Annotated in this window: 197 protein-coding genes, 4 tRNA genes and 1 riboswitch (2 of these 202 cut by a window edge); of the genes, 81 read left to right on the top strand and 120 right to left on the bottom strand. The window is 48.2% G+C overall.

The window, feature by feature from the left end:
- Positions 1–792, bottom strand: the 5' portion of a protein-coding gene (gene lnt / locus C8D98_RS01550) for an apolipoprotein N-acyltransferase (protein ID WP_132871401.1). The gene continues 672 nt to the left of window position 1, outside the view; only the first 792 of its 1,464 coding nucleotides appear in the window; it begins with the start codon at positions 790–792; its stop codon lies beyond the left edge, outside the window.
- Positions 793–839: 47 nt separating this feature from the next.
- Positions 840–1,184 carry a FeoA family protein gene (locus tag C8D98_RS01545; RefSeq protein ID WP_165871148.1) on the bottom strand — a complete coding sequence of 115 codons (345 nt, stop codon included), beginning with the start codon at positions 1,182–1,184 and terminating at the stop codon, positions 840–842.
- 174 nt (positions 1,185–1,358) lie between these two features.
- Between C8D98_RS01545 and C8D98_RS01540 the strand changes: the two genes are divergently transcribed.
- A complete protein-coding gene (locus C8D98_RS01540) occupies positions 1,359–1,802 on the top strand; it encodes a Fur family transcriptional regulator (RefSeq protein WP_132871397.1) in 444 nt (147 codons plus the stop codon).
- A 373-nt stretch (positions 1,803–2,175) separates the two neighbouring features.
- On the opposite strand, the gene C8D98_RS01535 is transcribed toward C8D98_RS01540, so the two are convergent.
- The 4 genes from C8D98_RS01535 to C8D98_RS01520 form a co-directional block, all read right to left on the bottom strand.
- Entirely contained in the window at positions 2,176–3,543 is a 1,368-nt protein-coding gene (locus C8D98_RS01535; protein ID WP_132871395.1) for a divergent polysaccharide deacetylase family protein, read from the bottom strand.
- A gap of 1 nt (position 3,544) precedes the next feature.
- Positions 3,545–3,907 (bottom strand): DsrE family protein, encoded by a 363-nt coding sequence (locus tag C8D98_RS01530; RefSeq protein ID WP_165871147.1) that lies wholly within the window; start codon positions 3,905–3,907, stop codon positions 3,545–3,547.
- 66 nt (positions 3,908–3,973) lie between these two features.
- Positions 3,974–4,738 (bottom strand): lysophospholipid acyltransferase family protein, encoded by a 765-nt coding sequence (locus tag C8D98_RS01525; protein ID WP_132871391.1) that lies wholly within the window; start codon positions 4,736–4,738, stop codon positions 3,974–3,976.
- Between the two features lies 1 nt (position 4,739).
- On the bottom strand, positions 4,740–5,612 hold the full coding sequence (locus C8D98_RS01520; RefSeq protein ID WP_132871389.1) for a GNAT family N-acetyltransferase: 873 nt from the start codon (positions 5,610–5,612) through the stop codon (positions 4,740–4,742).
- Between the two features lie 185 nt (positions 5,613–5,797).
- Between C8D98_RS01520 and C8D98_RS01515 the strand changes: the two genes are divergently transcribed.
- On the top strand, positions 5,798–8,182 hold the full coding sequence (locus C8D98_RS01515; RefSeq protein WP_165871146.1) for a glycosyltransferase: 2,385 nt from the start codon (positions 5,798–5,800) through the stop codon (positions 8,180–8,182).
- Positions 8,182–9,438, top strand: a complete 1,257-nt coding sequence (locus C8D98_RS01510; protein WP_132871385.1) for a radical SAM protein — start codon at positions 8,182–8,184, stop codon at positions 9,436–9,438. The genes C8D98_RS01515 and C8D98_RS01510 overlap by 1 nt, the downstream gene beginning before the upstream one ends.
- An 81-nt stretch (positions 9,439–9,519) precedes the next feature.
- On the opposite strand, the gene thiL is transcribed toward C8D98_RS01510, so the two are convergent.
- The 7 genes from thiL to C8D98_RS01475 all read right to left on the bottom strand — a co-directional run bounded on the left by thiL (position 9,520) and on the right by C8D98_RS01475 (position 17,107).
- Complete coding sequence (gene thiL / locus C8D98_RS01505; RefSeq protein ID WP_132871384.1) at positions 9,520–10,392, bottom strand: thiamine-phosphate kinase; 873 nt, start codon at positions 10,390–10,392, stop codon at positions 9,520–9,522.
- Positions 10,389–11,009: a thiamine phosphate synthase gene (gene thiE, locus C8D98_RS01500; protein ID WP_243640894.1), complete on the bottom strand. Its 621-nt coding sequence runs from the start codon at positions 11,007–11,009 to the stop codon at positions 10,389–10,391. Before thiE ends, thiL begins: the two co-directional genes overlap by 4 nt.
- On the bottom strand, positions 11,006–12,271 hold the full coding sequence (gene thiC, locus C8D98_RS01495; RefSeq protein ID WP_132871382.1) for a phosphomethylpyrimidine synthase ThiC: 1,266 nt from the start codon (positions 12,269–12,271) through the stop codon (positions 11,006–11,008). Before thiC ends, thiE begins: the two co-directional genes overlap by 4 nt.
- A 60-nt stretch (positions 12,272–12,331) precedes the next feature.
- A riboswitch (TPP riboswitch) is annotated at positions 12,332–12,422 on the bottom strand.
- Between the two features lie 99 nt (positions 12,423–12,521).
- Positions 12,522–12,791 carry an acylphosphatase gene (locus C8D98_RS01490; RefSeq protein ID WP_132871380.1) on the bottom strand — a complete coding sequence of 90 codons (270 nt, stop codon included), beginning with the start codon at positions 12,789–12,791 and terminating at the stop codon, positions 12,522–12,524.
- Entirely contained in the window at positions 12,791–14,293 is a 1,503-nt protein-coding gene (locus C8D98_RS01485; RefSeq protein WP_132871378.1) for a M14/M99 family metallopeptidase, read from the bottom strand. Before C8D98_RS01485 ends, C8D98_RS01490 begins: the two co-directional genes overlap by 1 nt.
- The gene (locus tag C8D98_RS01480) at positions 14,290–15,780 is read right to left on the bottom strand and encodes a L,D-transpeptidase Cds6 family protein (RefSeq protein WP_132871376.1); all 1,491 of its coding nucleotides are present in this window, start codon (positions 15,778–15,780) and stop codon (positions 14,290–14,292) included. Before C8D98_RS01480 ends, C8D98_RS01485 begins: the two co-directional genes overlap by 4 nt.
- A gap of 4 nt (positions 15,781–15,784) precedes the next feature.
- Positions 15,785–17,107 carry an RsmB/NOP family class I SAM-dependent RNA methyltransferase gene (locus C8D98_RS01475; protein ID WP_132871374.1) on the bottom strand — a complete coding sequence of 441 codons (1,323 nt, stop codon included), beginning with the start codon at positions 17,105–17,107 and terminating at the stop codon, positions 15,785–15,787.
- 59 nt (positions 17,108–17,166) lie between these two features.
- Here C8D98_RS01475 and trkA point away from each other — a divergent pair, with 59 nt between their 5' ends.
- The 4 genes from trkA (at position 17,167) to C8D98_RS01455 (ending at position 23,433) form a co-directional block, all read left to right on the top strand.
- The gene (gene trkA, locus C8D98_RS01470) at positions 17,167–18,510 is read left to right on the top strand and encodes a Trk system potassium transporter TrkA (RefSeq protein WP_132871372.1); all 1,344 of its coding nucleotides are present in this window, start codon (positions 17,167–17,169) and stop codon (positions 18,508–18,510) included.
- Between the two features lie 3 nt (positions 18,511–18,513).
- On the top strand, positions 18,514–19,965 hold the full coding sequence (locus C8D98_RS01465; RefSeq protein WP_132871370.1) for a TrkH family potassium uptake protein: 1,452 nt from the start codon (positions 18,514–18,516) through the stop codon (positions 19,963–19,965).
- Positions 19,962–22,190 carry a carbamoyltransferase HypF gene (gene hypF / locus C8D98_RS01460; RefSeq protein WP_132871368.1) on the top strand — a complete coding sequence of 743 codons (2,229 nt, stop codon included), beginning with the start codon at positions 19,962–19,964 and terminating at the stop codon, positions 22,188–22,190. Before C8D98_RS01465 ends, hypF begins: the two co-directional genes overlap by 4 nt.
- A 106-nt stretch (positions 22,191–22,296) precedes the next feature.
- Complete coding sequence (locus C8D98_RS01455; RefSeq protein ID WP_165871145.1) at positions 22,297–23,433, top strand: HDOD domain-containing protein; 1,137 nt, start codon at positions 22,297–22,299, stop codon at positions 23,431–23,433.
- Here C8D98_RS01455 and C8D98_RS01450 read toward each other — a convergent pair.
- Genes C8D98_RS01450 through C8D98_RS01415 form a run of 8 tightly spaced genes read right to left on the bottom strand, consistent with a single transcriptional unit; the run spans position 23,430 to position 29,948 of the window.
- Complete coding sequence (locus tag C8D98_RS01450) at positions 23,430–24,260, bottom strand: ABC transporter permease (RefSeq protein WP_132871364.1); 831 nt, start codon at positions 24,258–24,260, stop codon at positions 23,430–23,432. The two genes, C8D98_RS01455 and C8D98_RS01450, sit on opposite strands and share 4 nt — an antisense overlap.
- Positions 24,247–25,227 (bottom strand): ABC transporter permease, encoded by a 981-nt coding sequence (locus tag C8D98_RS01445; RefSeq protein ID WP_132871362.1) that lies wholly within the window; start codon positions 25,225–25,227, stop codon positions 24,247–24,249. The genes C8D98_RS01450 and C8D98_RS01445 overlap by 14 nt, the downstream gene beginning before the upstream one ends.
- 9 nt (positions 25,228–25,236) lie before the next feature.
- A complete protein-coding gene (locus C8D98_RS01440) occupies positions 25,237–26,880 on the bottom strand; it encodes a peptide-binding protein (RefSeq protein WP_132871360.1) in 1,644 nt (547 codons plus the stop codon).
- Entirely contained in the window at positions 26,881–27,204 is a 324-nt protein-coding gene (secG, locus tag C8D98_RS01435) for a preprotein translocase subunit SecG (protein WP_132871358.1), read from the bottom strand.
- Positions 27,205–27,219: 15 nt separating this feature from the next.
- The gene (gene tpiA / locus C8D98_RS01430; protein WP_132871357.1) at positions 27,220–27,981 is read right to left on the bottom strand and encodes a triose-phosphate isomerase; all 762 of its coding nucleotides are present in this window, start codon (positions 27,979–27,981) and stop codon (positions 27,220–27,222) included.
- A 4-nt stretch (positions 27,982–27,985) separates the two neighbouring features.
- Positions 27,986–28,348 (bottom strand): bactofilin family protein, encoded by a 363-nt coding sequence (locus C8D98_RS01425; protein WP_243640893.1) that lies wholly within the window; start codon positions 28,346–28,348, stop codon positions 27,986–27,988.
- A complete protein-coding gene (locus C8D98_RS01420) occupies positions 28,345–29,187 on the bottom strand; it encodes a ParB/RepB/Spo0J family partition protein (RefSeq protein ID WP_132871355.1) in 843 nt (280 codons plus the stop codon). Before C8D98_RS01420 ends, C8D98_RS01425 begins: the two co-directional genes overlap by 4 nt.
- The gene (locus tag C8D98_RS01415) at positions 29,184–29,948 is read right to left on the bottom strand and encodes a ParA family protein (RefSeq protein ID WP_132871353.1); all 765 of its coding nucleotides are present in this window, start codon (positions 29,946–29,948) and stop codon (positions 29,184–29,186) included. The genes C8D98_RS01420 and C8D98_RS01415 overlap by 4 nt, the downstream gene beginning before the upstream one ends.
- A 204-nt stretch (positions 29,949–30,152) precedes the next feature.
- Here C8D98_RS01415 and C8D98_RS01410 point away from each other — a divergent pair, with 204 nt between their 5' ends.
- A complete protein-coding gene (locus C8D98_RS01410) occupies positions 30,153–31,181 on the top strand; it encodes a sensor domain-containing diguanylate cyclase (protein WP_165871144.1) in 1,029 nt (342 codons plus the stop codon).
- Here the strand turns inward: C8D98_RS01410 and C8D98_RS01405 are convergent.
- The 7 genes from C8D98_RS01405 to pta all read right to left on the bottom strand — a co-directional run bounded on the left by C8D98_RS01405 (position 31,159) and on the right by pta (position 38,681).
- Complete coding sequence (locus C8D98_RS01405; RefSeq protein ID WP_132871350.1) at positions 31,159–31,974, bottom strand: metal ABC transporter permease; 816 nt, start codon at positions 31,972–31,974, stop codon at positions 31,159–31,161. The two genes, C8D98_RS01410 and C8D98_RS01405, sit on opposite strands and share 23 nt — an antisense overlap.
- Positions 31,971–32,762 (bottom strand): metal ABC transporter ATP-binding protein, encoded by a 792-nt coding sequence (locus C8D98_RS01400; protein ID WP_207891224.1) that lies wholly within the window; start codon positions 32,760–32,762, stop codon positions 31,971–31,973. Before C8D98_RS01400 ends, C8D98_RS01405 begins: the two co-directional genes overlap by 4 nt.
- Before the next feature lie 38 nt (positions 32,763–32,800).
- Positions 32,801–33,568 carry an enoyl-ACP reductase FabI gene (locus C8D98_RS01395; protein ID WP_132871348.1) on the bottom strand — a complete coding sequence of 256 codons (768 nt, stop codon included), beginning with the start codon at positions 33,566–33,568 and terminating at the stop codon, positions 32,801–32,803.
- A gap of 12 nt (positions 33,569–33,580) precedes the next feature.
- Positions 33,581–34,921 (bottom strand): DNA repair protein RadA, encoded by a 1,341-nt coding sequence (radA, locus tag C8D98_RS01390; RefSeq protein WP_132871346.1) that lies wholly within the window; start codon positions 34,919–34,921, stop codon positions 33,581–33,583.
- The gene (gene ruvB / locus C8D98_RS01385) at positions 34,922–35,950 is read right to left on the bottom strand and encodes a Holliday junction branch migration DNA helicase RuvB (protein ID WP_132871344.1); all 1,029 of its coding nucleotides are present in this window, start codon (positions 35,948–35,950) and stop codon (positions 34,922–34,924) included. It abuts the gene before it with no gap.
- Positions 35,951–36,427: 477 nt separating this feature from the next.
- The gene (locus tag C8D98_RS01380; RefSeq protein WP_132871342.1) at positions 36,428–37,678 is read right to left on the bottom strand and encodes an acetate kinase; all 1,251 of its coding nucleotides are present in this window, start codon (positions 37,676–37,678) and stop codon (positions 36,428–36,430) included.
- Positions 37,679–37,691: 13 nt separating this feature from the next.
- Complete coding sequence (gene pta / locus C8D98_RS01375) at positions 37,692–38,681, bottom strand: phosphate acetyltransferase (protein WP_132871341.1); 990 nt, start codon at positions 38,679–38,681, stop codon at positions 37,692–37,694.
- Positions 38,682–39,041: 360 nt separating this feature from the next.
- Here pta and C8D98_RS01370 point away from each other — a divergent pair, with 360 nt between their 5' ends.
- From C8D98_RS01370 to murI, 3 genes are all read left to right on the top strand, one after another.
- Positions 39,042–40,427, top strand: coding sequence for a TIGR01777 family oxidoreductase (locus C8D98_RS01370; protein ID WP_132871339.1), 1,386 nt, complete (start codon positions 39,042–39,044; stop codon positions 40,425–40,427).
- Position 40,428: 1 nt separating this feature from the next.
- Positions 40,429–41,514: a hypothetical protein gene (locus C8D98_RS01365; RefSeq protein WP_132871337.1), complete on the top strand. Its 1,086-nt coding sequence runs from the start codon at positions 40,429–40,431 to the stop codon at positions 41,512–41,514.
- Between the two features lie 67 nt (positions 41,515–41,581).
- Positions 41,582–42,346 (top strand): glutamate racemase, encoded by a 765-nt coding sequence (gene murI, locus C8D98_RS01360; RefSeq protein ID WP_132871335.1) that lies wholly within the window; start codon positions 41,582–41,584, stop codon positions 42,344–42,346.
- Between the two features lie 7 nt (positions 42,347–42,353).
- Here murI and C8D98_RS01355 read toward each other — a convergent pair whose 3' ends face one another.
- The gene (locus tag C8D98_RS01355) at positions 42,354–43,784 is read right to left on the bottom strand and encodes an aminotransferase-like domain-containing protein (protein ID WP_132871333.1); all 1,431 of its coding nucleotides are present in this window, start codon (positions 43,782–43,784) and stop codon (positions 42,354–42,356) included.
- 212 nt (positions 43,785–43,996) lie between these two features.
- Between C8D98_RS01355 and C8D98_RS01350 the strand changes: the two genes are divergently transcribed.
- The 6 genes from C8D98_RS01350 (at position 43,997) to dnaJ (ending at position 50,014) form a co-directional block, all read left to right on the top strand.
- Positions 43,997–44,263, top strand: a complete 267-nt coding sequence (locus C8D98_RS01350; RefSeq protein WP_132871331.1) for a DUF2917 domain-containing protein — start codon at positions 43,997–43,999, stop codon at positions 44,261–44,263.
- A 148-nt stretch (positions 44,264–44,411) separates the two neighbouring features.
- Positions 44,412–45,170, top strand: coding sequence for an SIR2 family NAD-dependent protein deacylase (locus C8D98_RS01345; protein WP_243640892.1), 759 nt, complete (start codon positions 44,412–44,414; stop codon positions 45,168–45,170).
- 97 nt (positions 45,171–45,267) lie between these two features.
- Complete coding sequence (hrcA, locus tag C8D98_RS01340) at positions 45,268–46,308, top strand: heat-inducible transcriptional repressor HrcA (protein WP_132871328.1); 1,041 nt, start codon at positions 45,268–45,270, stop codon at positions 46,306–46,308.
- An 11-nt stretch (positions 46,309–46,319) separates the two neighbouring features.
- Complete coding sequence (gene grpE / locus C8D98_RS01335) at positions 46,320–46,847, top strand: nucleotide exchange factor GrpE (RefSeq protein ID WP_132871326.1); 528 nt, start codon at positions 46,320–46,322, stop codon at positions 46,845–46,847.
- A gap of 29 nt (positions 46,848–46,876) precedes the next feature.
- On the top strand, positions 46,877–48,802 hold the full coding sequence (gene dnaK, locus C8D98_RS01330) for a molecular chaperone DnaK (RefSeq protein ID WP_132871325.1): 1,926 nt from the start codon (positions 46,877–46,879) through the stop codon (positions 48,800–48,802).
- Positions 48,803–48,895: 93 nt separating this feature from the next.
- Positions 48,896–50,014, top strand: coding sequence for a molecular chaperone DnaJ (dnaJ, locus tag C8D98_RS01325; protein ID WP_132871323.1), 1,119 nt, complete (start codon positions 48,896–48,898; stop codon positions 50,012–50,014).
- Positions 50,015–50,087: 73 nt separating this feature from the next.
- Here dnaJ and C8D98_RS01320 read toward each other — a convergent pair whose 3' ends face one another.
- Positions 50,088–50,597, bottom strand: coding sequence for an FUSC family protein (locus C8D98_RS01320; protein WP_132871321.1), 510 nt, complete (start codon positions 50,595–50,597; stop codon positions 50,088–50,090).
- A 151-nt stretch (positions 50,598–50,748) separates the two neighbouring features.
- Between C8D98_RS01320 and argH the strand changes: the two genes are divergently transcribed.
- From argH to C8D98_RS01300, 4 genes are all read left to right on the top strand, one after another.
- Positions 50,749–52,134 (top strand): argininosuccinate lyase, encoded by a 1,386-nt coding sequence (gene argH / locus C8D98_RS01315; protein ID WP_132871319.1) that lies wholly within the window; start codon positions 50,749–50,751, stop codon positions 52,132–52,134.
- Entirely contained in the window at positions 52,121–52,996 is an 876-nt protein-coding gene (locus tag C8D98_RS01310; RefSeq protein WP_132871318.1) for a hypothetical protein, read from the top strand. Before argH ends, C8D98_RS01310 begins: the two co-directional genes overlap by 14 nt.
- Positions 52,996–54,336 (top strand): ribosome biogenesis GTPase Der, encoded by a 1,341-nt coding sequence (gene der, locus C8D98_RS01305; RefSeq protein ID WP_132871316.1) that lies wholly within the window; start codon positions 52,996–52,998, stop codon positions 54,334–54,336. Before C8D98_RS01310 ends, der begins: the two co-directional genes overlap by 1 nt.
- Positions 54,337–54,526: 190 nt before the next feature.
- Positions 54,527–55,837 (top strand): pyridoxal phosphate-dependent aminotransferase, encoded by a 1,311-nt coding sequence (locus C8D98_RS01300; protein ID WP_132871314.1) that lies wholly within the window; start codon positions 54,527–54,529, stop codon positions 55,835–55,837.
- A gap of 31 nt (positions 55,838–55,868) precedes the next feature.
- Here C8D98_RS01300 and C8D98_RS01295 read toward each other — a convergent pair whose 3' ends face one another.
- The 4 genes from C8D98_RS01295 to C8D98_RS01280 form a co-directional block, all read right to left on the bottom strand.
- The gene (locus C8D98_RS01295; RefSeq protein WP_132871312.1) at positions 55,869–57,137 is read right to left on the bottom strand and encodes a diguanylate cyclase; all 1,269 of its coding nucleotides are present in this window, start codon (positions 57,135–57,137) and stop codon (positions 55,869–55,871) included.
- Between the two features lie 69 nt (positions 57,138–57,206).
- The gene (locus tag C8D98_RS01290; protein WP_243640918.1) at positions 57,207–59,456 is read right to left on the bottom strand and encodes a hybrid sensor histidine kinase/response regulator; all 2,250 of its coding nucleotides are present in this window, start codon (positions 59,454–59,456) and stop codon (positions 57,207–57,209) included.
- Between the two features lie 58 nt (positions 59,457–59,514).
- On the bottom strand, positions 59,515–60,306 hold the full coding sequence (locus C8D98_RS01285) for an IclR family transcriptional regulator (protein ID WP_132871308.1): 792 nt from the start codon (positions 60,304–60,306) through the stop codon (positions 59,515–59,517).
- Between the two features lie 109 nt (positions 60,307–60,415).
- A complete protein-coding gene (locus tag C8D98_RS01280; RefSeq protein WP_165871142.1) occupies positions 60,416–61,645 on the bottom strand; it encodes an EAL and HDOD domain-containing protein in 1,230 nt (409 codons plus the stop codon).
- A 90-nt stretch (positions 61,646–61,735) separates the two neighbouring features.
- Here C8D98_RS01280 and C8D98_RS01275 point away from each other — a divergent pair, with 90 nt between their 5' ends.
- Complete coding sequence (locus tag C8D98_RS01275; RefSeq protein WP_132871304.1) at positions 61,736–62,803, top strand: DUF362 domain-containing protein; 1,068 nt, start codon at positions 61,736–61,738, stop codon at positions 62,801–62,803.
- Here the strand turns inward: C8D98_RS01275 and C8D98_RS01270 are convergent.
- The 9 genes from C8D98_RS01270 to dnaN are packed head-to-tail and all read right to left on the bottom strand — an operon-like array spanning position 62,800 to position 75,946.
- Positions 62,800–64,398, bottom strand: coding sequence for a hypothetical protein (locus C8D98_RS01270; protein ID WP_165871141.1), 1,599 nt, complete (start codon positions 64,396–64,398; stop codon positions 62,800–62,802). The two genes, C8D98_RS01275 and C8D98_RS01270, sit on opposite strands and share 4 nt — an antisense overlap.
- Entirely contained in the window at positions 64,322–64,939 is a 618-nt protein-coding gene (rsmG, locus tag C8D98_RS01265) for a 16S rRNA (guanine(527)-N(7))-methyltransferase RsmG (protein WP_132871301.1), read from the bottom strand. The genes C8D98_RS01270 and rsmG overlap by 77 nt, the downstream gene beginning before the upstream one ends.
- The gene (gene mnmG / locus C8D98_RS01260) at positions 64,936–66,795 is read right to left on the bottom strand and encodes a tRNA uridine-5-carboxymethylaminomethyl(34) synthesis enzyme MnmG (protein WP_132871300.1); all 1,860 of its coding nucleotides are present in this window, start codon (positions 66,793–66,795) and stop codon (positions 64,936–64,938) included. The genes rsmG and mnmG overlap by 4 nt, the downstream gene beginning before the upstream one ends.
- A 51-nt stretch (positions 66,796–66,846) precedes the next feature.
- Complete coding sequence (gene mnmE, locus C8D98_RS01255) at positions 66,847–68,169, bottom strand: tRNA uridine-5-carboxymethylaminomethyl(34) synthesis GTPase MnmE (RefSeq protein WP_132871298.1); 1,323 nt, start codon at positions 68,167–68,169, stop codon at positions 66,847–66,849.
- 4 nt (positions 68,170–68,173) lie between these two features.
- Positions 68,174–69,019: a bifunctional methylenetetrahydrofolate dehydrogenase/methenyltetrahydrofolate cyclohydrolase FolD gene (folD, locus tag C8D98_RS01250; RefSeq protein ID WP_132871296.1), complete on the bottom strand. Its 846-nt coding sequence runs from the start codon at positions 69,017–69,019 to the stop codon at positions 68,174–68,176.
- Positions 68,952–71,441: a DNA gyrase subunit A gene (gene gyrA, locus C8D98_RS01245; RefSeq protein WP_132871295.1), complete on the bottom strand. Its 2,490-nt coding sequence runs from the start codon at positions 71,439–71,441 to the stop codon at positions 68,952–68,954. Before gyrA ends, folD begins: the two co-directional genes overlap by 68 nt.
- A gap of 8 nt (positions 71,442–71,449) precedes the next feature.
- On the bottom strand, positions 71,450–73,828 hold the full coding sequence (gene gyrB, locus C8D98_RS01240; protein ID WP_132871293.1) for a DNA topoisomerase (ATP-hydrolyzing) subunit B: 2,379 nt from the start codon (positions 73,826–73,828) through the stop codon (positions 71,450–71,452).
- The gene (gene recF / locus C8D98_RS01235; protein ID WP_132871292.1) at positions 73,809–74,840 is read right to left on the bottom strand and encodes a DNA replication/repair protein RecF; all 1,032 of its coding nucleotides are present in this window, start codon (positions 74,838–74,840) and stop codon (positions 73,809–73,811) included. Before recF ends, gyrB begins: the two co-directional genes overlap by 20 nt.
- Positions 74,840–75,946: a DNA polymerase III subunit beta gene (dnaN, locus tag C8D98_RS01230; RefSeq protein ID WP_132871290.1), complete on the bottom strand. Its 1,107-nt coding sequence runs from the start codon at positions 75,944–75,946 to the stop codon at positions 74,840–74,842. The genes recF and dnaN overlap by 1 nt, the downstream gene beginning before the upstream one ends.
- Positions 75,947–76,212: 266 nt before the next feature.
- Here dnaN and hfq point away from each other — a divergent pair, with 266 nt between their 5' ends.
- Together hfq and C8D98_RS01220 are read left to right on the top strand one after the other, a co-directional pair.
- Positions 76,213–76,737 carry an RNA chaperone Hfq gene (gene hfq, locus C8D98_RS13955; RefSeq protein ID WP_132871288.1) on the top strand — a complete coding sequence of 175 codons (525 nt, stop codon included), beginning with the start codon at positions 76,213–76,215 and terminating at the stop codon, positions 76,735–76,737.
- Positions 76,737–77,102, top strand: a complete 366-nt coding sequence (locus tag C8D98_RS01220) for a response regulator (protein ID WP_132871286.1) — start codon at positions 76,737–76,739, stop codon at positions 77,100–77,102. The genes hfq and C8D98_RS01220 overlap by 1 nt, the downstream gene beginning before the upstream one ends.
- On the opposite strand, the gene C8D98_RS01215 is transcribed toward C8D98_RS01220, so the two are convergent.
- The 24 genes from C8D98_RS01215 to fliR form a co-directional block, all read right to left on the bottom strand.
- On the bottom strand, positions 77,092–78,873 hold the full coding sequence (locus C8D98_RS01215) for a 2Fe-2S iron-sulfur cluster-binding protein (protein WP_132871285.1): 1,782 nt from the start codon (positions 78,871–78,873) through the stop codon (positions 77,092–77,094). The two genes, C8D98_RS01220 and C8D98_RS01215, sit on opposite strands and share 11 nt — an antisense overlap.
- Positions 78,874–78,926: 53 nt before the next feature.
- Positions 78,927–80,096 carry a mechanosensitive ion channel family protein gene (locus C8D98_RS01210; protein ID WP_132871283.1) on the bottom strand — a complete coding sequence of 390 codons (1,170 nt, stop codon included), beginning with the start codon at positions 80,094–80,096 and terminating at the stop codon, positions 78,927–78,929.
- Positions 80,096–81,544 (bottom strand): hypothetical protein, encoded by a 1,449-nt coding sequence (locus C8D98_RS01205; RefSeq protein ID WP_132871281.1) that lies wholly within the window; start codon positions 81,542–81,544, stop codon positions 80,096–80,098. The genes C8D98_RS01210 and C8D98_RS01205 overlap by 1 nt, the downstream gene beginning before the upstream one ends.
- A 1-nt stretch (position 81,545) precedes the next feature.
- Positions 81,546–82,037, bottom strand: coding sequence for a hypothetical protein (locus C8D98_RS01200; RefSeq protein ID WP_132871280.1), 492 nt, complete (start codon positions 82,035–82,037; stop codon positions 81,546–81,548).
- Positions 82,030–82,809 carry a PilZ domain-containing protein gene (locus C8D98_RS01195; protein ID WP_132871278.1) on the bottom strand — a complete coding sequence of 260 codons (780 nt, stop codon included), beginning with the start codon at positions 82,807–82,809 and terminating at the stop codon, positions 82,030–82,032. Before C8D98_RS01195 ends, C8D98_RS01200 begins: the two co-directional genes overlap by 8 nt.
- A gap of 2 nt (positions 82,810–82,811) precedes the next feature.
- Positions 82,812–82,964, bottom strand: a complete 153-nt coding sequence (locus C8D98_RS13675) for a hypothetical protein (RefSeq protein WP_165871139.1) — start codon at positions 82,962–82,964, stop codon at positions 82,812–82,814.
- Positions 82,965–83,111: 147 nt separating this feature from the next.
- On the bottom strand, positions 83,112–83,945 hold the full coding sequence (locus C8D98_RS01190; RefSeq protein WP_132871277.1) for a CheR family methyltransferase: 834 nt from the start codon (positions 83,943–83,945) through the stop codon (positions 83,112–83,114).
- Positions 83,942–85,360 (bottom strand): HEAT repeat domain-containing protein, encoded by a 1,419-nt coding sequence (locus C8D98_RS01185; RefSeq protein WP_132871275.1) that lies wholly within the window; start codon positions 85,358–85,360, stop codon positions 83,942–83,944. Before C8D98_RS01185 ends, C8D98_RS01190 begins: the two co-directional genes overlap by 4 nt.
- A 3-nt stretch (positions 85,361–85,363) precedes the next feature.
- Complete coding sequence (locus tag C8D98_RS01180; protein ID WP_132871274.1) at positions 85,364–85,684, bottom strand: STAS domain-containing protein; 321 nt, start codon at positions 85,682–85,684, stop codon at positions 85,364–85,366.
- 11 nt (positions 85,685–85,695) lie between these two features.
- Positions 85,696–87,264, bottom strand: a complete 1,569-nt coding sequence (locus C8D98_RS01175; RefSeq protein WP_132871272.1) for a SpoIIE family protein phosphatase — start codon at positions 87,262–87,264, stop codon at positions 85,696–85,698.
- A 117-nt stretch (positions 87,265–87,381) separates the two neighbouring features.
- A complete protein-coding gene (locus C8D98_RS01170) occupies positions 87,382–88,362 on the bottom strand; it encodes a hypothetical protein (RefSeq protein ID WP_132871271.1) in 981 nt (326 codons plus the stop codon).
- Positions 88,349–89,185: an OmpA family protein gene (locus C8D98_RS01165; protein ID WP_165871138.1), complete on the bottom strand. Its 837-nt coding sequence runs from the start codon at positions 89,183–89,185 to the stop codon at positions 88,349–88,351. The genes C8D98_RS01170 and C8D98_RS01165 overlap by 14 nt, the downstream gene beginning before the upstream one ends.
- A 272-nt stretch (positions 89,186–89,457) precedes the next feature.
- The gene (locus C8D98_RS01160) at positions 89,458–91,533 is read right to left on the bottom strand and encodes a hybrid sensor histidine kinase/response regulator (RefSeq protein ID WP_132871268.1); all 2,076 of its coding nucleotides are present in this window, start codon (positions 91,531–91,533) and stop codon (positions 89,458–89,460) included.
- A 15-nt stretch (positions 91,534–91,548) separates the two neighbouring features.
- The gene (locus tag C8D98_RS01155; RefSeq protein ID WP_132871267.1) at positions 91,549–92,181 is read right to left on the bottom strand and encodes a protein phosphatase CheZ; all 633 of its coding nucleotides are present in this window, start codon (positions 92,179–92,181) and stop codon (positions 91,549–91,551) included.
- Between the two features lies 1 nt (position 92,182).
- A complete protein-coding gene (locus tag C8D98_RS01150; protein ID WP_132871265.1) occupies positions 92,183–92,560 on the bottom strand; it encodes a response regulator in 378 nt (125 codons plus the stop codon).
- Between the two features lie 57 nt (positions 92,561–92,617).
- Positions 92,618–93,535, bottom strand: coding sequence for a flagellar motor switch protein FliN (fliN, locus tag C8D98_RS01145; RefSeq protein ID WP_132871263.1), 918 nt, complete (start codon positions 93,533–93,535; stop codon positions 92,618–92,620).
- Positions 93,516–94,526 (bottom strand): flagellar motor switch protein FliM, encoded by a 1,011-nt coding sequence (gene fliM, locus C8D98_RS01140; protein ID WP_132871261.1) that lies wholly within the window; start codon positions 94,524–94,526, stop codon positions 93,516–93,518. The genes fliN and fliM overlap by 20 nt, the downstream gene beginning before the upstream one ends.
- A 10-nt stretch (positions 94,527–94,536) precedes the next feature.
- Positions 94,537–95,607 carry a protein-glutamate methylesterase/protein-glutamine glutaminase gene (locus tag C8D98_RS01135; protein ID WP_132871259.1) on the bottom strand — a complete coding sequence of 357 codons (1,071 nt, stop codon included), beginning with the start codon at positions 95,605–95,607 and terminating at the stop codon, positions 94,537–94,539.
- On the bottom strand, positions 95,600–96,337 hold the full coding sequence (locus C8D98_RS01130) for a FliA/WhiG family RNA polymerase sigma factor (RefSeq protein WP_132871257.1): 738 nt from the start codon (positions 96,335–96,337) through the stop codon (positions 95,600–95,602). The genes C8D98_RS01135 and C8D98_RS01130 overlap by 8 nt, the downstream gene beginning before the upstream one ends.
- Positions 96,338–96,559: 222 nt before the next feature.
- Complete coding sequence (locus tag C8D98_RS01125) at positions 96,560–97,405, bottom strand: MinD/ParA family protein (RefSeq protein ID WP_132871255.1); 846 nt, start codon at positions 97,403–97,405, stop codon at positions 96,560–96,562.
- Complete coding sequence (gene flhF / locus C8D98_RS01120) at positions 97,402–98,640, bottom strand: flagellar biosynthesis GTPase FlhF (protein ID WP_132871253.1); 1,239 nt, start codon at positions 98,638–98,640, stop codon at positions 97,402–97,404. Before flhF ends, C8D98_RS01125 begins: the two co-directional genes overlap by 4 nt.
- Positions 98,637–100,721 (bottom strand): flagellar biosynthesis protein FlhA, encoded by a 2,085-nt coding sequence (gene flhA, locus C8D98_RS01115; protein ID WP_132871251.1) that lies wholly within the window; start codon positions 100,719–100,721, stop codon positions 98,637–98,639. Before flhA ends, flhF begins: the two co-directional genes overlap by 4 nt.
- Before the next feature lie 318 nt (positions 100,722–101,039).
- Entirely contained in the window at positions 101,040–102,092 is a 1,053-nt protein-coding gene (flhB, locus tag C8D98_RS01110; protein ID WP_132871249.1) for a flagellar biosynthesis protein FlhB, read from the bottom strand.
- Position 102,093: 1 nt separating this feature from the next.
- Positions 102,094–102,867 (bottom strand): flagellar biosynthetic protein FliR, encoded by a 774-nt coding sequence (gene fliR / locus C8D98_RS01105; RefSeq protein WP_132871248.1) that lies wholly within the window; start codon positions 102,865–102,867, stop codon positions 102,094–102,096.
- 126 nt (positions 102,868–102,993) lie between these two features.
- Here fliR and mqnC point away from each other — a divergent pair, with 126 nt between their 5' ends.
- Genes mqnC through C8D98_RS01065 form a run of 8 tightly spaced genes read left to right on the top strand, consistent with a single transcriptional unit; the run spans position 102,994 to position 115,872 of the window.
- Positions 102,994–104,022 carry a cyclic dehypoxanthinyl futalosine synthase gene (mqnC, locus tag C8D98_RS01100; protein ID WP_132871246.1) on the top strand — a complete coding sequence of 343 codons (1,029 nt, stop codon included), beginning with the start codon at positions 102,994–102,996 and terminating at the stop codon, positions 104,020–104,022.
- Positions 104,023–104,072: 50 nt separating this feature from the next.
- Complete coding sequence (locus tag C8D98_RS01095) at positions 104,073–105,194, top strand: GAF domain-containing sensor histidine kinase (protein WP_243640891.1); 1,122 nt, start codon at positions 104,073–104,075, stop codon at positions 105,192–105,194.
- Positions 105,160–106,704 (top strand): flagellar assembly protein A, encoded by a 1,545-nt coding sequence (locus tag C8D98_RS01090; RefSeq protein ID WP_132871242.1) that lies wholly within the window; start codon positions 105,160–105,162, stop codon positions 106,702–106,704. Before C8D98_RS01095 ends, C8D98_RS01090 begins: the two co-directional genes overlap by 35 nt.
- Complete coding sequence (uvrA, locus tag C8D98_RS01085; protein WP_132872954.1) at positions 106,697–109,501, top strand: excinuclease ABC subunit UvrA; 2,805 nt, start codon at positions 106,697–106,699, stop codon at positions 109,499–109,501. Before C8D98_RS01090 ends, uvrA begins: the two co-directional genes overlap by 8 nt.
- Positions 109,502–111,307 (top strand): N-acetylmuramoyl-L-alanine amidase, encoded by a 1,806-nt coding sequence (locus tag C8D98_RS01080; protein ID WP_132871240.1) that lies wholly within the window; start codon positions 109,502–109,504, stop codon positions 111,305–111,307.
- 18 nt (positions 111,308–111,325) lie between these two features.
- Positions 111,326–112,684: a bifunctional UDP-N-acetylglucosamine diphosphorylase/glucosamine-1-phosphate N-acetyltransferase GlmU gene (glmU, locus tag C8D98_RS01075; protein ID WP_132871238.1), complete on the top strand. Its 1,359-nt coding sequence runs from the start codon at positions 111,326–111,328 to the stop codon at positions 112,682–112,684.
- 2 nt (positions 112,685–112,686) lie between these two features.
- The gene (gene glmS / locus C8D98_RS01070; protein ID WP_132871236.1) at positions 112,687–114,510 is read left to right on the top strand and encodes a glutamine--fructose-6-phosphate transaminase (isomerizing); all 1,824 of its coding nucleotides are present in this window, start codon (positions 112,687–112,689) and stop codon (positions 114,508–114,510) included.
- A gap of 45 nt (positions 114,511–114,555) precedes the next feature.
- A complete protein-coding gene (locus tag C8D98_RS01065) occupies positions 114,556–115,872 on the top strand; it encodes a hemolysin family protein (protein ID WP_132871234.1) in 1,317 nt (438 codons plus the stop codon).
- 3 nt (positions 115,873–115,875) lie between these two features.
- On the opposite strand, the gene C8D98_RS01060 is transcribed toward C8D98_RS01065, so the two are convergent.
- The 7 genes from C8D98_RS01060 to C8D98_RS01035 form a co-directional block, all read right to left on the bottom strand.
- Positions 115,876–116,637 (bottom strand): MBL fold metallo-hydrolase, encoded by a 762-nt coding sequence (locus tag C8D98_RS01060; RefSeq protein ID WP_165871137.1) that lies wholly within the window; start codon positions 116,635–116,637, stop codon positions 115,876–115,878.
- The gene (locus C8D98_RS13670) at positions 116,634–117,137 is read right to left on the bottom strand and encodes a hypothetical protein (RefSeq protein ID WP_165871136.1); all 504 of its coding nucleotides are present in this window, start codon (positions 117,135–117,137) and stop codon (positions 116,634–116,636) included. The genes C8D98_RS01060 and C8D98_RS13670 overlap by 4 nt, the downstream gene beginning before the upstream one ends.
- Entirely contained in the window at positions 117,134–119,692 is a 2,559-nt protein-coding gene (gene mutS, locus C8D98_RS01055) for a DNA mismatch repair protein MutS (RefSeq protein WP_132871230.1), read from the bottom strand. The genes C8D98_RS13670 and mutS overlap by 4 nt, the downstream gene beginning before the upstream one ends.
- A gap of 11 nt (positions 119,693–119,703) precedes the next feature.
- Positions 119,704–120,693 (bottom strand): tetratricopeptide repeat protein, encoded by a 990-nt coding sequence (locus C8D98_RS01050; protein ID WP_132871228.1) that lies wholly within the window; start codon positions 120,691–120,693, stop codon positions 119,704–119,706.
- An 8-nt stretch (positions 120,694–120,701) separates the two neighbouring features.
- The gene (locus tag C8D98_RS01045; protein WP_132871226.1) at positions 120,702–121,001 is read right to left on the bottom strand and encodes a LapA family protein; all 300 of its coding nucleotides are present in this window, start codon (positions 120,999–121,001) and stop codon (positions 120,702–120,704) included.
- A complete protein-coding gene (locus C8D98_RS01040; protein WP_132871224.1) occupies positions 120,998–121,507 on the bottom strand; it encodes an HIT family protein in 510 nt (169 codons plus the stop codon). Before C8D98_RS01040 ends, C8D98_RS01045 begins: the two co-directional genes overlap by 4 nt.
- A gap of 80 nt (positions 121,508–121,587) precedes the next feature.
- Positions 121,588–123,081: a sensor histidine kinase gene (locus tag C8D98_RS01035; RefSeq protein ID WP_132871222.1), complete on the bottom strand. Its 1,494-nt coding sequence runs from the start codon at positions 123,079–123,081 to the stop codon at positions 121,588–121,590.
- 113 nt (positions 123,082–123,194) lie between these two features.
- Between C8D98_RS01035 and C8D98_RS01030 the strand changes: the two genes are divergently transcribed.
- Positions 123,195–123,995: a GGDEF domain-containing protein gene (locus tag C8D98_RS01030; RefSeq protein ID WP_132871220.1), complete on the top strand. Its 801-nt coding sequence runs from the start codon at positions 123,195–123,197 to the stop codon at positions 123,993–123,995.
- Between the two features lie 131 nt (positions 123,996–124,126).
- Here C8D98_RS01030 and groL read toward each other — a convergent pair whose 3' ends face one another.
- Both groL and groES read right to left on the bottom strand, forming a co-directional pair.
- The gene (groL, locus tag C8D98_RS01025; protein WP_132871218.1) at positions 124,127–125,770 is read right to left on the bottom strand and encodes a chaperonin GroEL; all 1,644 of its coding nucleotides are present in this window, start codon (positions 125,768–125,770) and stop codon (positions 124,127–124,129) included.
- Between the two features lie 37 nt (positions 125,771–125,807).
- Complete coding sequence (gene groES, locus C8D98_RS01020; RefSeq protein ID WP_132871216.1) at positions 125,808–126,101, bottom strand: co-chaperone GroES; 294 nt, start codon at positions 126,099–126,101, stop codon at positions 125,808–125,810.
- Between the two features lie 299 nt (positions 126,102–126,400).
- Here groES and leuC point away from each other — a divergent pair, with 299 nt between their 5' ends.
- The 6 genes from leuC (at position 126,401) to C8D98_RS00990 (ending at position 135,222) form a co-directional block, all read left to right on the top strand.
- Positions 126,401–127,795, top strand: coding sequence for a 3-isopropylmalate dehydratase large subunit (gene leuC, locus C8D98_RS01015; RefSeq protein ID WP_132871214.1), 1,395 nt, complete (start codon positions 126,401–126,403; stop codon positions 127,793–127,795).
- Between the two features lie 2 nt (positions 127,796–127,797).
- Entirely contained in the window at positions 127,798–128,400 is a 603-nt protein-coding gene (leuD, locus tag C8D98_RS01010; protein ID WP_132871212.1) for a 3-isopropylmalate dehydratase small subunit, read from the top strand.
- 244 nt (positions 128,401–128,644) lie between these two features.
- Positions 128,645–130,708, top strand: coding sequence for a glycine--tRNA ligase subunit beta (gene glyS, locus C8D98_RS01005; protein WP_132871210.1), 2,064 nt, complete (start codon positions 128,645–128,647; stop codon positions 130,706–130,708).
- A 16-nt stretch (positions 130,709–130,724) separates the two neighbouring features.
- Positions 130,725–133,346, top strand: coding sequence for a pyruvate, phosphate dikinase (gene ppdK / locus C8D98_RS01000; RefSeq protein WP_132871208.1), 2,622 nt, complete (start codon positions 130,725–130,727; stop codon positions 133,344–133,346).
- A 68-nt stretch (positions 133,347–133,414) separates the two neighbouring features.
- Positions 133,415–134,866 carry a two-component system sensor histidine kinase NtrB gene (locus C8D98_RS00995; RefSeq protein WP_132871206.1) on the top strand — a complete coding sequence of 484 codons (1,452 nt, stop codon included), beginning with the start codon at positions 133,415–133,417 and terminating at the stop codon, positions 134,864–134,866.
- A gap of 2 nt (positions 134,867–134,868) precedes the next feature.
- Positions 134,869–135,222: a response regulator gene (locus C8D98_RS00990; protein WP_132871204.1), complete on the top strand. Its 354-nt coding sequence runs from the start codon at positions 134,869–134,871 to the stop codon at positions 135,220–135,222.
- Positions 135,223–135,329: 107 nt separating this feature from the next.
- Here the strand turns inward: C8D98_RS00990 and C8D98_RS00985 are convergent, their stop codons facing one another.
- The 3 genes from C8D98_RS00985 to C8D98_RS00975 are packed head-to-tail and all read right to left on the bottom strand — an operon-like array spanning position 135,330 to position 137,724.
- Positions 135,330–135,644, bottom strand: a complete 315-nt coding sequence (locus tag C8D98_RS00985; protein WP_132871202.1) for an EscU/YscU/HrcU family type III secretion system export apparatus switch protein — start codon at positions 135,642–135,644, stop codon at positions 135,330–135,332.
- A 17-nt stretch (positions 135,645–135,661) separates the two neighbouring features.
- Positions 135,662–136,939, bottom strand: coding sequence for an aspartate aminotransferase family protein (locus C8D98_RS00980; protein ID WP_132871200.1), 1,278 nt, complete (start codon positions 136,937–136,939; stop codon positions 135,662–135,664).
- The gene (locus C8D98_RS00975) at positions 136,939–137,724 is read right to left on the bottom strand and encodes a DUF72 domain-containing protein (protein ID WP_132871198.1); all 786 of its coding nucleotides are present in this window, start codon (positions 137,722–137,724) and stop codon (positions 136,939–136,941) included. Before C8D98_RS00975 ends, C8D98_RS00980 begins: the two co-directional genes overlap by 1 nt.
- 130 nt (positions 137,725–137,854) lie before the next feature.
- Between C8D98_RS00975 and C8D98_RS00970 the strand changes: the two genes are divergently transcribed.
- The 10 genes from C8D98_RS00970 to C8D98_RS00925 all read left to right on the top strand — a co-directional run bounded on the left by C8D98_RS00970 (position 137,855) and on the right by C8D98_RS00925 (position 146,312).
- Positions 137,855–137,928: transfer RNA gene (locus C8D98_RS00970), tRNA-Arg, on the top strand.
- Positions 137,929–137,940: 12 nt separating this feature from the next.
- Positions 137,941–138,013, top strand: a tRNA-His gene (locus C8D98_RS00965).
- 18 nt (positions 138,014–138,031) lie between these two features.
- A tRNA-Leu gene (locus C8D98_RS00960) sits at positions 138,032–138,112 on the top strand.
- Positions 138,113–138,125: 13 nt separating this feature from the next.
- Positions 138,126–138,198, top strand: a tRNA-Gly gene (locus C8D98_RS00955).
- 53 nt (positions 138,199–138,251) lie between these two features.
- Positions 138,252–139,598 (top strand): trigger factor, encoded by a 1,347-nt coding sequence (gene tig / locus C8D98_RS00950; RefSeq protein WP_132871196.1) that lies wholly within the window; start codon positions 138,252–138,254, stop codon positions 139,596–139,598.
- 1 nt (position 139,599) lies between these two features.
- Complete coding sequence (gene clpP, locus C8D98_RS00945; RefSeq protein WP_132871194.1) at positions 139,600–140,187, top strand: ATP-dependent Clp endopeptidase proteolytic subunit ClpP; 588 nt, start codon at positions 139,600–139,602, stop codon at positions 140,185–140,187.
- Positions 140,188–140,307: 120 nt separating this feature from the next.
- Positions 140,308–141,549, top strand: a complete 1,242-nt coding sequence (clpX, locus tag C8D98_RS00940; protein ID WP_132871192.1) for an ATP-dependent Clp protease ATP-binding subunit ClpX — start codon at positions 140,308–140,310, stop codon at positions 141,547–141,549.
- A gap of 134 nt (positions 141,550–141,683) precedes the next feature.
- Entirely contained in the window at positions 141,684–143,993 is a 2,310-nt protein-coding gene (gene lon / locus C8D98_RS00935) for an endopeptidase La (RefSeq protein WP_132871190.1), read from the top strand.
- A gap of 24 nt (positions 143,994–144,017) precedes the next feature.
- Positions 144,018–144,236 carry a 30S ribosomal protein S21 gene (gene rpsU, locus C8D98_RS00930; protein WP_132871188.1) on the top strand — a complete coding sequence of 73 codons (219 nt, stop codon included), beginning with the start codon at positions 144,018–144,020 and terminating at the stop codon, positions 144,234–144,236.
- Between the two features lie 414 nt (positions 144,237–144,650).
- Positions 144,651–146,312, top strand: coding sequence for a DUF262 domain-containing protein (locus C8D98_RS00925; protein ID WP_132871186.1), 1,662 nt, complete (start codon positions 144,651–144,653; stop codon positions 146,310–146,312).
- A 29-nt stretch (positions 146,313–146,341) separates the two neighbouring features.
- On the opposite strand, the gene secA is transcribed toward C8D98_RS00925, so the two are convergent.
- Together secA and C8D98_RS00915 are read right to left on the bottom strand one after the other, a co-directional pair.
- Positions 146,342–148,945: a preprotein translocase subunit SecA gene (gene secA / locus C8D98_RS00920; protein ID WP_132871184.1), complete on the bottom strand. Its 2,604-nt coding sequence runs from the start codon at positions 148,943–148,945 to the stop codon at positions 146,342–146,344.
- A 13-nt stretch (positions 148,946–148,958) separates the two neighbouring features.
- Positions 148,959–149,849, bottom strand: coding sequence for a phosphate-starvation-inducible PsiE family protein (locus C8D98_RS00915; protein ID WP_132871182.1), 891 nt, complete (start codon positions 149,847–149,849; stop codon positions 148,959–148,961).
- Positions 149,850–149,964: 115 nt separating this feature from the next.
- On the opposite strand from C8D98_RS00915, the gene hisB reads away from it, so the two are divergent.
- From hisB to C8D98_RS00890, 5 genes are read left to right on the top strand one after another with little or no spacing between them, the layout of a single operon-like run.
- Complete coding sequence (gene hisB, locus C8D98_RS00910) at positions 149,965–150,549, top strand: imidazoleglycerol-phosphate dehydratase HisB (protein WP_132871180.1); 585 nt, start codon at positions 149,965–149,967, stop codon at positions 150,547–150,549.
- A gap of 30 nt (positions 150,550–150,579) precedes the next feature.
- Positions 150,580–151,200, top strand: a complete 621-nt coding sequence (gene hisH, locus C8D98_RS00905; RefSeq protein WP_132871178.1) for an imidazole glycerol phosphate synthase subunit HisH — start codon at positions 150,580–150,582, stop codon at positions 151,198–151,200.
- Positions 151,194–151,910 carry a 1-(5-phosphoribosyl)-5-[(5-phosphoribosylamino)methylideneamino]imidazole-4-carboxamide isomerase gene (hisA, locus tag C8D98_RS00900; protein ID WP_132871176.1) on the top strand — a complete coding sequence of 239 codons (717 nt, stop codon included), beginning with the start codon at positions 151,194–151,196 and terminating at the stop codon, positions 151,908–151,910. Before hisH ends, hisA begins: the two co-directional genes overlap by 7 nt.
- Positions 151,911–151,913: 3 nt before the next feature.
- Positions 151,914–152,381, top strand: coding sequence for a phosphatidylglycerophosphatase A family protein (locus tag C8D98_RS00895; RefSeq protein ID WP_132871174.1), 468 nt, complete (start codon positions 151,914–151,916; stop codon positions 152,379–152,381).
- 7 nt (positions 152,382–152,388) lie between these two features.
- Positions 152,389–153,615 (top strand): CinA family nicotinamide mononucleotide deamidase-related protein, encoded by a 1,227-nt coding sequence (locus tag C8D98_RS00890; protein ID WP_132871172.1) that lies wholly within the window; start codon positions 152,389–152,391, stop codon positions 153,613–153,615.
- Here the strand turns inward: C8D98_RS00890 and cysC are convergent.
- From cysC to C8D98_RS00750, 28 genes are all read right to left on the bottom strand, one after another.
- Positions 153,612–155,480 (bottom strand): adenylyl-sulfate kinase, encoded by a 1,869-nt coding sequence (gene cysC / locus C8D98_RS00885; protein ID WP_132871170.1) that lies wholly within the window; start codon positions 155,478–155,480, stop codon positions 153,612–153,614. The genes C8D98_RS00890 and cysC overlap by 4 nt on opposite strands.
- Positions 155,480–156,376, bottom strand: a complete 897-nt coding sequence (gene cysD, locus C8D98_RS00880) for a sulfate adenylyltransferase subunit CysD (protein WP_132871168.1) — start codon at positions 156,374–156,376, stop codon at positions 155,480–155,482. The genes cysC and cysD overlap by 1 nt, the downstream gene beginning before the upstream one ends.
- Positions 156,369–156,581, bottom strand: coding sequence for a DUF2061 domain-containing protein (locus C8D98_RS00875; protein WP_132871166.1), 213 nt, complete (start codon positions 156,579–156,581; stop codon positions 156,369–156,371). Before C8D98_RS00875 ends, cysD begins: the two co-directional genes overlap by 8 nt.
- Position 156,582: 1 nt before the next feature.
- Positions 156,583–157,641: a DUF354 domain-containing protein gene (locus C8D98_RS00870; RefSeq protein ID WP_132871164.1), complete on the bottom strand. Its 1,059-nt coding sequence runs from the start codon at positions 157,639–157,641 to the stop codon at positions 156,583–156,585.
- Positions 157,638–158,738 carry a radical SAM protein gene (locus tag C8D98_RS00865; RefSeq protein ID WP_132871162.1) on the bottom strand — a complete coding sequence of 367 codons (1,101 nt, stop codon included), beginning with the start codon at positions 158,736–158,738 and terminating at the stop codon, positions 157,638–157,640. The genes C8D98_RS00870 and C8D98_RS00865 overlap by 4 nt, the downstream gene beginning before the upstream one ends.
- On the bottom strand, positions 158,735–159,802 hold the full coding sequence (locus C8D98_RS00860) for an NAD-dependent epimerase/dehydratase family protein (RefSeq protein ID WP_132871160.1): 1,068 nt from the start codon (positions 159,800–159,802) through the stop codon (positions 158,735–158,737). The genes C8D98_RS00865 and C8D98_RS00860 overlap by 4 nt, the downstream gene beginning before the upstream one ends.
- A complete protein-coding gene (locus C8D98_RS00855) occupies positions 159,787–160,803 on the bottom strand; it encodes an NAD-dependent epimerase/dehydratase family protein (protein WP_132871158.1) in 1,017 nt (338 codons plus the stop codon). Before C8D98_RS00855 ends, C8D98_RS00860 begins: the two co-directional genes overlap by 16 nt.
- Positions 160,800–163,409 (bottom strand): glycosyltransferase, encoded by a 2,610-nt coding sequence (locus C8D98_RS00850; RefSeq protein ID WP_132871156.1) that lies wholly within the window; start codon positions 163,407–163,409, stop codon positions 160,800–160,802. Before C8D98_RS00850 ends, C8D98_RS00855 begins: the two co-directional genes overlap by 4 nt.
- Positions 163,410–163,411: 2 nt before the next feature.
- The gene (locus tag C8D98_RS00845) at positions 163,412–164,551 is read right to left on the bottom strand and encodes a glycosyltransferase family 2 protein (protein WP_132871154.1); all 1,140 of its coding nucleotides are present in this window, start codon (positions 164,549–164,551) and stop codon (positions 163,412–163,414) included.
- Positions 164,548–165,444: a glycosyltransferase family 9 protein gene (locus C8D98_RS00840; RefSeq protein ID WP_132871152.1), complete on the bottom strand. Its 897-nt coding sequence runs from the start codon at positions 165,442–165,444 to the stop codon at positions 164,548–164,550. The genes C8D98_RS00845 and C8D98_RS00840 overlap by 4 nt, the downstream gene beginning before the upstream one ends.
- Positions 165,445–165,531: 87 nt before the next feature.
- Complete coding sequence (locus C8D98_RS00835; protein WP_132871150.1) at positions 165,532–167,643, bottom strand: hypothetical protein; 2,112 nt, start codon at positions 167,641–167,643, stop codon at positions 165,532–165,534.
- Positions 167,644–167,653: 10 nt separating this feature from the next.
- Positions 167,654–168,787 carry a glycosyltransferase family 2 protein gene (locus C8D98_RS00830; protein WP_132871149.1) on the bottom strand — a complete coding sequence of 378 codons (1,134 nt, stop codon included), beginning with the start codon at positions 168,785–168,787 and terminating at the stop codon, positions 167,654–167,656.
- A gap of 1 nt (position 168,788) precedes the next feature.
- The gene (locus C8D98_RS00825; protein WP_132871147.1) at positions 168,789–169,580 is read right to left on the bottom strand and encodes a hypothetical protein; all 792 of its coding nucleotides are present in this window, start codon (positions 169,578–169,580) and stop codon (positions 168,789–168,791) included.
- Between the two features lie 5 nt (positions 169,581–169,585).
- Positions 169,586–171,412 carry a putative sugar O-methyltransferase gene (locus C8D98_RS00820; RefSeq protein ID WP_132871145.1) on the bottom strand — a complete coding sequence of 609 codons (1,827 nt, stop codon included), beginning with the start codon at positions 171,410–171,412 and terminating at the stop codon, positions 169,586–169,588.
- Between the two features lie 15 nt (positions 171,413–171,427).
- Complete coding sequence (locus C8D98_RS00815) at positions 171,428–173,056, bottom strand: hypothetical protein (protein ID WP_132871143.1); 1,629 nt, start codon at positions 173,054–173,056, stop codon at positions 171,428–171,430.
- On the bottom strand, positions 173,056–174,195 hold the full coding sequence (locus C8D98_RS00810) for a class I SAM-dependent methyltransferase (RefSeq protein ID WP_132871141.1): 1,140 nt from the start codon (positions 174,193–174,195) through the stop codon (positions 173,056–173,058). Before C8D98_RS00810 ends, C8D98_RS00815 begins: the two co-directional genes overlap by 1 nt.
- The gene (locus tag C8D98_RS00805) at positions 174,192–174,923 is read right to left on the bottom strand and encodes an SDR family oxidoreductase (protein ID WP_132871139.1); all 732 of its coding nucleotides are present in this window, start codon (positions 174,921–174,923) and stop codon (positions 174,192–174,194) included. The genes C8D98_RS00810 and C8D98_RS00805 overlap by 4 nt, the downstream gene beginning before the upstream one ends.
- A complete protein-coding gene (locus C8D98_RS00800) occupies positions 174,916–176,151 on the bottom strand; it encodes a class I SAM-dependent methyltransferase (RefSeq protein WP_132871137.1) in 1,236 nt (411 codons plus the stop codon). Before C8D98_RS00800 ends, C8D98_RS00805 begins: the two co-directional genes overlap by 8 nt.
- Entirely contained in the window at positions 176,148–177,089 is a 942-nt protein-coding gene (locus tag C8D98_RS00795) for a radical SAM/SPASM domain-containing protein (RefSeq protein WP_132871135.1), read from the bottom strand. The genes C8D98_RS00800 and C8D98_RS00795 overlap by 4 nt, the downstream gene beginning before the upstream one ends.
- On the bottom strand, positions 177,086–177,760 hold the full coding sequence (locus C8D98_RS00790; protein WP_132871133.1) for a class I SAM-dependent methyltransferase: 675 nt from the start codon (positions 177,758–177,760) through the stop codon (positions 177,086–177,088). The genes C8D98_RS00795 and C8D98_RS00790 overlap by 4 nt, the downstream gene beginning before the upstream one ends.
- A gap of 2 nt (positions 177,761–177,762) precedes the next feature.
- Positions 177,763–178,479, bottom strand: coding sequence for an SDR family NAD(P)-dependent oxidoreductase (locus tag C8D98_RS00785; RefSeq protein WP_165871135.1), 717 nt, complete (start codon positions 178,477–178,479; stop codon positions 177,763–177,765).
- Positions 178,479–179,549: a radical SAM protein gene (locus tag C8D98_RS00780; protein ID WP_132871129.1), complete on the bottom strand. Its 1,071-nt coding sequence runs from the start codon at positions 179,547–179,549 to the stop codon at positions 178,479–178,481. Before C8D98_RS00780 ends, C8D98_RS00785 begins: the two co-directional genes overlap by 1 nt.
- Before the next feature lie 8 nt (positions 179,550–179,557).
- A complete protein-coding gene (locus tag C8D98_RS00775) occupies positions 179,558–180,220 on the bottom strand; it encodes a class I SAM-dependent methyltransferase (protein WP_132871127.1) in 663 nt (220 codons plus the stop codon).
- Complete coding sequence (locus tag C8D98_RS00770) at positions 180,213–181,127, bottom strand: transketolase family protein (protein WP_132871125.1); 915 nt, start codon at positions 181,125–181,127, stop codon at positions 180,213–180,215. Before C8D98_RS00770 ends, C8D98_RS00775 begins: the two co-directional genes overlap by 8 nt.
- A complete protein-coding gene (locus C8D98_RS00765; RefSeq protein WP_132871123.1) occupies positions 181,124–181,903 on the bottom strand; it encodes a transketolase in 780 nt (259 codons plus the stop codon). Before C8D98_RS00765 ends, C8D98_RS00770 begins: the two co-directional genes overlap by 4 nt.
- Before the next feature lie 10 nt (positions 181,904–181,913).
- The gene (locus C8D98_RS00760) at positions 181,914–182,978 is read right to left on the bottom strand and encodes a radical SAM/SPASM domain-containing protein (RefSeq protein ID WP_132871121.1); all 1,065 of its coding nucleotides are present in this window, start codon (positions 182,976–182,978) and stop codon (positions 181,914–181,916) included.
- Positions 182,965–183,870, bottom strand: coding sequence for a radical SAM protein (locus C8D98_RS00755; RefSeq protein ID WP_207891222.1), 906 nt, complete (start codon positions 183,868–183,870; stop codon positions 182,965–182,967). The genes C8D98_RS00760 and C8D98_RS00755 overlap by 14 nt, the downstream gene beginning before the upstream one ends.
- Complete coding sequence (locus C8D98_RS00750; protein ID WP_207891221.1) at positions 183,851–185,590, bottom strand: tetratricopeptide repeat protein; 1,740 nt, start codon at positions 185,588–185,590, stop codon at positions 183,851–183,853. The genes C8D98_RS00755 and C8D98_RS00750 overlap by 20 nt, the downstream gene beginning before the upstream one ends.
- A gap of 140 nt (positions 185,591–185,730) precedes the next feature.
- Here C8D98_RS00750 and recA point away from each other — a divergent pair, with 140 nt between their 5' ends.
- The 6 genes from recA (at position 185,731) to lpxC (ending at position 191,234) form a co-directional block, all read left to right on the top strand.
- Positions 185,731–186,753 carry a recombinase RecA gene (gene recA, locus C8D98_RS00745; RefSeq protein ID WP_132871117.1) on the top strand — a complete coding sequence of 341 codons (1,023 nt, stop codon included), beginning with the start codon at positions 185,731–185,733 and terminating at the stop codon, positions 186,751–186,753.
- 1 nt (position 186,754) lies between these two features.
- Positions 186,755–187,837 carry a type IV pilus twitching motility protein PilT gene (locus C8D98_RS00740; protein WP_132871115.1) on the top strand — a complete coding sequence of 361 codons (1,083 nt, stop codon included), beginning with the start codon at positions 186,755–186,757 and terminating at the stop codon, positions 187,835–187,837.
- 6 nt (positions 187,838–187,843) lie between these two features.
- The gene (locus tag C8D98_RS00735) at positions 187,844–188,314 is read left to right on the top strand and encodes a regulatory protein RecX (RefSeq protein WP_132871113.1); all 471 of its coding nucleotides are present in this window, start codon (positions 187,844–187,846) and stop codon (positions 188,312–188,314) included.
- Between the two features lie 126 nt (positions 188,315–188,440).
- Positions 188,441–188,884, top strand: coding sequence for a 50S ribosomal protein L9 (gene rplI, locus C8D98_RS00730; protein ID WP_132871111.1), 444 nt, complete (start codon positions 188,441–188,443; stop codon positions 188,882–188,884).
- Position 188,885: 1 nt separating this feature from the next.
- On the top strand, positions 188,886–190,205 hold the full coding sequence (gene dnaB / locus C8D98_RS00725; protein WP_132871109.1) for a replicative DNA helicase: 1,320 nt from the start codon (positions 188,886–188,888) through the stop codon (positions 190,203–190,205).
- Positions 190,206–190,328: 123 nt separating this feature from the next.
- On the top strand, positions 190,329–191,234 hold the full coding sequence (gene lpxC / locus C8D98_RS00720) for a UDP-3-O-acyl-N-acetylglucosamine deacetylase (RefSeq protein WP_132871107.1): 906 nt from the start codon (positions 190,329–190,331) through the stop codon (positions 191,232–191,234).
- Between the two features lie 48 nt (positions 191,235–191,282).
- Here the strand turns inward: lpxC and C8D98_RS00715 are convergent, their stop codons facing one another.
- Positions 191,283–193,118, bottom strand: a complete 1,836-nt coding sequence (locus tag C8D98_RS00715; RefSeq protein WP_132871105.1) for a phosphohexomutase domain-containing protein — start codon at positions 193,116–193,118, stop codon at positions 191,283–191,285.
- A gap of 94 nt (positions 193,119–193,212) precedes the next feature.
- On the opposite strand from C8D98_RS00715, the gene C8D98_RS00710 reads away from it, so the two are divergent.
- From C8D98_RS00710 to C8D98_RS00700, 3 genes are read left to right on the top strand one after another with little or no spacing between them, the layout of a single operon-like run.
- Positions 193,213–195,159 (top strand): two-component system sensor histidine kinase NtrB, encoded by a 1,947-nt coding sequence (locus C8D98_RS00710; protein ID WP_132871103.1) that lies wholly within the window; start codon positions 193,213–193,215, stop codon positions 195,157–195,159.
- On the top strand, positions 195,156–198,002 hold the full coding sequence (gene glnE / locus C8D98_RS00705) for a bifunctional [glutamate--ammonia ligase]-adenylyl-L-tyrosine phosphorylase/[glutamate--ammonia-ligase] adenylyltransferase (protein ID WP_132871101.1): 2,847 nt from the start codon (positions 195,156–195,158) through the stop codon (positions 198,000–198,002). Before C8D98_RS00710 ends, glnE begins: the two co-directional genes overlap by 4 nt.
- Positions 197,999–198,544, top strand: coding sequence for a thiamine phosphate synthase (locus C8D98_RS00700; protein ID WP_132871099.1), 546 nt, complete (start codon positions 197,999–198,001; stop codon positions 198,542–198,544). The genes glnE and C8D98_RS00700 overlap by 4 nt, the downstream gene beginning before the upstream one ends.
- Here the strand turns inward: C8D98_RS00700 and C8D98_RS00695 are convergent.
- On the bottom strand, positions 198,531–200,195 hold the full coding sequence (locus C8D98_RS00695; protein WP_132871097.1) for a molybdopterin-dependent oxidoreductase: 1,665 nt from the start codon (positions 200,193–200,195) through the stop codon (positions 198,531–198,533). The genes C8D98_RS00700 and C8D98_RS00695 overlap by 14 nt on opposite strands.
- Before the next feature lie 71 nt (positions 200,196–200,266).
- On the opposite strand from C8D98_RS00695, the gene C8D98_RS00690 reads away from it, so the two are divergent.
- A complete protein-coding gene (locus C8D98_RS00690; RefSeq protein ID WP_132871095.1) occupies positions 200,267–200,758 on the top strand; it encodes a YajQ family cyclic di-GMP-binding protein in 492 nt (163 codons plus the stop codon).
- 32 nt (positions 200,759–200,790) lie between these two features.
- Here the strand turns inward: C8D98_RS00690 and C8D98_RS00685 are convergent, their stop codons facing one another.
- Positions 200,791–202,260 carry a polyphosphate:AMP phosphotransferase gene (locus tag C8D98_RS00685; RefSeq protein WP_132871093.1) on the bottom strand — a complete coding sequence of 490 codons (1,470 nt, stop codon included), beginning with the start codon at positions 202,258–202,260 and terminating at the stop codon, positions 200,791–200,793.
- A gap of 119 nt (positions 202,261–202,379) precedes the next feature.
- Between C8D98_RS00685 and C8D98_RS00680 the strand changes: the two genes are divergently transcribed.
- Positions 202,380–203,225 carry a DMT family transporter gene (locus C8D98_RS00680; RefSeq protein ID WP_207891220.1) on the top strand — a complete coding sequence of 282 codons (846 nt, stop codon included), beginning with the start codon at positions 202,380–202,382 and terminating at the stop codon, positions 203,223–203,225.
- On the opposite strand, the gene C8D98_RS00675 is transcribed toward C8D98_RS00680, so the two are convergent.
- Complete coding sequence (locus tag C8D98_RS00675; RefSeq protein ID WP_132871089.1) at positions 203,212–205,929, bottom strand: ATP-binding protein; 2,718 nt, start codon at positions 205,927–205,929, stop codon at positions 203,212–203,214. The two genes, C8D98_RS00680 and C8D98_RS00675, sit on opposite strands and share 14 nt — an antisense overlap.
- A gap of 81 nt (positions 205,930–206,010) precedes the next feature.
- The gene (locus C8D98_RS00670) at positions 206,011–208,734 is read right to left on the bottom strand and encodes an ATP-binding protein (protein WP_132871087.1); all 2,724 of its coding nucleotides are present in this window, start codon (positions 208,732–208,734) and stop codon (positions 206,011–206,013) included.
- A gap of 133 nt (positions 208,735–208,867) precedes the next feature.
- Between C8D98_RS00670 and C8D98_RS00665 the strand changes: the two genes are divergently transcribed.
- Positions 208,868–209,614, top strand: a complete 747-nt coding sequence (locus tag C8D98_RS00665; RefSeq protein ID WP_132871085.1) for an ABC transporter permease — start codon at positions 208,868–208,870, stop codon at positions 209,612–209,614.
- Positions 209,611–210,219, top strand: a complete 609-nt coding sequence (locus C8D98_RS00660; RefSeq protein ID WP_132871083.1) for a trimeric intracellular cation channel family protein — start codon at positions 209,611–209,613, stop codon at positions 210,217–210,219. The genes C8D98_RS00665 and C8D98_RS00660 overlap by 4 nt, the downstream gene beginning before the upstream one ends.
- Positions 210,220–210,320: 101 nt before the next feature.
- Here the strand turns inward: C8D98_RS00660 and C8D98_RS00655 are convergent, their stop codons facing one another.
- The 5 genes from C8D98_RS00655 to C8D98_RS00635 form a co-directional block, all read right to left on the bottom strand.
- Positions 210,321–211,544 (bottom strand): phenylacetate--CoA ligase family protein, encoded by a 1,224-nt coding sequence (locus C8D98_RS00655; protein WP_132871082.1) that lies wholly within the window; start codon positions 211,542–211,544, stop codon positions 210,321–210,323.
- Complete coding sequence (locus tag C8D98_RS00650) at positions 211,528–212,037, bottom strand: 2-oxoacid:acceptor oxidoreductase family protein (protein WP_132871080.1); 510 nt, start codon at positions 212,035–212,037, stop codon at positions 211,528–211,530. The genes C8D98_RS00655 and C8D98_RS00650 overlap by 17 nt, the downstream gene beginning before the upstream one ends.
- Positions 212,034–213,776, bottom strand: coding sequence for a thiamine pyrophosphate-dependent enzyme (locus C8D98_RS00645; protein ID WP_132871078.1), 1,743 nt, complete (start codon positions 213,774–213,776; stop codon positions 212,034–212,036). The genes C8D98_RS00650 and C8D98_RS00645 overlap by 4 nt, the downstream gene beginning before the upstream one ends.
- A 214-nt stretch (positions 213,777–213,990) precedes the next feature.
- On the bottom strand, positions 213,991–215,103 hold the full coding sequence (locus tag C8D98_RS00640; RefSeq protein WP_132871076.1) for an ABC transporter substrate-binding protein: 1,113 nt from the start codon (positions 215,101–215,103) through the stop codon (positions 213,991–213,993).
- Positions 215,104–215,158: 55 nt separating this feature from the next.
- Positions 215,159–216,271, bottom strand: a complete 1,113-nt coding sequence (locus C8D98_RS00635) for an ABC transporter substrate-binding protein (RefSeq protein WP_132871074.1) — start codon at positions 216,269–216,271, stop codon at positions 215,159–215,161.
- Between the two features lie 1,146 nt (positions 216,272–217,417).
- On the opposite strand from C8D98_RS00635, the gene C8D98_RS00630 reads away from it, so the two are divergent.
- The 8 genes from C8D98_RS00630 (at position 217,418) to C8D98_RS13960 (ending at position 225,570) form a co-directional block, all read left to right on the top strand.
- The gene (locus tag C8D98_RS00630; protein WP_132871072.1) at positions 217,418–218,032 is read left to right on the top strand and encodes an acetate uptake transporter; all 615 of its coding nucleotides are present in this window, start codon (positions 217,418–217,420) and stop codon (positions 218,030–218,032) included.
- A 74-nt stretch (positions 218,033–218,106) separates the two neighbouring features.
- Positions 218,107–218,334, top strand: coding sequence for a hypothetical protein (locus tag C8D98_RS00625; RefSeq protein ID WP_132871070.1), 228 nt, complete (start codon positions 218,107–218,109; stop codon positions 218,332–218,334).
- A gap of 104 nt (positions 218,335–218,438) precedes the next feature.
- Positions 218,439–218,894 carry a SixA phosphatase family protein gene (locus C8D98_RS00620; protein WP_132871069.1) on the top strand — a complete coding sequence of 152 codons (456 nt, stop codon included), beginning with the start codon at positions 218,439–218,441 and terminating at the stop codon, positions 218,892–218,894.
- Position 218,895: 1 nt separating this feature from the next.
- The gene (locus C8D98_RS00615; RefSeq protein WP_132871067.1) at positions 218,896–220,227 is read left to right on the top strand and encodes a CHAD domain-containing protein; all 1,332 of its coding nucleotides are present in this window, start codon (positions 218,896–218,898) and stop codon (positions 220,225–220,227) included.
- A 37-nt stretch (positions 220,228–220,264) separates the two neighbouring features.
- Positions 220,265–221,794, top strand: a complete 1,530-nt coding sequence (locus C8D98_RS00610; RefSeq protein ID WP_132871065.1) for a Ppx/GppA phosphatase family protein — start codon at positions 220,265–220,267, stop codon at positions 221,792–221,794.
- The gene (locus C8D98_RS00605; RefSeq protein WP_132871064.1) at positions 221,791–223,308 is read left to right on the top strand and encodes a Ppx/GppA phosphatase family protein; all 1,518 of its coding nucleotides are present in this window, start codon (positions 221,791–221,793) and stop codon (positions 223,306–223,308) included. Before C8D98_RS00610 ends, C8D98_RS00605 begins: the two co-directional genes overlap by 4 nt.
- A gap of 115 nt (positions 223,309–223,423) precedes the next feature.
- A complete protein-coding gene (ppk1, locus tag C8D98_RS00600; RefSeq protein ID WP_132871062.1) occupies positions 223,424–225,451 on the top strand; it encodes a polyphosphate kinase 1 in 2,028 nt (675 codons plus the stop codon).
- Positions 225,448–225,570: a hypothetical protein gene (locus C8D98_RS13960; RefSeq protein WP_277656257.1), complete on the top strand. Its 123-nt coding sequence runs from the start codon at positions 225,448–225,450 to the stop codon at positions 225,568–225,570. Before ppk1 ends, C8D98_RS13960 begins: the two co-directional genes overlap by 4 nt.
- An 84-nt stretch (positions 225,571–225,654) precedes the next feature.
- On the opposite strand, the gene C8D98_RS00595 is transcribed toward C8D98_RS13960, so the two are convergent.
- A complete protein-coding gene (locus tag C8D98_RS00595; RefSeq protein WP_132871060.1) occupies positions 225,655–226,476 on the bottom strand; it encodes a prohibitin family protein in 822 nt (273 codons plus the stop codon).
- Between the two features lie 179 nt (positions 226,477–226,655).
- Between C8D98_RS00595 and hisF the strand changes: the two genes are divergently transcribed.
- The 6 genes from hisF to C8D98_RS00565 form a co-directional block, all read left to right on the top strand.
- Positions 226,656–227,423 carry an imidazole glycerol phosphate synthase subunit HisF gene (hisF, locus tag C8D98_RS00590; protein ID WP_132871059.1) on the top strand — a complete coding sequence of 256 codons (768 nt, stop codon included), beginning with the start codon at positions 226,656–226,658 and terminating at the stop codon, positions 227,421–227,423.
- A 91-nt stretch (positions 227,424–227,514) separates the two neighbouring features.
- The gene (gene hisE / locus C8D98_RS00585) at positions 227,515–227,817 is read left to right on the top strand and encodes a phosphoribosyl-ATP diphosphatase (protein ID WP_132871057.1); all 303 of its coding nucleotides are present in this window, start codon (positions 227,515–227,517) and stop codon (positions 227,815–227,817) included.
- A 128-nt stretch (positions 227,818–227,945) separates the two neighbouring features.
- Positions 227,946–228,443, top strand: coding sequence for a YceD family protein (locus C8D98_RS00580; protein WP_132871055.1), 498 nt, complete (start codon positions 227,946–227,948; stop codon positions 228,441–228,443).
- A gap of 41 nt (positions 228,444–228,484) precedes the next feature.
- On the top strand, positions 228,485–228,667 hold the full coding sequence (rpmF, locus tag C8D98_RS00575) for a 50S ribosomal protein L32 (protein WP_132871053.1): 183 nt from the start codon (positions 228,485–228,487) through the stop codon (positions 228,665–228,667).
- A gap of 1 nt (position 228,668) precedes the next feature.
- Positions 228,669–229,691 (top strand): phosphate acyltransferase PlsX, encoded by a 1,023-nt coding sequence (gene plsX, locus C8D98_RS00570; protein WP_132871052.1) that lies wholly within the window; start codon positions 228,669–228,671, stop codon positions 229,689–229,691.
- 81 nt (positions 229,692–229,772) lie between these two features.
- A protein-coding gene (locus C8D98_RS00565) for a beta-ketoacyl-ACP synthase III (RefSeq protein ID WP_132871050.1) crosses the window boundary here: on the top strand, positions 229,773–230,686 show its 5' portion. 67 nt of this gene lie beyond the right edge of the window; the window shows 914 of its 981 coding nt (coding positions 1–914); it begins with the start codon at positions 229,773–229,775; the stop codon falls past the right edge of the window.

Raw genomic sequence — 230,686 nt, 5'->3', positions numbered from 1 at the left:
CCTGTTCATCATGTTGGGATACACGCTCTCCGGCAGCACCAGAAGATCATAATTCTGGGGAGCCGAGTTGCGTATCATCTCGCTCACCTGCAGAATAACCTCGGCCTCCTTATCCTTGTTCCATTTGTCCGTCTGTTTGTAGGCGGGCTGGATTATTCTGGTTTTAAGGATCTCGTGGTTATATTCCCTGCCTTTGGCCAGAAAGCCGTATGAAAAAACAGCCACAACCAGAACAAAGGCAATGGAGATGGAATTTGTGTTCCTGTCTCTGACAAAAGCCGCCAAGGCAAGGTTGAAATAGGCAACAACAAGGGTTATCAGATATTCTCCGCCCAGATCCGCCGCCTGAAAGGCAGGCAGAAACGACGTCTGAGTGTGTCCCAGATACAGCCAGGGAAACCCTGTGAAAACGTTCGCCCTGAGCACCTCAAGAGCAACTATCACCGTTGCGGCAAGGATGCTTGCAGAGGGACGTCTGGCATATATCCAGCCGAAACCCGCCCAGAAAAGGGCAAGAACCGCAGAAAAGACTCCCACCAGAAGATAACCGACCACAGAGGGCGCACCGCCGAAGTAGGAAACGGACGTTTCGACCCATCTAAGGTTATAACTGTAATAAAGGAAAGCGAAAGTAAAGAAGACAAGCCATGGCCGCCTGTTTCCGGATGCACCGATAAGAACGGGAACCAGAGCGAAATAAGCCAGAAACCACAGGTCTATCCCGGGGGATGCAAGTGTGAGCAGAAATGCCGAAACTGCGGCAAGAAGATAGGGAATCAGTAGTTTTTTCATGGGGAGATGATAATACAAGAAGGGGATTTCGGCAATCTAAAGAAAGATCAGATGCGGCAGCCGATTCCGAACTTGCGGCATATTCTGCCGAAAGGAGTGTCGTCCAGAAGGGCACCCGCATGCATCTGAACACGGATCTTTCCGGCCATTCCACGGCCGAGAACTATCTTTGTGCCTTCGCAGATGGCGATTATCTCTCCGTCTCCGTCGTTGCCGGAAACCTCGATCTTTGCGCCCTCGTATATGCCCATCTCTTTCAGACGGCGGGCAAAGCGGCAGTGCTCCTTGTCTTCGCAGTCGATCACAAGGTTCTGAATGACGCCTCTGCTGCCGGCTTTCATCATTGAAAGCTGAACCGTATCAGCTGTTTTTTCACAACATGCGTTTGTCACGGGCATTTCTCCTTAACATGACTATACAGCTAATGAAATTCATTATCAATATCAAATCAGTACCCGTAATCAACTTTTTTATACCTAAAATTGTTTCAGACAATAAAAAGATATGGAAGATTGTTAATTATCGGGTTATTATTCGGTAGCAAAAGAAAACTGTTGAGGATGGTCATGACTTTAAACCAAAAGGATATTTACGGTATTTTCACAAAATATCTGAGCGAGCAGAATCTGAGGATGACCACCCAGCGGGAACTCATTTTGAAAACTTTCTGCAAGCAGAAAAAGCACGTCACCGCCGAACAGCTTTATGAGATCCTTAAGAAGATCGACCCTACCATCGGCCATGCCACCGTCTACCGCACCATGAAACTGCTCACCGAAGCAGGAATAGCAAGGGAGCTTAACTTTGGCGAGGGTTCAGTGCGCTATGAGCCCGACACGGCAAAAGAACACCACGACCACCTTGTCTGCGTTAAATGCGGCGAAAACATCGAATTTCTTGATGAAGAGATAGAAACACTCCAGAACAGGATAGTGAACAAATACGGCTATAAACTGGTTGATCACTCTCTCAACCTCTACGGCATCTGCCCGAAGTGTCAGAAAGGTTAGGCAAAAAACCAACATCCTGTTTTCATTAATGAGACTCTTCGGCTGCCGCCTCAGAGTGACGGTTTTCAGTGTCTCCGTCTTTGCGAGGAGGCCGTCAGGCTGACGTGGCAAACTCACATATTAAAACATCATCTGAATCCGGATCAACCACAAACCAGACGTTATGAGACTGCCGCACCGATTACATCGGTTCGCAGTGACGGGAAAGGTGAGACTCTTCGGCTAGCGCCTCAGAGTGACTGCCTGTCTCCACTTGGTGGTTAGAACCGAGCAATTCAAGGCGAAGTTTAAAAAATAAGCGCAGTGTACGCCCTGTACATGAGCATTATTTTTTAAACGGCAACGCAGAAGTGCGAAGTGTTATAACCGCCAATCAAGGCATAAGGTCGGTTACGGGTACGACTTTCACTCCCATCTTCTCAATCTCCGCCAGAGCCTCCGGCAGTGCCGCAACAGTGCCATCTCTCAGATGACCGATGGCAATTGCGCTCCCTCTGGACAGGGCAAGGCGTGCTGCCTGAACAAGCTGGACACGGACATGGTTCTCTTTGTCGGTCTTAGTGACCAGTCCCGGTTCTTCGTTATCAAGAAAAATATTATTGGTTCCGCATTTCATCCCCGCTTTACGGCATTCATCGTATGCTTTTGATGCAGGTGAGGTGTGGCTGTCGAGGAATCTTCCGGTGTAGTTTTTGATGTAGCTTAGAGCCTGAGACATCTTCTCTGCGTCCTCTGTGAAGGCTGAACCAGTGTGGTTGTTTGCTCCGTCAAGCTGCATTCCGAACCAGTCGAAGTTGGCCTTTGTGATCGCACCTATGAGCGCATCGGGCATGCTGAGAAGCAGTGCACCCTTTCCGGGGTCAAAATCCGGATAGTTCTTCGGCTGCATGGGAAAGTGTATGAAAAGTACGTTTGAACTGTTTCTGGCTATTTTTGCCGTCTCTATACCATAGGGAGTATAGGGGATAACGGCAAACGTTACGGGATAGCCCACTGCCGCAAGCTGTTTCGCAAGGGGAACGCTGTATCCGCAATCATCTATTACAACGGCCATTTTTGCCGTGTATTTTATCGGTTTTTTAATAATAACAGCGGGTTTTTCCTCTTTTTTGGGAGGTTCAGGCTGTTTCACCACAGGTTTTTTCACTTCCTGCTTGGGTTTTTCCGCAGGTTTCGGCTTTTCGGGCTCCGGTTTTGCGATTTCAGGTTTTTTTATCACCGAAAAACCAACAGAAATCTCGCCATGAGTATCCTTCACCATCAGAGGCTTTTTAGAAACTACTTCAAGTCCGTTGTCATTCAGATACTGGGCAAGGTCGGCCGCCAGCTTTTTCGCTTCGGCTTCGCTTTCAGCCTCAATGGTTATCTTTCCGTCTGCCCTGTCTATTCTGTCCTGACTGAGGCCTCTGTCAAACATGAAGAGTTTTACGGCGTTCACCGCACTGATGACCTCAACAGGCTTTTCGACCGTCTTTTCCACGGTTTTTTCAACCGTTTTTTCGACTATCCTGACCTCAGGCTTCTTCTCGGCTTTCGGAGCCTGAACGGTCTCCTGCTTCGGCACGGCAGGCTTTTTGGCGGGAGATTTTTCATCGTCTTTGAAAATATAGAAAAGAGACGCAATGATAAGGGGCAGAAAGATTATCAGCACACCCACAGGCAGCTGTTTATTGCTTTTTCCGCTTCTTTGCGCCCGTCTGGGTCTGGGTGCGGGCTTTTTTACGCTCTTTCTGGGGGGCATGCTACCACGACATTATAACTGCCTGATCAGACAGCAGAATATTAAACAGATATCCGGTTTCGGCCTGTTCGCATCCGGCGATTATATCCGCCGCACTGATGCCCAGACTCTTCATATCGTCCAGCCCCACAAAAACACGTCCGCCGTCTTTCAGAAACTGGCGAATGGTGTCCAGTGCGTTCTCCTGAGTTGTGGGCACAGTGAAAGATTCCTTTGTTTTGTCCGCAACGGAAACACCGTGGGCGGAGAGAAGCAGAATTACTGTTGATGAATATGACAGCGCAGATTTTGAAAACCTGAGAGCTTTTCCGGCTGTTACAGGGTCGTTTGATGTGAGATGCGCAATAATAATTTTTTCGGACACGGCACTCCTCCGCAATAAAAGTTATTATACAGTATAGCCGTTAAATGTGAAGAGTTAAAAAGAATTTCAGGATGCGGCAAAATAATGCGTGGTGATGAGTTCATGCGCCATTCGGGTTATCTGCTTTCTGTCCAGTTCCAGACTGCTTAAGCCGTCCATATACCTGATGCTGACCTCTGTTCTCCCGATGCCTGCAAAACGCACGAAGTGAGGCAGAAAACTCATATCGCCGTACCAGCAGACAAAATCACAGTTCTCAGCCGAAAACTGTTCGCCGTCTATGTATTCGTAGCGTATGCAGGCGGGCACAACGTCCGCTCCCGTATCTGTGGCTCCAGCCAGAAAGGATGAACGGAAGGGCAGAATTTTTGAGCCGTCGGTTGATGTTCCCTCCGGAAACAGCACCACATCGAACCCCTGAGCGATTATATCGGTTATGCCGTCCAGCTCACCCTTTATGTTTCGGACGTTTCGCCGCTCCACAAAAAATGTGCCGCCGATACGGGCAAGAAATCCCAGAAAAAACGTCTGCTCCATCTCGACTGACGAAATAAATACCGCACGCCTGACGGATGCGAAAGCCATAATATCCAGATAGGACATATGGTTGGCAACGATTAGACTGCCGCCTGAGGGCAGACTGCCAAGCCCTTCGGCTTTGACCCTGATGCCCAGAAAACGGCATCCCACCCTGCACATTTTCGATGTCCACCAGACAGACACCCTGCGGCGGTTGACATCCGTCACTGCATAGAACCGCAGGACAACGGCGCCGATGATAAATACGCAGAACAGGAACAAAACGCCCGCAAATCTGTATAATCTGAACATGTTATTTCAAAAACTTCCTGACAAACGAAGGATCCATCTTTTTGCGGTCGATGAGCGTCAGGTAGTCATAGCATTTGAAAGCCTTGTCGTATGCGGGAGTTCCGCAAACAAACCCGCCCGCCTTCATATATGACAGAAGAAGCGGAGGAACAAGATTGACCGCTGCCTCACGGAACGGGGCAAAACGCTCGTCAGCTGTCTTCTCCACCATCTTTTCGAACTTTTTATCCTTGAATTTGCCTCTGGGCGTTATGCAGTCGTACTCTTTAGGCAGATATCCGCTGCCTTTCAGCCAGTGGTGTATGAGTGCCGTCTGAAAAGTGTCGTCAGAATGGATGGACGAACAGCCGAACATATATCTGGAATCGGTGATGGACATATATGCACCAAGCCCTTTCCAGAGGGCGGCGATGGTTGCTCCGTTGCGGTAGTCAGGATGAACGCAGGCACGCCCCAGCTCAATCTTGTGGCCGGAGAGATCCTTTATCTCATCCATATGAAATTCCTTTTCGGAATAGAATTTTTTGTTGAATCTTGTGCTGTTCAGCCTGTATGTGCCGATGGGTTTGTTTGTTTTTTTGTCAATTATGGCCAGATGGTCGAAAAAAGTGTCAAATTTGTCCACATCTATGCCGTAGAGGTCGGTCTTGTATGCATATTCGCCGTAAAACACCTGATAGCGCAGGCGAAGAACGTCCATAAGCTCAGTTCCGTTCTCGATTATCTTGATGATGAAACGGCTGTTGTCCTCGCAGTATTCGGTATTCGGTCTGTAGGTGCGGATCCGGAAGCGCAGGGTTTTTGATATATCCCTGATGGCTCCCACGGCTTTTTTTACTGTTTTCGGGGTGAATTTTTCTTTTAAAGCGTTCATAGACACCTCGCATGGTATGTATGAAAAGTAGCAACCAAATGTCAGAACACGGTGCGAATTTTGCCATATATCTATAAAATATTTCACAACAGCAGCTATTTATGACAACATTATGACATTATCCGGAAATTAAGCTGACAGAGCGGGCGTATATGTAAGTCCATAATCTAATGAGAGGTCGGCGCATGGCTCAGGCGGACTTACACTGTCACTCGAAATTCTCCAAACATCCTTCAGAATGGTTTCTCCAGCGCATCGGCACGGCGGAATCATACACCGAACCTGATTTCATCTATGAAACTGCGAAGAGCAGGGGCATGGACTTTGTGACGGTGACCGACCATAACTGCATAGACGCCTCCGTTTACCTGAACGAAAAGCACCCTGACGACACCTTTACCGGAGTGGAATCCACAGTCTATTTTCCTGAGGACGGCTGCAAGATGCACATTCTGGTCTATGGCCTGAACCATAAACAGTTCGACATGATTCAGAAGGTCAGACGGGACATTTATCAGTTCCGCGACTACATAAAGGAACAAAAACTCGCCTATTCGGTGGCGCACGCCACTTTCAGCGTTAACGGCAGGCTGGCTCTGCACCATCTTGAGAAGCTGATGCTTCTGTTCGACGTGTTCGAAGGTATAAACGGCGGACGGGGCAAGCTCCACAACACCACATGGGTCAAAACACTTGAAAGCCTCACTCCGCTGGCACTGGAGAACCTCTATTCCCGCTACCGCATAGAGCCGTTCAGCGATACGCCATGGATAAAGGGTTTCACGGCAGGTTCCGACGACCACGCAGGGCTTTTCCTCGGCAAAACCTACACCCTCGCCAGAGCGGCGACCCCGCAGGAGTTTGTTGAAAGCATCCGCCACAAAGAGTGCCGCCATGCAGGGCGATACAGCGATTTCCACTCTCTCGCCTTCACAGTCTACAAGATAGCCCACGATTTCAGCCGCACAAAGAACAGCGTTAATTTTGCGGGCGGCCTGTTCAGCAAGATAACCAACTACATCTTCGAACAGGATAAACCTTCCCTGATGGAGCGCATAAAGCTGAAAGGCTTCAAAATGAAGAATCCCGGCAGGATAAATCAGCTTATAGTGGAGCTTATTCAGGAGATGCAGAACGAGTCTTTCATCAACATAGAGCGCAAGCTGAACAAGGTCTACCACAAGGCCTCTGATATATCCGATGAATATTTCCGCATGATGATCTCCCACATGTCAAAGGACATAGAGAAGATAAACATGGAGGATATCTACAAGAGTGTTACAACCGCTCTTCCGGCAATCTTCCTCTCCATACCGTTTTTCAGCTCCTTCAGGCAGATCTACAAGGACAGGGAGCTAATCAACAGCCTCAACGAGAGCTACAGCTACGGCTCGGCACCCGTCCGCAAGCGCATACTCTGGTTCACAGACACAATAAACGATCTGAACGGAGTATCCGTAACCCTGCGCACCATCGGCAAAATGGCGCACGACAAAGGGTATGATCTGAAAATAGTCTCGTGCCTCACTCCGGAGGAGATAGACCACCGGCTCCCTCCGAACCTCATAAACCTGACACCCATAGAGAGCTTCAAACTTCCTTATTACGAAAAGATCACCGTCAAAGTGCCCTCGGTGATCCGTGCCCTTGAAGAAATTTACGACTTTGAACCGGACGAGGTTTTTATATCTACGCCCGGTCCTGTGGGACTTTTAGGGTTACTCGCCTCGAGGCTTCTGTCTGTGAAATCCACAGGCATCTACCACACCGACTTCACCAAAGAGGCAAAAGAGATAACCCATAACGACTCGCTGACGAACCTTGTTGAGGCCTATACCAGATGGTTCTTCGACAGCGTCACCGAGCTTAAGACAACATCAGCTCAGTACCTCGACTATCTCGAAGAGAGAGGAATAAGCAGGAGCAAGATGTCTGTATTCAGGCGGGGGATAGACGCACGTCTGTTCTGCCCCATGGACAAGCGGCCTGACAACGTATTCACCCTGTGCTACGCCGGAAGGGTTTCACAGGACAAAAACATAGACTTTCTGCTGAACCTCTTTGCCGAGCTGGAGCAGAAGTACAAACTGCGCCTGATAGTCGCAGGACACGGCCCCTACAGCCCAAGAGTGGAAGCCTTTGCAAAGGACAGGGACAACGTTATCATCAAAGGCGAGATAGACCATTCGAAAATGCCGGAGGTGTATGCTCAGAGCGATCTTTTCGTTTTCCCCAGCAACACCGACACATTCGGCATGGTGGTTCTGGAATCTCAGGCATGCGGCATTCCCGCCATAGTCTCGGACATGGGCGGCCCCAAAGAGATAATCGAGGACAGGGTCACAGGTTTTGTTGCAAAGGCCAGTGACTATGTGGACTGGACACAGAAAATCACACATATGATAGAACTCTGGCAGTCGGACATAGCCGAATACAGGCAGTTCGGCAGAAGCGCCCGTGAACGTGTTCTGGAACATTTCAACTGGGATAGAGTGCTTGAAGACCTTTTCATGCAGAAGCCGGATTCAGAAACCCCTAAACCCGCCATAGCAAGGAGACTCGCCGTCTGATGACATTTCAGTTTTTCAGGGAACTGGGGGTCAGCCTGCCCGCTCTGATTCGGGGCAGGGCTCCCGCGCAGCTTATCATTCAGACAACGGACATGTGCAACGCCGGATGCCCGCAGTGCGGCATGCGTGCTCAGGAAAAATTCAAACGTTCAAAACTCAATACCGAAAGCATGACAGCAATAATAGACAGAGCCGCAAAGAACCGTGTCAGGGCACTCTCCTTCACCGGAGGTGAGCCTTTCCTGTTTCAGGACACACTGCTGAACTTAATCTCCTACGCCCGCTACAAAGGTATTCCGTATATCCGCACCGGAACAAACGGATTCATGTTTATGAACAGCCATCAAAAAGGCTTTCTCGACAAAATGCGCAGGTTCGCAAGAGACCTCAGAAACAGCGGACTTTATACCTTCTGGATAAGTCTGGACACATGGGACGCAAAAACACACGAGAAAAACCGCAATCTGGAAGGGGTTATAGACGGAATCCGCACGGCACTGCTTGTGTTCAGAGAAGAGGGGATATACCCTTCGGCAAATCTGGGCATAAACAGAAGCATTGTGAAAGAATCGATAACGGTTGACGAGAATAGCCCGGAAGCTGAAAAGAACCGCTTTTATGAGGCATACAGAGAGGGTTTCGCAAAGTTTTACAGTTTCGCCGCAGGACTGGGTTTCACCATCGCAAACGCCTGCTACCCAATGAGCATGCAGGAGGGAGCTGTCTATAAAGCTGAATCATCGGATAATCTGGTCAGCTACAACGATACGGAAAAATATCTGCTGTTCAAAGCGCTTTACGATGTTATCCCGCAGTTTCGGGGAGAGATACGCATATTCACCCCCAGAAACTCACTTCGGATGCTCATGCGGCAGTATAAAGGCGAGAAAAATGCGGGATTCGCCTGCTACGGCGGGATAGACTATTTCTTTGTGAACAGTGCCGACGGTCACGCATATCCCTGCGGTTTCCGTGCGCAGGACGACCTCGGCGATTACACACAGCTGGATACAAAGCACACCGCAGGAAAACCAACATGCAGAAAGTGCGACTGGGAATGCTTCCGTGACCCGTCCAACCAGATGGGAGCACTGACGGAAATTTTCCGCAATCCGCTGAAAACAGCGGAGATATTCACATCAGACCGCCAGTTCACCAAGGACTGGTGGAGCGATCTGTTCTATTATTTTGCCTGTTCGATGTTCAATTTCAGAACCCCGCCGGATTACGGCAGGATGAAGTTTTTTCAAAAGTGATGAATACTATCCGTCATTCTGAGCAAAGCGAAGAATCTCTGAGATCCTTCGGCTTGAGCCTCAGGATGACACTAAATAAAATCAGAAGTGATGCTCGTAGCCTATGTTCGAGATGTCGACAAGACTGCCGTCCTTTTCCAGCCAGACGCCGGACCCCTCTTCAACTCGGCCAATGCAGATAACAGCCGGATATGCCGCTGTCAGCTCAGCCACCCTGTCCGCAGGAACAGTGAACAGCAGAGAGAACTCCTCGCCGGAACCCAGAGCATATTCCGCAGAATAGCCATCACAAAGAACCTTTGCACTTTCAACCACAATTTTTACGCCGCTCTGCTGTGCTATGTGTGACGCATCCCTGCCTATTCCGTCGCTGACGTCTATGCATGAATTTGCTATGCCTGTACGCCCCAGAAAATCACCCAGTGCTGTCTCTGCCCGCACCAGATAGTGATTGTAATTTTCCGTATTTCCGGCAAGTTCCCTGTCCAGAAGCTGACGTACTCTGCCGGCAGGACGGGACAGAAAAAGCATATCGCCCGCCTTTGCACCCGAACGTTTCAACACGTATTCGTTCCGTTCGCCGATAACCGTCAGTGACACAAAAAGCCCTCCGGCAGACGACGTGGTGTCGCCTCCGATAAGTTTCAGCCCGTATGCATCAAACGGCTTCGCTATGTCCTCTGCGGATACCTCACGACCTTCCGGCACTGCTATGCCCAGAAGAGCATACTTCGCCACACCGCCCATGGCGGCTATATCGCTTACATTTGCCGTAATGAGTTTCTGCATGATATGGCTGAAGGGCGCATCAGGCGTAAAGTGCACGTTCTCCGCCATGATGTCTTTTGCTATTAGGGTTGTGCCGAATAAGGCGGCATCGTCGCCTACCCCTAGGGCGATGCCGCTATTATCCAGCATATGGGTCAGACTCTCTATCAGAGAGAATTCTTTCATAATTTTTCCGCTTTTTCCCGCAGTTCGGCAGCCGCCCTTGCAGGGTCTTCAGCCGCACATATGCAGGAGGAAACCGCCACGCCCGACAGGCCTGCGCCGTAAAGCGTATGGATGTTTTCCGCATTTATTCCGCCTATGGCAACGGCAGGCTTTGCGGTGAGCTTCACCAGCCTTGCTATGCCCTCAGGGGATATCACCGGCCTTAAATCCTTCTTCGTTCCGGTCATAAAAGCAGGCCCGACACCTATATAGTCCGCCAGCTTCGCCGTTTCTATGTCCTCTTCGGTGTTGCAGGAATAGCCGTATATCATATCCGGATAAACCGTTTTTGCGGTTTTCAGAGGAATATCCTTAACTCCCAGATGCACCGTGCGTGCGCCCAGACAGCGGGCAAGGTCGATACGGTCGTTGACCACGAACAGAACTCCCGTTCCGTCCAGAAGCTCCGTCAGCTTCTGCCCCGTCTCAAACTGATCTCTGGCGGTCAGCCCCTTGTCACGCAGTTGCACTGCGGTTACGCCGTGCTTTATCACCTCAGGGATGAACACATCCAGAGGCTTTTTAAGCATGTGGGTCTCAAGCACAAGGTAGAGTTTAAGGTTATCTTTCAGTATCATAATTTTTTATCTATTTTAACTGCGCAAAGCTTGCCGCACATGGAGCATGAGCCCATGTCGTGGTTCTTCTGAAACTTCTTTCTGGCTGTTTCAGGGTCGAGGGCAAGCTCGAACTGGCGTTCCCAGTTCAGTTCCTTTCTGGCGATGCTCATCTGTTTGTTGCGCTCAACGGCTCCCGGCACTCCCTTTTCCATATCTGCTATGTGTCCCGCCAGTCTGGAGGCCATCACTCCCTGATAAACATCGTCCTCGTCGGGCAGACAGAGGTGCTCGGCAGGTGTTACATAGCAGAGGAAGTCCGCTCCCGCCGCTCCGGCGATTGCTCCGCCGATGGCCGCAGTTATGTGGTCATACCCTGCGCCGATGTCTGTGGGCAGCGGGCCAAGGATATAGAAGGGAGCATCGTTGCAGAGACGCTTCTGAAGCATCATGTTGGCCGCTATCTGGCTGAGGGGAACGTGGCCGGGGCCTTCTATCATAACCTGAACATCCTTCGCATAGGCACGTTTCGCCAGTTCGCCGAGGATGATAAGCTCGTCGATCTGGGGTCTGTCCGTTGCGTCTGCAGTGGCTCCGGGACGGAAACCGTCGCCGAGGCTGAGGGTCACGTCATATTTATAAGCTATCTTAAGAAGTTCATCATAATATTCATAAAGGGGATTCTCTTTCTTGTGGGTGCGTATCCAGTTGGCAAGTATCGATCCGCCTCTGGAAACGATTCCGCAGACACGGTCGCTGTTGTCCATTCTGGCAACGGATTCCTTTGTGATGCCGCAGTGAACTGTGATATAGTCCACACCCTCGCTGCACTGCTTCTCTATGTTGCGCAGGAGAACGTCAACGTCTATCTTGTCCGTGGTCAGGTCTTTCATCGCAAGCTCAGCCGCAACTGCGTATATCGGCACTGTGCCCAGCATAACTGGACAGTTCTTCTCTATCTCCCTGCGGATGGCGTTCAGGTCGCCCCCTGTCGAAAGATCCATAACGCTGTCCGCTCCCGCACGGATGGCGGCGTCCAGCTTTTTAAGCTCAACCTCAAGAAATGGGCAGTCACCGGATGTTCCTATATTGGCATTAACTTTTGTTTTCAGTTTCTTACCGATGCCCCTGACATCAAAGTTTCTGTTTATGTTCTTCGGAATGACCACCTTGCCTTCGGCGATGAGCTGAACAAGCTCGTTCACATCAATAAGTTCGTCCTTCGCAACTTTCGCAATCTCGGGTGTTATGATTCCTTTTTTCGCCGCTTCAAGCTGTGTCATATATTTTTCTCCTTAAACAAAAAGCCCCGTACCGGAATATGCCGGAACGGGGCCATAAAGCCTTGCTTAATGTCCGTTCCCTACGTCGGCATTACCCGAATCAGGTCTTAGGGGTATATCTCAGCCTCATAGGGCACCCCCACGGTTTTCAAACTATATTACTTTTTACATATGTTCGCAAGAATTTTGTGGCTACGATGTTACGGCGAGGATGTGCTGGGTCGCTATTACTGTCGCAATCCCGCCTGCCTTATCTCTCTATAACAAACGAACCATAACCTGACGGCTCTGTAAGCTCTTCCGTGTCAACACTTTCAACAGCTGAGAAGGGCGAACCCTCCCATGCCTCTTTCAGAGCTTTTTCAACCTCGGCTTTTTCGCCCTGAACATCAAGCTCGACACTACCGTCGGGCATATTCCTGACATAGCCAACAACGTTCAGGCGGGATATCCTGCGGTGGACGGAGGCTCTGTAGCCCACACCCTGAACACGGCCGGAAACCCTTGCCCTCAGACGCATCACTTCATCCTTATCCAGAACTTGGCGATCTCTTCCCTGTCCTTCGTAACGACAACAGGATAGAGCATTTTTGCATCGTCCTCGGCATATTTCGTCATAAATCTTTTAGGCAGAAGCGTTATCACGAACCCTCTGTCGTCACCGTCGTTCACAACGGAGAATGAAGACACATAGCCTTTCAGGTTAACGGGGACATCCGACACAGCACCGTCCACGACAAAGGAGATTATCTCAAGTTTCGTGCCCACAGGCAGAGTGAGAGTTTCGCCGTTTGCGGCAGTAACGGGCTTTCCGTTCACCTTCAGATTAAATGAATAGCCTGCGATAGGCTCCTTTTTTACAGGTTCGGGCTGTGCCACAGGCTCAGGCTTGGGCTGAGGTTTCTGAGCGACAACCGGAGCGGGTTTCTTAGGTGAAACGGCAATGTTTATATTGCCTATCTTTATGTTATCCTTGCGGAACTGTATCACGGCATTGGTCTTTATCGTAAATTTAGAGTTTATGTCGTTCAGGGTTCCGTATCCCAGAAGGTCGCCGGAAACACCCCTTTCATAGTTCGATTCCACATGTTTAAGCTCAACCACATCGCCTCTGTTTATGTACAGTGTGCCGCCCCTGTCGACCTTGTGGGGTTCGTCGTTAACAGCGATTATCGCATAGTCCAGTCTGGGTTTTTCAAGGATTATTGCGGGCATTTCGGGCACAACACCATAGAGTTTCATAAACTCGTTCACGGCATAGTTGTGATAAAGCACTTTCAGCTCAACCGAGGGCAGATTTTTGGAGGACTCTATCCCGTAGGCCGGAATGCAGTACTGCCTGACAGCATAGTAGGTGGCTGTTTTGCGCATATCGCTGAACGCAGTTCTGGGGTTGTCGGTGTCTGTATTAAAATAGTGCAGGTGATATTTCGGGTCGTCTATCTTGCTGTTCACAGCCTCAAGCACCTTTATTGCATTGGTTTTCAGATCAATGACCTTTCCGTCGGCACACTTATATGTATCCGCATCGGTGATCACCGACTGACCGAATCTCTTTGGGTTTCTGGATTCGTCGATATAGACGGGATTGTGGAACCCCCATCCGTCGTGGAGGTTAAGGAATACGTCCGACTCAAGCATCAGCTTTTTAACGACGGAAACAACCCTGTCCATCTCAAGCTTTTCGGGCTCGTTGAGAAATCTGCGGTTCATATCGCCGTCGGGACCTCTGTCGAAGAGGATAACCGATTTGAAATTCGCACGGGGAATAACTATCAGATTACCTTTTTCCAGTCTCAGGTCGGAGTAGAGATCCGCCGAGAGAAACCCGCCCGGCTCGTCGCCCTGAATTCCGCCCATAATGAATATCGTGGGACCGTCCTGCCTTCCGTATATCTTATATACCTGAAGCTCGTAGTTCGTACCCTTAAAATAGTTCTCCACCTTGGTATAGGGGCGGCTCTGCGCAAATGCGGAGACAGCCAGAACCGTTATCAGCAGTGTGATCAGAAGTTTTTTCATTTCGCTCTCCAGTCTTCGGAGACTATACGCAGTCCGCTGTCGCCGTTTTCAAGTGTAAGGGTTTTGATACCCCTGTCGCTGTATTTATCGCCGGTGTAGTTCTGTATGAAAGTGATGATGATGGTTTCATCTTTGCCCATCTCGACCTTCATGTTCTCGATACCGACAGTTATCTGTGCTATACGCTCAAATTTGCCGCTCTTATCCTTTTTCCATGCTTCATAGTTCATGCGTCCCGCTTTGAACCTTTCGGAATAGTATGCCATATATTCATCGGCATTTCTGCTTTCCCATGCCTTTTTCCAGCCTTCCACAAGCTTTTCAGCCTCAACACGGATGTCGGTCATGTTGTCCTGAAGGATCTGCTCTTCGGGAGTTACCTTCTCGGGTTCATGTGCAGGCTCAACCTTTTTCTCCGGCTCAACCTGAGCTATAACCTTTTCAGGAGCAGGCTTAACAGGTATTTCCTTTTTAGGTTCTGCCTTGGCAACAGCAGGCTCAGGCTTTCTGGGCTTGTCTGCGGGCTCGGGCTGAACAGGTTTCGATTCCTTAGCCTTGGCCGCCAGTTTCACGTTTCCGCCCCTCATCTGCTCGAAATCTTCGGCAACGATCTTAAGCTGGCCGCCTTCGTTGCGGAAATAGAGTGTCTTTCGGCCGAACACGGTCATGTTTGCCGCCGAGTAATACTGATCGAACTGGGCGACAACCTCGTCTTTAGATTCGTGGAAGATACGGAAGTTGTCTGCGGCTATCTTCCTTTCAGGGTATGCGTCCATCAGGTATTTTTTATAGTTAAGGTAGGCCTGAAGGCTCTTGCCGTCCTTTGAACGGAAGCCTTTGCCGTAGGAGTTTTTAAATCTGTCAAAATTGTTCGACTGCCATGCGTTTATAAATTCGTCAACAGCGGCTCTTGCAGAATCATATGACAGTCTGTAGGCCTGCTGTGTTCCGATTATGGCGTTTCTGGTGATTATGACGGGGGTTCCCACTGTGAAATACTGCGAAAGGTTCTGAATGTCTGAGTTTTCCAGAGCAACACAGCCCTTTGTGGCGGGATCCTGCCTGTTCTGCTCCTTTCCGTGGAGCCAGATACCGCTTCCGGTCTTTCCGTTCAGGGTGTCCAGCAGGTTGGGGTAGCTTAAGGGGAAAGCCCCGTAGCCATAGAGTTTTGCAGACTCTCTGCCGTACATCTCTATCAGCCTCTGGCCTGAAAGAAAGCTGGTTATTCTGTATACGCCTTCCGGTGTTTTAAGATCCCCTCTGGCTATTTTGTCGCCGGAGCCTTTGCCCACCAGAACGTCAACAGTTCTTATAATATTAACCCCGTCCCCTGTGACACGCACAACGTGGAGTTTTCTCTTATCCTTTTCAACAACAACAGCAATGAAGCTTTCTCCCTTCTGCGCCGCAACGTTCATTATTGTGTTTGCGGCAAGTGCAGGCAAACAGATGCACAGAGACAAAAGCAAAATAATAATCTTCTTCATTAACCTACCACTCTATGTTTTTTCCGTAGAGGAAATATCGATCCAGCTTGTTTTTGAGCATTCCCTGAACAGGTTTAGACATTCCGACCGGGATATCCTTATAATAAACTGCCCCGCCATGATAATCGGCGGGCATGTCTATGTCAAACCCTTTCAGATACCTGAGTGCGCCGGAATAGTCAGTCTGAGTCTTCAGCTCGTCTTTAACAAAATCCGCCAGCTGCCAGAAAGCCTGTGAAGCCAGCTCCCCTTCACGTTTAAAGAGCATTATTCCGTTACTCTTAAAGTTTATGCTCCTATCCATTCTGGTGGTCAGATATCTGGAACCGCCCTTTTCATATATCTCGGTATATTCGGGAAATTCCGTAAAAAATGTCTGAACGTCTTTGTCGGGTTTCAGGCGGATAAAGCTGCCGCCCGTGGACGGTTCGCCTTTTTTGCGCAGAGCCGCAATGAAAAACCCGTCATATTCGTCCAGATGGGGCAGAAAACGGATTATCCTGCCGTCTATGTCCCCGTTTCCGCTGATTCCTTTCGTATATTGACCTTTGTTTATGTCAATGAGTTCACAATCAAAGGAATCCAGCAGATATTTCACGACCTCTTCGTTCTCCTCAATGGCGAAGGTGCAGGTTGAATAGACCATTACTCCGCCCTCCTTGAGGGAGTGAAATGCGGAATGGGCTATCTCTTTCTGCAGTTTTGCCATCCGCTCGGTGAGTTCCTGAGTCCATTCGGCGTTTACGGTTTTGTTGCGGCCGATCTTGTTTTCGTTGCTGCACGGAGCATCCAGAAGTATCCCGTCAAAAAATCCGTCAAAGACCTTATGCAGACTGCGGCCGTCCATGCTGACAGTGCGCACGGAATAGCTTCCGTATTTCTCTATGTTGAATTGCAGTGATTTAAGTCTTTTTGGAGAGGGTTCGTTGGCGATTATTGCACACCGATTTTTCAGCAGATCGGCAATGGCGCAGGTTTTGCCGCCCGGCGCACTGGACACGTCCAGAATATACGGATAGTCCGGCATGAGCGATGTCAGAATATTTGCGGTAAAGACGGATGAAGGGTTCATAATGTAGAACCCGCCGGTCTGAAAACCGATCGTTTCGGTAAGTTTCTCAGCATTATCTGTTATACTGTAAACATTGGGAATGGCGATGGGTGAAGCGGAAATGTCCTGTTCCGAAAGTTCTTTCAGATAGTCCGCACTGCGGGCTGAGGCCAGCCTTATGTGTCTGCTCTTCTCACGCATGAGACCCGCAAAAAATGCATCGGCATCCTGTTTGAAAATCTGTGTGTATTTGTTGATAAAATCCTTATTCAGCATGGACTAAAGGATAAAACAATTATATTGAGTTTACAACTGTTATATAGTAGGCTTTTCGTATGAAAATAGTTGTTGCAGGGGCAGGGGAGGTCGGTTTTCATATCGCATCCTCGCTCATAAACGATGGAAAAGACGTTGTGATGATCGAAAAGAACCCCGCAAGGGCGAAGTATGCCGCTTCACGCCTTGACTGTCTGGTGGTTACAGGCGAAGCCACAAACCCCGACACGCTTAAAGAGGCTGGCATATCCGGTGCGGATGCGTTCATCAGCGCAACCGACTATGACGAAGTGAACATGATCACCTGTTTCATAGTGGCCAGCGAGTTCGAGGTTCCCGTTAAAATTGCCCGTGTGCGCAACGTGAGCTACTCCAGAACACGCATGTTCGGAAGCAACCTCGCCGGAGTGGACTACGTCGTAAACCCAGAGATAGAGGCGGCAAAGGCCATCGTTTCAACCGTTCAGCACGGAGCCACCAGCGATATATTCCTGTTCGAGGATGTCAACATTCAGCTCAGGGACATCATCGTTGACGAGGATTCGTTCTTCTGCGGAAAATCACTGAAAGACATAAAGCGGGAACTGAAAGAGGAATTTCTCATCACAGGTATAATGCGTGACGAAGAGATAGTTATCCCCGACGGCGACACCGTTATTGAGGACAAAGACCATGTTTATCTCGTGGCCTCATCCCGCAGTTTCGTAAAGATCCTTAAAAAAGCGGGTATGATCGGCAAAAAGCTGAAATCCATCGTTATCCTCGGCGGCGGAAACGTCGGAAGACACGTTGCCGATATGCTTCTGAAACTCGGAAAAAATATTAAGATAATCGATAAAGATTATGAAATATGCAAGACCCTTACAGCTGATTTCCCCGATGCGCTGGTGCTGAACGCCGACGTTTCCGACGAGAGCATCTTCGAGGATGAACAGCTTTTCAACAGCGACGCCATAATCTGCACAACCCACAACGAAGAACTGAATATTCTGGCGGCCATATACGGAAAATCCAAAGGCATCGCCCGTGCGGTGGCTCTTGTGAATAAAAGCAACTACATTACAATATCCGATGACCTCGGGATAGATTCCACTGTCAGCCCTAAGATAAGCTCGGTGAACGCAATCCTGAAATTCATCCGCAAAGGGAATATAAAGAGCGTTATAAAAGTTCTGAACGGCAAGGCGGAAGTGGCCGAATTTTTCGTGTCTCTGAACGCCGAGGTCACAAAAAAGCCGCTGAAAGATCTGAAACTGCCGAAAGGGAGCCTCATTGCCGCTGTGGCCAGAAACAATCAGACATACATTCCCGACGGCAATTTTGTTCTCCAGTCCGGCGATATTGCGCTGACGTTCTCCGCCGACAACACGGCGGAATCCATTCAGCCCTTTTTCTCCGAGTAGTCCATGCACTACAAAGCAATAATAAAAATAATCGCAATCCTTCAGGTTGTCATTGCCGCATTCCACCTTATCTGCGGAACAATGGCCATCTATTTTAAAGAGGCAAACGCTGCTTACAGCTTCTTTCTTTCCGGTGTGCTTCTTATAGGCATCGGAGTTTCTGCGCTGAGAATCCTTATCGATGAAAGGCCAAAAACACTTTCCACAAAGGACGGGTTCCTGCTGGTCACGGCCAGCTGGGTTGTCGCCGTGCTGGTAGGTGCCATTCCATATCACCTTTCTGAGGCTGTGCCCACCTATGCCGATGCTGTTTTTGAGACAATCTCAGGATTTTCAACAACAGGCGCAAGCGTTATTTCCGATATAGAAGCTCTGCCGAAATCAATAATTTTCTGGCGCTCCCTGACCCACTGGCTGGGCGGAATGGGTATTGTTGTTCTTGCGGTGGCGATCCTTCCCCTGCTGGGCATCGGAGGCATTCAGCTCATTCAGGCGGAGGCTCCCGGCCCGACTGTGGACAAGCTGACCCCTAGAATAACCGAAACGGCAAAATATCTGTGGTATATCTATCTCGGCTTCACAGTCGCCCTGGCGGCACTTCTGATGTTCGGCGGAATGAGCCTGTTCGATTCGCTAAACCACACCTTTGCAACAGTTGCAACAGGCGGTTTCGGAACCAAGAACACCAGCGTTATGCACTACGATTCCGCATACATAGACTACGTCCTCACTATCTTCATGCTCCTTTCGGGCATAAACTTTTCTCTCCATTTCCGTTTTCTCACAGGCAACCTTAAGCCTGTTCTGGCGGATTCGGAGCTTAAGACCTATCTGGTTATAGTGGCTCTGGCAACTCTGATCGCAACCGTATCTCTCACCGGAACTGTATATGACAGTTATGAAAAGAGTTTCCGCTATGCGGTCTTCAACGTGGCTAGTTTCATAACCACCACGGGATTTGCAAATGATGACTATGAGAAATGGCCTTTCCTCGCCCAGACTGTTCTCTTTCTGCTGATGTTTGTGGGCGGCTGTTCCGGCTCAACAGGCGGCGGTATAAAGGTTATCAGGATAATAACTCTGCTTAAACAGGGTCTGAACGAGATGAAATATCTCATCCACCCCCGTGCCGTATTCTCCCTGCGTATCAACGGTCAGCCCGTTAAGAAGAACATCGTCTATGCCATAAGCGGGTTTTTCTTTCTTTATATAACCACTGCGCTGTTTGTAACACTGATAGTCTCAACATCAGGTGTCGATATGATGACAGCCCTCAGCGCATCGCTGACGACTCTCGGCAACATAGGCCCCGGTTTCGGTCTCATAGGTCCAACGGAAAACTTTGCCTTTTTCCCCGAATATGTAAAATGGACACTGAGTGCCGCCATGCTCATAGGCAGGCTTGAGATATACACCGTTCTGGTGCTCTTCACACCGATGTTCTGGAAACGATGAGAACTTTTGTAATACACATCAACGGAATAGTTCAGGGGGTCGGTTTCAGGCCGTTCGTTTATAACCTTGCGGTGTCAAAGGGCATTAAAGGTTCTGTGATAAACAGCGGAAACGGTGTGGAGGTGCGCATTAATGCAGACAGCTTTGAGGAGGCTGAAAGTTTTCTGGACGATATCAAAAGGCATGCTCCCCCTCTGGCGCATATCACCGTGGGCTATGCAGAAGAAACCGAATATCAGATTTTCAACAATTTCAACATAGAAAAGACAGTCTCATCAGGCGGGCTGTCACTCGTGCCGCCGGACACAGCAGTTTGCCCTTCCTGTGCAAAGGAGATTCTGAACCCTGCGGACAGAAGGTATAACTATCCCTTCACCAACTGCACCGACTGCGGCCCCAGATATACCATCATGTACGATATGCCCTATGACAGGGAAAAGACCGTAATGTCCTCTTTTCAGATGTGTCCCGACTGCCGCACAGAATATGAAAACCCAACAGACAGACGCTTCCATGCACAGCCGAACGCATGCCCAGTATGCGGCCCCCACGTTTACTACAGAAACCTCGAAGGCATCGAAGCTATAAAACATGTCGCAGGGCTGATAGATTCAGGGGAGATAGTGGCCGTTAAAGGTCTGGGCGGATATCATCTGATTTGTGATGCATGCAGTGACGCACCCATTCAAAGGCTCAGGGAGCTGAAAAACCGTCCGGATAAACCGCTTGCAGTTATGGCACTGCCCGATACTCTGGCAGAGCTTGATATGACCGAGGCTCAGCGGAATCTCATTTTCAGCCAGTCGGCACCGATAGTCACCGTTGAGTGTGAAAACACATCACTTTCGCACCTTGTGTGCCCTATGTCGGCCTCAGTGGGCTACATGACCGCATACACTCCGCTTCATCTTATCCTGCTGAAACATCTGAAAACAAAATATATAGTAGCCACCAGCGGTAACCTGAAAGACGAGCCCATCGCAAAAGATGAACAGGAGGCGGAAGAGAACCTTTCTCTTTTCACAGAGCACTTCCTGCACCATAACAGACCCATCCACAACCGATGCGACGACTCGCTGGCGGCAGTGGTTAACAATAAACCTTACATTCTGCGCCGAGCCAGAGGCTTTGCTCCTTATCCGGTGATAATGCCCGCCTCCTCGGACAAATGCGTTCTGGGGGTGGGAGCACACCTTAAGAGCAGTGTTACCCTTGCAAAGGACGGCTACGGATTCGTCAGCCAGTATATCGGCGATCTGGACAATCCTGAAACCACCTCTTTCTATGACGAAACTGTGAAAAAGATGGAAGCTCTGTACGGACTGACACCCGATATTGCAGTATGCGACCTCCACCCGACCTACCATAGCTCTGAGTACGCAGAAAAGCTCGGAATACCCGTTGTGAAGGTTCAGCACCATCTGGCGCACATGTTCGCCTGTATGGCGGAGAACGGGCTAAAAGACAACGTTCTCGGTGTCATAATGGACGGAACGGGTCTTGGTACTGACGGAACCATCTGGGGCGGCGAGTTTTTTGTTATGAAGGATATGAGGATAACCAGACCTCTTTCCATGCCATCCGTTCCACAGCCCGGCATGGATGCGGCGGCCAAAAACCCCGCCAGAATGCTGGTGTCATATCTCCACAGCTTCGGTCTGCTGAAAGACAACGCAGATATTGTAACCCGGAACACGGGGCTGACAGAAAGAGACATCAGCCTGATAACCGGAATGGCAGACAAAGGCATCAACTGCATTAATACTTCCGGAACTGGCAGATTTTTTGAAAGTATCGGCTCCCTTGTTACACAGACACCTGTAAACCTTTTTGAAGCACATTCGGCAATGAAGCTTGAAGGGCTTTGCACACCATCCGGCAGAACCTACTCCGTTTCTTCCCCTGAAGAGCTTTTCGCCGCAGTTCTTGAAGACATCAGGAAAGGAACCGACAGGCATCTGATAGCCTCCTCATTCCACAACGGATTTGCAGACTGGATATTTTCAAGGGCACTTGAGCTTTGCTCACAGCATATAATCACCGACGTTGTTCTCTCCGGAGGAGTTTTCCAGAACACTTATCTGGTGGGAAAACTTGTCTCGCTATTTGAAAACTCTGAGCTGAACCTGCGTCTCCACTCGAAAACACCGCCCAATGACGGCTGTATCTCCCTTGGGCAGGCGTTCTTCGGAAATTTTCACACTTTGCCCACTATAGACCTTTAATCGCTTCCCAATTCACCATTATTCCTTTATAATAAAATATACGAGGAATATTATTATGAAGCCCGATGTTTCATTACTTGTCCTATGTAACCACAGCCGTGCCTGCATGGATGTTAAAGAGATTTTAAGCACGCTTGCTTTTAATATCACCATCGCCGCAAACACAGAGGATGCGCACGACCTCATCTCAAGAAAGACCTTCGATATAATCGTCTGCGAGTTCGATCTGGACGGCACAACGGGCATCCACTTCCTTCAGCATGCGGCATCTCTCAACAGTTTCAGTACAAGGCTGATAGTGGGCAGCAGTTCCAGCGAGGAGATGATAGTCAAGGCCATCATCAAGGGTATCGCCTGCGCCTACATAGATTCCGCGGCAAACAGACCCCTCATAATGACAAAACTAGCCGACATCGCACGTGTGCACACCAGTATGGACAACAGGCGCATTCGCCAGATTCACAACGGTTCGAACACATTTCCTATCATGATGAGCGTTTACGAAACTCTCATGAACGCCATCAACAATGAAGAACCCATCGGCAAAATAGCTAAAGTAATATCCGGAGACGTTACACTGACCTCAAAAATTCTCCACGTTGCAAACTCTGCATTTTACGGCAGCTTTGCGGGAACCTCAGTGGAAAAGGCCATTCTGTTTATGGGTCTTAACACTGTTAAGGACATTGTACTGATGCACTCACTCACCGCAAACCTGAATATGACCGCAGAACAGCACCGCTATTTCGAGTTCATGGTAAGACACTCGGTTGAAGCAAACTACTACATGCACTGCATAAACCGTATGCAGGAACAGCCTTTCATATCTCCCCTCAACAGCTCAATAGGAATAATCCACGATATCGGCAAACTCGTTCAGCTGGTCTATTTCCCTCTGGAATTCCGCAGTATCGCAGAATACAGAGAGGAGAACCCGTCAGTTGACTATTTAACCTGTGAAAAGGAATCCGGAAATTTCGCAGTGAACCATGCGGAGGCGGGAGCCTATTTCCTGAAAATGTGGAATTTCAACCAGTATGCCGTTGAAGCCGCTCTTTTCCATCACACACCCGAGCTGGCATCCGCCAACACAAAGGCATGCATAGAGGCGCTTTACCTCGCCGATACCCTGTCGGACATCAGAGACGGATACAGTCTGTCGATGGAAGAGGCTGTGGCTAAGTGCACCGTGATAAAGGCAGACCCCGAAATGCTTCTGGCTATTCCGCCAAGATCCGCTTAATTCTTAGGATCCAGAACATCCCTCAGGCCTTCGCCCAGAAGGTTGTAACCCAGAACAGTAATAAATATGGCAAGGCCGGGAAACATGGAGAGCCACCATGCGAACATGATGTTGTCCTTTCCGGCTGTCAGAATGTTTCCCCATGACGGAGCGGGAGGCTGAACACCAAGCCCGAGGAAGCTGAGGGAGCTTTCCGTAAGTATCGCTCCTGCAATTCCCAGAGTGGCTGTAACAAATATGGGGGTCATTACGTTGGGCAGAATATGCTTGAACATGATGATTCCGTGCGAAAGCCCCTGAACCTTGGCCGCCGTTATGTAGTCACGGGTTTTGACACTCATGACCTCAGCACGCACCAGACGGGTCACACCCATCCAGCCTGTAAGGCCTATTATCACCATAACATTGAAAACCGAAGGGTTAAGGAACGCTATCACCGCCAGAATCAGGAAGAAAGACGGGAAACAGAGCATGATGTCGACTATGCGCATTATGAGAATATCCGCCCAGCCGCCGAAATAGCCCGCCGCAAGCCCCAGAAGAACCCCGATCGCCAGAGATATGCCGACTGCGACAAATCCCACGAACAGCGATATCCTGCTGCCGTAGACTATCCTGCTGAAAACATCTCTGCCCAGTTCGTCCGTTCCGAAGAGGTTGGCGGAGGAGGGGGCAGCGAATATGTTGTTAAGGTCGATGGCTGTGGGGTCGTGGGTGGCAACAAGCGGAGCGAACACCGCAACTATGATGAAAAACATAACCACGCTCAGTCCTGAATAGAAGAGCCAGCTTCCTTTTATTTTTCTGAGAAGTCTATTTTTTGCCATATCTGATCCTCGGATCCACCAGACCATAGCATATATCTGCGATAAGATTGCCTATGAGAGTGAGCACCGCACCCATCACCAGTATCCCCATCACCACCGGATAGTCTCTGGCCATTACTGCCTGATAAAAGAGCTGTCCCATTCCCGCTATGCCAAATATGGATTCAAAAATGACGCTTCCGCCTATCAGCCCCGGAACAGAAAGCCCCAGAATAGTGACAACTGGAAGCATCGCATTTTTAAGGGCGTGCCGGAAGACCACAGTGTTTTCAGAAAGACCTCTGGCTCTGGCACTGACTACATAGTCCTCGCCGAGCACCTCAAGCATTGAGTTTCTGGCAAAGCGGCTCAACCCCGCCAGTCCGCCGAAAACTGAGAGCAGAACAGGCAGGAACGAATGCCATGCGATATCCCAGACCTTGCCTATGGGCGACAACTGGTCAAAGTTGTATGAGGTGAGGCCTGATATTGGCAGCCAGCCTTTGATCACTCCGAAATAATACATACATAAGAGTGCCAGCCAGAAGGTCGGAACCGCAAAGCCGATGAAAACAAAGACCGTTACGCTTTTATCAAATATGCTGTTCTGCCTGTAGGCCGACCAGACCCCCAACGGCAGAGCTATGAGGAATATGAGGATCATTCCCGCCACGTTTAAATATATCGTTACGGGCATCCTTTCGAGAATTTTTGATGTTACTGTTTTTCCGTCAGGGCTGAAAGATTCTCCGAAATCCAGAACAGCCACACGCTTGAGCCACATGATATACTGCTCATGGACAGGTTTGTCCAGACCGTACATCTTTTCGAACTTCTGGTATGCGGTTTCGGAGAATTTCGGGTTCATGGACGCAAGAAACTGAGCGGGATCGCCCGGAGCAAGATGTATAACAAAGAAACATATCAGGGTGATCCCGAACAGAAGCGGAATCATCCCCAAAAGCCTTGAGGCGATATATTTCAGCATAAACTTCCCTTACTTCTGGAAGCTGTATTTCTGCTTGTCTTTATCAACCCACCAGTCCTCCTGATTGTAGCCTATGCCAGCGGGAGCGGGCTGCACTTCGTGGAAGCGTTTGTTCACAGCCACCAGTGCATCGGGAACATAGAGGAATGTATAAGGCTGTTCTTCAGCCAGTATCTCCTGAGCCTTAAAATAGTATTCTTTGCGTTTTTCGGTGTCGAATTCTTTGCGCCCTTCTATGAGGAGCTTGTCGAACTCGGCGTTTTTATAGCAGATGAAGTTCAGCTTCTGGCCGCCGCAGTTGGCGGAATGCCACACGTCATAAAGGTCGGGATCGTTGGTTATGTTCCAGCCCAGCATGACCGCATCGAACTTCTGTTTGTTGATGTATTCGTTTATGAAGGTTGCCCACTCAAGCACGCGGATCTCAACCTTAACACCGACCTTTTCCCAGCTTTTCTGCAGAACTTCTGCCGTGCTGGTGCGGACACTGTTGCCCTGATTGGTGATAAGCTCGAACTTGAGTGGTTTGCCGTCTTTTTCCACAATACCGTCGCCGTTAGTGTCTTTGTATCCGGCTTCGGCGAGGAGCTTTTTCGCCTGCTCAATGTTGTAGTCATATTTTTTGACATCGGGGTTATACCATATGGTTCCGGGTTTGAAGGGGCCTGTGGCCTCAACTCCCATTCCGAAGCGGATTCCCTTTATGATGTCCTGTTTCGGTGTTGCATATGAAAGAGCCTGACGGACACGCTTATCCTGAAACATGGGTTTTCTGAGGTTATAGCCCACATATTCATAGCTTGAAGCGAGGTATTTGTGCTTGTCGTACTGCTGTTTGAATCTGGGGTTGCTGTCGGTCTGTTTTGACCACTGAAGAGGCGTGAGCGACATTATGTCCACCGCTCCGTTCAGAAGCTCCAGAAATGTTGTGGCAGTATCGGGTATTATGCGGAAGATGTATCTGTCCAGATAGGGTCTTCCGAGGAAATAGTCGTCGTTTGCAACCAGGGTGATGGAATCTCCGGCCTTCCACTCAAGAAACTTGTAAGGGCCTGTGCCCACAGGTCTTCTGAGCAGAGGGGATTTTTTCACATCCTGTCCCTGAAGCAGGTGTTTGGGAAGCATGGGCATTCCCCAGCTGATAAGGGCAGGGGCATACGGCTCATCGTAGGACACCTTAACGGTGTATTTGTCGATTACCTCCAGCTTGCTCACCAGACGAAAGTCTGCGTCGTATGACGTGGGTGTCTTGTCGTCTATCATAAACTTGTAGGTAAACTCGACGTCCTCCGCTGTGAAGGGTTTGCCGTCATGCCATCTGACATCCTGATTAAGGTGGAAGATGATCGTCTTTCCGTCATCGAGCACTTCCCACCAGTCGGCAAGGTCGCCTGTTATGGTAAGGTTCTGATCATATTTCACAAGTCCGTTATAGATCTTGCCCGCAACATCGTGTGATGCGGAATCCGACGTAATGTTGTAGATGAGTCCTGTGGCATCGCCGAGCAGAGACTCCACCATTGCGTCTCCGTAGACAGCATTGGGTACATTACGTTTGCGTGAGACCTCAGGTTCACCTGATTCACCGGATTTTTTCTGTCCGCAGCCGAAAACGGCCGCCGCCAGCAGTAAGACCAGAATCTTTTTAATCACTTATTTTGACTCCATGGGGATAACGGGTTTGCTCTTTTCAGCGGGAGCCTGCTGCTGTTGTCCTGCGGGGTTAGCCTTCATGATGGTGCTTGTTGTTCTCTGTGTGGAAAGCACAGCCAGAGTAAGCGAGGTCAGCATAAAGATGATAGCGATTATGGTGGTTACCCTGTTCATTATATTCACGGGTGCGCCGGGGCCGAAAACGTCCGATGCGCCGCCGCCGAATGCCGAACCCAGTGACGAGCCTTTGCCCGACTGGATTAGAACGGCAAGAATAAGCAGAAGACAGATAACAATATGGATGGCCAGAATTACAGTGTACATTAAAAGTTCTCCGAATTATTTGTAATAATTGATTATTTTTATAAAATCGTCAGCGTTGAGGCTGGCTCCGCCAACCAGTGCGCCGTCAACATTCTCTCTGAGCATCAGCGCACCGATGTTGTCGGGTTTAACGCTTCCGCCGTAAAGTATCCTTATTTTGTTTGCAACCACAGGGCCGTAGAGTCTGGAAAGAAACTTGCGGATTGCCGCATGCATCTCTTCCGCATCGGCCGGTGTTGCAGTTTTGCCTGTGCCTATGGCCCAGACGGGTTCATAAGCAACAACAACGTTGCCCACTCTGTCGGTGGTGACCCCTTTCAGTCCCATCCCCAGCTGATAAAGCACTTTTTCCGTGTGCACTCCCGCTTCTCTTTCGCCCAGGATTTCGCCCACGCAGAGGATAACGTTCAGCCTGCACCTAAGTGCAAGACGCACTTTCTCGTTGATAAGTTCATCGGATTCTCCGAAAACAGTACGTCTTTCGGAGTGACCGAGGATAACGGTGTCGGCTCCTGCCGTCATCGCCATATCAACGTTCACCTCTCCGGTGAAGGCTCCTTTTTCGTGCTGAGAGATGTTCTGTGCGGCAACGGATATGGGTGCACCCATGTCTCTGATGGTCTTCGCCACCGTTGAAAGACTGCAGAAATCCGGAGCAACACCAACCTCGACCACGTTGTGTTCAAGTTTGACAGCCAGAAGCGAACGGACAAGGTCGTCCGACTGCTTCACGTCCAGATTCATTTTCCAGTTGCCGTATATCAGGGGTTTTCTCATGAAACTACTCCTCCGTGGTGATGCTTGAAACATCGCCCATCTGGCAGTTACCGTTGAAAACCACGCCCTCTTCAACCTTGAAAATGGGAGTGATTATGGTTCCTGTCACATAGGCGGGCTTATAAAGCTCAACCTTTGATTTTGCAGTGATGACGCCGTCAAAGCGTCCTGAAATCTTGATATCCCCCGCTTCTATCTCCGCCTTAACGTTGCCGGAGTTCGCAATAACCAGAGTGTCTTCGGTTTTTATATTGCCTTCGAAGTTTCCGTCGATCCTGACGAGCCCGTCGAAAATAAGTGTTCCCTGAAAGGTTGTATTTTTGCCGAGAAATGCGTCAATACCGCCTGTGTCTTTGCCCTTTATCAACTTAATTCCCCTCTGATGGTCTTGATTATGCGGTCAAGCTCATCATTGTTGGTATATTTTATCTCAATGGTTCCGCCGTCTTTGCGGGACTTTATCTCAACCTGAGTTTTGAAGAACTCTTCCATCTCGCTTTTAAGGCTGAGCAGGAAAACGTTCTCCGAAGGCTGTGCCTTCTCAACTTCCGGCTTCTCCTTTTTGGAGGCCAGTTTCTCCGTTTCACGGACGGAAAGATTATTTTCTATTATTTTGATAAGTATTTCAACAGCCTTTTTCTCATCAAGGCCAATGAGACACCTTGCGTGACCTTCGGTTATCTGTTTCAGCTCCAGAGCTTCTATCACCCTTGAGGGAAGCCCCAGAAGGCGGATTGTGTTCGCAACGGCCGAACGGCTCTTGCCGACAACTTCCGCAACGTCCTCCTGACGGTAGCCATGGGTTTCCATCAGGTTCTTATATGCCCTTGCCAGTTCCAGTGCGCCCAGATCCTCTCTCTGGATGTTCTCAATGAGCGCAAGCTCCATCTGCTCCGATTCTCTGGTTATCTCACGGACGACCGCAGGAACCCTGCGCAGACCCGCAAGCCCCGCCGCACGCCAGCGTCTCTCACCGGCTATTATAACATAGCCGTCCTCAGCCTTCGCCAGAACTATAGGCTGAATTATGCCGTTTCTGCGTATTGAGTCGGTAAGCTCCGCCAGAGCTTCTTCGTCGAATATCTTTCTGGGCTGGTCGGGGTTCGGATATATTTCTGTGATATCTATTTCATTAACCATTGAACGGGGCTTGTCCGCCTTTGGGATAAGCGATTCAAGTCCTTTGCCCAGTGTGGTTTTTTTCATGATATCCTCTCCAGCATCTCTTTTGCGAGGTCGATATAGCTCGCAGCACCTTTTGATTTCAGGTCATATTCTATGATGGACTGCCCGAAGCTGGGTGCTTCGGCAAGTTTTACGTTCCTCGGTATTATCGTCTTAAAAAGTGATTCGCTGAAATATTCTTCAACCTGCTTCTGAACCTCTTTTGAAAGGTTGTTGCTGGGGTTGTGCATGGTCAGCAGTATGCCCTCCAGCGCAAGCTCCTCGTTCAGGCTCTCACGGATAAGGCCGATGGTGTTTAAGAGCTGGCCAAGACCCTCCATTGCATAGTATTCGCACTGAAGCGGTATCAGAACGGAATCCGCCGCAGTCAGCGAGTTCACCGTAAGAAGTCCGAGAGAGGGCGGGCAGTCGATAAGTATCAGGTTGAACTCATCAGACACCTTTGCCAGAGCCTTTTTCAGCTTTGTTTCTCTGGATATCTCGGTGACAAGCTCGATCTCCGCCGCCGAAAGGTTTATGTTGCCGGGTATTATGAACAGATTCTCCACGCTTGTGGGCACGATAGAGTCCTTTGCCTCTGCTCTGCCTATGAGAACATCATAGATAGAGGGCTGCCCCTCCTCAAGGGACACACCGAGACCGCTAGTGGCGTTGCCCTGCGGGTCCATATCCACAACCAGCACCCTTGCTTCGGCAAATGCCAGAGCTGAGCTGAGATTTATTGCGGTGGTGGTTTTGCCCACACCGCCTTTTTGGTTTGCTATAGCGATAATTTTTCCCATTAGTCTCACAGCCTAATAAATTACAGTATAAAAATCAAGATAGTTATTTTTATATCCCGTAAACTATATCCTATGTTTCATCCTCTGAAAATCAAAATTTATTTCATTAAATCACGAAATGTCTGTTGCGGGCTGACAGATTATATTTTAATATTTCCTGAAGTGTCATCCCATATAACTATACCCACTATCATTGGAGCTGATATGGCTGAATTTCCCAAATGCAATGCTGTCCCTTCCAGCGAAAGAATGCTTGAGATAATAAAGGCTCAGGCGGAGATATCCAAAATAGGGCCTGATCTGGGAAATGTTATTGATGCCGTCTGCCATCTGGCTCAGAATATCGTTAAAGCTGACGGAGCAACCGTTGAGTTTGCGGAAGAGGGAGAAATGGTTTACAGAGCCGTTTCCGGCAGTCTGACCCCTTATCTGGGGCTGAGGCTCCGCAAGGAGACAAGCCTTTCGGGCAACTGTGTCAGCACCTGCGAAATGATGTACTGCAAAGACTCCGCCTATGACGAACGGGTGGACAGGGACGCCTGTATGAAAGTGGGCGCCGTATCGATGCTCGTTATGCCTCTGCCTTTCAACGGTGTCTGCATCGGTGTTCTTAAAGTAGTCTCCGGAAAAGTCGGTTATTTCACAGAAGATGACATGTGCGTACTGTCAATGATAGCAGATATGCTGGGCGCATCGATCCACCACGCATCCAGAAACAACACAAGTGAACTGTTCAAAAAGGCCACTACAGACTACATGACAGGTCTTGCGAACCGTGCGTCATTTTATGATGAACTGCGTAAAAAGGTTACACTTTCAAACAGGGAACAGGCAAATTTCGGAGTTCTGATGCTGGACATGGACGGACTTAAATTTATCAACGACACTTTCGGACATCAGGCTGGAGACGCTTCAATAAACGAATTCGCATTAAGAATAAGCTCCGTATCCAGACAGACGGACACCGTGGCAAGACTTGGCGGAGACGAATTTGCCATTATAGCTACAGGAATTAAAGAGAAAGCAGACGGGGATGCAATAACTCAGAAGCTTTATCTTGAAATCGACAGACCCTTCATATTTGAAGGTCAGCTGCTCCCCTTCGGCGGAAGCATAGGCTATGCGATATTTCCGGAGGATTCGTCAGATATGCAGGCTCTCATTGATATTGCCGACAAAGAGATGTACAAGGCGAAACGGGAGAGAAAGGCTACCGCTTCAGCAGTGAAGTGACCTTCTCATAAAGTATGAACAGGAAAAAACACACCGAAGACACAGCGATGATGCTTGCTCCGGATGTCAGATTGAACACATACGCACAGTAAAGCCCCGCCAGAGTGAACACCAAAGACAGAATGCTGGACAGTATCATCATCCCTTTAAGCGAAGAAACCCTTTTCTCAGCAATATAGGGCGGAATAGTCAGCATAGCTATCACCAGAATAAGCCCCACAACCCTGATCAGAAGCACAACAGCCAGAGCAGACATCACCAGAACTATGGTATATACCAGTCCGGAGCGCACACCCATGCTGGTGGCGTATTCTGAATCGAAGCTCACCGCATGTATCTGGCGGAAAAAGAACAGCACATATATTATTATGAACAGGTCGAGAATAGCCATATAAACAAGGTCTGCATCCGGCACAGCCAGAATGCTGCCGAACAGATAACTCATCAGATCGACCCCGTAGCCGGGAGTGAGGTCTGCCAGAATGATACCGAACGCCATTCCGAAAGCCCACATCACACCTATTACGGTGTCAGCACGGTTCTTGTTGTTCAGGGTTATAAACGCCATAATGACAGCCGACACAACAGCAAAAATACCTGCTCCCAGAAGAGGGGAGATGCCCAGATAAAAGGCGAGACCTATGCCGCCGTAGGCTGTGTGGGAGATTCCGCCGGAAATGAACACTATCCGGTTAACCACAACAAGAGTTCCTATTATTCCGCATGCAATGGAGGCAAGCACCCCTGCCCAAAGAGCGTTCTGTATGAATCCGTATGAAAGAATCTCGGTCATTTATGCTCCTTCAGCACCCTGTGAGGGTGCCCGTGGGCAACCAGTTCAACAGGGCAGTGGGCATCCGCACCGTATGACATATGCATCATATCGGGGGTAACCTCGGCCTCGTCATGTTTGTGGAGTGTTGTGCTCACACAGGCAACGGACGTTGCAAATTTCGGAATTATGGTAAGGTCGTGGCTGACTACCACAACAGTTATCTTTTCATTGAGTTTCGCCAGAATGTCGTATATGCGGGTCTGCCCCTCCATATCGACGTTGGAGGCCGGCTCGTCCAGAAATATCAGCTCAGGCTCGCCCGCCAGCGCTCTGGCCATAAGCACACGCTGACGCTGACCGCCGGAAAGATCATCCATGCGCTTTTTGGCAATATCGGTTATCTGCAGCTGTTCCAAAACCATGCGCACATAGTCCCTGTCACTCTGCTTTGTGAATCCGCCTCTGGTGAGCATTCTGCCCATCAGCGCAACATCTTCCACCGTAACGGGAAACCCGCCGCCGGATGTTACGTTCTGCGGGACGTATCCTATCTTTTTAACTGTGCCGGGTTTATGTCCGAGAATGTTTATCTCGCCTGAATCAGGCTTGAGAATACCCAGAAGGAGTTTTAGAAGCGTGCTTTTTCCGCCGCCGTTGGGGCCTATGACAGCCAGAAATTCCCGCTTTTTGATATCAAAACTGATATTGCGCAGAACTTCAGTGGCTCCGTATGAAAAGTTCAGATTTCTGACGCTGACCGCATTTTCCGTTTCCGACATTATGCCGCCTGAAAGAAAAGAGGGCATCTGTGATGCCCCCCGTTATGAATTAGTAAAAACAACTATCAGATGCCCATTATGTTGTAGCCGTTATCAACATAGATAACTTCGCCTGTCACAGCGGATGAAAGGTCGCTTGCAAGGTATACGGCTGTTTTGCCCACGTCTTCCTGAGTGCAGTTGTCACGCAGGGGAGCGTTTTCGGCGATGTGGTTAAATATCTTTTTAAAGTCTGAAATGCCCGCAGCCGCAAGTGTTTTGATGGGGCCGGCTGAGATTGCGTTCACTCTGATCTTCTGCACGCCCATATCTGCGGCAAGATATTTTGTTGACGCTTCCAGAGCGGATTTCGCAACGCCCATTACGTTGTAGTTCTTAATAACTCTTTCCGCACCGAGGTATGACATACAGATCACGCTTGCGCCTTCGTTCAGAAGGGGCTCGGCATATTTTGTTATGGCCACCAGAGAGTAAACGCTGATGTCCATTGCCAGTGCGAAGTCGGCTCTCTTCGTGTCCACATAGCGGTCTTTCAGAGCGTCGCCGGGTGCATAGGCAACAGAGTGTATAAGGATATCGAATTTGCCCCACTTTTCTTTAACAGTGTTGAAGCAAGCCTCTATCTCTTCATCCTTGGTAACGTCGCAGGGAACTATGAATTTCCCGCCGAGTTCCTCGGAAACTTTTGACACTCTGCTTTCCAGTTTTTCGCCCGCATAGCTGAACGCTACTTCGGCGCCCTGTTCGATGAAATTTCTGGCGATGGCATATGCGATGCTTTTGTTGTTGGCAACGCCGAACACCAATGCCTTTTTGCCGTCAAGAAGTCCCATAATTTCTCCTTATTAAAACATATCAAGAAAAGATGATATGTCCTTAGTTAAAACGATTTCTATTTTTTTGTCAAACTCCACTTTTTCGGGCAGGTAAAATTTGCGGATGCCCATTTTATAGCACTCCGCAACCCTGCTCTTCATATTCGACACGGGGCGCACGGTTCCCGTCAGCCCCACCTCGCCTATGAAGGTCGTTTCGGGAGCTATCGCCCGCTCCCTGTATGATGACACCATGGCGGCGCACAGCGCAAGGTCTGCGCTGGTCTCGGTTATCTTCATTCCGCCGGCCACATTTATATATACGTCGCTTCCGGCCAGATTAAGCCCGCCTTTTTTGTCGAGCACGGCCAGAAGCATGTTCATTCTGTTCAGGTCTATCCCCATGGCATTTCGCTTCGGAAACTGATAGAAGGTCGGCGCAACAAGAGCCTGAACCTCCACCAGAAAAGCCCTCGTACCCTCTATCACAGGCACGTTCACCCGTCCGGAAACGCTTCTGTCGGCATCGTCCGCAAAGCTGTAGTTCTTAAGCTCTATCAATCCCTTATCGCTCATCTCAAAGATTCCGACCTCATCAGTGGGGCCGAACCTGTTCTTAACCGAACGAAGGATGCGAAGCCCTCTGCTGTAGTCCCCTTCGAAATAAAGCACAGTATCCACAAGGTGTTCCAGAAGTTTCGGCCCTGCTATGTAGCCGTCCTTGGTGACCTGTCCCACTATCAGAACTGTGATGGCACGCCCTTTGGCCACCTCCACCAGCCTGTATGTAACGTGGCGAACCTGCCCAACAGTCCCCGCCGCAGAGTTAAGCTCCGCAGAGGACACCGTCTGAATGGAGTCCATCACAACATAGTCGAATCTCTCTTTATCCAGTGCCGAAAGCACGTCCTCAAGGCTGTTGGTGGGCAGAATGCTTATGTCCGCAGTGCCTATACCGAGCCTTTCAGCCCTCAGCTTTATCTGTGCCGCCGATTCCTCTCCGGAAACGTACAGAACACGCCCCCTGCCGCCGGATAAGATACCCGCCGACTGGAGCATTATTGTGGACTTGCCGATGCCCGGCTCGCCGCCCACAAGTATCACCGAACCCTTTACCAGACCTCCGCCCAGCACCTGATCCAGTTCGCCTATTCCGGTTTTTGTGCGTTCGGTCTCAAGCCCCCGCACCTCTCTCAGATTGACGGCTGATACATTAGGTTCATGTATCTTTTTGCCGCCTGCCGAAGGAGCAGACTCCTCCACTTCCTCAACAAAGCTGCTCCAGCTGGAACATTCGGGGCATTTCCCTATCCAGCCCGGCGAAACGTATCCGCAGCTCTGGCACACATAACGGCTCTTCTTTTTCGCCATCTATTCGTTCTCTTCCAGAAAATCCGCAACGGATATGCGGTTCGGTGCGTTCAGGCGCAGGTGCTCGTAAGCCATTCCGGTCGCCATACGCCCTCTGGGGGTCTTTTTGATGAAACCTCTGTATATAAGGTAGGGTTCGATAACATCCTCAATGGTGTCCCGCTCTTCGCTCAGTGTCGCCGCAAGGGTGTCCACACCCACAGGCCCGCCGTCGTACTTCTCTATTATGGAGAGCAGGAGGGCACGGTCGGAGTTGTCCAGACCTTCACGATCTATCTCAAGCCTCGAAAGACCTTCACAGGCGATGTCCTTTGAAACAAAGCCGTTGTTCAGCACATCCGCAAAGTCTCTGATTCGTCTTAATATTCTATGAGCTATACGGGGGGTTCCTCTGCTTCTGGAGGCTATCTCACGGGCTGCGGCGTCCTCTATTTCTGTTTCCAGAATGCCCGCACCACGCAGGATAATACTTGTAAGCTCTTCTATTCCGTAAAATTCAAGTTTCAGGATCATCCCGAACCTGTCACGCAGGGGGGAGGTGAGAAGTCCGGCACGGGTCGTGGCTCCCACAAGGGTGAAAGGCGGCAGGTCTATCTTAACGGTTCTGGCCGCAGGACCCTGACCTATCAGGATGTCCAGCTTATAATCCTCCATAGCCGGATACAAAATCTCTTCAACGTTGGAATGGAGTCTGTGAATCTCATCAATGAACAGAACGTCCCCTTCCTGAAGGTTTGTAAGCAGAGCGGCAAGGTCGCCCGCACGCTCTATCACAGGGCCGCTGGTGGAGTTTATGTTTACGCCCATTTCGTGGGCAATGATGTTTGCAAGGGTGGTTTTTCCCAGTCCGGGAGGACCATGGAAAAGGCAGTGGTCGAGACTCTGGCCTCGCTTCTTCGCCGCCTGAACAAACACCTTGAGATTTTCCTTTACCTTGGACTGACCTACATAGTCGTCAAACCCGCTGGGTCTGATGTTCTGTGTCTGAAAATCCTCCGGCTGTTTGTCTTTGGAAAAGATATCGTCCATTGCACGTCCGTCTGAAATTACTTTAATAGATGTACTACAATAGCAGTTTTACAGATAATTGCAAGGTTTGGAAGAAAATGACGGTGCGGGGGGCTGCCCGCACCGTCCAAGAGGTGGCATTCATTGTTATGCCTTTTTAACGGGTGGTTTGAGGATCTTAAAAGGTTATTGCACCTTTTTAGCAGCTCTTGAGTTTATAATAGGACTGATTTTGTATTTTTAAAGGGAAAATTTGCATGATCATAGATTTTTTTAGCGGTTAAAAAAACAGAATGTAAATCCCTCCCAGCCTCCCTTTGTAAAAGGGAGGGGCAATATTTAAAATTTCTGTTTAGAACCGAGCAGTTCAAGGCGGAGGGCAAAAAATATGCGCAGTGTACATATGTGGTACATGAGCAATATTTTTTGAAATCCAACGAAGAAATGCGACGTGTTATAAACTGAAATAGGGAGCCTGCCGATTAAGCAGGCTCATAATTACTTAAGAAATGAATAGGGATATTCGGTGTGATCTTTATAGGTATTTGTCAGTATCGCCACCACATCCTCAACAAAAACGAGTTCTTCGTTTGTGGGGATGACGTATACCTTAACCCTTGATTCGGGAGTGGATATCTCAGTTTCGCCGTGTTTGGAGAAGGTTTTAAGGTTCTTCTCTTTGTCTACTATGATACCCATGGGTTCAAGGTTTTCGATTGCCATCTGACGGATGACACCGGCATTCTCGCCGACACCTGCGGTGAACACTATCGCATCCACTCTGCCGAGGACGGCATAGTATGAGCCGATGTATTTACGCAGTCTGTAGGCCTCGACCTCCAGAGAGAGTCTGCATCTGTTCTTGTAGTCGCTGTCTTCACAGCTGATAACGTCACGTCTGTCGGTAAATCTGCCTGTAATGCCCAGAACACCTGACTTTTTGTTCAGCAGGTTGTCCATGGCCTTTGCGTCTATATTCAGCTTCTGCATCATAAACAGCGGAACTGCGGGGTCAACGTCGCCGCACCTTGTTCCCATAACTGCGCCTTCCAGAGGGGTCATACCCATTGAGGTATCAACGCTCACTCCGTTTTTGATGGCTGTGTGGGAAACACCGTTGCCTATGTGCATTGTAATTATGTTGCATTCTTTTGCGGGCTTGCCGAGGAGGGCTGCCGCACGTTTTGATACATAGAGGTGGCTTGTGCCGTGGAAACCGTATCTTCTTACGCTGTACTGCTCATACCATTCGTAGGGAACGGGATATGTGTATGCGTAATCAGGCATTGTCTGGTGGAATGCTGTGTCGAAAATAGCGACGTGGGGAACGTTGGGCATGACCTTCTGAGCGGCCTTGATGCCTGCGAGGTTGGGCGGGTTGTGGAGCGGCGCAAGGTGCGCAACATCCTCTATGGTCTTTATAACCTCTTCATCAATAAGCACGCTTCTGGCGAATACCTCGCCGCCGTGAACCACTCTGTGGCCGACAGCGGATATCTGCTCCATGCTGTCGATAACGGCTGTGTGCCCTCTGGAGAGTGTTTTTATAACCAGACCGATTGCTGCGGAGTGGTCGTGGCACTCATATTCCTCCCTGACGGTATCTTTGCCGGGAACTTCATGAACGATGAACGAGTCGCCGATACCGATTCTTTCCACCAGACCTTTCGCTATGACCAGTTTGTTTGCCCAGTCATAGAGCTGGTATTTGACCGATGAGCTGCCGCAGTTAAGAGCGAGAATAATCATCTAAAAAATCCCCCTAGTCAGCCTGAACAGCGGTGATCGCCGCCACGTTGACAATGTCCATGTATTTGCATCCTCTGGAGAGGTCGTTAACAGGCTTCGCCAGACCCTGAATAACGGGGCCTATGGCCTCTGCGCCAGCGATCCTCTCTACAAGTTTATACCCAATATTTCCTGCGTCAAGTGTCGGGAACACAAGAACATTCGCAGAACCTGCAACTTCGCTTCCGGGAGCCTTTTTCGCACCCACCGCCGCCAGAAGAGCGGCATCGGCCTGAAGTTCTCCGTCTATCTTAAGATCGGGAGCGATGGATTTCGCTATCTTTGTGGCTTCGACAACCTTCTCGGTTTCTGGGCTTTGCGCACTTCCTTTTGTCGAAAAAGAGAGCATAGCCACCTTCGGTTCAACCTCAAGGAAGGATCTACAGCTGTCTGCTGTTGCAACGGCTATTTCAGCCAGAGTCTGCGCATCGGGATTGGGAATAACTGCGCAGTCCGCAAAAAGCACCGCACCGTCCGAGCCGAACTCAGGCTTGGGTGTGACCATTATGAAACAGCTTGAAACGGTTTTCATCCCTTTTTTGGTTCCGATGACACGGATAGCCGCACGCAGAACGTCCCCTGTGGTGTGGCATGCACCGGTAACAGCTCCGTGGGCAATGCCTTTCTGAACAAGCATAGAGCCGAAGTAATTAACGTCCTTCATGCTGGCCTGAGCCTCTTCAAGGGTCATTCCCTTGGCTTTTCTGCTTTCATAATATGTATTTACAAAATCTTCGTAATATTCGCTGGTTTCAGGGGTGATAATCTTACAGCGGATCTCATAGCCTTTGGATGCAAAAAGAGCTTTGACCTCATCCTCTTTGCCCAGTACAATAACATTCGCCAGTCCGTTCTCGGCTATTGCGTTTGCCGCATCAATCGTGCGTTCGTCCCAGCCTTCAGGAAGGACTATTGTTTTGTTTCTCTGCTTCGCAATATCCCAGAACTTCTGCATAAGTGACATAAAGACCTCCGATAGCCTAAAATGATACTATGTTTTACATTACCTTATAAAAAACTTCAATGCAAAATTTAATAGTTATAATACCTCACATAATATCCCGTTCTGTCATAGATTTTCGCAGCTTCACCATCGGAATTAATAGTTAAATTTTGGAAATAGTTACTGAAATTCATATTCCCTTTAACAGGTTACAAATGCACATTTGTATGGAAAAACATAATAGCTGTCTGAAATGCTAAAATGCAAATCACGTTTGTCTTTTCGCACATCGTTCGGAACACATTCTCAATATTGTTTTTATTTTTAAGAAAATAGGAATACTGCCATTGCATATCTGTAATTTTAGTTTTACACTGAAAAATGATTAAAAATTACGCACCAAATTTATTTGAACATGAAACCGAAATTAAAGCTGACATCTCAACTGTTTTCAGCTGGCACGAGAGGGAGGGGGCGCTTTTCAGGCTCAGTCCGCCATGGGAGAATATTTCACTCATAAGGCGCGACGACGGCATTCAGACGGGCGCAAAGTGCGACATAAAGCTGAAAACAGGTCCGGTCTCGCTGACATGGAAGGCCGAACACATCGAATACGAAAAAGACGCATTTTTTAAAGACAGACAGAACAGCGGCCCTTTTTCAAAATGGGAGCACTCCCACTTTTTTTCGGAAAAAGACGGAATAACAACTATCAAAGACCATGTGGAATACAAGCTACCCATGGATTTCATAACATCAAAGGCGGCCGGGAAATTTGTACGGAATAAGCTCGAGAAAATGTTCCGCTACAGAGAGAATCTTTGCCGCAACGATATAGAATTTTACAGCGAATACAGACCCGCCCCGAAAACCATAGTAGTGTCAGGCTCGTCCGGCGTGGTGGGTTCATCTCTTATCCCGTTCCTGCAGACTCAGGGGCACAAGGTTATCCGCCTTCTGAGGGACAGAGCAAAACTCTGCATCGGCGATGTGTGCTGGAACCCTAACGCAGGCATAATCGAGGACAGATTCGAGAATGCCGACGCAGTTATCCATCTCACCGGAGAACCCATCGGCGAGGGAAAATGGACTGACGACAAGAAGCGGGAGATAATCGACAGCCGTGTCCGGAGCACAGCTCTGCTGGCTGAAACATTGTCTAAAATGAAAAATCCTCCCAAAACCTTCATCTGCGCATCGGCCATCGGCTATTACGGCGGAAGGGGGGACGAGGTCATAACCGAGGCTGAAAAAGGCGGAAGCCACGACTTCATAGCAAAAGTATGCAAAAAATGGGAAGAGGCGGCAAAGCCCGCCGTCGATAAAGGCATAAGGGTAATCTTTCTGCGAATAGGCGTTGTGCTGACCCCCGCAGGCGGGGCACTGCAGAGGATGCAGCTCCCTTTTTCGCTGGGTCTGGGGCCTGTTTTCGGCAGCGGAGACCAGTATTTCAGCTGGGTTGCAATGGACGACGTTCTCTACTCCATAGGGCATCTTCTAGAGCACAATGAGATATCCGGAGCTGTGAATCTGACCGCACCCAACGCTGTCACTTCAAAAGTTTTTTCGGATACACTTGCACAATATTATAAAAAACCGAGATTTATTAATATCCCGCCGTATATAATAGAAAAGGTTTACGGACAGATGGGAAAAGAGGTGCTTCTGTCGGGGGCGAACGTTTACCCCGAAAAACTTATTAAAAGCGGCTTCCGGTTCAGATATCCTGAGCTGAAAGGTGCTCTGGAGCATCTGCTGGGAGGATAGGATGAGTGTTTCGCTCAAACTGCTGTTTCTGGTGACAATGACTGCGGCGCTGAGTTTCGGATTTATGCACCATGTTGCGGCCGGATATGATTTTGAGAGGCTCCATATCTTCCTTTTTAATCTCTGCTCAGGCGGAACCATCATCCTCTATTTCACAATGCAGAGGGATGAAATGCCGAAACGGCTTATGCTGTTCTATGCTCTGGCGTTCTCTTTCGCATTTTCAGCTTTTTTTAAATTGTATATCCCGTGTATAATCATAGCCCTCGCCCTGTTCGGCATAACCGAATCGGTGCGGATAAAACGGTTCGGCTTTTTCCCTAAGCAGTTCTTCACAACAAAAGAACCGGTGGCGGTGAAGTTTCACCATGCATCCCTTCTCTGCCTTTCAATAGGTCTGCTTATCTCAGTGCTGGCCATACTGAACCACGAATATTATCACTGGCTGGATTTCGAAAAGCTCTCCCTGAACACCTTCTTTCTGGGCTTTTCGTTCCCCAGTTCACTTATTACTTTAAGCGTACTTTTTGCCGCCATGAAAAAATTCGGCACCACCAGAGTCATATATTTCAAAACTGCTCTGTTCTGGATCATAACGGTGGGCGTTATAATTTTCTTCATCTTCATACTGTTCGAGGCTGTCTGGCTTGAGCTTACCATCTCAGTGATACTTTTTATTGCGGTGTCCATGGTACTGCTTGTTTACATTAAAACCGGATACACAGAACAGCAGAAATCCTTTCTGACATCGGGAATAGTTTTTCTGGTGATAACTGCCGTTTCAGGCGTTCTCTACATTGTCATATATGCCGCAAACGAACCTTCTGAAACTGTCCGCCAGCTTACAATACTTTATCACCGCACGCTTGCGCTCTACGGATGGAACATCAGCGGTCTGGCTGTGATATGCCGCCACAGGGATTTTCCCATAATGCTCCATTCTGGCAAGGTGATAGCCCTCCACTGGCTCATAGTGGCAGTCCTTGCACCTGTCGGTTTCTACATCGGCTGGGTTGCCGTAGTTGCCGTTGCGGCCTATGCGCTGTTCCTTTATGCAATGTTCTTCTCAAAACCCGCTGCGGCATAAATTATGGTCTTGATATTTGCAGTCCACAGGAATATTATCCTGTCTTTGAAATCTAAGGAGCGAAAAAGTGTCCATCGGAATTTTTGACTCAGGCGTGGGGGGACTCACGGTCTACAAAACCATCAGCGAATATTTTCCCAAACTTGATATGTACTATCTGGGCGATACTGCCCGTGTGCCCTACGGCAACAAGTCACCGGAAACGGTTACGGCATACAGTCTGGAATGTGCTGGGTTTCTGGTCAAAAACTTCAATATCGACACCATAGTCGTAGCATGCAACACTGCATCGTCCTATGCTATCGATGCCATCAGAAAACAGTTCGGGGTTAACGTTATCGGCGTTGTTGAACCGGGTGCAAAGAGTGCCGTGGCACTTACGCAGAACGACAGAATAGGGGTGATAGGAACCCGTGCGACCGTACGGAGCGAGTCCTACGTTAAAGCCCTTAAGGCTCTTAAACCGGATGTTCAGGTTTACCAGACGGCATGTCCGCTGTTTGTTCCCATTGTTGAAGAGATGCTGATTGAGACCGACGTTGCCAAGCAGGTTGTTCAGATGTATCTCTCGGAGCTTGCAGGTTCAGGAATCGATACTCTTATTCTTGGCTGCACGCACTACCCGCTTCTGAAAGACAGGATTCTGGAAAAATTCCCTCATTTCAATATAGTAGATTCTTCCCATGCAGTTCTTGAATGCATCAAAGAGCTGAACATTCCCACAGAGGAATCGGGCATCAGGCAGATATATCTTACGGACGAATCCCCCGCCTTTGAAACGCTGAAAAACGTTCTGGCAGGCGGAGCGATATCAAAAAAGGTCGCTCTGTAAAAAGTCACTAAAGGTAGCTTTTAGCCAGCTCGCCCAGTCTGATTATCGACCTCTCCATCCGGTGATCCCACGGAAATCCGCAGTTTATCCGCATGCAGTTGTTGTATTTCTGCTGTGACGAAAAAATTCCGCCCGGCGAGAAAGATATCTTCTCGTGCAGTGCTCTGGGATACATATTCAGCGTATCCACCTTTTCAGGCATCTCCACCCATATGACAAATCCGCCCTGAGGTCTTGTGACCCTTGTTCCTTCGGGGAAATGACGCATGACCTGATATGTGTAGGTCTCCACCTGCGCCTTGAAGCTGTTGTTCATCTTCCGCAGATGACGGGGCATCTTGCCGGAGGCCAGAAAATGCGCCAGTGTGAGCTGGGGAACAGAGTTGTTCGCCATGCTGCTGGCGATCTTCTGCCGGAGTATCTCGTCAAAATATTTGCCCGGCTCTATCCAGCCCACCCGATAGCCGGGGGCAAGGCTTTTTGAAAAGGATGAAACGTGTATCACGTTGCCGTTCTTGTCATATTTTTTAAGATTGCCAAGCCGGCGGCCGGAGAAGTTGAAATCGCCGTTTATATCGTCCTCAATGATGGGGATATCCTTTTTGTTGCAAAGCTCCACCATCTCCTTACGGACGTCCTCCGGATAGGTGTGCCCCATGGGGTTTCCGTAGTTAGGCTGAAGCAGAACCGCCTTAACGTCGAACCGCTCAACTGCCTCGACAAAGTCTTTCATCAGAATACCTTCCTGCGGGCTGGTGGGAAGTTCAAGAGCATACACCTTTGCTGTTTCGAGAAGATGCATGAAACCGAAATAGCTGGGAGATTCCATCAGAACCAGATCTCCTGGGCGGGTTACGGCACGCATTGCCATTGTTATCCCCTCCGAGGCTCCGTTGGAAATTATGATATTATCGCTGCTGACGGAGTTGCCGTTCATGTTCATGTAGTAGGCAAGCTGCTGTCTGAAAAATTTATGTCCCTGCACATCGCCGTATTCCACCCTGTTTTCGCTGTCGGTGGATAACAGTTTTTTCATTATACTGTTCAGGTCTCTGTGGGGCAGAAGATCGGTTGAGGGCATGGCACAGCCCAGAGGAATTATCTCCGGATCTGTTATGGCATAGAGTATGGTCTGTATCAGGTTGCTGTTTTTGACCTGCATAGGCTGACTGCTGGGCTTGGTCACACGCACTGCCTCACGGGGAACAACTGTTCCGCCTGAAACATAGAACCCCGACTGGGGGCGGGCTTCAAGCATCCCGACACTTTCGAGCTCCATATAAGCCTGCATAACCGTGGAAAGGCTGACGCTCTGCTCTTCGCTCATCTTCCGCAGAGACGGAACCTTGTCGCCGGGGCGTAGGATCTCGTTTTCCATCATCGTCACAATGACGTCCATTACCTGTCTGTATCGGAATTCCTGCTTAGTTTTTGCCATACAGTCCTCAACTGTTATGTATACATTTTCTTTTTTCTGTGTCTGTTATGGTAACTGTTATTGTTGTATTTTACAATCAGAAAGTGGACAGGAAACAAGCCTTCTGATTTTATGAAGGCAGACTTCCAAAACAACCGATGGTAATTAAAGAGTTTTTATAATATAAGGTTCAACATAGGGCGAACACTTAATTTCCTTAACGAGGTGGCACCATGACAACGAAACAGGAGCTAAGGCTTAAACGCTTTCAGACCAAAGGGTTTGAAGATGCCAGATCAATCAGCATCTATTGTACCGAGGGTTCATTATGGGTTACTGCGGGCAACTCACTGGGTGACCGTGTGGTATACGCAGGCAAAGAAATTCACATCATCGCATCCGGCAAGGTTGTGGTGGAAGCCCTCGCCGACAGTGTCTCCTTCGTTACAGTCATGGCGGACATGCCACAGCCCCATGCGAAAACAGCAGATAATAATTAAAAAATATATCCTCCTATCTCTTCAAGCGTAAAAAGGGGCGGCCATTGTGTCGCCCTTTTTAATTTCCATGCTACAATCTGTAATGGAATCCTACCTCAGAGAACTGATAAAGAGCTCGAAAACATGTCTTTTTCTCACAGGCGCAGGAATGAGCGCCGACAGCAATATCCCCACGTTCAGAGACAGAGACGGCTACTGGAGGAATTTCCCCGTCTTCAAAGACAAAGGACTTCTGCCGCAGGAGCTTGCCTCTCCGGCATCATTCCGCAAACAGCCGCATCACAGCTGGGCCTTTTATGAATGGCGCAGGCGCAACGCCCGCCAAAACTCCCCCCACAGAGGCTATGAAATAATCAACCGGATGGTCTCCTCTGTTTTTGAGGACAGTTTTGTCCACACGACCAACACCGACGGATATCATCTGATATCAGGACTACCCGAAGACAGGGTAACGGAAATACACGGGAGCATGTGGAGGCTTCAGTGCATGAAGGGTTCCGCATGCAGGTATGGCGTCCGCCATAACACTGAAGCACCCCTCTGCGGACTGAACGAAAGCACCATGTCGGCGGAGAATATGCCTGTCTGCCCCGTATGCGGCGACCTTCTTCGCCCGAATATACTGATGTTCGGCGACTGGGACTATATTGAAAACGACGCACAGCTGAATAATTTTGAAGCGTTCATCGGTTCACACAAAAAGATAGATATCGCCTTTCTCATCGGCTCAAGCAGCCAGATCCCCACCAACGACTACATAGCCAAACGCCTGAAATCATACGGAACAAAGGTTGTCACCATAAACCCCGATCCGGAATCCGCCCGTGTCTGCATACCGGACATTTTCATTCAGAAACGTTCGCTCACCGCTTTTGAAGAGATTGAAAAAATCCTTAACTCACTCTGACAAAACGACCAAAAAAGGCTTGACAGCAACAGGCTCAATTCTTATTCTATGCTTTAGCACTCATAGCATGTGAGTGCTAACAAAAACGGTGTGGGCAATGAATTTCCTTAACGAAAGAGAAGAATCCGTATTAAAAACTATCATTGAGGAATTTGTGCAGAGCAACGAGCCGGTAGGTTCAAGGCTCATCTCAAAGACAGGCCCCCTGAAGCTTGGTCCCGCCTCCATTCGCAACATCATGAGCGATCTGGAGGAAAAGGGCTACATTCTTCAGCCCCATACCTCTGCGGGCAGAGTGCCCTCGGACGAGGGATATAGATACTACATCGACAGGCTGGTGACTTTCAGCTTCTCCGACAGAGCCATTCTGGAACAGCTGAAGCAGGAATGCAGTGCGGAGAACATCAACGGAGTTTTCAAAAAGGTCAGCGACAATCTCAGCCGCCTGACCCGCTCTGTGGGATTCGTTATCTCACCCAAGCTAAACACCATGCTTTTAAAGCATATAGAGTTCGTAAGACTCAGCGGAACAACCGTTCTGGCGGTGATCGTCGCCAAAACGGGTATCGTGCATAACGTTATGCTGGATGTCACCCCGAGTGTGACCGACAGCGACCTTGTTCAGATAAGCAACTATCTGAATACCCATTTCATCGACAAGTCCCTAATGGAGGTCAAGACCGCCATTCTGGACGAGATGAGAAAAGACAAGAACAGAATGGACTCCCTTGTTAAGAACGTCATGACTGTGACCGAGAGAGTTTTCGGCAACAGCGACTTCGGGCAGGACATCATCCTCAGCGGCACGTCGACAATACTTGACCTGCCTGAGTTCAGCGATGTTTCCAAGCTCAAAGGGCTTTTCCAGACATTTGAAGAGAAAAAATTCATCTTCGACATACTGGACAAATGCCAGAACGAAACAGGGGTGAATATATTCATCGGTTCCGAGATAGGCCGTTCCGAAGTGAGCGAGCTGGGACTGGTCACAAAGACCTACTCAAGAGGCGGCAACGTGATAGGCATGCTCGGAATAATAGGCCCCAAGAGGATGCGCTATTCGGATGTGGTATCAGTTGTGGACTGCTCCGCAGACCTTGTGACCGGCATCATGGGCAAGTTTTTGGAAAGTAAATAAAGAGGATATAAATGGAAGAGATGGAAAACAAAGAGCAGCAGGCTCAGGAAGAGACACCAAAAGACGAACTGACCCTTCTGCGTGAGCAGAACGAGCGTCTGACCGAAGCACTGGCGGAGGCAAAGGACAGCGAACTGCGCTCTCTGGCCGAGATGGACAACGTGCGCAAGAGGCTCACAAAGGAGTTTGACGACAGGCTGAAATATTCGAACCTGAACCTTATCTCCGCACTGTTCCCCGTTATGGACAACTTTGAAATGGCTCTCAGCCATATATCCGGCGACAACCCCGTAGAGGCCCTGAAAGAGGGCGTTCAGCTGACACTGAAACAGATGAGCGAAACCCTTGAAAAATACGGGCTTAAAGAGATTGAGCTGAACGTGGGTGACGATTTCAACCCCCAGTTCCACGAGGCTCTGATGGTTGACTGCGACGAGAACTATGACGACAATAAAGTCCTGATGGTGCTTCAGAAAGGATATTCCCTCCACGGAAGAGTGGTTCGCCCCTCCAAAGTGAAGGTCAACAAAAGGAAATAAGTTAAAGATATATAGTCTAGGAGGACAAAATGGCTACATCCAAAAAGGTTATCGGTATTGACCTTGGAACCACAAACTCATGCGTAAGCATTATGGAGGGCGGACAGCCTAAAGTTATCGCCAACTCCGAAGGTGCACTCACTACGCCTTCAGTTGTGGCTTTCACCGATTCCGACAGACTTGTCGGCATGCTTGCAAAAAGACAGGCAATAACCAATCCCGAAAACACAATTTTCTCCATCAAGCGTCTCATCGGACGCAAATCTGATGCCCCCGAAGTGGCAAAAGCTAAAAAAGTGCTTCCCTACCAGATAGTCGGCTCAGACAACAACGATGCATGGGTCGAAGTTAAAGGCAAAAAATACGCTCCTCAGGAAGTCTCTGCGATGATCCTTCAGAAACTGAAATCAACCGCTGAAGACTACCTCGGCGAAACAGTTACAGATGCTGTTATCACAGTTCCCGCCTACTTCAACGATGCACAGCGTCAGGCAACTAAGGACGCGGGCAAGATCGCAGGTCTTAACGTTCTGCGTATCATCAACGAGCCCACAGCGGCAGCCCTTGCATATGGTCTGGACAAAAAGCACGATGAAAAGATCGCAGTATACGACCTTGGCGGCGGTACTTTCGATATTTCAATCCTTGAGCTGGGCGACGGCGTTTTCGAAGTTAAATCTACCAACGGCGATACATTCCTCGGCGGTGACGACTTTGATATGCGTGTTGTCGAGTGGCTGGTGGACGAGTTCAAAAAATCCAACGCAATTGACCTGCGCAACGACAAAATGGCTCTTCAGCGTCTGAAAGAAGCTGCAGAAAAAGCCAAGCACGAGCTCTCTTCCGCAGGGGAAACAGAGATCAACCTGCCCTTCATCACAGCTGACGCATCAGGCCCCAAACACCTTGTTGTTAAGCTTTCCAGAGCTAAGTTCGAGTCTCTGGTAATGGATCTGGTTGTAAACTCCCTTGAGCCTTGCAAAAAAGCTCTTCAGGATGCCGGCCTTTCTGCAAGCCAGATCGACGAGGTTATCCTTGTCGGCGGTATGACCCGTATGCCTCTGGTTCAGCAGAAGGTTAAAGAATTTTTCGGCAAAGAGCCCCACAGAGGAATCAACCCCGATGAGGTTGTTGCTGTCGGTGCGGCCATTCAGGGTGCGGTTCTTGCGGGTGACGTTAAAGACGTTCTTCTGCTCGACGTAACGCCTCTGTCACTGGGTATCGAGACTCTGGGCGGCGTTATGACCAAAATAATCCCCAGAAACACAACAATACCCGCACGTCAGAGCCAGACCTTCACAACTGCGGCTGACAGCCAGACATCTGTTACCATCAGCGTGCTTCAGGGCGAGCGTGAGATGGCTAACGACAACAAACACATCGGACGTTTCGATCTGGTAGGCATCCCCGCTGCTCCCAGAGGAGTTCCTCAGATCGAAGTTACTTTCGACATAGACGCAAACGGTATTCTCCATGTTTCCGCAAAAGATCAGGGAACAGGCAAAGAGCAGTCAATCCGCATCACTCCTTCAAGCGGTCTTTCCGACGAGGAGATCAACAAGATGGTCAAGGATGCAGAGCTGAACGCCGATGCAGATAAGAAGAAAAAAGAGGTTGTTGAAGCCAGAAATCAGGCCGACACACTCGTATATTCCACAGAAAAATCTCTGGCAGAGCACGGCGACAAGGTCGACGCTCAGACCAAAGAAGCCATAGAAAAGGCTCTGGCAGACCTGAAAGAGAAATCTGCGGGCGACGATGCGGCTGCTATCAATGCGGCAATCGAAGAGCTTACAAAATCTGCCCACAAACTGGCTGAAGAGATTTACAAAGCCGCTCAGGCAAGCCAGCAGGAAGCGCAGTCTCCCGACGGCGCAGAGCACGCTCACCAGCACAAAGGCGGTGACGACGTTGTGGATGCGGAGTTCGAAGAAGTTAAAGACGAAAAGAAATAATTTTCCTTCAAAGGGGGCTGGTAAATATTTAGCAGCCCCTTTATTATGTCTTTCATCACCTCATACAGGTAAACAAGATCGGGAGCAAAAATCTTGGCTAAAGACTACTATGAACTTCTGGGCGTAAACAAAAACGCCACAGAAACAGAACTCAAAAAAGCATACAGAAAACTCGCCATGCAGTATCACCCTGACAGAAACCAGGGGAACAAAGAGGCTGAGGAAAAATTCCGTGAAATAAACGAAGCCTACTCTGTTCTGTCCGACGGCACAAAACGTGCGCAGTATGACCAGTACGGCAGGGTGTTCGACGATAAGAACGGCGGATTCGGCGGAGGAGGCGGTTTCAGCAACGAAACCATCTTTGAGGACTTCTTCGGCGACGTTTTCGGCGATTTCTTCGGCACCACAGGCAACACAAGACGCAAACGCAGACCCCAGAAGGGCACAAACATACAGATGAGCCTCGAAATATCTTTCGAAGAGGCTGCTTTCGGATGCGAAAAGGAACTGAACGTTCCCAAAACGGAGAACTGCGCAAGATGTGACGGCTCCGGAGCGGAACCCGGCGCAATGGAAACATGTCACACATGCCACGGCTCCGGAACAATCCAGCGCAGACAGGGACTTTTTGCCATCAGCACCCCCTGCGGCACATGCGGCGGAACAGGCCAGATAATTAAAGAACTCTGCAAAGAGTGCAGAGGCGAGGGAACCAAGCGTGTCTCCACCCGTCTGAACGTAAAAGTTCCTGCGGGCATAGAGGACGGAATGACAATGCGCCTCTCCGGCAAGGGCAACTCCGGCATAAACGGCGGTCCTGCGGGGGATCTTTTCATAGAGGTCACAGTCATTCCGCACAAGCTTTTCAAAAGGGAAGGGCGGGAGATATACATGGAACTCCCCATCTCTTTCGTTGATGCAATTCTCGGGAAATCCATCGAAGTGCCCACCATAAACGGTGCGGAGAAAATAACTATAAAAGCGGGTTCCCAGCCCGGCGACAAGATCGTGCTGAAAGGCAAAGGTCTGCCGGATGTTCAGGGAATCGGCATAGGCAATATGAACATTGAGCTTAAGGTGCTTCTGCCCACACAGCTTTCAAAAGACCAGAAAGACCTGCTGGAGCAGTTCGAAGCCACAGTCACCGAAGAGACCTATCATTCACAGAAGTCTCTCTGGGACAGAATGAAGGAATTCTTTGCAGGATAAATAAATCGGTCACTCTGAGCACCTTGTGCAAAGAGTCTCACAGCAAACTGAAAAAGGCGGCTTTCAGGCCGCCTTATCTATGTTCAAGTCTCCTTTCCTTAGGCATACGCATGAACGGGCTTCTGGGCCCTATGGCGCTGACAAGCAGAGCCGCACATATCCCCGTTGAAACCTCTATAATCCTGTCCACACCGATCCGCCATGCCACCTCGTTGTGGTTCATCAGCATTATTATCGCAAAGGTAACTCCGCCAAGCCTGTAGGCACTGACAGTGAGCCTGAGAAGTGCGCATACTATCCCCAGCACAAACACCGACAGACCGAACATCAGGGTGCTGACCTCTGTAAAAACAGCCGAATATGCACCTGCGAACAGAGCACCTATCACAGTGCCTATCAGCCTGTGCTTTGATGTATCCCATGCCTGACCGAGGGTCGACTGCATCACGATGATGGCCGATATCGGCGCCCAGTAAAACTCCGCCAGTCCGAGCAGCTTGGCGCAGAACAGAGCGATCGTTACCGCCGCCGCAGTCCAGAATGCATGGTTGATCCAATTGACATTAATAATTTTTCTAATCATAAAATAATCACCTTCCGTCTATTTAACATCATAATATATTTATTTCTTTTTTCAATAAGCTAAACAGGCGGACATTCGTTAAGTTTTATCTGGATTAATTGACGTAAATTCCCTATTATGTAAAGTTCGAGAGCAAAAGGAGAGAGAAAGTATGTCTGAAAAAATGTGGTCCGGCCGTTTCACACTGCCCACTGATAAATTTGTGGAAGAGTTCAACGCATCCATCCACTTTGACAAAAGATTCTATAAATATGACATAAAGGGCAGTATAGCCCATGCGCAGATGCTTGGCAAGCAGGGGATAATCTCCTCGCAGGACGTTCAGGACATCGAAAGGGGACTGGCACAGGTTCTGGAAGAGATCGAGAGCGGCAAGTTCGAGTTTCTCACTCAGGATGAGGATATCCACATGGCTGTGGAAAAACGTCTCACACAGCTCATTGGCGATGCCGGAAAGCGTCTTCACACAGGCAGAAGCAGAAACGACCAGGTCGCAGTGGACTTCCGCATGTATCTCAAGGCTGAGATTCAGGAAGTTCTGGCTCTTATAAACAATCTGCTCGGAACAATAATAAACAAGGCCGAAAAGAACATAGATGTGTATATGCCGGGGTTCACACACCTGCAGACCGCACAGCCTATCCTTTTTGCTCAATACATAATGGCCTATTTCCAGATGCTTAAAAGGGACTACGGCAGGTTTGCCGACTGTCTGGAGCGTATGGACTACAGCCCTCTGGGTTCAGGCGCACTTGCCGGAACAACTTTCCCCATCGACAGACACTTCACCGCTGAAAAACTGGGCTTTAAAGCTCCCACAGAGAACACTCTGGACTCGGTGAGCGACAGAGACTTTGCGATAGAGTTTCTCTCCGCATGCTCAATCTGTCAGATGCATCTTTCCAGATTCTCCGAGGAACTGATAATCTACTCCACATCGGAGTTCGCATTCATAGAGCTTTCAGACGACTTCTGCACAGGCTCCAGCATTATGCCTCAGAAAAAGAATCCGGACATGCCGGAGCTTATCAGGGGCAAGACCGGAAGGGTTTACGGAAGCCTTATCAGCATGCTCACAACCATGAAGGGACTTCCCCTTGCATACAACAAAGATATGCAGGAGGACAAGGAGCCTGTTTTCGATGCTGTGGACACAATCAAAGCTTCGCTGAAGATCTTCGCGCCCATGGTGGAGAAGATGACCCTTCTCACCCCGAAAATGGTAAAGGCCGCAACAGCAGGCTATTCCACAGCAACTGACTACGCCGATTACCTTGTGCGCAAAGGCGTTCCCTTCAGGGAATCCCACCACATCGTCGGTTCAACCGTTGCCTATGCAATTCAGAAAGGTGTGGACATCAGCGAACTTACACTGGATGAGTTCAAAAGATTTTCAAATGTGATAGAATCTGACATATACGGCTCAATAACCCTTGAAGCCTCCGTAAACGCCAGAAAGGCATACGGCGGCACAGCAAGATCAGCTGTTGAGACCCAGATTAAGAACGGCAGGAATTTTTTAGATGAGATACGTTAGCATTCTGCTTCTTTCCCTTTTTGTGCTGAGTGCGTGCGGAAAGCGCACGGAACCCGTGCCGAAATCCGTGCTGTTCGACATGACTCCCCCCGCAAAGGTTGTTGTGTCCGTTACGGATGAGGGCGTCCGCATAGAAAATCAGGAAGCCGAGAAACTCAAGATAGAGAAAGGGGTTTCGGAAGGGGAGGAGTGCTCTGTTTTCACCAGACTGGTGACCATTGACCCGAAATCGGTCTATGTCGACACCGAAGTTCAGGCAGGAACCAGATATTTCTACCGTCTGCGTAAGAAATCCATCAAATACGGCGTTCTTTCAGAACCCTATATGGCAAAAGTGGTTTACGCAAAACCCATGAAGATAAATTCCGCCGACTACAAAAAAGACGGCGATTTTTATACAGTGACAATAGTCACGCAGGACAATTTCACCCGTTTCGATGCATATTCAGGCGGAAAGACCATCGCACAGACCGGAGGAAAGACCCTCAGATTCACCGCAGGCGATGTTAAGGACAACGCTTTCACCCTCATCCTCACAGACTATGAGGGCAACAAAGGCATTCCCTATGAAGTCGCTGTCCCCGTTGAAAAAACCCTTATGCCGCCCGCAGCCGTTGCAACAGTCAGCGTGCTGAACATCGGCAGGGATATTCGCATCGTATGGACAGATTCGGAAAGAGCACAGAGCTACAATGTGAAAGCGTGTGTAAATGTTTCATGTGAAACTTTTTCCACACAAGCAACATCAGTGGCATACCCTAAACAGATAAAGAGCTGTCTGGACATATCTGTTACCGCTGTCAACGCCGACGGCGAGTCCGCACCAAAAAAGATACGCTACTGCAAACCGGAAGAGGAATAATGTTTACTATAGGAATAATAGGCCGCCCCAACGTGGGCAAATCCACCCTGTTCAACAGGCTGGCAGGAAAAAAGATAGCAATCGTTGACGATATGCCCGGTGTTACCCGGGACAGAATAGAGTTTGTCACCGACTGGGCGGGATACCGCTTCGCAATTGTTGACACCGCCGGGTTCGACCTCAAGGAAGAACTGCTGAAAAAGGAGATGCAGGCTCAGTTCATGCACGGACTGAGAGAGGCTGATTTCTTCATCCTTATGACAGACGGAGTAGAGGGTGTACACCCGCTGGACGAGATAGTTATCGATCTTCTCCGCCAGACAGGCAAGCCCTTTCAGGTGGCTGTGAACAAAGTGGACACGGACGCCAAAGAGACACTCACATACGACTTTTACCGCCTTGGTGTTGACGAAGTAATCGGCATAAGCGCATCTCACGGTCGTAACGTTGACGAACTTCTGGACAAGGTTGTGACCTTCATTCCCGATGACCACGACAAAACTGACCCCTATGAGGGCAGAATCAAGCTCATCGTCACAGGAAGACCCAACGTGGGCAAGTCCAGCATGATAAACAAATGGCTGGGACAGGACAGGCTGATAGTCACACCCATCCCTGGCACGACCCGTGATGCGGTTGACACCTTCTTTGAATATGACGGACAGAAATATGTCCTCATCGACACCGCAGGTATCCGTAAAAAGAAGATAATGTTCAAGGACAAGATAGAGAAATACGGCTATCACCGCTGGGAGGACGCTGTTGAGCGTGCGGACATTGCCGTGTGTATTATAGATGCGGATGAAGGACTTACCGACAGAGACGTTAAAGTTATCGCCGACAACTGGGAATCAGGCAGACCTGTCATTCTCGTTGCCAACAAGTGGGATCTCATTGAGAATAAGGACGAAAAGGCCAAAGACTTCTTTAAGGACATTGACCATCACCTCCAGTTCCTCAACAAGCCTACGCTGATATACACGTCCACACTGACGGGCAAGAACATCTTTAAGGTGTTTGATGCGGCAAAGGCCTTGTATAAGGAATACTCAAAGCGTATCACCACCCATAAGCTTCAGGAGGTTCTGGAAGAGGCTATCCAGCGCCACCAGCCCCCTGTAACCCGCAACCGCAGAGTTAAGTTCTACTTCATAACTCAGGTGGGAACATGCCCCCCGGAGTTCGTAATATTCGTAAACTATCCGGATGCTGTCCACTTCTCTTACCAGAGATTCATTGTGAACATCATTCGTGCGCACCACGGATTTGACGGAGTACCCATCAAAGTTCACTATCGTCAGAGAGGGGAATCTAAAAACACGCCCATTGGCGAGTATTAATTTTCAGCATATATTCATTTTCTGCTAGCTTTCTACGATAACTTATATTAATAAGGAAAACCGCAAAATCCGGCAATTACGGGTTTTGCGGTTTAACTGCCTTTAGAACCATCGGAATTAACTCTTTTTGCGTCGCAACATAAAGAGTTCGGGGGCGGGAGACCGCCTTAATAAAACTTGAAGGTGTTATATGCGTTATGACCTGGCTAAGAGCGGAAACGGCCTGACCTATGAAATCCGCAATATTGTCAACGTTGCTAAAATTCTTGAGCAGCACGGAGTCGAAATATGTTATGAAAACATCGGCGACCCTGTGGCGAAAGGCGAGATCATCCCCGACTGGATGAAGGACACCATCGCAGATCTGGTCAGGAACAACAACATGTCCTTTGCCTACTGCCCCACCAGAGGCGACTACGACGTAAGGGAGTTCCTTGCGGAAAGAACTAACGCCAGAGGCGGAGTTCAGATCACTAAAGACGATATTATCTTTTTCAACGGACTTGGCGACGCAATAGCACGAGCGTATAGCTCAATCAGAGTGGATGCGAGGGTAATGCTGCCCGAGCCGACCTACTCAACACACCTTCTGGCGGAAGTTCTGCACGCATCTTTTCCGCCTAACACTTATAGAATGAACCCCTACAACAACTGGGCACCCGATCTCAATGAGCTTGAGAAGAAGGTCGAAAGCCATAAGTCCATCGTGGGCATTCTTGTTATCAACCCCGACAACCCCACAGGCTATGTCCACACTGAGGACGACCTGAGACGTATAGTAAAAATGGCGAAAGAGCACGACCTGATGCTCATTTTTGACGAAATCTACCTGAACATGGTATACAACGGCAAAAAGACAATCGCCCTTTCCGACATCATCGGCGACGTTCCCGGAATTTCCATGAAGGGTATCTCAAAAGAATTCCCCTGGCCGGGCGCACGCTGCGGCTGGATCGAAGTTTACAACGCAGACAAGGATGAGGCTTTCAAACGCTTCGTAGATGCCATCCTGAACCAGAAGATGGCTGAGGTCTGCTCGACTACTCTTCCCCAGATGTCCATTCCCCACATCATGCAGCATGAGATGTACAACTCATATCTCACTGAAAGGCTTAAGCACTACGAGAAACTCTCCAACATAGCCTACAACATGCTGAAAGACTGCCCCTATGTGGTAGTAAACCGCTCAAACGGAGCTTTCTACATGTCTGTTGTGTTCAATGAAGCGGTGCTGAACAAGAACCAGAAGCTGCATATTGAGCTGAAAGAGGTTCGTGACGTGGTTGAGAAGATAACCGAAGACAAGAGCAGCCATGACAAACGCTTTGTTTACTATCTGCTGGGCGCAACCGGCATCTGCGTTGTCCCGCTGACATCCTTCTTCACTTCCACACCCGGCTTCCGTATGACTCTGCTTGAAAAGAACGTTGAGAAGTTCGAACAGACGGTTAAAACCATCAAAGACAAGATAGTTGAATACGTTGAATCCGGATCCTGCTAAACAGTAAAGGGGGTCTTTCGACCCCCTTTTTTTATTCGGATATAGTATTTCTTCCGGCACCTTTCGCCCTGAACAGAGCATCATCCGCAAACCGTATCAGATCTTCCTCCGACCAGTCCGCACCGAACTGCACAACGCCGAAACTGCACGTTATGTTCTCATCTATATTGGAGAAATCATTAGCCGATATTGAATCCCTGAGCTTCTCAGCCAGTCTCAATGCACCTTCCAGACCTACTTCCGGAGTCATTACGATAAACTCCTCTCCACCGTATCTGGCAAAAACATCCGTTGTCCTTATGTTGGCAGAAACATGAGCGGCAAGTTCTTTCAGAATCCTGTCTCCGGCCTGAAACCCGTATCTCCCGTTCAGGTCGCCGAATCTGTCTATGTCGAACATTATAGCAGAAAGCTTTGTTCCGTAGCGTCTGCTTCTGATGACCTCTCTGGAAAGCTCCTCGTTGAATTTCTGTCTGTTGAAAACCTCTGTCAGAGGGTCTTTCATGGCCAGATTATGGAAGAATTTCTTCTGAAGCTCCATAACGGCCACATCTGTGAATGATATGGCAAAACCGTCCTCATCCTCTATCCTGTTGACCCTTGCGATGAACGATCTGGCATCACTTTTCAGAAGGTCACGGCGGATAAGGCTGACAACAGTCTCATATCCGTCGATACGGCTTATCTTTTTGAGCCACAAAGGGAAGGGGACAGGGTTTTCGCTGTGGCGGTTTTCCACAACCTCAACATTGCTTCCGTCCATCTCTTCAAGGCTGCTGTTGCCGAAAAACTCCAGAAGAGTGTTGTTCATATAGCTTATACCGTCAGCACTGCCCACCAGATACATCTCTCTTGATGAATCCAGAACCTTTTTAAGCAGAGTTTTGTTTCTGGTCTCCGCTCTCAGTCGTTTCAGCTTCTCTGCGGCCAGCACCATATGTTTTTTCATGGTTTTAAGGTTCACAGGTTTCATCAGATAGCATTCGACACCCGCCTCAATGGATCCGGCAAGCATCTTTTCGTCCCTATGACCGCTTATTATCATTACCGGAGTGTCAGGGCTGATATTTTTGATATCCCTTGCCAGCTCAATTCCGCTGGAATAGGGGAGAACCGATTCTGTTATGATTATGTCGGGGCTGTTTTTAACAAAGAAATCTATGGCCTCTTCGGCTGTGGGCAGAATAGTAAGTTTTTGCAGGACACTTTTGAACGTGAACCTGACCGCCTCCGCAATATCGGGATCATCTTCAACATACAGAACGGAAAGATTTTTCAGAGACTCGGTCTTGACGGTCATTTTCTCCCACTCACAAATCAATGCATAGCAGGATTATACCACAAAATACACACTAGGCAAATTTATTTGCTAGTTTTTTTGAATAAGCTGTTCAATTCGTTTAATCAGCTCTTTTACAAGAAGGGGCTTCAGAAGAACAACGTGGTCCTTTTCATCGAAATTGTCCCTTTTATGTGTCTCACCGACATAGCCGGTGGTGAATATCATCTTAACATCTGGATTTATTCCGCTCATCTGCGCATAGGCCTCTATGCCGTCCATAACAGGCATAACGATATCGCTGATAACAAGGTCTATGCTGTTGTGCCTCTCTTTATATATCTCAACCCCGTCACGTCCGTTGGCAGCCTCGATAACTCGGTATCCGTAGGCATCCAGAGCGTTCATCAGACTGTCCCTCACCATCTTTTCATCTTCAATGAGAAGAATTACGGCGCTTCTGGTGGACTTGACCTCTGTCTCTTCTTTAAGAGTCTCCGGTTTTTTCTCTGTAACAGGCAGTTTTATTATAAACTCGGTTCCTACGCCGAGTTCGCTCTGACATTCTATAAGGCCGTTGTGTCTGGCGATTATATCGCTGACTATATACAGACCGAGGCCTGTACCCTTGCCTTCGTCCTTGGTGGTGTAGAAGGGCTCGAATATCTTCTTGAGCTTCTTCTCTTCAATTCCGCTTCCGTTGTCCCTGACCTTTATGACGGCATATTCCTTGAACCCTCCGCCCGCCTCCTTGCTGCTTATCATAAGCCTGTCGGTGGATATGGTCAGAATCCCCTCTTTTGAAACGGCATCCCTTGCGTTTGTGGCAAGATTTATTATCACCTGCTCAAGCTGAACAGGATCACCGACTATATTTATCTCTTCCGGAGAAAGCTCCTTATGTATCTCCAGCTTGTTACCTATCACCATTGAAAGGAACCCGCTGACGGTGTTCACCAGTTCGTTAACGTTTAAAACCCTGTCCGCCTGCATCTGTTTTCGTGAGAAGTTCAGCAGATTCTGCGTAAGGCTCTTTGCTCTGATGGTCAGATCTATTATCCTGTCAACATACATGAAAAGATTGCTTTCCGTGTCCATCTTCCGCTTCATTATGGATGCGAATCCGCCGATGGCCGTGAGCATATTTGTAAAGTCGTGGGCAATTCCGCTGGTCAGCTCACCAACCGTCTCCATCTTCTGCGCATGCATCAGCTGGCTCTTTATACGGATGCGCTCGGTTATATCCTCTTCAACGATGACTATATTCTGCAGTTCGCTCTTCTCGTCCATAACTGGTGACACTGAACCGAGAACGATATGCGTCTCCCCGTCTTTGCCCAGCCTGTTATATTCTCCAACCCAGCTCTGCCCCTTTGAGCAGTTCTGCAGCGCCTGCCTGAAATCGTCCGTTTTGCTGTTGTTTATTATGCTGTCGTGGATGTCTGACCCCACGGATTCCGTAAGGCTCTTTCCCGACAGCGTGCAGTATGCCTTGTTCACATAGAAGATTCTGAAGTCTTTATCTGTTATGATCACCGAGGATGCGCTTGCGTCTATGGCTTTGTTAAGGATCATCGCCTGCTGTTTCGCAGACTCTTTTTCAGTTATGTCGTGGATAATTCCCAGAATGGCCGTCTTTCCATCCGTTTTAACCGACTGGAAAACTGCCTCCGCCGGATACACTGTTCCGTCCTTTCTTTTCATGCGGGTATAAAAAGTTTTGCGTGTTTTGTTCCTGTCCCACCCGCTCATGAAACCCAGCGGCATGACATCCATCATGATGTCGTTCATGGACAGTTCCTTCAGCTCATCAGTAGAATGCCTCAGATTCTGCACAGCTTTTCTGTTGGCAAAATTGATTTTCAGGGTAATCCCGTCCAGAACGTAAATTTCGTCTTCTGCCGCATTTATTATGTTCTGAAGCTCCTTGATCTCCTGTCTCGCTTTTCGTCCCGCTGTGACCTCGCTATAGGTCTTCGCTTCACGGCCTATGACAGGGCATAAACGCAAAAGATTATCCGTTAGGATATAATCAGCGGCACCCATGCCGATATATTTTGCAGCAAGCTCCTGTTTGTCTCTTTTTGTGATTATGATGAGGGGAAGGTCTTTGTCGATTGATTTAAGGATTGCCAGCGCCTGGGTTATATACACTTCGCCAAGGCTTAGATCCGCAATGGCTGCCATGACTTTTCCGGCCAGCAGTTTTTCGGAGAAAGAGCTAAGGTCGCTGGTGCTTTCGATCTCAGTATGTTGGCAGGCAGTTTTAAGATTAACCTGCACATCACTGCATAGCTGATTGTCTGCTGTCAGAAAAATTATCGATGTCCGGGTTGTCATTTCCAAATAATAACCTGCGCACCCTCCCGAAAGAGGGTGCAGCATTCATTGTCGTTGTTTACTCGTCGTCCGTAAGCTCTCTGTATCCGAATTTTTTGGAGAGAACCCTTGCGGCTTCAAGCACCATAGGGGCAACACTGTCCCTTATGGATTCCATGGGCATCCTTTCCGCCGGTGCGGAAACACTGATGCCTGCGATAACGTTGCCCATAAAGTCTTTTATGGGTGCGCCTACACAGCGGACTCCAAGCTCATACTCTTCGTTGTCTATGGCATATCCGTTGCGTTTTATCTCATCCAGCTCATCTCTGAGCTGATCAAAATTCTTTATGCTGTTGGTGGTTATCTTTCTGAACTCGCCGGAATAAAGCTTTTCAAGCTCCATAGGGTCATAGAAGGCCAGCTGAGCCTTGCCTGTTGCAGTTGCATAAGCGGGACCTACGTTTCCTATTCTGGGCAGAACTCGCACAGACTGCTCTGTTTCCACCACGTTCAGATACACAACGTTTCCGTCACGCAGAACGCTTATATATGCAGATTCGCTGGTGTCGTTCTTAAGCTGCTGGAGAACCTGAATGGATATCTCTATAAGGTTCAGCTTGTTGATATATGCCTGTGAAATCTGGAATGTTTTCACACCCAGACGGAAGTTTCCGGTATATCTGTTGTGTTCGACATATCCGAGCATTTCCAGCGTTGCCAGAAGCTTGTTAACGTTGCTTCTGGTCAGGTTGAGCGTCGACACCACATCCGTTATACTGAGCTCGTTGTCGCTGTCTCCGAGAAGCTCAAGTATATCAATGGCATTACTCACCGCCTGCACAGCATATTCAGATTTTTCCCTTTTCATCCCTGTCTCCGTATGCTTAATGCATAACATTGTACTATTTTATGACTAATTTATATTTGCAAATATTAACAGGTTCGTCAACACAATCTTTAAGTATCCGCAAATACAGCTACTTTGCGAAGCTGTCCGTCCAGTCGTAACACTCCATCATTATACGGTTGAAGTCTTCAAAACTGATCTTGAGTATACCGAAGCAGTCCACCAGTTCGCACACGTCATCGCTCTCAAAGCATTTAACTGTTTTAAGCAGCAGACCAAGCTCTCCCCTGTGTTCCGTAACAGCCAGTTTTATCTCGTCGTCAACGTTAAACTCGTTCATGACCTCTCTTATATCTCTGTTGAATATTGCGTCCAGCAGAGACATCAGACCCACCATAAAGGCGCTGTCCGATTTGTTACCTATTACCTTGCTTGTCTGACAGAGCATCTCCATTGTTTTCCCCCTCAACTGCGCAGTTTCCAGAAGCGGATTATTGAAGGTGTCACTTTTCGGATCAGCATACAGCATCAGATAGAGCCATTTTGTCAGATTCGCACGGCCGAGCATGGCCATTGCATGTTTTATGGATGTGATTGTTCCTTTTGTAAAAAAGGCTGATGAGTTCATGAATTTCAACAGGTTTATATACAGCTCCGGATAGTGCTTTATGACCTTTTCAAGCTCGGTTGCCTCCGCATCACCCCTGAGCATGTTGATAAGCTGAATTATTGCCGCCTTAGAAGGGTCAACAGACTTTTGGGACATAACAACCGGCTTTGCAAAGAAATATCCCTGAAAAAGATCGAAACCAAGCCCTTTGCACTTTTCAAAGTCTTCGTTTGTCTCAACCTTCTCCGCAAGCATTTTTGCTTTCAATCCTTTGATAATACTTACATTCTTTTCCAGCGTGTTCTTGTCCGCCAGCATGTAGTCAACCTTGATATAGTGCACCATGGGGATGAGCTCTCTGTATCTGTCAAAGTAGTCCTTTGTAAACTCAAGATCATCCATGGCAAAAACATATCCTTTTGATATGTAATACTTTATCTTATCAAGAAGCTGTCTTGAAAGCTTTGTGGTCTCCAGCACTTCAATAACAAAAAGCTCCTTTGGCAAAAGGTCAATGGCACCGTCCATAATAAGGCTTTCATCGGTGTTGATAAATCCCTTCTTGCCTCCTAGCAGTCTCTCGATGCCGAAGTTCTGGAGCATGTTAATAAGCACTCTTGCCGTGGCAGAAGTATTGTCCGTAACAGCCGCAGAGGCACTGGAACCATGGCTCCTGAAGAGCAGTTCATATGCATAAATGCGGCCTCTGTCATCAAGTATCGGCTGACGTCCTATATAGAAATCACTCATCATGTCTCCGGTTTCGAACTGCTATTATCCAATATTATTGGAATAACGCTAACACTTATTATATAATATACCATTTTCAGGAGGTAGTTTATGCAGTCTGAAGTTTATTTTTCCTCTATTGACAGTAAAAAGCATAAATCCCCGCTATTCAAAATTTCAAAGCTGCTGAACAGATGCGAACCGTCATCAGTATTTTCGGCAGGAGAACTTATAGCTGTTAAAACCCATTTTGGCGAACTTGGCAATACAGCTTTTATTAGGCCAGTTTTTCTGAGGCCTGTGCTTGAGATGCTCAACAAACTTGAAGCAAAGCCTTTTCTCACTGACACCAACACTTTATATGTCGGCATGCGTACTAATTCAGTCGATCATCTTCACAACGCGACCCTTAACGGCTTCAATTATTCCACACTACAGGTTCCCGTCATTATAGCAGACGGGCTCAGAGGCGACAATTCAACTGAGGTTCCGATCGATGGGGAACTTCTCAAATCCGTTAAGCTTGCTTCTGAAATAGTGTCCGCCGACGGAATGCTTGTGGTTTCCCATTTCAAAGGACATGAGGTAACAGGGTTCGGCGGTGCTATAAAGAACATATCCATGGGATGTTCCTGCCGTCAGGGTAAGCTGGATATGCATTCTGATTCCCGCCCCTTCGTTAAAGCCGACCTCTGCACTGCCTGCGGGCGCTGTCTGCTTTTCTGCGCTTCTAAGGCTATTGATATCAACCCTAAAGCCTGCATAAACGACAAATGCACCGGATGCGCCATGTGCATCAGTGTGTGCCCCCACGGAGCAATCCAGATAAACTGGAACGCATCATCCGCAACAACTCAGAAAAAGATGGCGGAATACGCAAAGGGTGTTTTCAACGCACTTGACAGTAAACTTATCTTTCTGACTGTGATCCTCTCTGTTTCCCCTGCCTGCGACTGCTACCCCGGCAACGACAGACCTGTAGTCTCCGATATAGGCTTTGCGGCATCAAAAGACCCTGTGGCTCTGGACAAAGCCTGCCACGATCTGGTCATTAAGGCTTACGGAGGGAAGGATCCTTTTAAAGAGAAATATCCGGATGTTGATTCGACAGTTCAGCTGGCCCATGCCGAAAAGCTCGGCATAGGCACAACTGACTATAAACTGATTGAAATAGATTAATTTTCCATTTTTGTGAGCTTGCCGCCTCCTATGATGCGGTAAGCTCCTGCCTCTCTTTTAACGCTGCCCTTCTGAACCTCTTTAATACTTGAGAGATATTCATTTCCGGCGGAGGGGTTTCTGTTCTTCTCTATGAACTGTATAAAATCATGACCTATGAAATCGCTTATCACAGGCGCCTTGTTGAAATCCTTTGTGAAGTCTGCGGCAAAAGTTTCGGCCGCGGCACTTTCAGAAACCACAAGGTCTGTAACAACATATGTGTTCTTTGCAAACTCACCGTATTCTCCGGTGACATATTTCTTGCTTACAGTATCAACAGCGTTAACGATAACTGTTTTGTCGGGTCTGGGAGAGTAATATTTCAGGAATGGGAGCACCTTGAGTACCTGCTCCTGTGTTCCGCTGATAACATATGACAGCGGCTGACCGCCCGCTTTATTCTTAAACTCCCTCATGCGACCCTGAAAATCCTTCTCCTGTATGTTGAAGAGCATGAATTGAGCCGTTCCTTTAAAAGAATCTGCAATCTCAGCCGCAGTATCTTTAAAGCCTTCGGAGTAGCCCAGCACAATGAGCTTTGCGCCCATTGTAACTGCCAGTTCACAGGCCTTTTTCATATTCTCTTTTCTGCCTGCCGCAAAGCTGTATGTGGTACCGTTACTTGTTATTGTTGCAGAGCCGGCATCGATAACATAGTCGTAGTAGCTTTTGTCACCTTTGAAATCCAGTTCGACGCTGACCTTCTGCCTGCTTATGGTGTAGAGCATAGCTTCCACTATCTCAGGATTCTGAAAGCTGTTCAGGACGTTTACAACAACTTTGCCCCTTGTTCCGGCAGGCTGTTTGACGGGCTGTTCCTTGACAGGTTCAGGTATTATCTCAGGTGTGGGGGCAGGTTCAGCGGGTTGAACCGCAGGTTTTTCCTCTGCAACTCTGGGTGCCATAGCTGTTTTGGGTGCCTCAGGCAGAATAACAACCGGTGCGGAAGGGGAGGGCACCACTACGGGCACGGCCGCCACTGCGGTGACAGAAGGAACTGCCTTGACAACGGGTTTCAGGTCAAAAACAGATTCAGGCTTCTTGTCGGGCACTGTTCTGTTAATGCATGCCTTAACGTTTTCGCTGTCTATGTTCAGTTTCTCCTGAGAGCAGTAGATCCTGAAAGCCTTATCCGCCTTATCGTCCAGTGTCTCTTTTGCAAGATATTCTTTTTCTATCTTAACGATATCATCGTCTTTACTTTTCAGAGCTGCATCATACACCCACAGGTGGGCGTTGATACGCATAAATCTGTCAAAATAACTGTCGTCCAGATTTTCTTTCAGAAGCTTATAACCTCTGTCAAGCTCGCCCTGTCTGACATAGTGCCTGCCCAGAATAACTCCTGCGTTCTTTGCCGCACCCTTATCCGCACTGATAAGAAGCTCTTTCAGCTTCCATATATCAGTGGAGTTAAGATCCTTAACCGCATAGTATTCACGGTTGAATATAACAAGCTCATCAGCGGCATATGCGCTAAAACAGCCTGCTGTCATCATCAGAATTAAAAAGAACAGTGTATGTCCTCTGAATCGGCGTGTCATATCTGACATTTTCCCACTCCAAATGTTTTTTCACTATTATTATCTTTGATGCGTGCAGTTCGGCCTCGGCGTTCTCACCTTTGTAAAGAACCCATACAGTCTTTTTGTCCGCAAGTTTTTCAGTGTATTTAAGTATTTCAGCAGTTTTGGCAACACCCCTTGAAAGGATGGTGGCAAATTTCCTGTCCTTTATATTTTCGGCTCTGGACACAATAACTTCAACATTATTAAGTCCGAGCTCTCTGGCGGCATCTTCAACGAACTTGCACTTCTTCGCAATGCTGTCCACCAGAGTGAATTTTATGTGAGGATACATTATCGCCAGTATTATGCCGGGAAAGCCGCCTCCGGTTCCTATATCGCAAACGGGCGACTTAAGGATGCGCTGTCTCTCTGTAAAAAGCAGAAAACTGTCCAGCACGTGCTTTCTGTAGAAATCCTCTTTATCTTTAATGGCGGTAACATTCAATACTGCATTGACATGTATGTTGTAAAATTGTTCTATCTTTGCCAGTTGGCTTTCGCTGAACCTGAAATACTGTTCAATCATTTTTTCCCTGCTATATAAACGTGTAAAAGCGAAACTGCGGCAGGGGTCATACCTTGAATCCTTCCTGCCTGCCCCAGCGTTTCGGGGCGGATCGCTTTCAGTTTATCCTTATATTCTTTGCGCAGTCCCTGAATGCTGTCAAAATCCATATCATCCGGAATGCGTATCTTTTCTATCTTGTCAAACTTATCTATCTCTTCCTGCTGTTTGTCCAGATATCCTTCATATTTGACGGCTATCTCAACCTGTTCAGCAACTCTGGGGTTTTCCACTCCGCCGAAAAGCAGTTTCAGTTTCTCGTAATCCATCTCAGGTCTTCTCAGAAGCTCTTTGGCAGAAACACCTGTGCGTATCTGGAACCCGAACTGCTCCAGTGAGCTGTTGGTCTCCTTGTTAGGATTAACATTTATTCCTGAGATCCTTACAAGCTCCTGCTCAAACTCTGCTTTTTCTGCATTAAAGCGGTCATAGCGTGTTTTGCTGATGAGGCCGTAAGAATATCCTTTATCTATAAGGCGGAATTCCGCATTGTCCTCTCGCAGCCAGAGTCTGTATTCAGCTCTGGAACTGAACATCCTGTAAGGTTCGTCAACTCCCTTATTCACAAGGTCGTCACACATAACTCCGATATAGCTTTCATTCCTCTGCAAAATCATAGGCTCTTTGCCGTCGAAGGCGAGTACAGCGTTTATTCCCGCTACAAGCCCCTGTGCCGCTGCCTCCTCATATCCGCTGGTTCCGTTCAACTGTCCTGCAAAATATAAACCACTGATAAGTTTAGTTTCCAGCGTGGGTTTCAGAGCAGTAGGCTGAACAAAGTCATATTCAATTGCATAAGCCGGCCGAACAAACTCAACGTTTTCAAGGCCTTCAACGCTTCTGTACATCGCTATCTGAACATCGATAGGGAGCGACGATGAAAAGCCGTTTGCGTACCATTCTTTAGACCTCAGTCCTTCAGGTTCAAGGAAAATCTGATGGCGAGTCTTTTCGGGGAATTTCTTTACCTTATCCTCAATGGAAGGGCAATATCTGGGACCGACACCCTGAATCACACCTGCATAAAGGGGTGAGCGGTGCATATTCTCTCTGATTATTTCGTGGGTTCTTTCATTAGTATAGGTTATCCAGCATGGTACCTGAGGAAGAGTTATCTCTTTGGTTTCAAAAGAGAAGGGGGGAGGGGGCGTATCGCCGCCCTGTGCTTCAAGTTTTGAAAAGTCTATAGTATTGACATCCAATCTGGCCGGAGTGCCCGTTTTCAGCCTTTTAGTCTCAAATCCTATTCTATGGAGCGAGTGGACAAGTTCGATTGATGCAAACTCATTCATTCTGCCTGCTGAGTAGTTCTTATCTCCGATGTGGATAAGCCCTTTAAGGAAAGTTCCTGTTGTCAGAATGACCTTTTCAGACCTGTAGAGCATTCCTGTGTCGCTGATAACACCGCAAACTTTTCCATTCTCAGCAGAAACTTCATGTACCATACCCTGTTTCAGGTCGAGCATGGGTTCCTGCATGATAACCTCAAGCATTCTCTGGCGATAAAGCTCTTTATCCGCCTGCGCACGGCTGCTTCTGACTGCAGGTCCTTTCTTCATATTCAATATTCTGAACTGAATTCCGGTCGCATCTATATTCTTCGCCATCTCACCGCCAAGGGCATCAATATCTTTAACAATATTTCCCTTAGCCAGCCCGCCGATGGCAGGGTTACAGCTCATTTGCGCCAGAGACTCCACAGAAATTGTAAAAAGGAGCGTTTTAGCTCCCATTCTGGCTGAGGCCAATGCCGCCTCACAGCCTGCGTGTCCAGCACCAACAACAATAACATCATACGTTTTGTCATAAACTAACATTGTCCACCACGGTCAGCTGATGTTTCACGTGAAACAATCAACTTATCCACATTATTTTCCAATACAAAAGTTATTGAAGATATTGGTAAGAATATCTTCTGTATATGAAAGCCCCGTTATCTCCGAAAGGAGACGAAGAGAACTGTTCAGTTCGTACTCAAATATATCAAAATTAATCTCTGTCTCTCCAGATAGCCTTTCAACCGTATCAAGGATTCGTACAAAATATCCTCTCTGGCGTGCTGTAACCATTACAGCCTTGCCAAATCTGTCAGCATCAGCCACGCTGACAAGTCCTGCACAGATATTCAGAAGCTCCGGCATACCGTTTCCGTCTTTCACAGACACCATGCAATCATATTCGACACCCTGAATCTGCACGGGACAATCGGACTTATTAACAACAACCAGTCTTTTAAGCCCAATTGTGCTCTCAAGAACAGCTCTGTCCTCATCGTCAAGAGGTTCGGAACCGTCCAGAAGCACCAGAACAAGGTCAGCATCACGGATAACCTCACCTGTGCGTATTATTCCCGCCTGCTCAACAGCATCAGATGTTGTGCGAAGCCCTGCTGTATCCACAAGACTTACCGGAATCCCGTTCAGAACAAAGCTGGACTCAATATAGTCCCGTGTAGTACCCGCCACATCGGACACTATGGCTCTGTCCTCTTTCAGCAGATAGTTCATGAGGGATGATTTTCCTGTGTTAGGTTTCCCTGCGATGGCTATTCTGTAGCCGTCACGCATTATCCTGTGGCTGTCATATGAAGACAGAATGCCTTTCAGTTCCGCTTTCAGCAGTTCAAGGTTCTCAAACACTATCCTTGCATGGGCATCCTCAATATCTTCCTCAGGAAAATCGATATGTGCCTCAATAATTGTCAGAGCATTGATAAACAGGTCTTTTATATACTCTATCTCTTTGCGCATGGAGCCTTTAAGCTGTTGATAAGAATAGTCTATGCCCTGAAGGGTCTTTGAAGAGATAAGCTCGGCAACGGATTCGGCCTGTGTCAGATCCATTTTGCCGTTCAGGAAAGCTCTTTTAGTGAACTCACCGGGTTCGGCGGTTACAAAGCCTATTTCTTCAAAATCCTTGAATGCTTCTGCGACTATAAGCGGGTTGCCGTGGAAAGATATTTCAACAACATCCTCGCCTGTATAAGAGTTAGGAGCCTTGAAAAATACAGCGAGAACGTCATCAGTGACACGCCCCTGATATTTAAGGTTATAAACATGACGGGGCTGGATACTTTCGGTATCCGCCCCGTTTAAAAGTTTAAATACGTCAACGGCTTTGTCCCCCGAAATCCGTACGGCAATAATTGCAGAAGAGATCAACGGGCTAATAGCCGCATAAATGGTGTTCATATTATTAAAGTGTAGCCTCGAAAGCCTTCATTGTGTTGGCGAGAAGCATTGCGATGGTCATGGGGCCCACACCGCCGGGAACGGGCGTTATATAGCTGGCTTTTTTTGCCACCTCTTCATACGCAACGTCGCCCACAAGCTTGTCGTCCACTCTGTTGATACCTACGTCGATAACAACTGCGCCCTCTTTAACAAAATCTGCAGTAACAAACTCAGGCTTGCCTATCGCCGCAACAATTATGTCGGCCTGACGGCATATGCCTGCGATATCTTTTGTTTTGGAGTGGCATACAGTAACAGTGCAGTTAGCTTTTATAAGCAGAGAGGTCATGGGTTTACCCACGATGTTGCTTCTGCCTATAACAACTGCATTTTTGCCGGTTGTGTCTATGCCGTATTCCTCAAAGAACTTCATACATCCGTAGGGAGTACAGGGGAAGAGAGTCTCTTCGCCGATGTTCATAAGACCCACGTTGAAGGGATGGAAACCGTCCACATCCTTCTCTGGTTTGATAGCATAAAGTATCTTCTTCTCGTCTATCTGCTTGGGCAGAGGAAGCTGAACGAGGATACCGTTGATTGTATCATCATTATTATACTCGTTAACCACTGCCAGAAGCTCTTCCGTGGTGGTTTCGGCGGGCATCCTGTTCACTATGGATTTGTAGCCTGCCTCTTCACACGCCTTGTTCTTCATTCTCACATAAACCTGGCTGGCGGGGTCTTCACCCACCAGAACCACGGCCAGACCGGGAACTCTGCCCGATTTAGCCTTGTATCCGTCAACCTTCTGTTTCAGCTCCGCTCTCACCTTCGCTGCCAGAATCTTCCCGTCCATCACTGTTGCCATTATCCTGTCCCTCCTTTACTACCGCAAAAGATATAATCTCGTTGTCCTCTTCGATATCCATAAGTTTGACACCCATTGTGTCACGTCCCATTGTGGATATGCCTGCGACATCTATTCTGATTGTTTTTCCTGACTTGGTTATCAGCATTACCTCATCGCCGGGGCGAACCTGCTTGGCTCCGCATACATAGCCTGTTTTGGGGCTTACTCTGCAAAGTTTAACGCCTTTTCCGCCTCTGGTCTGAACTCTGTATTCCTCTCTTTCGGTGAGCTTGCCGTAGCCGCCCGCAGTTACAGAGAGAATATAAGGATCTCCTGTGAGAACTTCCATAGAAACAACGTAGTCTCTGAGTTCAAGGGTCATGCCTCTGACGCCTGTTGCGCTTCTTCCCATAGAACGGACATCCTGAGATGAAAACTGAATGGTTTTTCCGTCTCTGCTGGTGAAGATAACGTGGTCTTCGTCAGTTGTAATGTCTGCGGCGATGATCTCGTCACCGTCACGCATTTTGATAGCTACGATCCCGCTTCTGCCGCTTGAGAACTCATCGAGGCTTGTTTTCTTGGCTACGCCGTCTTTTGTGGCGAAGAACAGATACTTGCCTTCAATGTCTGCAGGCAGGGGGAGCACGCTTGCGATCTTCTCTTCAGGCTCAAGGGTCAGAAGGTTCGAAATATGTCTGCCTTTCGCCTCTTTAAGCGCTTCGGGCAGGTTGTAGACCTTCAGATAATGAACCTTGCCTGTGTTTGTAAAGAACATCAGGCGTGTATGATTTGTGGTCACGATTATCCTTTCAATGAAGTCCTCTTCCTTGCTGCCGGCTCCGGTCTTACCTTTGCCGCCCCTTCTCTGTGATGTGAAGGAGTTGAGCAGGGTGCTCTTTATATAACCCTGATGTGACATTGTCACAACTTTCTCAGTGTTGGGAATAAGGTCTTCGTCTTCGAAATCCTGAACGTCAGCAGTTATTTCAGTGCGTCTCTCATCACCGTACTTAGCTTTCACTTCGTCCAGCTCTTCTTTGATAAGCGACATCATAACGTGTCTGTTGCCCAGAATGCTTCTGAAATATTCGATATCTTTAAGTGTGTTCTGATATTCTTCCTGAAGTTTTTCAATCTCAAGGCCTGTGAGTTTCTGCAGTCTCATCTCAAGGATGGACTGAGCCTGAATATCGGAGAATCCGAATTTTTCGCACAGATTTCTCTTAGCATCCGCTGTGTCTTTGGATGCTTTGATGGTCTTGATGACTTCATCAATGTTTTCAACGGCTTTGATCAGACCTTCCAAGATATGAAGTCTGTCTTCAGCCTTTTTAAGCAGGAATCTGGTTCTGCGGGTAACCACTGTCACCCTGTGTTTGATGAACTCCTGCAGAATGCGCATAAGTGAGAGTGTGTGGGGCTTTCCGTCCACCAGAGCAACCATGTTGAAACCGAAAGAGGTCTGCATCTGAGTGAATTTATAAAGCCTGTTGAGCACAACATCCACGTTTTCGCCTTTGCGAAGCTCGATTACAACCCTGATACCGTCCTTGTCGGATTCGTCACGAAGGTCAGTGATTCCCGTTATCTTCTTCTCCTGAACAAGTTCTGCGATCTTCTCTATCATTGAGGCCTTGTTAACCTGATAGGGGATCTCACGAACGATTATCACAGGCTTGCCGGATTTAGTCTCTTCAATAACGATCCTTGAGCGGATGGTGATTGAGCCTCGTCCGGTTCTGTAGGCATTCATAATGTCTTTTTTGCCCATGATAAGGCCGTATGTAGGGAAGTCGGGGCCTTTAACTATTCCGAGGATATCCTCTTCAGTATAGTTTTCGTTGTCTATCATGAAGTCAAGAGCGGTAATAATCTCAGTTATGTTGTGGGGAGGAATGTTTGTAGCCATACCCACCGCAATACCGCTGGTTCCGTTTATAAGCAGAGTAGGGACACGGGTGGGGAGAACAACGGGTTCGTCAAGGGAGCCGTCGTAGTTGGGGGAGAAGTCCACCGTGTCTTTGTCGAGATCGGAAAGAAGCTCGTCGGCTATCTTTGAGAGCCTTACCTCGGTATATCTCATTGCCGCTGCACTGTCGCCGTCAACGGAACCGAAGTTACCCTGACCGTCAACAAGGGGATATCTCAGCGAGAAATCCTGTGCCATACGCACAAGAGTATCATAAACCGCACTGTCGCCGTGGGGGTGATACTTACCGATAACGTCACCCACGATACGGGCTGATTTTTTATAGGGTTTGTTGTATTCAACTCCCATTTCGCTCATGGAGTAGAGCACACGGCGGTGGACGGGTTTCAGACCGTCACGAACGTCCGGAAGCGCCCTGCCCACGATAACGCTCATAGCATAATCAAGGTAGCTGTTTTTTACGGAATCCTCTATCGATATTCCGACAATACGTTTTTTATCTTCCATTAATACACCTAGACATCCAGATTTCTGACATTAAGAGCGTTATTCTCTATGAACTCCCTTCTGGGTGCAACAACATCACCCATCAGCAGGGTGAAAAGTTCGCTTGCAACCTCGGCATCCTCGATACGCACCTGATAAAGAGTACGTCTTTCGGGGTCGACTGTGGTTTCCCAGAGCTGTTCGGGGTTCATCTCACCAAGACCTTTATATCGCTGGATATTAAGACCTTTTTTGCCCCTCTGCTCTATGAAGCTTACAAACTCGGTGAGTGTTTCAAAGGTTTTCATATCCTCGCCGACTTTAATTCTGTAGGGCGCATCGCCGATCTCTTTAAGGAACATTCCCAGACGGCGAAGTTCTCTGAATTCGGGCGTTGCCAGAAGCTCAGTGTTGATTGCCAGAAGCTGTGAATTGCTCTCAAGAGTGATATTATATCTTCCGAACTCAGGGTTAAAGTTAATGCCTGTATTGATATACTTGGTCAGTGAGCCGTTGTCCTGAAGCTTTTTATAGATGCCTCTGACAAAATCCTCGTTTTCGAGTTTCGTATAGTCAAGTTCGTCATACACAGCAAGTGTTTTGATAAGTCTTCTCTCAAAACCCTTTCTTTCATATTTGCTCACCATACGGTTCACTTTAATGAGGTTTATAAGAAGCTCTTTATATCTGTTGCGGTTGACGCCCTGAATCTCAACATCCTCAAGACCGAGATCGAGCAGATAGTCCTCCATCTCGTCCTCGTTCTGGATATATCTCTCGCTTTTGCCCTTTTTGACCTTGTAAAGAGGGGGAGCGGCCATATAGAGGTATCCCCGCTCGATTATCTGTCTCATGTAGCGGAAAAAGAAGGTCATAAGCAGAGTTGAAATGTGCGCACCGTCCACGTCGGCATCGGTCATAATGATGACTTTGTGGTAACGGAGCTTTTCTATGTTGAAATCCTTATCGCCGATGCTTGTTCCCAGAGCGGTGATAAGAGTTCTTATCTCTGCACTGGAGAGCAGTTTATCGAAACGTGCCTTCTCAACGTTAAGTATCTTACCCTTAAGGGGGAGTATCGCCTGAGTACGTCTATCGCGGCACTGTTTTGCAGAACCACCCGCAGAATCACCCTCGACAAGGAAGAGTTCCGAGTTTGCGGGATCCTTTTCCTGACAGTCTGCGAGTTTTCCGGGAAGGGTTGAAACCTCCAGAACGTTCTTGCGTCTGGTGAGTTCCTTCGCCTTTCTTGCGGCCTCTCTGGCTCTGAACGCCTGAAGTGCTTTATCGAGTATCTTTTTGACAATGTTAGGGTTCTCTTCGAAGAAATCCTGAAGGAATTTACTCATTATAGATTCAACGGCGTTTCTTGCGGAGCTTGAGCCCAGTTTTGTCTTTGTCTGTCCTTCGAAAACAGGTTCGTTAAGACGGACGGATATTATTGCGGACATACCCTCACGGATATCGTCCCCGGTGAGTGTTATCTTCTCTTTTATGAGGTTGTACTTGTTGACAAAGTTGTTGAAAACTTTTGTATAAGCTGCCTTAAAGCCCGCCTCATGGGTACCTCCCTCCTCTGTGTGGATATTGTTGACATATGAGTAGAGGGATTCGACATAGCTGTCGTTATAAAGAATTGCGAACTCGACGGATATACGGTCATCAGTCATTTCCATGTGATATATGGGTTCGTCAAGTATAAGTGTTTTAGCCTTGTTCAGGAACTTGATATAGCTGACAATTCCGCCCTCGGCGTGATAATCGTTCGACTGGTCAAAACGCTCATCGCTGACCTTGATGCGCAGACCGCTGTTAAGGAAAGCAAGCTCACGAAGGCGTCTGGAGAGTGTTTCATATGAGAAATCCAGAGTTTCAAATATCTGGAAATCAGGCTTGAACGTTATCTTCGTACCTTTCTTGTCTGTGTCGCCCACACGCTTGAACTCTGTGACAGGTTTTCCACGTTCGTATCTCTGAAAGTAAACCCCGCCCTCTCTGCGGACTGTTACCTCAAGAAACTCACTGAGTGCGTTTACAACTGAAACGCCCACTCCGTGGAGACCGCCGGATGCGAAATATGATCCGCTGTCGAACTTACCGCCTGCGTGGAGAACCGTCATAACCACCTCGACAGTGGGTTTGCCGGCTGTGGGGTGCATACCCACGGGAATACCACGGCCATCATCCTCAACAGTAACGGAACCGTCTATGTGGATAATTACGTTGATGTTACTACAATACCCTGCTGAGGCCTCGTCGATGGAGTTATCAACAACCTCGTACACCAGGTGGTGCAGACCCCTTGAGCCCACCGAACCGATGTACATACCCGGACGCTGACGGACAGCCTCCAGACCTTCGAGCACTCGGATACTGTCTTCACTGTAATTATTGGGAGTGTTCGTCATTTTTCACCTGTATCCTTATTGAATGTAAATCAGAAAAGTAGTGATTTCTGACCCCTGTAATAAAAACCTGAGAGCTGGACGAGAACATTTCAAATACTCTCCTGATGCGGTTTTCGTCGAGTCCCGCTTCAAAATCGTCCAAGAAGGTTATTATATCATTTCTGCCGTTTTCTTCAAGCACTTTAAGCCCTGCAGCCAGTGTCAGAAGCACAAATGTCTTCTTCTGACCGAATGACGAAAACCTGTCATAAATGCGGCCTTCAGACAGACAATAGAGCTTGTCTCTGGAGCAGCCGTAAACCACACGCCTGTCATCAATTTCTTTGCTAAGTATCTCAGGGCGGAAAGTGTTTGTCCTCAGATCAAGGAGAAAACCGTCGTTATCCTTCAGAAGGGAATAATAGCCTTTAAGAAGCTCGTTAATACGAATCACGGCATTCTGCCTTGCCGAGGTCACTTTTTTCGAAATATCCACAATTCTGTCGTTCAGAGAGTCTATATAGAGCACGTCAGGTCTGTCCTTTTTCAGCTCTGCGGATTTCATTGAGTTCAGATGCTTCATGTCAGTCAGCCGGTCAAAATGTGAGATATCAAGCTGGAAGGCAACCCTGTCGACAAATTTGCGTCTGTCGTCCTGATCATCTGCTGCAATCTGCCTGAATTCCGGTGAATAGCAGACCACAGGATGATCCAGAAGATACTTCGTTTTCAGGTTTATCTTTCCTGTGTCGTCCCGCAGTTCTGCCTTTGTGTCGTAATGATACCGGAGAATTCTGCTGTCAGGTTCTATTCCGCATTTTGCTGAGATGTCCAGAAAAGGCATGCTGAAACTGATCGCACGGTTAACAGGCTGAGGGCGGAAGCTTTTTAGATTGAACAGAATATAAAGGGCTTCAATGACAGAGGTCTTGCCGCTGCCGTTGTCGCCCTGAATGTAGTTATATTTCTGAAAACTGAAAACCGAATCCCTGTGGTTTCTGAAATTAACGAGTCTGACCCGTTGTGTGTACATCAGAACCTGTTGATAGAGATGGGAACCACAAGGTATTTATAGTCACCGCCGTCCGGAAGAATGACGGCAGGGTTTCTGTCGCCTATCATCTGGAGGATGAAATAGTCGGTGTCTATGTTGTTTATCATCTCCACCATGTGCTTGGAGTTGAAAATGATGTCTATGGGATTTCCTTTGTATTCGTAATCCTCGACAGTTTCGTTACCTGCTCCGTATTCGGTCTCAAGGCTGTAAAGTGTCAGGCTGTCGTCTTTAAATGAGAGAACAACGCCGTGGGTGACTTCACTTGTGATTGCGGATACACGTTTTATAACGTCGAGAAACTCGGAACGCTTAAGCTTTGCAGTAAGCGGAAATTCGTTAGAGAACAGTTTAGTGATGCTTTTGATATATTTCTCAATGAGTTTTGAATATATCTGAATGGTTCCTATTTTGAATATTATCTGCTTTCTGTCTGTGTCTATTTCGACATACTCGTCATGATCGAGGATTTTTATAAGTTCTACAACAGTCTTTCTGGGAATATTGATGATAAATTCATTTGCGTATTCATCGTCAAACATGAGACTGCTTGTGGCTATTCTCTGAAAATCTGCTGCAGATACTTCAAGCTTGTTTCCGTATACTGCCAGATGCGCTCCTGTGTATTCTATCTTGGATGCGTCTGTTGAGATACAGAAGCTTGTCTTTTTTATGAGTTCAAGAAGGAGCTGGCTTTTAATCTTGAGGCTGTATTCAGGGGTGATCTCGGCCATTGTAGGAAATATCTCATGGCTGATAGTGGAAAGTTTGAAGTTTGACTTTCCTGCGCTGATATTTATCTTTGAGCCGTCAAAGAAGAAATCGATTACTGAACCGTCCGGTATCTCCTTTACGATATCAAGAAGCTTCTTACCGGATACGGTGGCGACACCAGTTGTCTCAACGCTTACGTCCAGCTTTCCTGAAAACCCAACCTGCATGTCCGTCGCTTTAAGCGTGACACCGTCCGCTTCAGCTTCGATCAATATATTTTGCAGAATTGTATTAAGGTTTTTAGGGCTCGTAAAGTTGTTCGCATATTGGATGAAGGGATAAATATCGTCCTTAACTGCCTTAAAACGCATAACCATTCCTCTTATTTTTATATTTTTTAAATATAGTCGTAGTAATAATAAGCTATTTGGAAATTGTTGACAAGCGATTTACGCTAAATTTGTCAAGGATTTTTGAATAAAGAATATTGTGGAAAACCTGATGTCTGTTTTCACTGTTTAACCAGTGCAGTGGTGATGTGAAATTTACAGAAATAAACATTGTGGATTAAATTATAACTTGTAAACACAGATAAACAATTTATAATCTGCTAAGATACAATAATTGGGGAGAGACCATGGATAGTTCTGTTTCGGGCGCATCATTTCATGCGCAGATAGAATTTGTGTTTATGCACAACGCAAGAACACGAAAGATTCCGCTGATGTTCATTATGAAGAACAAAGAGAGATTCAGAGGGAGGGTGATGGATTTCGACCCGTATCACATCCTTCTGGATGACGCAGAACTTAAAATTCTCTTATCTAAGAATGATATAGCTACTGTAGCATCTGCGAGGACAGTTGTTGATATCGACTTTATCTCAAAGATTTACTACAGCGCACATCAGGGACGACACCCGAAGCACACGAGACCCCCCATGCAGGATATCTTTCTTAACGAAGTGCGTAAATCACGCTCACCCATAGTCAGCTTCCTTATAAACGGTGTAAAGATAAGAGGAAGTCTCATCGGTTTCGACAATTATACACTTCTGACATCATTTGAGGGACGTCAGCAGCTGGTCTATAAAAATACTATTTCAACCATATACCCCATCTATCAGACAGGGGAAATTATTAAATACGACGGCGAGAGATAATGGAAACGCTTAAAATTCTTGTTGTAGATGACGAAGAACACACAAGGCTGGGATATGCCGAAATTCTGAAAATGGGCGGCTATGAGGTCGATTTGGCTGTGGACGGACTGGACGGACTCTTTAAGGCGGAAAATGGCGGGTATGACCTTATCATAACCGACCTGAGAATGCCCAAGCTGAACGGTCTTGAGTTCCTTGAAAAGATGAAAGAGAGAAATATTGCTGCGAAAGTGATAGTTATCACAGCATTCGGTTCATACAAATCCTTTAAAGAGGCCGAAAACGTCGGCGCCTGCGTATACCTGAACAAACCTGTCCGTGCGGCAGATCTGGACGCAGCTATCACTGAGCTTTTCAGGAAATAATCTTCTGTTCGCACTCCCTCTGGGTGTCGGTGAAAACCACATCCTCGTCGAGGTTTATAACCTCGTGAGTGCCGAATCTCTTCTTAAAGTAGTTTTCGATATCCTTCTCCTGGAAGAATTGTACGCCGTAGATTGACGGGTCTCCGGAGAAGGTTTTCAGTTTTTTCTCATATTTTTTGGGAACGGCAGACAGGGCGAGAAGATCCTCGGCCAGTGTCATGCTGTCTGTGAGAGTGTAGAAGACTATATTGTCGATATTGCTGAATTTCTTTTCCGCATAGCTTATCACAGATCTGATGAACAGTCTGAAACGGTTCAGACCGTTCAGAGCGTTCTGATCGATATACAGGTCACAGCCCTGTTTGCGGTAGATATTAAAACGTTTAAGTCCGTCGTGTTTGCCCAGTTTAACGGTTATCTCAAGAGGCATAAGATCCATAACTTCCGAACGTTCCCTGAGCTGCAGCCTTTTGTCGGTGAGTCCGGAGCGCATGAATATCACCGCTGTATGGAAGAATACCGTAAAGGATATCGAATCGGGCAGATGAAAAGTATCTCTTATTGTTGTTTCCAGAAGGTCGTCGCTCAGACCTATCACAGGGTTCTTTCCGTTGAACTCGCTGAGAGAGAGTAGACCGTCATATCCAGTGTTGGATGCCTCAAGTTCAAACAGGTTGCCCTCGTCGAGGAAATAGGCCTTTTCCAGAGAATCCAGCGGAATAAGCAGACGTTTGCCCGGGGTCTGGTTTACAAAGCGCATGAAACGAACCATATCCCTGTGGTTCTGCATCGGTTGCAGAACTTCGATAAGGAAGGTTCCGACGTTTATCGAGGTGTAGATAACCAGATTGAACATCTCCTTGCCTTCGAAATAGCAGTCGTCCAGCATGATTATCACACGTTCTATGTCTTTTGCGTTAATGTTGTTATAGATGAAATCAGAAACCAGCTGCTTTTCAAGAAGCGTTTCAAGACGCTCGCCAGTCTTTATCATACCCTTAGAGGCGATGTTGCCTATCCCTGCGCTGTAGTGATAATACTGAATGCCGTCGGGAAGCTGGATCAGCAGAAGACCGTCATTGCTGTAGGACTCCTCCTTTTCCAGACCGTTGTTAATGTGGGATATTATCTTAAAAGTTTCTTCCGGCTGTGCGGGTTCCTCTTTAACATCCTGAGTCACTTCCCTGATCTCCGGCTGAGGGGGAGGGGTTATGCCGGTGGGCTGAGATGAAAAAGCAAATGTTTCATGTGAAACAATATTGTCATAGGTTTCCTCTTCATCGTCTATGGATTCGTCAACTATGAGTTCAGGTTCCTGAACCGGTTCCTGAGATCGTACTGAAGGGGAGGGCGTTTCTGTTTTCGGAGCGAACAGGTCTGGGTTGAGGAAACTTTTGAACTCGTTCTCCTCAACCTCTCCGGTCTTCTTAACCACCTTCATGCTGATTATGCCGGGGTTGACGTTCTCACGCTTTGAGGGTTCCTGAGTATCGACTTTAATATCGGACTTAACGGAATACTGGCATGCCAGACGGATTCCGGAATCCAGGCTGGATTCAGCGAGAACAAGCCTCTCTTTTTTTGTGGGTTTGTTTATGTCGCTGCCGATTATTTTGACCTTACATTTTCCGCACTGGCTGCTGCCGTCGCAGAGCATTCTGTCTATCAGGTCGTGTTCACGAAGAACCTTGTACAGGTTTGAGCCGGACCTGACCTCCAGAACTATATTTTTGTTTGCAACCGTTACTTTATACTTAGTGGTGAAAAACATAAAAACCCCCGGATGTATAAACTAAATCGGAAGAAACACGGACTACTAAACTGCTAGATTTGAGTTTTATCCGAAATATGCTGATAAATGCGTAAATCGAACTCCCGTATAACTGCCGTGAGATGGTCAAAGATATCCGCCTGCACATCTTCATAGAATCCCCAGTCAGTATTACACACGAATGCATAAATTTCAATCGGGAGGCCTTCGGAAGTTGGAGCCATCTGGCGGACGATGAGTGTGAAGTCTTTATGTATGTTTTTGTTGTTCTTCAGATACTCTCTGACATACGCACGGAAAGTGCCTATGTTTGTTAGTCTTCTTTTGTTGATATCGCATCCCGTGGGGTCGATATCCTCAGAGAGTTTGCTGTCGAGATATTTGTTTATCAGGCCTATTCTGCGGAACTTATCTATGTCCTCAGGTTTGAGGAATCTGATTGTGGACTGGTCTATTATAATTGTTCTTTTTATTCTTCTTCCGCCGGCATCACGCATGCCTCTGTAGTTTTTGAAAGAGCCTTCGATGAGTTTGCTGGTGGGCACTGTCACGATGGTCTTATCGAAGTTTTCAACCTTGACAGTGTAAAGGGCTATATCGAGCACTGTACCGTCGACACCGAAAGCGGGCATCTCAATCCAGTCGCCTTTATGAACAAGGTCATTGAACATGATCTGCATTCCGGCGATGAAAGACATTATGGTGTCTTTGAATATCAGCATGAGTATGGCTGTCATTGCGCCGAGACCGCTCAGTATGCCTAAAGGCGATTTACCTATCAGCATGCAGACAGAAATTATTGCACCTAAGAATCCGGCAATAACCTGTACCATCTGTATGTAGCCTTTGATGGGTCTGCGGGCGGCTATTTCGAAAGTGCTGTAAATGCTGTTTATGACAGAAGTGAGCCTGATTATGAAAACAGTAATGTTTACAGCAATGTATGCAGCTATGATCTGTGTCACATACTTAGGTATAACAATGATGTCTGAAGCGTATATGAACACAAGGGCAGGGGCGATATAGGCTAGCTGTGAAAATATATTGGATTCGATGAGGATGTCATCGTAGTGGTTCTCTGTCTTTTCAAAATATCTGTGGATCGCTCTTACCAGAATTTTTTTGATGATGAAGTAGCTGAGTGCCGCAATGAAAAGCACGACAAAATACTCAGATGATTCCATGAGAAACTGCATGATACGCTGTACAACGGGATTATTCATTAAATTATAACCTCAAATTTTCCTATATCTCCGTTCAGTTCCGAAGCAGGATTCATAACCTTCAGATCCTGTTTTGAGAACTTGAACCATCGCACAGTACCGTTTTCAACGTTTATGTCGTTCAGGTATTCCGATATATCCTTTTCGGTTTTGACTGAAACGGTGAAAGTGCCCTGTACTTGTTTAATGACAATAAGAGTCTCTCCCAGTTCAGAAAAGTTTGTAGAAACATAAACCGTGTTGGAGCCGTCACGTCCTCTTTTAATCTTCATAAGGGTGTCGCCCACGTTCTCGTCACGGGTTTTAAGAAACGACATCACCCCGTCGGCAATCACCAGATTTGTTATCTGCATCTTGGTGATTCCGTCCTTTGCGGCGTTGTCGCCTGTGAGCAGGGCACGGAATTTTTCGTCGCCGTCCACTGCGGAGTTATTAAGAAGCTTATTTTCAAAGGTCAGGCCGCTGTTCTTAAGGGAATCCTTAAGGGTCTGTGCGTCCAGATCCTCCATGCCGACGTGGGTGAATTTGCCGAAAGCCTTCATGAATTTCTCCAAATCAAACCCCGTCACCTGCTGTTTCACGAACTGGGGGTTAAGGTTTTCCACAGGCATTCTGGCAAAGGTCAGAAGTATCGAATCCTCCTGAATCTGTGCCTCGGCAAAAAGGGTTTTGAAGAGCTGAGGTTCCAGCTTAACCTCAAAAAGAGTGCTTTTGACGCTTATAAGTGTCTTGCCGTTGTCCATCATCTTGACAATGTTGACTTCAACAGGTTCGCCGTCCACAACAGGCAGAGTATTGGGCGGCAGTTTGACAGCTGTGGTGTTGCTGTTTTCCACAACAGGCTGGGCAGGCCGGACACTCACTGCATTTGTCATCTGCTGTGCCTGTTTGACTGCCTGCGGGTCGGGTGAGGGTGCTGCCGGCTGAGCAGTTTCGGCTTTTTGCGGCATAACTCTTATATCTTTCACCGTGGCAGTGCCTATTTGTCTGGCATCGGCCGCAGTTTGCTGAACAGGGATCTGTGTATGTGCTTTCTGTAGCTCGGGAGATGGCGTCAGAACGTCAGGTTTTATGGTCTGGGGCTGAACCGGAGTCTGCTGGGGTTTTGGCTGAAACGCATCCTGAGCGGCTGTTGATGACTGTCTTACGAAGGTGTCCTGTCTGTTGGGCTGTGTGAAGGTGGTGGCCGCTTTTTCAAGGAGCGGCGGGAAGAATTTAAACTGTGCCGTTCCGTTTGGTGCTCTTGTCACAACTGCACGGAAACTCTGGGAAGAGGGCTCGAAGTCCAGCTCAGCCGAAAAGGTCTTTCCTTTCACCGCCAGAAGGAATCCGTTAGCTTTAAGTTTTTTAAGAACCTCGACGTTCACTTCCTCACCCTCTTTGAGGGTGACATCCTGCCCCGGCTGCTCCGGCTGGAGGTTGGGAGGTGTGGTTTGTATCATTTCCATGTCATGCTATGTCCAGTTTTCTGACTATCTGTACCTCTGTTGTGGATATTCCGAGTCTGGAGGCGATCTCGGTATCCGGCAGACCGGCCCGGATGAGCTCAGCGATCTTGTCTCTCATTGTTTGCGGCTCGGTTCTGTATGGGGCTTCGGCGGATGCCGCCTGTTGCTTCTGCATTGCGAAATACTGCTTAAGCACGGGCTTTTCATCCGGCACCTGAATAGACTCAAGCCGCTTTATCTTATCTTCGGCCAGAGTTGAGATATCTTCAAGAAGTTCCTCTTTTTTTGCTATTGCGTCTTCCAGTTTGTCGGCGATCCTTTCGGATTCGATAACAAGCTCCCTCAGCTCCTCCATGAAGGGATATAGATCCTTGGGACTGACATCAGCCAGACGTTTCTGGATGTTTATTATCTTGGTGAATGCTATCAGAAGCATTATGAAAAGCACGCATATCAGAAAAAATGCGATGCTCAGCAGTGTGGCCTCAGACATTGGCTCTTATCCTTTTCAGTTTTTCCCTTTCCTTTTCAAATACGAAATGCACCATTCCGTCTCTGGAAGTTTCATCCAGATGTGCAAACTCGGACATAACCACAACACCTTCGGGTGTCCTTATAACCTCTACAGCCCTGCAAACTGCTGCGAAGATAAGATTTGACGTATATTTAGGTGTCGACTGGAGATAGAAAAGGTCGCCGGGGTGTGCGCTGTCCGCTGTGAAATACAATCCCCCGCCGCTGAGAGCCAGAAGAGTGCACTCCGAAAGCCCCTCTATGCTTCCGTCTATCTTGTGTGCCAGCAGTTCGTCAAGCTTACCGTCTATCTGGAGCAGAAGCTTGAAGAGAAACTGGTTTGATATAGGTTCATCTGAAAGCATATTTTTTATCTGGGCAGTAAGGCTGTTGCGGAACCGCCTGTTTATGTTGTCTGTTTTCTGTGCGTATTCGGGCAGACGCTCAGGGGAGATCTTTTTAGATTCAACAGTGTCGAATGATTCAATGATATGAAACTGTTCCGAATCTTTCCTGAGAACCTCTGAAACAGGTTTAAGGGTGACATTTCCCTTGTCGGCAGAGACCAGCTCGCACACGGCCATATGAAAAATGTTGCCGTCGTACCACTCAAGGCGCAGATACAGGGCATTGGTCAGGTCGCTCTCATCAGCGCCCGCCAGCCTTACAACAAAAGATGCCGGATTTTCACTCCGGCACTGAATAACCTGAACTTTGTCTGAACTTATAACTATTAGTTTACATAAACGCATACTCAAACTTCCAAATCAATAATATGTCCCGTATCTTTAACAAGTCTTCTGGCAATCTGCTTCTGGCGTTCACGTTTCTGACGTTCCTGCTCCTGCTGCTGTCTGTGTTCTCTGTCGTCAATGGTCTTGCCTTCCGGCTTGTCCTTTTCGTTCACAGACTCTGCCTTATGCTTGAATTCTGTCTGCTGCTCATGGGTAACGGCAAAAGCCTTGTTATCGGCATTCCGCTGCTGGACATCCTGAATTTTTTCGGCAACCAGCGAGTGCTGAACCTCAATAGGCCCTATCCCATGTTGTTACCCTCAGATCTTTCTGTAAATGATACCGCCGCCGAAATTCTCCATTTTAAAGGCTTCGGAAATCTTGTTCAGAGTTTCCGAGTGGCCGAGATAAAGCGCACCGGGCATGCCGAGCGATTTATGGAACAGATCGATAACCTTCTGCTTGGCAGGGATATCGAAATATATCAGTACGTTTCTGCAGAAGATAACATCCAGTCTGCCAACTTTTGTGGTCATCATTGGGTTCAGCAGGTTGCCCTGAAAGAACTTAACCTTGTTCATGATGTTGGCATCCAGCTTATACGCAAAGCCGTCCTTTGCAAAGTATTTATCCTGAATCTGCGGGGGCACGCCTCTGAAAGAGATTGTTCTGTATATGCCTTTCTGGGCAATGTCCAGAACCTCAGTGTTAATGTCGGTGGCCAGAATCTCAATACTTGCCTTTGCAAAGAGTCCCGCCTCGTTCAGCAGCATGGCGATGGAGTAGGGCTCCTCGCCGGAAGAGCAGGCGGCAGACCAGATACGGATATTTCTTTTGCCCGAGTTAAGCAGTTCGGGGATAGCAGTTTTAATCATGTGATCCATCTGAGCCCTTTCACGCAGAAAATAGGTCTCGTTGATGGTCACCTGATTCAGAAGTATCTCCATCTCCTCTCTTTTTTTGGCATCGTATTTAAGATAGTAGATGTAGTCCTTGAAACTGTTGAAGTTAAGCTCCTGAAGCCTTTTCGACAGTCTGTTCTCGATGAGATACTTCTTGCTGTCTGCAAACGAGATTGCGGCGTTCTTATAGATTATATCTTTAAGCTCCACAAACTCGTCATCTTTAATCTTTATCGTTGAAGCTGTAATCATAATACTTCCAGTACAGACTGAATTTTGTCTTTGACATATTTATTGTCTTCGGCAACCAGTCTGGTTCTAAGCAGGTCTTTGAAGCCCTCCGGACGGATCTGCTCAAGAATTTCAAGTGCCTTATAGCGCACCAGCCAGCTTGAATCGTTCACAAAAAGGTTCGAAGCAGCGGGCAGTGCATAGGCTCTGTTGTCGTTGAAGAGCGAAATCAGAACTTCTTTTCTGATGTCCTCGTTTCCGTTGTCCAGAATGCTCATGTAGAAATCGCTGAAATCTCCGGGAATCTTGCCCAGAGCCTCCACTATGGCCAGTTTAACGTTTTCGTCAACCATGTCGTAGCTTTCCATGAGTCTTCCGGCCTCTGATGCGGAGCATATCTCGCCGCAGGCTTTCACGGCAAAGTAGCCAACCCATGCGTCGTTATCTGTGATCCGTGAGATTATATCTTCAAGTTTGTCCTTAGCCTTTATTTTTGCAAGGCCGCTTGCGGATGCCTCCCGGATCTTGATGGATTTGCTGTCCAGCCATTTTATGAGGATATCCGAAACCCCGCCCCTGTTGAAGGAGGATACGGCACGGATAAGCATGGCTTTAACATCGTCGTCGGATTCCGTTTCAAGGGAGTTTTTAAGAAGCTCGAAACAGGTATCGTCGTTTATCAGAGTCAGCGCCTGAATTGCGGCTGTGCGGATGGTCTTGCTGGGACTTGAGAGCAGTTTGCCCAGACGAGCCGCATCCGATTCGTCGCTGAGAAGTGCTATTGAAGCCGCAGCGGCCTCGGTCAACTCTTCTGCGCCTGACTCAAGCACTTCGTAGATCTTCTCTTTGCTTGCAGTGTCGCCGAACCAGCCAAGAACAAGCACAGCAGCCTTCACAACCAGCGGAACGTCGCTGGAAAGCTCCTGTTTGATCTTCTCCTCTGCGCTGTAGTCGTGGGCTTTTCCCATGGTAAGGACAGCATAGAACTTAAGCTCCGGCTCCTGCATCTCCAATATTTCAAGGAGCTTCCTGCGGAATTCATCGGAATAGGAGGAAGCTATAAAGTCCGACACACGGTCGGCATAATCGGGCTGAAAGAATTTTTCCATCAGCTCGTCGGGTGTATATGAGGAGAAGTCCTCTTCAATGGTGAAGTATGATGACAGGTTCGCCATCTCCATTACCTGATAAACGTTGTCGCAGACGTTTGTGACGCTGAATTCGGCGCCTATCTTCGCAGCGTTCTTTTTCATTGCTATCATGGCCGCCAGAGCTTTGCTCTGGATGTAGTAGCAGTTTTTCAGGTCGAGACTGATCTTTTTCGTTTCTGTCAGCTCGGGAATCTTTCTGGCCGCATCTTCAAGGTCTTTATAGGGTGCGTCCTGCTCAACCATTATTTTGAGGAAATCACCGTAACGGGTGAAATTATAAGCCATAGACTACCCCAGCGCTTGGGCTTGCGTGTCGTAAATTTTAAATACTTTGTCCAGACCTGTGAAGGTGAACATTTCTCTGATATCTGCTGACATTTCGCAGAGTTTAAGTTCTTTTTTAAGTTTGTTGACGCTTTTCAGCAGGTCGATGATCTCTCTCAGGCCGGAGCTGTTCATGTAAACAACGCCCTTGAAAGAAACAACAACGCAAGAAGACGAGTTGAAAAGGTCGAGTATGCCTTTTTTCAGTTCGCTTCCTGTCTGGGCGTTCACTTCGCCTTTAACAAATACAACTTTTTTTCCGCCGTTATCCTGAACTTCGAACATTCAGATCCTCCTTAAAGCTTTTTGAAAGCAAGTATTGTAATATCATCTTCAAAGGGATGCCCCTGTGTAAATGCTCTGACATCTTCCATGATGTTGTCTATCATCTCGCTGACAGGCAGCGCAGAGAACATCATTATTTTGGAGATCAGCTGGTCATAGCCATACTGTTCGCGGCTGCGGTTCATGGCCTCGTTCAGGCCGTCGGTATACATGAACACTATGTCTCCGCTGTCAAGAGTAAGGCTCCCCTCTTCATATTCTACCATATCAAACGCCCCGAGGAACATTCCGTGTGCAGAAACTTTCCGCACCAGCATCTCGGACTTGTCATACAGCAGAAGGGGGTTGTGTCCCGCACTTGCAAAGTTGCATACGCCTTTTGCAGAATCAAGAACGAGATAGAACATTGTGACAAAGTCGTTTGTGTGAATATTGTCGCACAATATCTCGTTCACCATCGCCACAGCCTCGGAGGATGAGATAATATCATAGGTATAGGAGCGCATGATGGCACGTGTTATCGCCATGATAACGGAAGCGGGGATGCCGTGGCCGGAAACGTCCGCCACACCCAGACCCCAGTAGCCGTTGCTCATTTCGATACAGTCGTAATAATCGCCGCCTGCATGCTCCGCAGGGGTATAGAAAGCTCCGAAGTCATATCCGGGTATCTCCGGCAGCTTCTCGGGCAGAAGGCTCGCCTGTATCTGCCCCACCTGCATAAGTTCTTCATCTATTATCTTGTGGGCTGTTTTAAGTTTATCATTCATCCTCAGCAGGTCTTCGTTCAGCAGAGCCATCTGCCTCTGCTTCTCATGAAGCACCGACTGCTGGGACTTTATTTCTTCGATAAGTTTGAGTTCTTTGGTGGTGTCTCTTAATGATTCGACTATGTATTTGTCGAAATGGTTCATGGTGACTGTCAGCTTCTTGCCGTTTGCCTCGCGGAAGGCGCGGACGTTTCTTGGGTCGAGGAGGGGGCAGTCCTTGCACTGCTCTTTATATCCGTATACCTCATAGCACTTTATGTTGTTCATGCTGTGAACACCGCAGATCTCCATTATGCTTGAGTTGGACATGTTTATGCTTAGGTCGGGGTTTACAACCATAACGCCGTCGTTCAGCGAGTTTATGGTCTTAAGGATGAACCTGTGTTCCTTCTCCGTCTCCTTGCGTTTCAGGTTAAGGATAACGTTTGAGGCTTTCAGCTCTTTGGAGTGGCGGGTGAGCTTATCTATCAGCTTTTTTGTGCTGGTTATGTCGGTTAGTATCTCTGCATAGGTTCCGTCCGCCAGAGTTATGAACTTTGCGGAGAGGAGTTTGCGGAAGCCCCTGTGGGTTATAGTGTCGTGCTCGATATCAACGGGGATCTTGTTTTCCCGAAGTTTCTGGAGCTGGCAGTCTTTGCAGGGTTCCATCTTGTTGAAGAGAACCATGTGACATTTCTTTCCGACCATTTTTTCAGGGGGCTTGCCCGTGATGTTCTTCACCTGAGGGCTGCAGTACTGTATCTGGTATCTGTCGTTGACGACAAATACCACCTCGCTTATGTAGTTTAAAATCTCTTTAATATATTCCATTTTGCCCTGCGGTGTATCCTTTTCGAGCTAAGTAACTTAAAGCTATATAATTTTAAAATATAATCGTTAAAAAATCAAACAAATTGCACTTATAAAAGCAGACTCTAAAGGTATTTTTTACTTTTTAAGCATCATAATGCCGAAGAAGGCCGCCATAAAGACAATAACACCAATGGAGATATACAGCAAACGATAGCTGAGGCTTTCTGCCTTGGACATCTGTTCACTGTAGAATTCCTCAAGCTTTCCGTCTATCTCTTTAAGAACTGCCAGTTCCTTCTCAATCCTGTCTCTGGAGTTGTTAAGCTCCTCTTCGGATTCCATTTCCACCAGTGCGCCGATATATATTATCATACTTTCCTGAATATTGTAGATACACTGAGCCAGATAATCGAATCTGTCGGTAAACTTGTAGTAAAGGGTCTTTCTGAGTTCAGGGAGCAGTTTCGTCTGGACACGCTTAAATCGGTCTTTAAGTTCCTGACTCATATTATTAATATCGTCAATCCGGTCGACGTCGTTAAGAATCTGCCTTGTCATGACGACATAATGGTCGCACATGTCGGAAAGGGTGCTGGTGTTGACAAAAACCTTCTTTCCTTTGGGAGGGTGCTGTTTCAGGTAGTTGCGGATGACGAAATATCCGGAGGCTATCTTTACGGTTTTCCGCTTTTTCACCGGTCTGGACACCATCTTTTTCATGTCCAGAGCCTCAAGGGTCTCAATTATATCCGCAGGGGTGAAGATGTAGTGGTTTTTTCCGTCCAGAATGTCTCTGGTGTCGTCTTCAAGGTCTGTGTTTGTGAAAAAGAAGAGTTTTGTAAGCCCCTCTTCGTTCATGGTGCGCAGAACGTCGGACGAGACATAGCGGTCGATGTGTTCATCGCCTTTGGCTATCTCAATCCAGACCATGGCGGATTCCTCGCTCTTTGAGGAACGCCAGAGTTCTATCCTCCGTTTGTTCTCCTCCTCCTTGATGCTTCTGTGGACGGTGAAGGTGAAGTCATGCATGACCTCTGTGACGAATTCATAGAACTTGTTGAGCTTTATATTGTAAAAATCCTGATAAGTTACCTTTTTGTCGCTATCTTCGCTCATATATCACTGCACGCCTGTTAAGAGGCTGTCCTTCCGGTTTGTTGGGTGCTACGGGGTAGGCGGGTCCCATGCCCATAAGTTTTATGGAGGATGAAGGGATGCCGTTGCCCAGCAGTCTTGCCTTGGCAAATCCGGCTCTTCTTATTGAAAGCTCCATGTTGTCTTTGTATTCCACATTGGGGATAACACGAACGTCGTCCGTGTGGCCTATTATGACGTATTTTTTATTCTTGCTGAGGGTTTTCAGCAGTTCAGCGGTGTCCTTTTTAACAGTTGTGGAGAACTTGCCCAGATCAAAGTAGATAATCGCTATCTCTTTAAGGTCTTTGTCTTTTATTCCGTTGGAGTCGCATTCTCTGCCGTTTTTGTCAAAGAAAGCTACTACGTAGGTATCGGTTTTAACGTTTTTGAGGGAGTAGCTGTCGGAAACTTCCACCTGTTCGCCATTCACCACCAGCTTTGTAAGGGTCTGACAGGGGCCCGGTTTCAGTTTGAAATCAACGTTCTCTCCGTCCTTGACGGTCAGTTTGCCAATGGGCTGAATATCCCCTTCACCGATCTTTGTCACGTTAACAAGATGATCTGACGGCGACACTTTTGCGCCTGAGTCCGCCCCTCTGACAGCGGTGGAAGGATTATAGGGTGCTCCGGGTGTTGATTGTTCGATTGAGAGTATCTGCCAGCCGTTCAGAGCTACGTTCTCTCGGGCCTCCTCTTCGGATTCGGCCCAGACCCGCATCTGTGTTGTTACGTTTGAATCGGGTTTGGCAACTATGACACGAAAAAAGCTGCGTTCGGCCGCAAAGCTATTTCCACCATACAAAACGGCGAAAATCACTAGGACGCTTAGAAATTTTCGGAGATAGATCCCGGTAGTTGTTGTCATCAAGTTTATGCTTTTTAACGGCTTCTTCAAAGTTGTCACCTTTCATGACATCAACGACAGTCAGCTCATAGATGATGTCTTTTCCGCCGTAATAACTTAAAAAAGCGGAGGGCTGGAGTTTCGAGGCGGTCTGGAAGCGTCTGTGCTCCGTGACCACCTCGTAAATATAAATTCTAGCCGAGGCTTCCCGGCTGAAAACTGCTAATAAACTAAGAATTAGAAGAGTTCGCCATAAGCTCATCAATCTTATCCATCAGCATCTGCATGTTCAGAGGCTTCAGCAGGAAGGCGTCAATACCTGCTGCGGATATTTTCTTCCTTTCGGAGATCTCTGATCTGCCTGATGCTGCGATAATAGGCTTTTCATAGCCTTTTTCCCTGAGTGCCCTGGCAACCTCGTATCCGTCCATGTCGGGCATCATGATGTCCGTTATGACGATATCGGGATCGAGTTTGTCGATTATCTTTATGGCGTCCTTGCCGCTGGTTACCTCTTTGGTCTCCATCCAGCCTGTTGCAGAGAGCAGCCTGCTGATTATCTTGCGGTCGGTTGCCGAGTCGTCGATTATCATTACGGTTATCTTGTTGTTCTGCTTTTTGTTCGTTTCGGCCTTTTTCTTCTGTCTGAATCTTCTGGGCATTTTGGAGGCTATCTCCATTACGCCTGCAACATCGATGATAAGCCTTACCCGGCCGTCACCCATGATTGTTGCGCCTGCGATGCCTTCGTTTCCGCTGAGATATTCGCCGAGAGATTTGATAACGATCTCTTCCTGACCTACCAGCTTGTTCACAATGAAGCCCAGACGTTTTTCGGCGATACCCACGACAACAACATAAATGTCCTCGTCGTAGGATTCCTGAAACTCGTAAATTTCGTTAAGTCTGATAAGGCTGAGAACTGAATCGCGAAGCTTGAGAACCTCACGGCCTTCGAAGCTGTGTATCTGCTTTTCGTTGATGCGCACTGTTTCAATGACAGAAACCAGCGGAATGGCGAGGATTTCGCCGGAAACTTCAACCAGCAGAGCCTGAATGATTGCCAGAGTGAGGGGCAGCTTCATCTTGAAGCGTGTTCCGTGGCCGATCTCAGATTCTATATTTATGATACCGTTCAGTTTTTCAATGTTGGTCTTAACAACGTCCATACCAACGCCTCTGCCTGAAACGTCGGTTATTGCAGCCGCTGTTGAGAAACCGGGACGGAAAATGAGGCCGTATGCTGTCTCGTTGTCCATGTTTTTAGCTTCTTCAGCACTGATAACGTTCTTTTCAACAGCTTTGCGTTTAAGCATTTCAGCGTCGAGGCCTTTTCCGTCGTCTTTGATCTCAACTACGATGTGGTTGCCTTCGTGATATGCGGAAAGATTTACGATACCTTTATCGGGTTTGCCCTTCTTACGTCTTTCAGAGGGGATTTCCACACCGTGGTCGACGGCGTTTCTTATCATGTGCATAAGGGGGTCGCCGATCTCTTCCACAACGGATTTATCAAGTTCTGTCTCTTCACCGGCTATAACAAGGTCAATATCCTTGCCCATGTCACGGCAGAGGTCACGCACCATTCTGGGGAATTTGTTGAAAACCTTTCCGATGGGAACCATTCTGGTTTTCATAACAGCCAGCTGAAGCTCTGTGGAGATAAGTCCTATCTGAGAGGTTGTCTCCATAAGCTGTTCGATGAGGAACTCGCCTTCGAATTTCTTTTCCAGCTCGCCGGATATCTGGCCGATACGGTTACGGCTGAGAACAAGCTCTCCCACGAGGTTCATGAGTGAATCCAGACGGGAAACATCCACACGGATGGTCTGTTCAACGGCAACTGCGGCCTTTTTAACCTGCTCAACGCTCTCTCTCTTAGCCCCGCCGGATGCTGCTCCTGCGCCTGCGCCGAGTTTTCCTTCGTTGGCCAGTTTCAGTTTAGCTACTATCTCGTCGGTAACAGCGGTGTTTGTACCGTTTTTGATATCGCCGAGTATTGTTTTTGTGACGTCCACGAACTCAAGCAGGATGTCCATTATTTCAGGGGTGACCTGCATTTCGTTCTTTCTGAGCTTGTTCAGGATCTCCTCTGCGTGGTGTGTAACGCTGCTCATTTTGTCAAAGCCCAGGAAGGAAGACGCTCCCTTCATGGTATGAGCCGCCCTGAATATTTTATTCAGCAGATCAAAATCATTCTTTCTGTTCTCAAGTTCAATAAGATCCTGATCGAGGCTTTCAATTATTTCATCGGTTTCAAGAATAAAATCCTGGACAAGGTCCTGCATTTCGTTTGCGTTGTTCATGGCGTCCTCCAAATCTTACTGACCGAACTCTTTGAGGAGCTCGTCAACAAGATTCTGGTCCTTAAGAAGGTCTTTTTTATCTTTTATCATATCAAGCATCTGTACATCAATTTTGTTCTCTTTCACGCCGAACATAAGAACGAGGTGAGCGAGTCTTTCCTGAAGGTCGTAGATTATTTTAACAAGTTTATCTATCTTTTGCTTGGTGATATCCTGAAATTCCAGAGAGGCGATAATGTCGAAGCATGTATCCTGTCCTCCCAGAGCTTTGTCCCGCAGTCTGTCGATTATTCCGCCGGCCTGGCTGAACTGTCCTGCGGCCACCTGATTTTTAATGGTCTGAATATTTTCTCTGATGTCGTCTGTTATAAAATTGATTTTATCCACACAGGAGAGAACGTTCTCCGATGCGGTTTTTGAATCTGCTATTATTGCTTTAAGGGTGTCTTCGAATCCGGGGAGGTCTTCATAGCTGTCTTCCACCGTATCGTACACTGTTTTCAGCTTGTTTACGGCTTCGCTGAAATACTGAGCGATATGATAGAGTTCGTTTTCAGCGTTTACGTCAACGCCGGCAACGTCATATTTTCCTTCGTTGATACATCTGGCGATATCCAGAAGTTCATTAATATCTTTGTAACCGGACATATTACAGTCCCAGAAGTTTGTTCACCTTCTCCTGAAGAGTATCCGGTGTGAAAGGTTTTACAACATAGTTGTTTACACCGCTGCGCAGCGCAGTCAGGATATCTTCTTTGGCGGCTTCTGTAGTAACCATAAGAATGGGGGTCTCTTTGTATTCGTCCTTCGCTCTGAGTGTTTTTACGAAGGTCAGACCATCCATTTCAGGCATGTTCCAGTCGGTGATTATCAAATCAACTTCGTTTTTAGCAAGGACATCAAGACCTTCCACTCCGTTGCCCGCTTCAAGAACGTTCGTGAAGCCGAGTTTTGTGAGTGTATTTTTGATGATCCTGCGCATCGTTGAAGAATCGTCCACTGTTATAATCACATGGTCGTAAGCCATTATAGGATCCTCCACCTGTTTATCTACTATATATTATTTCCAAAACAGTTGTTACTGTCAATCTTTTAATTTCTTTATTCTTTCGGCACGGCTGACAATTTCTTTAATTCTGAAGCCGAAATAACCGTCGACGATGACAACTTCACCCCGTGCGATGACTTTGTTGTTAATTACAAGTTCAACAGGTTCGTCAGCGGATTCGTCCAGTTCTATTATGTTTCCGGAGCCCATTGTTAGTATATCCTTTAAAAACATATTGGTCGAACCCATTTTTACACTTACGGGAACATCAATATCAAGAAGCAGGTCCAGGTTGCCGGGGGTATGGTGGCTTCCGCCCCCTCCGCCGAGGTCGGGAATATGCACACCCTCATCGTCAGGGAACTTGAATGCGGCTCCGAAATCGGGTTCGTCGGAGAGTCCGGCCCCTGCGGAACCGCCTTTTGAAAAGGCATTCAGCAGTGCGGCATCAGTAAAGAAACGGAAGGTGGTCTTTGTTGAGCCGATGCTTATTGCGGCATCGACTATCATATATTCATCCGCCTGAAACAGTGCAGGCGCATCGTTAACCATAACATCGTCTATCCTGAAGGAAACCTTAGTTCCGGTCTTCTCCTCAACAGGAACACTGCATGCGGCAAGCATCTGCGAGGTAAGCTCTTTTATTGCGTCCTTGTCGTCCGGTTCAAGACTGTCCTTGCCCGGTTCGTCCATCATCATCATAAGGTTTGTCATATATGTGATGTCAACGGTGTTGAACATCAGACCCGCTTCAGTTCCGGTTTTCTCCTCTGTGGCGAGGATGAGCGTCTGCTCTTCGTAGCCTCCGGAGAGGTCTTCCGGCCCTGCCGAGCTGACCTGCGCAAAGGAGACCGAGATATCCTTGTCGAACATGCTGTCCAGAGTGTTCTGGAAAACGGATGCAAGGACATCGGTGAAATTTGTATGTCTGCTGTCACTCAGCGGTGTTTTCATCGTTGTTCTCCGTTAAAAATTCGGTAATTTTCACAGCCTTCTTAACCCCGAGGGTGCCCACGGTTCCCATGAATTTCTTTTTGTTGTTCAGGAAAATCTCGCAGGGCTTTTCGCTTTTTACCTTGAACATGATGAGATCCCCTTTGGAAAGCTCAAGGATATCCTCAATGCTCAGTTTGCTGTGACCCATGTATACGTTTGTGCTTATTTCGGTGTCGTTCAGGATGCCAAGAATTTCGTGCTCGTTGTCGCCGACAGCTCCTTTCTTGGAGCCTATCAGCCAGTCGGTGGAGCTTATTTTGCCCAGTACCGGCTCAAGAACGATTGCGGGGATGCAGAGGTTCATCATGCCCAGCACCTCGCCGAACTTGACCTCGAACACCACCAGAATGACGACCTCGTTCTGGGAAACGATCTGAATGATGTGGGGGCTGTTTTCCGACAGTTCCTTCTTCATTCTTATATTGGGGATGATCTGCCTCCAGACCTCTTCAAGGTCTTTCAGTATGAGGCTAAGGATTCCGTCCATGATATGCTGTTCAAGGGTGGTCAGTTCCCTTGTGTTGAAAAGGGGCTTGCCTGTTCCTCCCAGCAGTTTGTCAACTATGGGGAAAACCAGAGAGGGGTTGATCTCAAGGACTGTGTTTCCCTCCATGGGTATCATGCTGATGATGTTGAAGCTGGTGGGGTCGGGCAGCGACATAAGGAACTCGCCGTAGGTCATCTGGTCAACGGATGTAAGGGTAATGTCCGTTATGGTTCTCAGGTAGTTTGAGAGCGTGGAAGAGAAGTTTCTGGCGAATTTATCGTGGAGGTTGCGTATTGAGCGCAACTGTTCCTTGCTGACCCGGTCGGGTCTGCGGAAGTCGTATACGGATATTTTCTTGGGGACGAAGTCCAACTGTTCAACAGTATCATCCGACATCTCGTCGTCTGTCGATACTGTGGACAACAGGGCGTCAATCTCCTCCTGACTAAGAATATCCGCCATTAATCACCCTTCACTTGCAGTATGCCACTATGCGCTGGTAGATTTCGTCCAGCGGAACGACCTCGTCATGAATGTTTGCCTCGACAACCGCTCTGGGCATGCCGTAGACCACGCAGGAAGCTTCGTTCTGGGCTATTACGTTTCCGCCTTTCAGCTTAAGCAGCTGAAGTCCTTTCATTCCGTCTGAGCCCATTCCTGTCATGATAACCCCCAGCGCATCCCTTCCGATGTTTTCGGCCACGGATGCGGCAGTGACATCGACACTGGGTATGTGGAGCGAGTTTGCAGGTTCGGGGCTTAATTCAGTATAATAATGGACTCCCATTTTTTTAAGTTTCAGGTGTATGCCGCCTTTGGCGATGTACACAGTGTTGGGTTCCAGCTGTTCCTTGCCCTGCGCCTCCACAACGTGCACCTTGCTGAGAGAGTCGAGTCTCTGGGCGAGGGATTTTGTGAAGTTGGGGGGCATGTGCTGAACCACCAGCACAGGAACGCCGAGATCCGCAGGAAGCATGGGAATAACCTTTTGCAGAGACTGGGGGCCGCCGGTTGATGTGCCTATTATGACCAGTTTCTTTTTAGAGGTTATTTTGGGCGCCGCTCTGGTGATCAGCGGTGCGGCCGGAGCAGCAATGCCCGAGGGGGCTATGGGCTTTCTGACGGTGCGGGCGAAGAAAGCCTTTCTTCTGCCGAAGTTTTTTATCTTCTCACGCAGGTCGTCTTCTATCTTGAGTACGCCGAAGCTGGCAAAAGATTTATCTTTGGGAATAAAGTCCACCGCACCCAGATCCAGGGCGCGCAGGGTCGCTTCCGCTCCCTCTGTGGTGAGCGAGCTGACCATGATAACGGGAAGAGGGTTCTCAGCCATTATCTTTTCAAGGGCGGTGAGTCCGTCCATTCTGGGCATCTCGATGTCCAGAGTGACCACGTCGGGCTTCAGTGTTTTAACTTTTTCTATTGCTTCGATGCCGTTGCTGGCTGTGCCAACCACCTGAATGTCCGGGTCTTTGGCGAGCATGCCTTCAATGGCCTTACGCATGAAGGCCGAATCATCAACAACAAGCACAGTGATTCTATTCATAAAACTCCCTCAGTCTCTTCTGAAGTTTGGCCGCCGCCGCAGAGTGGATCTGCGACACACGGGATTCGGTGATGCCGAGAACCTCAGCTATCTCCTTCATAGTGAGCTCCTCATAATAATACAGAGAGACCACATATTTCTCTTTTTCATTGAGTGCGTCTATCTCTTCGGCCAGTTTGTCCACCAGCCTGTTGCGCACTGTTTCGTCTTCGGGGGTCAGGCCTGCGAAGCGGATGAAATCCACCATCGTGCTTTCGCCGTCAGGACCTATGGATTCGTCGAGACTTAAGAGCTTGTCGTTTTCCATAAGCTCCTGAAGCCTGTGCACCTCGGTTTCGGTGAAGTCGCTGTTTTTAACGATATCCTCCACACTGGGCTTAGTTCCGGAGTGTCTGTAGTGGCTTTCCATGTGCCTTTCAAGCTGTTTCAGCCTTGTGCGCACGTTTCTGGGGAGGAAATCGAGGTTGCGCAGGGTATCAAGGATAGCTCCTTTGATACGCCTTTCGCCGTATGTATAGAAATTTACGTTTCTGTCTTTGTCAAACCTTTCCAGAGACTCTATGAGCCCCAGACAGGCGGAGGAATAGAGGTCGTCAACATCCACGCTGTCAGGAAGAGTTGTGCTGATCCGGAGAACCCACGACTTGATTCTCGGCATGAACTCCGAAATTATCTGGTCCTTCTCTTCTCTGCTGAATTTGTTGCCGGATGCAGACTCGTATGGCGTCACATTATCTTCCTGAAGTTAATTAGTATCCGGTCTATCATAAAGAACAGACTCTTTGCAATCATGTAAATCGCAAAGAACATTATAATGTCCCTTATCATATAAGTCAATTTTACATCAAAAATTATGAATTTCACCACAAATGAGGTGATGAACACCGTTGAAGACAAAAGCAATGCCATTTCTCTGTAAGATAGATTCATACCGTCCTCCGTATGATCCGGCTCACCTGAATACGCCTTTCAGCTTCTCGTAGAGATTCTGTTTTTTCAGCTCGATGTCCAACTGCCCTGTTATTTTCTTTGCGATGGGCAGAAGGTCTTTGACATAGGGTGAGGTGGGAGCGAGTATGCATATGGGTTTCTGGCTTTTGACAGACTTTATAAGTGTCTTGTCCTCCCGCAGATATCCCAGCAGCGAAAGCTCCACGTTCAGGAACTTCTGAGCGACGTTTTTCATGCTCTCAAAAATCCCCTTAACCCCTGCGACATCGTCCACCCTGTTGAGAACAAAGTGGATCTCCTGAATGCCGTACTGAAAATGAACGACCTTCATAAAAGCGTATGCGTCGGTTATTGCGGTTGGTTCGGGTACTGTCAGCACGATGACCATGTCCGCAATGGAGGTGAACCTTATCACGTTTTCGGAGATACCCGCACCTGTGTCGAACAGAATGAAGTCATACTGTCCGTCAAGCAGAACGAAAATATCCAGAAGCTTGTCGTGCTCCTGTTCCGACAGATTCGAAAGCTCCACAAAGCCGCTTGAGGCGGGAATCACATCCACGCCGTAAACATTGCGCTTTATGATCTCGTTAAGAGCAACCTCCCCCGTCAGATACTTTCTGATAGAGGCTGAAACACTGATATTGAGCAGAATGTCAACGTTGGCCAGTCCGAGATCTGCGTCGAAAACAAGGACTTTTTTGCCTAGCTGAGCCAGCAGACATGCGAGGTTAACGGCAAAATTTGTCTTGCCGACTCCCCCTTTTCCGCTGGATATAGAGAGGTACGTTGCCTTTCTGTTCTGCTCCCATGCTTTCTTTCGCAGGCTGTGTGCCTGATCCGTCATTTATCGCTCCATAGGGACGGTATCTCTCTGAGCACCTGAGAAGCAATTTTCCTGCCATCAGGTATCTCCATGTCGTCCGGTACATTTTGTCCTTTAGATAAAAGCATAATAGGTGTCTTCTTTTTTATGGGAAGGTTTATCAGCGGGCCGAAATATTTGGTTTCGTCCAGCTTTGTGAAGATCGTGTACTCAGGCATCAGCTTCGAATATCTGTCGAAGGTATCCGAAAGCTCCTGATGGTTGCAGCTCATTGAGAGCACCAGCGCAACCTTTATCAGCGGGCTGACCTCAAGGAATTTCCGCAGGTCGCCTATCTGTTCGTTGTCGAACTGGCTTCTGCCCATTGAATCGATGAAAACGTATTCAAAATCCTTGCATTCGTAGATTATCTTTTCAAGCTCATTGGGGGACGATGCCACCCGCAGGGGTATGCTGACTATCTCCGCATAGTTCTTGAGCTGTTCAACGGCTCCGATACGGAAATTGTCTATGGTTATGAGTGCGACGGACTTTTTAAGCTGAAGGCTCAGGTTTGCCGCTATTTTTGCTATGGTTGTGGTCTTGCCAACGCCTGTGGGGCCGACAAGAGCAAGCACCTTCTGCTTAAGGCTTGAGAAATAGTCCTTTTCCAGCGGCACAAGGTCGCCCAGAAGCTGAACGGAGAGGTTTTTTACCTGATTGCGGGTGAGTCCCGCCGCCGCACGCTTCTCTATTTTCTTAAGAAACTTGTAGGCTATGTCGTCATCCACGCCGTTTTTCAGCAGTATGTTGTAAAATTCCAGAACGGGCTGAGCCAGATCCACCACAAAGTTCTCCTTCATGCCGGATTTGATCTCCATCATCTGTCTTTTAATCTCGGATATATCGTTTATAAGCCCTTCAAAGCGGTTAAGCCCCAGAGCGTTTATAACTTCGGAAATCCTGTCCGTCTCCGACCTTTCGGGAGCGGCAGGTGAAGCAGAGGGTGCGGTTGCCGGGCGGAACTGAGGCTTGTAGGTCTTTGCGAAGGGATCGTCCTGAACAACGGTCTTTCCCACCGTCTTCCTTGCGCTGATAACCCTTTCGTCATCCTCTATTCCGACAGTCACCTCTATGATAGGGCGCGAGAAAAGACCGAAGCTGTTGTTCTTCACCACCTTGCGGGTGGAGAGGATCATGGCTTCCGGCCCCAGCTCTTCCTTTATGAGTTTCATGGCCTCTTTCATATCGAAGACTTCGTACTTCTTTATCCTCATATTTCAATCTCCAGCATTCCGAGGCTCTCGATCCTTACGCTGTCGCTTATCTCATTATGGGACATAATATTGATGTTGTGTACAAACTTTTCAACAAATCTTCTCATGGGCAGCCTTATGGGCGGCGAGATGATTAGAACGGGGGGCAGTCCCTTGCCGACGCACTGGTCGCACTTGCCGATTATAGCAGACAGAATTTTTTGCGCAACAGACGGGTCGATGACAATCTCCTGACCGTCGTCGCCTTTCTGGAGGCTGGCCGCAAGAAGCTGTTCGACCTTTGAGGGCAGGGTGAAGACATACAGTTTTCCGTCCGCCGCAACAAAGCTCTCGGTTATCTGACGTTTAAGTATGGTTCGAACCCGCTCTGTGAGGAAGTCGGGATGTTTGTTCTGCATTCCGTAGGTGGCCAGAATCTCCATTATGGTCTGGAGGTTTCTGATGGATACACGCTCTTTGAGCAGTGCCTGAAGCACACGGTTCACCGTACCCAGATCGAGTATTCCCGGAACAACGTCGTCCACCAGTTTGGGATATTTCTCTTTCAGTTTGTCCAGAAGTTCCTGAGTCTCCTGTCTGCCCAGCAGTTCATATGCGTTGGACTTTATAATTTCGGTGAGATGCGTTGCTATGACAGTCGAGGGGTCGACAATGGTACATCCCTCAACCTCCGCCATATCCTTAACGGGTTCATCAACCCATTTTGCCTCAAGTCCGTATGCGGGTTCCTTGGTGGGGATTCCGTCAAAATTGGCTACACTGCCTTCGGGGTTCATTATCAGGAACTTGTCGGGGAAAATGAATCCGCTGTTTATCTTAACGCCTTTCAGCATGACCGAGTAGCCGTTGGCATCCAGCTGAAGGTTGTCACGGATACGCACCGGAGGAACAATGAAGCCCATCTCCAGAGCGAGCTGACGGCGAATGGCCTTTATACGGTTAAGCAGTGTTCCGCCCTGCGCCGCATCAACAAGGGGAATAAGCGCAAATCCGATCTCCAGCTCCAGAATATCCATCTCCAGTAGACTTTTTACCTCGTCCTCTTCGGCCACAGGCGCTTTTTCTTTCTCCGTTGCGGCCTTTTCCTGCTCTTTTTCTTTCTCCTGTGTCTGAACTCTGCTCAGACGTGAGAGGTATATGAAAAGAGCACCCAGAAGAATGAACGATATCTTGGGCATGCCGGGTATAATAGCGAAGAACAGCAGGATACCGCCTGTTATTCCCATAACTTTTGCGCTGTTGAAAAGCTGACCGTAAAGCTGGTTGGACAGGTCGCCGCCTGATCCGGCACGGGAAACGATAAGACCTGCGGCTGTGGATATTATCAGAGATGGGATCTGAGATACCAGACCGTCGCCTATGGTGAGGATGGTGTAGCGTTCGGCCGCCTCCATAATCTCCATTCCGCCCATGATAACACCGATGGCAAGACCTGCGATGATGTTGATGGCGGTAACGATAAGTCCTGCAACGGCATCGCCCCGTACAAATTTACTCGCACCATCCATAGAACCGTAGTAGTCGGCCTCCTTCTGGATGTCGATACGCTTCTGTCTGGCTTCGTCTTCGTTTATGAGACCTGCGTTCAGGTCGGCATCAATGGACATCTGCTTTCCGGGCATGGCGTCCAGTGTGAATCTGGCTGCAACTTCGGCGATACGGGTTGAACCCTTTGTGATAACCATGAAGTTGATGATGATAAGTATCAGGAATATGATAATACCGACGGCATAGTTCCCGCCGATAACAAACTGTCCGAAAGCACGGATAACTTCACCCGCCGCATCCTCTCCCTCATATCCGTGGAGAAGAATAACCCTTGTGGTTGCAACGTTCAGCGACAGCCTGAACAGCGTTACTATCAGAAGTACTGTCGGAAACGTTGAAAACTTAAGGGGCTGGTCGGCGTGTATCGCCACCATCAGAATTATGATGGACAGCGCCACGCTGAGGGTCAGCAGCAGGTCGAGCAGAATAGGGGGCACGGGCAGAATCATCACGGCGATTATGGCCATGAAGAATACTGAGAACGAGATCTCCTTCTGCTTAAGTATGTTCAAATATTCAGAAGCTGCTGCCATTTACCTTCCTTTTGCTGTTTATATGCGGCGCATTACTGCGTCAGTTTTCCCTCGGAACTGCTCACATACCTGTGCGTATGCTCGCAGCCCTCTCGGGAGAGCCTTCCTTGTGCTGCTTGCATCTAAACAGCAAGTGTTGCCGATTTATATACTTCGTTCTGCGGCGTCATATTCCGTTCGCTCGCAACACATACTTAAACGTATGCTTTTGCTCGTCTTACAGAATCTTCCTTGCATAACTTGCATCTAAACAGCAAGTCTAAATGCTATGCTGAAACCGCCCCCTCCTTTGTCAAAGGAGGGCCGGGGTGGATTTTCTTATAGTCTGTTCTTGAACTTGTCAACCAGAGCAAGGATTTCCGCAACTGCTTTGAACAGATTTTCGGGTATTTCCTCCCCTATGTCAACCGTTTTGAAAAGTGAGCGTGCCACGGGCGGATCCTCGTGGATAAGTATGCCGTTCTCCTTGGCAACTTCCCGGATGCGAAGCGCCATAAGCCTCTGACCTTTAGCAAGGCAAATGGGTGCTCTGTCCTGCCCGATGTTATACCGGAGGGCTACCGCATAGTGGGTCGGGTTTGTGACCACAACGTCGGCCTTGGGAACGTCCTCCATCATCCTCTGGCGGGCCAGGTCTCTCTGAGCTTTGCGTATCCGCTGTTTGATCTGCGGATCCCCTTCCATCTGCTTATGTTCGTCCTTGACCTCCTGTTTGGTCATCTTCAGGTCCTGCTTGTGCTGATAGCGCACATACATGTAGTCCAGAAGAGCCATTATCAGCGTCATGAGGCCTATTTTCCACAGCAGTTCATACATAAGCTCGCCGAAAAACTCAATGATGTCCATTATGTCCGCATCGGCGAGGGTTACTATGGTCTCCATTTTGCCCTTTACGATGTAATAGGCGAACCAGCCGATGATGAATATTTTAAAAATCGATTTAAAAAGCTCCACCAGACTCTTTTTTGAAAAGAAGCGGCCGAAGCCTGTGAAGGGGTTTATTCTGTCCCATTTCAGCTCCAGAGCCTTGGGGGTGAAAACAAAACCCACCTGCATCACGTTTGCGGCGATGGATATTATCAGCAGAAGTGCCATGAGCGGAGCCACTATGATTCCGACCTCTTTGACCGTGAACACAAGGATGGCCATCAGGTTGTCAACTGTGATGTTGTGGTCTCTGACGGTGAGCATCTCACGCATCAGCCTTCCCATGCCTTTCATAAAATAAGGGCCGTAAAAATGCATGAAGATAGCGCCGCCCAGCAGAATTATTGCGGTGGCAAGTTCACGGCTTTTAGGTATATTCCCTTCGGCAGCGGCATCTGAAAGCCGCTTACCGGTCGGGTCTTCGGTCTTGTTTTCGTCGGCCATTCTATAAATACCTTATGAGGTTTGCGACCTCTTCGAAATACCTGTGGAGGAGTTTTTCGTAAACGATATAAAAATAACTCATACCCATGGCCATGACCGACATTCCTACCGCTATCTGAATGGGAAAACCCACCATCATGATGTTAAGCTGAGGGACCATTCGCCCCATTATGCCCATAACAAGCTGAAGAATAAGCAGTGTTATGAGAACCGGAGCGGTTATTTTAAGAGCTGTGACGAATATCATCGAGAACAGCTTGGTCAGATAAAGAAATGCGTTGGGGTCTACGGGATAAATCCCCACGGGCAGCGTTTCAAAGGATGCCCTGATTGCCTGAATGACCAGATAGTGCCCCCCGACGGCGATGAAGATAAGCAGCATGGCGATGTTGAGAAACTGGGAGATGATGGAAATTGATATGTTCGCCTGAGGGTCGAAAACGTTCACCACGCCGAAGCCCATCTGGGTTCCGATTATCTGTCCGCCCATCTGAACGCCTATGAAAATAAGGTGCGCCAGCATTCCGATGCAGACGCCCAGCATAATCTCTTTCGCTATCATCATGATGAGCATGGGGCCGGTGGGGTCGGAGATATCCAGTTTCTTGACGGACGTATAGACTATCATCGCATAGATGAGTGAAAACAGCATGCGGATATGCGGTTTGATGACGTTGCTGCCGAACACCGGAGCGGTACTCATTATGGCGGCGGTGCGTATCATCACCAGCAGAAAAGTTATGAATACGGAAGTATCGTTCAGGAATTCAAACATGCCATATTCTATTGCCAGTCGGGAATAATTACAATGGATTTCAGGAAAAAACACTTTCAATTGTTTTTATGTTATGTAAAATAGTAAGCATAATATTTTTTCTGCTTAACTTTTATGAGGTTTTAATTGTCCAGAACAGGCTTTGACGACGCATGCAGAATGCTGGCAGAGGCAGATTTTTACGAATTGGCACAGCTGGCGGACGACACAAGGAAGAGGCTTCACCCCGAAGGTGTGGTGGCCTATGTAATAGACAGAAACATAAACTACACAAACATATGCACCTGCAAATGCTCCTTCTGCGCCTTTTACAGGGATGCGGAGGACGACGGGGCGTATGTGATCAGTAAGGAACTGCTGAAAGATAAGATAGATGAGACGAAATCCCTCGGCGGAACACAGATTCTGCTTCAGGGCGGTCTGCATCCGGATCTGGGCATAGAGTTCTACGAGGACATGCTCTCCTTCATCAGGGAGCAGGGGGTCTGGATACACGGTCTTTCGGCGCCGGAGATAAACCACATCGCAAAACTGGAGAATCTGTCTGTTGAGGAGACCATAAAAAGGCTGGTCAAGGCCGGACTGAACTCAATTCCCGGTGCGGGAGCTGAGCTTCTGGTTGATTCCGAGCGCAGGCTGGTCAGCCCCAACAAGATATCTTCCGACAAGTGGCTCTCTGTGATGGAGACAGCACACGGACTGGGTCTTAAGACCACAGCAACCATGATGTTCAAAAAGACAGATAAAGTTGAGCATATCATCGAGCATTTTGATAAAATAAGAAGTGTACAGGACAGAACCGGAGGTTTCACTGCGTTCATTCCCTGGCCGTATCAGCCGGCGAACACCGAACTGGGCGGCGAGAACGTATCCGCTGTGGAATATCTCAGGCTCCTTGCAGTTGCAAGGATATATCTGGACAACGTACCGAACATTCAGGTTTCGTGGGTGACACAGGGGCCTAAGATCGGTCAGACTGCATTGCGTTTCGGCGGAAACGACTTCGGAAGCCTCATGATAGAGGAGAACGTTGTTGCGGCCTGCGGCGTAGGCTTCCGCATGAGTATTGAAGAGATAAACAACAACATCCGCAAGGCAGGTTTCAGACCCGCCCAGAGGGATATGGAATATAACATCCTGAGGTATTTCGACTGAAAAAAGATCTGCTGGAAGTCCTTGTAGAGATTTCCGAAAAGATGAACAGCATGTTTGAGCTGCATAACCTGCTTCCGGCTATAATCACCATAGCTAAGGAATATCTGGGGGTTAAGCGTATCTCTCTGATGCTCATAGAGGATGATTATCTGAAAATGTATGCCCACGCCGGTTTCGAGGTGGATCAGAGCAGTGTCAACATCCGTCTGGGCGAGGGAGTGGCCGGAAAGGTCGCCAAGACCGGAATAGAGGTCACAGCCAATAAATCTGATATCGTCAAGGAAGTTCTGGGATATCAGGCCTCGTCGTTCATGTCCGTTCCTCTGAAAAAGGGGGACAAGGTTCTCGGTGTTCTTAACCTGACTGACAAAGAGGACGATTTTTTCACCGAAGAGGATGTGAAGATAGCCCGCTATATCGCATCCCAGTGTGCGCTGGGTGTCGACAGGTTCAACCTGTACAGCGATATGCGCAAAAGCGAGAACCTGCGTGTGATAGGGATGCTTAACTCGTCCATTGCCCACGACATTAAGAATCTGCTGAATATTGTTCAGTCCTATCTTGAACTTATGGCTCTTGAAAAAGATATAAAACCTGAAATGCAGGAGTATATAGACGCAATCCATTCGGAGGTTAAGCGTATCCACGGTCTTACAATGGATATTCTGGACTTCTCGCGTCAGCGTGTTTCAATGGCCATTGAAACCTTCCCGCTGGCGGAATTATTTGATGAAATAAGAAAACATGCTAATATTATGACCAGGGACACTGCCATAAGTGTTGAGGTATCAGTTTCGGACGATATTATAATGACAGTGGACAGAGGCAAGATTTTCAGAGTTATTTTCAATCTTGTGTCTAATGCAATAGACGCTCTGTCCGTAAGCGGAAAAGTTACGCTTTCTGCTGTTAAAGACGGCGAATACTGTGTCATAAGGGTGAAGGACACAGGAAAGGGAATAAGCAGCGACAACCGGAAAAAGCTGTTTCAGCCGTTCTTTACGTCAGGAAAAGCGAAAGGAACAGGACTGGGGTTGGCCATCGTAAAGATGATTGTGGAAGCTCATTGCGGGACTATCGATGTAGATTCGGAGGAAGGGGTGTTCACCGAATTTACCGTAAGGATACCATACGACTATGAATCTGTTAAAGAACTACACAGGCAGAGATGAAAAAGAAGTAATTAAGCTTCTGACCACCAGATACAAACTGGACATCGCTGATTTTATCACATCCAGAGACGACAGCGGCAGGATAATCATAAAGATTATCTCTGAGAAATCTGTGTCTCCGGCTATAGAGGTCGCTGTTTCGCCTGACTCGCTTAAGGCGTATCTGAACGTTTATCCCGGAATCAATACTCAGGAGATAGTATCCACGGACGACATAATGGGTCTTCTTCAGCAGGAGATGATAACCGTTAATGTTAACCGTGAAGCCATAAACAATATCGTGCGTCTGGCAGGAGAGGGCGGAATATCTGAAAAAGTCCTTATTGCCGAGGGCGTTGAGCCTATTTCAGGAAAAGATGCGAACATAATTCTTAACTTTGAACCTGTTAAGAATAAGCCGAGGATCCTTAAGAACGGAAAAGTTGACTACAAGAACGTTGACAACATAAGGGTTGTTAACGAAGGCGATCTTCTGCTTACGAAAAAACCTGCTACGGCAGGCGTTCGCGGACTTACTGTATACAACACTGAACTGCCGGCAGAACCGGGAGTTGAAACCGAGATATATTCCGGCGACGGTGTCCGTTCTGAAAACAACGGAACTCAGTTCTATGCGAAATCTGACGGCTGTGTCACCTTTGAACGCAACACTTTAGAGGTCAGCCCCGTATATACCGTGCGGGGAGATGTTGACTACGGCACAGGAAATATAGTATTCAACGGTAGCGTGTATATCAAGAACGACGTGCTTGCCAACTTTTCGGTGAAGGCCGAAAAGGACATATTCGTGGAGGGAGTATGTCAGGATGCGGAGCTTATCAGCGGAGGGAACATCGTTGTCAGGCTTGGTGTCCGGGGCGAGGGCAAGAGTGTTATTAAGGCGAAAGGCGATATTTTCGTAGGATATGTTGAAAATGCCCTTGTGGAAGCGAGGGGAAATATCGAGATTATGAAATACGCCTACAACTGCAGGCTTAGAGCCGGCGGATCCATAGAGGCGGTTAAAGACCCGGGGATAATTGCCGGAGGCGAGGTCACAGGTTTTTCCGAGATCAAGATGATTCAGGCCGGAACAGTAGGCAACTCACGCTTTACCATAAGTGTCGGCACGAAATTCTATTTCGAGAACGAACTGCAGGAGCTAAAACTCAGCAAAGACAAGTTTCTGGAGAACAAATCGAAAATAGACGAGTTTCTCGGCGGGGTAAATCTTAAGAAGAAAGAGGTTCTGGAAAACCCGAAGGTTAGGCAGCTGATAGCCCTCAGAAAGCAGCTGGATGCCAAGATAGCGGCGGCTGATGCGGCAATGCAGAAGCTGATCAAAGAGGCTCACCACCCCAGACCAAGACTTAAGGTTTTGAATGAACTATACGGCGGCATAGACGTTCAGGTATACAGAGAAAGAGTATCAATCAGGGAGAATCAGAAAAATATGGTCTACATGTTCGATGATAAGTATCAGAAGATTCAGGCCATATCTCTGGAAGACAAAGACTGGAATGATGAATGACCATATAATTATAAAAGGGGCGAGGCAGCACAATCTCAAGAATATCAATCTGAATATTCCTAAAAACAGACTGGTGGTTATAACCGGAGTTTCCGGTTCCGGAAAATCCACTCTTGCCTTTGACACTCTCTACGCAGAGGGTCAGAGACGCTATGTGGAATCACTTTCGGCCTATGCCCGTCAGTTTCTTGAGCTTATGGAAAAACCGGATGTGGATTCAATTGATTATCTGTCCCCCGCAATCAGCATCGAACAGAAATCCATCAGCAGAAACCCCCGCTCCACAGTGGGAACTATCACTGAAATCTACGACTACATGCGTCTGCTCTGGGCAAGAGCGGGCAGGGTACACTGCTACAGCTGCGGCCAGGAAGTAGCCAGCTATACCGTTCAGCAGATAGTCGACCGTATAATGGCTCTGGGCGAAGATGCGAAGGCGGAGCTTCTGGCTCCTGTCATCCGCGGCAAAAAGGGCGAATACAAAAAACTTTTCGAAAAACTGCTTAAGGACGGATATGTCCGTGCATACGTCGACGGTGAGATGAAGAGGCTGGAAGAGCCCATCGAACTGGACAAGAACGTTAAGCACAGCATTTCCGTTGTCATAGACCGTATCAAGATAAAAGAAGGCATAAAGCGCAGGCTGACAGACTCGGTTGAAACTGCTCTCAGGCTGGGCGAAGGCCTCTGCGAGGTCTCCACCGACGACGGAGTGACCCTCTATTCACAGAACTTCACCTGCCCCCACTGCGACATCAGCATCGAAGAGGTTGAGCCAAGAAGTTTTTCGTTCAACAACCCTTTCGGCGCATGCCCCGAGTGCGAAGGTCTCGGAGAAATGCAGGTCTTCGATATAGATTCCATAGTGCCCGATCCCAGACTCAGTGTCCGTGAAGGAGCTTTGAAGCCCTGGGAACAGTTCGATAATTTCCACTACTACAATACACTTGTGGCTCTTTCCGAACAGTTCGGAATAGACATGAACAAACCCTTCGGCTCCCTTGACAAAAAGCATCAGGAGATCCTGCTGAACGGCATGGAAGAACCTGTTAAGCTCTACACTTTTAAGGGTGATAAAAAGATACCCTATGAGAAAAAATTCACCGGAGTCTGCGGCTATCTTAAAGAGAAGCTCTACACAGGCACAATGGCGGATAAAGAGTTCGCAAAGCAGTTCATGTCGTCGCAGGACTGCCCCTCATGCCGTGGGGCGAGACTCAAGAGAACCAGCCTTGCGGTGCGTGTCGGCGGCAGGAACATTGCTGAAGTATCCGCAATGAACGTAAAGGAATCTCTGGATTTCTTTACAGCTCTGGAATTTGACGGCTTCATAAAAGAAGTGGCCGAAAAAATTATTACAGAGGTTAAGCGCAGACTGGCCTTCCTGAATGACGTAGGTCTGAGCTACATTACCATAGAGAGAAAATCCGCAACCCTTTCCGGCGGCGAGGCACAGCGTATCAGGCTTGCAACCCAGATAGGCTCGGGGCTTACGGGCGTGCTGTATGTTCTGGATGAACCCAGCATAGGCCTTCACCAGCGTGACAACGATATGCTCATCGAAACCCTTAAAAACCTGAGGGATATCGGCAACACGGTCATAGTTGTCGAACACGACGAGGACACCATTAATGCGTGCGACTTCGTTATTGATATGGGGCCGGGTGCAGGAAGAAAGGGCGGCGAGGTTGTCTTCACCGGACATCCGGAAAAACTCCGCCACAGCGAGGAATCACTCACGGGCATGTATATGTCCGGCCGAAGGATGATTGAGGTTCCCGCCAAGCGCAAGAAACCGGACGGCAGATACCTTGAACTGAAAAATGCCACTGAGCACAACCTCAGAAACGTCAGCGTAAAGATTCCTCTGGGGCTGATGGTATGTGTTACAGGCGTTTCAGGTTCCGGCAAATCGACATTGATAATGGACACCCTTCAGGCTGCCCTGAAAAAGAGTCTGCTGGGAACAAATATAAAGACAGGGGCGTATGAAAGCCTTACTGGTGTTGAATATCTGGATAAGGTGATAGACATCGACCAGTCGCCCATAGGCAGAACCCCACGCTCCAACCCTTCGACCTACACCAGTCTTTTTTCGGACATCAGGGAGCTTTTCGCAATGACCCCCGATGCGAAACTGAGGGGCTACAAAATAGGCCGTTTCAGCTTCAACGTTAAGTCCGGCCGCTGCGAAACCTGTCAGGGTGAGGGATACATCAAGATAGAGATGCATTTCCTGCCCGATATGTACGTTAAATGCGACTCATGCCACGGTAAAAGATACAACCGTGATACCCTTGATATCAAATACAAGGGCAAGAGCATTGCGGACGTTCTGGACATGACCGTTAATCAGGCATTTGAGTTTTTCGAAAATATTCCGAAACTATGTAATAAGCTCGCAGTTTTAAAAGACGTAGGCCTCGGCTACATAAAGCTGGGTCAGCCGGCAACCACTCTTTCCGGAGGGGAAGCCCAGAGGGTGAAGCTCTCGAAAGAGCTGATGAAGAAACCCACAGGCAAAACCGTTTATATCTTTGACGAACCCACCACGGGTCTGCACTTTGACGATATAAACAAGCTCATAGGCATCTTTAAAAGGCTGACAGAGAGCGGAAACACCGTCATAATCATCGAGCACAACCTCGATGTGATAAAATGTGCCGACCATATCATAGACTTAGGGCCGGAAGGCGGCATTGGCGGAGGCGAAATAATCTTCGAAGGAACGCCGGAGGATTGTGCGAAGCATAAACAGTCCTTTACAGGCAAATACTTAAAAGGTAAACTGCTTTAAATGAAAAAAATCCTAATTCTCCTTTTGGTGCTGTTCTCATGTTTTGCCCTGTTTGCGGACGATGTTGACGAGTATAACTCCGCAAAAAGGGACTTTGACTATATTGAACGTTCGGACAAAGTCACAAGACGCTCCTATGTCATTGTGGCGGATAAGTTTTATAAGATATATGCTTCAGCTCCCAAGGCGGATCTGGGTGACGATTCACTCCATTATGCCGCACAGACCTACTACAGAAGCTACATGCGTTATGCCAACAGGGACGACCTGCTGAAAGCACTGCGCTACTGGCGCATACTCTCCAGCAACTACGACACGGTTCTGGCATCAAAAGCATTTCTCCAGTCCGCAAAAATATATGAAGACCAGAAGGACTATCCTTCGGCTCAGTTCATGCTGAGAAAGCTGATTGCCAGATTCCCCAGATCGGAGGATGCGGCAGAGGCAAGATCGAAACTGGACGGCATTGATGCCCAGTTTGCATCGAAAACCCCCACAGACAGAATACAGCGTCCCAGCCTCCAGCCCAAACCGCCCATAAAAGCGGAAACGGTGGCATATCAGCCCAAAGAGGAGGACACTGCTGACAAAGCTCAGTCTGCCAACAGACAGACAAGCTTCGGTGATATCAACTCAAATGTAAAAGCGACCGACGGCAAAGCGGCCGTTAAGCGTATCAGATATTTCACAACTCCGGACTACACCCGTGTGGTCATGGATCTTACAGGCAAGGTTGAGTTCGACAAACACTGGCTGAAGGCTGACCCCTCCATCCAGAAGCCGCCGAGACTCTTTATCGACCTTAACAACGTGGTCATTTCTCCTGACATTCCTCAGGATATCGAGATAAAGGACGGACTGCTCCGTTCACTCCGCTGGGCTTATAACAGACCGGGAGTTGCAAGGGTGGTTCTGGACAGCGACAACGTTCAGGATTTCACAGTGTTTGCGATGCCCGATCCGGACAGACTGGTGATAGACGTCAGCAACGCAGTGGGAAGTCCCAAACCTCCCGTTCATCAGGCCGACAGCAGACCTTCGACCCCTGCAAAGAACGAAGTTGCCTCTTCGTCCCCCGTTCCCGCCATCAAGGGCACAGGCAGTGCGGCAACACTGGCCAGCGTATTCGGGCTTAAGATCAGAAGCATAGTGATCGACCCCGGACACGGCGGAAAAGACCCCGGCGCAAGCTATTACGGAGTGAAGGAGAAGGATGTTGTTCTCGACATAGGCAAAGAGCTTTATGCTCAGCTGAAAGAGGCATATCCCAACATTGACGTATACATGACCAGAAACACAGACGTTTTCATACCCCTTGAAGAGCGTACGGCATTTGCAAACCGCAAAAAGGCCGACCTCTTTGTTTCAATTCACATAAATGCTGCCCCGAATAAGTCTGCGAGAGGCGTTGAGACCTACGTTCTGAACGTCACCAATGACAAGCGTGCTCTTGCCGTTGCGGCTCTGGAAAACCAGACCACGCAGAAATCGATGTCCGACCTGCAGGGAATCCTGAAGGATCTGATGATGAACTCCAAACTTGAAGAGTCTCTTCAGCTGGCCTCTTATGTTCAGAAGAACCTGCACGCAAACCTTTACACCGACAGCAGATACAACCTCGGTGTTAAACAGGCTCCGTTCTATGTTCTCGTAGGTGCGATGATGCCTTCGATACTTGTCGAAGCGGGCTTTGTGTCCAATCAGGACGAAGCTGATAATCTTACCAAAGAGAGCTATAGAAAAGAGATTGCAAAAGGTGTTTTTCAGGGTATAACCTCCTATATCAAACAGTTTAACGGTAATTAATTTTTTTCTGGAGACGTTATGAATCTTATGGTGCTCATACTTGCCGCTGGCAAGGGGACTCGTATGAAATCCGAGACGCCGAAGGTGCTTTTCAGGGCGGCGGGCAGACCTATGGTTGACTATGTTGCTGATGCCGCATCAGAGCTTGGTGCGGAAAGGATAAATGTCGTAATAGGCAACGGAGCGGAACTTGTTCAGAAACATCTGGCGGGCAGGGCGGAGTTCTCCGTTCAGACCGAGCAGAGGGGAACAGGTGACGCAGTTATGGCGGCCGCTGAAAGCATAAGCAGTTTCAACGGCAAGGTGCTGATACTCTGCGGCGATATGCCTCTGGTGAAACCCGAAACCCTCAAGGCGTTCATGGATGCCGCTTCAAAACATCCCGTTGCATTCATGTCTGTGAAGGTGAAAAATCCTTTCGGCTATGGAAGGGTTATCCGGGGTGTCGACGGTTCGGTCATTAAGATCGTCGAGGAGAAGGACGCCACCGAAGACGAAAAACGTGAAGATGAGATCAACACAGGAATTTATCTGTGCGACAGCAAAGAACTTCTGGCCAGACTGGAAGGGATCGACTGCGTGAACGCACAGTGCGAATATTATCTGACGGATATTGTCAAAAAGGGTGCTTTTGCATATCTTTGCAAGGATGAGAAGGAGTTTCTCGGAGTGAACAACAGAGTTCAGCTTGCCGAGGCTTCCAGAGTCCTCTGGGACAGAATAGCCGAAAAACATATGATGAACGGCGTTTCCGTCCTCGATCCCGCAACATTTTACTGCGACAGTACGGTTGAAATTGAGAACGATGTCACCATCTATCCCAACGTATTTCTGGAAGGGGATACGAAGATCGGCAAGGGGAGCATCGTTTATTCCGGAACAAGGATCAAGGACAGCGTTATCGCTGAGAATTGCGAGATAAAAGAGAATTGCCTGATAACCGACAGCCATGTTGGCGCAGAAAGCCACATAGGACCCATGGCACATCTGAGACCCGGCTCGGTGCTGAAAGGCGACAACAAGATAGGCAACTTTGTGGAGATGAAAAAGGCCTGTATGGGCGAGGGCTCAAAGGCCAGCCACCTGACATATCTGGGTGATGCCGAGATAGGAAAGGATGTCAACATAGGCTGCGGAACCATAACATGCAACTATGACGGATATAATAAATATAAGACAGTGATAGAGGACGGCGTTTTCATTGGAAGCGACACCCAGCTTGTGGCTCCGGTCACAGTGGGCAAGGGCGCACTGGTTGCCGCCGGATCGACCATCACAAAGGATGTCCCCGCCGATGCACTGGGAATAACCAGAGCAAAACAGCAGAATATGGAAGGCTGGGTATCAGCATGGAAAAAGAAGAAAGGGGTTGAATAGATATGTGCGGAATAGTGGGATACATAGGCGAACAGAACGCATCGAGCATACTGGTTGACGGTCTTACAAAACTTGAATACAGAGGCTACGACTCTGCGGGTCTCGCTCTGATGGAAAAAAGCGGGATAGAGATTGAGCGGAGCGTGGGCAAACTGATAAATCTGAAAAACCAGATAGCGCAGAAACACTTCACCGCAGTGCTGGGCATAGGCCACACCCGCTGGGCGACACACGGCAAACCCTCTTTCGAGAATGCCCACCCCCACAGGTCAAACGAGCTTACCGTCGTTCACAACGGTATCATTGAGAACTATCTGGAACTGAAACAGTTTCTGCTCAGCAAGGGATACGGCTTCACATCCGAAACGGACACAGAGGTTGTTGCCCACCTGATACACGAGAACTATGAAGGCGACCTGCTGAAAAGCGTCCAGAAGACGCTGAAACAGGTTCACGGTTCATACGGTCTTGCCATCATCAGCGAAAAAGAACCTGACAAGATAATAATAGCCAGAAAGGACAGCCCCCTTGTAATAGGTGTCGGCGAAGGCGAAATGTTTGCGGCCAGCGACATTCCCGCTGTGCTTGCCCACACCAGAAAATTCATCTTCATGGATGACGGAGATGTGGCATGCCTCACCAAAGACGGCTATCAGATATACGACAAGAACGATATTCCTGTCACCAGAGAGATGAGAACAATCGACTGGAACCCCGTAATGGCGGAGAAGGCCGGATACAGCCACTTTATGCAGAAAGAGATACACGAGCAGCCCAGAGCCATAATCGATACCATCAGAGGCAAATTCAGCCTTGAGCAGGGGACGATAGGCGGCGAACTGCTGGAAGGTATCCAGCACAGGATAAAGGACTTTAACCGTATAGTCATAGTCGCATGCGGAACCAGCTGGCATGCGGGGCTTATCGGAAAATTCTACATTGAAAAATTCGCAAAGATACCCGTTGAGGTGGATATTGCTTCCGAGTTCAGATACAGAGACCTTGTGATAGACGACAAGACCCTTTTCGTTGCCATTACCCAGTCCGGAGAGACCGCTGACACCCTTTCGGCAATGCGCATCGCAAAGAAGATGGGTGCGGCTGTGGCGGCTGTCTGCAACGTTGTGGGCTCGTCCGTTTCCCGTGAGGCCGACAGCACTGTCTATACCCATGCTGGACCCGAAATAGGTGTTGCATCCACGAAGGCGTTTACAACTCAGGTGGCCAGCCTTTTCCTGTTTGCCCTTCAGCTGGCGCAGACAAAGAAGACAATGACACCCGACCAGATAAGACATTACCTGAAGGAGCTCGTAAGGGTTCCTGAGGTCATAGAGAAAACCCTGAAACATGAGGACTACATCCTTTCACTTGCTAAAAAGTTCAAGGATGCAAAAGACTTCCTGTATCTGGGCAGAAACGTGAACTATCCCATCGCCCTTGAGGGTGCGCTCAAGCTGAAAGAGATATCCTATATCCACGCTGAAGGCTACCCCGCAGGCGAAATGAAACACGGCCCCATCGCTCTCATCGACGAGAACCTGCCCGTGTTCATAATATGCCCCCAGTCATCCGTTTATGAAAAGATAGCTTCCAACGTTCAGGAGGTTAAATCCAGAGACGGAATAGTTCTGGCGGTGGTAACAGAGGGCGACACAGGGCTTGATGCTCTGGCCGACCACAAAATTGAGATCCCCGCCATTGCCGAGGAGCTTTCGGTGTTCCCCGCTGTGGTGGTGACACAGATATTTTCGTATTACGTGGCGAGTCTTCTGGGGCTTGATGTCGATCAGCCCCGAAATCTGGCGAAATCAGTCACGGTTGAATAACTACGGGCGGCATTGTGCCGCCCTTTTTAACATAAGGAGTATATTTTGATTACCGAATTGGCGTTCCTGCTGTTTCTGATCCTGCTTAACGCATTTTTTGCGGCTTCCGAAATAGCCCTGATCTCTCTGAACGACAACAAACTTCGTATCCAGGCCGAAAGCGGCGACAAAAAGGCCATTCTCATCCAGTCATTGCTGAAAGAGCCGGGCAGGTTCCTCGCAACCATCCAGATAGGTATCACTCTGGCGGGATTCCTTGCCAGTGCATACGCTTCGGAAACGTTTGCCGACAGATCGGCAGATTATCTTGCAGGGATCTTTCCGACAGTATCAGTAACAGTGCTGAAGACAGCATCAATGATTGCCATTACGCTCATCCTGTCATATTTCACGCTGGTTCTGGGAGAGCTTGTTCCCAAGCGTCTGGCAATGAAAAAGGCGGAGGTGATCTCAAGGATAATTGCTAAGCCTCTGAACGTGCTCTATGTATGCACGGCGCCTTTCGTCAAGTTTCTGTCCGTGTCCACAAACTTTTTTGTCCGTCTTTTCGGGGTGAATCCCGATGAGGAGGATGAGAGGGTGACGGAGGAGGAGATACGGATGATGGTCGATGTGGGCGAGGAGAGAGGAGCGATCCACGAAACTGAAAAGCAGATGATCAACAACATTTTCGAGTTCAACAACAAGAACGTTGCGGACATCATGACCCATAGAATCAAGATAGCGGCACTTCCCGTTGATGCGAGCTTTGACGACACCATAAGCATTCTGAAAAGCGAGCAGTATTCAAGAATCCCTGTTTACAAAGAGAGCATCGACAATATCGTGGGTATTCTCCACTCAAAGGACATTCTGAGCTTTATGGCGGAGAATCCTTCATCCGAAGGCTTTTCTCTGGAGAATCTAATCAGGGAGCCCATGTTTGTTCCGGAGACAAAGCGTCTTGATCTGCTGTTTACGGACATGCAGGCGGGTAAACGTCAGATGGCTGTTGCCATCGACGAATACGGCGGAACGGCGGGTATCGTCACCATTGAAGACCTGCTGGAAGAGATAGTGGGCAACATTGTGGACGAGTACGACGACGAGGAGCAGGAGATAACCGAGGCGGGCGACAGAGAGTTCCTTGTGGACGGCAGTATCAACCTGTTCAAGCTGAGGGATTTTTTCCTTGCTGATTTTCCTGTGGAAGATTTTGACACGGTTGGCGGATTTGTCACGGGGCTTCTGGACAGAATACCTGTCACAGGTGACGTGGCTGAGTGGAACAACTTTGTGTTCACCGCAGAGCAGGTTCAGGACAAGCGCATAACCAAGGTTCGTGTGGTTGTTAAGACCGAAAACGAAGACGACGTGATATAAAGATTACAGGGAGACGCCTGTTCTGGGCGTCTCTTTCCTTAACACAGAAGTGTCTATATTGAATTTATCCCGACAGTATTTCGCATAGCTCTCAAGCAGTTCATAGTCGTTGTTCTCCTCGCTCACATGTGCCAGAAAGACCTTGCCAAGCCCTGTGTCGCATATTGAGCTGAGGATCTTTACGGCATCCTTGTTCGAGAGATGCCCTTTCTGTGAGGCAATGCGCTTTTTCAGATAGAGGGGATATTTGCCCTGCTCCAGCAGCTTCGGTTCGTAGTTGGACTCAAGCACGAGCACATCACAGCAGCACAGGAACTTTTCCACCTCTTTGGATACAACGCCAAGGTCGGTTGCGAAGGTCACAACCTTTTCCGAAAAGCTGAAACGATAGCCAAGAGGTTCACGGCTGTCGTGGTTTATGTCGAACGGGATAACTGAAAGCCCGCTGACATCATATTCACATCCGCCTTTAAGCACATAGATATGCGCCGCATGCCCCACCGCTGAGTGGAGAGCCGATGCGGTTCCCTCGCTGGCGAATATTTTAGGGGAGAACTTGTTTATGAAGGGTTTCAGACCGCTGACGTGGTCGTGGTGTTCGTGGGTGATATAAAGCTGTATCTCTTTGCCCTGAAAGCGGGAAATATCCACACTGGCTTTGATGCTCTTCATGGTGACACCGCAGTCCACAAAGACAACTCTGTCGTCAAACTCCAGAAAATAGCAGTTGCCGGAACTGCCGGACGATATGCAGTTGAATGTCATGCTATGCTGAACCTGCGGAAAAATAGCATGAAATAGAGCGCAACTGCGCAGAAGGCATAGGTGTTGCCCATTCCGTTCAGAAAGCCCAGCCAGAGGAAAAATATAAGCAGATAGAGCAGGGAGTTCGTCCATCTGACGGACTGCCTTATCCTGTTGAAGAACATAAGAAAAAGAAGAGATATACATATAGCCGCTATTGCGATGTCTGCCTCCTGACCGGATGCGCCGTAAACCAGAAGAACCAGCACCGCAACAGTGCCCAGAAAAAGCGTCAGAAGGTTGGAAAAAGGGGAATCTGCGGAGAAAACCGAAGCGTTAACCAGTCTTTTCGATGCTATTTTAGCAGTGAGGGAGAGTACGGCTGTCAGGATCATCAGTTTGGAGTCAGCATCAGCTGTGAACATAGCCGCCAGAGGAACCCAGAAGGGTATAGAGGCGAAAGCCACACAGACTGTCAGAAGCGGGTTCGAGTAGAAACCGAAAAACCTGCTCAGTGTCATTCCTTTTCTGCCTTTTCTTTCATTGCCGCCAGAACGTTCAGAGCCATAAGGGGCGTGATGCTGTTCAGGTCGAGTTTGCGCAGTTCGTCCACAACAGGGTGGTCGTCGAAAACAAGCATGGTCTGAACCACTCCGCCTGTGTCCTTTCCGCTCTTTGCGGCGTTTGCTATACCATTGGGTGAAAGCTCATTCTTTTCAAGGTTTTTTAATATTGCGTTAGCACGGGTGATAACCTTTTTGGGCAGTCCCGCAAGCTCGGCAACGTGTATTCCGTAGCTCTTATCCGCCGTGCCTTCAACGACCTTGCGCATGAAGATAAGCTCGCCCTTGTGTTCAAGAACCTGAGTTGCAAGGTTTTTGACTCCTGAGCCTGTGCGGGCGATGTCGGTTATTTCGTGGTAGTGGGTGGCGAAAAGCGTTTTAGCCTTTATTTTGTCAGCTATGTATTCGGCGATTGACCAGGCGATTGATACGCCGTCGAATGTGGACGTCCCTCTGCCTATTTCATCAAGTATCAGAAGCGACCTTTCGGTGGCGTTGTTCAGGATGTTGGATGTTTCCACCATCTCCACCATAAATGTTGATTCGCCTCCGGCGAGGTTGTCGCTGGCTCCCACACGGGTGAAAATCCTGTCCACAAGGCCGATCTCGGCGGATGAGGCGGGGACGTATGAGCCTGTGTGAGCCATAAGCGTTATCAGTGCGCACATGCGCAGGTAGGTCGATTTACCGGCCATGTTGGGGCCGGTTATGATAGAGAGTCTGCTGTCGTCCGTGTTCATCTCTATGTCGTTGGGAACGTAGCTTGTGCGTATGTTCTGCTCAACGACGGGGTGTCTGCCGTCTTTGATTATAATCCCATCGGAGTCGGTGACGTGGGGCTTTGAATAATTGTTCTTAACGGCGGCCTGCGCAAACGACAGAAGCACGTCCAGCTCAGCCGCAATGGCCGCTGAATTTCTGATACGCTGTGCGTTCTCGGCAATTTTCAGCCTGATACCCGTGAATATCTCATATTCGAGGGCAAACAGCTTTGAATCGGCGTTGAGAATCTTGTCCTCAAGCTCTTTAAGCTCAGGGATTATGTATCTCTCGCCGTTCACTATCGTCTGTTTGCGGATGTATGTATCGGGCACTTTGTCCAGTGCACCCTTTGAAACTTCAATGTAATAGCCGAACACCTTGTTGAATTTTACCCGCAGGGTACTGATTCCCGTTGAGGTCTTCTCACGGGCTTCAATTTTCATCAGGATGTTCCTGCTGTTCTCTTTTATGTCTTTCAGCTCATCAATCTCGGCATTGTAGCCTGTGCGGATTATTCCGCCTTCGGAGAGTGTGGCCGGAGGATTGTCGTCAATTGCGGAATCTATAAGACCTGTGAGGTCTTCCAGTGCGTCGAAGCTTTCGGCAAGTTCGTTTATAAGCGGATTGTCACAGCTCTGGAGCATGTATTTCAATATGGGGAAGGTTCTGGTCGAGTTCTTAAGCCACACAAGGTCTTTTGCGTTGCATCTGTTGGCGGCTATGCGGGTTGCGATACGTTCAACATCGTAAACACCTGAGAGCTGCTCCCTCAAACCGTCTGCAATGTCCTGTCTGTTTATGAAAAATTCGGCTATCTCCTGCCTTCTGCGGATGGCCTCCACGCTGCGCAGGGGATTCAGCAGCCATTTTTTAAGAAGACTTGAGCCCATTGTCGTCTTAGTATGATTCAGAACGGAATATAGGGTGTTGTCCTCAGAACCGTCACGGCTGTTTTTTACCAGTTCCAGAGTGGATGATGCCACGCTGTCCAGATATACCCTTTCCTCGTCCGTCACCAGACGGGGCTTCAGGAGTTTAACATCAAGCATTACCCTGTTCAGATGTCTTATCGCCATGTATATGGGGCATGCGAAAGAGCTGTCGTCCAGTCCCAGAGATTTGAGGGATGCCACGCCGTAATAGTCGGAAACCTCTCTGAGAGCCATGGCCTCCGAGAAATTGCCGGAATATGAAAAATCCTCGCCTTCGGTGACCTTGAAGTTGCGCACTGTCTCTTTTGGGGCATATCTGCTCAGAATATCCCTGAAAGTATCCTCTGTGGCAGGTTCAAGATAAAGCTCGCCTGTGGATGAGTCGGCGAAGGCAAGACGGTAGTTCTTTTCGGATTTGTAGATGCATGCGAAAAAGTTGTTGTCCGATGCGGGAAGTGCCGCCTCGTCAACCACGGTTCCGGGGGTCAGAACCTTAGTTACACCCCTTTTAACGATGCCCTTGGCCTGTGCAGGGTCTTCCAGTTGATCGCAGATGGCAACGTTCAGCCCTGCTCTTAAGAGCTTAACAAGATATGCCTGATAGCTGTGATGGGGAACGCCGCACATTGGCATTCCGTTCTCTTTGTCCTTCTCTCTGCTTGTGAGTGCTATGCCCAGAATTTTTGATGCAGTGACAGCGTCGTCGCCGAACATTTCATAGAAATCGCCCATGCGGAAGAAGAGAAGGGAGCCCCGATGCTTCTCCTTCATCTCATAGAACTGCTGCATCATCGGGGTAATTTTTTCAGGTCTGTCCATTCAGGACCCCTTTAAACAGGTTTAAGCGTTTCGAAAGAGTGACACGTTTTGCATGTGTCGGAATAGTCCTTCGCTTTTGCTCCGCAAGACCTGCACTGATAGAAATCAGCTTTTTCAAGAACCATGGCCAGCATTGCGTTATGCTCAATGGAGAGCGAAGCTCTGGCGATGATCTTTGTGGGGCCGAAGTTTTTGACATATCTGTCGATGAAAGCCTGTGCCTTCTCCTTGTTGCCTGTTGAAAGGTAGCGGGAGATGACATAGGTATAGTTGAACGGGTTGTCGGAACCCGCATTGATTCGTTTAAGACAGTGGCGAACAAGCCACTCGAACTTCCCTTCGTCAAAAAAGATGGTCTGAAACTTCATCATATCGTGGTGGGTTGCGGTGAGGTCGTCCTGAATGAACGATTCGATCTCCTCCACAGCCTTTGCGCCTCTGCCTTCCAGCAGGTGCTGGTCGATGAGAGCCATGCGCAGAACTCTTGACTTGGGGATATATTTCAGTGCGTTGGCGAAACATTTTGAGTAGCCGTCTTTTTTGTCAGCCAGAACGCAACGGTAGTAGCAATAGCCTATTTCGTTGTCCAGATTCATTCCCGTCATACGGGCAAGGGACTTATAGGTGTTGGCGGCCTCGTCGAAATCGCCGGTCTCACGCAGAGCCTTTGCCTTGAGCAGGATACCGTCTGTGTCGGATGTCATTTCCAGCTGTTTTGCGGCTCTTTTGTAGTTGCCTGCGGCAAACATTATCTTGCCCAGCTCAACGTTCAGCGTGCGCTTGGTGTGGCTGTCCACATCATCACTGCTGAGAATTGTCTCGATTATGTATGAAGCCTTCTCGAACTGACCGAGCTTTTTGAAAACAAGTCCGGCGGTGTAGTAGGCTTCGATACGTTCCTTATTGTCCATAACCGCACTTTTAAGGTAAGAAGCGGCCTTTTCATAGTTGCCCTCAGTGAGAGCGGAGAGTCCTTTTAAAAAATCTGTGCTGTATTTCATACGGATACCTAGTCCATTTTATCCATAAAGGGGATGTTGCGCAGGCGTTCCAGTTCGTCTTCCTGCTTTTTAACCTGCTTTTTCAGCTGACCTATCTGGTGTGACATTTTGAATCTGTCCAGATAATACATTAGCGTGGCGAGAACAACGCCGAAGAGCATTGAACCCAGAACAACTATGAACAGCGGCATTTTAAGAGTGGGTGCGCCGAAGAAATATTTCACTTCAACGGTGTTCACATTCATAATGGCGAAAACTATAATCACCAGTGTAACTGCTATTTTAATAAGTCCTGCTATGGCTCTCATGCTTTTGTCTCCTCGTCGAACGCTTTTTTCAGTTTGTCATATGTGTCTGCGATATGCTCGGAAATGACCCTTGTTTCGGCCAGAACGGGCATAAAGTTGGTATCGCCGACCCATCTGGGCAGAACGTGGAAATGGATGTGCTGGCTGATTCCCGCACCTCCGGCTCTGCCGAGGTTGAAACCTGTGTTGAACCCTTCGGGGTTGAACACCTTTTTGAAAACTTTTATTGTGAGCTTAACGAGCTGCATCAGCTCGAGTGTCTCTTCGTCTGTCAGTTCTGTCAGGTCAGATGTGTGTTTGTAGGGAATCACCATGCAGTGGCCGTTGCTGTAGGGGTATAGGTTCATGATGACAAACGCCGTCCTGCCTCTGTGGAGTATCAGATTTTCTTTGTCTGTCTGCTGTTTGGGTTTTGTGCAGAAAATGCATCCCTCGTCCTTTCCGCCCAGTTTGGAGATGTATGCCATTCTCCAGGGAGCCCACAGCTTCTTAATGCCTCTTTGCATGTATTCTCTCAAAAAAAGACTTTGCTTATATTCTTATAGCAGGTTGAGACCTGTTTATCAATACCGAGGATTGGTGGAAATTACATATCCGCCGTGTCCTTTGTGGGCAGAGCGATGCTGAAAACGGTGCCTTTGCCCTGTTCGGATTCGAATGAAATCCGCCCCTTATATCTGTCGGTAAGTTCTTTAACAATGTAGAGGCCTATGCCTGTACCGTTCTGTTTAGTGGTGTAAAACTCGTTGAAAATCATGCTGCGGGTGCTCTGGGGGATTCCTGCACCGTTATCGCTTACGGATATTACTGTTTCTCCGCCCTCTCTGCGTGCGGAAAGGCGTATTTCAGGATTGTCGTTGTCCTCGACAGCTTCCGAGGCGTTCCGCAGAATGTTCATGAAAATCTGCTCAAGGTGAACGGGGTTTGCATTGATGTATCCCAGCCCTTCGCCGATGTCGGTTATGAAGGGTATCTCCGTCCATTTGAACAGGGTTCTGTCGGTGTAGTGGCAGAGATCGTCCATGAATTTGTTCAGGTCTATTATGCTGTTGTGCCTGTCGTCATCAATGCGGGAGAAATTAAGCGTGTTGTCGATGATATCCTTTATCCGTTCCGCATCAGACGCTATCCGCTCGGTGAGTTCCTTCTGATCTTTGCACCTTACCGAAAGAATGTCTGATGAGAGCATTATGGAGTTCAGCGGGTTTTTTATCTCGTGGCTGACAGCGGCGGCAAGGGTGCCTATGGTCATGAGCCTGTCGTTGTGAAGCATGCTCTTGTTTATGCTGGAAACCGTGCGGAATGATTTCCGCAGTGAATATACCATGTAGTTGAACAGACGGGACATCCGCCCGAACTCATCCTCGAAATCAGCGTCAAGCCGCACGTCCAGATTGCTGTTGGCAACCTCCTGCATGGCCTTTTCTATCTTTCTGACGGGAGCCACCACCAGAAACCTTATAAGCACTATCAGCACCACGAACATGACTATATTGGATATAACAAGGATGTTCTTGATGTTCACTGCATCCCGCTCAAGTATCTCGGAAAGATACGTCAGGTTTATGTTTATGTTCAGGTGGCCGAGAACCTGCCCCTCCTCCTCCAGATGGCACTGGTGACACTCCGGGGCGTTGGGTATCGAGGTGTAGTATGACATCACCCTCGTTCCGTTTATGGTGTTCTCTATGAACCCTTCCTCTTTACGGTTTTGAATAATTATGTCTATGTATGACTTATCGTATTTATGAACAAGATCTGGCAGGGTGTCCGTCAGCTTCCACTGGTTGTTGAAAATGTGGACTCCCATGATGTTGTTGTCGTCTTCCAGATGCTGAACCAGCCTGTTTATGGACTGTCTGTCGCCGTTGAGCATGAAGTTGTACAGCGAGTTGAAGATAAGCGAAGGGATACTTTCGATATAATTTCTGGTTATCTGATAGGTCTGCTTTTTAACGTTTTCGCTCATCTGGTGTGCGACAACAAAGCTGAATCCCATCATTATCAGGAAGATGAGTATTGTTATCTTGGCCTGAATGCCGAATTTGCGGTCGATGTACGCCTTTATGTTCATCTGCATATGATGGCAAAAGTGCGCCGAGAAGGCAATATAATTTAGTTTCTACCATTAGTGATAGTCTCTTTATAAGGATTATTGGTTTAAAATTATATTCCTCAAAATACAGGTGTGCTATGAGCAGCAATTCAAACAGGTCAACTATGAGTGTGGTTCAGGAGATGAAGCTGGCGCTTAAAAAAGATATGGCGGCGGCGGTCTTTTCGGGAATGATTCTTTTTATCGCTTTCATGTATTACAAGCCGGTCAGCACCCTTTACGAAATGAGCGGAAGAGAGGGGAGCTATATCGATGTTATGGCGGGATTTCTTTTTTCGTTCTTCATCGTGGTGTCATATTTTTCGCTGAAGCGTCTGGTGGAGATGAAGAGGTTTTTCAAAGAGGCCATGGCTATGTCAAGAATGGACTTTCTGACAGAAGTCTACAACCGCAGGGCTCTTTTTGAGATGCTTGAGCTGGAGTTTAACAAGAACAAGCGGTTCCCCGATGCAAAATTCTGCTTTCTTCTGTTTGATATAGACAATTTCAAAGGAATCAATGACGGCTACGGCCATGCGACGGGTGACACTGTTCTGCGTGAGGTGGCGAAGACGGTTGTCTGTTCGGTCAGAAAGACCGATGTCTGCGGAAGATTCGGCGGCGATGAGTTCGGGGTGATTCTGCCCTATACGGAGCTGAGCAAGGGTATCATTGTTGCGGACAAAATAAAGGAGAACGTTTCAAAACTCATCTTCGGTCCGCTGAGGGAAAGGTTCAGCGTAACGCTCAGCATGGGTGTTGTCGTGGTTCCTGCCGGCAGCGGTGTTGAAACAATGGAACAGCTTGTTGAACATGTGGATAAATATCTCTATACGGCAAAAAGAAGCGGCCGCAACAGGGTTGCAAGTCCGCTTGATGAAATAGCAAAGGGAGCATAGCCCGGTCACTCTGAGCGTAAGCGAAGAGTCTCGTGGCGGTTATCATTATGAATAAAATAAAAAAGGGAGCCTGAAAAGCTCCCTTTGTTTTTAGTTATCTGATCTGCCTGAGCAGTGTAACCCGAATGGGATTACATCATTCCGCCCATGCCTCCCATTCCGCCCATGCCGCTCATATCGGGCATGCCGCCGCCTTTCGCATCGGGGATCTCAGTGATGAGAGCTTCAGTTGTGATCATAAGGCTTGCAACGGAAGCTGCGTTCTGCAGAGCTGAACGTGTAACCTTTGTGGGGTCGATAACGCCGGCTTCGAACATATCCATATATTTCTCAGTTGCAGCGTTGAAACCGTATGTGTTGGATTTTGACTTCTGAATCTCGTTAACGATGATTGCGGGGTCAAAACCTGCGTTTGCAACGATCTGGCTGAGGGGTGATGTAAGAGCTTTTTTGATAAGCTCAACACCAACCTGCTGATCTTCGGAGAGTTTCATTGTGTTCAGGGCTTTAAGAGCACGAACAAGAGCCACGCCGCCTCCGGGGACGATTCCCTCTTCAACAGCTGCTTTTGTTGCAGACAGTGCGTCTTCAACTCTGGCTTTTTTCTCTTTCATTTCAGTTTCAGTAGCTGCGCCCACTTTGATAACGGCAACGCCGCCGGAAAGTTTTGCAAGTCTTTCCTGAAGTTTCTCTCTGTCGTAGTCGCTTGTTGTGTCTTCAGCCTGTTTTTTGATCATGTTCACACGAGCCTGAATGTCTTCAGCGGAACCTGCGCCTTCAACGATTGTTGTGTTCTCTTTGTCCACAACAACTTTTTTCGCACGGCCGAGGTCGTTAAGAGAAACCTGATTGATGTTCATTCCTGTTTCTTCGGAGATAACTTTACCGCCTGTCAGGATTGCGATATCTTTCAGCATTTCTTTTCTTCTGTCGCCGAAGCCGGGGGCTTTAACAGCTGCACAGTTCAGAGTGCCTCTCAGTCTGTTGACAACGAGAGTTGCCAGAGCTTCGCCTTCAACATCTTCAGCGATGATAAGGAAGGGAGCGTTCTGTTTTGCAAGCTGCTCAAGAACGGGGAGGATGTCTTTCATGCTGGAAACCTTGCTCTCAAGGATAAGCAGGTAGGGGTTTTCCAGAACTGTTTCCATGTTCTCGGGGTTTGTTACGAAGTAGGGAGACAGATAGCCTCTGTCAAACTGCATACCTTCGACAACTTCAAGAACTGTATCTGTGGATTTGTTTTCTTCGATGGTGATAACGCCGTCTTTGCCGACTTTATCCATAGCATCGGCGATAATGTTACCGATTTCGAAATCGTTGTTAGCGGAGATTGCTCCGACCTGAGCGATCTCTTTTTTGTCCTGAATGGGTTTGGAGATTTCAGCGAGTCTTTCGATTACAGCGATAACCGCTTTGTCGATGCCTCTTTTGATCTCCATGGGTTTTGCGCCTGCAACAACGTTTTTGATACCTTCGCGGTAGATAGCCTGAGCAAGAACTGTAGCAGTAGTAGTACCGTCGCCCGCAACATCGTTGGTTTTGGAAGCAACTTCCTTAACCATCTGTGCGCCGAGGTTTTCCAGCGGGTCTTTCAGTTCGATCTCTTTAGCAACGGTAACGCCGTCTTTAGTGATGAGGGGTGAACCGAATTTTTTCTCGATAACAACGTTGCGTCCTTTGGGTCCGAGTGTAACTTTAACAGCGTTGGCAAGCTGGTCAACGCCTTTAAGAATCGCATGTCTTGCGTCTTCTGAAAATGTGATTTGTTTAGCCATTGTCTTAAGCTCCTTAAATTAATGGAATATGATGCAATTACTTTGTAACAACACCAAGGATGTCATCTTCTCTCATGATGAGGTAGTCCTGACCGTCAAACTTGATCTCGGTACCTGCATACTTAGCAAACAGAACTCTGTCGCCGACTTTAACGGTCAATTCCATTTTGTTGCCGTTGTCGTATGTGCGTCCGGGGCCAACAGCGATAACTTCGCCTTCCATGGGCTTTTCTTTTGCACTGTCGGGGATGAAGATTCCGGAAGCTGTTTTCTCTTCTGATTCGAAGCGTTTGACAATAATCCTGTCCTGAAGAGGTTTGATTGATGCCATTTGTTTCCTCCATTTACCTTTATTAGTTTTGTTTTAAGAAGTCTTTTTGAAGTTGTTAGCACTCAATAGCTCCGAGTGCTAACAGATGAATATATATAATCGCACAGGCTAAAAATCAAGAGAAAATTGATATCCGGGTGCTAATCCATTTTCCCTTAACTTTGTTAAAGCTAATCAAACTTTATCCTTTACATTTGACATATGCTGATGTATTATGCAGAATCACAAACTGCTATTAACGCAAATCCCCCTTAGTCCCTCTTTGTTTAAGAGGGAGATAAGAGATTAAGGAGAAATATATGGGAAAAAGCCTTTTTCAAAAGGTCTGGGATGCCCACACCGTTCGTGTGCTTCCCAACGGACAGACCCAGCTTTTCATCGGCATGCACCTTATTCATGAGGTAACCAGCCCTCAGGCATTCGCAATGCTGAGAGAGCTTAACATCAAAGTTGCGTTCCCCGAAAGAACGTTCGCAACTGTCGACCACATCATCCCCACGGATGCCGCAGAGCGTCAGAGACCTCTGGCAGACCCCATGGCGGAGGAGATGTTTCAGGCCATCGAGCGCAACACAAGGGAGAACGGAATCACATTCTTCAATCCCGAAACAGAGCGTCAGGGTGTTGTTCACATCGTCGGTCCCGAGCAGGGCGTAACTCAGCCCGGTTCCACAATAGCCTGCGGCGACAGCCACACGGCAACCCACGGCGCATTCGGCGCAATAGCCTTCGGAATAGGCACTTCGCAGGTGCGTGACGTTCTGGCTACCCAGACAATGTCCATCGCTCCTTTCAAAGTGCGCAAGGTCGAGATAACAGGCAAACTTAAACCCGGCGTCTACGCTAAAGACGTTATCCTCTATATAATCAGCAAGCTCGGCGTTAACGGCGGTATCGGATACGCATACGAGTTCTGCGGCGATGTTATCAAAAACATGAGCATGGAATCCAGAATGACCGTGTGCAACATGGCCATCGAGGGCGGCGCACGTGTAGGCTACATCAACCCTGACGAGGTTACATATGAATACCTCAAAGGCAAACCCTATGCTCCCAAAGACTGGGACAAGGCAGTTGCTTACTGGGAAAGCATCAAATCCGATGCTGATGCAGTTTACGATGATGTTGTTACTTTTGCAGGTGAGGCTATAGAGCCTATGGTTACATGGGGTATCACTCCTGAGCAGGCCATCGGCATTTCCGAGAGCATCCCTGCTGTTTCCAACGAGGTCATGGCAGAGGCTCTTGAGTACACAGGCTTTGCCGCAGGCGACAAAATGGACGGCAAAAAGGTGGACGTGGTGTTCATCGGAAGCTGTACAAACGGCAGAATAGAAGACTTCCGTGAGGCCGCTAAATACGCACAAGGCCGCAAAGTGGCAGAGGGCGTGAGAGCTATGGCGGTTCCCGGATCATACAACGTCAAGAAACAGGCGGAGGCCGAAGGTCTCGACAAGATATTCATCGAAGCCGGATTCGAATGGCGTGAGCCGGGCTGTTCAATGTGTCTTGCAATGAACCCCGACAAACTCGTTGGCAGACAGATAAGCGCATCCACATCCAACAGAAACTTTAAGGGCAGACAGGGTTCCGCCACAGGCAGAACGCTCCTCGTCTCCCCCGTTATGGCTGTTGCGGCAGCTGTTACAGGCACCATCACTGATGCCAGAAAAGTATTCGGAATCGGAGGTTGATCATGAGTCTCGGACCTATCAAGCAAGTAGTCGGCAGAGCTGTTCCCGTTCCCGGGGACGATATAGACACAGACCGCATCATCCCCGCAAGATTCCTGAAATGCGTGGTTTTTGACGATCTCGGCGGTCAGCTTTTCTATGACGTGCGTTTCGACAGCGAAGGCAAATCCATCGGACACCCCATCGACAAGCCCCAGTTTGTCGGTGCATCCATAATAATATCCGGCGACAACTTCGGCTGCGGCTCATCCCGTGAGCATGCGCCTCAGGCCATCAAGCGTGCGGGCTTCAACGCCGTAATCGCAGGAAGCTATGCGGAGATTTTCTTCGGCAACTGCACAACGCTTGGCATAGTGTGTGTTGTGGCTGACAGAGCAACCCGTGACGCCCTCATGGCGGATGCAGAGGCCAACCCTTCTGCTGAGATGGTGATAGACGTTGACGCATCAAAGGTCAGATTCAACGGCAAAGAATATGCTGTTGAAATCAAACCCAACGCCAGAAAGGCTTTCCTTGAAGGAAGCTACGACTCGCTGGCGGAACTTCTTAACGGCCTGCCTCAGGTAAAAGAAGTCGAAAAAACACTGAAATACTCTTTCGTTTAATAAATGAGATTGCTTTGTCACTGCGTTGCTCGCAAAGACGTTCAGTCGTCTCTGCGAGCCGCAGGCGAAGCAGTCTGTATTTCTTTTTATATTGCCATATTGATAAATCCTATCTCTGAAACCCGTGCCTGATGAACAACCCACAAATTCTTGCATCTTATATATATAAGGGTATAAACTTCTTGAAATTATCTGAATCTATTGTAGGATGCTAGGTCTAAAATAATCATGTTCAGGTGTTAAAATGCCCGATTTTCTGCTTGAAATAGGTAGCGAAGAGATACCGGCGGGTTTCATCAGCGGAACCAGCGAATACCTTGTTAAAGAATTTACAAAAAGACTTACTGAAGAGGGAGTTCCGTTTGCATCTGTCGAATCTGACGGCACACCCAGAAGAAGCTATATACACATCACGGGACTGAGCGGGAAACAGCCCGACCGTGAAGAGATAATAATGGGTCCTCCTGCGGCTGTGGCTTTCGATTCCGAAGGCAGACTGACAAAGGCCGGAGAGGGTTTTGCTAAGTCCAAAGGTCTGGACTTTGACACTCTGAAAAAGGAGAGCACCGAAAAGGGCGAATACCTGAGCGGTGTTAAAAAGACCAAAGGCGTTGACACGGCGGAGCTTTTCGAAACACTCGTTCCCGCTGTTATCAAAGGCATCCCCTTCAAAAAATCCATGAAATGGGGCGACGGCACTTTCAGATATGCCAGACCTGTCCACTGGTTCCTTGCGCTGTTCGGCGGAAAGGTCATCAAGTTCGAGATCGACGGAATTAAGAGCGGCGATTTCACTATGGGGCACCGCATACATTTCAACACGGAGTTTCCCGTTAAAGATTTCGCAGACTATATGGCTGTGCTTGAAAAGGCCAGAGTGATAGTCTCCACCGAAGCCAGAAAGGAGCTTGTGAGAAAGCAGGTAGCTGAAATTGAGAAACAGACAGGCTACGTTGTGGATCTTGACGAAGGGCTTCTGGATACAGTTGCCGGACTTGTGGAATATCCCGTTTCGCTGATGGGCGAGTTTGAAGAGAAATATCTTGCCCTCCCCGCAGAAGTGCTCATCACTTCCATGAAAAACCACCAGAAATATTTCTATGTTGCGGATAAAACAGGAAAACTTGTGAACAAGTTCATAGGTGTCTCCAACACCGAACCCAAAGATGCGGCTGTGGTTAAAGCAGGCTACGCAAGGGTTCTGCGTGCCAGACTGGCAGATGCGGCGTTCTTCTGGGAGAAGGACAAGGCATATCCTCTGGAAAACCACGTTGAAGCACTTAAGAGCGTTACATATCAGGAGAAACTCGGCACATCCTATGCGAAAATGGAGCGTTTCCGTGCTCTTGCCGTATATTTTGCCGAAACCTTCGCACCTGCGGCAAAGGCCGATACCGACCGTGCGGCTTATCTCTGCAAGGCCGACCTCCTCAGCTCAATGGTATACGAGTTCCCCGAACTTCAGGGTATCATGGGCAAGACCTATTCAAAACTTCAGGGCGAGAATGAGACTGTGGCAACAGCCATAGACGAACACTACATGCCCAGATTCGCAGGGGACGCACTGCCTTCCACAGAGGCCGGAGCATTCGTTTCAATGGCGGACAAACTGGACACCATCGTAGGCTGTTTTGCAGTGGACCTTATCCCCACGGGAAATCAGGATCCCTATGCCCTGCGCAGAAACGCCATCGGTATACTGAACATAATCCGTCAGAGAGGTCTGAGAGCCGACATCCGCACACTGGTTGAGAAGAGTGCGGACATACTGACAGGGTTCATAAAATTTGATAAAGCTAAAACTGTGGATGCTGTTAACGACTTCATAACACAGCGTTTCCGCCAAATGCTCACAACAGAGGGGCTGGCTGCGGACTGTGTTGACTGTGCAGCGAGCATTTCAGGTGATATAATCACTGTAGAAAAGGCAGCAAGAGCTCTTGCCCGGTACAGGGAGACGGCTGAGTTTGCAAGCATCGCAGCAGGCTACAAGCGTATCAACAACATCCTTAAAAAGAGCGGACATACCGGAACGGAATATGATGCGTCTCTTTTTGAGTCCGACTTTGAGAGGGAACTGGCGGAACTTATCGAAACTAAGTCTGCCGGTATTAATAGAGAGGTGAGTGAAGAGAACTTCACTGAGGCGATGACTCAGCTACTGACCTTCAGCGGCCCTGTTGACCGCTTTTTCGACAACGTCATGGTTATGGCGAAGGATGAAAAGGTTAAGGAAAACAGATTAAGCTTGCTTAACCGTCTGATAGGTCTGTTCAACAGGCTGGGCGATCTGACAAAAATCATATGACAGGGGGTCTATCGTAATGAGCGCCAAATGGGTTTACTTCTTCGGTAAAGACCGCACGGAAGGGGACGGCAAAAACAAAAACCTTCTCGGCGGAAAGGGGGCTGGTCTGGCTGAAATGACCAGTATAGGAATTCCCGTTCCTCCCGGTTTTACCATCACCACGGAAGCGTGCGTACAGTTTTACAAAGACAACAAAAACTATCCCGCAGGACTGTGGGATCAGGTTCTTGCGGCTCTGGCGACACTTGAGACCGCAATGGGCAAAAAATTCGGGGACATCGAAAATCCCCTTCTGGTTTCAGTACGTTCCGGTGCAAGGGTTTCAATGCCCGGCATGATGGATACTGTTCTGAACCTCGGCCTCACCGACGAATCGGTAAAAGGTCTTGCAAAATCTTCCGGCAACGAAAGATTTGCATACGACAGCTACAGAAGATTCATCCAGATGTTCTCCGACGTGGTGCTCGGCATAGGCCATCACCAGTTCGAACATATCCTTAAGGATATGAAGAACGCCAGAGGAGTGAAAGAGGATACCGAGCTTAACGCAGCGGACATGAAAGAGCTTGTTGAGAAATACAAGGCTCTGGTTCTCAGCGAAATAGGCAGACAGTTTCCTCAGGATCCCAAGGAACAGCTTAAATATGCAATCGATGCGGTCTTTGACTCATGGAACAACCAGAGAGCCAAGACCTGCAGAAAGATAAACAAAATGTCCGACGACTGGGGAACAGCGGTCAACGTTCAGTCCATGGTTTTCGGAAACATGGGCGACGACTGCGGAACAGGCGTTGCGTTCACCCGTGACCCCTCCACAGGCGAAAAGGTCTTCTTCGGCGAATACCTTGTAAATGCTCAGGGTGAGGACGTGGTCGCCGGTATCAGAACTCCCGAACCCATTGCGAAACTCCAGACGGCTATGCCCGAAGTTTTCGGACAGCTCGAAGAGGTCTACAAGAAACTGGAGAACCACTACAAGGACGTTCAGGACATTGAGTTCACCATCGAAAGAGGCACGCTCTACATGCTCCAGACCAGAACAGGCAAAAGAACTGCCAGAGCGGCTGTTAAGATAGCCTATGACATGGTTCAGGAAGGGCTTATCGACAAGAGAACTGCAGTTCTCCGTGTTGCGCCCGAGCAGGTGGATCAGCTTCTTCACCCCATGATAGATACTTCCATCAAATACGATATCATCGCAAAGGGTCTCCCCGCATCCCCCGGTGCGGCTGTGGGCAAAGCGGTTTTCTCTGCTGAAGATGCGGAGAGCTGGGCAGCTCAGGGCGAAAAGGTAATCCTTGTAAGGGCTGAAACTTCACCCGAAGACATCGGCGGTATGCACGCCGCTCAGGGTATCCTCACAGCCACAGGCGGTATGACCAGCCATGCGGCGGTCGTTGCCAGAGGAATGGGTAAATGCTGTGTCGCAGGCTGCGGCGCAATCAGAATAAACGAACACCAGAGATTGTTCACCGCATCCGGAGTCACAATTAAAGAGGGTGATATACTCACAATCAACGGCTCCACAGGCGAGGTTATCGTCGGTGCGGCAAAACTTATCGAGCCTGAGCTTTCAGGCGAGTTCGCAGAGATTCTCACATGGGCTGACACCTTCAGAACACTGGGAGTAAGAGCCAACGCAGACACGCCCCACGATTCTCAGGTTGCCCGTGAGTTCGGCGCAGAGGGCATCGGTCTCTGCCGCACGGAGCACATGTTCTTCGACGGCAACCGTATAGACGCTGTTCGTGAGATGATCCTTGCTGATAACGAAGAGGGACGCAGAAAGGCTCTGGCAAAGGTCAAGCCATATCAGAAAGAGGACTTCCTTGGTCTGTTCACCGCAATGGAAGGGCTGCCCGTAACTATTCGTCTGCTTGATCCCCCCCTTCACGAGTTCATCCCCCACAACGATGAGGAGATAGACCGTGTTGCCAAGGCGTCCGGAGTTTCAGCTGAGCATCTCAAGGCGAAGGCCACCGAACTGCACGAGTTCAACCCCATGCTCGGCCACAGAGGCTGCCGTCTGGGTCTGACGTATCCTGAGATATACGAAATGCAGGTCTATGCCATCTTCGAGGCGGCATGTGAGCTGGTTAAACAGGGCAAGGTAGTCAAACCCGAGGTTATGATTCCTCTTGTCGGCTCATACAAAGAGCTTGAAATCCTTAAAGATATGACAAACGAAGTGGCTCAGGAGACCATCGCACGCTACGGCGTTAAGCTGGACTACCTCGTGGGCACAATGATAGAGCTTCCCAGAGCGGCACTGACAGCGAACGAGATAGCCGAGCATGCTCAGTTCTTCTCATTCGGCACAAACGACCTCACCCAGACAACTCTGGGCGTAAGCCGTGACGATGCCGGAAAGTTCCTGCCAATCTATGTTGAAAAGGGTATCTTCAAAGAAGATCCTTTCGTTTCAATAGATGTCAGCGGCGTAGGCCAGCTCGTTGAGATGGGCGTCAGCAAAGGACGCAGTGTCAGACCCGACCTTAAAACGGGCATCTGCGGCGAACACGGCGGCGACCCCGATTCAATCGCATTCTGTCAGAAGGCGGGGCTCAATTATGTGAGCTGTTCGCCCTTCAGGGTTCCTGTCGCAAGGCTTGCTGCGGCACACGCTGCACTTAAGTAAACCGTAAACAGGGGAACACAGCAATGTGTTCCCCTATTTGATTAAATACACACAACCGGAGCATCCAGATGGGACGTTCGGCAACTCAAGATCTGCTTGGATTACTTGAATCTGTCCTGCAAACCGAGATCAAGGGCATTCTGGTTCGGGATACTGAGGGGATAATCCTTAATTCCGGCAATATCTCGTCCGAAATGACCGAATTCAGCGTTGTTGCGGGCGGCTGTGCTGCGTCCGTTTTTACAGAGAAGCAGATATTTCCTTCCGAAGCCCAGGCAGAGAGCCTGAAAAGAATAATAAACATCTATGCTTATGCTCCTTTCGGAGCGTCACTTTCCAGAGTTGTGGCCAGTGCCAAGATTCTGGAGACCATTACCAACAGAAAAAATCTGGACGAGGTCATGCATCAGCTCGTTTCGTCCATAATCATAAACGGTCAGTTCTATAAGGCCGGAATAATGTTTCTGAACGAAGCCCTGCTTGAACTCAGGGGCGGGATATACTGCAACAGCGATATGAAGATAGATATAACCCGTTTCAGAAATATGAAATTTGTCTTTGAGAGCAAAAATAAGCTGTCGGATATAATGTTTTTCGATAAAACGGATACTCTGGATCTGGGTTCATCCGACGAGTATGAGCCGCTGAGAAGATATTTCTGCAATGACGTGCTGGTGACATCATTGGGAATAGGCGGCAAACCGATAGGGGTGCTTATCGTCTGCAAGGGCGCATATTCCAGAGCGGACAAGGATGCGGTAAGGCTTTTCGGCAACATCTGTTCGCTGTCCATAGAGTATTTCCGCACCATGAAGCGGCTTGAGCTGGTTCAGTCCGAGCTTGACGATGCAAAAAAGGCTTCCTCAAACAGCGACAACCTTATGCAGATAGGCAGTCTGTCGGCCACCGTTGCCCACGAGATGCGAAACCCGCTGATAGCTATAGGAGGTTTTGCAAAGCGTCTTGAAGCGTCTGTTTCCGGAGAGGCGGCTGAATATCTGAAAATTGTGCAGTCCGAAACTGCCAGACTCGAAAAACTGGTGGAGGATATCCTCTCATACACCAAGCGGACTGAAATAATTTATGAAAAAATCAATCTAGTGCTTTTTATTGACGAAATTATGGTACTATTGAAAAATTGTTTTGCACTTGAACAGATAAATATTGTTGTAAATATCCCCGATGGGTTATATGTTGATGCAGACAGGGATAAACTCCGTCAGGTGATAATGAATATAATTACCAACGCTGTTCAGGAGATGTCCGAAGGCGGGGATCTTATTATCGGTTCTTCCGAAAGCAAAGGCTATGTCACGGTCAGTTTCACCGACACTGGACAGGGCGTTCCCCCTGAGATGAAAGAGAGGATATTTGAACCATTCTATACAAGGAAACGAAACGGCACGGGACTGGGGCTGGCATTATGCAGAAAGCTGATGCGGGCTCATGACGGAGACATTTATGTTTCCGATGCCGCCAAGGGGGCGGTTTTCACCCTTGTGCTGCCCAAGAGAGGATAGGGATGAAGAGAATACTGATTATCGATGACGAACAGCATATCCGTGAGCATTACTGCAAACTGCTTACCGATAAGGGCTTTCATGTTGATACCGCAGAGAACGGAACCAGCGGTCTGGCAAAATTCCGTGAGGGCGAATATGACCTCGTGCTCCTTGATGTAAACATGCCGGACAAGTCGGGTCTGGAAGTGCTCAAAGAGATAAAAGGCATAAAGGATTCGCAGGTGGTCTTCCTGCTGACAGCATATGAAGAGTATAAGAGAAACTTCGCATCACTCTATGCGGAGGAATATTTTACAAAAGATAAGAAGATAGAGATTCTGCTCAGAAGAATCAACGAGCATTTAGAGGGATGATGGATTGCCGTCATCCTGAGCCTTTGGGCGAAGGATCTCATTATTTAATGTAAATCCCCATTAATCCCCCTTTGTCAAAGGGGGAGATAAAACTGAGAGTCAAAAAACTAACTGCCGTTTTGCTGGCTGGCGGGCGCATTTGCCTGTGCGGCCTTCTCTTTCAGCTTTCCGTTTATCTTGTACAGCTCGGCCAGCAGTGCCGCCACAACCTTGTACAGTTCCACAGGTATATCGTCGAACAGGTCGAGAGTTGACAGAGCCTCAACAAGGTCTTTATCCTCTTTGATATAAACCCCGTGCTCCTGCGCCTTTGCAATGATATTTTCCGCCACGGCTCCCTTGCCCTTTGCGATGAGCTTCGGAACCTTGTCCTCTTTGTCGTCATATCTTATGGCGGCGGCTTTTTTTCTTATATAAGCCAAGTCAACCTCTTAAGAGGCTATATCATTTCGAAAGACTTCCTGTATGCCTCTGTAAGTTTACTATTCGTCATTTCGTCCAAATGCATAAATGAAAATGCACCGCCTGCATGCATTGTGAAAACATTGTTCAGGAGCATTGCCGCCTTGAACAGGTTCTCTCTGTCCTTGTCGGTGTGGGTCATGATCACCTGCGGGGTGATGGTTTCGAATCTTGCATCAAGGAAATGTACACAGAAGAAAGAACCGAATCCTGTTACGTATGCAGGATAGGGCAGGTCTTTTGTCATTGCGGTGAGCTTCTGTCTGAAGTCCTCCCCCGCCTTGTTCAGTTTATCATAGTCGGCGGTTTCAAGGTCTTTCAGCGTTTCGATGCCCACACACATGGCCACGGGATTAGCGGAATAGGTTCCGCCGCCCACGAAAAGCTTCTGTTTTGTTATGATGTCCATAACGTCCCTGCGTCCGCCGTAGATGCCGATATGTATCCCGCCTGCCGCTGCCTTGCCGAAGGTGAAAAGATCGGGCTTAACCCCAAGCAGGGGCCATATACTGCCCCATCTGAACCGGAAGCCTGTGATAACTTCGTCAAAGATGAGCAGTGTGCCTGTGAGATCGCAGAAATCACGCAGAAGTTTCAGATATTCAGGGGCGGCTGTTATGCCTCCGCCGGAACCCATCATGGGTTCTATAATGATTGCCGCAGTCTCCTCGCTGTGTGCACGGAGTATCTCTGCGGTTTTTTCAATGTCATTGTAGGGAACGGCCACTGTTTTCTGGCCTTCGGGGCCTGAGCTTTTGGCGAACGGGGGAACTACACCCGTTGAAAGAACGGAATTGCCGCCGTGCCAGCCGCCTTCGGCCTTTATTATGACGTGTCTGCCGGTGAAAGCACGGGCAACACGGGTGACGTACATTGTGGCCTCTGTGCCTGAGGTGCAGAAGCGCATGGACTCAAGCTCCGGAATTGCTCTTTGGACAAGCTCGGCATATTCGATCTGGTATCTGTTCAGTGTGCCGTGGTGAACACCTGCGGCCAAAGCCCGCTCCATCCCCCGTTTCTGGGCATCGCTTCCGTGACCCAGAATGTTGGCGTAATGTCCCATCCACAGGTCGATAAGCTGATGTCCGTCAGCGTCTGTCATATAAATTCCTTCGCATCTGTCGGTTACGACGGGGAAGGGCGGGTGGTTCCGGATATCGTGGCAGACACCGTTGGGAAAGAGTGTTCTGCTTTTTTCATAAAGCTCTTTGGACTTTTTGAATTTTGCAGTGTACTTATCGAAAATAATTCCCATCACTTGCCTTCTGTGAGCATCTTTCTGAGGTCTATAGCGTTTGCAGCCGCACTTCCCATTGCTGAGTTGCAGAATGAAACGAATACCGAGCTTGAAACCGATGTGACCACATCGATATCTTTTTTTAATTTTTCAAGCTGTTTAAGGCTGTAGCGATAGTTCAGGTCACGCTTCTGAGGAGTCTCCCACTCGGGGCTTTTGCCGTAGAGCCTGAAATATGCCATGTTGCTGTAAGCCTTAACGGAGTAGGGTGCAAGTCCTGCCGTGGGCGGGAACTCGGCGTTGATAACGCCTACGCCGTTCTCTTTAAATTCTTCCTGAAATTTTTGTCTTGCCCAGCCTCTGTTCGCCAGCTCAACGAAAAAGGGTCTGTCGCTGAATGTGTCACGCAGACGCAGGATGTGGTCGAAGTTGGCTCTTGAGGGTGTGAAGCCGTTGTAGAAATCTGCAAAGTAGGCTTTGACCCTGTTATATATAGGATTAAGTCCGCTTTTGAATCTGTCCGCATCCTCTTTGACCGGAGTCTCCTTGAGGAATCTTTTGCCCAGACGGACAGAGATGGCCAGATCATCGGAGCCGTTCTCCGCTATGTTTGCGGTGATCTCTTCTGTGGGGTCGTTATAAAATGTGAAAGTAAGTTCAAGGAAATCAATTCCCTTATCACGGCTGTAAAACTTCAGCATCTGCTCGTTGGGGAACTGTTCCGGATAGAAAGTTCCCAGCCAGTCGTCGAATTTATATCCGGCGGTGCCGATGTAAACAGGGGTATCATTGTATAATATCATCTTAAACCTCGTGTAGACTGTAATATGCTGTTTTTAATTTCAAATCAAGGAGTAATATAAGAAAGCTGTAAATTAGCTATTGACTTATAGAATCTCTTTTGATAAGTTTCGTGATTCGTAAGACCGATACGCGCCCATAGCTCAACAGGATAGAGCAACGGACTTCTAATCCGTAGGTTTGAGGTTCGAGTCCTCATGGGCGCGCTTTCTTTCATGGTGGCTGTAGCTCAGTCGGTAGAGTACAGGATTGTGATTCCTGTTGCCGCGGGTTCGATCCCCGTCAGCCACCCTTTATATGACCGGTTTAGCGAGTGTGGCGGAATTGGTAGACGCGCTAGACTTAGGATCTAGTGTCCTAGGCGTGGGGGTTCGAGTCCCTTCACTCGCATATCATACCTTCCGCGGGTGCAGCTCAACTGGTGGAGCACGACCTTCCCAAGGTTGAGGTTGCCGGTTCGAAATCGGCCACCCGCTTAAAAATCCAAATTAGTCAATTATATTCTTGTATAGATTCCAAGGAGATTACAATGAAAGTTACTGTAGCGGACAAAGAAAAGTCACAGAAAGAACTCAGTGTGGAGATTCCCGCACAGGTCTATAAAGACACCTTCGAAAAAGAATTCGATAAAGCAGCAAAAACAGTTAAAGTTGCAGGTTTCCGTCAGGGCAAAGCTCCCAAGGACGTTGTTCTGAAAGAAAAAGGCCACGCTATCCGTGTTTATGCTCTTGAGCACGTAATAAACGAAGCTGTTAAAAACGCCATCGAAGAAAACGGCATCAGAGCTATGGGTCAGCCCGAAGTTAAAGACGTTAAATTCGAAGACGACGATTCACCCATCACTTTCAAAGTATACGTTGACGTTTTCCCCACATACGACATAGAGAAGTTTTCCGGCTTCGAGTTTACAAAAGAGATCAACTCTGTTGAAACGGCAGACGTTGACAACGTTCTGGACAACCTCCTTAAGCGTCAGGCGGCTTTCGAGCCCGCAGAAGGCCCAGTTGAAAACGGCTGTGTTGCTGTAATCGACTTTGAAGGCAAGCTGAACGGAGAGATTATTCCTCAGGCATGCGCAAAGGAATATCCCCTTGAGATAGGTTCCGGCAACTTCATCCCCGGATTCGAAGAGCAGGTAATCGGCATGAACAAAGGCGAAGTTAAGGATATCACCGTAACTTTCCCCGAAGCATACCATGAAAAATCTCTGGCAGGTCAGCCCGTTGTTTTCACAATCACCCTGCATGAAGTAAAAAAGAAAGCCGCTCCCGCTCTGGACGACGCTTTCGCAAAAAGCATCAACGAAAAATACGAAACTGTCGATGCGCTGAAAAAGGCTATTGAGGCAGATCTTAAGTCTGAAGCTGAAGACCTTTCAAAAGACGCACTTTACAACGCAATCCTTGATAAATTAATTGAAGAGAACCCTTTTGACATTCCGGCTGTCATGGTAGTAGAGCAGGCGGAAAAACTCGCCGAGCAGACCCTTCGTCAGTACAGCATGTACGGAATGAACCCCGAGCAGTTCGGCCTGAACAAAAAGAAACTCGCCGAACAGCACATGGCCAACGCCGAGAGACAGATCAAAAGCGCTCTGGTCATCAATAAGATTTCCGAAAAGAACAACATCAATCCCACTGACGAGGATGTTGAAAAGGCAATCGCAGAATATGCGGAAAAATTTGAGAGATCAGTTGATGAGTTCAAAAAAGAGCTGGAGCAGTACGGCGGCATCAACTCTTTCAGAAACACTGTGTTCACCAACATGGTCTACGACTATCTGACTGCTAATAACAAAATCGCCGAAAAAGTTATCAGCAAGGCCGAGAGAGATGCCAAAATAGCCGAGGCATCACAGGCGGCCAAGGAAGCGTAACATGAGCTATTACATCCCTTATGTCATAGAGCAGACAGGAAGGGGAGAAAGGTCATACGACATTTACTCCCGTCTGCTTAAAGACAGGATCATATTTCTGGGCTCTCAGGTGGAGAGCGGAATTGCGAACTCCATCATTGCCCAGCTGCTGTTTCTTGAAGCGGAAGACCCCGACAAGGATATCTTCCTTTACATCAACAGCCCCGGCGGAGTCGTCACCGACGGTCTCGCCATCCTTGATACAATGAACTACATCAAACCGGATGTATCCACAATCTGCATCGGTCAGGCGTCCAGCATGGGCGCAGTGCTCCTTGCAGGCGGCGCAAAAGGCAAAAGGTTCGCCCTGCCCAACGCCCGCATAATGATCCATCAGGTTCTGGGCGGTGCTCAGGGTCAGGCAACGGACATAGAGATCCATGCGAAGGAGATCCTTCGTGTGAAAGCCGTTCTGAACGGAATCCTTGCAAACGCAACGGGCAAGAAACCCGATCAGGTTGCGGCTGATTCCGACAGAGACAACTTTATGACGGCTGCCGAGGCTAAAGAGTACGGTCTTATAGACGATGTATTCACCAAGAGGGCTTGAAATATCTGCGCCTGTTCCTATGTTGGTGTAGATAAACAATCCCATTGGGGCACAGACGGATGTCTGCGCTGAAACCTGCCGGAGTTTAAGCTCCGGTCGGCATATTGTACGAGGTTACTCATGGCTAAATCAAAAAAAGAAACGCTCTCCTGTTCTTTCTGCGGAAAGACCCAGGACGAAGTCAAGAAGCTGATTGCAGGTCCCAACGTATTCATCTGCAATGAGTGTATAGAACTCTGCAACGAAATCCTGAAAGAAGACCTTGAGGACGGAATCAAAGAGGATACCGCTCTCAAACTGCTCACTCCCGCTGAAATAAAAGCGAAGCTGGATGAGTATGTCATCGGTCAGCAGGATGCCAAAAAAGTGCTCAGCGTTGCTGTGCACAACCACTACAAACGTGTTCTTCACGGCAAAAAGAGCGAAATCGAGCTTGAAAAGAGCAACATTCTGCTCCTTGGCCCCACCGGAACAGGTAAAACCCTCCTCGCAAGAACCCTTGCCAGAGTGCTTAACGTTCCCTTTGCCATCGCAGATGCAACGACTCTCACAGAGGCGGGCTATGTCGGCGAAGACGTTGAGAACGTTGTGCTCAAGCTCCTCCAGAACGCCGATTATGACGTTCAGAGAGCTCAGAACGGCATCATCTTCATAGACGAGATAGACAAAATAGCCAAGAAGACCGACAGCCCCAGCATCACAAGAGATGTAAGCGGCGAGGGTGTTCAGCAGGCTCTGCTTAAGATAATCGAAGGCACGATAGCGAACGTTCCCCCGCAGGGCGGACGCAAGCATCCCCAGCAGGATTATATTCAGGTTGATACCTCAAACATCCTGTTCATAGTGGGCGGCGCATTCGAGTTTCTCGACAGCCTCATCAAAAAGCGTATCGGTGAGAAGTCACTCGGATTTACAACTAAATCCGTCGGCACTAAAGACTTCACAAGGTTCGAACTGCTCAAGCAGCTTCGCCCCGACGATCTTGTCAAATTCGGTCTTATCCCCGAATTTGTGGGCAGGCTTCCCATTGCGGCGGCTCTGGAAGATCTTGACGAAGAGGCTCTGGTTCGTATTCTTCAGGAACCCAGGAACGCACTGGTCAAACAGTACATTCAGATGTTCTCTTTCGACGAGGTTAAGCTGACATTCACCAACTCCGCTCTGAAAGCCGTTGCCAAAAAAGCACTGGCCAGAAAGACGGGAGCAAGAGGTCTGCGTTCGATCCTTGAGGAAGCCATGATGGAGATCATGTACACAGTTCCCTCTGAGAGCGAGATTGTGGAGTGCATCATCAACGAGGATGTGATCAACGACAACGCTAAACCCATCCTGATGTACGAAAACAAAAAAGAGACCGCTTAAGTTTCAACGCAAGTTACCCTTGCCCTTTTTGTAAAAATCAACTTATTATACATAGAGCAACACTCCCTTCGGGGAGTGTTGTTATATTATGCCCTCCTTTGAAAAAGAGAGGCTATAAAGCCAAAGGAGACACAATGGAGCGAATTGAACAGTATCCTCTGATTCCCCTCAGGGATATGGTTGTTTTCCCATACATGATAACACCTGTTTTTGTGGGGAGGGACAAATCCGTAAACGCCATCGAACTGGCGGAAAGAACAAACGGGCATGTATTTTTTGTCCTCCAGAAGGACGAAGAGGTCAACGACCCCACTTTTGACGATATATATACCACCGGAGTGTCGGCAAAGATACTTCAGGTGCTTAAACTGCCCGACGGCACAGTTAAGCTGCTGATGGAAGGGGTGCGCAGAGGGCGTATTCTCTCTATGGCGGACGAGGGCGACTGTCTTTTCGTAAACGTCAGCGAGCTTGAGGAAGGCGACGTGGACAGATCGGAAGAGCCGGTACTGTTTAAAATGCTCGCCGAGAGTTTCCGCAATTACTCAGAACTTTCCAAAAAGATAAACGAGAACGTGCTCGGCACGGTCAACCAGATAGACGACCTGAACAGGCTTGCCTACTCGATATCATCATATATGCCTGTTAAGAACACGGAACAGCAGGGGATACTGGAAACAGACAACCCCAAGGAACGTGCGGAAAAGGTCATTGAGATGGTGCAGACCTACACCGAACTGGTGAAGATGGACAACCGCATCCGTCAGAAGGTTAAAAACCAGATGTCCAAAGCTCAGAAGGAATACTACCTCGGCGAACAGGTTAAGGCCATCAACGAGGAACTGGGCAAGGACGATGATTTCAAAGCCGATCTGGACGAGCTTGACGAAAAGATAAAGGCCGCTAAATTCGGCGACACTGTTAAAGAGAAGGCCGCAAAGGAATATAAAAAACTGAAGCTGATGTCACCCATGAGTGCGGAGGCCACAGTCGTTAGAAACTATCTGGACTGGGTGCTTTCAATGCCGTGGGGCAGCTATACCGAGGATAAACTTGAGCTTAAAAACGCCGAAGATATCCTTAACAGGGATCACTTCGGACTGGAAAAACCGAAAGAGCGCATCCTCGAATACCTCGCAGTAAAAAAACTAGCTCCCGACATAAAAGGGGCGATACTCTGCTTCACAGGCCCTCCCGGAGTGGGCAAAACCTCTCTGGCACGCTCCATAGCGGAAGCCATGGGCAGGGAGTTTGTGCGCATGTCCCTCGGCGGCGTGCGTGACGAAGCTGAGATAAGAGGGCACAGAAAAACCTATATAGGTTCGCTGCCCGGAAAGATAATTCAGAGCATTAAGAAAGCGAAGAGCATGAACCCCGTGTTCCTGCTGGACGAGATAGACAAGCTCGGTGCGGATTTCAGAGGCGATCCCTCATCCGCTCTGCTTGAGGTGCTCGACCCTGAGCAGAACTCGACTTTTGTCGACCATTACCTTGAGGTGGAGTTCGACCTTTCAAAGGTGATGTTCATCACAACTGCAAACAGTCTTGACGGCATCCCCAGACCCCTTCTGGACAGGATGGAGGTCATTCCCGTCACAGGCTACACAGAGAAAGAGAAATTCGGCATCGCAACAAGATTTCTCATCCCTAAACAGCTGAAAGAACACAAGCTGGACAACGAAAGGGTGAAGATAGCCGACAGTGCGGTATACGGGATCATCAGAGGCTACACGAAGGAGGCGGGAGTCCGCAACCTTGAGCGTGAGATAGCGTCTGTAATCCGCAAGTCCGCCAAGAAGATAGTTGAGAACCCCGACCTTAAGTCGGTGAAGATAAACGACAAGAACCTTGAAAAATTCCTCGGTAAACTGAAATTCCGTTTCGAGGCTATTCCCAGTGCCGTTGAGACAGGTGTTGCCACCGGTCTGGCATGGACACCCTACGGCGGAGACATCCTCCAGATAGAGGTTGCCATATACAGAGGAAACGGGAAGATGCAGCTTACGGGCAAGCTGGGTGATGTTATGAAGGAATCGGCACACACAGCCCTCACTGTGGCAAAAAGCTGTGCCACAAGGCTTCAGATACCCGCTAAACGATTTACTGACTTCGACCTTCACGTACACGTTCCGGAGGGTGCAGTGCCCAAGGACGGCCCCAGCGCAGGCATAACCATGACAACGGCTATCCTGTCCGCTCTTGCCGAGCGTCAGGTTCGCTGCGACATCGCCATGACGGGTGAGATCACCCTCAGAGGACGGGTGCTCGCTATCGGCGGAGTGAAAGAAAAGGTGCTTGCGGCTCACAGAGCGGGTGTTAAAGAGGTTATTTTGCCAAAGGCCAACGATAAGGACTTGACAGATATACCCGCAGATGTTAAAAGTATGCTCCGTATCCATTTGGTCGAACATATCGATCAGGTGCTTGATATAGTACTAATCTAAACACTAAGAAAGGATGTGATTACAGTGGCAATTAACGCTATTGTAAAAGTTGACGGCGATAACGTCGACTACGCTCTGAAACTTCTGAAAAAGAAGATCGAGCGCGAGGGTCTCATTAGGGAGATTAAAACTCATACCTACTATGAGAAACCCACAGAGGTTCGCAGAAAAAAACTGCTCAAAGCAAAACGCAAACAGCAGAAACTTCAGCGTAAACTCAACGACAAGTACAAATACTATTAAGAATGTATGGTTGCTTGGATAAAGCGGCTGTCTTAATGAAGAATGACCGGTGGAGCGAGGCCTCTGTCGGTCATTTTGCTTTTTACGGCTATATACTTCGTTCTGCGGCGTCTGCCGCGGTTCGCTCGCAACACATACTTAAACGTATGCTTTTGCTCGTCTCACCTTGCCATTCTTGCATAACTTGCATCTAGCCACAAAAGCTTAATGCCCATAATCTTCGCATTTTTGCGTTGTCACTCTAAAAATTTTATCACATTTTTCCTTTTTTACTTTTCATATGTTTAAAGAATTATTTTTCTGAAAGCAGTACTCTAAAAAATGGTTCTTTTGTTTATGATAATATAAAACAAAACTTTGACTATATTGGCTTATTGTGTATAATTATTGCAAATACAAGCTTTGGGGTGATAAATGAAAGTCGAAGCAAGAAATTTTAATGTCAAAAAAATATTAGGAATGGGGAAATTTGAAATTCCACCGTATCAGCGCGAGTTTGATTGGGGAATCGATGAAGTAATAGAGTTCTATGATGATATTCAAAATAGTAACCTTGAAACTGGATATTTCATTGGTCATATGGTTTTTGATGGGGATTATAATGGTACTGATTTTAAAGTTGTAGATGGCCAACAACGTATTACAACGATAACCATAATGTTAAGCGCGCTTAGAGATTGTTTAGCTGATCTTGATGAGAAAGACTATAGTGAAGGAATTCATAATAACTATATATTTAAAAAAGATGAAAATAATAAAGAATACGCAATATTAGATAATAAGATGCCTTACCCTCTATTGCAAAAATATGTTCAGAGATTTCCGGGAAAAAAAGAAGAAGTTATTCCTAAACGTTCAGGAGAAAGAAGAATTAAAGAGATATACCTTCACATGCGGAGTATATTCTCTAAGCTTGATGTTAAAAGCTTAATAGAATTTAGAGATAAATTACTTAACGTTGAGATTATATTTGTAGCTGTGAGCGATGGGGCAGATGTTAATGAAATATTCCAAACATTAAACGCAACAGGTAAGGATCTTACAACTCTTGACCTTATTAAAAGTCATATTTTCAGGAAGTATCCAAAAGAATGTAATATTAATGAGCCTGAGGAAAGTTGGAATATCATTTTAGAAAACACAGAAGGCAAGTCAGCAAAATTTTTAAATAACTTTTGGGCTTCAAGATATAGTAAAGTTTCAGATAAGAATTTATATAAAGCATTTAATGCAGAAATTGTTAATAATGCAAGTACTGATATTAAAGTATTTTTAAAAAACATGATTGATGATTCTGAAATATATAATATTGTGACAAAAGTAGACGAAAGTGACTGGGAAAAAGATGAAATAAGCATTTATAAGTCAATTTATACAATTGTAAATGTTTTTAGTATAGAAGTTGCAAATGCACTTTTACTTACTTTGATAAGAGATTACAGAGAAAAGTTAATCAGTCAGCAGTATGTGATTAAAATATTAAAAACAATGGAACAGTATCATTTTTTTCATAATGCAATTATGTCAAATAGATCGTCAGGACTAGATATAATGTACGCTAAATATTCAAGAATTCTAAGAGATGCTAGTGGGAAAGAGAAAAAACATATCGCTATTGATGCTATAGTTAAAGAAATTAAAGATAAGTTTCCTACTAAAGATGAACTAAACAGTAAATTTGATTCAAAGCTATATTATAATAAGCAAAATCAAAAGCAAAAGAAATTAGTCCAATATGTTTTAGAAAAAATTGAATCTACCAAACAGAACAATAATATCAAACTTTTGCAAATTAGCTTAGAGCATATATGCCCTGAAAAACCAAAGAAAGGTGAGTGGGTCGGGATTAATCCGAAAAATATAAGCAATATTGGGAATTTAGTTTTATTAGATAAAGATCTTAACAGTTCAATAGGAAATGCTGACTATACTAAGAAAAGAAGTACAATATTGGGTAAGTCAACATTGCTTACAACAAAAGAAATATTTGAAAATAATACTGACTGGGATGATAAGGCGATATTGGAACACAGAAATTCAATATTTGAGAATATGTATTCAGGAGTTTGGAGATAAAAAAGGGAGCTTTTCAGCTCCCTTAAGTATTAATCTTCGTCGGCGTCTGTTTCGTTGATGCCGTGACATTTTTTATATTTCTTTCCGCTGCCGCAGGGACAGGGATCGTTTCTGCCCACCTTCGGATACTCCCTTTTGATGGGTGAGCGTTTCTCCTCAGACTGCTGACGGGGCTGCTCTGCGAAGATGTCCCTCTGTTCCTCTCTGGTCTGCACACGCTCCTGCTTCTGCTCGGCTTCCTGAATGTCCGACTGTCTGTTAAGCTCAACGTGGAGCAGAACTCTGACAACCTCGTTGTTGACCTTGTTCATCATGCCGACGAACAGGTTATATGCCTCACGCTTATACTCGTTCAGCGGGTCTTTCTGGCCGTAGCCTCTGAGACCTACCGAGTCACGCAGATGGTCCATCTGGAGCAGGTTCTCTTTCCATTTATTGTCAAGGATTGTTGTGAAGAGGAAGCGGACAACCTCAGGGAAGAAGTCGCCGAAGCTCTCTTTTTTCGCAGCCAGTTTTCCGGCGGCAAGTTCTTTCAGACGCACAAGCTCGTTGTGGAAGTTCTTTCTGTCCTCGTCAAAACGGAACTCTATGTCGAAAATCTCATAAATCTCTTTTTCAAACGCTTCGTAGTCGGGCTTTTCAGCGGCGGAAACGTAGGTTTCGGTCATGGTGTCGATGACGTTGTCGATGGTCTCCGAGATGATCTCATCCAGAGCCTCACCGGCAATGATATCCTTACGCAGAGTATAGATAACGTTTCTCTGCTGGTTCATTACGTTGTCGTAGTCAAGCAGGTGCTTTCTGATTTCGAAGTGGTAAGCCTCGACCTTCTTCTGTGCACCTTCGATGGAGCGGCTGATGATGGGGTGTTCGATGGATTCGCCCTCTTTCATGCCCAGTTTCTGCATGATGCCCGCTATCTTTTCGGAACCGAAGATGCGCATAAGGTCGTCTTCCAGTGAAACGAAGAAACGGGATGAACCGGGGTCGCCCTGACGTCCCGCACGGCCTCTCAGCTGATTGTCGATACGTCTGGATTCGTGTCTGTCCGTACCGATGATATGCAGACCGCCCAGCTCACGAACGCCTTCGCCGAGCTTGATGTCGGTTCCTCGTCCGGCCATGTTGGTTGCGATGGTCACCGCACCTTTAAGACCTGCGTCTTTAACGATCTCAGCTTCACGCTCGTGGTTCTTTGCGTTCAGCACTTCATGCTTTATCTTTCTGCGGTTGAGCAGGTCGCTCACCAGCTCGGATTTTTCGATGGAGCTTGTACCCACCAGAACGGGTCTGCCTGTCCTGTTCATCTCTTCTATCTCGTCCACGATGGCGATATATTTCTCTTTCGCCGTGCGGAAGATAACGTCGGTATGGTCGTTACGGATCATTCTCATGTTGGTGGGGATAACTGCCACGCCCAGATTATAGATGGACATGAACTCGTTTGCCTCTGTAAGAGCCGTACCTGTCATACCTGCCAGTTTCTTGTACATTCTGAAATAGTTCTGATAGGTGATGGATGCCAGCGTCTGGTTTTCGCTCTCGATATTCACGCCCTCTTTGGCTTCCAGAGCCTGATGCATGCCGTCGGAGTAGCGTCTGCCGGGCTGGAGACGTCCGGTAAATTCGTCAACTATTACGACCTTGCCGTCTTTAACGACGTAGTCCACGTCTTTCTTGAAGATCGCATGTGCTTTCAGTGAGTTGTTTACGTTGTGCAGAACGTCGACATATTTGATGTCGTAGAGGTTTTCAATGTTCATCTCACGTTCCACAACGTTTATGCCCTCGTCCTTGAGCTGAACTGTTCTGCTCTTTTCGTCTTTTGTATAGTGCTCATCGATGCGCAGGTTTTTGACCACTGCGTCAACGTTGTAGTATTTTTCAGTGCTTCTCTCTGTGGGGCCGGAGATGATGAGGGGTGTTCTCGCCTCATCGATAAGGATGGAGTCCACCTCATCCACAATGGCGAAGTTCAGTTCCCTTTGAGATGTGGGTTCGTGGGGCGGCTTCATGTTGTCACGGAGATAGTCGAAACCGAACTCGTTGTTAGTTCCGTATGTGATGTCGGCGGCGTATGCCTCCTGACGTGTAACGTCTGAGAGTTTGGTTGTAAACGCTTCTTTGTCGTCCCATTCCACAAGGAATGAGCGTTCATGGTTAATGATGCCCACTGTGAGTCCAAGGGACAGATAGATGGGGCTCATCCACTGTGCGTCACGTCTGGCGAGGTAGTCGTTCACAGTTACAAGGTGCGCACCTTTTCCGCCCAGAGCGTTGAGGGTCATTGCGAGGGTTGCCACGAGGGTTTTACCTTCACCGGTTCTCATCTCGGATATTTTGCCTTTGTGCAGAGCATATCCGCCCATAAGCTGAACGTCGAAATGACGCATGTTGAGGGTTCTGCGGCCCGCCTCACGAACGAGGGCGAAGGTCTGGTTGAGGATTTCGTCCTCGGTTGCTCCCTCTTTCAGCTTGTCTCTGAGCATCTGAGCCGCTTCGGCCAGCTGGTCGAAACCAAGCTCCTGCATTTTAGGTTCAAGGGCAGCCACGGCAGAGACCATAGGCTGCATGGATTTGATATAGCGTTCGGCATAGGAGCCGAAGATTTTTTGCAGAACAGATTTGAACATTAATAAACTCCGGTTAGTTGTTATTTTCGGTGCGGACAATAAGCCAGTAAACAAGACCCAGAACTGTTATGGCAAGGAGAATGAAGCCCTGCTGGAGCACGTTGGTTGTTTCGTGTTTGAGCGTGATTATCATGAGATCCCTGATGAATGCTATCAGCGCAACGCTGATGAATATTGAGTTCTTGAACTTTCCGCCCTTTATCATCTGAATCTCGGTGTGCAGAAGTTCCACCAGCACCCAGATGATAAGCAGTGAACCCAGCGCCGTGATGAGTGCGTGGTCGGGCTTTTTGCCGAATAGATGTACCGTTTCCGCAAGAAACGCAACGCCCGCCGTCAGAGTAAGCCCTATGAGGGTTATCACCATAAGGGTGTGAACGAAAAATGAGAACTTTTCGCTGATGTCCACAACTTTGTTGCGGTAGCTGTGTACGGGGTTGTACGAGCTGACCAGCTTGTCATAGTAGGAACCCAGAATAATCTCGCTGTTTATGTCCATCATCTTGTGCATTGAAATGAGGATCTTCTTTCTGCGAACCTCGTCATCCACAAGACCGAATATCTTTTCATGGATCCAGAGCCTGCTGAAACTTATCATGGCTGTGATAAATTCCTGCTCGAACTTATATTTGTTAAGCGATTCGCCCAGCTTGCCTACAAAGGCAAAATAGGCGTTGTCCGCATTGCCGTCAAAGAGTGTGTCGAACCATGAGCCGAGCTTGTTCATGTTGGAACCCATTGCGGCGGCCTGCTTTTCGCTCAGGGGGAAGGTTTTCATCTTTTCGGTGAAATCTTCGATGAATTCGTCTTTGTAACGTGAAATCATAGGCTTTATGAACAGCAGATTATCTACATCGTGTTCATTAAGGTCATAGTTTTTAGTCAGCGACTTGCGGTATCTCATGTTATATGCTGTCTCTCATAAAAGGCAAATCGGGTGCAATAGATATTTCTTTTTGCGTCATGTTAGGATAATATATGAAGACAGTAAAGTAAAATAAAAGTTCGAGGTGTTTGCTGTGGCAGAGAGAAAATCAAGCATATCAAGGAAGACCACGGAGACGGAAATAGCACTTACGCTTAACGTCGACGGCGGCGGAAAATATTCTGTTGATACAGGGATAGGTTTCCTTAACCACATGCTTGAGCTTTTCACAAGACACGGCGGGTTCGACATTGAGCTTAAGGCCAGAGGCGACCTGCACATCGACGGACACCACACAGCCGAAGACATCGGCATTGTTCTGGGCGATGCTTTCCGTGAGGCTCTGGGCGACAAAAGGGGAATCCGCAGATACGGCTTTTTCCTGCTGCCCATGGATGAAACCCTCATAGAATGTGCTGTGGACTTTTCGGGCAGGACTTATCTTAACTTCGATGCGGATATCCCTGCGGAGAAGGTCGGCGATTTCGACACGGAGCTTACCGAGGAGTTTTTCAAGGCGTTTGCGGACAGAGCGGGCATCAACCTGCACATTATTAAAAGATACGGAAGGAACACCCACCACATCATCGAGGGGATATTCAAATGCGTTGCCAGAGCCATCAAAGATGCGGTGCGCATTGAGTCCGATCAGGTGATGTCCACAAAGGGCACTCTTTAATCCTTTTTTCAATTTTACGGAGAGACACGAATGATAGCAGTAATAGATTACGGCATGGGAAACCTGCGGAGTGTTGAAAAAGCCCTCCAGTCGCTGGGTTTCGATGCGCAGATAACCTCCGATCCCGAAAAGGTTGTGAAGGCCGACAGAGCCGTGCTTCCGGGCGTGGGCGCATTTGCCGACTGCCGCACGGGGCTTGTCGACAGCGGACTCAGGGAAGCGGCGGCGCAGTTCATCAAAACCGGAAAACCCTTTCTGGGAATCTGTGTGGGCATGCAGCTGCTTTTCGAAAAGAGCCTTGAGTTCGGCGAGCACGAGGGGCTTGGCTATTTCAAAGGCACAGTCAGAAAGTTTCCCGATGAGATAATCGCCAGGGGAATGAAGATCCCCCAGATGGGCTGGAACAGAATCAACAAAAAAATGACGCATCCGCTTCTTGACGGCATAGAGACAGGGGACTACTTTTACTTTGTCCACTCCTACTGCGTGAAGGCGGAGGAGGCGGGAGTGGAAGCTCTCTCCTGCGAATACGGAATAGATTTCTCTGCCATGGTCATCCGTGACAACATGGCCGCCACCCAGTTTCACCCTGAAAAGAGCCAGAAACTGGGACTGCATCTGCTTAAAAACTTCGGAGAATGGAAATGCTGATAATACCCGCCATCGACCTCCTGAACGCCAAGGCCGTCAGGCTGAAACAGGGGGATATGGACGATTTCACAGTTTACTATGACAACCCGCTGGATGCGGCGAAGATGTTCGCCGACATGGGGGTTAAACGTCTTCATATAGTCGACCTTGACGGAGCCAAGAAAGGGGAGACAACCAACTTCTCTCTCATTGAAAAGATGGTGGCCACCGCCGGAATGGACATTGAGGTGGGCGGCGGAATCCGCGACATGAAGAAGCTGAAAGCCTATTTCGAGATAGGCGTTAAATATGGGATCCTCGGCACTGTTGTGGTCAAGAACCCTGAGTTTGTGAAAGAGGCCATGAGCGAGTTTCCCGACAGAATAATTCTGGGAGTGGACGCAAAAGACGGCTACGTTGCCACCGAGGGTTGGTATGAAAAGAGCACCGTCACTGCGGTTGAGCTTATCAACAGCTATGAGGGCTACTCAGCAGAGAGTGTCATTTACACAGACATTTCAAGGGACGGTATGCTGACCGGAATAAACATCGAGGCGACTCTGTCGCTGGCAGAGAGCATAAAATATCCTGTCATAGCCTCCGGCGGTCTCAAAGGCATCGAAGATATAAAGGCTCTTCAGGGTAAAAAGGGCATTCTGGGTGCAATCACCGGAAAGGCCTTTTATGAAGGTAAGATAGATCTTAAAGAAGCCCTTGAGCTTCAGGACTGATAAATGGACAGATTCGCAAAGTTTCTGGCACTCGGTTTCGGCTCCGGTCTGGCTCCCAAAGCACCCGGAACTTTCGGAACCCTTGCGGGCGTTGTCATTGTTGTGCTGACATCACAGCTCCCCTATTTTTTCAATGCGGCACTTTTCGTTCTGCTTCTGGTGAGCGGAGTCTGGGCTGCGGACAGATATGAGAAGCTTACGGGCAAAAAGGACGCCTCCGAGGTCGTCATAGACGAGATAGCCGCTTATTTCATGATATATCTGTTCATCCCCGCAAACCTTATAACTGTAATAATAGGTTTTGTGCTGTTCAGAATTTTTGACATCGCAAAACCATATCCAATAAAAAAACTGGAGAAGATAGACGGAGGGCTCGGCGTCATGGCGGACGACATCATGGCGGGGCTTTATTCCACGGTTATCCTTGGAATACTCTATCTCGCTTATGCATCGTTCTTTTCCCACATATAGGTGATCTATGGTCAGATGCGCAATTTTCGCAATAGGCAGCGAGCTTCTGGAGGGGAGCATCGTTGACACCAACTCCGCATGGCTGGGCTCAAGGCTCACAAAGGCGGGCTTCAATGTTGAACAGGTCAGACTAATTCCCGACAACAGAGAGATGATAGTTTCAATTTTCAGACAGGCTCTGAACGAGTACGACTGTGTGCTCACCACCGGCGGACTGGGGCCGACCTTCGATGACCTCACCGCAGAGACAGTGGCGGAGGCTGTGGGAGTTTCGGCTGTACTGAACGAAACCGCCAAAGAGCACATGATAAACAGGCTGAAAAACAGAAACGTTACCATAAAAGAGAGCCACTACCGTCAGGCGATGCTTCCGGAAGGGTGCATGCTGTTCCCCAACGAAAGGGGCACTGCGCTGGGGTTCGGAGTGGAGAAGAACGGAAACGTCATAATCAGCATGCCGGGCGTGCCTTATGAGACCTATCTGATGTTTGATGAGCATATTATGCCGTACCTGCGAAGCAGATTTGAGATGAAGGAGCGGCACAGTGTGGATATCCGCATCGGCGGACTGCCTGAGTCAGATGTTGACGACGTTCTGCGTGAGTTCGGTTTCCCCGAAGGCCTTGAGTGCATCATAAACGTTGCCAAAGGCGAAATACTGGTTAAGCTGAGAGGCTTTGACGTTGAACTGATAAACGAATATGCCGGGCGGGTTCGTGGAAGATTTGAAAAGAACTTCATAGGATTCGGCACAGACGGCATTGCGGCAGTGCTTCTTCGCACCCTGCGTGAGAAGGGTATGACCCTTTCCGTGGCGGAGAGCTGCACGGGCGGACTCATCGGCAAGGAACTGACCGATATATCCGGCTCAAGTGATGTTTTCATGGGCGGAATAATTTCATACAGCAACGATGCGAAGATAAGACTTCTCAGGGTTCCTGAGAACATAATAGTGAACCACGGAGCGGTGAGCGAGGAGTGCGCAAGGGCAATGGCCATAGGTGCGGCTAATCAGCTGAGAACAACTGCTTCGGTGGCTGTGACAGGGGTTGCGGGGCCGAACGGCGGCACTGCTGAAAAACCCGTTGGCACGGTCTGCATTGCGTGGTGTGTTGAAAAGACGGTGATATCTAAAAAATTCGATTTCCCAGGTGACAGGGAGGCCATACGCATACGCACGATGAAGGCGGCGCTGATAGGCCTTAACGACCTTCTTAAAAAGGGATCTCTTTAGATTATATTTTTAAGGCGCAGGTGGCTGAGTATCGTATCCACAGCTTCGCCGACACTCATTTTATCGGTGCGGATGTGGATTTCAGGCGACTGGGGTGCTTCATAGGGCGAGTTTATGCCCGTAAAGTCCTTGATCTCGCCTCTGCGTGCCTTCTTATACATGTTTTTGGGGTCACGTTCTTCGCAGACCTCAATGGGTGCGTCCACAAACACTTCAATGAACTCACCTTCGGGCATCCCGCCCCTTATGCTGTCTCTGCCTGCACAAAAGGGTGAAATGAACGCCGCAATGGCTATCATGCCGGCATCGGCGAAAAGCTTTGCTGTTTCACCCACACGTCTGATGTTCTCGTCTCTGTGTGCGGCTGAAAACCCGAGATCTTTGCATAGCCCGTGGCGGATATTGTCGCCGTCCAGAAGGTATGTATGTACTCCGAGGCTGTTCAGCCTCTGGTCGAGTGCGTTTGCGATGGTGGATTTTCCGGAGCCGCTCAGACCTGTCAGCCAGATGATTGCGGGTCTGTGCCCTTTCAGCATTATCCGCCGCTCCCTGTCCACCGAGTGACTGTGCCACATGACATTTTCGGGGCTTCGGCTGGCGGTTATCATTCCTGCGGCGGCTGTCATGGATGTCATCCTGTCGATGAGGATGAAACTGCCTGTTATTCTGCATTTGTCGTATGTATCAAAGGGTTTTGATGCATCCAGAACAATTCCGGCATCAGCTATGTCGTTCATTTCAAGCTGAACTGCGTCTGTGCTTTCGAGGGTGGAAATGTCCGTTCTGCCGTATATTTTGTCTATCCCCGCCCCGACACTGCCGAAAGAGCCTTTAAGGATATATTTTTTATTAAGTTTCAGCGGTTCCGTATCCATCCAGATGAGGTTCGCCCTGAAGCTGTTGCCGAACAGAACGGATGTCTTATCCGTGACAGCCATATCCCCCCTGCTGATGTCGATCTCTTCGGTTGTGGTGAAGGTCACCGACATGGGAGCGGATGCTCTGTCCAGAGGTTTGTCGCCGAGGCTCAGACTTTTAACATTTGTGGAAAGTCCTGACGGGAGCACCGTGATTCTGTCGCCAGTCGAAAGAGTTCCTGATTCCAGCCTTCCGCAAAATCCACGGAAACTGTTGTCGGGTCTGAGAACATACTGAACGGGGAGTCTTAAGAGACCGTGTTCGGAGCTTGGCGCAGGTTCAGCCGATTCCAGAATATCAATGAGGCTTTGGCCGGAGTACCAGTCCGTATTCAGACTTTTTGATGTGATATTGTCCCCTTTGAGGGCGGAAACGGGGATTATGTCATATGAAAGACCGATTTTTGCAGCCAGATAGGCGTAATCAGCGGCTATTTTGTCAAAAACAGCCTGAGAGTAGCCCTGTGCATCCATTTTATTGACGCAGACAACGGCATTTTTTATTCCCATAAGCTTAACTATGTATGAATGGCGTACTGTCTGAGGGCTTATGCCCTTGAGTGAATCTATGAGTATCACCGCCAGATCGGCGTTTGATGCTCCCGTGGCCATGTTTCTGGTGTACTGTTCGTGCCCGGGGGTGTCCAGAATTATGAATTTTCTTTTTGCTGTGGAGAAATAGCGATGGGCAACGTCAATGGTTATGCCCTGCTCACGCTCTGCCAGCAGGCCGTCGACTATGAGGGCGAGGTCGGGTTCATCCCCCGTTGTGCCCGCCGTGCGGCTGTCTCTTATTACAGCTGCCATCTGGTCGTCATAAACGGCTCTGCATTCGTGGAGAAGCCTGCCTATCAGAGTGCTTTTGCCGTCGTCAATGCTTCCGCAGGTGATGAACCTGATAAGCTGTTTTGCGGCATCCTTTTCCATGTATGTTTTCAGCTTTTCCATCAGAAATAGCCTTCCGTCTTCTTTTTTTCCATCGCTCCGGACTGGTCGAAATCGATGACACGTCCCTGCCGTTCAGACATGGAGGACATCATCATCTCCTCTATGACCTGTTCAAGGGTTGATGCTTCGGAAGGGACTGCTCCCGTAAGCGGGTAGCACCCCAGTGTACGGAAACGCACCGACTGCATGGTTATCTCATATTTTTCAGGAAGCCTGTCATCGTCGGCCATAATGAGCACGCCGTCAACGTCCGCAACGGGTCTCTGTTTTGCCAGATAAAGCGGCACGACGGGGATATTCTCACGCAGGATATAGAACCAGACGTCAAGTTCCGTCCAGTTGGAAAGGGGGAAAACCCGCAGGCTGCCGCCCCTGTTAAGTTTTGTGTTGTAGTGCGTCCAGAGTTCCGGACGCTGATTTTTCGGATCCCACCTGTGGTTAGTGTCTCTGTATGAGAAAATGCGTTCCTTTGCCCGTGACTTCTCTTCGTCCCGCCTTGCTCCGCCGAATATCATATCGAATCCGTGGAGGTTCAGAGCCTGTTTCAGGGCATCGGTCTTCATAACGTCCGTATGTATCCTGCTTCCGTGGGTGAAAGGATTGATCTCCTGTTCCTCGCCTTCGGGATTTTTATAGACTATCAGGTCAAGCCCCAGACGTTTCGCAGTTTCATCCCGAAAGGTTATCATCTCTCTGAATTTCCAGCCGGTGTCGACGTGCATAACAGGGAAGGGGAGCTTTGCAGGATGGAAGGCTTTCATTGCCAGATGCAGCATTACGGACGAATCCTTGCCGATCGAGTAGAGCATAACGGGCTTTTCCGCCTCTGCGGCGGCTTCACGGATTATGTGGATGCTCTCGGCCTCAAGCCTGTCCAGATAGCTCATATCATTCATTGTTCTTGCCGATGGGGATTTTGTTCCAGATGCGTTCGTGGACGAAATACAGGGCTATCTTTGAGAGTGTCTCAAGAATCCCTGTAAAGACCGCAAGGTCTATTCTGCGGAACATGACATATACGATTATCATAGTGGTCATCGTTCCGAAAAACCTCCATGAAACGGCTTTCAGAACTGATCGTGTGGTGGTTTCCTTAAACATATTACTTCAGTATTTCATCAATTATAGTGTCCATGTCAAACGACATGGTGTCAAACAGAGGCTTCGGGTCGTGACGCTTGGATATTATGTTTTGCGCCTTTTCCAGAAGCTCCTCCGCCGTGTCGGCCTTTTCCATAAGCCCGCTGTCTATGAGCAGTTTGTCATAGTGGCTGATGAACGAGCGGGTGGATATTACTGGTGTGCCGAAATAGCACGCCTCGGAGTTCAGCGTTCCGCCGCCGCCTATGAAAAGGTCGGCATAGGCCAGAAGGTGCTGAATGACCATCTTCTCCTCAAGAACTGTGGCATAGGGCACAAGCAGTTTAAGTGCCTCCGCTTCGTATCTGGGGATCAGGATGATGTTCACATCCATTTTATCTTTTATCAGTTTCAGCCCGTCATAGAGCATGGGATATTTCTTTGCAACATAGGAGGCCTTGAACTCCTCCTCACGAACAACAACAGTCTTTTTACGAACGTCCAGACCCCTTGAGATGAGGAAATCGTTGAAGAATTTTATATCGGGTTTGAAATCGTGGAGCCATGCCACAACGTCCAGAAAGTTGTATGAATATATCTGGTCGGGTTCCAGAGAGAACCTTTCGAAGATATTCTGGGGAACCATATACGGCCGGAAAGCCTTGGTGGACAGCGGCAGTGTGAGCCTTGCCTGAGGCAGAGCCTTACGGAAATCGGATGTATGGTCGGATAGTGGGATGTCGTAAAAGTTGATTATGGGGATGCCGAGACCGAAAGCCACACGGTTTGCATCCACACTGCAAAGGCAGACCAGTTTGGTTATGTTGCATTTTTCGATGTATTCCATCAGCGCAAGCTGACGGTGGATGGATGCCTTGAGCTTGTCGCCCAGATTTGCGCCGCCGAAGAACCCCCGGTTCACAAACTCTATCCTGTAGAGGTTCAGAAGGTCAACGACCTCCTTATAGCCCTCACCCTCACGGGCTGTCACGAGAACTGTGCGGCCTCTGTCCTTTATCTTGTTGATAAAGGGGCGGAAGAACATAACGGATTTCGGCGTTACAAGGTCAAACCAGATCAAATTATGCCCCTTTGGACGTACTCGTCATACCACCAGGGGCGTATGGGGATAACGTCCAGTTCGCTGAAAATATAGCCGTATCTACCCGGATATTTTATCATTCCCACAGAGGGGATGTCGGGATTTTTAAGGGTCATTTTTGTTGCGCAGGTGAAGGTGCAGTCCTGTTGACACTGTTTGGACTCTATCATGGTGAGAACTTCCTGTGCCTGATCGCCCTCGAGCACCTTGTCAAAACCGCCTGCGGTGCGGATGTTGCCCATTTTCAGATAGTTCAGCCAGAGCAGACAGGGATACACGTTGCCGTAGGGGTCTATGTCGATGCTTCGCCTGCCCATGTAGCAGTCGAACTCAACGGGTCTGCGCTCGTATATGGCTTTCTGGAAATAATATTTTCCGGCGTATCTGCCCTTGTCGTAGCCTATGTTGAGAAGCTGTCTGTCGATGGTGGCAAGCTCTTCGTCAGTCCAGATGAAGCTGTTCTCGTTCAGCTCCTCTTTTACAAGGTTGTCTTTCAGGTTGCGGTAGCGGGTTGGGTTGTATCGTCCGTAGCCTATGTAGAGCCCCACACCCAGTTCCTTTGCGAAGTTGTACATCCACTCTATGAGATGGTGGTTCTCTTTGTAAATGGTGAACTGGAAGCGCAGAACAACGCCTTTGAGCTTTGAAAGCTCCTCAACGGTTTTCACTGCCAGTTTGAATCCGTCTTTGCGCAGTCGAATCTTTCCGTTGGTCTCCTCGTCTCCGTCCAGAGAGATGTCCAGACGAACCAGAGGGTGCTTTTTCAGGAAATATTCTGCAACTTCAACGTGGCGTTCGGGAAACCACCCTGTGATAGGGGTATCCGTTACCACCGTGTCGTGGAATTTGTATATGCTGTCGGCAATGTTGAAAATATTATCGGTGAGATGGGGTTCGCCGCCTGTAAGGTGTACTTTTTTCAGGTTCAGGTATTTTGACGAAAAGATACTGTCAAGCTCGGCGGGGGTCAGTTCCTCGGACTGCCTGTCGGGCAGCTGCCACATAGAGCAGTAGCGGCAGGGGCCGGGACAGCTCTCTGTGATGCAGTAAGAAATATCCTCTATGTTGTAGTTCATGCGGTTCCCCTTTCAAGCATGGTGCGGTAGATGTCGGTTATGATGCGTTCGATGCCGAACGTGTATTCCCATTCGGGGTAGTCGTTTTTGAATTTTGAAACGTCGCTTATCCACCAGATGTGGTCGCCGCTTCTGTTGTCCTCTGTGTAGCTGTGTCTGAAAGGTCTGCCTGTGAGTTTTTCAAGCATGGCTATTGCTTCCAGCATGGAACAGCAGCTGTGGCGGCTTCCGCCCATGTTGTAAACTACACCGGAACGGGGTGCTTTATAAAAATGACTGAATGCGTTTATCATGTCGTATGAATGAATGTTGTCACGCACCTGTTTGCCCTTGTAGCCGAAGATGGTGTAGGGTGTGTCGGTGACTGCGCATTTCACCAGATAGCTTAAGAATCCGTGGAGCTGTGCGCCGGAGTGGTTGGGTCCTGTGAGGCATCCCCCTCTGAAAACGGCGGTTTTCATGCCGAAGTAGCGGCCGTATTCCTGAACCATGACATCTGCGGCCACCTTGCTTGCGCCGAAGATGGAGTGTTTTGAGCTGTCGATGGACATGGTTTCATCTATGCCCCTTTCAAAATAGGGGTGGGAGCTGTCTATCTCCCAGCGGGTCTCAAGCTCCACAAGGGGGAGCAGGTTAGGCGTGTCGCCGTATACCTTGTTGGTGGATGTAAATATGAAGACTGCATCGGGGCAGTGTCGTTTCGCCGCTTCGAGCATGTTCAGTGTGCCGTTTGCGTTCACTGTGAAATCGGTGAAGGGTTCCTTCGCCGCCCAGTCGTGGCTGGGCTGTGCCGCTGTGTGCAGAACGAGCTTTATGTCGGTTCCGTATTCGGAGAACAGTTTTTCAAGTTTATCAAAATCCCTGATATCTATGCTGAAATGTTCATAATTTTTCAGATTTTCGCCCAGACGTGCAACATTCCATGAGGTTGACGCACCCTCGCCGAAAAAATAAGCCCGCATATCGTTGTCGATGCCGATGACCTTGTCGAAACTGCCGGAGAAGAACTCCGCTGCCTCCGAACCTATCAGTCCTCCGCTACCCGTTATCAGGCAAATATCCATCTCAGCTCCTCTTTGTTGCTGTTCAGCCATTCGATGATCTCTTTAACGGTGTCTTCTGCGGATATCTCAGGCTGCCATCCGAGCTTCTGGATCTTGGAGTTGTCGGTGACATAATATTTGATGTCCATGTCCCTTTCAGGCTGAAAATCTATATCTTTCTGACCAACGTATTTTTTGCAGAGCGAATCCAGTTCGAATATTGAGAGTGAGTTGCGGATTCCGCCGCCCACGTTGAAAAGCTCGCCGGAGAAGGTGGTGAAGTCGTGTATCTGCATGTCTACCAGACGGAAAAGATCGCTTACGTTCAGCACGTCACGAACCTGTTTTCCGGTGCCGAAGATGCTCAGGGGCTTGTCGTAGATATAGCTTGCCGCCCAGTGGGTTATCACTCCCTGATCTGTCCTGCCGAACTGACCCTTGCCTGCAATGAGACCGCAGCGGTTTATTACTGCTTTCAGGCCGAACATATCGATGTATTCGGCTATCATCAGCTCTCCTGCGTATTTGCTCATTCCGTAGAGCGAGCGTGTGCCCTCTTTGGAGAAGTTCTCGGCGAAACCTGTGCCGTAGCGCAGGGTGTAGCGTGAGGGTTCTTCAATGTAGTCCTGACTGTTTATGGCAGACATGGGAAAAATTCTGCTGGTGGAGAGAAAGATCATCTTCGCATTGTTCTTAAGAGCGGAACCGATGCAGTTGAAAAGTCCGTTGAAATTGGTGTCGATAAGGTATCTGTCGTCGCCTTTCAGCCCCGCCATGACAGACGGTTCGGCGCTGGCCTCAATGATAACGTCGTAGGAGAGTTCCTCAAGGTCTTCCTGAAAGCGGACATCGCCCTGAATGAAGTTTATCCCCGCCGCTGACAGAAACAGAATGTTCTGTTCGCTCCCCTTGCGGTGGAGGTTGTCCAGTGCAGTTATGGTGTATGCGGGGTATTTATGCTTGAGTTTAAGTGCGAGACTGCTTCCCACAAAGCCGCAGCCGCCTGTAATAAGTATTTTCAAAGTCTGCTCCCTATATATTCGGACAGGCCATGGGGATCGCTGAATGCAGTCAGCTGAGAGGCCTCTGTCCTTTCGCCTTTTTTAAATGCAAGCCATGCCGCAATCCACTGCTGTTTCAGCAGTTTTACTCTATCACGCCCCATGGGTGTTTCAAAGGGGAGGTTATCGGCACCGTCGTAACCGTCCATGTTCATATCGGTCAGAACGTTCATATTCTTGAGGGTGTCAAACATGGGCGTGCCGGGGAAGGGGATGGTCAGCGACACCTGCATGGAGTCGGGATTCTGCCCTATCAGCCAGCGGAAGGTGTTTTCCGCAGTAACAGGCGTGTCCGCCAGATAGCCCAGAGTGAAAGTCAGATGTATCCCTATGCCAAGCTCCCTGCATATTTCAAAGGTCTCCTGACATTTTTCTATATTCAGCTTTTTGTTCATTTCAGCCAGTGCGGCCTGATTTGTGCTCTCTATGCCGAATTTCAGACCGATAAGCCCCGACTGTTTCAGAAGGGTAAGAAGTTCTTTGTCGTTCAGAGTGTCGGCTCTTGCCATAGCCATCCACGGCAGGTTCAGCCCTCTGTCGATAAGCTCCTGAGCGAATGCTGCAACATGGCGTTTGTCCACGTTGAATGTGTCGTCGTCCGCATAGAAGGACTGTATGCCGAATGTTTTAAAGTTTTTTTCTATCTCGTTTACAGCTTTAACTATGTCGCCTTTTCGGTATCTGTCGCCGTAGAAAACCGACGGCAGAACGCAGAAGGAGCAGCCGAACGGGCATCCTCTGGAGAGCTGTATCTGTAGAGACGGGTATTTTAGAGCCGCAACGGGTCTGTCGTTGTAGTTGTAAAACGGGGTGAACAGCCTTTCGGGAACGGGAAGCTGAGCGTAGTCGTCCTGCCGCTCCATGGGGACTGTTTTCTGCGTCATACGTTTGTGCTTCAGATCTTGTGCCAGTTTAAGTGCGGCGAACTCATATTCCCCGTCAATTATGTGGTCTATAAAAGGTTTTTCCGCCAGCTGAGCGATTATATCTTTAGGTAAAGGACCTGTGATGCATATTTTTGTGTCGGGCAGAAATGCCTTTATGTCCGCCAGAGTTTTCAGGTCGCCTGTGAGGCTGGGTACTGAAACTTCGGCAATTATGAGGTTCGGTTCGTAGCCGAACGCTTCAAATATTGCCTCCTCCTCTGTGTAGCCCTCTGCCACCGCATCGCACATCCATGAGGATATCCCCGCCCGCTGGAGCAGGCTGAATGTGTGTCCCAAAAAGAATGGATAAGGGATGTACGGCGGGAGAGCGGAATCGTATCTGCCCATGTCGTATGTGTGCGGCCAGCGGCTTCCTGCACGGACGCCGTATCTGCCGTTCTCTTTTCGCCACGGCAGATTCATAAGCATAACTTTGAAATTGCCGTAGATATTTAAATTATCCTCAGCTTCCATCCTCTTTTTTGAGGCTGTAAGGCAGGAGATACGGGTGTTCTCATCGGTTTCCGTAAGCTTTGTGTCGTGCATGGCGGGAAACTTTTTGTGGAAGGCCGAAAGGTCGGCAAGGCTCAGGAACCACTCAAGGATGCGCTCGTCGTATTCCTCGGTGCGCTCAAGGGTTATGTTGTCCAGTATCAGCCTGTTGAACTCAAGGATGCCCCGTTTCAGTTCCTCGCTTTTGCAGTGTTCCATGCTTTTCAGGAAGCTGTTGTATATTTTGCGTGCCATGGGGTGTCCCTGTTCAAAGTGCAGTATGTCCTCTATGAAAAAGCTGAAACCTGCAAGAAAGAAGGGATAGGCCAGATATGACCGCTGTTTTTCAGTGATGATGTTTATGCCCATCCGGACGTAGTTTATGTTGTGCTCGATCTTGCCCGCATATGCCTCTTCCGTCTCAAAACCGCCGTTAAGGAGCCATTTGAAGACCCTGTAGCGGTAGGCTCTGTTTATGTAGGAGCGCACGTCGTCCTTCTGGAGATGATATGTCGGCACGGAGGGCGTCCAGAGGAGCTTATAGCCGTGTTTTGTGAGCTTGTGGCCAACATCCGCATCCTCATAGTTGGACATGAATGCGTCCTCAAACGGCCTGAATTTGTTGCCGTTCTCGGCCATTCCTACAATGTGGAGGGCATCGGTTCTGTATATGTTGTTCGAACCCATCAGAAACGGGCGAAACTCGTCTTTCAGCTTACGGGATTCGTTGTAGAGGTCACGCATGTCCACCAGCGCACGGCACTTGTCGCCCATGTGGATACGGTTCAGCTCTATCTGTCTGCCTGCTATGCCTGCTATGGCTGGGTCTTCGGCGAACATGGGCAGGATCTTTTCTATGTGGTCGGGGCGCAGGATAATGTCGCTGTCCACAGAGAGAAGATACGGCGTGTCGATAAGTTCGAGAATACGGTTTCTGGCTCTGCCCAGCCCCAGAATCTCGAAATCGCCGAAATAGGATTTCGGGTAGAACTCCACACCCGCATCCAGACAGATGGATTCCGTTGCGTCCGCTGAGCCGCTGTCGATGACGATTATCCGCTTCGGCCTCACCGTCTGCGCCTTTATTGCTTTCAGAACCCGTCCGATGGTCTTTTCGTTGTTCAGGGTGGGAACGAATGCCGTTATCATAGTTATGCTCTCAAAAGGTCGATTATATTAAGGCCTCCGACGGTCTGGAGTTTTTTGTATATTCTGAAAACGTCAGTGCATTTATAACTGGCGATGATGACTGAAGTATTTCTATGTTCTTCGTTTTTGAACTGGTCGAAAGTTATGATTCCTTCGCCTGCTTTGAAATCATCAATGAAAGACCTGACGCCGATACCGGCATTTTTCAGATACTCAACCAGTGCCAGTCCGACCCAGCCTCTGCCGTAGATATAAACATCTCTGTTTTTCAGCAGTTCCTCAAAGTCCATACAGTCAAAAATCACCTCATTGGAAGTCTGATAGAAATCAGAAGTGATTGCGTTGAACGAATAGACCGCATATTGGTTGAAAAACGTTTTCATCTCGGTTATAAGCTCGTGGCTGAGATCAAGTTTTTTTATGAAGCTGGTCACGTCCAGAGGGATAGCAAAATGGTTGACCACCTGTGCAGTCATGTTGCTTTTGTCGTTGACATCCCTGCCGCCGCTTCTGAAGTGTCTTGTAGCTGTGACACAGTCCACAAAAGCTATATTTCTGGACAGAAGTATGGATTTGATTATTGTTGCTGTGTCCAGCGAGACAGCATCGGGGAATGAAGAGATAAAGGCTTCCGCTGCCATGAGCATATCTTTTCTGAACATGAAGCTGCTGAAGCTGAAATAGTCAACAAAAATCATTCTCAGGTTGTACCACTCACGAAGAAATTCGGCTGGGGTGTACTGCTCCTTGAACGGATGCTTCATAATGTAGTTTCCGTGTCCGGCGGTGGAGACCTCTGATCTGCTGAAAACGAGATCTGCATCTTCATTCAGTTTTTTTACAGCCTGCGAGAAGAAACTGAGGTCGTTCAGCTTTGTATCTTCCGAAAGAAAGTATATATAGCTTCCTGTGGTCTGGAGGAGCCCGAAACGGAGTGAGTTGAAATAGCCCAGGCCTTTTGGCGGAGTGATTGTCCGCATATTCCGGCAGTTGATGTTATTCAGGTGGAAGCTGCCGTAGGGATCGTTGACCCGGATTACTTCCAGAGCTATGCCGCTGCTGTCGAGCAGATTCTCCAGCACCGAAAAGTCCTGATTATATGCGTTGTGGGTTGATGTTATAAGGGATATCTTAATGTTCATTGCGCATCCCCTCTGTAATCGGCTTTACGGTATTCAGTAAAAACTTCTTCAGGGGATATTTCGTGCATGGAGTTCTTTTTTATGTGTGAAGAGCGGCCGTAGAAAAAGACTTCGGTGGCGTTAGTCGGGCCGAAAAGGCCTATTACGGTCTTGTTTAGTGCGAGTGCTATATGCAGACCTAGACTGTCGCATGTTATAAGCGTTTTACAGGAGTTGATCCAGTCGATATATTCGTAAAGGTTAGAGAGTCCCTGCTGGTAGCTGAATGTACGGTTTTCGGCTGTCAGCATGGATTCCAGTGTTTTCCAGCTCTCTTCTGACCATGCCTTTTCGGGAAATTTCGTTCCCACCTTATAGTTGAAGCCGACATCAAAGCACTCTTTTGTTTTTGGCTTGTAGCCGAGGATATAAGGCTGCTGAGCCCATTCAACTCCGACCATTTCGACGAGAATTTCCTGCCATATGCGGATGTTGTTCTTCTTTATGTTGTGTTTCAGACAGAGGTCGAGGGCGTATTCAGCGCCTTCGTAAACATCGTATGAGCCTGTGGTTTCGTCAAAGCGGAAACCGTATTTCTTCCATGCGTTTATATGGTTTGAAAGTGCGCATAGCCCGCCTATTTTTTCAAGATTTATTACAATGTCATATCTTTCACTCATCAGCTGAAATCCGATGAAAGAGTCCCAGATAAGAAGCCTGTCTATATATGGGTTATAGTGCAGGAGGGGGGCGGCGGATTCGTCTGTCAGCCATGTTATGTTTGAATCCAGATATTTTTCTTTAAGGGCATATAATATAGGGGTTGTTCGCAGAACATCTCCCAGAGATGAGACTTTTCCTATTTCCGGGTCAAGTGTTTCTGAGAAGCCGAGTTTAATAATGAGTATTTTCATTTTCCACCGTTGTGACTTATACGCAACCCCATTTTATAAGTTTAAACGTGTTACCGCAAGTGTATAGTGCCTGAATATGATTCTGTTTTATTTAATTTCAGTCAGCCTGTCTAAGATATCTCTGTTAAGTACAGCATTGACGGATTCCATCCTGCCGTCGTAACTGAAAAAGCGTATATAGACTTTTTTATTCACTTTGCTTTCTATAAGGTGGTAAATTCTGCTTAGAATTCTGATATCCCGCAGGTCTGCGGCAATAACCGTGTCCATATTTCCGTCAATGTACTCCGCTGCCAGTTCTTCGGAAATTCCGGTCAGATTGTGGACACACATAAAATGTTTTCCGGCTGATATTGCGGGGAGAAAAGAGACCATGTTTGAACCTTTGCCGATACGGAATCCTTTCACTATTTTGCCATATGCCGGGTCGCCACAGCAGACAACAAGGTTCACGGGCTTGTCTGAAAAGTCAGGCTGAACGGGCTGAAGTATCATTTGTCTGCGCAGTTCCGCTGAATCTGACGGCATTTTGCAGTCGATTCCCAGCATCCCTGATGCAATATACCTGATAGGTCTTGCCAGTTTTATGATATCTGCTTCTTGCAGAGTGCTTTCGTCGAAATCCAGAATTTCTCTGAACATACCAAGACTGAGCATACTGCTGAGAAGCCTTATTTTGTGTATCTCCTCCGGCTGGGTTTCGGAAAGGTATTTGCTGATTTTATAGACAGGTGCCGGAAATCCAGCTGTGAGGGCAAAGTTGTAAATATTTTCTCCGTTTATCTTTTCCCTGCACGCTTTCTCATTAAGAAATCGGTCGACAGTCTCTTCAATCCTGCTCTGAACGGTGGGGATGAACTTATCATAAAGTGACCTGTTTCGTGAAAGGAGGAGAAAATGCAGGAAAAAACCCGCCCAGTATAGGTTGTCATCGGAAAACCTTCGGGAGAGGCAGAAGGGGAAAAGTTCCTCTATGCCTTTTTTGATATGAATTTTTCCGGAAGAGACCTTGAGGATGACCTGAGTAAAAAAGTCCGCCTTTTCGTTTTCATGCATGGTTTCCCAGAGATCAGCGAAATACAGCTTATCCGACCGGCTGAAATCCTCCGGCAGCATTTTTTCAATTTGCTTTTTGAAGTCACTCAGATAGGTGAAATGACCTTCCGGTGTTTTAATGCTGCTCAGTTTGTTTATGATGTCTGAAAGGTATTTAAGCTGCTGCTCCCTGTCATGTTGCGCCAGCATGTTCAGAAGGCCGATAATGTAGATGGCGGAATTTGCTGTTGCAGTTCGATACCATTTTTCCGCCTCTGCCGCATTGGCTCTGTCGGCATAGAAATGGCCGATCTGTTGAGCTCTCACCGGATCTGAGCTGTCTTGTTCGTAGTAGTTGATCAGGCTTTCGAGATGTTCGGAATCGTTTTTGTATTCCGTCAGTTTCGCCGACATTTTAAGATGGGGCATTGAAGATACGTTATCACTGGAAAAATTGACAGCGGGAATAGCGTATCTTTTTACGTTAAAAATGTCGTTGTGCATTTTGTCCAGTTTTTCACACGACAGCCTGTAGAGAGCGATATCCTCAGCCATATGCTTTTCGGCATATTTTTTATATTTATCAGGGATATCAGCGTTGTCGTTCTTTTCTATGTAGTTGTGTCTTCCGTAGGAAACCTGATTGGCATTAAGGTTGTATGCTATCAGTTCAAAGGATTTCCCCATGATTTCGGTTATGCCGGTGATGGTTACGGTTTCGGAGAGAGTTTTAAGGGCTGTGTCGAAACAGCCGCCACCGAGTGCTTTCACATAGCTTTCCACAGCGTATATCTCCACCTGATCCTGAGATCTGGCATACTGCTGTTCTTTGAAGAACTTGTCAAAGGACATTACCAGGCTGTATGGATTGCGGAGGAAGGTATAGTTTCTTACAGTACGGTCTGTACCGAAAAGGGTGTATGCCCCTATGCTGAAGTGACCGGAAATGTAGATATTATCCACCTCTTTGATAAGGCGGCTTTTTTTGTCGGTGACCCAGTGATGCCATCCTGTAAACGGATAGGAGACCACCGATTCGGGCATGCAGGCGGAGATTGCCGCCGTAACGGTCATTCCTGCCGTTTTTCCTATGTGAATGAACGATATGATATTTCTTTTGGAGTAGTCCGCCTGTTCGTCATATGCAGCAAATCTGAATTTCATCCGCAAAACCTCAAATAAGATCGATAATCGTTATATTTGCAAGTCTGTTCAGCTTTTTATATATGTTCAGCACGTCCCTGTGTTTTGTGCTTGCAATTATAACGGTGCACGGCCGCTCATCTTCAAGGAATTTTTCAAAGCTGACGGTGTCTTCATTTGCAGATTTGAAATCCTCTATAAAGGCGAGTATGTTTATGCCGTTCTTTCGCAGATGGTCCTCAATGCGCAGACCAACCCATCCTCTGCAATAAACGTATACCCTTTGCCCCCGTACCGCAGCAGGAATCTCCTTTATTTTTTCTTCAATGTTCAGAGAGTAGTAGTCTGCCAGTATGGCCTGAAAAATGTATTCAACATATGCGTTCAGCAGATCTTTGTATTTTCCGCTGCCGTTGAAATGACGGTAAACATCCACTACAGCTGAAACAGAGCAGAGTGTCTGATAGGCCAGATCATCCTTTTTCGCATTACCGAGTGAGTCGGGGGTGAACTTTTGCCATCGGTATCCGACGCAGTCTATGAAATCTATCCTGCGGCATGCAGCGGTATATTTGATTATTGTGGATATGTCGATGGAGTTTGATTCAGGAGTTTCCGTTACAAACGGGGCTGTGAGGTGCAGGAGTTCTTTTTTGAAAACGAATGTGCTCAGGGCAAAATAGTCGAGAAATGAAAAACGGATGCTTTTGAGCATTTCAAAGAACTCTTCTGGAGTAAATGTTTCGCTGAAGTCTTTTCTGTTCACAATATTGCGGTAGCAGCTGAGAATCTCAAGTCTGGAGAATACAGCATCGGTTTCGGGACAGCTGTCAAAACGCTCCATTGCATTTTCGAAAAAACAGCTTTCCCCCATTTCGTCGTCATCGGAAGCAAAATGGATAAATGCTCCGGATGCATATTTCATGGCATTTATCATGTTGGCGGAATATCCGAGGTTCTTTTCATTGCGGAGATAAATGACTTCGGGATAGTCGGCAACGACATCGGACAAAGGAACGTCCGAACAGTCGTCGGCCACTATCAGCTCAAGATGTTTATAAGACTGTTTTTTTACCGTTTCTAAAAAATTGCGGAGAGATTCCGGACGGTTAAAGGCGGGAATTATAACACTTATGGTTCTATTTTCGGCAGTATCTTCTTTCATATCACAGTTCCTGAGATTCTTTTCCAAACAGTATGTCCGACAGGCTTACAGTCTTTTTAAGAGTGATATCCTGTCTGGCGAGTCTGATGGTTCGGGACGAAATTGATATCAGACGCTTTTTTAATGCCGGATATTTTGCGGCAAGCCTGAAAAGTTCCAGCATGTAATCAGCCCCGCGCCTTTTGCTGGCTGCCAGCCTGCTGAACTCCTCATCGGGGATCAGCTCTCCGATGCAGGCTTTGAAAATATCGTATCCTGAGGTGAAGTCTGCCCTGTCAAGCTGAAGAGAGAGCATTATATGCTCCGGTTTAGCCGTGGCGTACAGAGTGTCGAACACTTCCAGAGCAGTTTTATCCGGCATTTTCAGAGGATTTGCGGCTGTTATGCATTTAAGATCTTCCCCGCAGGTCTGAAAGAGTATTTTGTCATAAAAATGGATGTAGCAGTCTGTTATTTTTATGTATTTTTCAATGCTGAGAAAACGGGTGACCACAAACCTGTCCTTAAGGCTGGCTGGCAGTTCAATATCTTCAGGGAGGTCGGTTCTGGAAAGATATACGGTGTCTTCGGTATTTTCCAGAAGGTTCAGCAGAAATCTGAACTGCTGTTGTTCAATGGGCTTGTCTGAACCAAAGATAAATCTCCCTTCAGCTTTGAGCGCATGGATTATTTCATCGGACGAACCGCTGCTGCTGAAGGCACTGTTTATGCCGTGGAGTCTGTGCATGTCTATAAAGCTCTGGGCACAATCTTTATATTCTTCTTTTTCTTTGCAGAGGACAAGTCTGTGCATGTCTGTTATTCCGGATCTGTTTTTTTGTGCTGTCTGATTTTGTAGCGCACGTATGCCTTCTCAAATGCATCTGCCTGCATATGCAGGTTTTCGTTGCGGCATTTTTCGGCCATTGATTTGAAATACAGACGGCCATCTCCGGCCAAAATCATAAGCAGAAAGCCTTCCTGATAACCCATATCCTTCTCAGTCTGGCGCAGGTGGCATTCATATGCATGAGTTGCAAAGGCTGTCGGAGGAATCCTGTCCGATAGGATACCTTGCATATCCGGACGTTTATTTTTCAGCAGTTCAACCGCATTGAAGAATGATTCGTGGTATGTGCGGTAAACCGGATATAGGAAGCAGACGTGTGCGGCATAAGCCGATGCTGCCGCATAGTCCTTTTTATTCATGGCTATTCGGGACAGATAGTGCCATACGTCGGCATGCTGGGGATTGGCTGAGGCGACTTGGAAAAATAACTCCTGAGCTTTGTCAAGAGAGCCGCTATCCAGAAACCGGATGGCTTCATCGCATGCACTTTGTATGCTGAGGATTCTGCCGTATGCAGTAATCGTATCCTGCGTCTTTTCGTTAAGGAAAACTGAATAGTGCTTATGGAGATGCCCTTTCGGCAGCTTTTTCAGAAGTATCAGTTCCTCTTTTGAGCACTCTCCTCTGCCGAATCTGCCTGCAAGCGAGAGATAGACGACCATGAGTGATGCCGGAAGCTTGTCTCCGGTGTGCCTGTAATGATCCCATATGCGGAAAAAAGTGTCATCGATGCCTGAACCGATCCGGAAATGGCCAATATAGGAGCGTGTCCTTTCGGCCACGGACATTGACAACTTTGTGATGTCATACGTTCCGTCGTCGAGCTTGCAGCCGGACAGGGCCGATCTGACCCAGTCATATTGCAAAACAGGCTGAAAACGTCTTTCTGCGGCCTTTTTCAGCTGAGAAAGTTCGCTGTCCAAGCGTGTCCTGCGGCCTATTATTGCCACTCCTTTGGGAAAATCCATGATTAGCGGGCACTGATGTACCTTGGGGTCGGTTTCGAAATATTCTATTTCCCATTTTTCGTCAATCCTGAAAAGCCAGTTGCCGATTCCGGTTCTGTCGGACGTTCCGTACACCACGGGAGCCATGAAGGAGTTGATGGTGAAAAAACGTTCTATGTGTCCTGCCTGAATGAGATCCATCCAAAAAGATGTATATGCGTCGGGCATTTCACCAAGAGACCAGATATTGACTGCGAGGTCAAACTGTCTGCCCGAAAGATCTCTCTGAGCATTCTCCACAGGTATCAGAATGAAGTCGGCATCGGCATCCGCTATATCCCATGATATTCTTGCTTCAGGGCATGATTTTCTCAGGTATATCTCGGCACATTTCAGGGACTCATTAATGTCAGTAAGACATATCCTGACGTCAGGAGTGAACGCCTTCATTATTCTGGCAAATCCGCCGTATCCGCTGCCTATTTCAAGGACAGTTCCGATTTTTGTGCTGTTTTCCTTCAGTTTCAGGCAGTATGCAACATACCTGAGCATATCGGTGCTGAGGAGCATTCCGTTGCGCCTGACCAGAAGATGTTCAGGAAAGAAGGATGCCTCCTGTGAAGCATCGGGCAGGTTTTCTATGCTGAATACATATTCGTTTTTGAGAAAATCGATGTACCAGTCGGTCAGACTGCCGTTGAACTCAGGGTCTTTATATGATGTGAGCTGAGTAAAAAATCCGGTCGAAAGAATTTCGCCGAAGCGGTATTCATCAGAGATATCCTTTTTGAGAATATCATTGATTGCTCTGATGGCGTTAGACCAGACACTCCCGTAATTGTTGTCCATTTAAATAAACTCCTGTCAGACATGTCTTCGAATAATATGCAGATGGAAGCCGGCTTTTTCGTATCCCAGTTCCATAAGCTTGTTGTAAATAACACTGCCGAATTTTGTTGATATTATAATGATGTTTTCGGCATCGTTTAAGTTCTCCGGATTCTGCGGTGTTTTTATAACCGGTATACCGTTCAGAGTCGTACCTTCGTATTTCGGATTGTCGTCAATGATGGCCATTACGTTTTTATTAGAGAGGCCGAACATTTTCAGATACATTCTGGTGTCGTCCCCTGCTGAAAAAATATAAAACGGAACAGATTTTTCCGTGAATTCATCAATCAGCTCCGAACCTTTGCGGTATTCATCAAGAAGGCTCTGGAAAAACTCACCGCTGCCGAACAGGTTCATGATATACCTTGTTGTGTTAAAAAAGTCCATGTATCTGATGTTTTCATCATTAATTGCCGAAAGCAGCTTTTGCAGATATCTTTGAGCATCGGCTCTGTCTATGTTCAGACAGGAATATATTTCATCATCGTTTAAAAGGTTGCTGAACAGATCGGCTATATTTTTCATATGAAGGCCAACATCATTTTTGCGGATAATTTCCAGCTGAACCTCATGCCAGTCGTAAAAGAACTGCTTATATTTCAGAACAAGACGGACTTTATTCATAAAGGATTCCAGTTTTTCCTGCAAAGCTTCGTGTCCGTCAGTTTTTTGTCCGGTATATATGCGGCATGAATGCTTATAGAAATCAAAGGCGTAGTCCGCAATGTATCTGGAGACATAGAAAGCTACGTCCAGATAATTTATTCCTCTGCTGCCCGCTCCCCATGGCTTTGTTTCCTGAGAGTCGATGGCTATCATTATAAACTCCCGTGAGTCGGAGATTATGCTTATCAGGTTTTGGTCGTCTATGTTGTCATTCACAAAACTGCCGTTATCGATGGTCTGTTCCGGTTTTACCGGGATCAGCTTTTTATAGGGGTAGACCACGGCAGGTGTCAGGTATGCCATTTTGAGTACGGCTGTTGTCCTGTCTTCATCGGAAATGTAGAAATTTCCGTTTGCTATGAAGTTTTTTGAGTTTATCAATGAGCTTTCTGATATGCCGTGAAGGTTTTTTAATGTAAGCGAACAGGTCTGTTCGGATGAAATCTTAATGACGCCATTCGTCATATTTGCCGTATATTTTTCCAGCGCACCCATGTCCAGATGCATTCCGAATGCATAGACCGCTCTTTTTCCCTCGTTCAGCGGTTTCAGAACATTGCAGAGTGCTCCATCGAACCAGAGAGTGTCGGGCATTACGAATACATATGCGTAGTCGTTCTGGTATTCCAGCATGACCCCGTTGTGAACAGCTGTCATGACAGCATAGGTTAAGTTGCCTGTGGTGTCGTACTTTTTATTAAGATGTTCCTCAACCGGATAAAAAACGGGAACAGCATACTCTGAAACATTTTTATATGCTTCGGTTGTAAGGAAATAGTCCCAGAGATCTTTTGTGGTACAGATTGCGAAGAAATTTTCGCTGTAAGGCTTCAGCGAAGGGAGGTTTTCCGGTGACAACAGACTCGGCAGGCAGAATTTTAAAAAAGTGTCGAAATATGTCCTGCCCCAAACGGCTGTAACCAGAAGTTTTTTCATCATTTCCTCACAAAGCTGAAATATTGCTGCCCTCTTCCGAACGCTTCGCAGAACAGGGGATATTTCTGCATCATCTCGTCTGCGTTGAAACATTCTGAATTGAGTATATCCGTAAACTGACGTATTGCCTCATAAACATTTGCGGCTGAACTCAGATTCTCAGCGGCATCAGAGAGGAGGCTGATGATTTTTCCGTCGTTGTCTGCATTTTCGAATATATTCTTATTAATGGCATCATTGAACTCGGTGCAGATATTGAAAAGTTTTATGTTTTTCTCCGCTTCTCTGGGCTGTTCACTGATCTTGTAGTGGATAAGGTTATGCCAGAGCTCGGCGAACTGGGTCTCGTATATATTGTTGTAGTCTTTGGGGTCGTGCGGCAGATTTTTGTACCAGACGGTATTGGTGAAAATGTCGGGTGATGCGCCGAGAAAGAAGAAATCATCCCTCAGAACCTCCATGGCATCTCTGAAAGAGAAGTCGTGGTTTGCCGCCGCAGGGTTCAGGATAGCATCGATAACCCAGTCCGTGGTGAATCTGGTGACCCCTTTTAAAGTTTTAAGATGCTTTTCAAAAATGACGCAGAGATGATCCACCTGTTTGTCAAAATCGGTTATACCATGTTTGTCGATTATCTTTTTTGCAAGATATCGTCGTGCGTTTTCAAAAAATATGCTTATGGTGTCGATGCAGGTTATAACAAGTACAGAGCCTTTGTCCTCTGCAAAACACGTAAGTTTTTTCAGGAATCCGGCTTTATCGTCCAGACCGGGGATAAGCCCCTCGCAGAGAACCACGTCGAAAGGTTTTTCATTGAAATTTTCAAGCGTGACGTTGTTAAAAGACAGACGGGTTCCTGAAAAATCGAATCTGCCGAAAAGCTCCAGCATTTCCCGGTATCCGGTCAGGTTAGGTTCGACCAGAGAATATTCGGCGGGCTTGCAACTGGCTGTCACCACTGAGTTATACCCGCTGCCAGGTCCAACCTCGAGCACTCTTGAGCCTTTCAGTGTTGCAGGGGTTACTCCCAGCAGTCTGTAGAGAGCCAGACGTCTTTCAATATGGCCGCTGATGTCGCTGATATCCTGTTTTACGGGTGAAACGTTCTTTTTTGAGTAATATTCGATATATTTGTTCATCGTTTAATGTCCCAGATTTTTTTTACCAGACTTTCGTGGGAAACGGTGGAGATCCCTCCATCTACTTTCAGCACGTGACCTGTTATATATGATGCAGAACTGCCGGTAAGAAAAAAAGCGGCACCTGCTATATCCTCCGCTTCACACATTCTTCCCAGAGGTGATATTGTTTCATAGATTTTCTTCATCTTCTCGTCTTCATAATATGTTGTATTTTCAGGTTTTTTTACCGCTCCGCATAGAATGCCGTTTACCCTTACGCCTTTCTTTCCGAGAGAGTTTGCATAATAAACAGCCATCTGAGCCAGAGCAGCCTTGGCGGCATGGTAGGATACAGGCTGTTCCTCCGCATAAAAATCCTGAGCGGCTGAACCAATTATTACAACAGAGGCTTTGGATGCAAAAAAACCATCTGCGGCCGTCTCTATCATATTTTTTGTAAGGGTCATTCCTGTATCAAGCTCGCCTGCCCAACTGTCGCCTGCGCCTCTGAACTTCTGCGAGAAGATGACAGCGTCAACAGGCTGCCCCAGCATATTCAGAACCTTGCGGCATGAATCACTGCTGCTGTCCTTAAGCGTGAGAAACCGTATCCCATCGGCCGGTTTTTCCGGCAGGTTTCTTGAAGCGGACACAACTTCCCATCCGTTTGCCAGATAATGCTTTGCAGCAACAAGTCCTGTACCTTTCGAGCCGCCGATTATGAGGCAGAGTTTTTTGTCAGACATTTCCGCTCCATTCCCTTATTTCCGCAGAGGGCAGATCTGTGACGTATATATCACGGGCATTCTTTATGAAGGGCTGCCTTTCTGCGATGCTGTCGATGAACCGCCATGCACATATTATAACTCTATACCCGCCTTCACGGATAATTTCAGGAGATTTTACCTCCAGTGCGGCATGTGGACTGAATGTCCCTGTTTTTATGGGGTTATCGTCTACTATAAACCGGATTTTATCTTTCAGGTTAAGCAGGTATATCATCGTGACAATACCGACTGACGCACCGTAAACAACGGTTTCTCTGCCGTCTTTCAGCAGAAATTCCAGATTTCTGCGCATTTTTTCGGTGTTTCTGTTGAGCATGTCATGTTTTTGCGGGTCAAAAAGCCCGTCTTCACGTTCTTTCAGTATTGCATTCGATATTTTCGGGTTGAATCCGTTTTCGGGAAACCCTTTTTTAATGAAATACCTGACAGAGCCTCCCTTTGAGCTGTTTATCTCATAGTCGTGCAGTTCCATTCCGTGTTTTCTGAAGAAATTGCCTATGGCGGTTATTGTGAAGTAGGAGAGATGCTCATGATAGATGGTGTCGATGAGATTGTTTTGCAGCACCGCCATGAAATAAGAACTTTCGATTATCAGTTCGCCGCCGTCTTTAAGAAGTGTCCGGCAGCCTTCGGCTATATCGTCCAGATCATGTATGTTGGCAAGGACGTTTGCAGCTATTATGAAATCTGCTTTGCCGTGTTCGCCGACGATTTGCTTTGCCAATCCGGAGGTGAAATACTCTTTGAGGGTGAGGATTCCCCTTTCCTTAGCAAAACAGGCAACGGGTGATGGCTCAATCCCGAGAACTCTTACTCCGTAGCGTTTGAATTCCTCAAGAACAAGGCCTTCATTGCTTCCTATCTCAACAACGAATTCGGCATCCGGTTTACGTTTCTGCATGCAGTCAGCCACCATCCCGGCAAAATGGTTGCCCAGCCCCTGAGAGACTGAAGTTCTGTAGATATACCTTTCGTATATCGATTCTATATCGGCCAGAATATTCAGAAAAACGTTGCCGCAGTCTTCACACAGAACCAGTGCCAGTTCGTGCAGTTCTTCGGTCTTTGCGCCGGTCGGGTCTTTGTGAAAATTATCTCCGAAGGGGACGTCTGCAAAACGTACTGTCTCTATGATATTTCTGCTGCCGCACATTCGGCATTCAGTCAGTTTTCTGTCCTGTTTCATGTCATGTCCACCTTTGAGATATCAGCATCCCATAGAAAGCACTTTTCACACATGGGGATATCGTTTCTGCCGCCTTCGAGATGTATCTGCCTGAAAGCGTTCAGTTCTTTTCCGTTTTTCCATATTTCGGCTATACTCTTTTCCATGATGCTGCCGTTGATGTGTTTTCGCTTGAAATCCACAGGGCATACTATTATTTCGCCGTCAGACTTGATGATGCATGTGGTAAAAGGCGAACTGCACGGAGTATATATCTTTTCATATTCGGTAACGGCATTAAAACCCTGAAGCTGGTTTCCCCAGCTGTGCAGGTGTTTCATCTGTATTTTATCTCCGGAGCCTATTACGTCCTGCCACATCTTTTTGAAATCATCAGCTTCGTGCATGTTTTCGGGTGTCATCACCATGCGTATTCTGACCGACGTGCTGCTGTTGGAAGCGTTTCTGAGGCGTATAAAGTTTCTGATATTCTCAGTGACCTCTTCAAATGAAAGACCTATGCGGATGTTTTCGTATGTATTCTTTGTAGCTCCGTCAACAGAGAACATTATGTCGTCAAGTCCTGAGGCCAGAACGGACAGGATGCGTTTTTCGTTCAGCAGTGCGGCGTTTGTGGACAGTGTTGTGAACTTTATCCCGCCCTTTTTAAAATAGGCTATCCGTTCTTCCAGACCGCTGTCAAGGAACGGTTCGCCGTCTCTGCTCAGGTTGACTATCCTGACGGTGTCGGAATGGCTGTTTATTTCGTCTGCGAGTCTGAAAAATAAGTCATCTTCCATGAAAGGAGTTTCACTCTTCCATTCGTTGATGGTGCAGATTGAGCATCTGGCGTTGCATACGTTTACTGTTTCCAGTTCGAAGAACAGAGGAAAAGCATAGAAATCATCGAAAGAACTTACTTTGAATTTTTCAACAAGATGCTTCTGGTAGTCTGTCATTGCTTTTTTCCGGTGCAGACTGCGATAATGTAGTGAGCCATGGGCGAGAAGCCGGTATGAACCACCTCGTCGTTCATGCTGAAAAGGAAGCAGTTGTGATAGTATTCTTCCAGCAGTTTTTTCATCTCATTTCCGTTTTTACAGTTAACATGTCCTGCCTTGCTCCCTTCCGAAGCATACTGCTGACTTTCCAGACTGGGCATTCCCACGAGAAAAATGCCGTGTTCGTTTAGCGATTTTTTTATATTTTCCAGAAAGATCCGTTCATCCTGTTTGGCGATATGTTCGAATACATCAAGGCAGTATATGGCGTCAACCTGTTCGCAATAAGCTCCTGTGAGCATGTCGTGGACTTTGAACTCTGTGTTGGCCATATCGTTTCGGCGCATTTTTTCGGCTTCGGAAATCAGTTTTTCATCATAGTCCGTGCAGATCAGTTTATTCACCTCGCAAGAGACTATTCTGCTGGCAAAGCAGTCTCCTGCACCGACTTCCAGAACCGTATCCTTTCCGCTGAGCATTTTGGCGGCAAATTTATATCGGGACAGACAGAAGGTCAGTCTTTTCGGGTCATAGTTCCATGTGGCGGAAGAGAGCACTCCAAGTGTCACATATCCGCTTTCCTCAAGCATTTGAGTGTATTCGTTGAACTGTTCCTGCTTGTAGCCCATTATCATTCTCCGCCGTTTATATCGAAAATTGTGCCGGTGTATGCCATTGATCTGTCCGTTGCCAGAAAGCCGATGAGACCGCTGATATCCTGAGGCTTAAGAAAACGCCCGAGGGGCTGTCTGCTTTTTCTTTCTTCGTATTTTTTGGGATTTTCGGTGCTTTTTTGATGCCATGCCGAACCCTCGTGATCCAGTATTCCGGGCATTATGCCGCATATCATTATATTGTCCTGAGCGTAAAACCTTGCGGAATTTCTGATGTATATGTTCAGCGCGCCCTTGGCAATTGCGTATGCAGGCGAGGCGTTGCCGTCTTTTGCCGCCTGAGAGGATATGTGGATTATTCTTCCGCCGCTGTTTTGCTGCATAAGGGGGATCAGAAGGTTGTTCAGTTCTGCTGCGCTGTAAAGATTCAGGCGCATTGATTCTTCCAGTGTCCCGGTGTTTAGGGGATGTCTGTCGTTGTTAACAGTCCCTCCGACCGTGTGGACAACTGCTTCAGGGATGAAGTCCTGTTCATTGCAGAATCCATAAAGTCTGTTAACGGATTCTGTTTTGCTCAAATCGCCGCAGAATGCGAGGGAGTTCAGTCTGCCGGCCGAGGCGGAAAGTGTTTCCTGTTTCCTGCCTGTCAGAAGCACACTGTGCCCCAGTCTGACAAGCTCTTCGGCAGCTGCAAAACCTATTCCTCCGGATGAGCCTGTAATCAGTATTTTCATTATACAAACCCCAGATGTTCCATATCTGTGTTCAGGTATTCGAGAATAACCTTGTTTTTGTCGTTGGCAACACAATGATGTCCGCATACCTTTGAGGGGTTGATTTTAAAAAATTTATTTTTACCGGAAAACCAGAAGTCTTTGAACCGGACATCACGGATGCTGCCTATCAGGGCTTCTTCAAGGTTATATGCCTTGTCCTGACAGGGATAAATATTCTGATCCGCCCCTATTACAGGCAGAACCTGAAGATATGGGCACCAGTCGTAGTCTTTTTCAAACTTCGATTCCATCAGATGGTATGAGTCATATATTTCAAAACCGCCGTTAAGGAAGTCTTTTTTTATTCTCTCCGTATGGGATTTCACAGTGTCGAAGATGTGCTCGTGGTAACGGTTGTTTTCTGCTGCGCTGTTGCTTACGATGCATGGGGATATTTTAACGCTGTCAGCTCCGGTATTTCTGATTTTTTCGACCAGTTCATACAGATGATCACAGTTCTGGTTATCAACTATGACGCTGACTCCCAGACTGCATTTTCCGCCCATAGCTTTGAAAGCTGACATATTTTTCATAATATTGGTGAATTCGCCGTTTTTCACAGATCTGTAACGTGAATAGCTTTCATCGTCCCAGCCGTCGATGGATATTCTGAGCCATGTTCCTTTTTCTGCAAATATCTCTGCGGGGCGGCCTTTTACCAGTGCTCCGTTTGAGAGCGAAGCAAACTGAATGGGCGATGCGGCCAGTTTTTCCAGCACCTCGGTGAAATACTTATAGCAGAACGGCTCTCCTCCTCCGCTGAAAGTTACTGCTTTAACACCCATTTCGATGCAGTCGTCGATTATTTCCAGCATCTTCTCTCTGGGGATAAAATCGCGGATGTTCATGTCCTGTCCCAGTTGAAGAGCGTCTGTCCTGTATGCACAGTAGGAGCAGCTGTGGTTGCATACATTCGTGGGTTTGATGCGTATGTGGACAGGCGGCTTTATTTCCGGATTTCCGGCGGGGAGCGAATCCAGCTTGTCCTTAAAGTGAAATATCTTATACTTGGTGTAACGTAATGCCATTTAACACCTTACTCGAAATATATAAATTCATAGTCACCGGTGTATCCGAACTCTTTGTAGAGCCATATCCATTCGTCCGGTCTGAAAAAGGATTCGCATGTCAGCGCCCAGCATTCCAGATTGAACAGTTCTGCCGAGTTTCTGTATGCTTCCACCATGACATAACCATGTCGTCCCACCCGTTCTATTTCTGAAAGGGCTGTTTTCAGGTCATATATCTTCAGATTGTGCAGGGTGGTTACCGAAAACACAAGGTCAAACTCTTTGTCGCCGAAAGGAAGAGGGTCGGCTGCATTGTGTTTTATAAGGCAGTCGCGGATATCCTCTTTTGCATTTGCCAGCCCGTAGTCGGATATATCAATTCCAGCGATACGGCAGCCTGGCAGAAGCTGTTTGAGCTCATAAAGTATGAATGCTTTTCCGCAGCCCACATCGAGGATTTTGGAATCGTTGGTAAGTCCGTATGCGGCGATAAGGTCTTCGGCAACACATTTCCAGCGGCCGTCATATCTGTAGCCGCCGTAGCCGTATCGCCTGTCTCCGTCCCAGTAGTCGGCTCCGTAGAGTTTTGCAACGTCCATACAGTGAATTTTATCGTCAGTCATTCTGCCGATGTAGTCTCTCTGGGTTTTTTTATGAAGTTTTGTGATAAATTCCACCATTTTACCCATGAAGCACCCCTGTTACTGCGGATACGATCGAACCGGCATCTATCCCGTAATGTTTTCGGAGAAAATCTCTGTTGCCCACTGTGTGTATGTATTGATTTTTTATGCCGAGCTTATGTATTTTTTTATGTACAGAGAAACTGTTACATGAATCTGCAAGCATTGTTCCCAGTCCGCCGTATTCGAAATGCTCCTCAATACAGAAGACAGCCGGAAACATGCTTATCATATCCAGCATTTCTTCGCTGATTTTACTAACGCAAGGATGTGACACCGCACAGGCTGATATCCCCTTATCCTTCAGCTCTTCACATGCTTTAAGAACATCGTCGGATATTGATCCGTGGAAAATAAGGAGAACATCGCTCCCCTCGTTCAGAACATGCGGCTGGGTTATATCCTTTATCGGTGCTTTGTGCACCTCCGGTTCCCCGTTCTTTGGAATGCGGATGTATGAAGGATTTCTGCTTTCGTATGCATATGCGAATGCCGCATCCGCCTCTATGGGGTCACAGGGCGAAAAGATGTTCAGGTTGGGCAGTGTTCTGCATAGTGCGATGTCTTCGACAACGTAATGGGTCATCCCTGCCGGTGCATAGGTTATTCCGCTTCCTGTGCCCACAAATATAACGGGGAGTTCCTGATAGCAGACATCGTTGCGCAGCTGCTCATACGGGCGCATAACAACGAATGGGGCTATGTTGTAATATATCACCTTGTGGCCGCAGAGAGCCAATCCCGCCGCCATGCCCACGTCACATGCTTCATTGACGCCCGGGTTCAGAAATCTGTCGGAAAAATCCTTCTGATACTGCTCCCAGACACCCAGTCCCGCATCTCCGGATATCAGGAAGAGGCTTTTGTCCTCTTTCGCTTTTTCGTATATTCTTTTTGCTATTCTGTTTCTCATGCCAGTTCTTCCAGAGCGTTTTTCATGTGCTCGTCCGTCACTATGAAATAGTGCCATATAAGCTGATCTTCCATGAAGGAGACGCCTTTTCCTTTGATTGTGTTGCAGATTATCATTTTCGGTTTGTCAGAGGCCGATGTAAGAGCCTCGTATATCGCATCATGGTCGTGTCCGTCTATGCACAAGGTGTTCCAGCCGAAGCTTTCCCATTTGTCCTTTACAGGCTCATACGCCACCAGTTCACGTGCTCTGCCGTATCCCTGAAGGTTGTTATAGTCTATCATGGCTGTCAGATTGTCCAGCCCCAGACTGGGCGCAAGCATTGCCGCCTCCCACACAGAGCCCTCCTGACTTTCGCCGTCTCCCATCAGAACAAACACTCTGTTGTTTCTTTTCTGAAGTTTCATGGCCTTGGCTATCCCCAGCCCTATGGGCAGCCCATGTCCGAGGCTTCCTGCGGATATTTCCACGTAATCGTTGGTGAACCTGTCGGTGTGGGCGGGAAGTGCCCCGCCGTTCTGATAGTAGCTCATCATGGTTTCGTCGCTCAGTAGTCCTTTGGAGTTGAGGGTGCTGTAAAGACACATGGCAGAGTGAGCTTTTGAGAGCAGGAAATAGTCACGGGTATCGTCTGCGGGGACAGACAGGTTGAGCACCCTGTGGTAAAGCACTGTCATGATGTCCGCACATGAGAGCGCAGAGCCTACGTGGGGGCTTTTTGATACGTTTGCCATACGGAGGATGTTTCTTCTGATGCGTTTTGATATATCTTTCATCTTTTGCCTTCTAAATGAAGTTTATGTGTTCCAGCGTCGGATTTTTCAGCTCCCACAGATAATTGTTTATCTGATGGTGGCGGCAGTTCGGCTGGCAGTTGTTTTTTATGATTTTATTGTTTATGTAACTTACGGCCATCTTTTTTCTTTCAGAGGACCATACTTCGCCGAAAGTCGTTTTGTTTATATTGCCCAGCACGGTATTTTCGTCATGCTGGTATGAAAAACAGGTGTAAACGTCTCCATTTTCGCGGATATATACGATGAACGGAAGCCCGTGGCACTTGTCGTAAATCCTTTTGCGGTTTAGATTTTCACGGCTTCTGAGGATTGCCGAAAACTTTTTGTCAGTATATTTCGCAGACAGTTCCGCAAGCATTTTTTCCTGTTCGTCGTTTATTGCAGAGCAGGTCATGGTGTTCTTTTCGTGTTCGTAGAAATGTTTCATGGAAAAATAGTCAGCACCCGTATCTCTGACCTTTCTGATAAGCTGCTCGATCCCGCCAAGATTATCAGAAAGCAGAATATACTGCATTCCTATGGTGATACTGCTGTTTTTCCTTGCCCTCTCATTTGCCAGCATGGTGATGTTTCCGAGGACTTTTTCAAAATCCTCCGGTTGTGTGTGGTGTATCTTTGCGTACTCTTCGGGTGTGGAGCCGTTGAAAGAAAAACGTATCCATGTCAGCGTATCTGCCAGCGCCTGAGCATATTCCGGCTTTAAAAGAGCTCCGTTTGTGCTCATGCCGACATCGATTCCCAGTTCCTTTGCCCTTAATACCGCCGGAATGGTTTCCGGATTAAGAAGCGGCTCACCTATCCCTGCGAAGACTATTGATCTTGTGCCGGCCTCCGCAAGCTCTTCAACCAGCTTAAGCATACGCCCTTTTTCAAATTTACCCTCGTGTCCTATATAGTTGTAGTGACAGAATACGCATCTGTGATTGCAGAATGCGGTGGGAGAAATTTCAACGTATACGGGTGCGGTGTCGCCTGTTTTCAGATAATCCGCAACTCTGTCCGGATGATATTTCAGTTTATGGCTGTCGATTCCGTATTTGTCAGTTGAGCTCATGTATATCCTTTATCTCAACGCTTGTGTGTCCGAATATCTGGAAGCGGTTTGTCTTCACTTTTATGTCGCAGGGGTTGCAGAATCCGTACCAGTCGCAGGGACGGAATATCTGTTCGATGCGGAAATCGGGGTCAAGGATGTGCCCGATGGGGGTTCTGTTGGCATACAGGTCGGAATGACAGCGGAAAACGTGCCCTGTGGGGCCTGCTATAAGTTCCGTGGTTTTGCAGAGGCATGATTTTCGTTCATGCTGGCTTATGGCGTCCATATATTTATATTCGCCGTGCCACTTTTCGCCGTCAAATCCCAGATATTCCTTAACACGGAAGTCTATCCCGAGCCCTTTGCATCTGGCCATTACATCGTCGATATGTTCTTTGTTCTCCGGTACCAGAACCGAGTAGATGCCGACATAAAATCCGGCATCGGCCATGCGCAGGGTCTTTTTTATCAGTTCGTCTATGTCGTTGTAGCCCGGGTGATAGCTCACACGGATGGCGGCATATTTCGCCTCACGGGTGAATTTTTTTACGGGGACGTTCCTGATGAAAACTTCGGGATCGAACGCCATGTTTGTGAGCAGGTCGAGTTTTATGCTGTCGTCCGTTTCGTTGACTATGCGGTAAAAATCTTTGTGAAGAGTGGGTTCGCCCCCCTGTAAGGTCACGGGAAGGTCGTCCCGGCCGATGTTCAGCCTGTTTATTGCCTTTGCCCAGTCCGAACCGTCCATATGGTGCTTCGCCATGTCCTTTCTGGCGGAGTTTTTATCGTTCAGGTTTATGCAGTAGTGGCATTTCAGGTTGCAGTTCAGGGATATGAAGAATGCCAGATAGTTATAATCTTCGGGAATTATTATTTCGGGCAGTTTATGTTCAGTAGAGAGTGACGACATACTTATTCTCACCTTTGGAAACAAATTCATTGACACTTTCGCCGCCCACAAGGGGGAAAGTGTTCAGGTAGATATCTATAACGTGTCCGTATACGTGGGCATCCGCCCAGCCTGTGAAAATGAACCTGTCGGCAACTCCCAGAGCTCGGGCTTTCGCCTTCTTCTCTTCAATTGGACCATCGCCGCAGGCAAGGTATATCGTATCCGGATTTGCTTTTAATATATCGGCCACCATCTCCATATATTCATCGGAAAGTTTCATTATTCTGCCTATGCTTCCCAGAACAACGGAGTGGGGCGGAAGGTTCTTTTTTATCTCAGCAGCAGCCGCTTTTTTCATCTGCTCGTCTTCGTTCAGATACTTCGGGAGCATTTTCAGGTCGAATCTCTGAAATTCAAAACCGTTCCTGTATCCGTCATCGAAATGACATATGCGGCTGTCAAGTCCCGCAACGTCATATTCGTGGTTCCCGTGGTCCCAGAATATCTGCTGAGGGGCTGTTCTTGTGGCGCAGAGGAAGGCGGCCTGGCTTTTGTTGCTGGTGACGATGAGCACGTCTATTTCGTCCTCAATCACTTTCTTCCGCAGAGCCTTGTTCTTTTCAAAGTGGCTGTAGTAGTGGCCGTTTGCGCTGTCTGTAAGTTCGTGGTTGTTGACGTATTTCGCTCCGGCCGAGAGCACTTCGTCAATATACTCCTTTCGGGATACCGCCTTTTCAATGTAGGCCATATCGTAAACAAAAAGCTCGTAGGGTTCGTTCTTCATATAATGCAGAAGGGACAGGAGCAGTTTTACGGGTGAGCTTCCCGCCAGTCTGTCATAAACGAAGCCTATGCGCTTTTTCTCGTTCTGTTTTGTGACGGGCTTTATGTTCCATCTGTCCATATTCTGCTGAATATAGTCTGAGAAGGGTATTTCCACTCTGTCGTTGAACTCTTTGAACTCAGGCTGGGTGTGGCAGTTGTTCAGATAGACGTGACTGAGGGGGAAATGCATGTAGAACACAGCCTCGTCATTTTTAAGTCTTATGCATTCATGGAAAATGCTTATCCAGCTGTCCATGAGCATCATGTGCTCTTTGGCTTCTTTATAGGCGAGCGTCCACGATATTTCGGTTATCCACATCAGCCCCGCTTTAAACTCCGTTATACCCCGTTTGGCATAGTCGGGTGTGAAAATTTTCAGAGCGGCGGTCATGAACTCTGTGGGAGTGGGGAAGAGCATTCTGAGGCACTGGGCGAACAGCCGCACCTCTTCCAGACTGCGGAAACAGTCCACGGAGCGCAGAAGCAGTACTTTGTTCAGGAAATAGTTCCTGTCAGCTTCGGCGCAGAAGGATGAAAGAACGGTCTCCATCCGCAGAAGCTGGAGCTTCCAGTATGGCTCGTTTGAGTCATACGAGTTTTTAAATCCGTCTATTATCTGTCTCCCCTGCGGGTTTGGCGGAAGGACTGTTCCGCTTCGGCGCATGAGAGCCGCAAGCTCTTCGAAAACGGGGAGCAGGTTGAATTTTTCGTAGTTTGGAACTATCAGATTGTCCCTGAGTGTGCGGAAAAGCTGTCCGTATTGCTGGATGTATTTTTTGTCGGTGTGGGTGCCGAATCTGTTTTCGGTGTCGATGAATCTGCGCAGGCTGTCCAGAGTGACCTGTTTGCCTGAGAAAAGGGCTGTGTATGAATTAACGTGCTCTTCCGGATTGAACGAAATTTCCATGAGCAATTTTAATCCAAGATATTTTAGTTGTACAGTATTTATAACGACGACAGCAACTGTCGCTTGGTCATGTTATCAAATGGATGTTTTCTTAAGACAGATTTTATAGTAATATAATTTGTTAAATCACTTTTTTCGGAGGAGAGATGGATCAGGATAAGAAAAAAGCCCTGGAGCTTGCTCTGGGCAAGATAGAGAAGGATTTCGGAAAAGGGGCGGTTATGCGTCTGGGCGACAGACCCAACGAAAAGCTCCCCGTTGTGTCCACCGGCATTCTGTCGCTGGATATAGCTCTTGGCGTGGGCGGATTTCCCAAAGGCAGGATAATAGAGATTTACGGAGCGGAGTCCAGCGGTAAGACCACCATAGCCCTCCATGCCATAGCAGAGGCTCAGAAACAGGGCGGCGCAGCGGCGTTTGTCGATGCGGAACACGCTCTTGACCCCGTGTATGCCAAGGCCATAGGCGTTGACACCGACAACCTTCTGGTGAGCCAGCCCGACAGCGGCGAGGCGGCACTGGAGATAACCGAGACCCTCGTAAGAAGCGGTGCGATAGACATCATCGTAGTGGATTCTGTTGCGGCTCTTACTCCCCGTGCGGAGATAGAGGGCGAGATGGGCGATTCCCACATGGGTCTTCAGGCGAGACTGATGAGCCAGGCTCTCAGAAAACTCACCAGCATTGTAAACAAGTCTCAGACCACACTGATATTCATAAACCAGACCCGTTCGAAAATAGGCGTGGTATACGGCAACCCCGAGACCACAACCGGCGGTAACGCTCTTAAGTTCTATGCATCAATGCGTATTGAGATCAAAAAATCTCAGGCACTGAAAGAGAAGGAAGAGGTTGTGGGTAACCACGGCATTGCGAAGGTGGTTAAGAACAAGGTGGCTCCCCCCTTCAAAACGGCCGAATTTGACATCATGTACGGCGAGGGCGTATCCCGTGAGGGACTTCTCATCGACATGGGTGTTGATGCAGGATTCATCAATAAGGCGGGCGCATGGTTCAGCTACGGCGATGCGAAGATAGGTCAGGGCAAGGAGAACTCCAGAAGCTGGCTTAAAGATAACCCTGAAGCGGCGGCAGAGCTTGAGGCTAAGATAAGAGCCAAATATGCCGTGACCGACTACAAAGGAACAGCAACAGCTTCCGAGGAATAAGATGGAACTGAACTCCATTCTGGCGAAAGCGGCATCAATGGGCGTTTCCGATATCCACATAAAAGTGGGCAGGCCGCCTGTGGTGCGTCTGCACGGCGAGATGGAGAATCTGGAAGGATTTGAAACCGTTACGGCGGAGGACGCCGTTAAAATGGCGGGCAGCATTATGCCCGCCGGTCTTAAAGCCGAGTTCAAAGAGCGCAAAGAGGCGGATTTTGCATATGCTCTGAAAGGTGTCGCACGTTTCAGGGTGAACGCATATATCCAGCGTGGACTCATAGGCATGGTTCTGAGAGTGATACCCGAATCCATTCCCGACATCGACAAGCTTTTTCTGCCGGAGGTCATAAAAGAGATCTCAGGCAAACACAGAGGCCTTGTTCTGGTGACGGGGATAACCGGAAGCGGAAAATCAACTACTCTGGCATCCATGATAGATTACGTTAACCGCACCAGGAAGATAAACATAATCACCGTTGAAGATCCCATAGAGTTTCTGCACACGGACAAGCAGGCCTCCATCTCCCAGAGGGAGGTGGGTGCGGATACGAACTCATTTTCCGAGGCTCTTAAAAGGGCGCTCAGGCAGGATCCGGATATGATTCTGGTGGGCGAGATGCGTGATGTCGAGACCATAGAGACTGCGCTCCATGCGGCGGAGACCGGACACCTTGTGATGTCAACCCTGCACACTCTGGATGCACCGGAGACCATCAACAGGATAATATCCGTGTTCGAACCCCACAGGCAAGAGCAGGTAAGGCTCCAGCTTGCATCGGTGCTTAATGCGGTGATATCCCAGAGACTTGTTCCCAGAACCGACAAGCCTGGCAGGGTTCCTGCGGTGGAGATAATGGTTTCCACATCCACAATAAGAGAGTGCATCGGTGACAGGAACAGGATTCACGAGATAACGGATTTCATAGAGCAGGGGCGTGATATTTACGGCTCACAGTCGTTCGACCAGTCCCTTATGGACCATATCGACGCAGGCTACATCACCGCAGAAGAGGCTCTGAAATGGGCGAAAAGTCCCGACGACCTCAAACTGAAACTGGCGGGTTTTTCCGGCGGCAGAGGGTAACAAAAGTTGTTTCCCAAACGCAGAATACGCAGTAAGACCCCATTTGAGTACGCTGTTCGGGTGCTCTCCCGCAGAGATTTTTTCGAGAGCGAGATGCGGTCTAAGATAGCGGAGCATTTCGGAGAGGATGCGGCGGACGAGACCATAGCGAAACTGAAAGACTACGGCTACATAAACGATGAAAACGCCAGAAAAAACCTGATAGCCTCCCGCATGCGTTCGGGCTACGGCAGTTTCCGCATAAAAGAGGAACTGAGAGAGAAGGGCGTTGACGACAATGTGACGGATTTTGACGATATAGCGGACGAGCGGTATATCGACAGAAAAGAGCTGCTCAGGTCTATGGTGGCAAAGTACATGGAGACGAAAAGGGCCAAAAGCCCCTATGAGCTGAAACAGAAATGTATTGCTCATTTTTACAGAAAAGGTTATTCCTGCAACGAGATAGTTGCAGTATTGAATACTGAGGAAGAATAGATTTCAGTTTTCTCCCTCCTTTGTCAAAGGAGGGGCGGGGTATTTTCTTCTTAAGATGTAAATCCCCCTTAATCCCCCTTTAATAAAGGGGGAGATAAGAATTAAGAAAAGTTAGAGGTTTGAATTATGAAAGTAATATTTCTTCAAGACGTCAAGGGCGTTGCGAAAAAAGACGAAATAAAAGAGGCCAAAGACGGCTACGCCCAGAACTTCCTTTTTAAAAAGAAACTGGCAGTGGAAGCCACTCCCGCAAACCTTGCGGCACTGGAGGCCAAAAGACAGGCGGCCAAAGAGCGTGAGGCCAAAAAAATAGCCGATGCGAAGGCTCTGGCTGAAACACTGAACAAAACAGGCATCACCATCAAAGGCAAAGGCGGAGACACAGGCAAGCTCTACGGCGCAATAACTGCGGCGGACATTGCAAAGGCTCTGCACGATGCAGGGGTGGAAGTGGACAAAAAGGACATAGCCCTGAAAGACCACATCAAGGAACCCGGACAGCACAGTGTTAAGGTCAAGATATACATGGAAATCAACGCCGAAGTAAAAGTCAACGTTGTTGCGGAATAATATGGCGGATATGAGACGTGTTCCCCCTCACAACAAGGAGGCGGAGCAGGCGGTTATAGCCTCGATATTACTTGATGACAAGGCGCTGGACAGGGTCGTCGACAAGATCAGTGCCGATGATTTCTACATTCCCGCCCACCAGAACCTCTACCGCAAGATTTTGTGGCTTCAGGAACAGGGAAAGCCTGTGGACGTTGTCACCGTTATAGGTTCAATGTCCGATGAAGACCTGCAAAGGGCAGGGGGCGTTGAATACGTTTCCTCTCTGGTGGATATCATCCCAACATCAGCAAACGTAGGCCACTATGCCGAGCTTGTGCGTGACAGGGCAACCCTGCGCCAGCTTATCGGTGTTGCGGTGGAGATGACCGAGTCCTGCTACGAACAGCCTGACAACGTTTCCGAAGTTGTGGAGAGTGCGGAGAAGCGTATTTTCAGCCTTGCGGAGCATAAGCTCAAGAGCGGTGTTCAGCCGCTGGGAAAGCTGATGCACGAAACTCTGGATATGCTGAACAGCCTTTTCCACAGAAGCGATCAGCTCTCCGGCGTAAACACGGGCTTTAAAGACCTGAACGATGTTACCAACGGTCTGCAGAACTCAGACCTTATAATAGTTGCGGGACGACCCGGTATGGGTAAAACCGCTTTCTCACTGAACGTCGCTCTGAATGCGGCGTACAAGGACAACCGCTCGGTTGCTTTCTTCTCTCTGGAAATGTCCTCCCACCAGCTTGCCCAGCGTCTTCTGGCGGCTCAGGCGGGTGTGGAGTCGAACAAGCTGAGGGGAGGGAAGTTCTCGATGGAGGAGTGGCAGAAGCTCGCCAGTGCGGCGGGTGTTCTGGGTGATATGAGACTTTTCATAGACGATACCCCCGCCATCACCCCTCTGGAACTCAGGGCGAAATGCCGCAGGATCCGCCGTGAACACGGACTGGATCTCATTTTTGTGGATTACCTTCAGCTGATGGGAGCCACAAAAGGGGACAACAGGGAACAGCAGATCTCTGAGATATCAAGATCGCTGAAGGCTCTGGCAAAGGAGCTTAATATTCCCATTGTTGCTCTTTCGCAGCTTAACCGCGGTGTGGAGCAGAGAGCAGACAAACGCCCGATGATTTCCGACCTTAGAGAATCAGGAGCCATCGAGCAGGATGCGGATATGATCATCTTCCTGTACCGTGACGAGGTCTATAACAAGCAGTCCGACAGACTGGGCGTTGCGGAAGTTATCATAGCAAAACACAGAAACGGCCCCGTAACCGAGGTCGAGCTGTCATTCATAAAAGAGTACATGCTCTTCAAAGATCTCTACAGGGGCTAGAAAACTGTATCTAAAATGATACAGGGGATAGCCCCTTTTTGTTGTATTTTTCATACAAATTATTAACATTTTCCTGATTTTAGCGGGTTTTAGCGATGGCATGCATATTGCTGTAAATATCGCATGAAACAGACAACATTAAAGAAAAGCATCACAATCGACGGCATCGGGCTTCACACAGGGCAGAAAATATCCATGACCCTGCATCCCGCTTTTGCCGACAGCGGAATCTGTTTCAGACGCAGCGACGCAGCCAGTGAATATACCCGTGTGTCGCCCTATACAGTCACTTCAACCATGCTCGCCACAACCATCAAATGCGGCGAACACTCCATCAGCACCATAGAACACATAATGTCCGCCCTCTACGGAATGGGTGTCGACAACGCAATGATAGAGGTTTCAGGACCCGAAGTTCCCATTCTGGATGGCTCCGCAAAACCCTATATCCCCCTTATAAAGAACGCAGGGATAACAAGACTGGGCAAACCCAGAAAATATATGAAGTTCAACAAGAAGATAAGGCTTGAGAAGGACGGAAAGTGGATAGAGATAATCCCTTCCCGCTTTTTCAAGGTCACATTCGACATTGACTTCGAAAGCGAATCCATCGGCCAGCAGAGAGCTTTTTATCAGATAGATGAAAACACCTTTGCAGACGAGATAGCCTCCGCACGCACCTTCGGGTTCAAGCGTGAGGTGGAATCACTCTGGCAGATGGGTCTGGCAAAGGGCGGCAGTCTTGAAAATGCCGTGGTGATAGACGGCGACGACATACTGAACCCCGAAGGACTCAGATATAAAGACGAGTTCGTAAGGCACAAGGTGCTCGATCTCATCGGCGACATATCGCTGACAGGCTACAGGATTTTCGGGCACATCAGAGCCTATAAATCCGGCCACCAGATAAACAACCTTTTCGCAAGACTTATGACCGAGTCGAAAGACTCATATTCAATAGTTGAAATGTCCGGAGAGAAAGTTCCGGGCGTAACTCAGTTTGAATTGAAACCACAGGGGCTGGTCTGATTACACCGGAAGCTTTTAAGGCTTCCGGTGTAACCGACCGCATATCTTTTAAAATCCGATAATTTCCTTATCAAGCCCGCAGTGATCCATAAACTCCTGAGCACGCTTATCACAAAGATAGACAGAATCCGGCGCACTCATTTCATATGAGCCGTCTTTAGTGAAAAAGTCGTTTTCGGACAGATCCATAGGCTCTTTATCGTCATATTTCCTTTTCAGTTCGTTGTGCAGTGCAAGAACAAAGGCAAGCGCCTTATTGCGCATTTCTACCGTTTCTCCTTCCGCCATGAAGGTGAGTTTGGGCGAAGTGTTGGACATTCCGTACATCAGGAATCCTTCTGTAAAATCCACCCTTATCTGACCGTCAAACTCCGTAACGTCGAATCCGTGTCTGCCGGAAAAGAGGTTGCGCAGTGCGGCCACAGCTTCGGCTGTGATATGCTCTTTTTGTTCGTTAGATGCCGCAACGGTGCGTATCTCCTTTGTTGCGAAACGGGAGGGCACGGTTTTGAAGTAGTCAGCCAGCTTATCTATGCCAAGTTCATCCATTACCTGCTCAAGGATAAAGATGTTTTCCACAGCGTCGTCTCTGGGGATGCCGTCGGCAGTGTCGGTTGAGAAGAAGTGAAGGCTGGCCTCTATTTGCAGGTCTCTGTAGCCTGTCGCCTGAACAAATTCATCAATGGAGCCGTATCCGGCCAGAGAAGCGATCAGCTTCATATTCTCAGTTATGGTCTCTTTCCAGAGCGAGTGACCTTTGGGGTGGAAAACCGTTGTTCCGCCAAGGGATTCGATATATTTTTTCACCGCTCCGGTATATCTGGGGTCTATGTAGAAGGTCTTTGCTATCTTTTCTACGGCTTTCAGGTTCGTTTCGTTCACTCCTTTTTCTTTGAGAGCCTTGCGAAGTGCCGGAAGAGCCAGTTTCAGCTTGTGGTCGGCAAGGATGAAAGCGAGGTTGTCGCCCAGATAGTGACCTGAACCCGAAACGGAAAGAGCGTCCGAGCCTTCTGTCAGCGAGCCTCTGTCGGCATCAAGATCGAAGGAGTGAACACGTTTTCCCGCATCCAGAGCTTTCTGAAGCCCCGGAACTTTCGCCAGCATCTCTTTGCGGGTGGGGTCAGCCAGAAGATGTCCGCTGTTAACGTCTATATCATCGCCGAGAATCAGCGTATCTTTGCCGAGAATATCCAGAAACAGCTCTTTGTACTGAAGTCCTGTTCCGCCGAAAAGGTTTACCGCTGTCTTTGAGTTGTCTCTTTTTGAAAAGTATTCGCCGTATACGGCTTTCATCTTACTGAAATATACGTCTCTGCCCTCTTTGATCTTGTCGGTGACTTTGCCGTGTTTTTCTGCGGGCAGGTTTCTTACAGGATAGCCCTCTTTAAGGAATATGTTCATCTGTTCAAGCAGATAGGTGTGGACACCCTGAGTGGATATGCCGAATTTTGCTCCGTTGGTGGTGACTTCAACGTGGGAGCGGGTTATCTGAACGTGGGCTTTTGCGCCCAGCTGGTTCTGGTTCTGATAAACCTGACCGGAGGAGGACGTTCCGATATCGTAAACGTTTACCCCCTGACTGTTCAGGCCTTTTGCCATAGCTTCCGCAAGGGGTTTGGAGGTGGGGCCGTTGTCGTAACCTATCACCACAGTATCGCCGACCTTGAGGCTCATGCGCATTCCGGATTTCAGAACGAACTCCTGACAGCCCAGAATCCTGCCGATGGTCTCCATTGCTTCGGGGGTGAGCACTGCCTTTTCTGTGAAAAAGTTCCCCGGTTCTCCCACATACGCACGGATGTCGTATGATGTGGGTTTAAGGAGTTTATCGGCGTTTTTTACCACCGCTTCGGGGGCATCGAGCTTTTTGAAAGAATCTGACATGATATACCTCTTGCACAAATGACATTTGCTTTTTAGAATTATGGCATAACAGGCGAATCGGTCAAGTCCTGTTGAATAACCACAAGAAGTTTATATGTTCAAATTTTTTAACAGACTCATAATCCTGCTGTTCATAGCCGGTCTGGCGAGCATAGGGATTCTTATTGCGGGACGTGAGACTGACGAAAGCCTTACTGATAAATATTCGACTGAGGCATCAGGCAACTCAAAACTTATCGGCCGGTTCATCGAGCATATAATCCACGAGCGTGGCGACAATCTGAAAGAGGTTGCTGCCGCACCGACACCCGACGAAATGGCCAGACAGCTCCAGCAGTATGCATCTTTCATCGATAAACACTACAATCTGGGCGACTGTTTCAGCACCGGAATCACCGACAGCGGATTTGAGATAATAAAAAGCATAACTTACGGTGCCGATGACTGCTCTGTGCCGACACCCAGATCAGAGGAGGCCGCAGCCCGGATAAGGCAGGGAAAGGTCTATCTGGGATACATGGATGCGGGCAAGAGCAGCAACATGATCCTGATATATCCTGTTATGCGCAACGGTGTTTTCAGCGGTGCGGTATACGATATTTTTACCGTGATGGACGACAGCGGGGTAAAAGGCTACTGGAGCACAGTTTACAGAGGCGGAAAGAGCGAACTGCTGATCGACAGTGTTTCCCGCTATGGTGCGGAAACCGAGAGGGGGCAGCTTCTCAGGCTTAAAAAAAATATAGAAACCCGAACCACGGCCAAGTTCGGCAACAGGCAGGCGGGTTTTTATGAATTTACAGTGCACGGCACAAAATTCGTTCTGATATATCTTACGGAGCCTTACAAAAGACAGTTTGTTTTCAGTTTCTTCCCTTGGGCGGGTGAGTTTGCCGTTGTAATAGTTTTTCTTCCGCTGGGGCTGCTCATTCTGCTTATAATCATAGAGATGTTCAAGGTGAACAGGAGGCTGGCCGACGAGATCAAAGAGCGTACCCTGCACCTGAACAGTCTGAGCAAAAAATATGAGAGCCTTTTTCAGACCATTCCGGAGTATGTCGTTGTCCACGACAAGGACGGCAACATCATTGAACAGAACAATAAATGCCGGGAACTGGGGATCTCAGCCGCCTGCGGATGCAAAATTTTTGACTTTATCAGGGAGAAGGAGAAGTTCAGAGCCAGACTGGAATCCATGGGCGAGGAGGAGCTTGAGAGCTTCGGCGAGTTCGGCCTGATAAGGGGCGACGGCGAGGTTATCAGCATTTCCGCCAGCTCAATCCTGATGGAGACCGAAGGACGGCACGTTGTGCTCTCCCTGTTCACTGATATCACCGACTATAAGAGCATGCAGAACAGCTTTTATCTGGCTCAGAGACGTGAGGCTGTCGGCACTCTTGCCTCGGGCATGGCTCATGACTTCAGCAACATCCTTCAGAATATTGCCCTCCAGTTCAGCCTTGCTGAGCGGGCGGACGACGATGACAAGCGTGAACTGCATCTGGTTAACATAAACGGGATAGTCGAAGGCGCCAAAATGTACATTCAGAAGGTGCTCCAGAGTGCGAAAGAGACCGAGGAGACACCTATCCCGAGATTCGGAAGGGAGCTTACTGCCACCGCAATCGATATTTCGGGAAATCTTATGCCGCCGGATGTTAAAATAGAGTATAATGACAGTTCAGACGGAATGATGATAAACATCATTGAGAGCAGATATATACAGATGATGGTGAATCTGTGTCAGAATGCCTCGGAAGCCATGGAGAAAAAAGGTATTATCACCGTTTCCACCGGAAAAAGAGAAACATTCTACGGGTCGTTCTTCGAGCTTAAGGTGAAAGACACCGGCAGAGGGATGGACAAGACAGAACAGAGGAGCATATTTAAGCCTTTCTACACCACAAAGGAGCGGAAAGGGGCGGGGCTGGGGCTTGCCACCGTTAAGCAGGTGGTGATGGACAACGGCGGGTTTATCGAAGTGAACAGTGCCCCGGGCGAGGGCTGTGAGTTCACAATATTATTACCGGAGTCAAAATGATTTCTAGAGAACAGCAGACAGAACAGATAGCACTTGAACAGGGGATATCAGCCGAGGATTCCCTTGTTCTGGCATATATAGCCAGACACTCCGAGTTCATAGGGATGTGGATGATAAACAACCCGCACGAACTTAAGGATGCAGTCAGAAGATTCAGAACCCTGCGCAGTAAAAAATCCATTCTGGAGGACATCTTCGCAGTGAACGTGCTTGGCATGAACGATGATGAGTTCATGGCTCACCTGCGCAATGTGAAGATGAAGGAATATATAAATATCGCCGCATCGGATATGTGCTTCGGTGCGCCCTGTCTGGAGGTGACGGCTAACGTTTCCGCATTTGCTTCGGCAGGTTGTGAGGCGGCTTACTTTTATGCGTCGAACATGCTGAAAGCCGCACACGGAACCCCCAGAGACGAAGAGGGGCGAGAGGTGGGCTTCTGTGTCATAGGCCTTGGCAAACTGGGCGGCTGGGAGCTGAATTTCAGCTCCGATATTGATGTTATCTACGTTTACGGCTCAGACCTCGGCAAGACCGACGGGGCAGATTCGCTTGATAACCATACATTTTTCAACAGGATGGCGGAATATATCACCCGTATAATAGGCGAACGCACAAAAGACGGCATAGTCTTCAGGGTGGATCTGCGCCTGAGACCGGACGGCGACAGGGGCGCACTGGCGATGCCAGTCAGAAGCTACGAGACCTACTACGAGACCTACGGCCAGAGCTGGGAGCGGATGATGCTTCTGAAAGCTCTTCCCGTTGCGGGAAGCAAAGGGGTCGGCGAAGCGTTCATCAGAACCGTTAAGCCTTTCGTTTTCCGCCGAAGTCTGGACTATAACCTAATGAAGGACCTTGAGGACATAAAGAAGAAGATAAACAAGCGGGTTGAGCTTAAAGGCGCAAATGTGAAGCATGTCAAGCTCGGCTGCGGAGGCATACGGGAGATCGAGTTCGTTGTTCAGACATTGCAGATAATCAATTACCCGTCAAACAATAATGTTTTCAATTCAAATACACTGAGAAGCCTTAAGATACTGGCTGACGCAAATCTCCTCACTCCGGAAACCTCCGAAATGCTCACCGAATCCTACTGCTTTCTCAGAAAGCTGGAACACATGGCGCAGATAGAGAACGAGCGCCAGACCCACACTGTGCCGGAAAAGACCGAAACCTATCCTCTGTATCTTGAAAGATGCGGTTTTGCCACTGCTGACGAGTTCGAAACAAGGTATGCAGAGGTTACAAAGAGGGTCAACGGCGAGTTTGCCAAACTTTTCAAAGATGCGGAATCCGACGAAGGCGTTATGCTGGTGTTCGATGAGGACATAGCTCCGGATGAAGCGGCCGTTATCCTTAAACAGCTTAAGATAAACGAACCTCAGGAATGTATAAAGATAATAAGGCGGGTAATGGCAGGCCAGAAGAACCGCCCCAGAACATCCGGCGACAGGCAGATACTCAAGTCGCTCTTCATAATGATCCTGAACGGTCTGGGCGGCAAAGCGGGCAGTGTCGAGGTGCTTGCGAACTTCGAAAGAATGTTCACCAGCAACACCACAATATACATGCTGCACGATATCTTCTCAGTTGCGCCCGTCATAATCCAGAAACTTATCAATATTTTTTCATACAGCAGGTATCTCACCGACCAGATAATGAGCAACCGTGACCTGCTCGACTACATATACGACCCCAAACCCATGGACTTTACAGCGGAAAAGATCAAGGAAGACCTGTTCCAGTACACGGAAAAATACCGTGACAAAGAGGACCTGATACCGGAGGCGGCACGCATCAGGCACAAAATGTTCGTGTTCAATGCGGGCTATGCATACCTTAATAAGCAGACTAACATTATCGAAACAATGCGTGCGCTTACAGAGCTTGCTAGAGGAACGCTGGATTTTGCTTTCAGCCACGTTTATGAAAAACTGGTTGAGCGCTACGGAGTACCCAGAACAGAGGACGGCAGAGAGTGCGGCTATCTGCTTGTGGGGCTTGGCAAGGTGGGAAGCATAGAGATGAGCTTCGGTTCGGACATCGACCTTATTTTCCTCTATGAAGGCTACGGAGCCACAGACGGCGAAAAATCCATTACCAATCAGGAATTTTATTCAAAGATGGTGCAGAGGGGCATAACCTTCCTCAGCGCATACAGCCACAACGGATACCTGTACAAGACAGACATGCGTCTGCGCCCCAGCGGTTCCAGCGGAACACTGGTCACAACCCTTGCGGGCTTCGAAGAGTATCAGCGCAAAGGGGCTATGCTCTGGGAGAAACAGGCACTCATGCGTTCAAGCGTCATAAACTACAACTCGCCTCTGACGGCTGAGTTTGAGCGGATAAAGGCTCAGGCGCTGTATATATGCCTGATAGGCGATGAGGGCGTGAAAGAGATTTATGAAATGCGTATGCGAATTGAGAACGAGAAGGGTCTGCCGTATGAAAAGAACGACATAAAAGCCGGCTACGGCGGTCTGCTGGATATCGAGTTTGCGGCGCAGATGTTTCAGCTGATGCACGGCTGTAAATTCGGCGAACTGCACACACCGAACACTCACGACGCCATCCACTCGGCAAAGGATCTCGGCGTTATTTCGTCGAGAGATTTCAACAGCTTCCACAAAGGCTACCTGTTTTTCAGACATCTGGAAAATCTGGTGCGAATATATGACAACACCGACACGTCACGTCTGCCGAAAGAGGACAAACTGCTGGACAGACTGGCGGAGTTCTTCGGGTACAAATCAGGAGGAGCCGCTCTTCTGGATGAATACAACAATATCCGCCGTTCGGTTCGTGCGGCGTTTAAAAGGGTTTTCGGGAAGGAATGATGGAGATAGTCCAGATAATAGACTACGACAGCATGGGGTCGGACTGGCTGAACATAGCGGTGGGTACGGCTCCCTTTGCGGACATTATCTGGCTCAGGATAAAGAATCGCCCTGTTGAGCTTGTGTATGCAGAGGCTAAGAGGCTGAAAGATGCACTGCCGGAGCACAGGCTGATCCTTTCTGAGCGGGAGGAAATAGCCGCCATTCTTGGATATTACGGGGTTCAGCTCGGCGTGAACACATGGAAAGAGGGGATAGACACCTCTCTGGCTACAGGATATTCCGCCCATTCAGTTGATGAGATAATCGATAATAAGGCGACATATTATATGCTGAGTCCGATATTTCATACTCAGAAAGATTACGAGGTCAGGCCGCTTGGAGTTCAGGATGTGTCCGGTCTGGGAAAAGACATATACGCACTGGGCGGCATCGGCACGTTAAATGTGAGCCAGCTTAAAGGAAAAGGCTACAAGGGAGTTGCTGGGATATCCTTTTACAGGGAGATAAAAACACTCAGGGATATCGTCAGAGAACTTTAGCAACGTCCGCCGGAATGCCGTAATACACCAGTCCGTTGCCCGAATCCGTAAGTATCGGGGGAATGGCATCGTTTATACAGCCCTCAAGCATGGGAATGTTCTTCCAGCTCATAATAACCTTCGGCGAAACTCTGTCTGATATTTCCGCATAGGCGGTGTAACAGCCCGTCTCCGTGGAGATTTTCAGCACGTCGCCATCGGCTACGCTCAGTTCTGCCGCATCGGCAGGATTAATGTATGCTTTTTTCAGCCCTTCGGCAATTTGCGGCAGTGTCTGGGAGTTCAGATATGCGTGGTGTGACATGCTCATAAGGCTGAACCTGCCGTGTTCCTCAGGAAACAGAGGCCTTACAAATTCATCTCTGAACTGTCTGCCCTCAGGAATGGCACTCTCCGGTTCGGCCATATTCACCGGGATGTTCAACAGCGTACTTAGCCTGCTTACTATATCGGTATCGGACAGCTCATTGGTCAGTCTGTCACGGCTGTGGGCGTGTTCGAAAAAGTAGCTTGCCATTAAGTCCTGCTGGGCGAAGATGCCGCCTGTTCGGATGAACAGGTCGCAGTTTTCGGATGTTCTGTTGGACTGAACGTCAACAACTATGGTTGGCGTCCGCTCTATGCCTTTCATCCAGTTTTTAGCATCGGCAAAGGTCATTGCGGGGTTGGCGGCAACGTTAACGAACAGGTCGAACTCGCTTTCGGCCAGACGCTGTGCTACCTCGTTTATGGGCACAGAATTATTGAATTTAACGCCCAAGCCTTTCCAGTAGCGTTTTGATGCATGCCCGTAAAAAAGATTTCTTTCGTTGCCGGACTTGACCGCCAGACGGTTTATCAGCCTGACGATGTTCATGCCGTTGGGGTTCCTCTGGATGCCGAATCCCTGAATAAAAGCTGTTCTGCCTGAGCTTATACTGCTCTTCAGATATTCGAAATCTTCAGCAGAAATTCCGGCTCGGCTGAGATATCTCTCCGTGTCGTGTCCGTCCTCAAGCCCCAAAGAGGTCATGAGCGCCGCCGCAAGCAGGCCGTCGCAGGCCGGGCGTATTGGGATATATCTGTCGGCGATATCTGCCGTTTTCGTGCGTATGGGGTCTATGTATATTATTTTAAGGCCGTGCTTTTTCAGCTCTTTAAGATAGGCGAAAAGGTGCTGACTGACCACAGCGGCATTCTTTCCGAACAGGATTGCCGTATCGCAGTCCGCAATATTCTCCACAGGCGGGTTAAGAGGTGTGCCGAAGTCCGCCTCGTGTGCGTCCTCGCCCGTAACATCGCACACATTGCCTTTTATTTTGTATGCGTGCTCAAAACCGCTCATCAGCCTGTCCCAGTAGCCCATGTTGTAGCCTAGACTTCCGGAGCCTTTCAGATAGAGTATCTTTTTGTGACGGTACTGCTCCAGCATTTCCGCCATTGCGCCCACAGCGGCTTCGTCATTATCGAAATAGTGATTATTGCCGTCTATGCGTCTGTATGATCTGACAGAGGTTCCTATCTCACGCTCGGCAAATACTTTGAATTTTGAGCAGACGAATCCGGTCTTCTGCCAGCTTTCGGCAACTCCCTTGAACACGGGTTTTCCGTTTACGATTTCCGCCTCAATGGCGCAGGTGTCGGGGCAGTCTTTACTGCAAAAAAATCTCATAGGAAATTATCGCTTGATTTGCAGTAAAATCAATGATTATTTGGTATAGACAAAATAACGGAGGGGATTAAATGCCTTCATTTGACATTGTGAACGAAATCGATATGCAGGAACTGGACAACGCTGTAAACCTTGTTAAGCGTGAGGTTGACAGCAGATTCGATTTTAAGGGCACCGACACTGAGATCGACCTGAACAAAAAGGACAAGGTTATCAAAGTGACTACGGGGGACGACATGAAAGGTCAGGCCATCCGTGAAATGATGATAAAGCACGGCTCAAAAAGGGGAATCGATGCCAGAGTGTTCAGCTTCGGCGAGCCGGAGAACACATCCAAAGGCCACAGAAAATTTGAGATAAAGATCGAAGAGGGACTGGGCAAGGACAACGCAAAAAAGATCGTAAAGCTCATAAAAGATGCCAAGCTGAAAGTGAACGCATCCATCATGGACGAGCGTGTCCGTGTTGAAGGAAAGAAGATAGACGACCTTCAGACTGTTATTCAGCTTATGAAGACCTCGGAAATGGACGTTCCGCTTCAGTTCGTAAATATGAAAAGCTAAAGCATAACGGGCGGCCTGAGCCGCCCTTTTTTCTATTTGTTCAGCATCTTTGTGAAACTGGTCTTAAGTTGTTTCAGTATCTCAATTCTCGCTCCCCGCTTGTCGTTGGCGGGCACTATCGTCCATGGCGCATGCTTTGTGCTGGTCTTGAAGAACATTTCGTTGTAAGCGTCCAGATATTCCCCGTTCTTCTCTCTGTTGCGCCAGTCCTCATCGGTTATCTTATGCTGTTTCCAGGGTATCTCCTGACGTTCCTTGAAGCGTGCAAGCTGTTCCTCATCGGTTATATGCAGGAAGAATTTCACCAGATGAACGCCTTTGTCGGAGAGATGCTTTTCAAAACTGTTTATCTCTGAATACCCTCTGAACCAGTCGGCGGGGGGAGTTATCTTCTCCAGACGTTCAACCAGCACCCTGCCGTACCATGAACGGTCGAATATGGCTATTCTGCCCGCACGCGGAACCTGCCGCCAGAAACGCCAGAGGTAGTGGCGTGAGAGTTCTTCGGAAGAGGGTGCGGCGATGGATGTCACTTTTGAAAGGCGCATATCGAAAGCCCGCAAAAGTCTTCGTATTGCCCCGCCTTTGCCTGCTGCGTCCCATCCTTCAAAAACTATCATGGTGCTCAGACCCTTGCGGAAAGCCTCCCATGCCAGCGGCTTAAGATCTTCAACCAGTCCGTCAAGCTCATTGCGGTAGACCTTCGGATCGGTTTCAGAGTTTTGTTTCAGGCTGCCCAGAACGTTGGGAAACGCAAGCCCTGTAAGGTTTTCCGTGCGGCTTTTCGGCATCTGTCCTTTCAGCGCACGGTTCATATGGTTCAGGATGACCTGAAGAAACCTTATCTCACGGGTTCGTCTGTCCGTGCAGTCGATTACCTCCCATGGGGCAAACTCATTGTGGGTGGCCTTGTATGCGGCTTCGGCACATTCGACTATCCTGTCGTATTTGCTGAAATACCAGAGGGCACGTTTGCTTATCTCTTCGGATTTATCGGATTTTTTAACCAGTTTTTCGTGGCGTTTCTTCTGTTCCTTTTTGCTGATGTGCGCCCATACCTTGACTATTACCGTTCCGTCCAGCGAAAGCATCTTTTCCAGATCGGCGGCCTCTTCAAGCCCTTTTGTGAAAGCATCAGGACTGTCGCCGTCCTCCAGAGCCCTGCGGATGGTCTTGTCGTACCATCCGTTGAAATATATGCTCAGTTTGCCGCCCTGGGGCATAGCGTTCCAGAATCGGTAATAATAGGGGCGTTCCTTCTCCTCGTCGGTCTCCTGCCAGAAGGTCGATGTCTCAAGGAGTCTGGTATCCATTATGTCGGCCATGAAATTCACCAGATCCCCCTTCCCTGCACCGTCCAGACCAGTCAGGATAAGGATCATGGGGCGTTTATATTTTTTGAACTCGTATTGAGCGTTTATAAGTTCGGTTCGCAGTCGGTTCAGCTCGTCAGTGTAGTCGCTTTTTGATATCTTTTCGGCCTTTTCGAAACTTTCCAGCATGAGGGCCTCCGGTGGTTTTATAAGCAAATATACCACCTGTGAGGATAAAAAGCTGACAAACCTGCGGGAAATGATATAATCCGCCGATGAAAAAATATATTCAGAACCCTCACGTCTTAATGATGATCTACGCTCTGCTGATCTCCGGAACTTTCCATGTGGGGCATTCCATAGCGGGGGATATAAACCCTGTGGTGCTCACTTTTGCACGATTTTTTATGGGCTCGGTGATTTTCGGCATATATGTGGGGTTTTCCCACGGAATAAAGATTCCCAAACCCTGCCGCATTGTGCGCTATACATTTATAAGCCTTTGTCTGGTGATCTATTTTGTGTGCATGTTCACCGCTCTGCGCTACACCACCGCCGCCAACACCGGAGTGGAATATACCCTTGTGCCTGTGTTTACGACCATATACGGTGCACTGTTCCTTAAAGAGGTTCCGAATGCGGGTAAGGCCGCTGTGCTGGGTGTTGTGATGCTTGGGGCTGTTTGGGTGATAGCAGGCGGTTCTGCTGAGAATCTGGTAAGCCTGAAATTTAATAAGGGTGATATGATATTCGTTGCGGGATGCATGGGTATGGGAATGTATCCGGTTCTTTCAAAGCTTCTGGCAAAGGATGAACCTACGCCTGTTCTGACCTTCTGGACACTGGCAACGGGAGCTGCCGTTCTTGCTTTTTGGGCGAACACGGACATTGTTCGTACAAACTGGAGCGAACTGCCGCTCAGGCTTTATCTGGGACTCGGATATCTTACGGTGTTTACCACGGCAGTGACTTTCTTCATCATTCAGTATGCTGGCAGACGGCTGCCTGTTAGCAAGGTTATGAGCTATATTTATATAATTCCGCTGTTTGTGCTGGCTGAAAATTTTCTGCTGGGCAACGGACTGCCGGATGTTTCTGTTCTGCCGGGTGTGCTGGCGGTCAGTTTCGGAACCTGGTATTTTATGAAGAACTGACACCGTCTGCGGGCAGCATGATTATGAATCTTGCTCCTGTCAGGGTGTTTTCAGCAACAATCTTTCCGCCCATGTGTTCTTCTATTATGGACTTGCATATGTAAAGTCCGAGGCCTGTTCCGCCTTCGTCCTTCGTTGTTGAGTACATCTCAAACAGCTTCGAGGGGAGAAGATGTTCCGGAATGCCCCCTCCGTTGTCCTCTATTATTATCTTATTCAGCAGATCGTCGTGTTCGTAGTATACGTCGATGCGCTTGTTTTCGTTTCCGGAGGCTATCAGAGCCTCTTTAGCGTTATTCAGGATATTCAGGCAGACCTGTTTGAATTCATTCTTTATGCCGTGTATGCTGAAATGTTTATGCTCGTGGAACCTGACCTCTATGCCGTTCTTGACGAACTGTCTGTCCAGCAGGCCGTAAACCTCGGTCACGGTCTCGCAGGGTTTAAAATCCTCTTTTGTTTTTGTCTGCTTAAAAAATCCAGTAAAGTCGTTCACCGTCTGGCTCATAAATTCTATATTGCGCATTATGACGCCTGTGTTTCTGAGAAGCGTCTCTTCGGAAACAGTATCGTCCGATGCGTCCTCTTCGATAAGCTGGGTTATCAGTGCTATTGAGTTGAGGGGCTGTTTCCACTGGTGGGCTATCGCACCTATCATGGCTCCCATCTCCGCCATTTTCGACTGCTGATAGAGTACCTCCAGGGTACGTTGCTTCTCCTCCTGCGCTTTCAGCTCTTCGGTTATGTCTCTGGAAATTACCAGAATGGCTCTTATGGTTCCGTCCTCTTTGAAAAGGGGTATCTTGTCGGTGAGCACAGTTATGTGTCCGGAACTGAACGGATAGCTCTGGACTATCTTTCTGAGCGGCCGTTTGGTTTCCATGACTATCTTGTCGTCGGAATAGAAGCGTTCGTGCTCATTTCCGAATATATCTCTGGTGTGCATCTTTTTGTTGTCTTCAAAGAGAACATGCTTTTTCGCTTCCATGTTTGCGAAGATGATGTGGTTCTTTGTGTCCTTAAGGAAGACAATGAGCGGTATCGAGTCCAGAATGACCTCAAGTTCGGTCTTCTGCATGCTTATCTGGCGGAAATGATCAGTTATCTCCTCCTCCATATGCCTGAAGTTTCCGGAAAGGTCTGTAACCTCGCTGAAAATGGAGTTCGGCCAGACATCAGCCCCCTGTGTGTCCAGTCTGCTGGATATTCCGGCTGTTCTGTCCGAAAGCTGTTTCAGGTGTCTTGCGGCTCTTCTGCTTATGAAAAATGCCAGAAGGACTGATATTATGATGGAAACGTATATCACCGTCAGAGCCTGAAAACCGAGCTGATTTATATGCTTAACGTATGAGGTCATAGGCATTTCCGCTGTGAGCACCATGCCTTTTCCGTGCTCCAGCTTAACGCTTTTTATCATGTAGGAGTTGTTCCAGCGGGTCATTACAGAAGTGTTCGCCTGCGGTCTGGTTGTGCGCAGATATATTCCGTCGCCGAAATCCTCAATTATGCCGTCACTGCTCAGAACAGGGATGGATGCCATCCCCTGATATGCCGGATTGGTGGAGATTATCCGTTTTCTGTTTATATCGGTGAGCGTCAGGAAAATACCCGAGTCGCTGGTTATGGAGTTCATAAGGCTGTAGATGGAGCGGAACTGTATCCCTCCCTGAACGTAGCCTATCACTTCTCCTGAATCATCTCTCATCGCTTTCACAAGGATGAGTATGGGGTTGTTCAGATTGAGCAGGTTGCTTTTCCGGGCTTCGGTAACGATTATCTTATCCGTTGCCGCCGCCTCTGCATAGTAGGGTCTGTCGCTGTAGTCGTTTCCGAAATACCGCTTAAGACCGTTCTCCTCCTCTGCATAGAGCGGAGCGGCCATTTTGTCCCTGTTGATGAAACCCATCCCGAGGAAGGTGTCGGATGAGCTTAGAATAGCGGTTATATGATCCTCACCCTTAAGGTTCACACCTGTTTCGTCGACATAATTTTTCAGGTTGGCGGCCAGAATGTTCAGGCTGGAATAGCTTGCCACGAAAACGTTGTTACCGGAGAGCACTGCGGCGTTCGTCATTGCTGTTAGCTTTCTCCGCATCTCATCCTGCATCTCCTGAGTCTGGTGACGGATATTTGAGATGATGTAAAACACCATGGGCAGAACGGTTATCAGCAGGATGGTTCCGAAAATGACCGAGCGCAGGGGAACCTTACTGTGTTTCAGCCCCGCTTCTTTCGCAATGAGATTTATCAGGCAGAGAGCCACAGAGGCGATCAGGGTGTTTATTATTCCGTTTATGCTCTGCTTAAGATACACGATTGCGGCGGATGCTGCGCTCATGCCCATTATGCCCGAATAGAAGAAGAAAACCAGAACCAGACCGCCCGTCAGCCAGTAGAGAACATCGATAAGGATTATGTCCTCCCGCTCGCTGTAAAAACGTGCCAGCGCCAGAGCCTCGGCTGTGAAGATTATAACTGCGTAGGGGTGGTTCCAGTGTACGTAGGTTCCCGCTGCGGCTATTGCGGCGGAAATGACTCCGAATAAACCGTATCTCTTTATTGCAATGACGGAAAATACTCCGCCGAAAAGAAAGTCGACATTGAAGAAAAGCTCAAATTTATCGAGGTTTGCAAAATAGCCCAAAAGGCCGAGCAGAACCGTTCCAGTAAATGTTCCGGCATATTTCCGTATAGTTTCTGACAAACCGAGCTCCCGCTTGTGAATTAAATAAACTTTTATATTCTATACCAGAAAGCCGATGACATATCAAATATCAATGGTGTTTCAGGCATGGGCTATCGTCTGATCGGACGGCAGATATATTGTGAATCTTGCTCCTTTGTCCGTGTTCTCAGCCGTTATTTTTCCGCCCATATGGTTCTCTATGATGGACCTGCATATGTACAGGCCTATTCCTGTTCCGCTTTCGCCTTTGGATGTCTGATACATCTCAAACAGTCTGTCCGGCAGAAGTTCTTCCGATATCCCTCCGCCGTTGTCCTCAAAGGTCATTATCCGGTAGTTATCATCCTGACTGAATGCAACCTCAATCCGCTTATCTTCCTTTTTTGAGCCAGCCAGAGCATCTTTGGCGTTCACCAGAAGGTTCAGACAGACCTGTTTGAACTCGTTCTTAAACCCGTAAACGCTGAAATGTGCATGCTCTCTGGTTATAAACTCAATGCCGTATCTGCGGAACTGGGAGTCAATTATTCCGTATATCTCAGTTATGGTGTCGCAGGGGCGGAACATCTGCTTCTTCTTTTCAGTCTTGAAGAAATGGGTGAAATCGTCCGCAGTCTGGCTCATGAAATCAGTGTTCTTAAGCATCAGCCCTGTGTATGTCAGAAGGGATTCGTTCGTGAGGTTTCCGTCGGAAATTTCGGACTCAATCATCTGAGTCAGAATCGAAACAGTGCTCAGAGGCTGTTTCCACTGGTGGGCAATGGCGGCTGTCATGGCTCCCATCTCTGCCATTTTCGACTGCTGATAAAGCGTTTCCAGTGTCCTCTGCTTCTCTTCCTGAGCTTTCAGCTCGTCCGTTATATCCCTTGAGATTACCAGAATTGAGGTCACCTGCCCCTTTTCGTTTAAGACGGGTATCTTGTCGGTCTTAACGGTCAGGCTGTTATATTTCTGGATTATACCCAGCAAAGGTGATCTGGAGGTTATGACCTTTATGTCGTCGTGATAAACCCTGTCTGCGAAAGAGGGGAAATGTTTGTAGACGTTGAGCCTTGCAGTGCCTGAGGCGCTTAGCCCCATGCTTTCTGCGGCGGTTCTGTTTACACTGATTATGTTGTTTTCAGTGTCTTTCATAAAGATTATCAGTGGTATGGAGTCCATTATCAGGGAAAGTTCGCCCTTTTGGCGGCTTATCTCACCGAATTTTTCGGAAAGCAGTCTGGACATTGCCGAAAAATGATCCGAAAGGTCGGTTATTTCAGCAAAAACAGACTGAACAGATGGAATTTTCTCCCCTTTGCGTATCTTTTCCGGCATAAGCCCTGTGTTTGTCTGAAGATTCTCCAGATGGAGGGATATCTGTCTGCTGATTATCATTGCTGCGGCAATGCAGAGTATTATGACCAGATATATTATTTTAAGCGCCCTGTAGCCGATATCGTTTATTCTGCCCATGTGTAAGGCAAGGGGCATCTGTGCGGTGAGTTTGAGTCCCGAAGGCGCAAGCTCTCCGGATTTGACATAGAATGAACTGCTCCAGCGGATCATAACCGAGTGGTTATTCTGAGGGATGGGTGCACTCATAAATATCCCTCTGCTGTCGTGGTCAAAGGCCGCATAGCCTTCGGGATAGCTGAATTTATTGCCGCCTTTGAATCTGCCGGAAGTGTTTATTATCACGGTGCTGTTTTTGTCGGAAAGGGTGAGGTCTATGCCCGAATCCTTGCTGACGGATCTCATAAGCCCCTGTATTTTGTCAAAATTCATACTGGCCTGCATGAACCCCAGCAGATATCCCGATTCGTCCTTAACAGGTTTAATGATCACGATAACGTGGGTTCCCTCCGGCCTGAAAGAGCTTTTTGTAGCTTCGGAAACGTAGGTTGCATCGGTTTTGCCTATGGCTTCGTAATAGCCTGAACCGCTGAAATCAACATTGCTGAACCGTTTCACTTTTTCATCCGTTTTTATGTAAACATGCTCCGCTTTGGCGTCGGGGCTTAGAAAAGCCATTCCGATGAAGATTTCAGACGAATTGAGCACAGTCTCAATGTGTTCGTCAAGGGTGGTGGCGGAATCCGTCATGGCTTCGGAGGCGGCCTTATCCGCCAGTCCGTTTATCTTGCCGTAGGCCTCGTCCAGAAGGGATTCTATGGAGATGGAGGTCATGTTGTACATGGTGTTCAGTTCGTCTTTCAGCTCCCCAGTGATCTCATTTGTCTGGGTTTTAACTCCGAACACCACATATGCGATCGCCGGAAAAGCGGCTATCATCAGTATGAGTATGAAAAAGGTCTGCCGGAACGATATCCGCCTGAAACCGGAACCCGTTATCTTGCCGTAGTAGTTTACACCGTAAAAAAGAATGGTTGCGCAGACGGTGTTGACGATTCCGTTTATGCTCTGCTTCAATATCACAAGCTTGACTGTTGAAACCGGAACACCCATTATGAAATGGTACGATATGAATATCAGGAGCAGTCCTGCGGTCAGCCAGTATATGAGGTCGTGGACTATCACCCCTGCGGCCTTTCTGCGCAGAAACGCAACAAACAGTGCTTCGGATGTGAAGATTATTATTGCATATGGGTGATTCCAGAGGGTATAGGTGTATAAAGATGCTATGAATGCCGGAATAACGCCGATCATTCCGTATCTTTTGACGGCATACATTGTGAAGATGCTTCCGAAAAGGAAGTCTACATTAAAGAAAATCCCGATTTTGAAGTAGTTTCCGGCAAATCCGAGAGCGGATAAAAGAATAAGGCTTACAATATCAGTCAATGACAGGTCGGCTGTCAGCCTGCGCCTTAAGAATGACATATATATCACCAAATAAATGTGAAACTATATAGTAACACAAGAGTTGTATATCAAGTAATCATAGATTATACATAATGGAATTTCAACTGTAAGTTTTTTTTACTGATAATGACTTTAAACAACGGAAGGGATAATGACGGGTTCATACATCGCTATTGCCGGATTTCTGGTCTTCACCCTGATCGCATCGGAAAAGCTGGGGCTGAACATGCACAAAAGCATCAGCACGGCGGCTGTGCGCTCTGTGGTGCAGATGTTCCTTATGGGGCTTGTGCTGGAATATATCTTCAGGCTCAATAATGTATGGCATGTGACCTATTTTGCCGCTTTTATGTCGGTTTTTGCCGCATACACGGCAAAGGGCAGGTCGAAGACCGGAGAGGGACACATCATCAGGGGTTTTCTTTCCATTTATATCCCGTCAATGCTGGGACTGATGCCTGTTATCCTGAGCGGTGCCGTGCCTGTTCAGATGAACGCAATTCTGCCTGTGGCGGGGATGGTTGTGGGCAACTGCATGAATGCCCACAGCATCAGCGTCGACAGGCTGAGAGCCGAATGCAAAGCGAACATAGCGGCCATTCAGGGCATGCTTGCGCTGGGGCTGACAATGGAAATCGCCGCAAAAGATTCGGTGGTGGCGGCTGTTCGGGCGGGTATAATGCCCGTGCTTAACAACATAGCTTCTCTGGGTGTCGTGCTTCTGCCGGGGCTTGCCGCGGGACTTCTCATGGCGGGTGTTTCTCCGCTGAAAGCCATTGTGTATCAGCTCGTGGTGATGTATATGATCTTTGCTGTTAATATTCTAACATCATATCTGGCCTGCCGCATGTTCCGGAACGACATGGTCATGGCGGCGGCAACAGGGGAGCAGGGATGACGATTTTATATGCCCTTGATCTTTTGGGTACTTTCGCATTCGCTGTCAGCGGTGCGCTGGCGGGAGTGCGTAAAAAACTCGACCTTTACGGGGTGACCTTTCTGGCCATTGTTACGGCAGTGGGCGGCGGAACCCTTCGTGACACAATGCTGGGTCGTGTGCCTCCGTTCGTTTTCAAGGACTCCAATTATCTGTTTCTGTCCATCGGGGCGGCCATGCTGGTCATACTTTTCCACAGCCATGTGAAAAGAAGCTATAACCTTCTGGTGGTGATGGATGCGCTGGGGCTTGGTCTTTTTAACGTGATGGGTATAAACATCGCCCTCAGCTCCGGCGTGGGCTATGTCGGTTCGATGATATTCGGGGTTATGACGGGTACTGTCGGCGGTATGATCCGTGATGTGCTCATAAATGCCACGCCGCTGGTGCTCACCCGTGAGGTGTATGCCTCGGCATGCATAATAGGCGGTGCGCTCTACTGCACACTGCACCATTTCGGTGTGGATCAGTCGCTTAATGCGGCTGTCAGTGCGCTGCTGGTTTTCGCAGTGCGGATGATAACCCTTAAGCTGGAATTTCACCTGCCCAGAGCAGGGGAGAGATAGGTGCATTTTTGTCACTCTGAACGGAGTGAAGAGTCTCATGTAAGACAGAGACTCTTCGGTATAAGCCTCAGAGTGACGGTATAGCTTTCGGCTTTATTGTTTCATCTGTTGTCGATGACCCGAATTGCTTTGCCCTGAGAGCGTTCCAGTGTTCCCGGTTTCAGGTACTGAACGTCAACACGGAAGCCGAGGAAATCATACAGAGTAGTGTCCAGACGGTCTCTGGTGTCGTCGCTTATGCCGTTTGTTTCAACGGCAAGGGTAACATCCCCTTTGCCCTTTTTCTTGTCGAGGATGATTCTGTATTCCTCGCCAAGTTCGGTGAACTCCATCAGGATAGATTCTATCTGTGCGGGGTAGAAGTTGACCCCTTTCACTTTCAGCATATCGTCCGTGCGGCCTTTCAGTCTGGCTATCTTAACCGTGTTCAGTCCGCATTTGCAGAGACCTCTGCTGACTATTTTTGTTATGTCACGGGTGCGGTAGCGTATCATTGGCAGACCTTCACGGGTCAGCGTTGTTACAACCATCTCACCCTCAACGCCGTCGGGCAGAGGTTCACCCGTTTCAGGATCCACTATCTCCACTATGTAGTGATCGTCCCAGACGTGGATTCCGCTGTGGTCTTTGCAGTCGATGCCCAGACCGACTCCGCCTGTTTCCGTCATGCCGATGATATCGAAAGTTTCGATGTTCATCTCTTTTTCTATTCTGCGGCGTATGCCGTCCGTCCATGTTTCCGCACCGAAGATGCCCACACGGAGTTTTGTCTCTTTAAAGTTGAAGCCCTCCTGCTTAGCAACCTCCATCAGCCTGAGGGGATAGGATGCGATTGCGCAGAGGCAGGTCGTTTCAAGGTCTTTGATGAACTGGAGCTGAAGCATGGAGCGGCCTGCACCCATGGGTATTATGAAGCTTTTCAGCCTTTCAGCCCCGTAGTGGAAACCGAAACCGCCGTTGAAAAGTCCGAAAGACGGGGTTATCTGTACCACGTCTTCGCTTGTCACCCCTGCGGTGGTGTAGCAGCGTGCCATGATCTCGCCCCACTGGTTCACGTCCCCTTCGGTCATGGGGTTTATGATGGGCTTGCCTGTGGTGCCGCTTGACATATGCATGCGCACGCAGTTTTTTATGTCTGCACAGGCATATGCAAAGGGGTAGCCCTGACGCAGGACATCCTTTGTGATAAAGGGAAGTTTCGTCAGATCCTCATAGCTTGTCACCCTGTCTGTCTCATATCTGGAAAAATAGTAAGGGTTCGACTTCTTTATGTGATGAAGCGTTGTTCCCAGTTTCAGAAGCTGAATATCAGTCAGCTTGTGCATGTTTCACCCCGTATTCTATGGCTTCGATACTGATTTTAGGTGCGTTTCTGAGGATTTCCAGAGCTTTTGCGGTGTCAATTGCTCCGAAACAGCCCAGAAAGATGCCCAACAGCACCTGACCGCCGTATATCCACCCGCCGAATTTTTCTTCGGCAATGTCGGATGCTGGCAGTGCGATAACTCTTATCCCTTTTATGTCCAGCGGTTTCTCGCTGTCCACAATGAGTATTCCGTCCTTTTTGATGAAGTTCAGGTTTCTGAGCGCCTCATCCTTTGTCAGACTGATTATGAAATCCGCCGAATGCTCCGCAACGGATGCGCTCAGCCCCTGACCTATCTTTATGTACGTTGCCACAGAACCGCCACGCATGGCCATTCCGTGGGTCTCCGCAGATACTGCGGGAATATTCATGTTTGCCGCCAGAGTGCCTATCATGGCGTTAAGGGTTATGACACCCTGTCCGCCCTTGCCGCAGATAATTCCCTGAATCATTTCTTCACCCCTATGGCCTTTATCGGGCAGACCTGAATGCAGACCATGCAGCCCACGCAGGCGTTCTGGTCTATCTCTGCCATCCTTTTAACCCTGTTGCGGGAGATGGCGGGACATTCAAATTTTTCATAGCAGATGGTGCAGTCGGTGCAGGCATCGGAGATCTCCGCCGTCTTTTTGTTCTTATATCTCGTTTTGGTAACGCACTCTTTGTTGAAGATTACCACTGCCGGAGCGTTGTCCGTGTGGGCGTATGCGATAGCCTGTTTCAGCGCCTCCGTCCCCTTTTTCAGATTATAGGGATCAACGGTGACGATATGGTTAACTCCTGCGCCTCTGCATGCCTGCTCAATGGTGAGCTTGCCCGACAGATGGGGCACGGGCTGAAAACCTGTCATTGCAGTGGTTTCGTTGTCCAGAATGGCAACCACTATGGGTGCGTTGTTCACAACTGCGTTGGTGAGTCCGGTCACTCCAGTGTGGAAGAAAGTGGAATCGCCTATGGTGCATATTACGGGTTTTTCGGGATTGGATCGTTTAAGAGCCTCTGCAAATGTGATGGATGCTCCCATGCATATGCAGGTGTCAACTGCGTTCAGATTTATGCCCAGAGTATAACAGCCGATATCGCCGGGGAAAATACCGTCCGGAGCCGCCAGCTTCATGGCATAGAAAGCCGGTCTGTGTCCGCATCCTGCGCAGAGTCGGGGTTTCAGGTTAACGGGAGTTTCGGCGGTTTCCGCCTCCGCCTTTTCACGTTCGTGCTGTATGCCCGCCGTGGTGAGCAGTATGTCGGCGATGATGTCGGGCGTCAGCTCCCCTTCGGAGGGGATAAGTCCGTTCAGCCTGCCGACGGTCTTTATTGTAAAGTTATGTTCGATAACGGGAAAGGTCTCTTCCAGAACCACTATCCTGTCGTAGACCAGCTCGGTTTCGATTACGAACTGCCTGTCCAGAGGATAGGGCATATCGACCTTTATGATGTCGAAGGGCAGATTCAGTTCGTCTATTATGTCTTTCGCCATGGCATAGGCATAGCCGGAGGCAACCACTGCCATGTCGTATTTCTTTTCGGGTATTTTCGGTGCCATCTCGGCAGCGAGTAGGTCGAGGCTTCTGTTCAGTTTTTCATGGAGAATACGGCGGAACTTAGGAGTTGCCGCCCAGCGTGGCATGTCCTTTTGGAATTGCCCATGAAGGGGCTGTGCCGCAGCCTCGCCAGTCTCAAAATTCTGGCGGGAGTGACAGACACGCATAACCGGTCGCACCATTACCGGAAGCTTGTATTTAGTAGATATATCATATGCCAGCATGGTCAGCCTGTAGGCATCCTGCGGGTTGCATGGATCCAGAACGGGCATCTTTGCGCTCACCGCATACATACGGCTGTCCTGCTCGGTCTGGCTGCTGTAGGGGCCGGGATCGTCGGCGGAAACAAGCACCATTGCGCCCGCAACGCCTGTGTAGGCCACGCTGAAAAGCGGATCGGCGGCTACGTTCAGTCCCACCATTTTCATACAGCAGAGAGTTGAAGAACCGGATATGGCCTCGCCTGCGGCCAGTTCCAGAGCTATCTTTTCGTTCAGCGACCATTGAGCGTAACGCTCTGGTGCGAACTTCTGAAACGCAGAGAGGATTTCACTGGAGGGAGTGCCGGGATAGGCATATGCGCTTTTAACGCCGGAATTTACAGCGGCGAGAGCTATCAGCTCGTTGCCCAGAAAGAAACCGTTGACCATCTGAATCACCGTTAATTTTATGACAGAATTCTGAAATACTACACCAATGAAACAATAATTTAAAGAAAAAAGGCTTCTGGTTATGCCTGTAAATGTGTTGCCGTGTGTCAGTCAGGCATGTTCAAAAAGAGTCATTCTGAGTGTAACGAAGAATCTCAGCTGATGCCGAGTGGATAATAAAAAAAATCCCCCTCAGCCGAGGGGGATTTTTGTATTACATATCTTCCAGTACAAACTGACCGTTCTTGATCTTCACCATGACCAGCGAAGAAGCATCCAGACCGCAGTGGTCTGTTTTTGAAAGGTTATAGACTCCTGTGACGCCTGTGAAATTCTTTGTGGTCTCAAGAGCCTGAATTACAGTTATCTTCTCATTTTTTGAGCGTTTCAGTGCGTTCAGCATCAGGTTCAGCCCGTCATATGCATAGATGGCGTGAACCGATGTCTCGTCGATGAGCTTTCCGTAGCGTTTGTTGAAAAGCTCGATTGCTTTTTTCTGGGGGTCGTTTGCGGGGAGCTGATTTGCAACGACTATTTTGAGAGCGGGCATAATGGAGCCTTCGGCCGCATCACCCGCCAGCTTGGTATAGGCGAAATCCGCTATGCCGTGGGACTGGATGAGGGGGATGTTCTTGTCAAGGGCACGGAGACTCTTGGCGGCTACTGCACCCGCCTTGCCCACCGTCCACACCACTATGGCCTGAGGCTTTGTGTCCAGAATCTTTTTCATCTGGGTTGTCATATCCGTGTCGGTCATGTTGAATTTTTCAACGCCTGTGATGGTCATTCCTGCGGCGTATTTGTTTATCTGATCAAGCCCGTCCTGACCGAAGCCGGTAGCGTCAACGACAACGCCGATCTTTGTCAGGCCTTTCTTTTTCAGATAGCCGAAGGTTTTTTCAACAGCTGTTGATGTTTTCTGGGGCGACTTGAACATGTACTGACGGACGGGTTCAACAGGGGGAGTTCCGCCCACAAATCCCATTGTGGGTATCTGGGCTTCCATAATGGAGCCGAGGATAGACATCGCCTCGCCTGTTGATGTGGGGCCGACTATGACATTGACCTCATCCTTGTTGATGAGTCTTTTTGCGAAGAGCATCGTTTTGTCGGGCATCCCCTGAGTGTCATAGGTGATAAGGGTTATGGGCTCGCCCATGAACTTTGCCTTGTTTGCATCGGCTATGACCCCTTCCAGAATCTCCTGCGAGGGCTTGCCGATATTCGAGATAGGCCCTGTGAGAGCCAGAAGCGCACCTATCTTCACCTCTGCATATGCAGATATGCTGAGAAGGAGTACAGATGCGGCTATGAGAATCTTTTTCATATATCCTCCAGAAAAAAAGGTTACGGCGGATACCGTAACCTTTATAAACTTATAATTACATTTCTTCCAGAACAAACTGGCCGTTCTTCACCCGAACCATGACCATTGAAGAGAGGTCGAGGCCGCAGTGGTCGTTTTTGCTCATGTTATAAACTCCGGTGACACCCACAAACTTAGTGGTCTTCTCCAGAGCCTGCTGAAGTGTTATCTTTTCGGCCTTTGCCTTTTTCAGTGCGGACAGAACAAGGTTTATGCCGTCATATGCATAGCTTGCGTGAACGGATGTCTCATCGATGAGCTTGCCGTATTTGGCTACGAAAGCATCGATAACCTTTTTCTGGGGATCGTTTGCGGGGAGGCTTGATGCCACTGTCAGCTTAACCGAGGGCATGACCGTGTTTTCGGCGGCATCGCCCGCAAGTTTAAGGTATGAGTTGTCGGCTATGCCGTGTGACTGAACCATAAGAATGTTCTTGTCAAGCGCACGAAGGTTTTTAGCTGCAATTGCGCCCGCTCTGCCCACTGTCCAGATAACGACTGCCTGAGGCTTTGTTGACAGCAGTTTCGACATCTGTGTGCTCATGTCGTTGTCGGTTGCGTTGAACTTTTCAATGGCGGTAATGGTGAGTCCTGAGGAATATTTGTTTATCTGGTCCAGACCGTCCTGGCCGAATCCCGTTGCGTCAGCGGCAACTGCAATTCTTGTGAGGCCTTTCTTTTTCAGATAATTGAATGCTTTTTCGATTGCTGTTGATGTTTTCTGGGGTGATTTGAATATGTAGGGTTTAAGGGGTTCGACAACTGAGGTTCCGCCTGCGAATGCCATTATCGGTGTTTTTGAGGACATAGCCTCTCCGATGACCGACAGTGCCTCGCCCGTGCCGTTGGGACCGACTATCACGTCAACCTTGTCCTTGGCTATGAGCTTTTTGGCGTAGGTTTGCGCTCTGTCCGGCAGTGACTGGGTGTCGTATGATATCACTCTTATCTTGTCGCCGAGCAGGTTTTTTTTGTTGGCCTCTTCGACAACACCGTCAATAATTTCCTGACCGGGTTTGCCGAGGTTTGATATGGGGCCTGAGAGTGCGAGTAGTGCGCCAATCCTTATTTCTGCGTAGGCGCAGACAGAAACGAGAAGCAGAAGTGCCGTAAGAACCGATTTTTTCATCCTGATACCTCCGATATATAAAACATGTTATTTGAAGGCTGAAACAAAAAAAGGGCTGTGAGTTCGTTCCTCACAGCCCTTTGTCAGCTTGTTAAGCAGAACTCCACGGTTTACTCAGGGCTTGAGCACCAAAAGAAACCAAAAAAGAAAAATGAAGCTGCTGCAAAAAATCTGTTCATATTCATGGATAGATTATTTAGCAAATTATTTCCTGTGTCAATAAAAATATTGTTTCGGTCGCAAACTATAGTTTGTTTAATTCAGAAAATAGTTGGCAACATAGGATAAATTGGCAGAAAAAATATAACCAGAATATAAAATACCGTGTGATGTATGCATAATATATTGATGATATGCTGATTTTAATTCGGGGTAAATTCAGTTGCGCAAAGGTTAAATCGTTCATTAACAGAAAAAGAGGTTATACAAGCCTCCGCTCACATAAGGGGTGGTAATAACTGGTTAACAAAATCCTGATGAAGTGTCGTGCGTATGCCATGCCAGATGCTCTTTGAAATGCTTTGTGCAGGTTTTGCAGTAACATGTTATAAAACCGAAGTTATTCAATCAGTGCTTTAAAAATGGTATTTATGATGAATTTACTGGTTGGAATTTCAGTCAAATATTAATCATAAAGAAACAAAGTTTTGTATTCTTGTATAAAAAGTAAGCCTGTCTGACAACGCTGGCCGAAAATGTGTATTTTTGATGAAAGAAACAGATATGGGAGATATGCTTTTGGTAAATATTAACCAGAAGTGTTTACAGGTTAAGCAATGGCGTAAAAATCCTTTTATAAGGGGGCTGAGGTGGTAAATGATGTCCTGTATAGGCTAAAATTTTTCAGCTTGTATGAAAAAAATAAAATAGAACATAATGTAATTTTAATTGGATATTTTTGGTTTTACTTAAAATGAATCTATTATTAATATATCAGCAAATGTTCTGATTAATAGGCTTTTTAGCATATGCTAAAAAGTTAAAACTACGTTTTTAAATCATGAAGCATTAATTAACCTTGTTTACGCATGATAAATTCTTATTGAATGTCAAAAAATCGTGATGTATACCTTATTCAGCAAAAGTTGATAACTTGAAGATAACCAAGGTTATTGATTATTTTCTATTATATTTTGGAGGTATAGCATGAGCAACAAAGTTGAAGCTGTGAATACTGAAGCAGCTATCGGACAGATTGCGGAAACAGTAATCGCAGACTCCACCGCAAATCCTGCTCCTCTCGGACTTATGGGATTCGGTCTTACTACAATTCTTCTTAACCTGCATAACATCGGTCTTTTCCCTCTGGACAGCGGAATACTCGCAATGGGTATTTTCTATGGCGGTCTGGGACAGATCATCGTTGGTATGATGGAATGGAAAAAGAAAAATACTTTCGGCACAGTGGCCTTTACTTCATATGGTCTGTTCTGGCTCACACTGGTGGGTATAATCGTTCTGCCCAAGATGGGATTTGAAAAACCCGATACGGTTGCAATGTCTGCATACCTTTTCCTGTGGGGCTTCTTCTCCCTTATCCTTTTCATAGGCACATTCAAGCTGAACAAAGGCCTTCAGGTTGTTTTCTTCCTACTGGTTATCCTGTTCATGCTTCTTGCTATCGGCGATATGTTCGAGAGCGCATCGCTCAAGAAATTTGCCGGATTTGAAGGCGTTCTCTGCGGTCTGTCTGCAATGTATGTAGGCGCGGCGCAGGTTCTCAACGAAGTTTATAAAAGAACAGTTCTGCCCCTCGGGTAAGAATCTGTAAAGGTGTTAAGTTAAGCGATTATGGCGGTCAGATGGGCCGCCGTTTTCGTTTTTTGGAGAGATTTATGGATTTTTTAGGGCTGGATACGGGCGATATCGAGTTTGCAGGCTGGAGAGTTCGCATTTCGGGCGGCAAGGGAGACGTCAGAGATTCTGAAGGTTTCGTTGTTGCCGAGTTCAGCGTTAACAGCATGGAGCAGATAACCCTGCTCAGCGGCGACGGTAAGTTTGCCGATCTGGCTCTCATTGCTCTAAGAAGCTATGTGCGATACGGAGTCACCTGTCAGTCTTAGTCTTTTACAGTTCTCTGACACTTTAGCCCCTCCCTTTCCTTGTCTTATATTTTCCCCTCTGTTATCCTTTAATATATAATTATTACCGCCGTACGGGGGCACATATGATAGTGTATCTGATACGTCACGCCCATGCAGAGGACAGAGAGGTTTTTAAAGGCCGGGATCTGGACAGGCCGCTTACCGACAGGGGAAAGGTTCGTGCAAAGAGGGCGTTCGCCCGATTTTTCAATATTTACGACAAGCCGGCCGCAGTGCTGACATCCGCAGCGGTGCGCTCTGTGGAGACCGCCTCGATAATATCGGAACTTTGCGGTGTCAAATACGACATCAGGGAGAGGCTTAATCCTGGTGCGAAGATAAAGGACTATCTGGAGACCGTTTCCGACTGGAGGCATGCTTCGCCTCTGGCAGTTGTGGGGCACGAGCCTGATCTGTCGGAGGTGATATCGTTCATCACCGGCGGCAAAGCACTGAGGCTTCAGCTCAAGAAGGGCTCCATTGCCCACATTGAGGACAGTGTTCTCGTCAACCTTATCCAGCAGAAGGCTCTGCTCTGATATGCCGTACTATATTTCCGACATCAAACCTGCATCGGACAGAAAGTTCCGTCTGCGCTACAGAAAGCTCAGGGATTATGAGATAACGGTATTTGATACCTTCGAATGGCAGCTGGTACGAACCGGAAGGGTTGTCTGGTCAGACGGAAAGGACAGATTCCTTTTCAATCAGGAAGCGGACACAAAAGCCGGATACTCAGGAAGATATCTGTTTGAAAAGCTGAAATTGCCCGTGACTGAACACTCTTTTGATGCAGGCGGCATAAAGGGGCGTCTTTATGCCATGGGTTCATCATATATTATATACACTGAGGAGCCGCAGGAAGATTTCGCATTCCATTACTGCGCTGAGGAGCTGAAAGGCTTCGGGCAGGCGGTTGCGTGTGCGGCGGCCAGGTGCGGTGACCCGATGCTGGACTACACCACAAGGGTGCAGTGCCCCGCCGACAGCGATGCCGTTCTCTGGGAATCCATGCAGAGGGTTCACTCAGACCTCATAAATATAATGCGCCTGAACACCGACGGGATACTGAAAGGGTATGATGCTGAGTTTCTCCACGATTTCCGTGTCTCCGTGCGCAGAACCCGTTCGGCAATGTCAATGCTAAAGGGTGTCTATTCCGAAGACAGAGAGATGCGTTTCAGACAGTTCTTTAAATCCCTCGGTGAATACACCGGAAGGGCAAGGGACATGGATGTGTATCTTGAAGAGCTTGAGGGCTATGAAGATATCCTGCCCGATGATATGAAGCAGTCCTTTGAGCCGCTTAAATCACATTTCAGGGCGGAGCGGGATAAAAGTTATGAATTGCTTCAGAATTTTCTGACATCAGAGGAGTATAATAACAGCCTTGCCGAATGGGAACGGCTGATAAACTCCCGTGCGGAGATAGGCCGCAGAGGCTTTGTGAACACCTCGAAGGCCGCCGCAAAAGCTCTGGCGAAGATATTCGGCAGGGTGGAGCTTATGACCGGAGGGGTGGACGGCGAGTCGGAGGATGCGCAGATACACAGTGTCCGTATAGCCTTCAAAAAGCTGAGATACTGCATAGAATTTTTCGGGCTGTTCATTAAAGAGCAGAACACTGCGGACGTTCTGACCCGTCTGCGTTCGCTTCAGGACAGTCTGGGCAGATACAACGACCTGTCCGTTCAGTGCGGACACATGCAGGAGAGGCTGAACTCAGAGACCGACCCGAAACTGCTGGCGGCCTGCGGATATATCATGGCAGTTCTGGCAATGAAAAAGGCTCAGGAGCGGGAGCAGGCGGTGGAGCTTATCCGAATTTTCCGTAAAGGAAAGAAACGGGTTAAAAAGTCGCTGGGAATTTGATATACTTCATCAATAAGGCTTTTCTGCGGGAGTAAATATGCGATCAAGCGATAACGTCAAAGTGGCTGTTGCCGATATAGGCAGCAACTCCTTACGTCTTCAGATTTCCGAGGTGAAGGACAAAAGCTACCGTGTCCTTGAAGACTATAAGGAGATGATACGCCTCGGCGATGCGATATACACTCAGGGGTACTTCTCCAAAGATACCATCGAAACAATAGTTTCCACGCTCAAAAATGTTAAGCGGCTTGCAGAGAGCAGGGGATGCAAAACCATAAGAGCTATTGCCACTGCGGCCTTCAGAGAGGCGGACAACCTCGGGGAGACGCTTAACATTGTTGAGCAGGAATGCGGGATAAAGATTGAGGTCATAAGCGGACAGGAGGAGGCGAGGCTCACCTATCTGGCCGCCAGCGCAAATTTTGAACTTAAAGGGCGCAACGCTCTCATAACCGATATAGGCGGCGGAAGTGCGGAATATACCATAGTCCGTGACGGCGAGGTGGACAAGGCGAAAAGCCTGCCTCTGGGCTGCAACAGGCTCACCCGTGAGTTTCTGGAAGGCGACCCGCCCACGTCGGCGCAGATAATTGCCATGAAGGCTCACATTAAGGACTATATTGATAAACTGAAGCCGGGCAAAGGGCTTGAGATGCTCATCTGCACAGGCGGTTCCATGAACAACGCCGGAGTGATCTGTCACTACAGGGATAAGAACCTGCGTGACAGTCAGGTGAAATACGTTGAGCGGAAATTCCTGAAAAAATTCATCAGCGACATCAGAGGAAAAACCACTGCGGAGCGGGTGAAGATAGAGGGGATGGAGGAGAAACGGGCGGACATAATCCTTGCGGCGGCCATCCAGACCGACATGGTTCTGGAAGAGACGGGAATAGACGGTTTCTACACTCTGACAGGTGGACTTCGGGCGGGAATCACCATCGACACCATAAACAGGATGGGTATAGAGCTTCCTTTTCAGCAGAACAGCATGGACAACGTGCGCTATGCGAGGCTGATTGAGGTGGGCAACAAATTCGACTTTGACGAGAGGGACGCCGTTCAGGTGGCGAAACTGGCCAGAATGCTCTTTGACGGGCTTAAAGACCGCATGGGGCTTATTGAGAAGGACTGGTATCTTCTTGAGGCGGCGGCGATGCTGAGGGATATCGGCAAACACATTGCTTATTCCAAACATCATAAGCACTCTTATTATATGATAAAGCATTCGGAGCTGGTGGGCTATACACACGACGAGGTGGAGGCCATTGCCAGCATAGCCAGATATCACAGAAAGAGCATGCCCAAAGCGGCGCACGGCGATTTCAACGATCTTTGCCTTTCGCTTCAGCTGAGGGTTGAGAAACTGACGGCTCTGCTCAGGCTTGCGATAGCTCTGGACAGAACCCACAAAGGGCTTATAGACAGGCTTGACGTTAACGTCACCCCAGTTGCCATAGATATCAGACCAGTGTCCGACAAGGACATTACGTTTGAAATAAAAGATTTTGAGAGAAACAGGGATATGCTGGCTAAGCTTTTGAAACTCCCTGTAAGGCTGGTATGAAGAACGGTATTTTTGCGGCGATAAACATCGGGGCGAGCGCATTCCGCATGCACATCAGCGAGTATGTGAACGGAGAGGAGCGCACTCTGGAATATCTCATAAAACCATTCAGGCTGGGCAGAGACACCTTCACCAAAGGATACATCTCCCTTGAGAGTGTTTATGCGGCCACTGATATCCTGAAAAAATTCCGCATCAAAATGGATGAATACGGCATAAAGAAGAACTACGTTGCCGTGTGCACCAGCGGCGTGCGTGAGGCGGGCAACCGAGCCTTTTTCATTAACCATGTGAAGCAGGAGACGGGCATTGAGCTTGAGGTTATTCAGCCGGCAGATGAGATATATATTAAATTTGTAAGTGTTAAGAATGATATAGAGGATTTTGACGACTATGAGAAGGCGGGCGTTCTGCTGGCAAACATCTCCAGCGGAAACATCGCAATGGCTATTCTGAAAGACGAGCAGAACATGTATTCCGGCGCACTGCCCTACGGTGCGCTTAGGCTTCGCCGAATCTTCGGCGACATCCCTGCCCGAATAAGATACAAGGCTTATGAGCAGTACGTCGAGAAGATGTGTTACTCCATGAAGAGCGGACTGCCCGCCGGATGCAAGCTGAAATATTTTGTCAGTGCCGGCTCATCGCTGAACGTTCTTCTGAACATTTTCAAACCCAAAAAGAACATGCTCACCAGAAAACAGCTGGAAGAGCTTTACGACAGGGTTAAACAGCTGCCCAGAGACACGATTCAGTCGGTGATGAAGATACGAAAGGATGAGGCAGGGCTTCTGGTTCCCACACTGGTGACCTATCTCAAGCTTATGGACTTTGTCGGAACGGACTATGTGCGGTTTTCAGGGATGACTTTCCCGCACATGCTGAGCCTTTATCATACCAATACCGTTCGAGACAGAGGTTTTTTCAACCGTGTCCGGAACACGATATATGCTCTGGGCGAAAGGTTCAACATGGATCAGCGGCATGCGGAGACCACAACCCGCTTTGCAATGAAGCTGTTTGATGAGCTTAAGCCTCTGCACTCGCTGGGCAGACAGGAGAAGTTTCTCCTTGAGGCGGCGGCGATGCTGTCGGATATCGGTTATTATATCGATGCGGTGAAGCATAATAAGCACTCTTACTATCTGGTGCAGTCTCTGGAGATCCCCGGGCTTCCCAGGGAGCGTGTGAAACTGGTTTCATATCTGGTTCTGATGCACAACGGCGATGTTGAGAAGTGGTTCGAGCAGAAATATCACTATTTTTCCATAGAGAAGCAGCTTCTGATAAAGAAACTGGTAAGCATGCTGAGGATTGCCGATTCTCTGGATGCTTCCCACATGAACCTGATTCAGGATTTCGATGTGGACATCCAGACGGGAAAGGTTGTCATCAAAGCCAAATGCAAGAGTCTGGCATTCCTTGAGAAGCATGCATTCGGCGAAAAGAGCAGAATTTTCACGGATACTTTCGGTATTCCCATAGAACTTGAGACAAGGATACTCTACGAATAATATTCTGCGTCACTCTGAGCGGAGCGAAGAGTCCGGGTTGATCAGTGATTCTTTACCCTTCGGGTTCAGAATGACTAAGAGATCCCAATAGAAACAGCAGGGGGGCTAGTTTAACATGGCTGTCAGTCCGTATATTAACAGGGAACTCAGCTGGCTGGAGTTTAACAGAAGGGTTATGATGGAGGCGATGGACGAATCCGTTCCGCTTCTGGAGCGCCTTAAATTCCTTGCCATCTTCTCATCCAATCTGGACGAGTTTTTCATGATCCGTGTGGGCGGTCTGCGTGACCAGATAGAGGCGGGCTACGACAAGCTGGATGTCTCCGGAAAAACTCCCGTTGAACAGCTGGAGCTGATAAGCAGAAAGGCTCATGAGCTGACCAGTCTTCGTCAGCAGATTTTCGCCGGGCTGAAAAAGGAACTGGAAAGCGAGGGGATAGTCATTGCTCCCAATCTGACGAACAATCTGGATGATATAACCGAAGCTATCTTCAACGAGGAGATATATCCGGTGATATCACCCGTTACCCTTTCGGCAAACAACCCTATGCCGTTCATCCACAACCTGCGCCTGTGTCTTTATGTTCTCATAAAAAAAGACGGCGAGATTCATCATTCCACGATAATTCTGCCGGAGAGTCTGCGCAGAATGTTCAGGGTTAAGCTGGACAAGACCTATTTCCTGTTCACCGAAGACATCCTTGCGAAATATCTGCATATAGTCTATCCGGACTACGAGGTTCTGGACAGCTATCTTCTGCGGGTGACACGCAATGCCGACCTTACCCTCGACGAAGAGGAGTCGGTGGATCTTCTTCTTTCAATCCAGAACTATCTGAAATCCCGCAAAAAGGGGTGGATATGCCGTGTGGAGACCGACAGCAGGCTCCCGCAGGAGATTCTGGGCGAAGTGGCGGAACATCTCCAGTTTTCAAAAGACGTCGTATATGTAATTGACGATATAATAGACATGACCTCACTGTTCTCCATCGTAGGGGAGCGTCCCGACCTCTGTTATCCGCCTTTCAAACCGGTTTTGCCGGAGGATGTTGACAGCACGACGGATATATTTGAGCAGATAAAAAAACGGGACATTATAATGTACCGTCCGTTCCATGATTTCGGCATAGTGTCCAGAATGGTTGCGGCGGCGGCGGATGATCCGGATGTCATGGCCATAAAAATGACCCTCTACAGGGCTAACAAAAACTCGACAATTCTCGAAAGCCTTATGAATGCCGCACGAAACGGCAAGCACGTCAGCGTTGTGGTGGAGCTTAAGGCACGTTTTGACGAGGCACGCAACGTCGACTGGGCGTATATGCTTGAAGAGGCGGGATGCATCGTCACCTACGGCATAGCGGGGCTTAAGATACATGCTAAGAACCTTATGATAGTGCGCAGGGAAAAGGGCAGAGTGGTTCGCTATTCCCATATGTCCACAGGCAACTTTAACGAGTTCACCGCCGGAATCTACACCGACGTGGACTATATCACTGCTGATGAGGACGTCGGCAAGGACAGTGCCGCAATGTTTAACCTCCTGATGGGCTATACTGATATCGGCAACTGGAACAGATTTTATCTTGCGCCGAAATACATCAAGCCTAAGGTTCTGGAACTGATAGACGAGGAGATAGCCTTTGCCAAAGCGGGCAAAGAGGCTAAGATGATAGTTAAGGTAAATGCGGTGATAGACCGCAAGATAATAGACAAACTGATAGAGGCCTCCTGTGCGGGAGTTAAGATTGAGCTTATCGTACGGGGCATCTGTGGCATCCGTGCCGGAATAAAGGGCGTTACTGAAAACATCCGTGTGCGCAGTATCGTGGGCAGGTTCCTTGAGCATCCCAGAATAATCTATTTCCATGCGGGGGGCAAAAAACGTGTGTTTTTCAGCACCGCCGACTGGATGGAGCGCAACATGGACAGGCGTGTTGAGATGTTCTTCGAGGTGACAAAGAAGGAGGGACGGAATTTCCTTCTGAACATACTCGACCTCAACCTGAGCGACAATCAGAAGACGTGGTTCCAGAAAGGAACAGAATACGTCAAAACAAAAGCGGCCAAAGACAGGCTGAACTATCAGGATTTTATGATAGACAACTGCCAGAAGCTGTACACCCGAAAGGCGAAGCTATGAGCAAAAAGTGCGGTGAGAAACCGAAAAAGGACAAAGAGAAGGATTTCGAATGTTCCAAATGCGGTGCGCAGTCGAATAAGAAAGAAAAACTCTGCAAACCCAAGAAGACGGATAAATAAGACTTAAAAGAGACTTTTCGGCTGGAGCCTCAGAGTGACGGAATAAAAAACCGCCGACAGCGAAACCATCGGCGGCTGGGTGTTTTACTTAGGTGCCGACAGGTTCAGAAAGGGCATCGCTCCGCCTGTGTAGGTGGGCAGCTGTCCGTTCCATTTTTCAATGGCCTTGGTCTGCATCTCTATCTCTCTCAGCTTGATAAGCTCAGGGGTAACGTTGGTCTTCTGAAGTCTCAGCGACTCGGCCTCGGCCTGTGCCTGAGTTATCTTCTGCTCCGCCTCTATCTTGATACGCTCAAGGTCTCTCTGAGCCTTTATAGCAAGCTGTTCAGCGGTCTGCTTGGCTTCGATGGCATCTGTGAATCCCTTCGAAAAGCTGAAATTGACTATTGAGAAATCATCAAGGATAACATTGAATGTTACCATGCGTGCCTGCAGCTGAGTTTTGATGTTGTTTTTAACATCCTCACGCTGGGTGATAAGCTCCCCTGCGGTGTAGCGTGCGATGACAGCTTTCATAACCTCCCGAACGGAAGGGTCTATAACCCTTGAGGCATAGTCAAGTCCGATGGTTTTGTAAAGGATATTGACCCGCTCGGGATCCGGATGGAAGTTCACCGCTACGGTGGCCGTTACATCCTGAAGATCTTTTGAGGCTGCTCCGGTGTCTATTTCACCTTTTTTTATCTTGGTGTCGATCTTTACGATGGACTGCACAAGCGGTATCTTGAAGTGGATACCTTCGCCGAGAACCCTGTCAGAGGGTTTGCCGAAGGTGAGAAGAACACCTCTTGAGCCTGCGGTGATCGTCGTGAAAGCCGTGAAAGCGAGGAAGCCTATTGCGACCACGGCAACAGCGGCAACACCGCCCAGCGCTCCCGAATTGATCTTTTTCTGGAAATCTGCCATTCATGTACTCCTTGAAATATAATAATGATGCAACTATAGCATAGAACGGTATGCCCCTGCACGGTGATTCTCGTTAAATGAAAATTTATTGCATGCAGTATGAAGAAAAACTAAACCCCTTGACCGTTCACTTTTATTAGTCCATTATTTTTCAATCTACTAACTTTTAAGGGTATACCATGCTCGCAAAACGCATTATCCCCTGTCTGGACGTTAAGGACGGCAGGGTTGTTAAGGGTACTAACTTTGTAAATTTAAGGGACGCAGGCGATCCGGTCGAGGTTGCGGAGATCTACGACGCACAGGGGGCTGACGAACTTACGTTTCTGGATATAACAGCCAGCTCGGACAACAGAGGGATAATTCTTGACGTTGTGGCCAGAACAGCCGAAAGGGTGTTCATGCCTGTGACCGTGGGCGGCGGCGTTCGTGAGATAAAGGACATCAGAAACCTTCTGAACTCAGGTGCGGACAAGGTGTCCATCAACACGGCGGCTGTGCACAGACCTGAGTTTGTAAAGGAAGCGGCTCTGCGTTTCGGCTCTCAGTGCATCGTGGTTGCCATTGATGCCAAGAGAAGGGTCGGCGGCACTGGCTGGGAGGTCTATACACACGGCGGACGCAACGCAACGGGGATAGATGTTCTGGAGTGGGCGGCTAAGATGCAGGAGTTCGGAGCGGGAGAGATACTTCTCACCAGCATGGACTGCGACGGCACAAAGGACGGCTACGACAACGGGCTTAACCGTGCGGTTTCTGAAACTGTAGGGATACCTGTGATAGCCAGCGGCGGAGTGGGCAACCCTCAGCACATATACGATGGACTGACAGAGGGCAAAGCGGATGCGGCTCTTGCGGCCAGCATCTTTCACTTCAGGGAATATACCGTTGGCGAGGTAAAAAGATTCCTTGCCGAGCGAAACGTCCCTGTGAGGATAACGGAATAAGTTAAGAATGAGATTGCCGCGTTGCGCTCGCAATGACGGTTAGTCGTCTCTGCGAGGAGCTTTGCGACGAAGCAGTCTCACCCGAGGTTATATGGACACATCTATAATAGGAAAAGTGGTTGATGTCGTAAGGGAGCGCAAGGCGAACCCTTCGGACAGCTCTTATACGTGCAAGCTCCTTGAGGGCGGCGCAAACAAGATAATAAAGAAACTGGGCGAAGAGAATGCCGAACTTATCAAGGCTATCCTTGTTGAAAGCGACAAGGACGTTGCGGGCGAGGCGGCGGACTATATATATCATATGATAGTGGCTCTGGAGATGCGGGGCGTACCCTTCGAAGAGGTCACAGCGGTGCTTACGGAGCGTTTCGGACATTCGGGGATAAGGAAGTAAGACAAAAGAATCCCTTCAAGCCTCCATTAAAGGAGGGTCGGAGTGGATTTTGATGAAAATAGACTTGACTTTCATAAATTGAGTGACTAGTATTGTTGCTCTTTGACCTTTAAACTGGAGTTGATATCGTGAAGCTGTCTTTTGAAGAACTTCTGGAAGAAGGCGGTCATTTCGAAGGAGACTTCGCCTTCACCGAAGATGACATGAAGGTTACCGTTGAGAGCTTCTCTGCGGATTTCATCCCCACGGACTCAGGTCTGTTTCTGGACATTTCGTTCAGCTACAGCTACGAGACACCGTGTGCCAGATGCCTTGAGCTTACAAAGGGCTTCGGCAGACAGACAGCGGGCATCCAGCTGATGCAGCAGTCTCTGGAGGATGTTAAAGAGGAAGCGGAGCTTACCGACGACGATATGGGTGTCTGCTGGATAGAAGAGGACGAGATAGACCTGCACGAGATAGTTCGTCAGGAGGTCGCCTTTCATCTGCCCCTCAGACTGGTATGCGGCGATGACTGCAAAGGACTTTGCCCCAAGTGCGGCGAAAATCTGAACACCGGAAGCTGCAAATGTAAAGAAGAAACCGATCCCAGATGGTCGGGCTTGGATAAATTAAAAAACAACTGAGGCCGTGCGAAAAGCTGCGGCTGCTCTCATAGGAGTATAAAATGGGTGTACCTAAGGGTAAAACATCGAGAATGAAAAAGGGCAACAGAAGAAGCCACCACCATGCGGTTACTATGGCTTACAGCAAATGCTCCAACTGCGGTGAGCTGAAGCTCAACCACAGAGTATGCCCTTCTTGCGGGTATTACAATAAGAAACAGGTAGTGGCGAAAGAAGAGATATAACATGAAAGTCGTCGTTGATGCCATGGGGGGGGACTACGCTCCCCATGAGATTGTCAAGGGTGCTGTTATAGCTGTTCAGGAGTTCGGTACAGAACTCATTCTCGTAGGGAATGAGAATATGATTAAAACGGAGCTTGATGCTCTGGGGCCGAAATCTTCAAAAAACATCGAGATCTTTCACACAGAGCAGGTTGTCACTATGGACGACCTCCCCTCACAGATCATTCGTGCAAAGAGGAACTCCTCTATCCATGAAGGTCTGCGCCTTGTTAAGGACGGCAGCGGATCTGCTTTTTACAGTGCGGGAAACACCGGCGCTGTTATGGCCGTTGCAAAGATGATCCTTAAGACACTGCCCGGGATAGACCGTCCCGCCATTGCTGCTGTCATGCCTACTGTTAAGGGGCACACGGTCATGTGCGATGTCGGTGCGAATGTGGACTGCAAGGTGGAGAACTATATCCAGTTCGCCATCATGGCCAGCGCATACGCATCTATCGTAATGGGCAAAGAGAGACCCACAGTGGGGCTTATGTCTGTGGGCGAAGAGGATGTGAAAGGGAACGAGACCACAAAAACCGTTTTCAAACAGCTCTCCGAGCTTGGTCAGCGGGGCATCATCAACTTCTACGGAAACGTGGAGGGCAAAGATGTTTTCAGGGGCACATCCGACGTTATCGTTGTTGACGGTTTCGCCGGAAACGTTGCGCTGAAGGTCTCAGAATCAGCAGGCTGGTTCATCTCGAAGATGCTCAAAGACGAGCTCAAATCATCCACACTTTCAAAAATCGGCGCACTGTTCATGATACCTGCGCTCAAAAGGATCAAGAAGAAGGCAGACCATTCGTCATACGGCGGAGCACCTCTTCTGGGCGTTAACGGCGTATGCATCATTGGACACGGAAGTTCAAATTCCACCGCTGTGAAATACAGTATCAAAATGGCTCATGAACTGGCCAAGCAAAAGCTCAATGACCAGATAGAGAAAGCCGTGACAGTCACCGATTCGGGTATTACGAGTTGACAAAAGGATGTGTTTCTGGAACAATGTTCCCGAAAAGTTCAACCGAGAAACTAATTAATATTTGATGAACTCAGGTGACGCATGAGTATATACACAAGATTCGCGGGGACAGGTTCCTACTTTCCCCCCAAAGTTATGACCAATAACGACATCGCACAATTCCTCGATACATCCGACGAATGGATAGTAACAAGAACTGGCATCAGCCAGAGACACATAGCGGAAAACGAAACATGCAGCGATATGGCCACGGAAGCGGCTAAGAACGCTCTGGATATGGCGGGAATGAAGCCCGACCAGCTGGACGCCATAATCGTGGGCACGCTCTCACCCGACACAATAATGCCTTCAACAGCCTGTCGTGTCCAATATAAGCTGGGAGTTAAAAACAACTGCATGGCGTTCGACCTTGCGGCGGCGTGTTCCGGATTTCTTTACGGAGTGCGTGTTGCAGACGGAATGATCCGTTCAGGAAGCGCAAAGAACATACTTGTCATAGGTGCCGAGCATCTGACGGCATGTGTTGACTGGCGTGACAGAGGAACCTGCATCCTCTTCGGCGATGGAGCAGGTGCGGCAGTTCTCACCGGCGACTCAACCCCGGGAATCCGCTCCATATTCAACTATGCAGACGGCGAATACGGCGATCTGCTCAAACAGGACAACCTCGGTTCCCAGTACCTTAAAAAGATGATGAACGAACCCGCCATCGATCATATGATAAAGATGAAGGGCAACGACGTCTTCAAAATAGCAGTTCGTGCGATGGCGGATGCCGCTCAGGAAGCGGCTGATGCGGCAGGTTTCAAGTCGGAGGATATCGACTGGATGATCCCCCATCAGGCCAACCTGCGCATCATTGATGCCGCTGCAAAGCGACTGGGACTTGACAAAGACAAGGTAATTATTAACCTTACGAACTATGGCAACACGTCTGCGGCCACAATTCCCACAGCTCTTGATCAGGCTGTCAGGGACGGACGCATCAAACGTGG

Source organism: Seleniivibrio woodruffii (assembly GCF_004339245.1).
Classification (GTDB): Bacteria; Chrysiogenota; Deferribacteres; order Deferribacterales; family Geovibrionaceae; genus Seleniivibrio; species Seleniivibrio woodruffii.
The sequence above is the reverse complement of the archived record's forward strand: the minus strand, read 5'-3'. Positions and strand labels throughout refer to the sequence as shown.

Bases quoted from the DNA above. Each gene is read 5' to 3' on its own strand.
- C8D98_RS00660 (WP_132871083.1), top strand. From the start codon at position 209,611: ATGACGATTTTATATGCCCTTGATCTTTTGGGTACTTTCGCATTCGCT.
- C8D98_RS00805 (WP_132871139.1), bottom strand. From the start codon at position 174,923: ATGTCTGACAAAAAACTCTGCCTCATAATCGGCGGCTCGAAAGGTACA.
- C8D98_RS01485 (WP_132871378.1), bottom strand. From the start codon at position 14,293: ATGAAAAAACTTCTGATCACACTGCTGATAACGGTTCTGGCTGTCTCC.
- trkA (WP_132871372.1), top strand. From the start codon at position 17,167: ATGAAAATAGTTGTTGCAGGGGCAGGGGAGGTCGGTTTTCATATCGCA.
- C8D98_RS00685 (WP_132871093.1), bottom strand. From the start codon at position 202,260: ATGCTGGAAAGTTTCGAAAAGGCCGAAAAGATATCAAAAAGCGACTAC.
- C8D98_RS01365 (WP_132871337.1), top strand. From the start codon at position 40,429: ATGAGTGTTTCGCTCAAACTGCTGTTTCTGGTGACAATGACTGCGGCG.
- clpX (WP_132871192.1), top strand. From the start codon at position 140,308: ATGGCTAAATCAAAAAAAGAAACGCTCTCCTGTTCTTTCTGCGGAAAG.
- C8D98_RS00615 (WP_132871067.1), top strand. From the start codon at position 218,896: ATGCCGTACTATATTTCCGACATCAAACCTGCATCGGACAGAAAGTTC.
- C8D98_RS01270 (WP_165871141.1), bottom strand. From the start codon at position 64,398: ATGTCAGATATGACACGCCGATTCAGAGGACATACACTGTTCTTTTTA.
- C8D98_RS00680 (WP_207891220.1), top strand. From the start codon at position 202,380: ATGATGATCTACGCTCTGCTGATCTCCGGAACTTTCCATGTGGGGCAT.
- C8D98_RS01510 (WP_132871385.1), top strand. From the start codon at position 8,182: ATGACATTTCAGTTTTTCAGGGAACTGGGGGTCAGCCTGCCCGCTCTG.
- C8D98_RS01380 (WP_132871342.1), bottom strand. From the start codon at position 37,678: ATGATTATTCTCGCTCTTAACTGCGGCAGCTCATCGGTCAAATACCAG.
- fliR (WP_132871248.1), bottom strand. From the start codon at position 102,867: ATGTTTGAATTCCTGAACGATACTTCCGTATTCATAACTTTTCTGCTG.
- rpmF (WP_132871053.1), top strand. From the start codon at position 228,485: ATGGGTGTACCTAAGGGTAAAACATCGAGAATGAAAAAGGGCAACAGA.
- glnE (WP_132871101.1), top strand. From the start codon at position 195,156: ATGATTTCTAGAGAACAGCAGACAGAACAGATAGCACTTGAACAGGGG.
- C8D98_RS00695 (WP_132871097.1), bottom strand. From the start codon at position 200,195: ATGAGATTTTTTTGCAGTAAAGACTGCCCCGACACCTGCGCCATTGAG.
- C8D98_RS00610 (WP_132871065.1), top strand. From the start codon at position 220,265: ATGCGATCAAGCGATAACGTCAAAGTGGCTGTTGCCGATATAGGCAGC.
- secG (WP_132871358.1), bottom strand. From the start codon at position 27,204: ATGTACACTGTAATTCTGGCCATCCATATTGTTATCTGTCTTCTGCTT.
- C8D98_RS01090 (WP_132871242.1), top strand. From the start codon at position 105,160: ATGAATCTGTTAAAGAACTACACAGGCAGAGATGAAAAAGAAGTAATT.
- C8D98_RS01535 (WP_132871395.1), bottom strand. From the start codon at position 3,543: ATGCCCCCCAGAAAGAGCGTAAAAAAGCCCGCACCCAGACCCAGACGG.
- hrcA (WP_132871328.1), top strand. From the start codon at position 45,268: ATGAATTTCCTTAACGAAAGAGAAGAATCCGTATTAAAAACTATCATT.
- C8D98_RS00995 (WP_132871206.1), top strand. From the start codon at position 133,415: ATGGGACGTTCGGCAACTCAAGATCTGCTTGGATTACTTGAATCTGTC.
- C8D98_RS01525 (WP_132871391.1), bottom strand. From the start codon at position 4,738: ATGTTCAGATTATACAGATTTGCGGGCGTTTTGTTCCTGTTCTGCGTA.
- C8D98_RS01040 (WP_132871224.1), bottom strand. From the start codon at position 121,507: ATGCAAAGAGGCATTAAGAAGCTGTGGGCTCCCTGGAGAATGGCATAC.
- C8D98_RS00640 (WP_132871076.1), bottom strand. From the start codon at position 215,103: ATGAAAAAGATTCTCATAGCCGCATCTGTACTCCTTCTCAGCATATCT.
- ppk1 (WP_132871062.1), top strand. From the start codon at position 223,424: ATGGCTGTCAGTCCGTATATTAACAGGGAACTCAGCTGGCTGGAGTTT.
- hisF (WP_132871059.1), top strand. From the start codon at position 226,656: ATGCTCGCAAAACGCATTATCCCCTGTCTGGACGTTAAGGACGGCAGG.
- C8D98_RS00785 (WP_165871135.1), bottom strand. From the start codon at position 178,479: ATGAAAATACTGATTACAGGCTCATCCGGAGGAATAGGTTTTGCAGCT.
- C8D98_RS01150 (WP_132871265.1), bottom strand. From the start codon at position 92,560: ATGGCTTACGACCATGTGATTATAACAGTGGACGATTCTTCAACGATG.
- C8D98_RS01310 (WP_132871318.1), top strand. From the start codon at position 52,121: ATGAGATACGTTAGCATTCTGCTTCTTTCCCTTTTTGTGCTGAGTGCG.
- C8D98_RS01210 (WP_132871283.1), bottom strand. From the start codon at position 80,096: ATGAATAATCCCGTTGTACAGCGTATCATGCAGTTTCTCATGGAATCA.
- C8D98_RS00865 (WP_132871162.1), bottom strand. From the start codon at position 158,738: ATGAACTACAACATAGAGGATATTTCTTACTGCATCACAGAGAGCTGT.
- C8D98_RS00645 (WP_132871078.1), bottom strand. From the start codon at position 213,776: ATGGTCAACGGTTTCTTTCTGGGCAACGAGCTGATAGCTCTCGCCGCT.
- tpiA (WP_132871357.1), bottom strand. From the start codon at position 27,981: ATGAGAAAACCCCTGATATACGGCAACTGGAAAATGAATCTGGACGTG.
- grpE (WP_132871326.1), top strand. From the start codon at position 46,320: ATGGAAGAGATGGAAAACAAAGAGCAGCAGGCTCAGGAAGAGACACCA.
- C8D98_RS00770 (WP_132871125.1), bottom strand. From the start codon at position 181,127: ATGAGAAACAGAATAGCAAAAAGAATATACGAAAAAGCGAAAGAGGAC.
- uvrA (WP_132872954.1), top strand. From the start codon at position 106,697: ATGAATGACCATATAATTATAAAAGGGGCGAGGCAGCACAATCTCAAG.
- C8D98_RS00595 (WP_132871060.1), bottom strand. From the start codon at position 226,476: ATGGCAGATTTCCAGAAAAAGATCAATTCGGGAGCGCTGGGCGGTGTT.
- der (WP_132871316.1), top strand. From the start codon at position 52,996: ATGTTTACTATAGGAATAATAGGCCGCCCCAACGTGGGCAAATCCACC.
- C8D98_RS00635 (WP_132871074.1), bottom strand. From the start codon at position 216,271: ATGAAAAAATCGGTTCTTACGGCACTTCTGCTTCTCGTTTCTGTCTGC.
- C8D98_RS00990 (WP_132871204.1), top strand. From the start codon at position 134,869: ATGAAGAGAATACTGATTATCGATGACGAACAGCATATCCGTGAGCAT.
- C8D98_RS01540 (WP_132871397.1), top strand. From the start codon at position 1,359: ATGACTTTAAACCAAAAGGATATTTACGGTATTTTCACAAAATATCTG.
- C8D98_RS00835 (WP_132871150.1), bottom strand. From the start codon at position 167,643: ATGAAATTCAGATTTGCTGCATATGACGAACAGGCGGACTACTCCAAA.
- C8D98_RS01520 (WP_132871389.1), bottom strand. From the start codon at position 5,612: ATGAACGCTTTAAAAGAAAAATTCACCCCGAAAACAGTAAAAAAAGCC.
- C8D98_RS00655 (WP_132871082.1), bottom strand. From the start codon at position 211,544: ATGCACAAGCTGACTGATATTCAGCTTCTGAAACTGGGAACAACGCTT.
- C8D98_RS00605 (WP_132871064.1), top strand. From the start codon at position 221,791: ATGAAGAACGGTATTTTTGCGGCGATAAACATCGGGGCGAGCGCATTC.
- recA (WP_132871117.1), top strand. From the start codon at position 185,731: ATGGATCAGGATAAGAAAAAAGCCCTGGAGCTTGCTCTGGGCAAGATA.
- secA (WP_132871184.1), bottom strand. From the start codon at position 148,945: ATGTTCAAATCTGTTCTGCAAAAAATCTTCGGCTCCTATGCCGAACGC.
- ppdK (WP_132871208.1), top strand. From the start codon at position 130,725: ATGAGCGCCAAATGGGTTTACTTCTTCGGTAAAGACCGCACGGAAGGG.
- C8D98_RS01410 (WP_165871144.1), top strand. From the start codon at position 30,153: ATGGCTGAATTTCCCAAATGCAATGCTGTCCCTTCCAGCGAAAGAATG.
- C8D98_RS01275 (WP_132871304.1), top strand. From the start codon at position 61,736: ATGCAGTCTGAAGTTTATTTTTCCTCTATTGACAGTAAAAAGCATAAA.
- dnaN (WP_132871290.1), bottom strand. From the start codon at position 75,946: ATGCGTTTTAAGGCAGTTAAGGACGATATTTATCCCTTCATCCAATAT.
- C8D98_RS01045 (WP_132871226.1), bottom strand. From the start codon at position 121,001: ATGAGAGCCATAGCAGGACTTATTAAAATAGCAGTTACACTGGTGATT.
- groES (WP_132871216.1), bottom strand. From the start codon at position 126,101: ATGGCATCAATCAAACCTCTTCAGGACAGGATTATTGTCAAACGCTTC.
- lpxC (WP_132871107.1), top strand. From the start codon at position 190,329: ATGAAACAGACAACATTAAAGAAAAGCATCACAATCGACGGCATCGGG.
- pta (WP_132871341.1), bottom strand. From the start codon at position 38,681: ATGTCACTTATGCAGAAGTTCTGGGATATTGCGAAGCAGAGAAACAAA.
- mnmE (WP_132871298.1), bottom strand. From the start codon at position 68,169: ATGAACACCATTTATGCGGCTATTAGCCCGTTGATCTCTTCTGCAATT.
- gyrB (WP_132871293.1), bottom strand. From the start codon at position 73,828: ATGACGAACACTCCCAATAATTACAGTGAAGACAGTATCCGAGTGCTC.
- C8D98_RS01215 (WP_132871285.1), bottom strand. From the start codon at position 78,873: ATGTTTTTCACCACTAAGTATAAAGTAACGGTTGCAAACAAAAATATA.
- tig (WP_132871196.1), top strand. From the start codon at position 138,252: ATGAAAGTTACTGTAGCGGACAAAGAAAAGTCACAGAAAGAACTCAGT.
- ruvB (WP_132871344.1), bottom strand. From the start codon at position 35,950: ATGGACGATATCTTTTCCAAAGACAAACAGCCGGAGGATTTTCAGACA.
- C8D98_RS00710 (WP_132871103.1), top strand. From the start codon at position 193,213: ATGTTCAAATTTTTTAACAGACTCATAATCCTGCTGTTCATAGCCGGT.
- C8D98_RS00925 (WP_132871186.1), top strand. From the start codon at position 144,651: ATGAAAGTCGAAGCAAGAAATTTTAATGTCAAAAAAATATTAGGAATG.
- leuC (WP_132871214.1), top strand. From the start codon at position 126,401: ATGGGAAAAAGCCTTTTTCAAAAGGTCTGGGATGCCCACACCGTTCGT.
- rsmG (WP_132871301.1), bottom strand. From the start codon at position 64,939: ATGATTGAACAGTATTTCAGGTTCAGCGAAAGCCAACTGGCAAAGATA.
- C8D98_RS01160 (WP_132871268.1), bottom strand. From the start codon at position 91,533: ATGAACAACGCAAACGAAATGCAGGACCTTGTCCAGGATTTTATTCTT.
- C8D98_RS13960 (WP_277656257.1), top strand. From the start codon at position 225,448: ATGAGCAAAAAGTGCGGTGAGAAACCGAAAAAGGACAAAGAGAAGGAT.
- C8D98_RS01200 (WP_132871280.1), bottom strand. From the start codon at position 82,037: ATGTCTGAGGCCACACTGCTGAGCATCGCATTTTTTCTGATATGCGTG.
- flhB (WP_132871249.1), bottom strand. From the start codon at position 102,092: ATGGCCGACGAAAACAAGACCGAAGACCCGACCGGTAAGCGGCTTTCA.
- C8D98_RS00715 (WP_132871105.1), bottom strand. From the start codon at position 193,118: ATGTCAGATTCTTTCAAAAAGCTCGATGCCCCCGAAGCGGTGGTAAAA.
- C8D98_RS01300 (WP_132871314.1), top strand. From the start codon at position 54,527: ATGCGTTATGACCTGGCTAAGAGCGGAAACGGCCTGACCTATGAAATC.
- C8D98_RS01095 (WP_243640891.1), top strand. From the start codon at position 104,073: ATGTTTGAGCTGCATAACCTGCTTCCGGCTATAATCACCATAGCTAAG.
- C8D98_RS00890 (WP_132871172.1), top strand. From the start codon at position 152,389: ATGGTCAGATGCGCAATTTTCGCAATAGGCAGCGAGCTTCTGGAGGGG.
- C8D98_RS01370 (WP_132871339.1), top strand. From the start codon at position 39,042: ATGATTAAAAATTACGCACCAAATTTATTTGAACATGAAACCGAAATT.
- mutS (WP_132871230.1), bottom strand. From the start codon at position 119,692: ATGGACAGACCTGAAAAAATTACCCCGATGATGCAGCAGTTCTATGAG.
- C8D98_RS01415 (WP_132871353.1), bottom strand. From the start codon at position 29,948: ATGGGAAAAATTATCGCTATAGCAAACCAAAAAGGCGGTGTGGGCAAA.
- dnaK (WP_132871325.1), top strand. From the start codon at position 46,877: ATGGCTACATCCAAAAAGGTTATCGGTATTGACCTTGGAACCACAAAC.
- thiC (WP_132871382.1), bottom strand. From the start codon at position 12,271: ATGACACAGCTTGAAGCGGCGAAAAAAGGAATCATAACACCCGAGATT.
- C8D98_RS01280 (WP_165871142.1), bottom strand. From the start codon at position 61,645: ATGAGTGATTTCTATATAGGACGTCAGCCGATACTTGATGACAGAGGC.
- C8D98_RS01220 (WP_132871286.1), top strand. From the start codon at position 76,737: ATGGAAACGCTTAAAATTCTTGTTGTAGATGACGAAGAACACACAAGG.
- C8D98_RS00780 (WP_132871129.1), bottom strand. From the start codon at position 179,549: ATGGCATTACGTTACACCAAGTATAAGATATTTCACTTTAAGGACAAG.
- C8D98_RS00815 (WP_132871143.1), bottom strand. From the start codon at position 173,056: ATGAAAAAACTTCTGGTTACAGCCGTTTGGGGCAGGACATATTTCGAC.
- C8D98_RS01400 (WP_207891224.1), bottom strand. From the start codon at position 32,762: ATGCCCTCTTTTCTTTCAGGCGGCATAATGTCGGAAACGGAAAATGCG.
- fliM (WP_132871261.1), bottom strand. From the start codon at position 94,526: ATGGCGGATATTCTTAGTCAGGAGGAGATTGACGCCCTGTTGTCCACA.
- C8D98_RS00625 (WP_132871070.1), top strand. From the start codon at position 218,107: ATGGATTTTTTAGGGCTGGATACGGGCGATATCGAGTTTGCAGGCTGG.
- C8D98_RS00810 (WP_132871141.1), bottom strand. From the start codon at position 174,195: ATGAACAAATATATCGAATATTACTCAAAAAAGAACGTTTCACCCGTA.
- C8D98_RS00690 (WP_132871095.1), top strand. From the start codon at position 200,267: ATGCCTTCATTTGACATTGTGAACGAAATCGATATGCAGGAACTGGAC.
- C8D98_RS01170 (WP_132871271.1), bottom strand. From the start codon at position 88,362: ATGAGCGAAGATAGCGACAAAAAGGTAACTTATCAGGATTTTTACAAT.
- C8D98_RS01290 (WP_243640918.1), bottom strand. From the start codon at position 59,456: ATGACAACCCGGACATCGATAATTTTTCTGACAGCAGACAATCAGCTA.
- plsX (WP_132871052.1), top strand. From the start codon at position 228,669: ATGAAAGTCGTCGTTGATGCCATGGGGGGGGACTACGCTCCCCATGAG.
- C8D98_RS00875 (WP_132871166.1), bottom strand. From the start codon at position 156,581: ATGTTTAAGGAAACCACCACACGATCAGTTCTGAAAGCCGTTTCATGG.
- C8D98_RS01295 (WP_132871312.1), bottom strand. From the start codon at position 57,137: ATGACCGTCAAGACCGAGTCTCTGAAAAATCTTTCCGTTCTGTATGTT.
- glyS (WP_132871210.1), top strand. From the start codon at position 128,645: ATGCCCGATTTTCTGCTTGAAATAGGTAGCGAAGAGATACCGGCGGGT.
- C8D98_RS00980 (WP_132871200.1), bottom strand. From the start codon at position 136,939: ATGGGAATTATTTTCGATAAGTACACTGCAAAATTCAAAAAGTCCAAA.
- rplI (WP_132871111.1), top strand. From the start codon at position 188,441: ATGAAAGTAATATTTCTTCAAGACGTCAAGGGCGTTGCGAAAAAAGAC.
- C8D98_RS01155 (WP_132871267.1), bottom strand. From the start codon at position 92,181: ATGTCCGGTTACAAAGATATTAATGAACTTCTGGATATCGCCAGATGT.
- C8D98_RS01185 (WP_132871275.1), bottom strand. From the start codon at position 85,360: ATGGCTTATAATTTCACCCGTTACGGTGATTTCCTCAAAATAATGGTT.
- C8D98_RS01030 (WP_132871220.1), top strand. From the start codon at position 123,195: ATGAGCAGCAATTCAAACAGGTCAACTATGAGTGTGGTTCAGGAGATG.
- C8D98_RS00650 (WP_132871080.1), bottom strand. From the start codon at position 212,037: ATGATTCAGGGAATTATCTGCGGCAAGGGCGGACAGGGTGTCATAACC.
- C8D98_RS01195 (WP_132871278.1), bottom strand. From the start codon at position 82,809: ATGCGTTTATGTAAACTAATAGTTATAAGTTCAGACAAAGTTCAGGTT.
- C8D98_RS00850 (WP_132871156.1), bottom strand. From the start codon at position 163,409: ATGATAACGGCATTCGTTCCCACCCTGAACAACGAAAAGACCATCGGA.
- C8D98_RS00670 (WP_132871087.1), bottom strand. From the start codon at position 208,734: ATGTCATTCTTAAGGCGCAGGCTGACAGCCGACCTGTCATTGACTGAT.
- dnaB (WP_132871109.1), top strand. From the start codon at position 188,886: ATGGCGGATATGAGACGTGTTCCCCCTCACAACAAGGAGGCGGAGCAG.
- C8D98_RS01320 (WP_132871321.1), bottom strand. From the start codon at position 50,597: ATGATTAGAAAAATTATTAATGTCAATTGGATCAACCATGCATTCTGG.
- C8D98_RS01465 (WP_132871370.1), top strand. From the start codon at position 18,514: ATGCACTACAAAGCAATAATAAAAATAATCGCAATCCTTCAGGTTGTC.
- C8D98_RS01080 (WP_132871240.1), top strand. From the start codon at position 109,502: ATGAAAAAAATCCTAATTCTCCTTTTGGTGCTGTTCTCATGTTTTGCC.
- C8D98_RS01395 (WP_132871348.1), bottom strand. From the start codon at position 33,568: ATGGGACTTCTTGACGGCAAAAAGGCATTGGTGTTCGGCGTTGCCAAC.
- leuD (WP_132871212.1), top strand. From the start codon at position 127,798: ATGAGTCTCGGACCTATCAAGCAAGTAGTCGGCAGAGCTGTTCCCGTT.
- C8D98_RS00740 (WP_132871115.1), top strand. From the start codon at position 186,755: ATGGAACTGAACTCCATTCTGGCGAAAGCGGCATCAATGGGCGTTTCC.
- C8D98_RS00755 (WP_207891222.1), bottom strand. From the start codon at position 183,870: ATGTCGTCACTCTCTACTGAACATAAACTGCCCGAAATAATAATTCCC.
- C8D98_RS00915 (WP_132871182.1), bottom strand. From the start codon at position 149,849: ATGAGATACCGCAAGTCGCTGACTAAAAACTATGACCTTAATGAACAC.
- glmS (WP_132871236.1), top strand. From the start codon at position 112,687: ATGTGCGGAATAGTGGGATACATAGGCGAACAGAACGCATCGAGCATA.
- C8D98_RS00830 (WP_132871149.1), bottom strand. From the start codon at position 168,787: ATGAAAGAAGATACTGCCGAAAATAGAACCATAAGTGTTATAATTCCC.
- clpP (WP_132871194.1), top strand. From the start codon at position 139,600: ATGAGCTATTACATCCCTTATGTCATAGAGCAGACAGGAAGGGGAGAA.
- thiE (WP_243640894.1), bottom strand. From the start codon at position 11,009: ATGATACTGAAAGATAACCTTAAACTCTACCTTGTGCTTGAGACCCAC.
- C8D98_RS01050 (WP_132871228.1), bottom strand. From the start codon at position 120,693: ATGAAATACAGCACAGATTTTTTAAAAGGACTCTCCGCTCTCACTGAG.
- C8D98_RS01445 (WP_132871362.1), bottom strand. From the start codon at position 25,227: ATGCTGAAATATATCGCCTCAAGGCTTTTGGGGATGATTCCGCTTCTG.
- C8D98_RS01135 (WP_132871259.1), bottom strand. From the start codon at position 95,607: ATGAATAGAATCACTGTGCTTGTTGTTGATGATTCGGCCTTCATGCGT.
- C8D98_RS01180 (WP_132871274.1), bottom strand. From the start codon at position 85,684: ATGTTCGAAGTTCAGGATAACGGCGGAAAAAAAGTTGTATTTGTTAAA.
- C8D98_RS01345 (WP_243640892.1), top strand. From the start codon at position 44,412: ATGAGCGCCGACAGCAATATCCCCACGTTCAGAGACAGAGACGGCTAC.
- radA (WP_132871346.1), bottom strand. From the start codon at position 34,921: ATGGCGAAAAAGAAGAGCCGTTATGTGTGCCAGAGCTGCGGATACGTT.
- C8D98_RS01285 (WP_132871308.1), bottom strand. From the start codon at position 60,306: ATGAAAAGGGAAAAATCTGAATATGCTGTGCAGGCGGTGAGTAATGCC.
- C8D98_RS01455 (WP_165871145.1), top strand. From the start codon at position 22,297: ATGGATGTTAAAGAGATTTTAAGCACGCTTGCTTTTAATATCACCATC.
- C8D98_RS00620 (WP_132871069.1), top strand. From the start codon at position 218,439: ATGATAGTGTATCTGATACGTCACGCCCATGCAGAGGACAGAGAGGTT.
- hisA (WP_132871176.1), top strand. From the start codon at position 151,194: ATGCTGATAATACCCGCCATCGACCTCCTGAACGCCAAGGCCGTCAGG.
- C8D98_RS01060 (WP_165871137.1), bottom strand. From the start codon at position 116,637: ATGACATTCAACTGCATATCGTCCGGCAGTTCCGGCAACTGCTATTTT.
- hisH (WP_132871178.1), top strand. From the start codon at position 150,580: ATGATAGCAGTAATAGATTACGGCATGGGAAACCTGCGGAGTGTTGAA.
- folD (WP_132871296.1), bottom strand. From the start codon at position 69,019: ATGGCAACAGTGATGGACGGGAAGATTCTGGCAGCGAAGGTGAGAGCG.
- C8D98_RS01450 (WP_132871364.1), bottom strand. From the start codon at position 24,260: ATGGCAAAAAATAGACTTCTCAGAAAAATAAAAGGAAGCTGGCTCTTC.
- C8D98_RS13670 (WP_165871136.1), bottom strand. From the start codon at position 117,137: ATGACACTGAGCAGGTTTTTCGGTTTCTACTCGAACCCGCTTCTGACA.
- mnmG (WP_132871300.1), bottom strand. From the start codon at position 66,795: ATGTTAGTTTATGACAAAACGTATGATGTTATTGTTGTTGGTGCTGGA.
- lon (WP_132871190.1), top strand. From the start codon at position 141,684: ATGGAGCGAATTGAACAGTATCCTCTGATTCCCCTCAGGGATATGGTT.
- C8D98_RS01515 (WP_165871146.1), top strand. From the start codon at position 5,798: ATGGCTCAGGCGGACTTACACTGTCACTCGAAATTCTCCAAACATCCT.
- C8D98_RS01480 (WP_132871376.1), bottom strand. From the start codon at position 15,780: ATGAAGAAGATTATTATTTTGCTTTTGTCTCTGTGCATCTGTTTGCCT.
- C8D98_RS01475 (WP_132871374.1), bottom strand. From the start codon at position 17,107: ATGCTGAATAAGGATTTTATCAACAAATACACACAGATTTTCAAACAG.
- gyrA (WP_132871295.1), bottom strand. From the start codon at position 71,441: ATGGAAGATAAAAAACGTATTGTCGGAATATCGATAGAGGATTCCGTA.
- C8D98_RS00790 (WP_132871133.1), bottom strand. From the start codon at position 177,760: ATGGGCTACAAGCAGGAACAGTTCAACGAATACACTCAAATGCTTGAG.
- fliN (WP_132871263.1), bottom strand. From the start codon at position 93,535: ATGAAAACACCGCTGAGTGACAGCAGACATACAAATTTCACCGATGTC.
- C8D98_RS01420 (WP_132871355.1), bottom strand. From the start codon at position 29,187: ATGAAAAAAACCACACTGGGCAAAGGACTTGAATCGCTTATCCCAAAG.
- C8D98_RS01035 (WP_132871222.1), bottom strand. From the start codon at position 123,081: ATGCAGATGAACATAAAGGCGTACATCGACCGCAAATTCGGCATTCAG.
- hfq (WP_132871288.1), top strand. From the start codon at position 76,213: ATGGATAGTTCTGTTTCGGGCGCATCATTTCATGCGCAGATAGAATTT.
- C8D98_RS00860 (WP_132871160.1), bottom strand. From the start codon at position 159,802: ATGGATATTTGCCTGATAACGGGTAGCGGAGGACTGATAGGTTCGGAG.
- hisE (WP_132871057.1), top strand. From the start codon at position 227,515: ATGGACACATCTATAATAGGAAAAGTGGTTGATGTCGTAAGGGAGCGC.
- flhF (WP_132871253.1), bottom strand. From the start codon at position 98,640: ATGAGGATAAAGAAGTACGAAGTCTTCGATATGAAAGAGGCCATGAAA.
- C8D98_RS00700 (WP_132871099.1), top strand. From the start codon at position 197,999: ATGATGGAGATAGTCCAGATAATAGACTACGACAGCATGGGGTCGGAC.
- C8D98_RS01355 (WP_132871333.1), bottom strand. From the start codon at position 43,784: ATGGCAAAAACTAAGCAGGAATTCCGATACAGACAGGTAATGGACGTC.
- thiL (WP_132871384.1), bottom strand. From the start codon at position 10,392: ATGAAAGAATTCTCTCTGATAGAGAGTCTGACCCATATGCTGGATAAT.
- C8D98_RS00630 (WP_132871072.1), top strand. From the start codon at position 217,418: ATGAGCAACAAAGTTGAAGCTGTGAATACTGAAGCAGCTATCGGACAG.
- C8D98_RS01350 (WP_132871331.1), top strand. From the start codon at position 43,997: ATGACAACGAAACAGGAGCTAAGGCTTAAACGCTTTCAGACCAAAGGG.
- C8D98_RS00840 (WP_132871152.1), bottom strand. From the start codon at position 165,444: ATGAAAATACTCATTATTAAACTCGGCTTCTCAGAAACACTTGACCCG.
- cysD (WP_132871168.1), bottom strand. From the start codon at position 156,376: ATGAATGATATGAGCTATCTGGACAGGCTTGAGGCCGAGAGCATCCAC.
- groL (WP_132871218.1), bottom strand. From the start codon at position 125,770: ATGGCTAAACAAATCACATTTTCAGAAGACGCAAGACATGCGATTCTT.
- C8D98_RS00845 (WP_132871154.1), bottom strand. From the start codon at position 164,551: ATGAACATTAAGATATCCCTTATAACATCAACCCACAACGCATATAAT.
- recF (WP_132871292.1), bottom strand. From the start codon at position 74,840: ATGTACACACAACGGGTCAGACTCGTTAATTTCAGAAACCACAGGGAT.
- C8D98_RS01125 (WP_132871255.1), bottom strand. From the start codon at position 97,405: ATGACGGATCAGGCACACAGCCTGCGAAAGAAAGCATGGGAGCAGAAC.
- glmU (WP_132871238.1), top strand. From the start codon at position 111,326: ATGAATCTTATGGTGCTCATACTTGCCGCTGGCAAGGGGACTCGTATG.
- C8D98_RS00895 (WP_132871174.1), top strand. From the start codon at position 151,914: ATGGACAGATTCGCAAAGTTTCTGGCACTCGGTTTCGGCTCCGGTCTG.
- argH (WP_132871319.1), top strand. From the start codon at position 50,749: ATGTCTGAAAAAATGTGGTCCGGCCGTTTCACACTGCCCACTGATAAA.
- C8D98_RS00795 (WP_132871135.1), bottom strand. From the start codon at position 177,089: ATGACAGACTACCAGAAGCATCTTGTTGAAAAATTCAAAGTAAGTTCT.
- C8D98_RS00820 (WP_132871145.1), bottom strand. From the start codon at position 171,412: ATGGACAACAATTACGGGAGTGTCTGGTCTAACGCCATCAGAGCAATC.
- C8D98_RS00800 (WP_132871137.1), bottom strand. From the start codon at position 176,151: ATGAAACAGGACAGAAAACTGACTGAATGCCGAATGTGCGGCAGCAGA.
- C8D98_RS01205 (WP_132871281.1), bottom strand. From the start codon at position 81,544: ATGGAAATGATACAAACCACACCTCCCAACCTCCAGCCGGAGCAGCCG.
- C8D98_RS00975 (WP_132871198.1), bottom strand. From the start codon at position 137,724: ATGATATTATACAATGATACCCCTGTTTACATCGGCACCGCCGGATAT.
- C8D98_RS00765 (WP_132871123.1), bottom strand. From the start codon at position 181,903: ATGAAAGATATATCAAAACGCATCAGAAGAAACATCCTCCGTATGGCA.
- C8D98_RS01490 (WP_132871380.1), bottom strand. From the start codon at position 12,791: ATGCGTCTGAGGGCAAGGGTTTCCGGCCGTGTTCAGGGTGTGGGCTAC.
- C8D98_RS00775 (WP_132871127.1), bottom strand. From the start codon at position 180,220: ATGGGTAAAATGGTGGAATTTATCACAAAACTTCATAAAAAAACCCAG.
- C8D98_RS00760 (WP_132871121.1), bottom strand. From the start codon at position 182,978: ATGAGCTCAACTGACAAATACGGAATCGACAGCCATAAACTGAAATAT.
- C8D98_RS00665 (WP_132871085.1), top strand. From the start codon at position 208,868: ATGACGGGTTCATACATCGCTATTGCCGGATTTCTGGTCTTCACCCTG.
- C8D98_RS00825 (WP_132871147.1), bottom strand. From the start codon at position 169,580: ATGCACAGACTTGTCCTCTGCAAAGAAAAAGAAGAATATAAAGATTGT.
- C8D98_RS01190 (WP_132871277.1), bottom strand. From the start codon at position 83,945: ATGATTACAGCTTCAACGATAAAGATTAAAGATGACGAGTTTGTGGAG.
- C8D98_RS01405 (WP_132871350.1), bottom strand. From the start codon at position 31,974: ATGACCGAGATTCTTTCATACGGATTCATACAGAACGCTCTTTGGGCA.
- cysC (WP_132871170.1), bottom strand. From the start codon at position 155,480: ATGGAAAAGCTGAAAACATACATGGAAAAGGATGCCGCAAAACAGCTT.
- flhA (WP_132871251.1), bottom strand. From the start codon at position 100,721: ATGGCAGCAGCTTCTGAATATTTGAACATACTTAAGCAGAAGGAGATC.
- hypF (WP_132871368.1), top strand. From the start codon at position 19,962: ATGAGAACTTTTGTAATACACATCAACGGAATAGTTCAGGGGGTCGGT.
- C8D98_RS01175 (WP_132871272.1), bottom strand. From the start codon at position 87,264: ATGGAATATATTAAAGAGATTTTAAACTACATAAGCGAGGTGGTATTT.